This is a genomic window from Buttiauxella sp. JUb87 (genome assembly GCF_004361975.1).
GTDB lineage: Bacteria > Pseudomonadota > Gammaproteobacteria > Enterobacterales > Enterobacteriaceae > Buttiauxella > Buttiauxella ferragutiae.
On record NZ_SNVY01000003.1, the window covers coordinates 519,044 to 749,729 of the forward strand.

Genomic DNA, 230,686 nt, shown 5'->3' on the forward strand with positions numbered 1-230,686 from the left:
ATGATCACTTCACGCTTCGCTTTGCCGAGCATTTTCAGGTAATAACGTTCGATATCATCGCGATGCCGGTTATTGTCGCGCCAGACAAACAGCGCTTGTGCCTCTCCGGGTTTGAGGTTTTCTTGTGCGGGATTGCGGCGGCGATGCCACCAGTGGCGTTTGGTATCGTGACCCGGCAAGTTGGAAACCACGTACTGATAAATATCGTGTACCACTGGCCCTTCAACTTTGACCGAATAATCCTGTTTGGCTTCAGGGCCATAATCACTCATCTGTTCGGCGGAGTAATTAATGCCGCCGACAAACGCCACCGCGCTGTCGACCACCACGATTTTGCGGTGCATACGGCGGAACAAATTAGTGCGTATACCGAACAGCGGCGGGCGCGGGTCATAATAGCGGAACATCACGCCAGCGCTTGTCAGTTCACTCACAAACTCATCGCTTAAATCCGGTGAACCGTAGCCATCCAGCAGAACTTCCACCCTAACGCCACGCTGAGCAGCATTCAGTAGTACGGCATGTAACTGCTTACCGACATCATCTTCAAACCAGATAAATGTTTCGAGCAGCACTTTGCTACGCGCCTGGCTGATGGCGGTAAACACCGCCGGGAAAAACTGGTCGCCATTTTCGAGTAACGAAATACAGTTGCCGTCACGCCAGCTATTTTTCATAGATGAATCTCCACCGCTAATGGCGCATGGTCAGAAAGATGCCGCCACTGTTGCAACGGCAGTGCAGTAGGGGCGCTGGCAGAGGCATTTTTTACATAAATCCTGTCCAGGCGCAGAACTGGAAAGCGGGCAGGGAAAGTGCGTGCCGGGCGGCCCGATGCGCGGGTGAAGACTTCATCCAGGCCGGTTTGCCTGAGTTGCTGATTGGCGCGTTGTTGCCAGTCATTGAAATCACCGGCCACCACCACTGGCTCGCCTTCAGGGAGTTCATTCACCAGTTGGCAAAGCATGTTGAGCTGGGCCTGGCGGTGCGCGTCACGTAAACCGAGATGCACGCAAATGACATGGGCTCGAATATTCGCGCCGGGAAGGTTTATCTGGCAGTGCAGCATGCCGCGTTTTTCGTGGCCTTCGACCGAGATGTCGCGGTTATCAAAATGGCTGATGGGGAAACGTGATAACACGGCATTGCCGTGATGGCCTTCGGGATAAACCGCGTTGCGCCCATAAGCAAATTCGCTCCACGTGCTATCGGCGAGGAATTCGTAATGGCTGGTTTCCGGCCAATTTTCGACCCGCAGGGAGTGGGCTTCGTGAGCGCCCATCACCTCCTGCAAGCAGACAATATCGGCAGAAACGGCGCGTACCGCGTCGCGCAACTCCGGCAAAATGAAGCGCCTGTTGAGTGCGGTAAAGCCTTTATGTGTATTAATTGTGAGCACTTTAAAGGAAAAGTGCTGAGTCTTGTTACCCATGCTTCTCCCGGCATTGTTATCATCGCGTTGAAAATAAAGTGTAGTCTCTGTCACAAATAGGTGTCGGGTTACAGAATTTTCCGCATACTGCGGTACTCTGAATGACAGGAATTAGTGGCCAGGAGAGAAATTAATGAAATGGCAACAACGTGTACAAGTGACTACAGGCCTAAGCTGCTGGCAAATAATGCTGCATCTTTCAGTGCTTTGTGTGCTGCTCGTTGGCTGGAAAACTGCCTCCCTCATACCGGTCGGCATTGGGTTATGTTTGCTGTATGTCGCAACAGTTATCCTGATGTTCGCCCTGCAACGTGTTCGTACAGGGCGCTTACGTGATATTGGTGATTTTCTTGAAGAGCTGACTACCACCTGGTATTTCGGCAACGCGATGATTGTGCTGTGGCTGTTGTCACGCGTGGTCGAGAATAAATTCCTGCTGGCAGGAGCCGGGCTGGCGATGATTGCCGGGCCGATTATTTATTCGCTGTTCGCCAAAGATAAAACCTCAGGCGATTTTGCGCCGAAACATCCAGTACGCCGCTGAACCCGTAGTGGCTGCTATCACCAATAGCGGCCACACACTTCCCCAGACAATGTCAAAACTCGCGTTCTTCAAATAAATCTGCTTAGTGATGTCAGTGAAATGCCGAATCGGGTTTACCCACGTCAGGTTTTGCAGCCACACCGGCATGTTCTCGACCGGTGAAACATAACCCGACAGCAAAATCGCCGGCATCATAAAGACAAACACGCCAATAAATGCCTGCTGTTGCGTCGAACACAATGACGAAATCAGCAAACCAAAGCCCACCAGTGACAAACCGTAAATCAGCATCGTGAAGTAAAACAGCAACAGCGAGCCGGAAAACGGAATGTGATAACCCCAAATCCCGACGCCCAGCACAATGGTTGCCTGGCCAATCGCCACGATTTGCGCGGGTACGGCTTTACCAACAAAAATCTGCCAGGTGGCGAGTGGCGAAACCAACAGCTGATCGAGCGTGCCTTGCTCACGTTCGCGCGCCACGGAAAGTGAGGTGACAATCATCACGCCAATCGTGGTAATCATCGCAATCAACGATGGCACCACAAACCATTTATAATCCAGATTCGGGTTATACCAGTTGCGCACCACCAGCTCGCTGTTGTTCGGTTTTGGCTGCCCGGACACCAGTTCCTGTTGGTAATTCTTCACAATTTGCTGGAGGTAATTGGCGGCAATCTGCGCACTGTTCGAGTTACGCCCATCAAGAATGATTTGCAGTTTTGCCTGCTGTTGGCTGGCAATATCACGCGAGAACTCTGCCGGGAAGCGAATCAGCAGCAGCGCTTTTTGGTTGTCGATAGTTGGCTGGATCTCTTGCGGGCTTTTCAGCAACAGCACATGGCTGAATGCTTTGGCGCGGGCAAAACGCTGGGTCAGTTCAACGGAGTGGCTGCCGTTATCTTCGTTGTAAATCGCGATAGTGGCGTTAGTCACTTCAAGCGTGGCGGCGAACGGAAACAGCACCACTTGCAACACCACCGGCAGAATCAAAATTGCCCGCGTTTGTGGCTCGCGCAACAGGGATTGCAGCTCTTTGCGTATTAATGTCCAGAGTCGATATAACATCGCTTTTCCCTAATCAAGACGGCGCTTGGTTTTGATGGCCGTCAGGCCGATAAACATCACCGCCGAGGCAATTAAAAACAGCACGTTGATAACCAACACGGTCGTAATATTCCCCGCCAGGAACAGGCTTTGCAGGGTGCTGACGAAATAACGCGCCGGAATGACATAGGTCACCGCGCGGATAATCGCTGGCATGCTGTCAATCTGGAAGATAAACCCAGACAACATAATCGACGGCAAGAAGGCAGCATTTAACGCCACCTGGGCGGCATTAAACTGGTTACGGGTAATCGTCGAAATCAGCAGCCCCATACCGAGTGTGCTGAGCAAAAACAGACTGGTGATGAAGAATAAAATAAGCAATGAACCGCGATACGGCACGTCGAGAATAAACACCGACACCAGCATACACAGCAGCATTGCCAGCATCCCTAACACGTAATAGGGCAGCAGTTTGCACAGCAGTAGTTCGGTGCGCGTGACTTGCGTTGAGAGCAGGGCTTCCATAGTGCCGCGCTCCCATTCCCGTGCCACTACCAGCGAAGTCAGAATTGCGCCAATCACCGTCATGATGATGGTCACAGCACCTGGGATGATAAAATGTTGGCTGATGGCCGCCGGGTTGAACCAGTAACGCAACTGCACATCGATCAGCGGTTCAAACTTTTCCCCGCGATCTTCCGCCCGCTGTTGCTGCCAGATTTGCCAAATCCCCTCCATATAACCCTGCACGAAATTGGCGGTGTTCGGCTCGCTGCCATCGGTAATCACCTGTATCGGCGCGCTGGCACCAGCTCGCGCCATGTTTTGCGCAAAATCGGTTGGGATCACCACCAGCCCGCGAATTTTTCCCGCCTGCATTAACTGAATCAGGTGCTGGCGATTATCGCTCACCGTCGGGTCGATATAGGGGGATGCGGTAATGGTGTGGGCGAAATCCAGCGCTTCTTCGCTTTGCTGCTCCAGTAACACCCCGACCCGCAGACGGCTGGAATCGAGGTTGATGCCATAGCCAAAAATAAACAGCAACAACAGTGGGATCACCACCGCAATCAACCAACTACTCGGGTCACGCACTATCTGGCGCGTTTCTTTCACGCACAGGGCTCGCACCCTTCGCCAGGAAACGGCCTGGTTATGCTCGCTCATTTTCGTGCTCCTTATCCCATTGATGGATAAGCGTAATAAACGCTTGTTCCATGGTCGGGTCAGTTTGCTCGTTGTTGGCGGCTTGTTCTTTCAGAGCGTCTGGCGTGCCGCTGGCAATCAGCTTGCCGCGATACACCAGCCCAATGCGGTCACAGTATTCGGCTTCATCCATAAAGTGGGTGGTCACCATCACCGTGACGCCTTTTTCCACCATGCTGTTGATGTGCAACCAAAATTCGCGGCGCGTAATCGGGTCAACGCCCGAGGTCGGTTCATCAAGAAACAAAATATCCGGTTCGTGCATCAGCGAGCAGGCCAGTGCCAGGCGCTGTTTAAAGCCGAGGGGCAGGGCATCCGTGGCGCTGTTCATAATCGGTTGCAGGTTGAACGCGTCACTCATGCGGTTAATTTTCTCCTCCTGGGCTTTGCCGCGCAGGCCATATACACCGGAGAAAAAACGCAGGTTTTGCGCCACGGTGAGGTTGCCGTATAGCGAAAATTTCTGTGCCATATAACCCAGGTGCTGGCGAGCTTTGCCGGAACTGGTTTTTAAATCCATATCCAGCACCAGCGCTTTGCCGGAAGTGGGCACCAGCAAGCCGCACATCATTTTAAATGTGGTGGATTTCCCGGCTCCGTTTGGCCCCAGCAGGCCGAAAATTTCACCACGCTGGACGGTGAAATCCACGTTATCGGTGGCAGCGAAATCACCGAACTTTTTGGTCAGCGCTTCGGCTTTGATCACCGTTTCACCCTGGGTGCCTTCCACAGTATGGAGGATTTTCCCCAGCGGAGATTCTTGAGTCGCCGCACCACCGAGCAGGTCGATAAACGCATCTTCAAAACGCGGCTCGGTTTGCGAAACACTTTCAGGCGGCACATTCAGCGCCTGGGTGAGTTCGTCAACGGTCGACCCTTTTGCGAGGATCAGGCGCACCGAACGCCCCTGAATCACGCCGTCGCTGACCTGCGGCAATTTGAGCGCGCGTTGTAGCAACTTGCGGTTATTCTCCTCGCTGTGGCTAACCAGCAGCGAGCGCCCCGCCATTTGTTGGGTTAATTCCTTCGGCGCACCGTGATACAACAGCTCGCCTTCGTTCATCAGCAACACGTCGCGGCACTGTTCGGCTTCGTCGAGGTACGAGGTGCTCCACAGAATCAACATGCCGTCACCGGCCAGTTCGTGCACCATTTGCCACAACTCGCGGCGTGAAATCGGGTCAACGCCGACACCGGGTTCATCAAGCAACAGCACTTTAGGCTGGCCGACTAACGTACAGGCGAGGCCGAGTTTCTGCTTCATGCCGCCGGATAGCTTCCCGGCGAGACGGGTGGTAAACGGGCCAAGGGCGGTAAACTCCAGCAGCCGCTTAAACGTCTCTTCACGTTCTTGCCCGGTGACGCTGCGTAAATCGGCGTACAGCGTCAGGTTTTCCATCACCGTTAAATCTTCATACAAGCCAAATTTTTGCGGCATGTATCCCAGAACCGCATGCAGGGCGCGGTCGTCTTCGATAGGATCCAGGCCAATGACGCTTGCAGTTCCTTCGGTCGGTTTCAGCAAACCTGCCAGCATACGCATTAAAGTGGTTTTCCCCGCGCCATCCGGGCCGACCAGACCAGTGACCGAGCCGGTATGAATCTCGCATTCAAGGCTCGCCACCGCAGGCTTTTGCTGGCCGGGAAACTGTTTCATCAACCCTTGCAGGCGGATGATGCCCTCCTGGCTACTCATGCGCTTTCTCGTCGTTGAATTTCACGGTAACCGGCATGCCCTGGCGCAGCGAGTCGTCAGCATCGGTGACAATAATCCGCAGGCGATACACCAGGTCGGTACGCAAGTCCGGCGTTTCGACGGTTTTCGGCGTGAATTCAGCGGTGGGAGAGACAAAACCAATTTTGCCGTGATACGGCTTATCCGGGCGGCCATCGGTATACACCAATAACTCGGTGCCGGGTTTCGCCTGGTTCAGACTCACTTCGTTAACGTAAGCACGTACCCAAACCGGGCGGGTGAGGGAGAGGGTTAATACGGTACTTCCGGCATTGAGCATGCTGCCGGGTTCAACGGCGCGGGTCAGCAAAGTGCCATCTGATGGGGAAACCAGCGTGGTGTCTTGCAAATCCAGTTGTGCCTGGGCGAGCTGGGCTTTTGCTTGTTGCAAGCTGGCCTGCGCCTGGGCAATTTCCTGCGGGCGGTTACCGGTGCGGTACTGGCTTAATTTATCGCGTGCTGCTTTCAGCGTTGCTTTGGCCTGCTCGCTGGATGAACGGGCATTTTCCAGATCGTTGGCTGAAATTACCCGGCGCGCCCACAAATCTTGCTGGCGTTGATAAAAGTTCTGCGCGTAATCGAATGCCGCCTGCGCCTGATTCACCTGAGCGGCAACCTGGGCGATTTCTTCGTCACGATAACCGGCGATAATCAGGTCAAATTTGGCCTGCGCTGCAGCGACATTGGCTTGCGCCTGAAGCAGGGCGTTTTGATATGGCCCCTGGTCCAGTTCACCCAGCGTTTCACCTGCTTTAATCGCATCGCCTTCATCCACCTGTAACGCGGTCAAACGCCCGCCGACGCGGAAGCTCATATTGACGGTGCGGATATCCACGTTGCCGTACAATGTTAATCCTTGATCCTGTTGGCTTTTGTACCACATCCAGCCTGCAATCCCTGCGGCGATAAGCACCACAATTGACACGATAATGATCGGCTTTTTACTTTTCATTGCCGGTTTTCCCTCGTTGATTCGCTAACCCTTGCAAAATGAAATCGATATGGCTGCCGACCACATCGCTGATTTTCTTCACGTTTTCGCTATCAAATGTTGACCATCCGGCACGCAGCAGAATGGTTTCTCGCCCCAGCCGGAAAGCCAGAATCTGCCCAAGCAGCGCATGAGTATGGAGAATCGTTTCGGTGTCATTGGGGCTTCTATCGGTATAACGCCCGACGAGGCTGGTCAGATGGGTGTGCATCGGAGCAATCACCTGCTGGTGAATGAGCTGATAAGCCGGTGTGGGTGAGAGCTGCTCGCGGGAGATAAACTTGCTGAGATTCAGCGTTTCATCGGCAGTCAGCAGGATAATCATGTGATTGCAGGCAGTATGTATCAGCTGGCGAATCTGTGATTTATCCGTTTGCGGCAGGCGTAAAAGGGCCTCGGCGCGTTCGACGTGCGGCTTGAAATTAAGCGTGATGAAGTCAGCTATTGATTGCGCACAGGCCATATACAGCTCTTCCTTTGAGCCAAAATAGTAGGTGATGGCGGCAATGTTTTGCCCGGCTAGTGCGGCGATATCGCGCGTAGTAGCGTGTAAGCCGTACTCACCAAATTGCGCGAGAGCCGCAGCAATCAGGGTCTTTTTTGCCTGCTCACCGCGGGTTGTGACAGGCGTCGGTGTTGCGTTCATACCGACCTCTTAAAAAGTTAATCAATCGATTGATTAAGAGTAGGCTCGATGTGATTACCTGTCTAGTCCGATATATTTATCTTGTGAATGCGTAAGAAAATAGAATTTGTGCGCAAAATCACAAAACCTGTTACACTGCGCGGCTTACGGCACCGTGGTTTGTGCCCCTCTCTCGCGCCAGAATGACTGGCGTCATATGAACCCCTGGAAACTACACCGCACCTCGCGGTCAGGGCGATTCTGGAGTACCTATGTCTTTTGATTCTCTCGGCCTGAACGCCGATATTCTGCGTGCAGTGGAAGAGCAAGGCTATCGTGAGCCTACCCCTATTCAACGTCAGGCGATTCCGGTTGTTTTAGCTGGTCGCGACCTGATGGCCAGTGCCCAAACCGGTACCGGCAAAACCGCAGGCTTTACCCTGCCGCTGTTGCAGCGCCTGGTAGACAAACAGCCGCATGCGAAAGGCCGTCGCCCGGTGCGCGCGCTGATCCTGACGCCAACCCGTGAGCTTGCCGCTCAGATTGGCGAAAACGTGCGTGACTACAGCAAATATTTAGATATCCGTTCGCTGGTGGTTTTCGGCGGCGTGAGCATTAACCCGCAGATGATGAAACTGCGTAGCGGCGTTGATGTGCTGGTGGCAACACCTGGCCGTCTGTTAGATCTGGAACACCAGAACGCCGTGAAACTCGACCAGGTAGAAATCCTGGTGCTGGACGAAGCCGACCGCATGCTGGACATGGGCTTCATTCACGATATTCGTCGCGTGCTGGCTAAACTGCCTGCGCGTCGCCAGAACTTGCTGTTCTCTGCGACCTTCTCTGATGACATTAAAGGGCTGGCTGAAAAGCTGTTGCATAACCCGGAAGAAGTCTCTGTTGCGCGTCGTAACACCGCGTCAGAGCAAGTGACTCAGCACGTTCACTTCGTTGATAAGAAACGTAAAAGAGAACTGCTGTCACAGATGATTGGCGAAGGTAACTGGCAGCAAGTGCTGGTGTTTACCCGTACCAAACATGGTGCCAACCACCTGGCTGAACAGCTCGGCAAAGATGGCATTACCGCAGCGGCAATTCACGGTAACAAGAGCCAGGGCGCGCGTACTCGTGCATTGGCTGATTTCAAAAACGGCGGCATTCGTGTGTTGGTTGCGACCGACATCGCGGCACGTGGTCTTGATATCGAAGAGCTGCCACATGTTGTGAACTACGAGCTGCCGAACGTACCGGAAGATTACGTTCACCGTATTGGCCGTACTGGCCGTGCGGCGGCAACGGGTGAAGCGCTGTCTTTGGTGTGTGTCGATGAACACAAACTGTTGCGTGATATCGAACGTGTGCTGAAGCGTGAAGTTCCGCGTATGGCGATCCCTGGTTATGAAGTTGACCCATCTATTCCTGCTGAGCCGATTGTGAACGGTCGTCAGCAGCAGCGTGGCGGTGGCGGTCGTGGAAACGGCGGCGCTCAAGGCCAGGGTCAACGTCGTGGCGGTAATAGTGGCGGTGCATCCTCCGATCGCAGCAGTGCTCCACGTCGTCCATCACGCCCACAGGGTGATGGTGCCGGGAAACCTGCTGGTGCGAATGGTCGTCGTCGTCCAGCGCGTAAGCCTGCTTCCGCGTAATTAATTTATAACGCCCTCTCCCTGAGGGGACTGGATTCCTCCCTCTCCCTCAGGGAGAGGGTTGGGGTGAGGGTGGTTTTAAGACTCATTCAAGAGGTGCTAACATAGCGCCTCTTTTTTTTACCGGAAAAACGCTATGCGTGTACTGCTTGCGCCAATGGAAGGGGTTCTCGACTCGCTGGTTCGGGAACTGCTTACCGAGGTGAATGACTACGACTTGTGTATCACCGAGTTCTTGCGCGTGGTCGACCAGCTTTTGCCGGTAAAATCGTTCCATAAACTTTGCCCTGAACTTCATCATGCCAGCCGCACCACTTCGGGTACGCTAGTACGAGTCCAGTTGCTGGGGCAGCATCCGCAATGGTTAGCTGAAAACGCCGCGCGCGCTGTGGAACTGGGTTCCTGGGGCGTCGATCTCAACTGCGGTTGCCCGTCTAAACTGGTCAACGGCAGCGGCGGTGGAGCCACACTGCTCAAAGACCCCGATCTGATTTACCGTGGTGCAAAAGCAATGCGTGAAGCGGTGCCTGCACACTTGCCGGTGACGGTAAAAATCCGCCTCGGTTGGGACAGCGATGCGCGTCAGTTTGAAATTGCTGATGCGGTGCAACAGGCTGGAGCCACGGAACTTACCGTTCACGGGCGCACTAAAGAAGACGGATACAAAGCCGAACGCATCAACTGGGCGGCGATTGGTGAAATACGCAAGCGCTTGTCGATTCCGGTGATTGCTAACGGTGAAATCTGGGACTGGCAAAGTGCGCAAGACTGCATGGCAGCAACCGGCTGCGATTCGGTAATGATTGGCCGTGGGGCGCTTAATGTACCCAATCTAAGCCGCGTGATTAAATATAACGAGCCGCGTATGCCGTGGCCGGACGTGGTGAAATTACTGCAAAAATATAGCCAACTAGAAAAGCAGGGCGATACCGGGATGTATCACGTTGCACGTATAAAACAGTGGTTGGGGTATTTACGTAAAGAATATATTGAAGCCACCGAATTATTTACTGAAATTCGCAGCTATAAAACTTCTGCGACAATTAGCCAGGCAATTAACAGTTTATAATTAGAGGTGCCGCTAATTGGTTAAAAAATTAGAGTGCGGTCACAGACTATTTAAATAAACATTGCCATACATTCGCTGGCGTTTATTATCGTCAGCGTAATAGATTATTGGATTGTTACTGCTCAAGCAGGCAAAACCTGATTCTCCTTATTTAAGGAGGGTCGGGTTTTTTTGTTTTTGTCAGAAGGCAATTCGCAATTAAGTTACTGATTGCATTACCTCTGGGACTCTTATATGGATATTAAATCGCACTATGTACTCACCACGGTGTTGCTGGCGCCGTTAGTATTTCCTTTTTATGCGCAAAGTAGCGCAAAGCTATCCGTTGAACAGCGTCTGGAAATGCTGGAAAAGGATTTACAGGAAACTAAAAAAGAACTGCAATATTATAAGTCACAAGAACAAATTAATCGTAAAAACATTTCTGATATGAATGTATTTGCTAAGCAAACGACGCGACCAGACCAGGTATTAGTAGCAACAACTTCACCATCAACCTCGCAGGAATCTGAGAAAACCACGCCACAAATTTCGGCAATGACCATGAGTGACCTGAGCAAATTTGTGAAGGAGGATATTGGCTTTAGCTATAACGGCTATTTCCGCTCTGGCTGGGGAACCACTACGGAAGGCGCACCAAAATCCTGGGCTATTGGTTCATTAGGCCGCTTAGGGAACGAATACAGCAGCTGGTTTGATTTAAAAGTGTCACAACGGGTCTACAACGAAGGGGGGAAAACGGTTCATGCGGTAGTGCAGCTGGATGGTAACGTCGGCCAGCAATATTCCGCCGGCTGGTTTGGCGATAACGCTAATAACGAAAACTACCTCCAGTTTTCAGATCTTTATGTTAACACTAAAGGCTTTTTACCCTTTGCGCCTGAAGCTGATTTCTGGGTCGGTAAGCACCAGTTACCGATGTATGAAATCCAGATGCTGGACTGGAAAACTCAGCGCACCGATGGCGGTGGCGGGCTGGGGATTCAGGACATGAAACTGGGTAGCGGCAAACTGGATATTGCCTTAATACGTGAAGATATTGACGGTTATAACCAGGATCTCAGCAAATCACAGAAACTGAATGTTAATACTATTGATGCTCGTTATAAGTCGATCCCGCTGTGGGATAAAGCTGAGCTTATGGTCAATGGCCGCTATGCGATGGCGAACCAGAGTGACATGCAGAATAATAACGAAGACAAAAATGGCTATTATCGCTGGAAAGATACCTGGATGGTCGGCACTGCGCTGAAACAAAATTTCGACAACGGTGGCTTTAACGAATTTAGCTTCCTTGTGGCAAATAACTCTTTAGCCAGCAGTTTTGCCCGTTACTCAGGTTCCAGCCCTTACACCTCATTTAATGGGCGTTATTATGGTGAGCATACCGGTGGCACCGCATTAAGACTTGTCTCACAGGGTGAAACTTATTTACGTGACGATATTATTCTGGCTAATGCACTGGTTTATTCTCGGGGTGAGGATGTTTATAGCTATGAAACTGGAGCACATACAGATTTTGAAAGTGTCCGTGCCGTGATTCGCCCAGCGTATATCTGGAGTAAATATAATCAGACGGGTATCGAATTAGGCTATTTCAACCAGAAGAATACTGACCAGATGGGCAATGAATTTACTGAGTCAGGTTATAAAACTACGCTCTATCACGCATTAAAAGTGAACACCAGCATGTTAACTTCTCGTCCAGAAATACGATTCTATGCTACTTATATTCATTCACTGAATAATGAACTGGATAATTTTAGTTTTGCAGATGAGAAAAATGATCAGCTGGCGATTGGCGCTCAGGCTGAAGTGTGGTGGTAATAAGGGAATATGATGAAAATTAAACTGCATTATTTATCGTTAGTTATCGTGAGTCTGCTGGGCATACCCGCAACTCAGGCGGCCACGTTACCTTCTTCGCCTGCGGCAACCGTGCCCGTTAGCCAATACATCACTGGCCTGAATAATGATAACTCAGTAACGTTTCGCTTGTTTGCACCTGGCGCAAAACGCGTTTCGGTCGTTACCGGCAGCACACCAGAAAGCCAGCAGTCCCACGAGATGACGCGCGACGAAAGTGGTATTTGGTCCTGGGCTAGCGCAACGCTTAAGCCAAACCTCTACGAATACTATTTTGATGTGGATGGCTTTCGCAGCATTGACACGGGCAGTCGCTTCACCAAGCCTCAACGCCAGGTAAACACTAGCTTGATTCTTGTTCCAGGCAGTATTTTAGATGAGCGCGCGGTTCCGCACGGGGAACTGAGAACGCTGGCGTACCACTCGAAGGCATTGCAGGCCGAACGCCAGGTCTATGTCTGGACGCCACCGGGCTACAAGCCAGGTGGTGAGCCGCTGCCGGTGCTCTATTTCTACCATGGTTTTGGCGATACCGGCCTGTCGGCTATTACGCAGGGGCGCATTCCACAAATCATGGATAACCTGCTGGCTGAAGGCAAAATCAAGCCCATGCTGGTCGTGGTGCCGGATACCGAAACCGACATCCAGCTGGCGGTGGCGGAAAACTTCCCGCCAGTTGAACGCCGCAAAAATTTCTACCCGCTCAATGCCGCTGCTGCGGACAAAGAGTTGATGCAGGACATTATTCCGCTTATCGACAGCCGCTTTACTACGCGCAAAGACGCGGCGGGCAGGGCGTTAGCGGGTTTATCGCAAGGCGGTTACCAGGCACTGGTTTCAGGAATGAGCCATCTGGATAGCTTTGGCTGGCTGGCAACGTTTAGCGGTGTTAGCACCACAACCGTGCCAAACGAGGCTGTTTCACGTCAACTTGCCCAACCGCAGGCTATCAACAAGCAGTTACATAACTTCACCTTAGTGGTCGGTGAAAAAGACGGGGTAACGGGCAAAGATATCGCCGGTTTGAAAAGCCAGCTTGAACAGCAAGGGGTGAAGTTTACTTATAAACAATATCCTGGGCTGGGGCACGAGATGGACGTCTGGCGGCCTGCGTATGCGGAATTTGTGCAGCAGCTATTTGTTACCCCGCAGCGGTAAACTCGCGACAGCCGTCACGCTTTGCTGTTTGTGGCATTGAGAGGCGAAACGAAACTGGTACAGTGGCCGGACTGGATTGTTACTGCTTTTGCAGGCAAAACCTGATTTTCTGGCCTGTGCCGGAGGTCAGGTTTTTTTGTTTCTGGGGTTTCTATGAAGATCGCCAAAATACTCAATAACAACGTAGTGGTGATTCTGGACGAACACGGACGTGAACAAGTGGTGATGGGCCGCGGTCTTGGCTTCCAGAAACAGGTGGGTGAACCGCTTGAAAAGGAGAAAATCGAGAAGGTTTTTGCCCTGCAAAGCGATGAGCTGGTGGCGCGTTTAGGCGAACTGTTAAGCCAAATCCCGCTGGAAGTGATGACCACCTGCGACCGTATTATCGAGCTTTCGCGCCAGCGTTTAGGCAAGTTGCAAGACAGTTTGTATATCACGCTGACCGATCACTGCCACTTTGCTATTGAGCGGCAAAAGAAAGGGATGGCGATTCGCAATGTGCTGTTGTGGGAGATAAAACGTCTCTATCCCAAAGAGTTTTTGCTCGGTCAGGAAGCACTGGCAATCATCGATAAACGCCTTAATGTTCAACTGGCGGAAGATGAAGCCGGGTTTATTGCGCTGCATTTGGTTACGGCGCAACTGAACAGTGAAATGCCTGAGGTGATGCATGTCACCCGCGTGATGCAGGAAATATTGCAGATCGTGAAGTACCAGCTACGCTTTGAGTACGATGAAGATAGCTTGAGTTATCAGCGCTTTGTCACACACTTGAAATTTTTCGCCCAACGTATGCTGAGCCGCAACGTGGTGGCCGATGATGATGCAACGCTGCATGCTGCGGTGAAAGATAATTATCCTCGCGCCTGGAAATGTGCTGAAAAGATTAGCCACCATTTGGTGACGGAATATCAGCGTGAGCTGACGACCGAGGAAATTATGTTTCTCGCCATTCACATTGAGCGAGTCCGTAAAGAGAGTCTTAAAGTTTAAGTATCACGCGTCGCAAGGCGTGCAATTAAAAAATGGATTGTTACTGCCGCGATTGCGGCAGGCAAAACCTGAGCACTGGTTTCCTTAACGGGAAGCGAGTCTCAGGTTTTTTTTTGAAACTTACTCATGCCACACAGCGCCCGAGGGCGAAAAGTGAAAGGAAGAATCATGGCGTATCAAGAAGTTGCGAAGGATATTCTGGCCCATGTCGGTGGGCGCGAGAATATTGCGAGCCTGGTGCATTGCGCCACGCGGCTGCGTTTTAAGCTCAAAAACCATAAAAATGCTGATGCCGAAGCGCTGAAAAAAAATCCTGGCGTGATCATGGTGGTGGAAAGCGGTGGTCAGTTCCAGGTGGTGATTGGCAACCATGTACACGATGTGTACAACGCGGTTCGCGCCGCCGCAGGGCTCACGGATGAGAGCGAACCCTCGCTGCAAGTCACGGGGGAGAAAGCCAGTATCTTCGGGAAATTGATTGATATTGTCTCGGCGATATTTACCCCGTTCCTCGGTGTGATGGCAGCCTCCGGTATTTTGAAAGGTGTGCTGGCGCTGGCGGTAGTTTGCGGCTGGCTTTCGACGGATAGCGGCACTTATAAGCTTTGGTTTGCGGCGAGTGATGCGCTGTTCTACTTCTTCCCGCTGGTGCTGGGTTACACCGCCGGTAAGAAATTCGGCGGCAATCCGTTTCTTACCATGGCGATTGGCGGCGCTCTGACGCATCCGGTGGTGCTGCAAGCGTTTGAGGCAACCAGCCAGGTTGGTGCGGTTCACGAGAATTTCCTTGGCATACCGATAACCTTTATTAACTACAGTTCATCAGTCATCCCGATTATTTTTGCCGCGTGGGTGAGTTGCTGGCTGGAGAAGCAGTTCAACAAACGGCTGCCATCTGCGGTGCGTAATTTCTTTACGCCGTTGTTTTGCCTTGCCATCACCGTTCCACTGACATTTTTGCTGATTGGCCCGGCGGCGACCTGGCTGAGCCAGAGTCTGGCCCATGGTTATCAGGCAATTTATACCTTTGCACCGTGGCTGGCGGGCGGATTCATGGGGGCTGTCTGGCAGATTTGCGTCATCTTCGGCCTGCACTGGGGTTTAGTCCCACTGATGATCAACAATTTGAGCGTACTGGGATACGACACGATGGTGCCTTTGTTACTGCCTGCGGTGATGGGGCAGGTGGGCGCGACGCTGGGCGTGTTACTGCGTACTCGTGATAAGAAGCTGAAAGTGCTGGCGGGATCGGCAGTCACCGCGGGGATCTTCGGCATCACCGAACCTGCGGTCTACGGGGTGACGCTGCCAAACCGTCGTCCATTCATCTTTGGCTGCGTTGCGGGCGCGGTGGGTGGTGTGATTGTCGGTTACTGCCAGACCAGCGTATTTTCATTCGGCCTGGTTAGCGTGTTCACGTTTTCGCAGATTATTCCGTCAACTGGGGTCGATATGTCGGTGTGGGGGGCGATTCTGGGGACCGGACTGGCATTTACCCTGGCGTGTGTTACGACCTTTATCGCAGGGCTGCCGCGCAGTGAAGTGGCGACAGAAACCGTTATTGTCCAGCCAACAGAAAACGACATTCTTGCACCGATGAGTGGCACGGTACTGGCGATGGATCAGGTGCCTGATTCCACTTTCGCCAGCGGTTTACTCGGTGAGGGGGCGGCGATAATTCCGCTGACCGGTAGGGTCATCGCCCCGTTCCACGGCGAAGTCGCCTCGCTGTTCCAGACGCGCCACGCCATTGGTTTACTCAGCGATAGCGGGATAGAAGTGCTGATTCATATCGGCATTGATACGGTAAAACTCAATGGTCAGCACTTCACAACCCATGTGAAAGTGGGGGACAAAATTAAGCCTGGCGATTTGCTAATTGAGTTCGACCGCCAGGCCATTCTGGATGCGGGCTACGATCTGTCCACGCCAGTGATTATCAGCAATAGCGACGAATACACTGCGGTTACGCGTTTCACCAATGAACTTTCCATTGAATCAGGTATGCCATTCCTGACGGTAAGCCGCTAACCCATTAATTTTTGTAAAAAAGGAGAACCAGATGAAAGCATTTCCTGAGACATTTTTGTGGGGTGGAGCGATTGCCGCAAACCAGGTTGAAGGTGCATGGCGTGAAGACGGGAAGGGGGTTTCCACTTCCGACGTTCAGCCGAATGGGGTGTTAAGCCCAACGGTTGATCGCCAGCCTGGAGATTTTGGCATTAAAGACGTCGCCATCGATTTTTACCACCGCTACCCGGAAGACATTGCGTTGTTTGCGGAGATGGGGTTTAGCTGCCTGCGCGTGTCCATTGCCTGGACAAGAATCTTCCCGAACGGGGACGAAACTCAGCCTAATGAAGCGGGTCTTGCATACTATGACCGTCTGTTTGATGAGCTGGCGAAACACAACATCACGCCAATGGTGACGCTGTCTCACTACGAAATGCCGTGGGGTCTGGTGAAAAACTATGGTGGATGGGGCAACCGTGATGTGATCACCTTCTTTGACCGCTACGCCCGCAGTGTTTTCACTCGTTTTAAAAACAAAGTGAAATTGTGGCTGACGTTCAATGAAATTAACATGGCACTTCACGCGCCAATGACAGGTGTCGGGTTACCTGAAGAGAGCACTAAAGCAGAGATTTACCAGGCCATTCATCACCAGTTAGTCGCTAGTGCGCTGGCGGTAAAAGCCTGCCACGAAATCATTCCTGATGCGCGTATCGGCAACATGCTGCTGGGCGGCCTGGTGTATCCGTTGAGCTGCAAGCCAGAAGACGTGTTGGAAACCATGCAGGAAAACCGCAACTGGTTGTTCTTTGGCGATGTGCAATGTCGCGGTGAATATCCGGGTTATATGCTGCGCTATTTCCGTGACAACGGCATCAAGCTGGAAATCTCTGACAGCGACCGCGAAGCGCTGAAAGCGACCGTCGACTTCATCTCGTTCAGCTATTACATGACCGGTTGTGTCACTGCGGATGAAGAACTGAATGCCAGGGCACGCGGCAACATTCTGAATATGGTGCCAAACCCGCACCTGGCGAGTTCCGAATGGGGCTGGCAAATCGACCCAATCGGCCTGCGTATTTTGCTCAATAAGCTGTGGGATCGTTATCAAAAGCCGTTGTTTATTGTTGAAAACGGTTTAGGTGCTAAAGACAAACTTGAAGCAGACGGCACGGTACATGACGACTACCGCATCAGCTATCTCAACGACCACTTAGTGCAAGTGCGCGAAGCTATTGAAGATGGCGTTGAGGTGTTGGGCTACACCTGTTGGGGGCCGATTGATCTGGTGAGCGCCTCGAAAGCCGAACTTTCTAAGCGTTACGGCTTTATCTACGTGGATCGTGACGATCAAGGGAATGGCACGCTTGCCCGTTCACGCAAGAAAAGTTTTAGCTGGTATAAAGAAGTGATTGCGACAAATGGGGCCAGCCTGAAGGCGTGATTTGACGGCACCCTCACCCTAGCCCTCTCCTGGGGCTGTCTCTTAGTCACATCTGCGTGAGTCGGGAGACAGTTCCGTTCACCCGATGTTCAGTGTTTCACATAGCCACTGAACCGGTGAACGTCTTAGGGTGGCCACCGTCGCGACCCTAAGAACCCGGACTCCCGGCAAATAAATCGCCGCAAGCGGTAAACCTCCATTTTGCCTCCGTGTCAGGGTCGGTTGCGATTCGTTTATTCGGCACATCCGTGTGCCGAACCACTTCGTGGCCAACGCAAGCGTTGTTCAAAAATGTTCCTGACATTTTTGTCGGACGATCGCGCCCTCCAGCCGTTCCCGACGGCTGGACCCTGCCACCAGGAGTCAAAATGGAGGCGATTTAAGCCGGACCCGAAAGTCAAAGTCAAAAGACAGAGCGGTTTTGACCTTGTTCCCGGTTTCAATCGCACCGTTTTTTACCCTTCAGTCGGGGTCACGTGGCCGGGAGCCGCGTGAGAGAGCGATCGCCGGGAGCGAGTCGCGAACGACCCCGAATGTTGGGTGAAAAACGGTGTTTACCGCTTTAGCGGCGATTGATTTGCCGGGCGCCTGGATTATCAAGGGGTTGGCGTAAACCCCTTGATACGTTAACCGTTTGCGGGAATTACAGAGATAACTGAGCACACGGGTGAACGGAAAACCTGCGAGGCTAACAGATCTTACCCTGACAAAATTGCCAGGGTGAGTTGTGTATAAGAGACAGCCCTCAGGAGAGGGAACAGATCGAGTATTTCCCCCCTCTCCCAGAGGGAGAGGGCCGGGGTGAGGGTGGTTCTAACCCACTAACCGCTTAATAAACCCGCGTACCCACATCAGCGCCGCATCACTGTTATGGCGCTGATGCCACAACAATGCCACTTCAAACGGTGCCATTTCCAGCGGGACGGGGCTGCTGTGTAATCCCCAAACTTGCTGCCAGTTTTCACACAAACCCTGCGGCACCGTCGCAAGCATTGGCATCATGCTTAACAAACCCGGCAACGCGGAAAAATGCGGTGTGGTGTAACTAATTTCTCGCTTCAGTCCTTGCCTGGCTAACAGCATATCAATATGGCTGCTGATGGCTTCACGGTAACTCAGCTGGACGTGCGGTTGTGCGGCATAGGTTTGCACAGACATCGGAGCTTCGGGTTGTAACTGAGCAGGATGCCAGAGCGCGACAAACTCCATTTTGGTCAGCAGTTCACGCTCCATCCAACGGGCAGATTGATTCGCCACGCTGATAACCATATCCAGTTCGCCACCTTCAAGGCGTTGTGCATCGGTAAACGGGTCGCTGGCCACCACATTCAGACGCACACCAGGAGCCTGTTCACGCAATACTGGCACCAGTTGCGGCATCAGCCACATCTCCATCCAGTCAGACATACCGATGGTGACCGTCGCTTTGGCGTGAGCCGGGTTGAATTCTGCCTGCTGGAACAACGCACTTTGCAACTGTTCAAGCAGTGGCATCAGCTCGCTGTGCAGTTCAGTGGCACGGGCCGTGGGCTGCATACGGTGACCGCTGCGAATAAACAACGGGTCGTCAAACATTTCACGCAGACGAGCAAGTGAACCACTTACCGCAGGTTGGCCGAGATGGAGTTTATCCGCCGCCAGAGACACGCTTTGCTCACGGAATAAAACCGCAAAGGCAATCAACAAGTTTAGGTCTATTTTGCGGAAATCACTTTCTTTGATAGTCATTCTTTCTCCAATCAATTGGAGTGATAATAAAACTTCGACAGTGCTGCCCGCAAGCTGAAAAAAGAAAAGGGCACCAATAAATGGCACCCATTGTCATCAAAAAATCATTTTAAACACGCCCGTTACGACCAGTAAACCAATAATAAAAATAATCAAAATGGCCCATAGAATAATTTTCATCTCAACACCCCATCTTATGGCTAGTGTCTAAACAGTATAGGCAAGGATGCTGGCCACTGAGGGAAGTCGCCTCCCGGTAAACGGAAATTGAGACAAATCGAAGATCTTTAGATAAGCGGTTTCCGTGCCGCAAGCAGGAAAATCATCGGGCGTTCTTTTTCTTCATCAAGCGCCGGGTTCTGCGCGATTTGTTCAGCGTCTGGTCCCCATTCATCAAGCTTTTCGATAACAAAACCGCTGGCAATAAGCGCGTTAATCCAGCTCGAAAGTTTGCGATGCTGTTTCTTCACACCGTCGGCAAACCAGTTACTGATCCGCACACCTTCCTGCTGATAATGATTCACCGGCCAGGATTTTTGCCCGGTCTGATCGGTCATCCAGCCTTGTTGCAACGCGGCGGTATAAATCGGATGCTCTGCCGAAAACACCAGCATACCACCGGGAACCAGCGCCTGATAAAGCGTGGCGAAAAGTGCCGGAATGTTTTCCAGATAATGCAGCGCCAGCGAGCTGTAAAACAGGTCGATGTTTTGCGCTGCTAACTGCAACTTCTCGAGATCTTCACGGCGATAAACAATCCCTGTGTCTGACGTCATCTGTTGGGCTTTTTCCAGCATTTTCAGCGAGACATCCAGCCCGACAACTTGCGCGGCACCCTGGTCACGTGCGTAGCGGCAAAACCAACCGTATCCGCAGCCTAAGTCCACCACCGTTTTACCTTGTAACGGTGGTAAAAATGTTTTCATGGTTGCCCATTCCGGTGCGCCATCTAACCCTTTAATGGAACGGTCGAGAGTGGCGTATCCTTCAAAAAATGCCGGGTTATCATAGATATTTTGTGTCATTGCAACTCCTGTTCGCAAAGCCGTGATTGGCAGAAGAAGTCTAATGAAGTTATTAGCCTGGGGAAAGAGTTCCCCAGGCTGAGGGTGGCGCTTTACCTGTCAGAACCAAATTTCCGACTGTACGCCGAAGTTCCAGTTCCCGCCTGCGGTGAAGCCCGTGCTGCCGAAATCATCATTGATGGCATAATGATCCAGCTCTTTTGACCAGTTCATATACGTGGCAAAGAAGCGAATTTCTGGGCGTGCTTTAATATCGAAGACATTGCCGACTTTAAAGGTGGGTGCGAAGGTCAGCTTGTAGAAATCCCCTTTTACCGCCTGATAGTTATAGGTTGATCCGTCCGAGGTGTAGCTTCGGCCATTCGGATCTAAATCCATATATTGCCAGGAGGCCTCATAAAGCAGGGCGAAGTTTTGTGTAATGGCCTGTGAAGCGCGCAGGTTAAAGGTTGCCCAATCGTAACGATCGCCATCGCGATAACGGTCCTCACTGTGCTGGGCAATAACCGATGGAGCCAGTTCCCAGTTTTTACTCACCGGTACGATGCCGTAAGAGGCAAAGCGTAAGGATTTCGCATTCTCGGTTAAATCCCCGTCGCTACCAGGTTGGCGTGCTTCTGCACCCAAGCCACCGCCATATTGTAGCGCTGTCTCAGAAACACCCGGGGCCAAGCCATAGAACCTGGATTTATCATGGTAGGCCAACATCGCGTAATAGCCATTTTTGGCGGTATTATCGCTGCGCAAAGCGTAGCTTCCGGTGGTTGAGGTGTTGTCTTTTAAGTCGTCATTTCCTTGCGCTGTCATGCCGGTTAACATTAATTGCCAGTTGTTGTAGAAGTTATTGGCCGTAAACATCAGGTTCTGAATGTCATTGTCGTTGTAATTATCGCTACCGAGGTCGCCAAAATTACGCCCGTAAACGTTAAAGTCAGATTTTAATTTATCCGTCCACTGCACATCATTTATTCCTCCCCCGGTTCCACCGAGGAACATAATATCGCTATCCGTAAAGTGAATGTCGAAATTATCACGGTCAAAGCGCTTGCCTGCCCATAATATGGCGTGTTCCGCGACGCCACCGAAGCTTGCCAGATCACCCATTTCGACATAAAGCTGGCGAATATTGATATGATGGCTGTCATTATCCTGAACCCATGGGTCAGGGTTATTAGCCCCATCGGCCAACATGGTTTTGAAATGTGCCCATGAACCGTCATCAAAACTCATTTTCTTATTGAAACTTAATTCGACGTAATTATCTTTTTCATTGCCGAGGCGCCCGACATGCGCGTCGCCATTTAATGAACTTGCGGGTGAAACACCTGGTCCACCACGACCGCCTTTCCCATGCTCATTAATCAGCAGCCCTGAACGTGCGTAAGCGGAAAACTCAAAGCCATCATCACGTTTATTTTTTTCCACCGTTTCGATCTGTTGTGTTTGTTTTTCTTGTTTCTTCGTTACCTGCGCAAGCTGTTGTTCGGCGGCGATGGTGCGTTTTTCTGCTTTATCAGCCCGGAGCCTGGCTTCACTCGCTTCTCGTTCGGCCTGATTTAATCTCGACTCCAACAATGCCAGTCTTTGTTCTATTGATAAGGGTGTTGAAGCCTGAACTGAGGAGTAATAACCCAGCCCAAAAAAGGCGCAGAGGATCCCTGCGCGAATCTTTGTGATACGCATCAATTAATTCCTTGTAAAAATCAGAGGTATTTTTTTAATTAAACTTCTTGATTACATCGCACGACTCTTATTTAAATTAAAAGCAGGGTCTGAATTGGCTGCGTTAATACCAGAATCTAAATCGGCACGGATTTGTTCGTAATGGTCATCGAGGCGATAAAATTTACCTATCCAGAACATTGAGACGACAATTAACGCCGCAGGAATATAGAGATAACAGGCTTTGATCGCGAATAAAGCATCAACACTTTGTGCGTGATTAGCCACATAACCGCTGGCGGAGAGCATAATTCCGGTAATAGCGCCCGCGCCGGCCATCGCCACTTTGCCCAGGAAACCATTAATGGAGGTTAAAATTCCGGCGGTATTAATTCCGGTTTTCCAGACGCCATAATCAACAGGGTCCGCCTGCATTGAGAAATAAATCGCGGTACGTTGCCCGGCGCCGAGTGACAAAATAACTGCCCCTGCGACCAGTGCCATCACGTTTACACCGGCGAAAATCATCACTGCCATACCCGCCAGATTGATCGCAGAGGCGATAAGATAGACGTGGCGTTTTTTCATGCGTTTTGCCAGTAACGGAACCGTCAGCGTGCCCAATAATGGTACGAAAGTTGAGATCCCAGCCACCAGCGCGGTTAATTCGCTATTGCCGACGTAGTAATTAAAGAAGTACACCAGTGCACCCGTCTGGAAGAAAAAGGCTCCCCACATCAGGAAGATATTCACTGCAAAAACAAACCACGGCGGGTTATTGCGCAGGCTGACCCAGGCACGTTTTAAGGTCATCTTTTCTGAGGTGATATTGATTTTCTCTTCGACATTGCGAAAGCTAATCAGCAAAAAGAAGGTCGCAATCACGCCAAATACCATCGCGGTATATAAGAAACCGTGCTCCTGATTGCCCTGGCCCAGCGCTTTTACCAGCGGCAATGTGGCGACGGCGACAATCGTCGAACCTAGCGAGCCCAGCAAGATGCGTACCGTTGAAAGTGTGGTGCGCTCTTTGGATTCACTGGTCAGGAATGGCAGCATCGCGCAGAACGGGATGTTGACGATGGTATAGAGAAACGACAGGCACAAGTAGGTGATGAAGGCGTAAATCAGCCGGCCTGTGGTGCCAAAATCGGGTACGTAAAACGCCAGCACACACAGCAAGCCGAAAGGTACCGCACCAATCAGCAGGTAAGGGCGGCAGCGGCCCCAACGGGTGCTGGTGTTATCGATCACCAGCCCCATCAGCACATCTGCGACGCCATCCACCAGACGTGCCACAAGGAACATCAGGCCAACATAATAGGCGGGTAGCCCCATCACATCGGTATAAAAGTACATCAGGTACAACGAGATCATTTGCCACACGAGGTTGCAGGACAAGTCCGCAATGCCGTAGCCGAAGCGTTGCCGCCATACAGTAGAGGTAGACATAAGTAGGTTCTCGACGTTGTTGTTTTACAGTAGGTACTTTCTAATGAACCACGAAGGAGTGCAGCTCCAGGCGTGGCAATAGCTGTTGATGAGCTTGCTTCCATAAGGGGAAAAATCAGGCTGTAGTGGATCAAAAAGCTCCCAGAATGTATCGGCTCCGTGCTCCACCATCGCCCCCCAGTAGCGTTTGATCTCGTGGGTGGCTTGCTCTCGCTCATTCACCTGCAACAACGCCGCGACATAATGATGCATCATGTAGGGCGTGTTCATCTGAATTTCCGGTGGATGAGTTAACAGATTGGCTAACAACTGGCGTTGGCTTTCCGCCGTACCGACATCTGCCAACACCAGCCAGACCTGCGAAGCGCAGGAAATTTGTCGCGATTCACCACTGACAAAAAAGCCGCTTTGTGGATCCCAAAGTTCGCGCAGTGCCGCACTTTTCAGCGTCGTAATCTGTGCTTCAAGCCAGGTGACTTTGCTGCTGTCATAAGTTCGCGCCAGCATTAAGGCTTTGTTGAGGCAGTAGATCAGCACCCCCTGAGACGCCGCTTGCTTGTTGAGGTCTTCGTGCCAGTCAATAAATGACCACCAGTCGCTGCTGTCACGTACGATACCGTTTTCGGCGACTCGCTCCATGGCCAGTTCGATTTGCCGCCAGGCGAGCGGCCAAAGCTGCGCCAGTGTTTCGCTGTCATCAGTCACCGCGACGTACTCTTGCAGCACATCGACAAAAAACAGTGCGTAATCGAACAGGAAAGTATCGTCAGCAATGACCTGCGGCTTAACAAAAATATTCGCCGACACCATGCCATCTTCCCGCGTCATGGCAGCGAAAAGATAAAGACAGCGTTTGACCAGGGAGTAATTTTGCACCGTGACATCATTCACCAGCGCTTGCAGGCGCAAATCACCGAGCCACAAGCGGCGGTCGCGTTTTGGTCCGTCTTCAAACACGTCGTGCATGCAGTTTTTCAGGGTGTTAACGGCCACCTCATCAATGCGTTTTAACTGAAGATCCGCGGTCTTGCAGGCGGGTAGGGTGGCAAGCGACGCGGAAGTGACGGTATCGAGCTTCAGAGAGGTAAAACGCAGCTGGAATTTGCGTGACAGCGCCAGAACGTTAATGCGCAGATAGCGGCAGCAGTAACGACGTGAAAGTCGCGTATGGCCTGGCAATTCATCCAGATAACAGTCCTGTTGCTGGAGCCAGCTGCTGCTCAACCAACCGTTATATTCAGAAAAAGGCTCAACCACTTCTGCGAGCGTTTCACCAAAGATAAATTGCAGATGCGCTGGAGCATCTGGCGGGCTGCCGACCGCTTCGCAGGTAAACTCCAGGTAACCGACGCAATGCTTGCCGAAATCAATAATGACGTGCTCGCCCTGCGCGAAATCGTATTGGAAGAAATCTTCTGTGCTGTTCACGACATCCGCTCGCCAACCGTGAATTTGCTGCGCATCCGGCTGCGCGCTAATCATCGCCTGGGGGAGAACATCATGGTGATAGAGTTCAGGAATGAGTTCCTGTGCTTTGGCCAACATAGGTGGATGACGAACCATCTTTAGATGACCATTTTTCTGCAATGCCTGTGACATACCGAGCCCTTAATGATGAAGCAATGAGCCGAGTTTAGAGGGCAACGCTGTTTTTCATCTATTCTCAGGCTGCCAGTAATTGTTAGTGAATGGCATTTTCAGTGGGGTGCAGTGGTTGGTTGTCACAATTTGAAAAATCGGGATCGTTATTTAGGCCGGAGTGTTTTATTTTTCCCACAGTCCAGAGTGGTGGGTTTTGCGAGAACGTAATGATTAATAAGTTAGAAGTCAGTAAGTATTTTCCCGATGAGCAGACCAAGCTTTCTCTTTATGCCAGCGACCCGGAAGACAACAACTGCGAGCATAGCCATAGCTTTCAGGAACTGGTGATTGTTGAGGAAGGGCACGGCCTGCATGTGATTAATGGCAAGCCGATTTTTATCCAGCAGGGCGATGTGTTTTTTATTTGCGAGAACGATGTTCATTTTTACGATGAATTGGGCACCTTAAAGCTCATCAATATTTTAATTAATCCGCAGCTGGAGTTTGTTTATTTAACCGGAATAGAACAATTATTGAACCGTATTGCGGGCAACACGGCGGCAAATTACGGCTGGCTTACGCCGGAGACTAAAGCACAGTGCAAACGGCTGATTAACGACATTTTCCACCAGCAGAGTTCGGGGGCTGACAATCAGGCTTTAAAAGAGTCGCTGTTTTTTTCCTTAGTGACGCAAATCATTTATGCGCAGTCGCAGGCTGAATACAGCAATACCCGCTACAAACTGCATAAGTTACTCAGTTATTTGCAAGAAAACTGCTTTAACGAGATTGACTGGCAGCAACTGGCAAATCAGTTTCACCTGACTCAACGTACCACGTCACGGCATATTAAAGAGGTGACGGGGCTGACGCCGGAAAACTATCTGAAACGCCTGCGCCTGGTCTCGGCGCGAGTCAAGCTCAAAGAAACCGACATGACGATCACCGAAGTAGCTTTTTTGTGTGGCTTTGCCAACAGCAACCATTTCACCACCTCGTATAAGAAAGTTTTTGGCGTAACGCCGAGTGCTGAGCGCAAGCGGGTGGAAGGGTGAAGCCCTGTCAAAATTTAATCACTATAGTGATACTTGCTTGTGATATTTTTATCCTGGTAATAGTAATGCAGATAAACTAGTTTCAAATTGTATCCCTTTTTAACCATCAATGTATTGCCACTGATACCTAAACTTTTGCCTTTTGGAATGCGTAACCTGAGCGCTTTCTTTTACTCTGTGGCTAATTATGACTTCCTCACGTTTCCCTCTCGCGGCGACTGGCGTTGCGCTAATGCTCGTTTTGTCTGGCTGCGCGCCAATGCACAATGACGATGCCCCCCTTGCTCAAAAAACACCTCCACAACAGTTGGATACCAAACTTCCTCCTGAGCTGGCGCACGGTTGGCCGGGCAGTGACTGGTGGCGTGATTATCATGACAGCCAGATTAATACGCTGGTTGAACGTTCGCTGAAAGACTCGCCGGATTTGGCCGTTGTGCAGCAGCGCATCAGGCTGGCGCAGGCCCAGACGCAAATGCAGGAAGCGAGTGACGGCCCGCAAATGGATTTCTCAGCCAATATCGAGCGTCAGAAAATGTCCCAGGAAGGGGTGATGGGGCCATTTGCTCTGACTGACCCGGCGGCCGGCACCACCGGGCCTTATTACACCAACGGTAACTTTGGGCTGACGGCTAGTTGGGATCTGGATTTGTGGGGCAAAAATCGCTCGGAAGTGGAAGCGAAAGTAGGCGTCATGAGAGCGAAACAGGCTGAACTTGCCCAGGCCAAACAGGTGATTTCTGCCAATGTTGTGCGCTTATATTGGGATATGCAAACCCTGCTGGCGTTAAAAGATGTCAAACAGCAAACCCTGGCGGCACAGAAGAATATCGTTAATGTCGAAACCAATCTGTACGCTCATGGGATTAACTCGTCAGTTGACGATGTCGAATCCAATATCGATTTCGTGAAAACCCAGCAGCAGATTGATGACATCGACGGGCGCATTAATATCGCCAAATCACAACTCGCCGCGATAACCGGTGATGCGCATGCTGCTGCAAATATTAAATCTGTCCCGTTGCCTAAAGTCAGTAGCCGTGTGCCGGACCATATGGGTTATGAGCTGCTGGCTCGCCGCCCTGACCTTCAGGAAGCGCACTGGTACATCGAATCTTCGCTCAGCAGTGTCGATGCTGCCAAAGCCGCGTTTTATCCTGACGTCAACCTCAGTGCCTTCCTGCAAAATGATGCGCTTCATTTGAGTGATTTGTTCCGTGGTTCAGCCCAGCAAATGGGCGTGATTGGCGGCTTTACTCTGCCTATTTTTGACAGTGGCCGCTTGAACGCCAACCTCGATATTGTGCGCGCAGAAAGTAACTTATCCATTGCCAGCTACAACAAAGCGGTGGTTGGTGCGGTAAATGATGTTGAAAAAGCCGCCAGCCAACTGAATGCGGTTGCGGCGGAAAACGAGCATCAGCGCACCATTTTGCAAGGCACGCAAAAACTCAAAGCTCTGGCGCAGGCTCGTTACAAAGCGGGGATCATTTCTGGTGCGCGGATGAGTGCAGCGACCTTGCCGGATTTGTCTGAACAGGCAAAAGCCATCCAGCTGCACGGCCAGTGGCTTAACGCCGATGTTCAGTTGATCTCTGCTTTAGGCGGGGGGTATCAGGCAGGGAAAGCATAGCCACTGGGTTATGTCGGGGGCGCTGCGCTTGCCCGACCGGTTTCGGTTTTGTAGGGCGGATAAGCGTCAGCGTTATCCACCGTCTCCTATACTTACATCCTGGTTAAAAGATCGTCTGGAGGTGGTGATGAGCGCGGCTAACAAAGTGGCTATTGTCACAGCAGCGGATTCCGGTATTGGCAAAAAATGTGCGCTTATGCTGGCACAGCAGGGCTATGATATCGGCATCACCTGGCATTCAGACGAGCAGGGCGCACAAGACACGGCGCGTCAGGTCAACGGTTTTGGGCGGCGAGCGGAAACTGTTCAGCTTGATTTAGCCCATCTTCCCGATGGCGCAGCCGGAATTGATGAGCTGATTGAGCGTTTCGGGCGTGTGGACGCGCTGGTGAATAATGCCGGGGCGATGAGTAAAAACCCTTTCCTGGATGTCACCCTGGAGGAATGGCGCGGGCTGTTCACTGTGGATGTAGACGGCGCATTTATCTGCTCGCAGAAAGTGGTGCGCGCCATGATAGCCCAGGGCAATGGCGGGCGGATTGTGAATATTACCTCAGTTCACGAGCACACACCGCTTCCTGAAGCCTGCGCTTACACGGCAGCAAAACATGCGCTGGGCGGGTTAACCAAATCCATGGCGATGGAACTGGTGCATTATAAAATTCTGGTCAACGCTGTTGCACCCGGCGCTATTGCCACGCCGATGAACAACATGGGAGAAGGTGACGGAGTCAAAAGCAAAATTCCTGAGATCCCATTAGGGCGAGCTGGCGAAACCGAAGAAATTGCCAGTCTTGTCGCATGGTTGTGCTCTGACAGCGCCAGCTACACTACCGGACAATCGTTTATCGTCGACGGCGGATTTATGTTCGCTAACCCTCATTTCAAACCGAAAAGTTAACCTGACTTATTGTTCTCGCGGCGTTTGAACCAGTAACGCACCAGCCACACCACCGCAACTACGCCGACCAACCAAATCCAGTGCTTTATATGTTGGTCCAGGTTTTGCAGCCACGGGCCAACAACTTCGCCGCCCATATACCCCAGAGTGGTAAAAAGCGTTGCCCAAATTAATGCGCCCACGATATTGAGCGGCAAAAAGATCCGCGGAGGTAGGTGACTGGCACCTATCAAAATCGGCCCGATCACCCGGAAGCCATACATAAAGCGCGATCCGATGACAAACCAATAAGGGTGACGGTTGATAAGATCCTGCGCTTTAATGATTTTCTTTTTGTGTTTTTGAAATCGTGCAGGAATGGAACCGCGAAAACGCCTGCCAACCAGATACAGCAGTTGGTCGCCAATCATGCCGCCGAGCGCCACGGACAGAACCACTAGCGGAAATTTCAGCAACCCCTGGTGTGCTGCAATCCCCCCCAGCAGAGTTACCGTTTCCCCTTCAGCCATGCTGCCCAAAATCAAAGCGGCGTAGCCGTAATGCGCAATCAGTTGAGTAATATCCACAGTGTTAAATGTCATTCCTTGTTTTTGTACAGCCTCAGTATAGCGGTTGTGACCGTTGGAGATGTTGTTCCGTTTCCCCAGTTATTTTTATCTGATTAAAAAACAATCAAGCCGCTGTGCATTATACTTTGACTGTGCTTAATCGATTTTTTTTGGCATGTCAGGAGGCGTTATGAGTCATGTCTGGGGGCTTTTTTCCCATCCTAATCGTGAAATGCAGAATATAAAACGCGAGAACGAAACGGTATCGCATCACTACACTCACCATGTGTTAATCATGGCGGCCATTCCGGTTATCTGTGCGTTTATCGGCACAACCCAAATTGGCTGGAATTTTGGTGACGGCACCTTCGTTCAATTGTCGATGTTTACCGGATTCTATTTAGGCGTACTGTTTTATGCACTGATGTTGGCTGGTGTCGCCGTGATGGGGCGTGTCATGTGGTGGATGGCTCGTAACTATCCACATCGCCCGTCACTGGCTCGTTGCATGGTGTTTGCTGGATATGTGGCGACCCCACTGTTTTTAAGTGGCCTTGTGGCGCTGTATCCGCTGGTGTGGTTGTGTGTTCTGGTGGGTGCTGCTGCGCTGGTTTACACCGGTTACCTGCTGTATGTCGGTGTGCCCGAGTTCCTTGGCATCAATAAAGAAGAGGGGATGAGCTTCTCTAGCTCAACGCTCGCCATTGGTGTACTGGTGCTTGAAGTCCTGTTAGCGCTGAGTGTTATCTTGTGGGGTTACGGATACCGTTTGTTCTAAACGGTGGGTAACTATTTTATTACGAATCAATTGTGGCAGTTTTCCGGGGCGTCAGAGTATTATGCTGACGCCTCATCTATTCATACGTTCTGTGAACAGATTCGATGGACACATCACATTCTTGAATAATTACAGAAGTGCCACCATGCCGACAAAAATTCGACTATCGTTGCTCAGCCTTGCGCTGATGATTGCCGTACCACTCGCTTCTCAGGCTGCGACTAAAGCCACCGTACAACAGGTGAGTTCCACACAGGAAATAGCCTCTGGCAGTGCTATGATCGTCGATCTGCAAACCAATAAAATTTTGTATTCCAGCCATCCCGATCTGGTGCGCCCGATTGCCTCGATCACCAAACTGATGACGGCGATGGTGGTTCTGGATGCGAAGCTGCCGATGGATGAAATGCTCAGCGTCGACATCAGCCAAACGCCTGAAATGAAAGGGATTTATTCTCGCGTACGTCTGAAAAGTGAAATTAACCGTAAAGACATGATGTTGTTGGCTTTAATGTCTTCAGAAAACCGCGCGGCGGCGAGTCTGGCACATCATTATCCTGGCGGTTATAACGCGTTTATTCGCGCGATGAATGCGAAAGCCAAATCCCTGGGTATGACGCACACCCGTTACGTTGAACCGACTGGATTGTCGATTCAAAACGTTTCCACGGCGCGTGACTTGTCCAAACTGCTGATTGCATCAAAGCAATATCCACTGCTTGGCCAGTTGAGCACCACCAAAGAAGATATGGCGACGTTTGCCAATCCGGCTTATACGCTGCCGTTCCGTAATACCAACCATTTGGTTTACAACAACAAATGGAACATTCAGCTCACTAAAACTGGCTTTACCAACAATGCCGGACATTGCCTGGTGATGCGCACTATGATTAATAACCGCCCGGTGGCGCTGGTGGTGTTGGATGCCTTCGGCAAATATACCCACTTTGCCGATGCAAACCGTTTACGCAACTGGATGGAAACGGGCAAAGTGACGCCTGTGCCTTCATCAGCGCTGGCGTATAAAAAGCAGAAGTCTGCTCAAATGGCGAGCAATACGGTTGCGGGCAATGCTCAGGACGATTAAAGCAATACCCTAATTTAATGGCAGCGTCCGGTCCCCATCATTAAGCGGGCGCTGCATAATCAACGTATCACGCCAGCCGCCAAGCTTGAATCCCACATTGCGTAGTTGCCCAACCACTTCGAAACCGAGTTTTTTGTGCAAACGGCATGAACCTGAATTGTTTTCACCATCGCCAATAATCGCCACCATTTGCCGCCATGGCCCCTGCTCGCAACGGGTAATCAGCTGGCTTAACAGCTCACGACCCACACCTTTGCCCGTCATACTGGCGTCGATATAAACCGAGTCTTCAATGGTAAAACGATACCCCGGGCGTGGACGATAAGCTGTCGCGTAGCTATAACCCACCACAATTCCGCAATATACCGCGACCAACCACGGGAGTTGTAGGGCATGAACTGCGTTAAGACGTTCAGCCATTTGGCTACGTGTTGGCGGCTCTTCTTCGAAAGAGCCGCGCCCATGCAGAACATGCCATTCATAAATGGCGGTGATGGCCGGAATATCATCGGCGCTGGCGTCGCGAACATGTAATCCTACACTCGGTACTGTTTCGAGCACTGACATCTCCCGCTCCTGTACGCAAAAAAATTTAAGTGGCGTAAGGTCACACCACTTTTTGGAATTTTAATTTAGTACGAAAAACCAACGAAAAATAGCCCCTGGTCTGGTGGTTGACGGCAACAGTTAATGAGGGTTGTGGTGGTGCGTATGGCTACAGGATGCTTCCTCCCACCATTTGTGCTTCGTAGTTTTACCAATGCCTGGGTTCATGCTGTTAGTCGGGTCATTTGCCTGATAAAACTGCTTTAAGCTGTCAGGCGCTTCATAGAGATGCCCGACGTTATGCTCAGCCGGATACTGCGCGCCACGCGTGCGTAGCAGCTCAAGCATTTGCTCTTTCAGCGCATGGACATCAACCCCTTTTTTGACAATGTAATCCTGGTGGAAGACATGGCACATGAAGTGGCCGTAATACAGACTGTGGCTGATTTGGCTGCTGATCTCTGGTGGGAGTTGCTCAAACCACTGCTGGTCGTTACGGCGCAGAGCGATATCCAGCGCCAGAATATCTTCCACTTCACTGGCGTGAACCGCGTGATAACGCACCGCAGCACCGGCAGCGGCAAAACGATGTAAAAACGCTTTCGCCCCTTCGGATGGCGTACAGACGAAAAAGCCACCCTCAGCCTGCTGGAAATAACTCTCCAGCCAGTTGCGCGCCTCGGCAATCCCTTCGCCCGACATCTTCAACAACAAATGATGTTCGTATTTTCCACGCCACTCTTTCATGCGCGGCGGTAAATGGTTCGGGCTCCAGTTGCTCAGACGCTGTAACACACGGTCGGTGAAGTGCGGCTTAAGGAACGGGACTTTTTCAATCCACGCGTCGGTGCGGCCTTTCAGGGTAAAGAACAGCGGCATTTTGTCGGTGCCGAGCTTGTCGATCATCATGAACGTGTCTTTGCCATATACCTCGGCGATATCGTAAATATCGCGGTGCATGTATTCGCCCGCCACCGGCAGGTTTTCAAAATTAGCCAGAATATGGCGGCGGATTTCCGTCAGCACTTCTGGTTTGTTGGTGCCGATGTAGAACACTTCGTTTTGCTTTTCGGCAACAAAGGTATCGAGGCGTACCGCAAAAACGGCAAGTTTCCCGGCGCAGCCTGAAGCTTCAAAAAGACGGCTTGGGTCAGCGTTAAAGCGAGATGGCGTGTCGGCATCCACATCTCGCACGCGCTCGGCGTAATCTTTATCAGAGGCCTGGCGCTGGTCGTGAAGCACATTCTCTGGCTTCACTCGCTCGTCATCGAGCTTGCCGAGGATTTGTTCGGGCGTCACGCCGAGGTCGATACCCAGATGGTTGACCAGCGTTAATTTGCCTTGCTCGTCTATACGCGCATACAGCGCCATTTCGGTATAGGCCGGTCCGCGTTTCACCAGCGAACCACCGGAGTTATTACAAATTCCGCCAATCACCGATGCGCCAATACACGACGAACCGATCACCGAATGCGGTTCACGCCCCAACGGTTTAAGCGCTTTTTCTAGTTGATATAGCGTGCTGCCAGGGAATGCCAGCACCTGTTTTCCGCCGTCCAACAACTGCAATTTATCCAGACGTAGCGTACTGATAATGACAATTTCACGATCGTAATCGTTGCCATTTGGGGTTGAGCCTTCGGTCAAACCGGTATTGGCGGCCTGCATCAGGATGATTTTGTCCGTGCTGACACAAGCACTCAGCACACGCCATAACTCCAGCAACGTGCCGGGGAAAACCACCGCCAGCGCCTCGCCCTGGCCGGAACGGAAACCTTTACGGTAACGTGCCGTTTTGGCTGCATCGGTTAATACATGTTGGTTGCCAACCAGGCGATTGAGTTCATTAATAAACGGGTTAGACATTTATCCACTCCTTGTGAAAATAGTGACGCCTTCAAGCATAGCTTGCAATTCACTAATGATTCTTCCGAAACGCTCGGAAAATCAGCACATAACATCGGAACCGCTCTTCTTACCACTGTGTCGTTGTGGCACACTGCACCTCTTAACACTTCGTGCTGCCCCGCGTGGCGGCTTGAGCAAGAGAGTAATGTCGATGAAATGGCTCTGTTCTGTAAGTTTGGCAGTTAGCCTTGCGCTGCAACCCGCGCTGGCTAATGAAATGTTTGGCCCGCACCCATTAACGCCTGAAGCCCGTGACGCTTTCGTCACCGATTTGCTGAAAAAAATGACCACTGACGAAAAAATCGGCCAGTTGCGGTTAATCAGCGTCGGGCCGGATAACCCGAAAGAAGCCATTCGTGAGATGATCAAAGACGGGCAGGTTGGGGCGATTTTCAACACCGTAACCCGTCACGATATCCGCACCATGCAGGATCAGGTGATGGATCTCAGCCGTCTGAAAATTCCCTTATTCTTTGCCTATGATGTGGTGCATGGCCAACGTACCGTGTTCCCAATCAGCCTCGGTTTAGCTTCTTCCTTTAATCTGGAAGCGGTGAAAACAGTGGGCCGAGTTTCTGCCTATGAAGCGGCTGATGATGGCCTGAACATGACATGGGCACCGATGGTCGATGTGTCACGCGACCCACGTTGGGGCCGTGTTTCTGAAGGCTTTGGTGAAGATACTTACCTGACCTCGATCATGGGCCGCACCATGGTTGAAGCGATGCAGGGCAAAAGCCCAGCAGACCGTTATTCGGTAATGACCAGCGTCAAACACTTCGCCGCTTATGGCGCAGTAGAAGGTGGCAAGGAATACAACACGGTTGATATGAGCACCCAGCGCTTGTTCAACGACTATATGCCACCGTACAAAGCCGCGCTGGATGCGGGCAGCGGTGGCGTAATGGTTGCGCTGAATTCATTAAACGGTACGCCTGCATCGTCTGACAGCTGGCTGCTCAAAGACTTGCTGCGCGATGAGTGGAAATTCAAAGGCATCACTATTTCTGACCATGGTGCGATTAAAGAACTGATCAAGCACGGTGTGGCGAGTGACCCGAAAGATGCGGTGCGTGTCGCACTGAACTCCGGCATCAACATGAGTATGAGCGATGAGTACTACAGCAAATACTTGCCAGAGCTGGTGAAAAGCGGTGAGGTACCGATGGCAGAACTGGATGATGCCGCGCGCCACGTGCTGAACGTGAAGTATGACATGGGGCTGTTTAACGACCCATACAGCCACTTAGGGCCGAAAGAATCTGACCCGGCAGATACCAACGCCGAAAGCCGCCTGCATCGTAAAGAAGCACGCGAAGTCGCCCGCGAAAGCATGGTGTTGTTGAAAAACCGCCTACAAACCTTGCCGCTGAAAAAATCAGGCACCATTGCCGTGGTTGGCCCACTGGCTGACAGCAAGCGCGACGTGATGGGTAGCTGGTCTGCGGCGGGTGTGGCCGATCAGACCATCACTGTGTTGCAGGGTATCAAAAATGCGGTGGGCGATAACGCCAAAATCGTGGTCGCTAAAGGTGCTAACGTCACTGATGAAAAAGACATCGTTGCCTTCCTGAACCAGTACGAACCTGCGGTGAGCGTTGATCCTCGTTCAGCTAAAGAGATGATCGACGAAGCGGTTAACACCGCGAAATCTGCCGATGTGGTGGTGGCGGTTGTTGGCGAAGCGCAAGGCATGGCACACGAAGCCTCTAGCCGTACCGACCTTGTGCTGCCGCAAAGCCAGCGCGATTTAATTGCCGCGCTGAAAGCGACCGGCAAACCGTTGGTACTGGTGTTGATGAACGGTCGCCCGCTGGCGTTGGTCAAAGAAAACCAACAAGCCGATGCGCTGTTGGAAGCGTGGTATAGCGGCACCGAAGGCGGGAACGCGGTTGCCGATATTTTGTTTGGCGATTACAACCCGTCAGGCAAATTGCCGATGTCCTTCCCGCGCTCTGTCGGGCAGATCCCGGTTTACTACAGCCACCTGAATACTGGCCGTCCGTACAATCCGGAAAAACCAAACAAATACACTTCTCGTTACTTTGATGAAGCAAATGGCCCGCTGTTCCCATTCGGTTATGGCCTGAGCTACACCACGTTCACGGTTTCTGATGTGAAAATGTCAGCGCCATCAATGAAAGCTGATGGCAAAGTCGAAGCTTCTGTTGAAGTGAAAAACACCGGCGACCGTGAAGGCGAAACCGTTGTTCAGCTGTATTTGCAGGATGTCACCGCATCAATGAGCCGCCCGGTTAAAGAGCTGAAAGGCTTTAAGAAAGTGACGCTCAAACCAGGCGAAACCCAGACCGTGAGCTTCCCGATTGACATTGAGGCGCTGAAGTTCTGGAACGCACAGATGAAGCACGTTGCTGAACCTGGCAAATTCAATGTGTTCATCGGGCTGGATTCTGCTCGTGTGAAACAGAGCGAGTTTGAACTGAAATAAGCTTTAAGTCGTTACTTTGATAAAAGGCCACTGTGAAAAGGTGGCCTCTTTTATTGGGCAAAAGAGCCAGATAGATTTCTCACTTCCAGCACCAGTTTTCCCATTCCTCAATTCTCGACTAAACTTTTGCGACTCCATGATTTTTAAGCAAAGAACAACAACGAGGAAGTACGATGAACTTATCAGCGCGTTGGGGTATGACAGGATTAGTGTTACTGGCGGTAGGCGCTCAAGCCGCAGAACCGGTGAAAGTGGGTTCTAAAATTGATACCGAAGGGTCACTGCTCGGTAATATTATTTTGCAGGTGCTGGACAGCCACGGTGTCAAAACCGTCAATAAAGTCCAGTTGGGAACCACACCAGTCGTGCGCGGGGCCATTACCGCAGGCGAGCTGGATATTTACCCGGAATACACCGGCAACGGGGCATTTTTCTTCAAAGATGAAAAAGATCCGGCATGGAAAAATGCGCAACAGGGTTATGAGAAAGTTAAAAAACTTGATGCCGAGAAAAATCATCTGGTATGGCTGACTCCCGCTCCCGCCAATAACACCTGGACCATCGCGGTTCGCAAAGATCTGGCCGAGAAAAACAAACTGACTTCGCTTGACGATCTCAGCGCTTACCTGAAAAAGGGTGGTGAATTCAAACTTGCGGCTTCTGCTGAATTTATTGAACGCTCTGATGCGCTCCCGGCGTTTGAAAAAGCCTATGGTTTTAAACTCGAGCAGCCGCAATTGTTGTCTCTGGCGGGTGGTGACACGGCGGTCACCATTAAAGCTGCTGCACAGCAAACGTCGGGCGTAAATGCCGCAATGGCCTACGGAACGGATGGCCCGGTGGCGGCACTTGGCCTGCAAACGTTGAGCGACCCAAAAGGCGTGCAGCCTATTTATGCCCCTACGCCAGTGGTGCGCGAAGCGGTGCTGAAAGCGTATCCGGAATTGGACGACTGGTTAAAACCGGTATTTGCTTCGCTGGATGAGAAAACGCTGCAACAGCTGAACGCCAGCATTGCGGTGGAAGGACTGGACGCTAAAAAAGTGGCTGCTGATTATCTGAAGCAGAAAGGTTTCGTGAAATAACAGGATGTCTGTTTGTTCAAAATTCATAATCGTGTCCTGTTGCTACTGGTGACTTTGCTGGTAGTGGCAGGCGCGGCTTTACCGTTTATCAATTTCGCACCCAATCGCCTGGTTTCCGGGGAGCCTATCGCGCTTAGCCAACTCCCGGCGCACGCCTGGCTGGTTCTCTGTGTTGCGGTTTTCATCCTGGCCTGTCTGGCGCTGTTACCTTGTCGGCCACCTGCATTGCTATTGACACTCCTGGTGGGCGAGCTGACGTTTATCGCTATTTTGTGGGCGATGGGAAACACGGCAACGCAGTTTTCGCTGCAGGGAAGCACGCTTGCGCGCTCCTCACCGGGCAGCGGATTATGGTTGTCGCTAACTTTATGCCTGCTGCTGTGCACTGACGCCATCAACCGTCTGACGCCCAAAGCACTCTGGCGTTTGCTGCTGAATATACAGATCTGGGTTGTGCCTCTCGCACTGCTGCTGAGTGGATTTTTTTCCGACCTTTCCCTGCTAAAAGAGTATGCCAACCGTCAGGATGTTTTTGATGATGCACTGTCGCGCCATCTGGCTCTGTTATTGGGGACGTTGCTGCCAGCGCTGTTGATTGGCGTGCCGTTGGGCGTGCTGTGTTACAACCGTCCAGGCTGGCAATCCTCGGTCTTTTCGGTGCTCAATGTTATTCAAACGGTGCCTTCGGTGGCGTTGTTCGGTTTGTTAATTGCGCCGCTGGCGGGGCTGGTCAAGATTTTTCCCTGGCTGGGTTCGCTGGGCGTGAGCGGGATTGGCGTCGCGCCAGCATTAATCGCGCTGGTGCTGTACGCGCTATTGCCGTTAGTGCGCGGCGTGGTAGCAGGGTTACAGCAAGTTCCACGCAATATCATTGAAAGTGCTGAAGGCATGGGCATGTCGCGCTGGCAGATTTTTTGGCAGGCTGAAGTACCACTGGCGCTACCCGTATTATTACGCAGCCTGCGTGTTGTCTGCGTTCAGACCATCGGTATGACGGTGATTGCCGCGCTGATTGGTGCCGGTGGTTTTGGGGCGATTATCTTCCAGGGGTTACTCAGTAGCGCGCTGGATTTGGTGTTGCTCGGTGTGATCCCGGTTATCGCGCTGGCGGTTGTCCTCGACGCATTTTTTAAACTGTTTATCTCATTGCTTGAGGAAAAACAGCCATGATCGAATTCGAAAATGTCAGCAAATCCTTCCAGGGCGAGATAGCCGTCAGCGACTTGTCGCTGCATATCAAGGAAGGGGAGTTCACGGTGCTGATTGGCACTTCAGGTTCTGGAAAATCCACCACTCTGAAAATGATCAACCGCCTGGTCGAACACGATAGCGGGCGCATCCGCTTTGCAGGTGAAGAAATCCGTAATTTTGACGCCAAAGTTCTGCGCCGCCGCATGGGGTATGCGATTCAGTCGATTGGCCTGTTTCCCCACTGGAATGTGGCCCAGAATATAGCCACCGTGCCGCAATTGCTGAAATGGCCGAAAGCGCGAATCAGTGCGCGGATTGACGAATTACTGGATTTACTCGGCCTGGAAGCAGCGCAATTTCGTGACCGTTATCCGCATCAGCTTTCGGGTGGGCAGCAACAGCGTGTTGGCGTGGCGCGCGCGCTGGCGGCTGACCCGGAAGTGTTGTTGATGGATGAGCCTTTTGGCGCGCTTGATCCGGTGACACGCGGCGCGCTGCAACAAGAAATTATCCGCATCCATCAACTGCTTGGGCGCACCATTGTGCTGGTGACGCACGACATTGATGAAGCGCTAACACTGGCCGACAGAATTGTGCTGATGGATGGCGGGCAGGTGGTTCAGCAAGGTACACCGCTGGAATTATTAACGCGCCCGGCAACAGATTTTGTGCGTGATTTCTTTGGTCGCAGTGAGCTTGGTGTACGCCTGTTGTCACTTTGTCATGTGGCTGAGCGGGTGCGAACGGAAGAGCGCATCGCAGGCGATCCAATCAGCGAAACGTTAAGTTTGCGCGAGGCATTATCGCTGTTTGTTGACCGCCAATGCCAGCAATTACCGGTGGTAAACCAGCGTGGTGAACCTTGCGGGGTGCTGCATTTTAGCGACCTGGTTCAGGGGGAAAAGATGCGGGGTGAAAATGCGCCTGCTTCGTGACCCACTGCTGTGGTTTATTGCGCTGTTTATCGCATTGTTAGCGGTATTACCTTACAGCGGCCCCGTGTTCAGCTGGCTTTTTCCTGAACTCGAAAGGCCTTTGTACCAACAAGATAGTTTTATCGCCCTGGCGCTCAAACATTTTATGCTGGTCGGGATTTCCAGTTTGGTGGCGATTGTGATTGGCATGGGGCTGGGTATCGCGGTGACACGCCCGGCAGGACTTGAGTTTCGCTCTCTGGTTGAAACCATCACCGCGGCTGGGCAAACTTTCCCGCCCGTCGCGGTGCTGGCAATTGCCGTTCCGGTAATGGGGTTTGGTCAGCAACCGGCAATTATCGCGCTGGTGTTATACGGCTTGCTGCCGATTTTGCAGGGAACGTTAGCAGGGATTGGCGCGGTACCAGAAGCCACAAAAGAGATTGCCCTGGGGGCCGGAATGAGCCGCTGGCAAATGCTGAGAAAAGTCGAATTACCCCTTGCAGCACCTGTGATTCTGGCGGGGATCCGCACTTCGGTGATCATTAATATCGGCACCGCAGCGATTGCCTCAACGGTTGGTGCCAGCACCCTGGGTTCGCCGATAATTATCGGGCTGAGCGGCTTTAACACCGCCTATGTGATTCAAGGCGCTTTGTTGGTCGCGTTGGCCGCCGTGGTTATCGACCGCCTGTTTGAACGCTTATTACGTTACATCACGCGCCATGAAGGATGACGATATAGCCAACCAGCATTACGCCGCCAATCCCACCGATAGCCATCACCAGCATACCGCCCACCAGGGCAATTTTACTCAGTTTCATCTTTATATTCGCTCCATACATAACGTCTGCGATTATAAGATGAAGCAGGGTTGTTAATGAACCTTTAAATTTTTCTTATGCGTGTTCGGTCGATTGCCCGTTGCTCATCAGTGGGTAAATTTGTAACCCCGAGCAGCGCCAAAGTTCCAGCTGGTCAAGTTGACTGTGGGTCGGCGTATCGCCACACCACACCAGCAATGTTTGTTGGGCGAACAGCTCAGGGCGCAACTGGTGCAACGGATGCGCTAACACATCCACACGCCAGCCTTGTTGGATTGCCATCCACGCCGCCATCCATAAACGGGTGGTATCCGGTGTATCCCATCCAATTAATAGCGCATCTTTACCGCTGCGTTTGCGCGCGGAGGCGAGACACAGCGCAATGTAATTGATCAAGGCGCCATCCAGCAGACTGAGTAACGTGTTGAGTGTGACTTGTTGGCATTGCAGACGGCGACGAAGAGGGATGTAGAGCTGGTTGACGAGGGTTTCTGCCGGATAGTCGCGGCCAATGTCAGCCATCCAGTTTCGTAACCGGTTCGGACTGCCAGCTTGTAAATGGTGAAGCAATAGCTCCTGGCGTTCACGCCAGCCGCTTTCTCGATCCTGAAGTTCCCCACTCAGTAAGGCTTTCACCTTGCTGACTTGAACACCGTTTTCAATCCAGCGTTTGATTTCACGGATACGTTCGAGGTCGGCATCGTCAAATAATCGATGGCCGCCATCGGTACGCTGCGGTTTCAAAAGCCCGTAACGCCGTTGCCAGGCACGCAACGTTACGGGGTTGATATCACAAAGCAGAGCCACTTCACCGATTGTATAAAGCGCCATGTTATCCCCAAAGTCTACCCGGGAAACCCCCCGTATAACTGTAGTCAGTTACAAAGACTCTGGGTAATTTTTAGTTACATGGTGCAACTAAATCTGTTAATCGTCGAAATACCAATATCCTTGATTAACTAACTCAGTTAAGACGCTTACAAATTCTGGGTTCTGCAAAGCATCGCCCAGTTCGGCCTGGCTCAACAGGGTGTAACGGCACAGGGCATCGGCGGCATGCGGAACCGGCGCTTCCATCGGTTCGCTGTTGACGAAGAACTCGCCCTCGACATTCAGCACGCGCAAACCGCTCAACCGCGTCAGGCATTCGCCGCCGAGTAACGCATCAAGGATTTCCCCAGGTTGATATGGCGGCTCCGCTGGCGCAATGTCCAGCTCATGGCGCGGAGTGGTAATAAAGCGGCCAAACCACTGCTTGAAATCTTCAGGCTGGCTAATCACTTCCATCATCATGTCGCGCAGACGAGCCAGCTCATAGCCTTCAACTTTGCCCGGATGCTCGCGGCAGGTTAAATCAGGATCGCTGTAATGCTCGCCACCGAGATCGTTTTCCAGCGCGTAATCAGCAAAGCTGCTGATCAAATCGCGGCCATTTGGCCCACGGAAACCAACGGAATAGTTGAGTGCGGTTTCATGCGTGAAGCCATCGTGCGGGAAACCTGGTGGAATATACAGAATGTCGCCAGGTGCCAGATCTTCATCAATGATTGGTTCAAACGGATCAACGTGCAGCAATGCCGGATGCGGGCAGAACTGGCGCATCGGCAGTTTGTCACCGACACGCCAACGACGGCTGCCCATGCCCTGAATAATAAACACGTCATATTGGTCGATATGTGGGCCAACGCCGCCGCCAGGAACCGAGTAGGAGATCATCAGGTCATCCAGACGCCAGTCCGGTAACACACGGAATGGACGTACCAGTTCAGCCGCGGGTGCATGCCAGTGGTTAACGGCCTGCGCCAACAGCGACCAACCGGTTTCCCCTAGATTATCAAAATCTTCGAAAGGCCCGTTGGCAGCCTGCCACTGACCGTTGGTGTGGCTTACCAGGCGGCTATCCACTTCTGCTTCCATAGCAAGACCAGCTAACTCATCCGGCGTAATCGGATCGACAAAATTCGGAAACGCATTTTTCAAAATAACCGGCTTTTTCTGCCAGTATTTCGCCATAAACTCAGGCCAGTCTAAATTGAGTTGATAATCCATTTTTTGACACCAGTGGGAAGATAAACAGGCTCGATTATAGAGAGGAACCGCCCCTGGCCACTTTGTCATGCGTCAAGCCTTGCTGTAAGACTGCAAAAAGTGGGACAATAGTGGTTGTTTATACAGTAAAAGTGGTTTCCATGGCTTTGTCCTCAGCTCAAAAAGAGCAAATCGCCGCCTGGTATAAGGCGCTGCAGCAGCAGATCCCGGACTTTATTCCGCGCCCACCGCAACGGCAAATGATTGCCGAAGTGGCGAAAACGCTAGCGGGCGAAGCGGGTCGTCATCTGGCGATTGAGGCACCCACAGGTGTGGGGAAAACTCTTTCTTACCTGATCCCCGGGATTGCCATCGCCCGTGGTGAGCAAAAAACGTTAGTAGTCAGCACCGCCAACGTCGCTCTTCAGGATCAAATCTTCAGCAAAGACTTGCCGCTACTGCGCAAAATTATCCCCGATCTCAAATTTACCGCCGCCTTTGGTCGTGGGCGTTACGTTTGCCCGCGCAACCTGTCAGCCCTGGCGACGGACAACGCTTCACAAGGTGATTTGCTGGCTTTTCTGGAAGATGAAATGGCACCGACCAGCAAATATGAACAACAACGTTGCGCCAAACTGAAAACCGATCTCGATGCCTATAAATGGGACGGACTGCGCGACCATACTTCGCAAAATATTGAAGACGATCTCTGGCGGCGTTTAAGCACCGACAAAGCCAGCTGTCTGGGGCGCAATTGCCACTGGTATCGTGAATGCCCGTTCTTTGTGGCACGGCGTGAGATTGACGATGCGGAAGTGGTAGTAGCAAACCATTCGCTGGTGATGGCGGCTATGGAAAGCGACGCGGTGTTGCCTGAGGCAAAAAACCTGCTGCTGATTTTAGACGAAGGACATCATTTGCCGGATGTGGCCCGAGACGCGCTGGAAATGAGCGCCGAAGTCACGCCCGGTTACAGCCGTTTGCAGTTCGATCTCTTCACTAAACTGGTCGAAACCTGCATGGCGCAGTTCCGCCCGAAAAGCCCGCCACCGCTGACATCACCCGAACGTCTGACCAACCATTGTGATGAAATTTATGAACTGCTGAGTTCGTTTAACAGCATCGTTTCATTGTGGTTACCGGGCGAACAGGAAGCGGTTCACCGTTTTGAAATGGGCGTTTTGCCCGAAGAAATCATGGTGATTTGCAAACGCCTGGCGAAGCTAATGGAAGGGTTGCGCAGCCTGGCTGAAGCGCTGCTTAACGATTTGGGCGAAAAAACCGGAACGCACGATATTGTGCGTCTGCACCGCGCGTTACTGCATATGAACCGCGCATTGGGGTATTTCGAAACGCAGAGCAAACTGTGGCGGCTTTCGGCGATGGAGCAGGCATCGGGTGCGCCGGTGTCGAAATGGGTAACTCGTGACGTTCGTGAAGGTCAGCCGCATCTGTTCTTCCATTGCGTAGGGATCCGCGTGTGCGATCAGCTAGAAAAACTGGTCTGGCGTAATGTGCCGCACGTTATCGTGACTTCAGCAACGTTGCGTTCACTGAATAAATTCGATCGCTTACAAGAAATGAGTGGGCTGGACGAAGACGCAGGTGACCGGTTTATCGCGCTGGATTCACCGTTTAACCACGTCGAGCAGGGCAAGCTGGTGATCCCGCAGTTAACCGTTGAGCCGACGATGGAAAACGAAGCCCAGCATCTGGCTGAAATGGCAGCGTTCTTCCGTGCTGAACTGGCAAAAGGCGAGCACAAAGGGATGCTGGTGCTGTTCGCCAGCAACCGTGCGATGCAGGTGTTCCTGACGCATGTGACCGATTTACGACTAACACTGCTGGTGCAAGGCGACATGCCACGTTATCGGCTGGTGGAGCTGCACCGTAAACGTGTTGAACAAGGTGAAACCAGTGTGCTGATCGGCCTGCAATCTTTTGCCGAAGGTCTGGATTTAAAAGGGGATTTACTCAGCCAGGTGCACATCCACAAAATTGCCTTCCCGCCAATTGACAGTCCGGTGGTGGTCACCGAAGGCGAATGGTTAAAAACCCTGAAACGCTATCCTTTTGAAGTACAGAGTTTACCGAGCGCGTCATTTAATCTTATTCAACAAGTCGGGCGTTTAATTCGTAGCCACGGCTGTTATGGTGAAGTGGTGATTTACGACCGCCGCTTGTTGACCAAAAATTATGGGCAGCGTTTACTGGGTGCACTGCCAGTGTTTCCAATAAGCCAGCCTGAAGCGCCAGCGGCTAAACTGATTGATACCCCACCGAAAAAGACGGTGCGACGCAAACGTGTGAGCAAGAAATAAAAAGGAGAGTCGGAGTGGATTACCGTAAGATCATTAAAGAAGTCGGGCGTGGTAAGAACCACGCACGCGATCTGGATTTTGACACCGCTCGCGGCTTATACGCCCATATGCTCAGAGGCGAAGTGCCGGAGCTGGAGTTAGGCGGCGTGCTGATTGCGCTGCGTATCAAAGGCGAAGGTGAGGCGGAAATGCTTGGCTTCTATGATGCGATGAAGCACCACCTCATCTCGCTGACGCCACCAGTGAACAAGCCGATGCCCATTGTCATCCCTTCTTATAATGGCGCGCGCAAACTAGCAAACCTAACTCCCTTGCTCGCGATGTTACTTAACCGTCTCGGTTTTCCGGTGGTGGTGCATGGCGTAAGCCACGATCCAACGCGTGTCATAACCGAAACCATTTTTAAGCTGATGGGGATTGAGCCGACGCTGCATGCCGGCCAGGCTCAGGCCAAACTGGATTCTCATCATCCGGTATATATCCCCATCAGTGCGCTTTGCACGCCAATGGAAGATCAGCTGGCAATGCGCTGGCGGATGGGGGTGCGTAATAGTGCCCACACGCTCGCCAAACTGGCAACTCCGTTTGCAGAAGATGCTGCGCTGCGCCTGGCCAGCGTTTCGCATCCTGAATATGTCCCGAAAGTGGCGAAATTCTTTGCTGACATTGGCGGGCGTGGCTTGCTGATGCACGGTACGGAAGGGGAAGTGTATGCCAATCCACAGCGTTGCCCGCAAATAACACTTATCGACAGCCAGGGTTCACGCATTGTGAGTGAACGCCAGACTGAAATCGGCGACGAGGAAGTGGTGCTACCTGCCGGAAAAGATCCGGAAGTCACCGCCCGTTGGATTGAACGTTGTGTTGCAGGGTTGGAACCTGTACCGCAGTCATTAAAAATACAAATGGCTTGCTGTCTGGTGGCTACAGGAGAAGTGGCCACGCTTGAAGACGGTTTGATGCGCGTTAATCAGACATTCTGATGAGCAGAAAAAGAGCAAAAAAAAGCCCGCGAAAAAATCGCGGGCAACAAGGGTAATAACAGTGTCATGCAGTGTGGAGCAAAGCTCCAAAAATATGAGGGTAAATCAGGGCAATACTGAAGATTATTTGTAGATAACCGCAGTACCGCTCATTTTGCCGTTGGTGTTAGCCGAAGTGATGGAATACGCTTTTGCGCCGGCGGCTTGTGCTTTATCTGCCAGTTTTGCTTCCAGGCCGTCCAGAGTGGTTGCGCCGTCTGCTGAAACCACGCCGACTTTGTTTAAGTTCTGAGCTTCAGCCGGATTGATTGATTGTACAGCGAACGCGCCGAAAGAAAGAGTAGCAAGGGCGATGGCGGCTACAGCATATTTGATGGTTTTCATAGTTAATATCTCGCAGGTTATTCTGTTTAAGATGACGATGTTCCGTCGATGTGATTATGGTCACACTTTTTAGCAGAATAATAAATCGAATAGAATTGACCTCCTTATTCAAAAAAATTGAATGATTGCTAAATCATTGAAATTAAAAATGATTAGCGTGCGAATTATCATTGTGACTTATATATCTTTACAACTACTTGGTTTAGCGCACCTTTTGCTAATTTTTCTGTCAGCAGCAGGGCTGCTGTGGCCTGCAATCGCTTGCGCGCTTATTTTTCGATAATCTGTCGATTTGCTCTTTTCGCTCGTAAAGTTGCTTTTATAATGAGGGCTTTACTTAACCGTATGCCTGATGAGGTCTGATGGAGATTAAGCTCCACACCAATGCCACCACGACGCCGCGTACCCGCAAATATATTCAAAGCTCTGACAAATCCGACAGTGAACTGGCGGAAGAGCTGAATATTTCTGTGGATACCGTCAGGCGCTGGCGTAAGCGAGATGACTGTTACGACAAATCTCATCGGCCAAATACCATTCATCGTGCACTTAGCCCTGAACAAGAGGCGCTGCTGATTTTCCTGCGTGTGCGTCTGGCTTTGTCGCTTGATGAACTGTTAGAAGCCGCGCAATTACTGGTTCAGCAAGGCATTTCCCGCGCAAGTGTCAGTAGAACGCTGCAAAACTGGCAGCAATCCCGTTTGATGAAACCCGATTTAAAACAACCTGTGGGTCATCTGCACCTGGATGTTTTCCCACTACCGGAAACCATTAGCCACAAACACGGCGCGCTACTGGCATTTAGCTGCCCGGTTTCAGGTTTCCTGGCGGTGGCACTGCGTGAGCGGGGAAGTGAGCAAACGCTGGAGGCGCTGGTGGGCTTTTTGCAGCAAGGTTTACCGTTGCAGGTGCAGTCGATAATGGCCTGCCCGAGCGAACTTGCTCGTCAACTGACGCACAAGTTACAGGTTCCACTGCATGAAGCGCAGCAGGAAGAGTGGCAAATTCGCGCAGCAAACGGTGAGTGGGCGCAGACTCTGGAACAACTACTTAACGGTGAACGTTATGACAAACGCCTGGGATTTGGTGCGGTATTGCTGGAGTTCGAGGATTTGCTGAATAAACGAATTATCCGCAACCGGCTGAAAAACCTCTCACCGGTTGCGTGGTTAAAATCCCGCTTATAACCTGGCTACAGATCCTTCGTTTTCCCTTCGCAAAGACCGAGTAAGAACTGCGTCAATAGTAGAGCAGGGCGGCCGCTGGCCTGGGTAAATTTACCACGACTCAGCGCAGTACCGCTGACATCTAAATGCGCCCAGGGTTTTTGGTGGCAAAACTGACTTAAAAAATGGGCGGCAGAGACTGCAATTGCTGCATTGTTCGGCGGTGTATTGGTGAGATCGGCAATATGGCTTTTGACTTGCGGATCAAAGCTTTCGTCCAGCGGTAACGGCCAGACTCGGTCTTGCGTTAAGTCGGCAGCTTGCTGTAGTTGCTGGCTGAGTTGTACATGGTTACTCATCAGGCCAGAAATGTCATAACCCAGTGCTTTCACTACCGCTCCGGTCAGGGTAGCGACATCAATTAATGCTGCCGGATTAAAGCGCGTGGCGGCATAACTCAACGCATCTGCCAGCACCAGACGGCCTTCGGCGTCGGTATTAATAATTTCCACGCTTAGCCCCGCGTGAGATTTCACTACATCACCTGGCAGCATGGCGTTTTCGCCCGGCATGTTTTCGGCCAGCGCCATTACTGCCACGACATTCAGTGGCAATTGCAGTGTTCTAACAATCTCCATCAGCCCGAAGACCACGGCGGCACCACACATATCGTATTTCATGGTGCGCATCCCTTCGCCTTCTTTCAGCCACAGGCCGCCAGTATCAAAGGTTATCCCTTTACCGACAAACGCATAAGTTGGGGCATTTTCCGCCGCACCCTGCCAGCGCAATGTCACCAACCGGGGCGGATTTTTGCTGCCTTTTCCTGTGGCATCAAGACAACCCATGCCGAGTTCACGAATCGCGTGTTCATCAAGAATTTCACAGTGTGTTTGCGGATGGGTAGCGGCCCAGGCTGCGGCTTGTTGAGCAACGTCTTGGGGGCGGCAATCATTAGCTGGCGTGTCGGCAAGGCGGCGGGAAAGCAGCATGCCTTGCGCGATGGCCTGAGTTTGCCATGCGAGTTCATGCGCCTGTAAGTTTGCTTCGCGGATTAACAACCAAAGTTGCCCGTTGCTCTCTTTTTGCTGCTGGCGATAACCCAACTGCGGTAACTGATAAAAGCGGTTCATCAGCGCGACCAGCAACGTGCGCAGGCGAGCAAAAACGCCAGGGTTTGCCAGGTCAAAACCAGAAATATCGATGGCAATCGGATGCGAAACGGGGCTGGGCAGCAGGTTGGTCAAACTTTCCGTTAGCTGGCGTAACACCACGGGGCTATCCAGTTGGCTGGATGGCAAAAGAGACAACTGCTGGCAAACACCATGCAAGCCGAAAGTGGTGGACTGCACTTCATCATGTTGCGCCATTTCATCAAGCAAAGAGTGCAATGGCTTCGGCCACGCATCGGTGTGATTTTTCCACAACACCAAATGCGCGTCTGGTGGGCATGGTGTAAAAGCGGCTAACTGGCATTTCATATAATCACCTCTGCGGTTACGCGTTGCAGATAAGCATCAAGCCAGGCCTGGTCTGCCGGGCGAATCAGCGTGTGCTTACCTTCGCGGGTCGTCAAAAAGACCGTGGGTTTTTGTGCGGGAGTGGCGACGGAAAACGAGAAGTTATCGATGGTTGTTGCCGCACCATATTCACCACGGTTATTCATACACACCACTGATAAATCACCGGCGCGACCAAAACGGGCAATCAGCTGGCTTTCGAGATCGTAAACCGCCGATTCAGCAGCCTGTTGGGGTGACATGCCACGCCCCATCCGGCAGACAATTTCATAGCTAATACAGCCTTTCATCAGATCTTCGCCAAGGCCTGTAGCGGTGGCAGCACCAATTTGGCTATCGGCATAAAAACCTGAACCGGAAACCGGGGAGTCGCCCACGCGTCCTGGGCGCTTCATAAACAAGCCGCTGGTGGAGGTGGCGACACACATTTGCTGGTTATGGTCGAGGGTAATTACACCCACGGTATCGTGCCCGGTATACGGGCTGAGGCCGCGATCCAGGGTTTCACGTTTGCGCTTCAGGTAATGTTGATGCGCACGATCCGTCAGCATGTTTTTGCGCTCAAAGCCCTGTGCTAAAGCCCAGGTTTGCGCTCCTTCACCAACCATAAAACTGTTGAAGCGCTCACGGCTTAACGCCTGTGCCACAAGGACAGGATTGGCGATATCGCGAAGACTAGCGACCGCGCCAATGGCAAGCGTTGAGCCATCCATAAAGGCCGCGTCGAGCTCAACCACGCCTTGCTCGTTGGGCAAACCGCCGTAGCCGACAGATTTATAGAATGGATAATCTTCCACGCAAGTGACGGCGCGAACTGCTGCGCCACTGGCGTCGCTGTTCCCTTGCAACATTTGCGCGGCTTCGCCAACGCCTTCCCAGGCCATACGCCAGGTCGCAATCACGCCCCAGTTTGTCGATAACGTCATGTTTTAGTTACTCCGTGGCGGGTTTGGTGGATGCAGAAAGCTCCGGCGCTTCATTGGCCCGATATTGCTTATCCACAACTTTGAGGAATGGCAGATAAATAATGGCGCCAATCAACAGGTTGGTTAACTGAATCACCGCACCGCTAAGATGCCCGGTCACGATAAACCCGCTCAACACCGGCGGCAGCGTCCAGGGGATATACACGCCCGTGGTGGTCGCGACCCAACCCAGCGACATGGTGATGTATTGCACGGTGACCAGTACCAGCGGCACCAGGTTGAATGGGATTAGCATTATCGGGTTCATGATAACCGGCAGGCCAAACAGCACCGGTTCGTTAATGTTGAAGATGGAAGAACCGATGGCCAGACGCGAAACGTTCTTAATGTGCTGGCTGCGGGCAAATAGCAGCATAGCAATCACCAGAGACAAAGTTGCGCCCGCGCCACCCATCCAAATCATGTCGTAGAACTGCTCAGTGACAACGTGCGGTGGGAGTAAACCGGCCTGCGTAGCCGCCAGGTTCTCCATTTGGTTTTCCATCCAGAAAGGACGCAGGATGCCGTTCACCATCGAGCCGGAGTTGATCCCGACAGACCACAAGCCGGTGATGCTAAAGCAGGTAAACAACGCGCCGACATACGAGGTGCCAAAGTGGCGGATTGGCGTGGCGAGCACTTCGTACACAAACTGGTGAATGGTGTGGTACTCGGTTTTGGCAAACAACACACGAACCGCCAGCGCAAGCACCAGAACCAGCAATGACGGGATCAGCGCGGCAAAGGATTTTTGCACTGCGGGTGGCACGCCATCCGGCATGCGAATCACCCAGTTCTGGCGCAGCATCCAGGCAAACAATTCGGTACTGGCAATTGCCCCGAGCATCGCCACAAACAAGCCTTTGGAGCCGAGCCATTCCATGGGGATCAGGTTGCCGATTTCCTGAGTTTTCGCGAAAGGGGTGAGAATCAAGAAGCAGGAAAGAGACAAAATCCCGGATGACATTTTGTCGATGTCATAACGTTCGGCAAGACGGTAGGCGACCAGAAAACTAATAAATACCGCCATGGTGGAGAAGATGGCAGTAAACGGGATTTCGACAGTTGCAGACCAGCCTTCACCAAAAATCGACGCCATAAACTGCTGATAGGCGGTACTTGGGAAAGAGGAGATAACCAGCAGGATTGAACCGACAATGATAAACGGCATAAATGAGATATAGGCATCGCGAATGGCTCCGAGGTGGCGTTGTTGCGCCATTTTCGCGGCCAGCGGCATCAGCTTTGCTTCTATTGCGGCCATCAGGTTTTTCATTCTTACCGCTCCGTAAGTAATCACAAGAGACAATTCTTGTGTTGTATACAGTAGGGATTGTTAGCGGCGAATAAAGTGAGTGGATTCACAAAAGTATCACATGATTGCTTATGATAAGGTCAGCTGTCGGATGACGCTGGCGCTTATCCAACCCACTCCGTTCCAGAAGGTTTTGTAGGGTGGATGACGCTAGCGCTTATCCAATCTACTCCGTTCCAGAAGGTTTTGTAGGGTGGATGACGCTGGCGCTTATCCAATCTACTCCGTTCCAGAAGGTTTTGTAGGGTGGATAAGCGCCAGCGTCATCCACCATGTGTGTGATTTGTCATCAGTCTCAAGCAGGCAGGAATTACATCAGTCCCAGCAATCGAGGAATGAACAGCGAAATCTCAGGAATGTAGGTAATCATCATCAGTGAAACAAATAATGCGGCATAGAACGGTAGCAGCGGTTTGATCAGGTGCTGGATTTTCACGCCGGTAATCGAGCAGCCCACGAACAGCGCACTTCCCACCGGAGGTGTCAGCAACCCGACGCACAGGTTCGCTACCATCATGATGCCGAAATGCACCGGGTCCATACCCAACTCTTGCGCAATCGGCAGGAAGATTGGCGTGAAGATCAGCACCGCAGGCGTCATATCCATAAAGATGCCGACAATCAGCAACACGATGTTAATCAGCAGCAGAATAATCAGTGGGTTGTCTGAAATCCCCATCAGCGTGTCGCTAATAATGTATGGAATATCAGCATTGGTCATCGCCCACGACATGCCAACCGAGAAGCCAATCAGTAGCAGAACAATTGAGGTGGTTACCACGGAGTCGAGGATTAGTTTCGGTAAATCGCGCCATTTCACTTCGCGGTAGATAAGCACCGAGAGCACGAAGGTATAAACTACCGCGATAGCCGAGGCTTCCGTTGCGGTAAATACGCCGCCCAGAATTCCACCCATCACGATGATCACCAGCAACAAACTTGGCAAGGCATCGAGAAACGCTTTGGCCGCCTGTGCACACGTTGGACGAGCGGATACTGGATAGCCGCGGCGTTTGGAGATAATCCCGCACACCAGCATGATGGACAGACCCATCAGGATGCCAGGTAAGTACCCGGCCATAAATAGCGAAGCGACCGAAACCCCGCCAGCAGTCAGCGAGAAGACGATCAACACGTTAGAAGGTGGGATCAGTAAACCGGTAATACAAGAGGAAACGTTGACCGCTGTCGAGAACGCCGGATCGTAACCCTCTTTGTTTTGAATCGGCGAAAGTGTGCCACCCACGGCAGCAGCCGCCGCGACTGCTGAACCGGAAATCGAACCAAACATCATGTTCGCCAGTACGTTAACGTGGCCCAGTGAACCCGGTACCCGTCCTACCATAATTTGCGCCAGGTTAATTAGCCTGATGGCTATCCCGCCGCTGTTCATCAGCGTTCCGGCAAAAATGAAGAACGGAATCGCCAGCAGAGCAAAGTTATCCAACCCGTTCGCCAGGCGTTGTGAAACCGTGATAATGGCAACGTCCCATGGGAACATGATAAGCATCGATGAAACGGTGGCGATCCCAATGGCGAATGAGATAGGAACCCCGAGAAACACCAGCACGAAGAACGCGCCGAATAAGGTAAGGGCGATGTAAGTTTCCATTATTTACCCTCGTGACGGACTAAAGTTTGAGCATCGGTCAAGATAAAGTAGAGCGAATAAAACATCATGATCGCCCCGCTTAACGGCAGCACTATGTAGACGTAGCCCATAGGGATTTGCAGCGCCGCCGAGAGTTGCGAAGTGGCAAGTGTCTTTTCAATGAGTTTTAGGCCGCCATTGACGATAACCCCGCCAGAAAATAGCAGCACCAGTGTGTTGATTAGCATGCCGAGCAGGGGTTTTTTATTGTCTGGCATCATCATGGAAAGAAAATCGATGGACAGATGGCGCTGTGCACCCACGGTGTATGACGCGCCCAATAGACCCACCCAGATCATCAGAAAACGCGCCAGTTCATCGGTCAATGTGCTGGGCTGGTTGAGTACATAGCGGCTAAACACTTGCCACACCACGCAGATGACCAGCGCGACCATTACCAGCACGGAAAAAGTGGCAATAGTCCGGTCTACCGCAAGCTTTATGGGCTTTAGTATCATGTTTGTATACCTGAAAATTAACTTTGGACGAGCGGGTGAGGAGCTCACCCGCTGAAACCTGCAACCCTAAATCACTCGGTAGCGGCTTCGAATTTAGCCAGCAGAGCCGCTTGTTTTGGATCTTTGGCGAAGTCGTCATACAGCGGTTTTACGGCTGCGCGGAACGGGGCTTTATCAACGCTGAGGATAGTGGCCCCCATCGCTTTAGCTTTAGCACGTGAATCAGAATCGACTTTGTCCCAAAGCTTTTGTTGATATGTTTCGGAGTTTTTCGCCGCTGTCATCAAGATTTGCTGCTGTTCAGGGGATAGTTTGTCCCAGGTTTTGGTTGAGATAACGAGGAAGTCGGGAATAGATGTATGTTCATCTTCCGAGAACACTTTGGCGATTTCGATATGGCGAGTCTGCACCCATGATGGAACGTTATTTTCCGCGCCATCAACAACGCCTTGCTGCATTGCGGTATACACTTCGCCGAAAGAAATAGGGGTTGGTGAACCGCCCATTAATTCCACCATTTTCAAGGTGGTTGGGCTGGCCTGAACGCGAATTTTAAGTCCTTTTAAATCTTCTGGTTTGGTGATCGGTTTTTTCGCATAAAAACTGCGGGTACCTGCAACATATGCTGAAATAGCAAAGAAACCTTTATCTTTGGTTGATTCCATAATTTCTTTGCCGATTTCACCAAATACCACGCGATTAAAATGTTGTTGGTCTTTGAATAAATATGGCAAATTATAAATAGCGTAAGTATTGTCGAAAGATTCCAAATCACTGGCAGAACCTTTGGTCATATCCAGTGCGCCATTTTGTAATAGTTCTAATGTTTCACGGGCGCTACCCATTTGGCTACTTGGATAAATACGAATACGCATACTGCCATCAGAAAGTTGTTGTACCTCTTTGGCTAATTGTTCATAGGCTTGATGCACAACATGGCTGCGTTCCAGGTTATGCGCGAGTTTTAAAGTTATTTTGTCAGCAGCATTTGCACCTGTGGCACACAACGTAATCAGCGAGGCACAAAGTAGTTTGCGTGGCAGTGTCAAAAATTTCATATAAAATGCTTCCTGCATAAAAGAAAAGGTGAAGTTTCGAATGGAGGCCGTTATTGCTGTATGACAGCTTATTGCATTTGTCCGATAACCAACTTGTATAGACTTCACATTTTTTATTAATCAGGAGTGGTTTTGCTATTTTTTGTGTTGTTGCTCACTCAATTTAATATGATTGGAAATGTCTTTTGTTTCTCTCGTGAATTTATTCTAAGTTGAGAAAATGAATGCAAGGAATTACCGAGGTATTAGGCAGTATTTACGAAGGGTATTTATTGTTTTTGATTTAATTTGGAACGGATGAACCAACAAACTTAACAATAAATAACGGTATCCTGTTATGGAAACCGTTATTGAAAGTCACCCAGGGGATAACTATTAAGACTATTTATAAATAGTTGCGGTGCCGAACATCTTGTTTTCACCGCTGGCTGAGTTAACAACAAAACCTTTTGCACCTTCTTCTTTCGCTTTTTCTCCAAGTTTGGCTTCCAGATCGTCAAGATTCGCCGCGCCTGAGACCGAAACCGTCCCCGCAGGGCGGAGTTGGCTGTTATTGATGTCATTCGTTTCTTGAGCTGCCATGGTGGCAAACGGTAATGCCGCAAGGGTGACAACCGCAGAAAAATACAGCAATTTTTTCATAATCACATCCTCATCGCTTTTGGGAACCGATTAAAAAATCATCAGCACCTACAGTGTAGGTGCAATGCGCCAAACCATAGACGCAAAAAACTGATGGACTTATGCTCATTTTTTGAACGACATAACTTGACGAAATTCTTACAAATCATATAGATACAGGTGTATGATTTTGCTGATTTTATCGGGCGTCGGGGCGAGTTAAGTCAAAACGATGGCTTTCATCGATAGTGTAATAAGCCGATGGGCCACCCGCACGCAGCACCGGTTTTGCCAGCGCGGTCTGGTAAATACCGTCTTTTAGTAGTGACTCGTCAATATGAACGGCGACCACTTCGCCCAACACCAGCCAGCTATCAATCGCCGCACCGTCGGCAGTCGTGAGTTGAATGCACTGCGACAGGCGGCATTCAAAATTAACCGGGCTTTCGGCAACGAGGCTGGCTTTGACTTTTTGCCCGACAACGGCAGTTAACCCCGCGCGAACGAACTCATCTTCACCGCGTGGTATGGAGGCTGAGGTTTCATTCATTTGCTCAGCCAGTTCACGCGTGGCGAGGTTCCAGACGAACTCTTTTGTTTCAACGATATTTTGTACGCTGTCTTTCCAGCCACTGCTGGCGAAACCAATAATAGGTGGCCGATAATTAAAACAGTTAAAGAAACTGTACGGCGCCAGATTACGGTTACCTTGTTGATCGTATGAGGAAATCCAGCCTATTGGGCGCGGGCCGATAATGGCATTGAGCGGGTCGTGCGGTAAACCGTGGCCGTCGGCAGGTTCGTAGTAATAACGTTTCGCGGACATAAAACCTCTGCTTCAGTGATGAAATTGGCGCGGCGTTGTTTACCCCGCTGGCTTCACAGAGTATCTTACGCGACCACACAAGGAGAAGCCGCAATGAAAACCCCTGCCACTACCAAACCGGGTCTGCACCCACGTAATCGTCATCGTAACCGTTATGATTTCCAGGCGCTGACACAAAGCAGCCCAGCACTCGGCGCATTTTTACGCCCTGGCCCGCATGGCGAAACGACGGTTGATTTTGCTGACCCGCTGGCAGTGAAAGCGCTGAATCAGGCGCTATTGGCGCATTTCTACGGTGTGAAACAGTGGGATATTCCTGAAGACTTTCTTTGCCCTCCGGTGCCTGGGCGTGCCGATTATATTCACCATCTGGCAGATTTACTGGCAGAAGGTAACGGCGGCGTGGTGCCTTCGCAGGCTTCAGTACTGGATGTGGGTGTGGGGGCCAACTGTATTTATCCGCTTATTGGCCAACATGAATACGGCTGGCGTTTTACCGGCACCGATGTGGATGGCGAGGCTTTGCGTAACGCAACGGCGATTATTGATGCTAATCCAGGCCTGTCACGCCTGATTCGTTTGCGTCGCCAGAAAACGGCAACCGCAATTTTGCCGGGTGTGATTCATAAAAACGAAATGTTCGATGCCACGTTGTGCAACCCACCGTTCCACGATTCTGCACAGGCGGCCCGCAGCGGTAGCGAGCGTAAACGCGTAAACCTCGGCCAGGCGAAAGACGGCGCACTGAACTTTGGCGGACGTGAGCAAGAGTTGTGGTGTGAAGGTGGCGAAGTGGCGTTTATTAACCAGATGGTCAACGAAAGCAAGGCGTTTGCCCGCCAGGTGCAGTGGTTCACCTCGCTGGTTTCTCGTGGTGAGAACCTGCCGTTGATTTATCGCGCGTTGCAAGAAGCTGGCGTCGAAAAAGTGGTGAAGAAAGAGATGGCCCAGGGGCAGAAGCAGAGCCGCTTCATTGCCTGGACCTTTATGAACGATGCGCAGCGCGTTCGTTGGGCTGCCACACGTTATAAATAGCATTCCCTTCACCCCGGCCCTCTCCAAAAGGAGAGGGTGAGGTCGAGAACTCAGGAAACGTGCTGCAAGAATTCCTGCAAACGCGGGCTTGGTGGGTTCTCAATCAGTTCTTGCGGGTTACCATCTTCAGCAATGCGCCCTTTATCAATGAAGATGAGGCGCGAGGCGACTTTGGCGGCGAATCCGACTTCGTGCGTCACAATAACCATCGTCATGCCTTCTTCAGCCAGATCCTGCATAACCTTCAACACTTCGTGACGCAGTTCCGGGTCAAGTGCCGAGGTTGGCTCATCAAACAGCATCATTTTCGGTTTAACCGCTAACGCCCGGGCGATTGCCACACGCTGTTGCTGGCCGCCAGAAAGCTCTGATGGGTAGTGATGCGCACGTTCCGCAAGGCCCACTTTCGCTAACAGCTCTTTAGCCAGTTTATCGGCGGCGTCTTTTTTCAGACCACGTACACGAATCGGGCCAAAGGCGACGTTTTCCAGCGCGGTCAGGTGCGGGAACAGATAAAACTGTTGGAACACCATGCCGGCTTCCTGACGAATCAGGCGCTCATCGACTTTCGGGTCGTTAACTTTCAGACCGTCGACAAACAGGTCACCACTAGTGATGTCTTCCAGTTTGTTGATGCAGCGCAGCAGCGTCGATTTACCTGAGCCTGACGGCCCGATAATCACCACCACTTCACCCTGTTTAATGTTGAGGTCGATGTTGTGCAGCACCTGGGTTTTGCCAAAGTGCTTAGAAACGTTTTTAAATTCAATCACAGGATTTTCATCCTTCTTTCAAGGCGACGCAGCACGAAGCTCAGCACCAAAGTAATAATCAGATAGAAGACCGCAACGGCGCTCCAGATTTCCAGCGCACGGAAGTTTCCAGCAATAATTTCTTGTCCCTGACGGGTCAGCTCAGCCACACCGATAACGATGAACAGTGAAGTGTCTTTGATGCTGATAATCCACTGGTTGCCCAATGGTGGCAACATACGACGCAGCGCCAGCGGCATAATCACGTGGCGAATGGTTTCGCGTTTAGAAAGCCCCAGTGCAAGACCGGCTTCCTGAAAACCTTTATGAATCGACAGCACCGCACCACGGGTAATTTCCGCAATGTAGGCACCGGAGTTGATCATAATGGTCACGACCGCGGCGCTGAACGGGTCAATGCGCAGATCCGGGATAGCCATAGGCAAGGCGAAGTAAATAAACATCACCTGTACGACAATCGGCGTGCCGCGAATCACTTCAATGAAAACTAATGCGATGTGGTTGGCAATCCAGCCGCCGTAAGTACGGGCGAAGCCAGCAACCAGACCAATAATCAGACCACCAAACAACCCGATGACCGAAATCAGCAAAGTCATTTTGGCGCCTTCAATCAAAAGCGGGATTGCAGGCCAGATGGCACTCCAGTCGAACTCCATGATTATTTCCTGTTATGTATACCGTGGTTCAAAAGTATCAGGGGCGAAAGCCGCCCCTTAGGTCTTGCTTACATCATTTTAGATTTATTATTTTGGCTCAGTGCCGAACCATTTTTTGTAGATTTCGTTGTACTTGCCGTTCTCTTTCAGGGTTTTCAGCGCGCCGTTCACTTTCACACGCAGGTCATCGCTACCTTTAGGGAAGGCGATACCGTATTGCTGTGCTTCAAGAGAGTCGCCAACTGCTTTGAACTTGCCCTGGCCAGCCGTTTTGATGAAGTAAAGAATGTTTGGCGTATCGTGCAGTACCGCGTCAGCACGGTTGGTGCCCAGTTCCATGTAGGCGTTATCGATGTTCGGGAACTGACGCAGGTCTTTAGTTTTGATGTTGGCTTTCGCGTAATCAACAGAACCGGTGCCGCTCTTCACTGCAACCACTTTACCGTCGAGATCTTTCACGCTTTTAACGGAATCGTTGTCGGCTTTAACCATCACCAACAGGCCGCTTTTGTAGTAGCCGTCAGAGAATTCAATCGCTTTTTTACGTTCTTCGGTGATGGTGATACCCGCCAGCGCCAGGTCGATATTTTTGGTTTGCAGCGCAGGAATGATGCCGCTGAAATCCATTGGCTTGAGGGTGTAATCCAGTTTTAATTCTTTTGCTACGGCATCCCATAAATCGATATCAAAACCGACGTATTTGTCGCCTTGTTTAAATTCAAAAGGAACGAATGCGGTGTCGGTCGCAACGACCAGTTTCTTATCAGCGGCGTGGGAAGAAACCGCAAAAGCCAGAGTGAGTGCAGCCAGTGAAACTTTTAAAATCGACTTCATAGCATTTCCTTGTTTATCCATGGGGCAATCCCCTGCATCAGTAAGCGGCAACATGGAAAAATCATGCCAGGTTTTCAACTTACTGTTTTTGCAAGGATGTGAATATGTAACATTGCACAATAATGGTTGCAAGTGAGTTGCAGTGCACTCTAATGGTGCCCAGTTTTGGTGCGTTAAGTATTGAGGAACGATGAAGTCTAGTTTTACCGCAGATTAAGGCGGTAAAACAATCGGCTGTTAACGATTGTGTGAAGTGATTATTACAAATGAGTAACTTTTGCGGCAGGGATAACCATTTTTATGCGCTAAAACAGTGCATCCATCCTCCCAGAAATGGGAGGATGAAGTAACAATCTGCTAGCAATTAATCGATATTTGACTCAATGAACCACAGGAACTTGTCCAAATCTCGCGAAGCCGCAGTCAGAATATCGGCGGTATCTTCGTCTTTCGTTTCACTGATTGCCTTACGCACATCGTTCGCCACAATCGCGTAACGGTCGGCCAACTCTTTAAGGTGATCCTGAACACTGTGAATATCCAACGGATAGCTTTTCAGTGGTGTTTTACTGTTAATGACTTGCGTTGTACCCAGTGCGACACCGCCAAGTTGAACGGCGCGTTCTGCCATGGTGTCGAGATGGTCAGTCAGGGCGGTGCGGAAACCGTCAAGCATTTCATGAACGGCAATAAAGTTTGCACCACGCATATTCCAGTGCGCTTGCTTGGTAATTAACGACAAATCAATGAACTGGATGACCTGGCGATTCAGCAGCTCAACGGTGGCTTTCTTTTCGCTGTCTGAAACATCATTACGGGTATGCAGTAGGTTGGTAGATTTGGTTTTTACCAGTTTAGCGGTAGTCATAATCTTTCGTCCTCTTGATGTTATGTCCAATGAATTACCGGAAATAAGTATAGCACCTGATTTCGTATTCGAAGGAGCAGGTTGTACCTATCAGATTAATAGCAATGAAAGGATAGAATTTAGTAACTCATTGTTAGTCAATAAGTTTCAATTTTGTATTTCGAGTGGTAATTGAATTAAACAAAGAGTGATTGTTGAATGGGAATAATTATTATTTTGTGAAGGTAAGAGAGGGAAATATAAGTGGTTGAACGCAGAGGTTATTTACCGTGGGAATCGTAACCACGGTAAATAATATCAGAGTGGGCTACTTTACATCGACCTGAGTAATCTGCGTTTCACGCTTGAGAGTCAGCGTTGAACCGATGGATGCGGCAATAATGGAAAGCAATGCCAGCCATTGCACCAGAGTCAGATGCTCACCAAGGAACAGCATTCCCGACAGTGCAGCGAGCCCAGGCTCCATACTCATCAGCGTGCCAAAGGTGCGGGTCGGTAAACGCGTCAGGGCGATCATTTCCAGCGAGTAGGGCAGTGCTGTCGATAATACCGCAACACCGAGACCTAACGGTAAAAGTGACCAGTGCCAAAAAACATCACCCGCTTGCCATGCGCCAATCGGTACAAAGATTATTGCTGCTATCAGCGAACCGAATGCCACGGTTGCTGGCCCATGATCGACACCGGCTTTTTGTCCAAACAGGATGTATATCGCCCAACATGCCCCGGCTCCCAGTGCATAGGCGGCACCGGCTAAATCGACATGCGAAATTGACTGCCCCAGCGGTAATAAGAACCAGAGACCCAATACCGCCAGAATCACCCAGATAAAATCCACCGCTCGACGTGATGAAAACAGTGCCACGGCCAGTGGGCCGGTGAACTCAAGGGCGACGGCAATCCCCAGGGGAACCGTCTGAATCGATAAATAGAACAGGTAGTTCATGCCGCCGAGCGCCAGCCCGTACATCAGCAAAGGGATGCGCTGCTCCGCTTTGAAGCGCAAACGCCACGGCTTAAAGACAACCACCAGGATGAATGTCCCCAGGAACAGGCGCAAAGCGGTCACTCCTGGTGCTCCGACTAACGGGAAGAGTGATTTTGCAAGTGATGCGCCACTTTGAATCGAGGTCATGGCAATCAAAAGAACAACAATGGGTAACCATAAGGGGGTTTTACGTGGCGATAAGGGCATCCAGCATCCTGTCAGTCAGTGTCTATACCATCATCCTTCAAGTTGCAGGGGTGTTGGCCGCAGACGCTCGCCCCAGTCACTTACTCAAGTAAGCTCCTGGGGACTCTCGTCCTTGCCTCCTACCTGAAACTCGAATGCTAATGTGTATATTTAAGTAAAGAAAATAAAAAGTGACCCAGTGTAAATGATTAAGTTATGGCTGGTTGAGATTTCATTGAAAAAAATCATGGCCGGATGCAGTAACATAACTGTGTGATTGCGTAAGATTTGTTCAAAAGTGTTTAAGAATTATCTGGATGACTATGTTGCAATTCATGACAACAATTAGGTCGTTTTTTGATAAAAAGGCTATAAATTTAAGGGAGTAGGGTGTAATGGAAATGATCTGTTACAGGAAAGGATTCATTAGACAACGTAAATATCGAAGAGTTTCCGATACAATTTTGATATATTAAAAACTTAGAAGTTACTTGAAGCATATTGAGGTGGATTATGAAAAAAATTGCATGTCTTTCAGCACTGGCTTGTGTTCTGGCCGTTTCCGTTGGTACCGCATCTGCTGCAACTAGCACCGTAACTGGCGGCTATGCACAAAGCGATATGCAGGGCGTTGCTAACAAAGCTGGCGGTTTCAACCTGAAATACCGTTACGAAAACGACACCCCACTGGGCTACATCGGTTCTTTCACTTACACCGAGAAAGACCGTTCTGAGTCAGGCGTTTACACCAAAGGCCAATACTACGGTATTACTGCTGGTCCTGCTTACCGCATCAACGATTGGGCAAGCATCTACGGTGTAGTCGGTGTTGGTTACGGTAAATTCCAGAGCACCTCTTTCCCGAACAAAGCTGACACCAGCGATTACGGCTTCTCTTACGGCGCGGGTATGCAGTTCAACCCAATCGAAAACGTTGCACTGGACGTTTCCTACGAGCAGAGCCGCATCCGTAACGTTGACGTTGGCACCTGGATCGCAGGCGTAGGTTACCGCTTCTAATTTCACTCTTTTATCGAGTGAAAATAAAAATCCGCCCCTTGAGGCGGATTTTTTTATTTCTGAATTCCCTGATTAGGGGATTAGCTTAACGAGTCTTGGTATCAAACACATCCGTCTGCAGATGAGTATAGTCCACCTTCTTGAGCTTAAAGTTGGTGATGTAGATTGGCCCCGCTTTTTGCTCAGAAATGAACTTGTACTTCGGCGTTAACTCTTTGGTTTTAATCCCTGTCCACGCTGAGAAGAAATTCAGGAAATCATTCGCTGAACGGCGCGCTTTTATCTGGCGATGCACTTTATCGTCGCTGGACAGCACCATAAATGGGACCTGGAAGTTTTGTTGGAACTCGTCACCATGCGCCAGATATTGCACCTCAGTGCCGCGCTCTTTAATTGCCAGACCGTGATCGGAGAAGTAGACCATCGAGAAACTCTGCCCGGTATTTTGTAGCTGTTGGTAGAGCTGCTTCAGCAAATCGTCGGTTTGCGTCATGGTGTAGAGATAGCAGGACGTTTCTTTCGACTGGACGAAATCTTTGTATTTACCCTGCGTGCGGTCGCATGCTTGCGGGTGTGAACCCATCAAATGCAGCACAATTAATTGTGGCGTAGTTCGTTGTGTCGCGAATACCTGAGCGGTCATTTTCAACAACGCTTCGTCACGGGTATTTTTGTCGGCTTCAAAATCACCGCTTTTCAGGAACTGCACTTCATCGGCACGTTTGGCGATGCTGGCAATGGCGGTATCGTATTCACCAATTTGCCCCTGGTTCGAGAACCACCAGGTCTGGAAGCCTGCCCGGTTGGCAAGCGTAATAATGCTGTCTTGATATTGCGGTTTGCCGTCAATGACACGGTTAAGCGTCATGCCCAGCGATTTCTGCGTTGAGCCGCTGGCCGCCACATAATCCATGAATATATTGCCATTCACCTGGCTGGCAAACGGGGTGTTATCCCAATGGCCACCGAATGCGCCTAATGCGTCACGGCGCGCACTTTCACCAATCACCACCACGTAAGTTTGATATTTAGGTTTAACCGCCAGCACATTCCAGGTGTCCTTCATCTGCGCGAAGGCCTTCATGCGCGTTTGCTCATCAATCACTTCCTGGTTATTGACCACAACATCTTTTACGAAGCGGAATACCGGGTAACCAGAGTCTTTGATTTTAAATACGCCGCCATACGCCAGGTTTTGTACCGGAGCGACAAAGAAACAGACCACGCTGACAACCAGGCATAAGCTATCAAAATGGCACCACAGGCGTTTTTTAGGTGCAACTTTGCGGCGCAGCGCAATAACGCCAAGCACCAGAATAAAGATCGACACCAAATAGCTGTACCACGGGAAGATAGTCATCAGTTCCGTGGATTCTTCGAAGTTAGTTGAGTGTAGGGCAAGCAGGGTATTAAAGTTCGGCGAGCCGTAGGCCTGGCCAAAAGGGAAATACATTGCTGCAATCAGGCTGCAAATCGCCAGCAAGCCTTTTTGGAATTTGGGCGCACTGCGCCATAGCAGCAGTAATACGCAACTAAATGCCACTGCATACAGAATGCTAAATTCATAACCGAGCGCAAAGTTAATCAGTAAAGACTGCAGGAAATAAAAGCCAGTCCACGGATTAAGCGCCACTGCGCGGATCGTCAGGGAATCTTTAAGCGTTAAATTCATGTTTATCGAGATCTACTAAACGCCATGCGAAAACCCTGGCGACGAGGGTAAGAACCTGCCTGACAGACGGAAAAGAAGGGATACTGGACCGCATCTGCGAGCCGCTTCATGTGCAGGGCTGCAAGAAGATAGAGCGGTACGATAAGAAGATCAACTGATAAGAGAAATGTGTTTTGCGAAGCAGGTAGCAAATCCAACAAATGGTAAGGTTAAAGCGCTGTTGCGTGAGGTATTCACTGAATCATCATGAAATGAAAAGTTACAAATAGATGAGCCGTTCAGAATGACTAAACCCGAAAAGGCAGGGCGACTGCCTATGACTTAGGTTTTTCGCCCTGTTGTGGTTTCCCGGAAACCAAATCACACAACATGTTGAGCAGCATTAGCCGCACTTGAAACGGGGAATGTGTAAACACGCTCATGCACCTCTTAAATTCGTTCATATAACCCTCCTGTTCACTTCTGCTGCCCTTGTTTCCCTTTAAGGCTGTCTGCATTACATACAGATATAGCACAGGCTATATTGTATAGCTATTGCTAATTCGTTAAATTTTTGTGCTTCCGTGATGCTGGTTTACAATGGGGCCGAACGTCGTCATTGGACGATGCCGCGCCACTGCAAGAGGAAGCATCATGAGCCGTACGCCTGGCCAAAAAAATAAACAGAAAGTGACGCAGTTGGTAAACGTTGAAGAGCATGTCGAAGGCTTTCGGCAGGTGCGGGAAGCGCACCGTCGTGAATTGATTGATGACTACGTTGAGTTGATTTCAGATTTGATTCGCGAAGTGGGGGAAGTCCGTCAGGTTGATATGGCGGCGCGACTCGGTGTTTCTCAACCAACCGTTGCGAAAATGTTAAAGAGACTCGCCTCGGTTGGGCTGATTGAGCAAATTCCGTGGCGCGGTGTGTTTTTAACTGCTGAAGGTGAAAAGCTGGCGCAAATCAGCCGCGAACGTCATCAGATTGTGGAAAACTTTTTCCTCGCGTTGGGAATTAGCCCGGAAACCGCAAGGATTGATGCCGAAGGGGTGGAGCATCACGTCAGTGAAGAAACCCTGGCGGCATTTCGTTTGTTTAGTGAGCAGCGAGGATTTAAGTAGCAATGCTGTTAAGCCTGGTTCGCCCGTTTGCTCGCGATCGATTCCTTCATCTATTGCTTCTGTGCGGTGTGGTATTAAGTTTCATCGCGCCATTTCATCCAACACTTTGGGTTCATGCCATTGATTGGCACACCATTATTACGCTTGCGGGCTTAATGATGCTGACCAAAGGCGTCGAGTTAAGCGGCTATTTCGATGTGCTGGGCCGTCGCATGGTGAAACGCTTTGATAACGAGCGAACGCTGGCGATGTTTTTAGTCAGCGCGGCGGCATTGCTCGCCACATTCCTGACCAACGACGTGGCCCTGTTTATTATCGTGCCGTTGACCATCACGCTGAAAAAACTGTGCGCCATCCCGATTAATCGGATCATCATCTTTGAAGCGTTGGCGGTCAATGCTGGCTCAATGCTCACGCCGATTGGTAATCCGCAGAACATTTTATTGTGGGGGCGCTCGGGTTTATCGTTCGGGGAATTTAGCTGGCAAATGGCACCAATAGCGTTCGCTATCATGCTCAGCCTGCTGGCGCTTTGTTGGTTCTGTTTTCCCAACAAAAAACTCGTCTACCAAATCCATGATAAAAAGCACGACTGGCAGCCACGGCTGGTGCTGAGTTGTGTGGCTCTGTACGTGGTATTTATTGTCGCGCTGGAGCTAAAACAAGACATCTGGGGGCTGGTGGTTGTGGCCATAGGTTTCTTGCTGTTGGCTCGAAGAGTATTGCTCAGTATCGACTGGAGTCTGTTGCTGGTATTTATGGTGATGTTTATCGATGTCTGGCTGATCACGCAACTTCCGGTGTTACAGCACGCGTTAGCGGGCATTAATCAGCTTTCAGCCACAGGATTATTTGCATTGGGAATCGGTTTGTCGCAGTTGATTAGTAATGTTCCATCGACCATTTTACTGCTGAATTACGTCCCCGCTTCGATGCTGCTAGCCTTTGCAGTGAACATTGGCGGTTTCGGTCTGCTGCCCGGTTCGCTGGCAAATTTGATTGCTTTACGTATGGCTAACGATCGCCGTATTTGGGTGCGTTTCCACTACTATTCATTGCCGATGTTGTTATGGGCGGCTGCGGTGGGTTACGGTCTGCTGTATTTGAGATAAATGTCGGATGACGCTGCGCTTATCCGACCTACGAAGGGTCGTTGTAGGAGCGCGTCATCCTCCACTTTACTTAAAATCACACGTTAAACGGCGCTTCTTTTTTCAGTACCTTTTCAATCACATCCAGCACCGCTTGCTGATTGCAATGTCCTGCCTGATAAGTCGCAACTTGCTTAATTTTTTCAGGGGCATTGGCCATGGCAAATCCGTACCTGGCCTGACGCAGCATTTCAATATCATTGCCACCATCGCCAAACGTCACGACTTCGCTGTCAGCAATGCCCCATTTTTCCTGCAGGATCCGCAAGCCGTTAGCTTTATGAATACCGGGAATGATCAGGTCAATCGAGCCATGGCCGCTGGTAACTGGCACCATAATACCGTCGAGAATGTCTGTCAGAGCGCTCATGGTGTCGTCTAACATACTGTCTGGCAGATTCAGCGCAAACTTAAAGAATACATCATCCAGATTTGAGAAATTATCTACTAATTCAAGGCGATGGTAGTACATGCGCGCCAGTTGGATGAACGCATCATCGTAGCTATTCAATGTATAACCGTGGTGCTTACCACAAGCGATAATATCTACGTGAGGCAGCGTCAGCAGATGGTCGATAACGGTGTTGAACTGCTGTTTTGTCAGTTCACCGTTAAAGGTGTCCTTTTCTTCACTGACCACCCAACCCCCGTTATCGGCTACGAACGAAATCTCGTGGGCAATTTCCGGGAAAAATGAAATTAGCTGGTAATACTGGTTGCCGCTGGCGACCACGAAGCGAATCCCTTGTTCTTTCATTTGTGCATAAAGATCTGCAAAACGCGCGCGGTTGTACTCTTTATTATCGTCGAGGAAAGTCCCATCCATGTCGACGGCAATTAGTTTCACACTCATCGATTTCTCCGTTGAATTAATTCGGGTACAAGGTCTGTAGGTTTTGCGACGGCTTTCGCAACTAGCGCTGCAACAACCATCAAACTCAGTACTACCAGCATAGCCAGACGCAGGCCGTAATGTTCGCCGAGGAAGCCCAATAGCGGCGGCCCCACAAGGAATGCAATATAGCCAGAAGCGGCAACGACACTGACACGAGTTGCCGGGTCTGGGCCGGTATCGCCCGCGGCAGAAATGGTGAGCGGGAAGCCGAGTGAGGTGCCGAGGCCCCACAAAATCACGGAAATGCCAGCGACAAAGGCATTATCGACAAAGATGATTAAGCCGATGCCCAAAATCCCCATCACTGCACAGGCGCGAACCACGGTTACCCGGCTGTAGCGGTCGATAAACCAGCCGCCAGTGAAACGGCCCACGGTCATACCCAGCGTAAAGCCGACATAAATCATTGAACCAGACGTTGGGCTAAAACCATGACCGTCGACCATCAGCAATGGCAACCAGTCATTGGCGGAGCCTTCTGCAAATGCCATCGCCAGCACAATAGTACCAATCAATATCAGTTGTAGATCTTTATAAAAAGGAGGGTGTGGCTCGTGGGTATCAGCGGAATTCGCGTCGGCATTGTCTTTGCCTACACCATGCGGGATGGCGGTAATCGCGATAATAATGGGGGTAATCACGATTAAGCCAATCACCAACAAATGCCCATAAGCCGTGACGTTAAAGGCTGTCAGGCTCATGCCAATACCTGCGCCTGCCAGCGTGCCAAGGCTGTAAAAACCGTGCATCATCGGTAACACGGTCTTTTTCAGCAGCCCTTCAACTATGGCGCCTTCTACGTTCATCGCCACTTCAGATGAACCAAGACCTGCACCTAAAATCGCCAGCCCCAGCGCAAACAGCCACGGGGAAGAAAAGAACAGTGCAACGCCCATCACCAACATGCCGGTGACCATTAGCGTCATACCGCTACGGATAATATTACGCGTACCAAAACGCTTAACCAGCCAGCCGGAAAAGAGAATGCCGCTCATCGAACCAACCGACAGACCAAACAGCACAATACCCATACCGGCGGTCGACACACTGAGCGTGTCCCGAATGGCTGGAGTACGTGTAGCCCAGGAGGCCATAACAAGACCAGGCAGGAAGAAGAAGGCGAACAATGCCCAGGTGCGACGTTGGGTTGCTTTACGTTGGCTAATAGCGGCAGACATGGAAATACCGGTTGGCGGTGAATGAGAATGACACTAGCAAGAATGTGTACATTTGTACACATTGCCTGGTAAACTCTTTTTAGTCCGGCTTAACCGAGTATAAATCATGAGCAAAGCCCCGCGCCGTAACGATCCAGACCGACGTGAAAGAATTGTGCAAGCTACGCTGGATATGCTGGTGGAACACGGTATTAGCCATATCACACACCGTAAAATTGCCGAAGCAGCAGGCGTTTCGTTAGGGTCGATGACCTATTATTTCGACGGTATCGAATCATTGCTCAGTGAGGCATTCACGCAGTTTGCCCACCAGATGTCAGACGATTACCGTAACCGTCTGGCGCAAGCCAGTAATCGCAATGAGGCCTGCGAAGCGATTGTCGACATGATCTGTGGCGAGAAAATTGCCACCTCTTATAACTTGCAAGTGATGTATCAACTGTATGCTTACGCTAATCGTAATCCACAGCTAAAAATCATTATGCAGGACTGGATGTGCCGCAGCCAACAAGTGCTGGAAGCCTTTTTTGACCCGATTACCGCCCGAACCCTGGATGCTTTTATCGAAGGCATGACACTGCATTACGTCACGGATCGGCATCCGTTGAGCCGGGCAGATCTCAGCAGAATGCTGGCAAAAATTGTCGGATAAATTTGGCAGGTGATTTTTTGCCTGTTGTTAGCTAGAGTTTGAAGCAGTTTCCTAATGTGAGTCCCTTACCAATGTAGTTGTCCCCTTAACGATAAACACAGCTTTAAAACCGACGAAATCGTCGGCGACTTCTTTGTGCTTGTTGATAAGGGATAACACATGTTTTTTCTCATTCTGCGTACGCTTCGCCAGCACCGCTGGTTTGCCCTGCTTGGGGCGGCATTACTGCTTTCTTCTGTCGGGAATGGCCTGACTTATGTCATTGTTTTTGGGAAGCTCCTCGCACTCGAAGCAAAACCTTCAGTACTGACGCTTGCCTATATTCTCGCGCTAGCACCCGGCTTCCCGGGGAGTTATCTGGCAGAAAAATTGCTCACCAAAATGGCACCTATTCCGGTCATGATTTTGTCTGAAATCATCGGGCTGTTGGGATTGTCTCTGCCGGCGTGGTCGTTATATAGCGATAACCTGATCCTGCTGCTTTCAAGCCAGGCGGTGGCGGCCTTTGCGGGGGGCATGATGGTGCCGGTTTTAAGCCAGACGTTAAAGAGCGGCCTTAAACCCACGGAACTCCCCGCTGCATCGGGCCTGGAAACCTTTATCTTTGCGGCAAACGTCATCCTTGGCATCGGCATTGGTACCTTGCTTTATGGGCACCTGCCTGCAGTGGCTATTCTCGCTCTGGATGCGCTGAGTTTTGTTCTGGGTATCGTGCTGCTGTTCGCTACACACCGGGCATTTCGGCCAGTGTGTGTGCCGGAAAATGGTGAGGTTATAGGCAACCTCAGCTGGCGAAGACTCACACAATTACAACGCCGAAGTCTGCTTTTTCTCCCGGCGATTGCGCTTGTCGGTGCTCCAGCAATGGCACTGTTACCGGCACTGGCGACAAACTTTAGCGGCTCATCCACTGACACGGGGTTGATGTTGTTACTGGCTCGCAGTACAGGGCAGCTTATCGGCCCGTTGCTGTTGTCTGAAGCACAGCTGCAACGCCACTCGGGGAAACTCAATGTACTGATCATTTCGCTCGCGTTGTTTATCTGCTGCTACGCACTGGTTTCGATCACCGATAAGCAATGGCTGGCTATGTTGCTGATAGTTATGGCCCACATCTTCACCAACATTGTCTATGTGCTGGCGACGCTAAACATCATGCAATCGTTTCCTGCCTCTGTCACCGGCAGGGCGATGGCGAAGGCCTGGCGCGTACAACTGATTATCACCTTGATTCTTCCGGTAATAGCAGGCTTTGCAGCTGACATTTTCGACCCTGCGTGGGTGCTGTACCTCAGCTCTGGCGGTGGGTTTGTGGTGCTGATTTGTGTACTCGCCACGAATCATTTAGCTGGGCGAAGAGAGGGAACGGCTTTGAATCTTAAAAATAGTGGCTAATTCCCGGTAGTCGCAACAGGTTTTAGTCAGGCGGTAAGGAGCGGGGAGTGCCAACCTTTACCGCCTATTTTTAGTCGAGAGTTGTACCAGCAGTCATATTGACCACCGTTGCCGTCATTGCGCCTGCATGATCCGATGCCAAAAATGCCATGAGCTCGGCAATTTGCGAGAGTGTTGGCAGACGTTTCAGCATGGTGCTTTGCGCAGCACCCGCCACCCACTGTTCCACCGTCAAACCCGCTGCTTGTGCCTTTGGTGCAAACACTTCGCCGGTATAGGAACCCGCCTGAATAGCGCCGTCTAGCGCATGTGAACGCACACAGATGACTCGAATATTCTTTGGCGCTAGTTCGCAGGCCAGAGCCCTTGTGAAGGCTTCCATACCTGCGCTGCCGACAACATGACCCAGGTGGCCTGGAATTGCCATTGGCCCTGCGGGTGCGACCACCGAGAGGATGACGCCTGCGCGGTCACCGCCCATATAGGGAATGACTGCCTTGCATAGGTTGAATTGTGCTGCCAGGAACGGGTCTATTCCTTGCCTGAATTCTGTGAGGGATAACTCCGTAATTCCTTTGCCTTGATTATGGACAAAACCGGTGGCGTTTATCACCACGTCAAAACCACCAGTCTGTAGTGCAAGCTGTGCAACGTGCTCGCTGGTGGACTGCTCGTCGAGGACGTCGATGAGGAATGTTTCGGCCTTTCCACCCGCTGCGCGAATCTCATCAGCAACACTGCTCAATTTATCCTGGTTGCGTGCACCCAAATACACCTGTGCGCCCTCGCGTGCCAGAGCATGCGCAACGGCGCTACCGATAGCACCACTTCCACCGAAGATCACCGCTACTTTGCCTTCAACTAACATCGCGCAACCCCATTTAGCCCACCAGTATGACTCAAAAGTATGGGTGTTAAGTGATAGGTTGCAAGCGGAGGGAGTCTGCGGACACGGATTTCAGGCAATAAAAAACCCATCAACCTTGAACCAAAGAGGCGGGGTTGATGGGCTCCACAAATTGGGGACATCAAAGAAAAGCAGTGGCACTAATTAAGACTTTGCCCAAGGTAAAAAGTTCGCAATGTCTTAAAAAAATCTTTTTTCTTTGTCTGCGGCACAGATCACAAACCAGGCCATATGATTACGATAAGCGTCCCGGCCAGGGTTAACAACACGTTAGCGATAGCGTAGGTTCCGGCGTAACCCAGTGCCGGGATGTTGCTGCGCGCGGTGTCGCTGATGATTTCCATTGCCGGTGCACAGGTACGTGCCCCCATCATTGCGCCAAACAGCAACGCGCGGTTCATACGTAAAACGTATGCTCCAAACAAGAAGCAGATCACTACCGGAACAAGGCTGACGATAAGCCCGGCAACCAGCATTTGCCCGCCAATCGCACCTAAACCGTTGCCAATGCCGCTGCCTGCGCTTAAACCGACACCCGCCATAAATACCATCAAGCCGAATTCTTTCACCATATTCAGCGCCCCTTGCGGGATGTAGCCGAAAGTAGGGTGGTTGGCTCGCAGGAAGCCCAGCATAATTCCGGCGAACAGTAAGCCTGCTGCATTACCTATGCCAAAGCTAAAAGAGCTGAACTGGAAGGTGATCATGCCGATCATCAAACCAATAATGAAGAAGGCACAGAAAGCGAGCAGGTCGGTAATTTGGCTGTGAATTGAGATAAAGCCAATGCGTTCTGCCACGGTTTTCACGCGTCGGGCGTCACCGCTGACCTGTAAAACGTCGCCTTTGTTGAGCACGATATTGTCGTCAATCGGCATTTCAATTTGGCTACGGATAACGCGGTTGAGGAAGCAGCCATGATCGGTCAGCTTTAATTGGGCCAGTCGGCGGCCAACGGCATTGTGGTTTTTCACCACAATTTCTTCGGTGACGATGCGCATGTCCAGCAGGTCGCGGTCGAAAACTTCTTTACCGTTACGGAAACTTGGGTCGAGGCGGGAATGCGCATCCGGATAGCCTACAAGCGAAATTTCATCGCCTTTTTGTAGTACTGCGTCACCATCCGGGTTTGCCAGAATGCCATTACGACGAATACGTTCAATGTAGCAACCGGTCTGGCGATAGATACCAAGTTCACGCAGATTTTTACCATCAGCCCAGGCGACCAGTTCAGAACCCACGCGGTAGGCTCGAATAACGGGCAGATAAACTTTGCGGGCGGCATCTGTATCTAACCCGCGTTCGCGAGCGATTTGCTGCGCGCTGGTTTGCAAATCCTGGTGCTGAAGTTTTGGTAAATAACGAGCGCCAACAATCAGGCTAACCAGGCCTATCAGATAAGTCAGGGCGTATCCGAGGCTCAGGTTATCCAGTGACGTGGCTAACTGGGCTCCGGCAACACCCGAATGGCGCAAAGTATCACCCGCACCAACCAGCACCGGCGTGGAGGTCATCGAACCTGCGAGCATCCCGGCGGTCAGGCCGATATCCCAGCCAAAGAGTTTCCCCAAACCTAATGCCAGCAGCATGGCGCTGCCAACCATCACGAGGGCCAACATCAGATAATTTTTGCCATCGCGGAAGAAAATTGAAAAAAAGTTTGGCCCAGCTTCCACGCCGACACAGAAAATGAACAGCATGAAACCCAAATTTAGGGCGTCAGTGTTAATCGAAAAATGTTGCTGGCCGAGTATTAAAGAGACCACTAAAACACCAATGGAATTACCCAGTTGGATAGAGCCAAGGCGTAATTTCCCCAGGCATAAGCCCAGGGTCAGAACAACAAATAATAACAGGATGTAATTCCCGCTTAACAAATCTGCGACGTTTATATTCACGAAGGCTAACTTCTTGTTTACTAGTAACTTGTTGAAAGGGATGGTTTTTTGGTTTAAGGTTTCTACTAATGACGACGCAATTTGATGTATTTTCTTTGCATTAAAATATCCAGTGCGCAGACCTGATAATGGCCAGTAGTTTAATCTTTATAAAGATTAACGGCTAGTAAGAATATTATGCTAATTGCGCGATGTATTTTTTTAGCAAGGATTGCTGAAACTTATCTGACTCGGGCAGATTCTGCGTGCAGAACTGTAATTTTAAGTTCTATACCCGTTAGCATTCAAGTTGCAGCCAACACCCATGCTGCTTGAAGGATGACGGTATATAGGCGAGCGTCAGGAGGATGTTTGTTCATGCGTGGACAACGTTGGTTTGGGGTCATTTGCTGCTTCGTGTTGTTTGTTGGCGTGTTTCTTTCTCAGAAATTAATGGCCGCCAACAGCTACCCGGGTGATAAGCACTCAGAGTGGGGAATGTTATTTTTTATCCTGCCTGGTGTTATCGCTAGCGTGTTTTCCCGCCATGGCAGAGTGATCAAACCGCTGATGGGCGCAGTACTGGCTTCACCGCTTTGTCTGCTAATCATTCAATTTTGGTTGTCGCCAACGCGAACGTTCTGGCAAGAAATGGCCTGGATGTTTAGTGCTGTGTTTTGGTGTGCTCTTGGAGCTTTGTGCTACTTGTTTTTACGTAGACTTCTCCGCCGTCAGCGGCGATAAAAAAACGGCTCGGTTGCTTAAACCGAGCCGTTTTTTTTAGTTTGAGGCTTATTCTGCGTTCTGGAACAAACTCAGGTGTTCTTTCGCGTAAGCTTCGAAATCAGTGCAACCACCAATGTGTTTCTGGTCGAGGAAGATCTGTGGAACGGTTTCAACCGGTTTACCGACAGTTTTTTCCAGATCGGCTTTGCTGATGCCTTCTGCATGGATATCAACATAACGGAAGTTGAAGTCGTCACGCTCAGCGGTCAGTTTCTCAGCCAACTCTTTAGCACGAACGCAATATGGGCAGCCTGGGCGGCCAAAAATTACTGCAAACATGGTATCTCCTTCATTTTTTATGGCCGAACGAAGCGGCGTATGGCATCTATAATGCCGCTAACTGTGATGAATGGGAAGAAGGTCTTGCCTGTTAGTCTGATACTCAGCACCTATATTGCGCGGACAAAACTGCTACCGGCCAGGGTATACTCAATCGATTATTGCCTATGGAGACAAGCGGATGCGCTCACTTGGTGCTTTGCCGAAACCGGTGTTAGTCCTTGAAGTTATTGGTATCGCTTTTTTACTGCTTTCATATCTTTCCTTGAATGGTTACGTCGTGTTGCCCGCTCCCATAGGCAGTGCCACTGCGGCCATAGTCATGGTTTTCGTCGGCATTGCGTTGATGATTCCAGCAGCAGCATTTATGGTGTGGGCGATGGCGCAGAATGTGGCACCGCTGCTGACTAAAGGCCAGCCACCCGTCGATAAATCTCTTTCAGAAAAGCCAAAGGATAAACGCAATGACGCCGACCATTGATCTGCTGCGTTCACACCGTTCCATTCGTCGTTTTACCGACGCTCCCATTACAGACGAACAGCGTGCAGCCATTATTGCCAGCGCCCAGGCGGCTTCAAGTTCTAGTTTTTTGCAATGCAGTTCGATTATTCGCATTACCGATAAATCACTGCGTGAACAGCTTGTTGCGCTGACGGGGGGGCAAAAACATGTGGCTCAAGCCGCAGAATTCTGGATATTTTGCGCCGACTTTAACCGCCATTTGCAAATCTGCCCTCAGGCACAGCTCGGTCTGGCAGAGCAATTACTGCTGGGAGTGGTGGATACCGCGCTACTTGCGCAAAACGCTTTTACTGCGGCGGAGTCTCTGGGTTTAGGCGGTGTCTATATCGGCGGTATTCGTAACAGTATCGAGACGGTGACCGAGCTATTAGCTTTGCCAAAGCATGTTCTGCCATTGTTTGGTTTGTGTCTGGGTTGGCCTGATGAAGATCATGACATCAAGCCTCGTATGCCTGCTGCGATGGTAGTGCATGAGAATAGTTATAAGCCCGTCGACGCCGAGGTATTGGCGCAGTATGACGAAGAGATGGCGCAGTACTATCTTTCTCGCGGTAGCAATGCTCGCCGTGACACATGGAGTGATCATATTCGTCGCACCATCATTAAAGAAAACCGTCCTTTCATTCTCGATTATCTGCATAAGCAGGGTTGGGCAACGCGCTAAACTATCAAGCGGTGGCTCCCGCCACCGCCAATCAATACATTTTTACTATCAATCACCCGCCTAAACGGTATTGGTGGTGCGTAGTCGCGAGTCGGTATAACAGAGCTAGCCACACTTTCTGTGATTATTTCGACACGATGACAAGGAACACCCGATGCCGATGACGACTCTTGATAACTCCCCGTTTTACGCCGCAGATATTATCCGTTCACGTATTAATGGCCTGGTGCCACGCGTGGCTTTCATTCTGGGATCCGGGCTTGGCGAATTGGCTGAGAAAATCGAACAACCAGTGGTATTCCCATACGACGAATTGCCTGGATTCCCGGTTAGTACGGTACACGGCCATGCTGGCGAATTAGTGGTTGGTACTCTCGCCGGTGTTCCCGTCGCTTGTATGAAAGGGCGGGGTCACTTTTACGAAGGACGTGGCATGTCTGTGATGACCAATGCGATCCGTACCTTCAAATTGCTCGGTTGTGAAATCCTCTTCTCGACTAACGCGGCGGGTTCACTGCGCCCTGAAGTTGGCCCAGGTCAACTGGTTGCGCTTAACGACCACATTAATACCATGCCGGGTACGCCGACCGTTGGCCCTAACGATGACCGTTTCGGTGAGCGTTTCTTCTCTCTGGCGAACGCTTACGACGCTGATTACCGTGGCATTTTGCAGCATGTGGCTAAAGAGCAGGGCTTCCCACTCACTGAAGGGGTGTTTGTTTCCTATCCTGGCCCAAACTTTGAAACAGCAGCCGAAATTCGCATGATGCAAATCATCGGTGGTGATGTGGTGGGGATGTCAGTGGTGCCTGAAGTGATCAGTGCTCGCCATTGTGGCCTAAAAGTGGTGGCGGTTTCGGCAATCACTAACCTGGCTGAAGGCCTCGGCAGCGTACAGCTTTCCCACGCGCAGACTTTGGCGGCGGCAGCACTTTCGCGTCAGAACTTTATCAATCTGATCTGCGGTTTCCTGGGCAAGCTCGCCTGAGGCCATTCCAACACACCGGGTAAAACACATGGCGATTAACTCTATGGCGATAAAACCTCGCTTGAAAATCATGTTGTTTTTGCAGTATTTCATTTGGGGAGCCTGGCTGGTCACGCTGGGTTCATACATGATTAACACCCTCGGGTTCCGGGGCGCTGATGTGGGCATGGTCTACAGTACCAAAGGTATTGCTGCACTGTTAATGCCGGGGATTGTCGGCATTATTGCCGATAAATGGCTGCCTGCGAATCGTGTGTATGCTCTCTGCCACCTGGTGTGTGCGGCAATGTTGGCCTGGGCGGCCAGCATTAACCAGCCGGGGCTGATGTTTTGGGTGATGCTGGGTAATGCGATGGCATTTATGCCAACGATTGCACTGTCGAATACCATCTCTTATGCCAGTCTCGAAAAGGCAGGGCTGGATACCGTCAGCCATTTCCCGCCGATCCGCGTATTTGGCACCATCGGTTTTATTGCCGCGATGTGGACTGTCAGCCTGATGCGCTTCGAGCTCAGTAATCTCCAGTTATATATTGCTGCGGGCGCTTCTCTGGCGCTGGCTTTGTATTCACTGACTTTGCCAACTATTCCAGTGGTAAAGGGCGGCGTATCTCGCACGTGGGTGAGCCGCCTGGGGTTAGATGCGTTTGTGTTGTTCAAAAACCCGCGCATGGCCGTTTTCTTCCTATTTGCCATGTTGTTAGGTGCGGTTTTGCAAATAACCAATACCTTTGGCAATCCGTTCCTGCATGATTTTGCTCGCCAGCCCGAATTTGCCAATAGCTTCGTAGTGCAATATCCATCGATTCTGCTGTCTGTATCTCAAATGTCCGAAGTGGCGTTTATCCTCACCATCCCATTTTTCCTACGTCGCTTTGGTATCAAACAAGTGATGCTGATGAGTATGGTGGCATGGGTGTTGCGCTTTGCACTTTTTGCCTGGGGCGACCCATCAGCGTTTGGCTTTGTGTTACTGCTGCTCTCGATGGTGGTATACGGTTGTGCCTTCGATTTCTTCAATATTTCCGGTTCGGTCTTTGTGGAACAAGAAGTGGATTCGCGCATTCGCGCCAGTGCTCAAGGGCTGTTCATGACGATGGTTAACGGGATTGGCGCATACGTGGGCGCGATTCTTAGCGGCTACGTGGTGGATTACTTCAGCGTGGACGGTGTGAAAGACTGGACGACCATTTGGCTTGTCTTCGCCGGATATGCGTTGGTGCTGGCGATTATTTTTCACTTTAGTTTCCAGTATCGCCACACGCCTTCGCTTAAGGCTTCGGCACCGCTCGCACATTAAGCGTCGGCTGGATTACAGCGCGTGGCAGGAGTGATAACTTATGGGGCTGCCAGAGCATAGGGAGCCTCATGAGTACTTCACAGCGAACATATCGTACCGATTTAAAACTACTGCGCTATTTTCAGGCGGTAGCGGAAGAGCTGCATTTTGGAAAAGCTGCCGCGCGGCTCAACATGTCGCAACCGCCGCTAAGCTTCCATATCAAAGAATTAGAATCCCAGCTCGGCACCGTTCTGTTTATACGCCATTCCCGTAGCGTCGCCTTGACGTATGCCGGTGAAGTGTTGCTGGAAGAAACCCGGCTGCTGCTCGATAGTGCAAACCAGGCCCTGGCTCGCGTGGAACAAATCGGCCGTGGGGAAGGTGGGCGAATTCATCTGGGTATTGTCGGTACGGCTATTTGGGGTGGTCTGCGTCTGGGGTTACAGCAATTTATCGCCGATTATCCCGCTATCGATATTTTGTTCCGTGAAAAGTCACCAGGTGACCAGCTTGCTTTGATTGACCGTCACGACATTGACGCCGGAATCTGGCGCATGGAAACCAATCCGCCTCCGGGTTTACGCAGCGAAAAACTTCACGACGCTACGTTTTTGGTCGCGTTGCCAGAAAAGCATCCTCTGGCAAAACAATCCGCCATTAATATTGAACAATTGCGCCGTGAAGCCTTTGTCACCATGACGGCAGTGCATTCTGACTGGACTTTTTTGCAGGGTGTTTGCCGCGAGGCTGGGTTTGTCCCACATGTGGTCAGGGAAGCGGTGGAACCGCAAACCGTATTGGCGCTTGTCAGTATTGGAATGGGATTGACCATCATGGCCGACAGCTATGCGCAAATGAACTGGCCGGGTGTCACTTTCCGCCCACTGGCTCAGGCGATCCCCGCCGATCTTTACGTGGTGTACGATCCGCATCATCTGGCTTCCACGACGCGCCATTTAATTGACGTATTAAAACAATCGCCAGGCACATTGCCCATTCGTTGAAATGTCATGGCAGTGCTATGATAACCCCGCTTTCATTATTGGACTGGAAACGCTGAGGTACAGGGTGAAAATCGCCATTTTATCCCGGGATGGAACGCTTTATTCTTGCAAACGTCTACGTGAGGCGGCCTCTCGCCGTGGTCACGTCGTCGAAATCATCGATCCCCTTTCTTGCTACATGAACATCAATCCGGCGGCCCCCTCAGTGCACTATAAGGGACGTCAGCTTCCTCATTATGATGCGGTGATCCCGCGTATCGGTTCTGCTATTACGTTCTACGGCACCGCCGTGTTACGCCAGTTTGAAATGTTGGGCAGTTATCCGCTCAATGAATCGGTGGCGATCACTCGTGCACGTGACAAACTGCGATCGTTACAGTTGATGGCACGTCAGGGGATTGATTTACCGGTGACAGGTTTTGCCCACTCGCCAGATGACACCAGTGATTTAATCGACATGGTTGGTGGTGCGCCGCTGGTGGTGAAGCTGGTGGAAGGGACGCAAGGAATTGGCGTGGTGCTTGCGGAAACACGGCAAGCGGCCGAAAGCGTGATCGACGCATTTCGCGGTCTGAATGCTCACATTCTGGTGCAAGAGTACATAAAAGAAGCCAAGGGCAGGGATATTCGCTGTCTGGTGGTCGGCAACAAAGTAGTGGCAGCTATCGAACGCCAGGCAAAACCAGGGGATTTCCGCTCCAATTTGCACCGTGGGGGGGTTGCGCATCAGGTTACTATTACAGAGCGTGAACGCGAAATTGCCCTGCATGCTGCTGCAACTTTGGGGTTGGATGTGGCTGGTGTCGATATTTTACGTGCCAAACGCGGCCCGCTGGTGATGGAAGTGAATGCGTCACCGGGTCTTGAAGGTATTGAAAAGACCAGCGGTATCGATATTGCGACCTTAATGATCAAGTGGATTGAGCAACAAGCGCAACCCGGTTATTGCCTGAAAACGGGTGGCTAAATTCCAGCATCGGCACCCATGGGTGCATAATCATAGTATGAAGCGCTGTTTTTGCGTAAGCTATGGCGCGACTTCGAGCCTGTTTAGTCAGGCTCTAAATTACCCCCTTTAAAAGAGGCTACGGCATTTATGGATTCACTCGTTGTCCCTACTCTGGACATCTTACGCCGCTGGCTCGATGAAATCGGCGTGACCATTTTCGAGTGCGATACCTGCCAGGCGCTCCATCTGCCACACATGCAGAATTTTGATGGTGTTTACGATGCGAAAATCGATCTGGTCGATAATATCATCTTGTTTTCAGCCCTGGCTGAGGTAAAACCCTCTGCGTTGCTGCCCCTGGCATCCGATCTCTCGTCTATTAACGCCAGTTCGCTGACGGTGAAAGCCTTTTTGGATATCCAGGACGACAATTTACCTAAACTCGTGGTTTGCCAGTCGTTACAGGCCGAAGTTGGAATTACTCGCGAGCAGTTTGCTGCCTTTGTAAAACAGAGTGAAGAGCAAATCTCGATGGTAATTCTGGAAGCTTGCGCGAACCAGTTGCTCTTTATTTCCGACGAAGAAGAGCAAGACAGCACCGTTATTCAAACCCATTTCCTGCACTAATCGTTCCTTTCCTGACCGCAGCGGCTGCCATGTCCGCTGCTCTCCACATATTTTTATTCTGCTTTATTAACCACAACCAGCATGACTCTCGCCACTATGGCCAATTTGGGGCCATACCATAGATGTTTTATGGTTAAAAAATTGATAAAAGTCACTTTTCTGACTGGGCTATAGTCACTAAGTCTGGCTACAGTTATTCTTGCGGAGCGCTTAAAGCGTGCAATGTCTGCTGGGAAGGCGTCAGCCTTTTTTCACGGCAGTTTGAATAGAGATGCATGATTCTTGCATGTCCCAACGGCGAGAAAAAATGCGTAAAAGCTTGATTGCGTAAATTATGCTCGCGAAAGCGAGAATTGCCCTTTATTCAGAAGGAATAGACTATGTTCGCCCAACGTAAAAAATTGCTATCGGGTATGGTGGCGGGTTTGTTGATGACCGTGTCTGCCACCGCGTTTGCCGCTGAACAGAAGACGCTGCACGTTTATAACTGGTCTGATTATATCGCTCCAGATACGTTGGCAAACTTCACCAAAGAAACCGGTATTAAAGTGGTGTACGACGTCTTCGACTCCAATGAGGTTCTGGAAGGGAAGTTGATGGCGGGCAGCACAGGTTACGATCTCGTCGTGCCTTCTTCGCAATTCCTTGAGCGACAGGCTCAGGCCGGTATTTTCCAGCCACTTGATAAGAGCAAACTGCCGAACTACAAAAACCTCGATCCGGAAATGCTTAAGTTGGTGGCGCATAATGACCACGACAATAAATACGGTATTCCGTACATGATGGTCACTACCGGTATTGGTTATAACGTCGAAAAAGTTAAAGCGGCGTTAGGTAAAGACGCGCCAGTTGATAGCTGGGATCTTATTCTGAAACCAGAAAACCTTGAGAAGCTGAAAAGCTGTGGTGTTTCGTTCCTTGATGCGCCAAGTGAGGTTTATGCTAGCGTGCTGCACTATCTGGGCAAAGATCCTAACAGCACCGATCCAAAAGATTACACCGGTGCGGCGAATGATTTGCTGTTGAAATTACGTCCGTCAATTCGTTACTTCCACTCTTCCCAATATATCAACGATTTAGCCAACGGCGATATTTGCGTCGCGATTGGTTGGTCTGGCGATATTCTGCAGGCAGCTAACCGTGCCAAAGAAGCAAAAAATGGCGTGAATATTGCTTATACCATTCCTAAAGAAGGCGCGATGGTGTACTTCGATATGTTCGCTATGACTAATGACGCGAAAAATAAAGACGAAGCGTACCAGTTCCTGAATTACCTGATGCGCCCGGATGTGGTAGCGAATATCAGTAATCACGTTTATTACGCTAACGCGAATAAAGAGTCTACTCCGCTGTTGAATGCAGAGATCCGTGATAACCCAGGAATTTATCCACCGGCTGACGTGCGTGCCAAGTTGTTCACTCAGGGTGTGCAATCGCCAAAAGTGGACCGCGTGATTACCCGGGCGTGGACTAAAGTTAAAACTGGGAAATAGACCTATTTTTTAGTTGTAGGTCGGTTAAGCGCAGCGTCAACCGACAAAAGGTGGATGGCGCTGTCGCTTATCCACCCTACAACATCTCGAAAGAATTGCCGGAGAGCAACATATTGAACGACGCAACACCTCGTCCACACGCGAAAACTCGCAAAGCGCTCACCCCGCTGCTTGAAGTACGCAACCTCACAAAATCCTTCGACGGGCAACACGCCGTTGATGATGTGAATCTCACTATTTATAAAGGCGAAATTTTTGCGCTGCTCGGGCCGTCCGGCTGCGGTAAATCAACACTTTTACGCATGTTGGCAGGCTTTGAGCAACCGAGTGCAGGGCAGATCGTGCTTGATGGCGTCGATCTGTCGCATGTGCCGCCGTACCAGCGCCCGATCAATATGATGTTCCAGTCGTATGCGCTTTTCCCGCATATGACGGTGGAGCAGAACATTGCGTTTGGCCTCAAGCAAGACAAGTTGCCGAAAAATGAAATTACGCAGCGGGTGCAGGAAATGCTGACGCTGGTGCATATGCAAGAGTTTGCCAAACGTAAACCGCATCAGCTTTCTGGTGGGCAACGCCAGCGTGTCGCGTTGGCCAGGAGCCTGGCGAAACGGCCAAAACTGTTACTGCTTGATGAGCCAATGGGGGCGCTGGATAAGAAATTGCGCGACCGCATGCAGCTTGAAGTGGTCGATATTCTAGAGCGTGTCGGCGCAACTTGCGTGATGGTGACACATGACCAGGAAGAAGCGATGACTATGGCGGGGCGTATCGCCATCATGAATCGCGGTAAATTCGAACAAATCGGTGAACCGGAAGAAGTTTACGAATATCCGACGACACGCTACAGCGCTGAATTTATCGGCTCGGTGAATGTCTTTGAAGGCTTGCTGAAAGAACGCCAGGAAGACGGGTTGGTGATTGACAGCCCAGGGCTTGTCCATCCACTCAAAGTTGATGCTGATATTTCCGTGGTCGATGGCGTGCCGGTGTATGTCGCGTTGCGACCGGAAAAAGTGATGTTGTGTGAAGAACCTCCTGCTGACGGCTACAACTTTGCAGTCGGCGAAGTAGTGCATATCGCCTATCTTGGCGACCTGTCTATTTATCATGTTCGCCTGAAAAGCGGCCAGATGATCAGTGCACAGTTGCAGAACGAACATCGTAATCGTAAAGGAATGCCAACATGGGGCGACGAAGTGCGTCTGTGTTGGGATGCTGAAAGTTGTGTGGTTCTGACAGTTTAAGGGGGCGAAATGAGCACGATGACTGAACGCCCGGCTGAGCCACCGGCAAGCGGTTTCAAATTGTGGCTGGCTAAAATGCAAATGCGCCATGGCCGCAAACTGGTGATTGCATTACCGTATTTGTGGCTGATTCTGCTATTCATGCTGCCATTCTTGATTGTCTTCAAGATAAGCTTTGCTGAAATAGCGCGTTCGATTCCGCCGTATACCGATTTGATCACCTGGGCTGACGATCAGATTACCTTCGCGCTGAATCTGGCGAACTATCTCCAGTTAACCGATGATCCGCTATATGCGGAAGCCTATTTACAGTCGTTGCAAGTGGCTGGGGTGTCCACCATTTTCTGTCTGCTGTTAGGTTACCCATTGGCATGGGCGGTGGCGCACAGCAAATCATCGACGCGTAATATTCTGTTGTTGTTGGTCATTTTGCCATCGTGGACATCATTCTTGATCCGCGTGTATGCGTGGATGGGGATCCTGAAAAATAACGGCGTGCTCAATAACGTATTGATGTGGCTGGGCGTTATCGACCAACCGTTGGTGATTCTGCATACCAATCTTGCGGTGTATATCGGTATCGTTTATGCCTACTTGCCATTTATGGTGCTGCCGATTTACACCGCACTGACGCGGCTAGATTACTCGCTCGTTGAAGCCTCTTTAGATTTGGGCGCGCGTCCGCTGAAAACCTTCTTTAGCGTAATCGTGCCGCTGACTAAAGGCGGCATTATTGCCGGTTCGATGCTGGTGTTTATCCCGGCAGTGGGCGAGTTTGTTATCCCTGAACTGCTTGGCGGGCCTGATAGCATTATGATTGGCCGCGTATTGTGGCAAGAATTCTTTAATAACCGCGACTGGCCGGTGGCATCAGCGGTGGCGATAACCATGCTTATCTTGCTGATTGTGCCGATTATGTGGTTCCACAAATACCAGAACAAAACTGCGGGGGACCACGCATGAACAACTTACCGGTAGTGCGTTCACCGTGGCGCATTTTGATTTTGGTGATCGGCTTCACCTTCCTCTACGCGCCAATGTTAATGCTGGTGGTGTACTCCTTTAACAGCTCCAGGCTGGTAACGGTCTGGGCGGGATGGTCGACGCGCTGGTATGTCGAGTTGTTCCATGACTCAGCAATGATGAGTGCCGTGGGGCTGAGCCTGACCATTGCAGCCGCAGCCGCTACGGCGGCGGTGATCCTTGGGACTATCGCCGCAGTGGTGATGGTGCGCTTTGGCAAGTTTCGTGGCTCCACGGGCTTTGCCTTTATGCTCACCGCGCCGCTGGTTATGCCGGACGTCATCACCGGCCTTTCGTTGTTGTTGCTGTTTGTGGCATTAGGGCACGCCATTGGCTGGCCGAGTGACCGCGGCATGCTGACTATTTGGTTGGCACACGTCACGTTCTGTACCGCCTATGTTTCTGTGGTAATTAGTTCCCGTTTGCGGGAACTGGACCACTCAATTGAAGAAGCTGCCATGGACCTGGGCGCGACACCGCTGAAGGTTTTCTTCGTGATCACCGTTCCGATGATCGCTCCGGCGATTGTTTCTGGCTGGCTGTTGGCATTTACCTTATCGCTTGATGATTTGGTGATTGCGAGCTTTGTTTCCGGCCCAGGTGCGACAACCTTGCCGATGCTGGTATTCTCAAGCGTCAGAATGGGGGTTAACCCGGAAATCAACGCGCTGGCATCCATCATTTTGGGCGTTGTTGGTTTTATTGGGTTAATCGCCTGGTGGCTGATGTCGCGAGCAGAAAAGCAGCGTCTGCGCGACATCCAACGTGCAAGGCGTAGCTGAAAGTCTTAAAATCTGATAAAACCCACAGTGCCGCGGAAGACGCGGCACTGTATCGTATGGAACACGAGGTTTGCGGAAATTTTCAGGAAACGAACTCAAACACAGGCAAAATTGAACGCTCCCACATTAGTGCTGGTGGCGGCCATTGCTATTCTAACGACACGCATCCTCGATCTGATGTTGGTTTTCAACTTGCTCGGGGTCAGTGGCGCGCTTGATTTTATTCACCGCAGCGTGCAAACCTGGAGCCTGACGCTGATTTTCCTCGCCAGCCTGGTGATGCTGTGTGTCGAATTACGCTGTGCATTTGTCATTATGAAAGGGCGTAATTGGGGACGCTGGGTATTTCTTGCCACACAGGTTATTTCCGTTAGCTATTTATGGGCGGCGTCACTCGGTTGGGGCTATCCCGAGTTGTTTAGCATTCCAGGTGAGTCAAAACGAGAGATTTTACGTTCACTCATGACGCAAAAACTGCCCGACATTTTGGTGCTATTCTTGTTATTTATCCCTTCGCGAAGTCGGCTTTTTTTCAAACTTCAATGACTGCGTAGTGTTACAATCTGCGTCCAAATTCTTTAGGGCTTAATTATGTACTGCGCGCTATATCAGGCTAATCGTTGCCGTTCTTGTACGTGGATAGAACAGCCGATTTCCGAGCAACTCACCGCCAAAATGAATGAGCTTCAGCAATTGCTGGAGGGTATTGCGGTGAAAAAGTGGTGTGCACCAGTCAGCGGCCCTGAGCACGCATTCCGCAATAAAGCCAAAATGGTGGTCAGCGGTAGCGTAGAAAAACCGTTGCTGGGAATGCTCCATCGCGACGGTACACCTGAAGACTTGACCGAATGCCCGCTTTATCCGGCTTCATTCCAGGCTGTGTTTACCGCACTTAAACCGTTTATCGCGCGTGCGGGGCTGACGCCGTATAACGTGGCGCGTAAACGCGGTGAACTGAAATATCTGCTTATCACTGAAAGCCAGCTAGACGGTGGCATGATGCTGCGTTTTGTACTGCGAAGCGATGCCAAACTGGAACAGTTACGCACCGCATTACCCTGGTTGCAACAACAGCTCCCACAATTAAAGGTTATCTCCGCCAATATTCAGCCAGTGCATATGGCGATTATGGAAGGCGAGCAGGAAATCCCGTTAACCGAACAGCAGGCACTGGAAGAGCAGTTTAACGGTGTGCCACTGTATATCCGCCCGCAAAGTTTCTTCCAGACCAACCCGACGGTCGCGGCATCTTTGTATGCCACGGCACGCGAATGGGTACACGGGTTGCCAGTCAAACATATGTGGGATTTGTTCTGCGGGGTAGGCGGGTTTGGCCTGCATTGCGCAACGCCGGAGATGAAACTGACCGGAATTGAAATTTCCCCTGAGGCTATTGCCTGTGCACGTCAGTCGGCGGAAAAACTGGGATTAACCGATATTCACTTCCAGGCGCTGGATTCAACGAAATTTGCCACTGAACAGCAAGATGTTCCTGACCTGGTATTAGTGAATCCGCCACGGCGTGGCATTGGCCAGGCGTTGTGTTATTTCCTTAATAACATGGCCCCGCAATACATTATCTATTCAAGCTGCAATGCGCAGACGATGGCGCGGGATATAGCGTCGCTGGCGGGATATCGGGTAGAACGCGTGCAATTGTTCGATATGTTCCCGCACACCGCACATTACGAGGTGTTAGCCCTGTTGGTGCGCGGGTAGTTTTCCCCTCACCCTAACCCTCTCCCCCAAGGCGAGGGGACTGGCTGGTTTCTCCCTCTCCGGTGGGCTGTCTCTTATACACAACTCACCCTGGCAATTTTGTCAGGGTAAGATCTGTTAGCCTCGCAGGTTTTCCGTTCACCCGTGCGTTCAGTTATCTCTGTAATTCCCGCAAACGGTGCGACTGAAGCCAGGAACAAGGTCAAAACCGGTCTGGCTTTTGACTTTGACCTTGAATTTCGGGTCCGGCTTAAATCGCCTCCATTTTGACTCCAGGTGGCAGGGTCCAGCCGTCGGGAACGGCTGGAGGGCGCGATCGTCTGGAACGAATCGCAACCGACCCTGACACGGAGGCAAAATGGAGGTTTACCGCTTGCGGCGATTTATTTGCCGGGAGTCCGGGTTCTTAGGGTGGCGACGGTGGCCACCCTAAGACGTTCACCGGTTCAGTCGCGACATAAACACGCTGTCGCCTGGTGAACGGAACCTTCTCCGGCTTGGCAGGAACCGTCCCTCAAAGTTGTGTATAAGAGACAGCTCCTGTGGGAGAGGGCAGGGTGAGGGCAATAATTACTGCGGGAACCACTGCTCACTAATCTTCTGATACGTCCCGTCAGCTTTAATTGCCGCCAGTGCCGTATTCAGTTTAGTTAACAGCGCCTGGTTATCCGGACGCACCGCAATACCCAGCCCAGTTCCGAAGTATTCTGCATCGGTCACATGCTCACCGACGGTGCCTAGCTGCGGGTTAGTTTTCAGCCACTCATTTACCACTGCTGTGTCACCAAACACCCCATCAATACGGCCATTCTTCAGGTCGATAATCGCATTCTGGTAGCTATCGTAAGAAACCGTTTTAATTTCAGGATGTTTTTCCTGGAGATATTTCTGGTGTGTGGTGCCATTTTCCATCCCGATACGTTTGCCTTTCAGTTCGTCAAAAGATTTAAACGCACCTTTTTTGGCAATCACAACCGCCGAGTTGGCGTAGTACGGCGTGGTGAAGGAAACTTGTTTGCTACGCTCAGGCGTAATGTCCATGCCTGAAATCACCGCGTCATATTTGCGGAATTTAAGCGACGGGATCAGGCTGTCAAACGCGTGGTTTGTGAATGTGCATTCAGTCTGCATTTGTTTGCATAAAGCTTTCGCCAAATCGATATCAAAACCGACAATCTGATTGTTGGCATCAAGCGATTCAAATGGCGGATAAGTGGCCGAAGAGCCAAAGTTGATTTTATCTGCTGCGGCCACGCTAAATGCGGCTGTAGCGAACATAGCGGCCAAAATAAACTTCTTCATGTGTGTTGCTCCCGTCTGTCGTGTTTTATTGTTTGCACCGTTTCCCGGTGTCAAAAAATCATGCCAGTAAATGAATTTATATGCAAATAAAACGTATAATTATATTTATATGGGTGCAAAAAAGGCGGGGAGTCCCCGCCTTTATGATTCATTAACGATCTCTTAGTTACGGCGTTCGAACGCCAATGCGCGGCGCTCTATCACTCGCATTAGCAGCGTCAGTAATCCGTTAACGACCAGATAAACCAGACCAGCAGCCCCGAATACCATCACATCGTAAGTGCGTCCGTACAGCAGTTGCCCGTGCCCCATCACTTCCATTAGCGTAATGGTGTACGCCAGAGAAGTACTTTTAAACACTAAAACCACTTCGTTCGAGTAAGAAGAAAGTGCGCGTTTAAATGCATAAGGCAGCAAAATCGCCAGGGTGTCTTTCTTGCTCATACCCAAAGCACAGCATGACTGCCACTGCCCATCAGGGATAGCGCGGATCGCACCGTAAAATAGTTGTGTTGTATAGGCTGCACTGTTCAACGACAGCGCAATCAATGCGCACAACCACGGTTCAGAAAGCAGGTGCCACAAAACTGGGTAATTCTGAATCGCCGGAAATTGACCTGGGCCGTAGTAAATCAGGAAGATTTGCACCAGCAAAGGCGTACCGGTAAACAGAGTAATGTAGACACGCACAAAGTGAACCAGCACTGGTGTTTTCAGCGTCAGAACGATGGTGAAAAACAGCGATAAAATCAGCGCGACGACAATCGATGCCACGGTGAGAGTCAGGCTGGTGTGCAGGCCTTTAAACAATTCTGGTAAATACTCAAGCATCAGCCAGGCCTCCGTTCAAAACGTGTCGCTCGCTGGTCAATACGCTTGAGAACGTACTGGCTAATAAGGGTGATCACGAGGTAGATGGCTGCCGCTACTACATACCAGGTAAATGGCTCCTGAGTACGGGTGGCGATGCTTTTAGTTTGTAGCATCAAATCATTAACGCTAATCAGCGAAACCAGTGCGGTATCTTTCAGTAAAACTAACCACTGATTACCTAAACCCGGTAACGCATGACGCCACATTTGCGGCATCACCAGACGGAAGAAAATTGCAGCTTTCGACAGGCCTAAAGCCTGGCCGGATTCCCATTGCCCAATTGGCACGGCTTTGAGTGCACCACGCAAAGTCTGCGAAGCATAAGCCGAATAGAGCAGGGAAAGCGCAATCACGCCGCACAAGAACGGGCTGACATCGAAATTCTCAATTTGTAATTGGATGGGGATTTGTACAAAACCGAGGTTGAGGACAAAACCATCCGAGAGGATCAGCAGTAGCTGTGAGGAGCCGAAATAAATAAACAGCACCACCAGAATTTCAGGCAGGCCGCGCAGCACCGTTACCAGAGCTGAACCCAGCCAGGCAATTGGGCGCCATTTCGCAGACTCCCATACGGCGAAAACCATCGCCAGAGCCAGGCCGATTGCCAGCGCACAAACGGCAAGGCCGACGGTCATCCCGGCGGCGCTCGCTAAAGGAAACATTTCGTTCATTCAGATTACTTCTGGAACCATTTTTCGTAGATGGTCTGATAAGTCCCATCTTTCTTCACTTTTTCCAGCGCCGTGTTGAACTTAGCCTGTAAATCAGTGTTGCCCTGACGAACCGCGATGCCCAGACCGGTACCGAAGTAACCTTTGTCTGTCACTTTATCGCCAATAGCGGCCAGTTTTGGTTCAGCTTTCAGCCATTCGGTCACGACAGCTGTGTCACCAAATACCGCGTCGATACGGCCATTTTGCAGATCCAGTTTCGCGTTCTGGTAGCTATCGTAAGGAACGGTAGTGATTTCCGGATGTTTATCCATGATGAATTTCTGGTGCGTGGTGCCGTTCTGTACGCCAACTTTCTTGCCTTTCAGCGCCGCAATATCAGCAACTTTGCCTTTCTGGCCGATAAACAATGCAGAGTTATCGTAGTAAGGGGTGCTGAACAGAACTTGTTTTTCACGCTCTGGAGTGATGTCCATACCGGCCATAACCGCGTCGATACGACGGAATTTCAGGCTTGGGATCAGGCTGTCAAAAGACTGGTTTGAGAAAGTGCAGGTTGCATCAATTTCTTTACACAGTGCGTTTGCTAAATCGACATCAAAACCAACGATTTTATTGCTGGCATCCATAGATTCAAACGGAGGGTAAGACGCTTCCGTAGCAAAACGAATCGTTTGTGCAGCCGTCGCGGAAAGGCTCAGGCTGGCTAATAATGTGGCAAGCAGAACTTTTTTCATGGTTATTTTCCCGGATACATCAGTGTGACAGATAGAATTTAAACGCTTCGGTCTGTGGTTTTGCGAAACAACTCGCATCACCTTGTTCAACGATGTGGCCATTTTCCATGTAAACCACGCGGCTTGCGGTTTTACGCGCAACTTCCACTTCGTGGGTCACGATGACCTGAGTGATGTTGGTTTCAGCCAACTCACGAATAATGCTGACGATTTGTGCGGTGATTTCTGGGTCCAGCGCTGCGGTTGGTTCATCAAACAGCAGAATCTGTGGTTCCATCATCAATGCTCGGGCAATCGCGACACGCTGCTGCTGGCCACCGGAAAGGTGGAGAGGATAGCGGTCCATGTAAGGTTTCAGGCGTAAACGCTCAAGCAGTTTATCTGCACGAAGGCGGGCTTCATCTTTGCTGATCCCAAGGACGCGGCAAGGCGCTTCCATCAGGTTTTGCAGCACAGTGAGGTGAGGCCAAAGATTGTATTGCTGGAACACCATGCCCACATTGCGACGTAACTCACGAATGGCTTTATCGCCAGGCGCTTTTGTAAAGTCGAAATGGTTGTCTGCAATGGTGAGTTGCCCGGAGCGCGGCATCTCAAGCAGGTTGAGTACGCGCAAAAGCGAGCTTTTGCCTGCGCCGCTTGGACCAAGCAGCACCAGCGTTTCGCCCTGTGGGCAACTAAGGGTGATATCGAACAGCGCTTGATGTGCGCCGTAAAAACAATTAATGCCGTTTAGTTGAATACTCATGCGCATAACTTGAATAGCAATTGAAGCCGCAAAGGGTACCTTTAACAGAATAGTTATGCAATCTTTGTGCGTTAAAACCTAAAAATAACTACTCCCACGCCTTAAAGGTAGCACAATATAGCGGGGCGGGAGGGGGGCAAGAATAAATGTCGGAGTTATCAGAAAATTCCAGACTATTTACATGGGTTACCTTACCTCTCCCGCAGGGAAAATTACTCGGTTTCTATTGCCTGACGCAGGCTGCCAGAAGGCGCATGGCTGTTTATCCCGAGATAACGCACGTCATCGACCGCCCAGCACTGGCCTGCACGAATCATCAGCACCTCATCTTGCCAGCTTTGACTGCCTTTTGTGAGGTCCACTCGTAGCGGGATATTGCGCGCATCGGTGTTAGGAATAGTTGACGAAGAAGCCACTGTTGCACTGTCTGCGCCATCTGCGTTGCTGGTAAACATGTTGCTGCGCATAAATTCATTTTGTGCATTTGGCGAAGCGCTGGCTTTTTGCATTTGTGCAGCAAGGTCATCACTCAGATACGGACGCAAGCCGCTAATGGCGCTGCTGCCCTGAGTTTTATGGCTTATTTGATAGTCGTAAAATTTCTGCGCCACGCTATCCGGGCCACCTTCAATACAAGGGCCGTTGCGAGTACCAATATCTTTAAACGCGGGTGTTACGGGGGTAGTACAGGCCGTGAGGAACATCGCGCACGGAAGAAGAACCAAAACTGAGCTGCGCATTTTTATTTCCTTATTTTCTCAGGAGGACTAACTTAGCATAGCGTATCGCTGTCAAAATGCGTGGCAGGTTCTACGCTAAGATATTGATCCAAAGAGAGGAGAAGCTTATGCAGTTTACAACGACCCCTACGCTCGAAGGGCAGAGCATCACAGAGTATTGTGGCGTGGTGACAGGGGAGGCGATTCTGGGCGCCAATATTTTTCGCGACTTTTTCGCTGGAGTCCGCGATATCGTCGGTGGCCGTTCCGGTGCATACGAAAAAGAGTTGCGTAAAGCGCGTGAAATCGCGTTTAGAGAATTGCAGGAACAAGCAGAAAGTTTGGGCGCTAATGCCGTGGTCGGTATCGATATTGACTACGAAACCGTGGGAAAAGAAGGGAGCATGCTGATGGTGAGCGTCACCGGTACTGCGGTGAAAACGCAACGATGAAAGGCCGTCTAGCCACATTTTTAATCGCGATTTTGCTGGCGGGGTGTGCCAGCAAACCTCAAGTTGCCGATAAAACCGTTGTTGATAAAGGCGATTTTAAAGTCGACACCAGCCACACTGCGCGGGCAGCTTATCCACGTGTGAAAGTGTTGGTTATTCACTACACCGCCGATGATTTTGCCGGTTCGTTATCCACGTTGACTGACCAAAATGTCAGTTCTCACTACTTGATACCCGATACGCCACCGACATCCGGCGGCAAACCGGTTATCTGGCAACTGGTGCCTGAAAGTGAACTGGCGTGGCATGCCGGGGTAAGTTTCTGGCGTGGTGCCACCCGCATTAATGACACCTCGATTGGTATTGAACTGGAGAATAAAGGTTTCACGCGCCAGGGCCGCGCAAAGCAGTTCTATCCGTTCAATGCGCCGCAGATCTCGGTGCTGGAGAAACTGGCGAAAGTGATTATCGCTCGCTATCAAATCCAGCCGCAAAACGTGGTCGCACATGCGGATATTGCCCCGCAGCGTAAAGTTGATCCTGGCCCGTTATTCCCGTGGCAGCAACTGGCACAGCAGGGTGTGGGTGCCTGGCCGGATGCTAACAGAGTTGCCTTTTATCTGAATGGCCGTGGTCCGTACCAACCGGTGGATAAACGAGGTTTGCTTGATTTACTATCGCGTTATGGTTATCAGGTGACGCCTGAAATGACGTCGGAGCAGCAAAAGAGAGTGATTCAGGCTTTCCAGATGCACTTCCGTCCAAAAGAATATTCTGGCCAGCCGGATGCGCAAACGGAGGCAATTGCAGAAGCGTTACTTGAGAAATACGGGCAGGGGTAAACTCGTTATCCTTCAAGCTGCAATCAATACTACTGCGGCTTGAAGGATGGCGGGTCTGGTTAGCGGTGCAACGTACCGTGGTCGCGTAACCACAGCGCGGTACGCCGAATGCCTTCATCTAACGTCACAATCGGCTGATAACCCAATTCTGTTTCTGCACGTGTGGTATCCAGCGTTAAATCAAAATTAAGTTTCGATACACCATAATGCGTTAGTGCAGGTTCCTTGGCGGATTTGTCGCCAAAACGCTCCATGCTGCGAGCGATAATATCCAGCATCGGATACGGAACAGAGCGAATGCGGCACTTAATCTCTAAGTCATCAATCAGCTTTTGCACGATAACGCGCAACGGGCGAGCTTCCATATTGGTGATGTTATACGCGCGCCCCGAGGGTAACGATTCGCAACGCTGAGAGGCGAGCCACATCGCATGCACCGCATTCTCAAGATAAGTCATATCCACCATCGCATCGCCGCCGCGTGGCAACAAAACGCTGCCGTAGTGGCGCATCATATGCACCAGGCGTGGGAAAAAGACTTTGTCATGGGGGCCAAACAAACTTTGCGGGCGCAAAATGGTGAAGCGTGTGTGCGGGTTTGATTGCGCTAACAGCTGAATCACTTCTTCACTGGCGGCCTTACTGCGGGCAAATTCGTTAGCAAAGCGGACAGGGCGAAATTCTTCGCTGATATTGCGATGGTGGTGGTAATCAAAGTAGAGCGACGGCGAGGAAATATGCACGAAGTTACGTACACCCCAGGCAACGGCCCATTCACCTAAGCGACGAGTGGCACGGACGTTAGCCAGATCGAACGCTTGCTGAGTCCCCCACGGTGAGGTGAAGCTCGAGCAATGCCAAAGCGTATCGACATCAGCCAGCATTACCTTGGCCTGCGAGGAAACCAATTCGGTAAGGTCAGCGTGAATAAACTCTGCACCCATTTTTTCCAGCAGTTTACCCATGGCTTCATTGCGCCCGGTAGCCCGAACGCTGATGCCTTTAGCGCAAAGAAACTCGACCGCGTTTCGGCCTAAGCCGCTGGTGGCGCCCGTTACCAGTACCTTCATGTCAACCAACTCATGATAATTGAGATTTACGCTGCGCATTTTTCCGTGAAATGGCAGCGCTTGCAATGGGAATACCAAAGTTTAGGAGAACTTAACGGACTTTATGTGACAATTGTTCGGAAAGTTGACAAATCCGTCTGGCCATACCACGGAAAATAAACAGATGCGCGGGGATCATCACCAACCAGTAGAACAAACCGGCTGTTCCGTGCGGATGCCACCATGCGCGCACATCAAGCGAACGATGCTTGCCGTGGTCGCGTAAGGTGAATGAAAGCCTCCCAAGCCCTGGCGCTTTCATCCCAAATAACAGCGTCAGCTCTTTTTGCGGCTCAACAATAATCACTTTCCAGCTATCAACTTGATCACCGACTTCGAGCATGTCGCGTGGCGGACGGCCTTTTGCCAGTTTATGCCCGACTAACAAATCCATGTAGCCGCGGGTTTTCCACAGAATATTGCCGAAGAAATAACCCTCTTTGCCGCCAATCTGATTCACTACTTGCCATAAATCTGCCAGTTCAGCCGTGGTATTTAGCGTACAACCTGCTTGCTTCGGGAAGTAGCCATACTCGGGACGCCAGCGGGCAAAGGCCTGTGCGTCGTATCCCCAGTCTTGTGAATTCGCGAGTTTATTTTCGTCTTCAAGCGTGATGCGCACTGCATCATCAAAATTCAGGAGTTGTTGCGGGATCAACGCGCGTAATTCGCGATCGTCCGCCAGAAGATCGTGTTTTAACCCCTGGATCAGCGCCTTGGCAATGGTCGGCGGCACGGAGGTGATCATGTTCAGGAACCACACTGAGATCCAACTGGTCGGCAGTGGAATCGGGATCAACGGGCGGCGTTTGCCGCTAATCGCCATAAAGCGCTCGAATTGTTGTTGGTAGCTCAATACTTGAGGGCCAGCGGCTTCAAAGACACGGTTTTCCTGTGAAGGATGCTTCAGTAGTTCGACTAAATAATGCAGTAAATTCTCAAGAGCGATAGGCGTAGTACGTGAGCGAACCCAGCGTGGCGGAGTGAGCACCGGTAGGTTGTAAACCATATCGCGCATCACTTCAAAAGCGGCGGAACCCGCGCCGACAATGATCCCCGCACGGACTTCAGTTACCGGTACGCCAGCATCACGTAAAATATCGGCGGTAAGCTGGCGAGCACGCAGGTGCTCAGAATCACCATCACCTTCCGGAGCTTGCAGCGAGCTGAGAAATATCAGCTGTTTTACCGGATGCGCGCGCAGTGCATCGCGCAAGTTGAGCGCTGTCTGGCGTTCATGGGCCACGAAATCCGCTCCGTCGCCCATGCTATGCACCAGATAATAGAGCGTATCGACATCTTCCAGCAGCGCGGGGAGGGTCTCCGGCCATTGCAAATCGACATGGCGGCAGACGACCGAATCCCAGGGTTGTTTTTCCAGCCACTCAACCCGCCTTGCGGCGGCGGTAACATGATGCCCTGCCAGGGCAAGTTGCGGCACCAAATGCTGCCCTATATAGCCGCTTGCGCCGAGCACCAGAATATTTTGTGGCTGTGTCATCGTCCCTGAACCCTCACTTAGCGTTGTAAAAATGCCTGCCAGTGGGCAACCACTTCAGCCAGTTGTTGGCGATTCACATCAAGGTGCACGACCAGACGAGTGATTGGCCCTGCGCTCATCAGCACACCGCGTTCTTTCATGAACTTGCCAAGGCTTTCAGCCTGCTCAACCGGAACACGCGCAAACACCATATTGGTGTCCTGACGGGTCACATCGACGCCAATTTCACGTAATTCACCCGCCAGCCAGTGCGCGTTGTCGTGGTCTTCTTTCAGGCGCTGCACGTTATTCTCAAGAGCGTACAAACCTGCGGCTGCCAGAATACCGGCCTGGCGCATACCGCCGCCGACCATTTTGCGCCAGCGCGTCGCACGTTTGATGTATTCGTGGCTGCCGACTAACAAAGAACCAACCGGCGTGCCGAGGCCTTTTGAGAGGCAAATCGTGAAGGTGTCGCAGTAGCGCACCACTTCTTCCAGCGTGCAGCCATATTCCACCACGGCGTTAAAGATACGCGCGCCGTCAACGTGCAAAGCCAGATTATGGTTGCGGCTAAATTCCCAGGCCTGCTTCAGATACTCACGCGGCAGAACTTTGCCGTTATGGGTATTTTCGAGGCTGAGCAGTTTGGTGCGCGCAAAGTGGATATCGTCTGGTTTAATCTTCGCGGCGACTTTATCAAGCGGCAGTGAACCATCTGGATTAGCATCAATAGGCTGTGGCTGAATACTGCCTAACACCGCAGCGCCACCGGCTTCGTAGAGGTAATTGTGCGCCAGTTGCCCAACAATATACTCTTCGCCACGTTCGCAATGGCTCAACAGCGCCACCAGGTTTGCCTGGGTGCCGGTTGGCAGAAATAGCGCCGCTTCTTTGCCGCTAAGTTTGGCGGCGTAATCCTGTAGTTCGTTGACCGTAGGGTCATCACCGTAAACGTCATCGCCCGTTGGGGCTGCCATCATACGTTTGAGCATTTCTTCGCTCGGGCGGGTTACGGTGTCGCTGCGCAAGTCAATCACGGTCGATCCTTATTATTATCCTCAATTAAAGGAATGTTTTACCGGAACCAGTTGGTTTTCGCCAGTTCGATAACTTCATCACCGCGTCCGCTGATAATCGCACGCAGCATATACAGGCTAAACCCTTTGGCTTGTTCGAGCTTGATTTGCGGCGGGATCGCCAGTTCCTCTTTCGCCACTACCACGTCCACCAGAACGGGGCCGTCAATACTAAAAGCACGCTGCAACGCGTTATCCAGCTCCTCGGCTTTTTCAACCCGAATACCCGTGATTCCGCAGGCGTTGGCGATATTGGCAAAATTAGTGGCATGCAGCTCGGTTCCGTCAGTCAGATAGCCGCCTGCTTTCATTTCCATCGCCACAAAACCCAGCACGCTGTTGTTAAACACCACAATTTTGATCGGCAACTTCATTTGCACGACCGAGAGAAAATCGCCCATCAACATGCTGAAACCGCCATCGCCACACATCGCGACAACCTGTCGGTTTGGTGCAGTGGCTTTTGCGCCAAGCGCTTGCGGCATGGCGTTGGCCATTGAACCGTGAGTGAAAGAACCTAACAGGCGGCGTTGGCCGTTCATTTTCAGATAGCGCGCAGCCCAGACCGTTGGCGTGCCAACATCACAAGTAAAAATGGCGTCTTCGTCGGCAAAGTGGCTGATTTGCTGGGCGACATATTGCGGATGGATAACGTTGCCATCGCCAGCTTGTGCCAGTTCATCCAGGCTTTCACGGGCTTCGCGATAGTTATCCAGCGCTTTGTCGAGGAAGCTGCGGTCGGTTTTTTCTTCCAGAAGTGGAAGCAGTGCCGCAAGCGTCGCTTTAACATCGCCAATTAACGCCATGTCCACTTTACTGTGAGCGCCGATACTGCCAGGGTTGATGTCTATTTGAATAATTTTCGCGTCCGTCGGGTAGAACGCGCGATACGGGAATTGGGTGCCAAGCAAGATCAGCGTGTCGGCATTCATCATGGTATGGAACCCGGACGAGAAGCCGATTAAGCCGGTCATACCGACATCATAAGGGTTGTCATACTCAACATGCTCCTTGCCGCGTAGCGCATGAACAATTGGCGCTTTAAGGGTGGCGGCAAACTGCACTAATTCTTCATGCGCACCGGCACAACCGCTACCGCACATCAGAGCGATGTTGTCGTTATAGCGCAGTAATTGAGCAAGCTTTTTAAGCTCTTCGTGTGCCGGAATGACGACCGGTTGTGGCGCGGAATACCAGTGCGTGCTGGCGGTTTCTGGCGCGGGTTTTAACGCCACGTCGCCCGGTAAAACTATGACTGACACGCCACGATTAAGCACCGCTTTGCGCATCGCAATCGCCAGTACCTGGGGAATTTGTTCCGGGGATGACACCAGCTCGCAATAGTGGCTGCATTCGCGGAACAACTCTTCGGGATGGGTTTCCTGGAAATAACCGCTGCCAATTTCACTCGACGGAATATGTGCGGCAATCGCCAGCACTGGAACGCGGTTGCGGTGGCAGTCAAACAGGCCATTGATTAAATGCAAGTTACCAGGCCCGCACGAACCAGCACAAACCGCCAGTTCGCCGGAAAGATGCGCTTCCGCGCCTGCGGCAAACGCCGCGACTTCTTCATGGCGGGTGGGCATCCACTGGATAGTGCCCATGCGGTTCAGGCTGTCACTCAGGCCATTGAGGGAATCGCCAGTGACACCCCAGATACGTTTAACACCTGCGCTTTCGAGAGTTTTTGCCAGATAAGCGGCTACTGTCTGTTTCATTACTGCTCCTTGTCACGATTCAGTTAACGTAAACAAGCTTAGTCAAGGAAACAGAAGATACGGAGCAGAAAGTGCCACTCAAAATCAGAGTGGCACTAGTGGGATCAAGCGAGAACTAAATCACCTTGCGGATGGCAACAGCAGGCCAGCACATAACCATTAGCAATGTCAGTGTCGGTCAGCGTCATCGTGCTGCTGACCGTGTAATCACCGGATTCGACTCGGGTTTTGCAACTTCCACAAACTCCTGCACGGCACGCGGCATTGACCGGAACACTGTTGCTTTCCAGCGCGGCTAGCAAGGTGCTGCCGACTGGTGCGTAGAACTCACGCAGCGGCTTTAAAGTGGTGAACTTCAAACCGTTATCGACGGGCGCTGCGACGGGGGTGAAGAATTTCTCCGAATAAAATTCACTCACGCCCAATGCTTTGACTTCTTTCTCAACCATTTCCATATAAGGCGCAGGGCCGCAGGTCATGACAGTACGCGAGGCAATGTCCGGAACGCTAGCCAGAATGTTATGCGTCAGGCGTCCAGCGATAAAACCATGCGTCGCATTATTCTCAGCAACCAGCGTCACCTGATAATTACGCCACTCCTGTGCAAAGATGACGTCTTCCGGTGAGCGGACGTTATAAATAACCTGTACATCGGCTTGTGGGCGATGTTTTGCTAACCAGCGGCGCATCGCCATAATTGGCGTTACGCCACAACCTGCCGCTAATAACAGGAAACGTTCGGCAGCCAGCTCTTCGCAGGTAAATTCCCCCTGGCCTTCTGACAGCCACAGGTAATCACCGACCTTCACTTGTTGTGTCAGCCATTGAGAGCCAACGCCATTCTCGATGCCACGGATAGTCAACGTAATGAACGGGCTGAGTCCTGGTGTCGAAGAAATCGTGTAAGCGCGTAGTGTTTCGTCACTATTACGAATACTCACCAGCGCATATTGCCCGGCCTTGTAGGGATAAAAGTCGTGATTAATCAGCGACAGCGTCCAGACATCCGGCGTTTCCTGGTGAATATGGTGTACCTGCATACGATGCGGGCACAGTGGCGTTGGCATAGTCATGGTTGCTCCTTATGCGCTCATCAGCTGTTCAATATCTTGCTCAACGGTGGTAATGGCACGCAGGCCAAACTTCTCGTTCAGAACAGCTAACAGATTTGGCGTCAGGAAGCCTGGAGCGGTCGGGCCGGTGACGATGTTTGTCACGCCCAGCGACAGCAGGGTAAGAAGGATGACAATCGCTTTTTGCTCAAACCAGGACAGAACCAGGCTTAACGGCAAATCGTTGACGCCACAGCCGAGTTTTTCTGCGAGGGTGACAGCAAGAATAATCGCCGAATAAGCATCGTTACATTGACCGGCATCTACCAGGCGCGGCAAGCCTTCGATGTCACCGAAGTCCAGTTTGTTAAAACGATATTTACCGCAGGCAAGGGTCAGAATCAGGCAATCTTTCGGCACGCTGGTGGCGAAGTCGGTGAAGTAGCTACGTTCGCCGCGCTCGCCGTCACAACCGCCGACCAGGAAGATGTGGCGCAGTTTTTCGCGGCTGACCAAATCAATCAGTGTATCGGCAGCACCCAGCAGAGTCTGACGACCAAAGCCGACAGTGATCAGATGTTCGATTTCGCTGTACGGGAAGCCCGCCATTTGTTGCGCCTGGGTAATCACTGAGGTGAAATCATCGCCTTCAAGGTGACTAACGCCCGGCCAGCCAACGATGCTGCGAGTCCAGATGCGGTCGGTATAAGAGCCGACTTCTGGGTTAATGATGCAGTTGGATGTCATGACAATTGGGCCAGGGAAACGGGCAAATTCGCTCTGTTGATTCTGCCAGCCGCTGCCGTAGTTACCGACCATATGCTTGAATTTACGCAGTTCCGGATAACCGTGTGCTGGCAGCATTTCGCCATGGGTGTAGACGTTTACGCCTGTGCCTTCAGTCTGTTCCAGCAGGTTGTAGAGATCTTTCAGGTCGTGGCCGGAGATCAAAATACATTTGCCTGCAACCGGACGGACATTCACTTGCGATGGGGTCGGATGGCCGTATTTTTCGGTTTCACCGTGATCCAGAATGCTCATCACTTTGAAGTTCATCTGGCCGATTTCCATCGAGCATTCCAGCAGCGCGCCCATATCTGCAGGCCAGGTGCCGAGCCACGCCATAATTTTATGGTACTGCGCGTAGATGTCGTTGTCGTACTGACCGAGTACGTGGGCGTGTTCCATGTACGCTGCGGCGCCTTTCAGGCCGTACAGGCATAACAGGCGCAGACCAAGAATATCTTCACCGATTTCTGCTTTATCACGGTTTGGAGCGAATTCTGCCGCCTGGCGTTGCAGGTCGCCCAAATCGCTGCTGACCAGTTGCAGTTCAGCCATTGGGTTAGTGACGGTGGTGTTTGGGTTAATCGCCAGAGTGCGTGCTTTCAGGCTTTCGCGCAGCGCGATGGCTTCTTGCGCGTAACCGACAATGCGTGGCGAGTCGAAGTTAACGTTAGTGAGGGTTGAGAAGAAAGCGCGTGGCGCAAAGTTGTCGATGTCATGGTCGATAATGCCGGCTTCACGTGCGGCAATCGCCCATGCAGACAGCCCCTGTAATGCAGCAATCAGCAGATCCTGGAGATCAGAAGTTTCAGCCGTTTTGCCACACATCCCCTGAGCGTAAGAGCAGCCGTTGCCTGCCGGGGTGCGGATTGTTTGTTCACATTGCACACAAAACATAATCGTACCTTTTAAAGTTATATTTGATATACATCTTTAAGGTTATGCTCAGTACTGCACCGGGAAAAGGTATTTTTAATGCAACTTAAAAGGAGATTGATTTAGCGCAATTTTGGCGGCAGGAACCTACCGCCAATGAGGTATCAGGAGGCGAAAAAAGCCATTAATAGCGGAGTCAGTAAGCTGAGGATAAAGCCGTGAACAATCGCCGCCGGGACAATTTCCAGACCGCCACTGCGTTGCAGTACCGGGAGTGTGAAATCCATTGATGTTGCGCCGGACAACCCGAGAGCGGTTGAACGACTGCGGCGCACCAGACCGGGAATCAACATGATGGCAATCAGTTCCCGCGCCAGGTCGTTGAAGAACGCCGCGCTGCCGATCACCGGGCCATAAGATTCCGTCATCAAAATACCGGAAAGTGAATACCAGCCGAAGCCTGACGCCATGGCTAAGCCGGTTTTGATTGGCAGGTCGAGAATAAAGGCGTTGATGACGCCGCCCGCCATTGAGCTGAGCACCACAACAACGGCGACAATCATGCCGCGGCGATTTAATACGATCTGCTTTAAGGTCATGCCGCTATTACGCAGTTGAATCCCCACCAGTAATAACAGGAAGATTAGCGTGTATTCACTGGCGTCTGTAGCGTGTTGCAGAATCGGCCATGCCGTTAGACCGAGTGCAAATCCTGCAATCACCACGCCGCACAGTTTGAGAGATTCCAGCGCCATCGCTATGCGCGAAGGAAGCTTTTCTTGTTCATGATTGTGTCGCCATGGCATAGAGCGCTCAAGCCACAGCAACGCTGCCGCATTGCAAAGCAATAACACCACAACGCTAACCGCGGCATATTGAAATATCGCCAGCAGGTTACTGGCCAGGTTATCGAGAAATGCGAGGCTGATGCCCATGAAAAATAGAATGACATAAACAATCCAGCTCAGCAGGCGATTAATAAGCTTGAGCAGACTGGTTTGTTTTAATGGAATGAGATAACCGACGATCAGCGGTACTAAGATAATTAACAATCCCGAAAACATGGTGCGGACAATCCTTGCAAAAAAAGTAACGGCGTATGTCACACTACCCAAAGAAAGGGAATGAGTAAAGCTACGAAAAAAGAGGTTTTTTATGCAGATTACATGCGGCGGGATAAAGCTTTTGGCGTAGGGCAGAAGAATCCGCCCTACGCGAGTCAATTAGTGACGTTTTTCCAGCAATGTGCGGTAGATAACGCCGCCCAGGATACCGCCAATAATTGGCATCACCCAGAATAACCACAGCTGTTGTAAGGCCCAACCCCCCTGGAAGATAGCCACCGCAGTACTACGCGCTGGGTTCACAGAAGTATTGGTCACTGGAATGCTGATCAAGTGAATCAACGTCAGTGCCAGGCCGATAGCAATCGGTGCAAAACCGGCGGGAGCAAATTTATCTGTTGCGCCATGAATAACAATCAAGAAGCCGCAGGTTAATACGATTTCAATAATGATTGCTGACAGCATGGAATAATGGTCTGGTGAATGTTCGCCATAGCCATTTGAAGCAAAGCCACTAGCCGCCGCATCAAAACCACTTTTACCGCTGGCAATTAAATAGAGAATACCGGCAGCCACGATGCCGCCAATAACTTGCGCAACAAGATAGCCAATGACTTCTTTGGCAGGGAAACGACCGCCGGCCCATAAACCCAGAGTAACAGCAGGGTTAAAGTGACCGCCGGAAATATGACCGACAGCATAAGCCATCGTTAATACGGTTAAGCCAAAAGCTAATGCAACCCCAGCAAAACCTATTCCTAATTGCGGATAAGCCGCCGCCAGTACCGCACTCCCACAGCCACCAAATACTAACCAAAACGTACCAAAAAATTCTGCCGCTAATTTCCTAAACATAACCACCTCTGCATTTCAAAAAATTGAATTCCGGGCGAGGTATATAATGGCACCTACCCGATTATTGTTTGTTACAACCATGAAAGATGTAACGTTAATAATAAAAGAGCAGTGATATTAATGAGTTCGCTATGTCATAACTAGTCTATTAAATCCTCATAAATTGACGTGGGGCAATGCGATGTCATTCTTTTCAACAACATACGCGTTTATTGTGTACAAAGTTTATTAATAAATAAGAATCATCTTGGAATGAAAATGTTTTACAACAGTCAGATAAAGCGTAGGTAATAATGGAAAAATCGGCTGTTTTTTATTGTATAAAGTTTGGCCGAGATGTACGCATAATCTGTCGCTATACTCGAACTATGCAGCCGGTCAGGTAAAGGAAAGCGCAACAACCAATCTGGAGGGGTTATGTTTCTTGAGCGTGTAGAGATTGTCGGATTCCGGGGGATTAACCGCCTTTCGTTAATGCTTGAACAAAATAACGTGCTGATCGGTGAAAACGCCTGGGGTAAATCCAGCCTGCTGGACGCATTAACGCTATTATTGTCGCCGCATCAAACGCTCTATCACTTCAATCGCGATGATTTCTATTTCCCGCCCGGGGACGTACAGGGCCGGGAACATCATTTACATATTGTACTGACCTTTCGGGAAACCGCGCCCGGCCATCATCTTGGCCGACGTTATCGTTCGCTTGCGCCGGTATGGGTTGCTGGTGAGGAAGGTTTTCATCGCATTATGTATCGGCTGGTGGGGGAGCTCGCGGAAGATGGTTCTATTCTGACGCTGCGCAGTTTCCTCGATGAGAAAGGCCATGCTATCGAACTTGATGACATTGACATTTTTGCCCAGCAAATCATCCGCCTCAATCCAGTATTACGTTTGCGTGATGCGCGTTTTATGCGGCGTTTACGCAATGACAGCATTCCCGCCATGCCAGACACCGAAATGACCGCCCGCCAGCTTGATTTTCTGGCGCGTGAACTGGTTTCGAGTCCACAAAATCTTACCGATGCCCAGCTGCGGCAAGGTTTGTCGGCGATGGTGCAATTGCTTGAGCACTATTTTGCTGAGCAAGGTGCTACCGCGCATCAACGCTTGTTACGTCGCCGCTCGCACGATGAACAACGCAGCTGGCGTTATCTGGACATCATCAACCGCATGATCGACAAACCCAACAGCCGCACTCATCGAATGATTTTACTGGGGATGTTTTCAACCTTGCTGCAGGCTAAAGGCAACGTGGTTCTGGATAAAGACGCGCGGCCATTGCTGCTGGTGGAAGATCCTGAAACCCGACTGCACCCGATTATGTTGTCGGTGGCCTGGCATTTGCTCAATCTGCTGCCGCTGCAAAAAATCACCACTACCAATTCGGGCGAATTGCTATCGCTCACGCCTGTCGAGAACGTTTGCCGCCTGGTGCGTGAATCGTCAAGGGTTGCGGCCTGGAGGCTCGGCCCTGGCGGCATGAATGCAGAAGACAGCCGTCGTATTGCCTTTCATATCCGCTTTAATCGCGCTTCTTCATTGTTTGCCCGCTGCTGGCTGTTGGTCGAAGGGGAAACGGAGGTGTGGGTGATGAACGAACTGGCACGTCAGTGCGGGCACCATTTCGATGCCGAAGGGGTGAAAGTTATCGAATTTGCGCAGTCGGGTCTGCGCCCATTGATCAAGTTTGCACGGCGCATGGGCATTGAATGGCATGTGCTGGTGGATGGCGATGAAGCGGGGAAAAAATATGCGTCAGTGGTGCGTGGTATTTTGGATAATGATCGTGACCAGGAACGTGAGCATCTTACCGCGCTCCCGGCGATGGACATGGAACACTTCATGTATCGTCAGGGATTTTCCGATGTGTTCCATCGCGTGGCGCAAATCCCCGAAAACGTACCGATGAATATGCGCCGCGTTATTGTGAAAGCTATTCATCGCTCTTCCAAGCCCGACTTAGCGATAGAAGTGGCGATGGAAGCGGGGAGGCGTGGAGTCGATGCCGTGCCGTCACTGTTGCGAAAAATGTTCTCGCGAGTGTTATGGCTGGCGCGTGGCCGGGCTGATTAGCCCGGCGGTTAATTCATAGCCGCTGCTCGATTTGCTCCATCATCTCATCTAGTAAACTGTAGCGGCGGCGGTACTCCGCGCGCTTTTTGCTGGCAATCTCTTCAACAGGTTTGCGGGCCACTCCCAGTGGCAGCTCAAAGTAGCCTTCTGGGGTTAATTCGCCGCTCATCGATTCCCAGAAACTATCGTAATCGGCATGAATTTTGTCCTGCTTCTTTTTTGCATAACGCCACGAGCGATAGATATGTGCGCGGTTACTCACGGCCAGAATCTGGTTCACCCCTAAATGACGAGCTAACAAGCAAGCCGCTTCCAGCACCAGGCGTTTCGGGAATAATCCGTGACACGCTTTGGTCGCGACCTGGATATATTCATGTGGGATATCACTTTTGGCACCCTGCAAGCCACCAATAAACAGCGTCGATTTCTGCTGGTGACAGCATAGGGTGAAGGTCAAGCCTGCTAAAACAACGCCATCGTGGCGGGTCAGTGTTAGTGTGGCTTCACCTTCTTTATCGACAAAGGGGTCGGCGCGGAAATCAAGATGGTAGAAGTTCTCATCTTTACCCGTTATTGTTGCCAAACGTGCTCCGTCAGTTGAGTAGTGTTGTAGTAACAAGCGTTTCGGCAGTGCTGCGTTCAGTACGCGGTAGTGGAAAGACAATGCGCTTGCCGCCGCCTTACGGTTAAAATTCACCGATAAATAAGGGCGATGAAGACGACAAGGTAACCCTGGTTGCACCGCCAGCAATTTTTCCAGCAAAGGTTGATGCGATAAATCGTTCAACAAGCGAGCGGTAGAAAGTGGGCTGGTCAGTGAACGCAGGACGAATTTTCGACGATAGGCTGGGTTCTGCCACGCAATCCCCGGCGTCCATTGTCCCTTTGCTAAAGAAAGAAACAACCGCCAGCCATTGAGTTGAGCTGTTGATCGGAATTCGTTTTCGGCAATTGACGACATGATTGAAACCTGGTTGAGAAACATTGGGGTTATTTCACCATTTGTGAATTCAACGTAGGTTCAATCACCGTAACGCCGATACGGGTTTACAACTTTTGTTGATACTTCATTTAATTAGCCAGTCTTTTTGCAGGATACCTATGAGATTCAAGGGAAAAATAAAAAAACGCTATTGGCTTCTGGGCCTGTTAGTTCTGTTGTTGGGCGTCTGGCTGTGGAAGTTTCTGAACGCGCCGACGCCGGTTTATCAGACGATGATTGTGCGCAAAGGCGAGTTGCAGCAAAGCGTGCTGGCAACGGGGAAGCTGGATGCATTGCGCAAAGTTGATGTCGGTGCGCAGGTCAGTGGGCAGTTGAAAACGCTGTCGGTGAACATCGGCGATAAAGTGAAAAAGGATCAGCTGTTGGGGGTTATCGATCCCGAACAGGCACAAAACCAGATCAAGGAAGTTGAGGCAACGTTAATGGAGTTGCGCGCGCAGCGGCGGCAGGCTGTGGCGCAGGCAAAACTTGCACAAGTGACGCTGAATCGCCAGAGAGCACTGGCCAAAACTCAGGCTGTATCACAACAAGATCTCGATACCGCAGTGACCGATCTTGAAGTGAGGCAAGCACAAATTGGCACCATTGACGCGCAAATCAAACGCAATCAGGCCTCTTTAGACACCGCGAAAACCAACCTCGATTACACGCAGATTGTTGCACCTATGGCGGGTGAAGTGACCGAAATCACCACCAAACAAGGCCAGACAGTGATTGCCGCACAGCAAGCGCCAAACATTCTGACGCTTGCTGATCTGGGTACCATGCTGGTGAAAGCACAGGTTTCTGAAGCTGACGTGATTCATCTTAAACCAGGCCAAAAAGCCTGGTTCACCGTGCTGGGCGACCCTCTAACACGCTATGAAGGTTTGTTAATCGATATTCTGCCAACGCCGGTGAAAGTGAACGATGCGATTTTCTATAATGCACGTTTTGAAGTCCCTAATCCGCAAGGGGTATTGCGCCTGGAAATGACCGCGCAAGTGCATATTCAACTCGGTGGCGTGAAAGAGGTGCTAACCATTCCGCTTGCAGCACTAGGCGAGCCGGTAGGGGATAACCGTTACAAAGTGTCAGTGCTACGTAATGGCGAAACTCGCGATCGTGAAATTACCATCGGTATGCGCAATGACACCCAGGTACAGGTTGCTACGGGTTTGACTGAAGGCGAAGAAGTGGTGATTGGCAAAAGCACCGCCGGGAGCGCCCCATGACAGCACTGCTTGAGCTGCGTGATATTCGCCGTAGCTATCCGTCGGGTGACGAACAAGTTGAGGTGCTAAAAGGCGTTAATATCACCATTGAAGCGGGTGAAATGGTGGCGATTGTCGGGGCGTCGGGTTCTGGCAAATCAACGCTGATGAATATCCTCGGCTGCCTCGATAAACCCAGCAGCGGCAGTTACAAAGTGGCCGGGCAAGATGTCGCGTTGCTTGATAGTGATGCGCTCGCCACGCTGCGGCGTGAACATTTCGGTTTTATCTTCCAGCGCTATCACTTGCTCTCGCATTTGAATGCTACGCAAAACGTTGAAGTCCCGGCAGTGTATGCCGGAACGGCGCGAGTTTATCGTCAACAACGGGCGCGCGCTTTGCTGATGCGTCTGGGGCTTGCGGATCGCGTCGATTATCTGCCGTCACAGCTTTCTGGTGGCCAGCAGCAACGTGTCAGTATCGCTCGCGCCCTGATGAATGGCGGGCAGGTGATTCTTGCCGATGAACCGACAGGCGCGCTGGATAGCCATTCCGGTGAAGAAGTGATGGCCACACTCAAGCAACTGCGCGAGTTGGGCCATACGGTTATTATTGTGACGCACGACCCGACAATTGCCGCGCAGGCGCAGCGCGTCATTGAAATACGTGACGGGGAAATTATCAGTAACCCGCCGTCGGTCTCTCAACCACCCGCGGCCCAGAAAGAGCTGAAAACCCAACCGGTTAACTCGCCATTTCAACAGACCATCAGCAGCTTCCGTGAAGCTTTGACCATGGCCTGGCTGGCGCTGGCGGCGAATAAAATGCGCACGCTGCTGACGATGCTGGGGATTATTATTGGTATCGCGTCAGTGGTGTCGATTGTGATTGTCGGTGATGCGGCTAAACAGCTGGTGTTGCAGGATATTCGCTCCATCGGCACTAACACCATTGATGTCTATCCCGGCAAAGATTTTGGTGATGACGACCCGCAATACCAGCAAGCGCTGAAATACGATGACCTGGCGGCCATCAGCCAGCAACCGTGGGTTAGTTCAGCCACGCCTTCGTTGTCGAGCAATTTACGCGTGCGCTATGGCAACGTTGATGCCGCCGCCAGCGTCAATGGTGTCAGCAGCCAATATTTTAATGTCTACGGCATGACGTTTAGCGAAGGCAATACCTTCAACGATGAACAACTCACAGGCCGTGCACAGGTGGTGGTGCTGGACAGCAATACCAAACGGCAGTTGTTCCCTGATAAAGCCAAAGTGGTTGGCGAAATCGTGCTGGTGGGGAATATGCCTGCGACGGTTATCGGCGTGGCGCAAGAGAAGCAGTCAATGTTTGGCAGCAGCAAGATTCTGCGTGTCTGGTTGCCGTATAACACCATGGCGGGTCGTGTGATGGGGCAAAGTTGGCTGAACTCGATCACGGTGCGGGTGAACGAGGGTTATAACAGCCACGAAGCCGAGCTGCAGCTCAATCGTTTGTTGCAGCTACGTCACGGTAAGAAAGATTTCTTCACCTACAATATGGATGGCCTGTTGAAAACGGCGGAAAAGACCACACGTACTCTACAGATGTTCCTGACATTGGTGGCGGTCATCTCATTGCTGGTGGGCGGGATTGGCGTGATGAATATCATGCTGGTGTCGGTAACGGAGCGTACCAAAGAGATTGGTATCCGCATGGCAGTGGGCGCTCGCGCCAGTGATGTGTTGCAGCAGTTTTTGATTGAAGCTGTGCTGGTGTGTCTGGTGGGTGGTGCGTTGGGGATTTCGTTATCTCTGCTGATTGCCTTCACGTTACAACTGGTTTTGCCGGGCTGGGAAATTGGTTTCTCACCGATGGCGTTGTTCACCGCATTTGCTTGTTCGACCGCAACAGGAATTATTTTTGGTTGGTTACCGGCGAGAAATGCGGCGAGATTGAACCCGATTGATGCGCTGGCGCGTGAATAATTTTCATCTGAGATATGACGATTGGTTATAGACCCGAAATAAAAATGCCAGCTCGTGGGCTGGCATTTTGAACTGGGGATGTACACAATGAAACAAAAGGGTCAGGCGACCGCTGCTGCCTCGAGTTCCAGAGGCACAATCAAACTAGCGTGATTGCCTTTTGGCCCCTGATGTACATCAAACCTGACAGTTTGTCCGGCTTTAAGCGTTCTGTAACCATCCATCTGAATGGTGGAGTAATGCGCGAAGATATCTTCGCCGCCGCCTTCTGGGCAGATAAAACCGAACCCTTTAGCGTTATTGAACCATTTAACAGTACCCGTCTCCATGCTTCTACATCCTTCGTAAATCTTATAAGTGAGATGGAATGAACCGGTGGGGTGAGGGCGGGCTGTTCAAAACCTCGCCACCTCACGCTTGTACAATGTAGATAATTTAACCATGTCGTCAAGCGTTGCACGGGGGGGTAAGAATGAAAATGAGTCAAAAATTTGAAGCAGTTAACGCTATTGTGATTAATGTGACAGAACTCTCTATTGTTAGTGACTGTGCCTTTTTAACACGATGACTCGCGTTCACTGAAAGCGTATTACACTCAACCTATGGGCTTCGCCTTAATGACAATGGGCGATTTAACATGATGACGATTTGCAATGGGTAAGACGAACGATTGGTTGGATTTCGACCAGCTGGTGGGTGACAAACTGCGCGAAGCGCTAAAGCCACCGTCGATGTATAAAGTGATGTTAATGAACGATGACTACACGCCGATGGAATTTGTTATTGACGTGCTGCAAAAGTTCTTTTCTTATGATGTAGAACGTGCAACGCAATTGATGCTCACTGTGCACTATCAGGGTAAAGCTATCTGTGGCATTTTTACTGCAGAAGTAGCGGAAACCAAAGTCGCGTTAGTGAACCAGTACGCAAGGGAGCATGAGCATCCGCTGCTGTGTACGCTAGAAAAAGCCTGAAGAAGGCAAAATTTGGGGGAGGTGCCTATGCTCAATCAAGAACTGGAACTCAGTTTAAATATGGCTTTCGCCAGAGCGCGCGAGCACCGACATGAGTTTATGACTGTCGAGCACCTGTTGCTGGCTTTGCTCAGCAACCCGTCAGCTCGCGAAGCGCTGGAAGCGTGTAGCGTAGATCTGGTGGCGCTACGACAGGAACTCGAGGCCTTCATCGAACAAACCACACCGGTTCTGCCAGCCAGTGAAGAAGAGCGTGATACTCAACCTACGCTTAGCTTCCAGCGTGTGCTGCAACGTGCGGTGTTCCACGTCCAGTCTTCTGGTCGCAGTGAAGTCACTGGCGCAAACGTGCTGGTGGCTATTTTCAGCGAACAGGAATCCCAGGCAGCGTATCTGCTGCGTAAACATGAAGTCAGCCGCCTTGATGTGGTGAACTTTATCTCTCACGGTACACGTAAAGACGAACCTAATCAGGCACCGGGTGCAGATAATCCGGTCAATGAAGAGCAAGCAGGCGGGGAGGAACGTATGGAAAACTTCACCACCAATCTCAACCAGCTTGCACGTGTGGGAGGGATCGATCCGCTGATTGGCCGCGAGAAAGAGTTAGAGCGCGCCATTCAGGTTCTGTGCCGTCGCCGTAAAAACAACCCGCTGTTAGTGGGTGAATCAGGCGTAGGTAAAACGGCGATTGCTGAAGGTCTTGCCTGGCGTATTGTGCAGGGCGATGTTCCGGAAGTGATTGCCGATTGCACCATTTATTCGCTGGATATCGGTTCGCTGCTGGCGGGTACCAAATATCGTGGTGACTTTGAAAAACGTTTCAAAGCGCTGCTAAAACAGCTCGAACAGGATCAAAATAGCATCCTGTTTATCGATGAAATTCATACCATTATCGGTGCGGGTGCCGCGTCCGGTGGGCAAGTTGATGCCGCAAACTTGATTAAGCCGCTGCTGTCGAGTGGCAAGATCCGGGTTATCGGTTCAACCACTTACCAGGAATTCAGCAATATCTTCGAAAAAGACCGTGCTCTGGCCCGTCGCTTCCAGAAAATTGATATTACTGAGCCAAGCGTTGAAGAAACCGTGCAGATTATTAACGGCCTGAAACCGAAATACGAAGCGCACCACGACGTGCGTTATACCGCGAAAGCGATTCGTGCGGCGGTAGAACTGGCGGTGAAATATATTAACGATCGCCATCTTCCCGATAAAGCGATTGACGTTATCGACGAAGCCGGGGCTCGCAGCCGCCTGATGCCGGTGAGTAAACGTAAGAAAACGGTCAATGTCTCAGACATTGAAACCGTGGTCGCACGTATTGCCCGTATCCCTGAGAAAAGCGTATCAGCGAGCGACCGCGATACGCTGCGTAGCCTTGATGACCGCCTGAAAATGCTGGTGTTTGGCCAGGATAAAGCCATTGAGGCGTTAACCGAAGCCATCAAAATGAGCCGTGCCGGATTGGGGCACGATCACAAGCCTGTCGGTTCATTCCTGTTTGCCGGGCCAACAGGTGTCGGTAAAACGGAAGTCACCGTGCAGCTGGCGAAATCACTGGGCATCGAATTGCTGCGCTTTGATATGTCGGAATACATGGAACGCCATACGGTGAGCCGTTTGATTGGCGCACCTCCGGGTTACGTTGGTTTCGACCAGGGCGGCTTGTTGACGGATGCGGTCATTAAACATCCTCACTCTGTGTTGCTGCTCGATGAAATCGAAAAAGCGCACCCCGATGTCTTTAACCTGTTATTGCAGGTGATGGATAACGGTACGCTGACCGATAACAACGGGCGTAAAGCGGATTTCCGTAACGTGATTCTGGTGATGACCACTAACGCCGGTGTACGTGAAACTGAGCGTAAGTCTATTGGCTTGATTCGTCAGGACAACAGCACTGACGCGATGGAAGAGATCAAGAAGATCTTTACCCCAGAATTCCGTAACCGTCTGGACAACATTATTTGGTTCAACCATCTGTCTACAGATGTGATTCACCAGGTAGTCGACAAGTTTATTGTTGAGCTTCAGGTGCAGTTGGATCAGAAAGGTGTGTCGCTGGAAGTGAGCCAGGAAGCCCGTGATTGGCTGGCAGAAAAAGGCTATGACCGCGCAATGGGCGCACGTCCAATGACGCGTGTTATTCAGGACAATCTGAAGAAACCGCTGGCGAACGAACTGTTGTTTGGTTCCCTGGTGGATGGTGGGCAAGTGACGGTAGCTCTGGATAAAGAGAATCAGAAACTGATTTATAATTTCCATGGTGCGCAGAAACATAAACCGGAAACGGCTCATTAATCCAAAGTACGCAGATATAAAAAAAGGCCAGGTTAATCACCTGGCCTTTCTATTATTGAATTTCTAAAACTAATTTTTTACGCCGCCCGTTGTTTCCGCAGCGCTAAATAAAACTATCAGCGACTACGGAAGACAATGCGGCCTTTGCTCAGGTCGTACGGGGTCAGCTCTACAGTGACTTTGTCACCCGTCAGGATGCGGATATAGTTTTTACGCATTTTACCGGAGATATGAGCGGTTACCACGTGCCCGTTTTCCAGCTCAACGCGGAACATGGTGTTAGGTAACGTATCAAGAACGGTACCCTGCATTTCAATATTGTCTTCTTTGGCCATCTAATCCTCGAGGGTATCACTACCATAGTTTTGAACCGGCAAGATAATGCCCAAGTTCACGTATCATGTAAAGAATTGTTGGTGAAATCACCAGCGAAAGTGCAATTTGCGCATTACCCAAAACCCACTCAAAAGCTGCACTATAGGCGCTTACGATGAGGGCTGCGAAGAGATAAACGATGGGCTGTCCCTGTTAAAGCTAATCCCATACGGCGGCGGGGTAATGAGCAGAGCTCACTCTGCGGGGCTAATTATAACACTCTTAACAGTAATGTGCCGTAAACATTATCGTTACGACAGGATTTGTGGTACCCAGCAATAAGATGCAAGCTGATGTGGGCGAAATATGGACAGCTGCTCCAGATATTCGCGGCGAGGAATTTCTATCGCCCCAAGCGATGCGGTATGAGCATTAAGCACCTGGCAATCAATAAGCTTGCCGCCATAACTCATAAAGTGCTGGCAGAATACCAGCAGAGCCGTTTTTGAGGCATTTTCCCGACGGCTAAACATGGATTCGCCACAGAACAACGCACCTTGTGCCACGCCGTACATGCCACCGACTAGCTCATTATCCTCCCAAACTTCAACCGAATGCGCATGCCCCAACTCATGCAGCCGTTTATAGGCGTCAATGATATCAGGAGTTATCCAGGTGCCTTCATCGCGGTCGTCGGCACATTCGCTAATCACGCGTTCGAAAGCATGGTTAAGCGTGATGCGGTATGGGGAGTTTCTATGGAATCGCTTCATGCTGCGGCTGAGATGAAATTGCTCAGGAAAAAGCACCGCACGTGGATCGGGCGACCACCATAAAATAGGGTCGCCAGGCGAGAACCACGGAAAGATGCCGCGCTGATAAGCCATCAACAAACGAGCCGGGCTTAAATCGCCCCCGAGCGCCAGTAACCCATTAGGTTCACGCAACGCGCCTTCCGGTGAGGGGAAGGCGATTGAGTCACGGGAAAGCTGAATAAGGCGCATGACGTCCAAACTCCAGGGAGCAATAATTATTGATAATAGACTAACTACCGGGTCTACAAACGCTGGTGGAAATGATAATAACGTCCACCGCTCGCCATTAATTCTGCGTGAGTACCTTGCTCAATAATTTGCCCGTTGTCCATCACAATTACACTGTCGAAATCTGCCAATCCACGCAGGCGATGGGTGACCATCAATACTGTTTTATCTTTGGTGACTTCAGCCAGCAAATCAAGAACCTGGCGCTCAGTTTCCGCATCTAAACCCTCGGTTGGTTCGTCAAGTAAGAACAGCGGGGCATCGTGCAGTAAAGCACGCGCAATGGCTAAGCGGCGCAATTCGCCACCCGAAAGCTGGCGACCGCCTTCACCCAGCCAGCTATTGAGGCCTGCATCGTCCAGTAACTTCTCAAGGCCAACGCAAGTCAGGACTCGACTTAAATCTTCATCGCTGGCCTGTGGTGCAGCAAGCAGCAAGTTGTCGCGCAGTGTGGCACTAAACAAATGAACGCGTTGCGATACGACACTGGTGGACGCGCGTAATGCCGTTTCATCAAACTGGCTCAGCGCTTCACCATTCAGGCGGATCTCGCCTTGCTGACATTCCCAGGCGCGCGTCAGCAATTGCAGCAGTGTCGATTTACCGCAACCGGTACGCCCCAAAATAGCTATGTGTTGGCCTGCCTCAACCTTGAGCGAGATACCCCGAAGTGCCATTTGAGACTGTTCGGGCCAGGCAAAACTCAGATTGTTAATCTCCAGAGTCACGTGCTCAGGAATTGCATGAGGTTGTTCGGTAAAAATCACTTCGGGTTTTTGACTGGTAATTTCAGTCACGCGCAGTGCGGAGGCGATAACCTGGCCAAGATGCTGAAAAGCTCCGGTGACCGGTGCCAGCGCTTCGAATGCAGCCAGCGCGCAGAACACAAACAGCGCGATAAGTGCGCCTGGTGTGGTATTTCCACCCACGCCCTCGGCTGCCATCCACAGCATCAAGATGACGGCGATACCGCTGATTAGCAGCATGATGGCTTGTGACAGTGCTGTAAGCTCGGCCTGGCGGCGTTGCCCTTCTTGCCAGTGATCCTCCGTTTTATCCAGTTGCTCACGATAACGTTGGGAGGCACCAAAAATGGTTAGTTCAGCATGGCCTTGTAACCAGGCGGTGAGTTGCTGGCGATATTGCCCGCGTTGCGCGGTAATCGCCTCGCCGGTGGCTTTCCCTGCGTAATAAAATATTGGCGGAAGCAAAACTAAGGTTGCCAGTAAAATCGCGCCTAAGGTGAGGGCTAATTGTACGTCCAGCCAGCTCAAACCAAAGGTCACCACTACGATCACCACAAACGCACCGACCATTGGTGAAATCACACGCAGGTAAAGGTGATCCAGGGTATCGACGTCTGCAACTAAGCGATTGAGTAATTCACCCTGGCGAAAACGCGCCAGCCCAGCAGGGGAGAGTGGGAGCAGTTTGCTAAATGTGGAAACACGCAAATGTTGAAGTACGCGGAATGTCGCATCATGGCTGACAAGACGCTCAAAATAACGCCCCGCAGTACGGGTAATTGCACCGCCCCGAACGCCTGCTGCAGGTAGCATATAGTTAAAACTATAAATCCCCGCGACACCGACAACCGCCGAGGCCGAGAGGAACCAGCCTGACAAAGTCAGCAGCCCAATGCTGGCCAGAAGAGTGACAATCGCTAACACCACGCCAAGCATCAGTAGCCATTTATGACGGCCGTACAGCGCTAAATAGGGGAGTAAAGCTCGCATTAGATTTCCTCCTGGCGATGAGCCAGTAACGTCGCAAACGGGCCTTCCTGTGCGGCAAGCGTGGCGAAATCCCCTTGTTGTACGATACGACCTTCGCGCATCACCCAAACCTCGTCCCAGTCGTTGATGTAATCCAACTGGTGAGTCACCATCAATGTGGTTTGCTGACGGGAAGCGCTACTTAACGCGTCCATCACACGCTGCTCACTGTGGGCGTCCAGACTTGCAGCCGGTTCATCCAGCAACAGCAATCCACATGGCATCAGCAATGCGCGCGCGACGGCTACCCGCTGGGCTTGCCCAACAGACAAACGCGCAGCTGCTTCACCCAGCGGTGTATCAACCCCTTGTGGTAGCAACGGGAGGAACTCACTGACAGAGGCTTTGTCCAGGGCAGCAGTTAGCTGCTCAGCACTGGCACTGGGTGCCGCTAACAGCACATTTTCGCGGATAGTAGGAGCCGGAAGCTGCGGGTTTTGTCCAACCCAACTGAGTTGTTCACGCCACCATTTCTGGTCAAGGGCCGAAAGATCTACACCATTAATCAGCAATTGGCCTTGATAGGGCAAAAAGCCAGACAACACGTTGAGCAGTGAACTTTTACCTGCACCGCTTTGCCCGACCAGCACCACACGTTGTCCGGCTGAAAGGGTGAAATTCAGTGGTCCTGCGAGAGTTTTATCTTCAGTTGATAGAATGACCAAATCACGAGCTTCAATGCTGATTGGCTCGTTATTATTGAATTTTGCTGTGCCTTGTTTGCGTTGCTGCAATGGCGCATCAAGGAAGGTCATCAGGCTGTCGGCCGCTCCCACCGCTTGTGCTTTAGCATGATAAAAAGTGCCCAGATCGCGTAGCGGTTGGAAAAACTCCGGGGCTAAAATCAACGCCAGGAAACCGGCAAATAACGTTACGCCAGTACTGTAATGACCAAAGTTCAGCTCGCCGAGATACGAAAAGCCGAAGTAAACCGCGACCAGTGCGATGGACAGAGAAGCGAAAAATTCCAGCACGCCAGAAGACAGAAATGCCAGGCGTAATACTTCCATAGTGCGCTGACGGAAGTCCTGAGATGCCGCGCGGATATTCTCCGTTTCGGCATTGCCACGGTTAAACAAACGCAAGGTTTCCATACCACGCAGGCGGTCAAGAAAATGCCCGCTCAGCCTCGCAAGCGCCTGGAAGTTACGGCGGTTAGCATCTGCGGCACCCATACCTACCATCGCCATGAACAACGGGATCAGCGGTGCGGTGCAAAGCAGAATCAGGGCTGCAACCCAGTTAGATGGGAAAATGGCGATTAAAATCAACACGGGTACCATGACCGCAAGCGACATTTGCGGCAGATAACGTGCGTAGTAATCGTGCATATCTTCGATTTGTTCCAGCACCAGGGTTGCCCAACTGCCGACCGGTTTCCCGTGGATCCAGGCTGGCCCTGCTTGATGGACGCGATCGAGTACTTGCCGGCGAATCTCCTGACGAATGTGCAACCCAGCGTAAAAACCGACTTTTTCACGTAGCCACACGACCCAGGCGCGCAATACAAAAATCAGTATCAGGATAACGAAAAGCAACAGCAGAGCTTCCCGGGGAATGTTTTCCATGATCATGTGTTGCAGCATCCGGGCAAGCAGCCAGGCTTGAGCAACAATCAATAACCCACTGACCAGCCCTAAAAAACGGGAAAGCCCCAACCAGCGGCGAGAGATAATGCTTTGTTTTTTTAGCCAGCGGCTAAGTTCTTGTTGACGGGTTTTATTCATGGATGCCAGTGCAGGTAGCTAATTAATTATCAGGCAAAATTTGCGGGCAATGTTACAACGCAGGCGAAAGAAAGGCGACCTATTCAGTCGCCTTTACGTATCTTCAAACTGCCGGTTAAGGCGGGGAGAGTTACTTATTCTGTTCGGCAAGTCCGTCCAGGTAGCGTTCGGCATCCAGTGCAGCCATACAACCGGTGCCCGCAGAGGTAATCGCCTGACGGTAGATATGGTCCATTACGTCGCCTGCCGCGAACACACCAGGAATGCTGGTTTGTGTGGCATTACCGTGAATACCAGACTGCACTTTGATGTAGCCATTTTCCAGTTCGAGCTGATCGGCAAAGATTGACGTATTCGGACTATGTCCGATCGCCACGAACAAACCTGCAACTTCTAACTCTTCAGTGGTATCGGTGTTGTGAACGTCACGCAGACGCAGACCACTGACACCCATTTGATCACCAGTAACTTCATCTAAAGTCCGGTTGGTGTGCAGCACGATGTTGCCGTTCTTCACCTTTTCCATCAGACGGTTGATGAGGATTTTTTCGGCTCGGAAGCTGTCACGGCGGTGAATCAGATGCACTTCTGAGGCAATATTTGCCAGATAAAGCGCTTCTTCAACAGCGGTGTTACCGCCACCAATTACCGCAACTTTTTGATTGCGATAGAAGAAGCCATCACACGTTGCGCAGGCTGAAACGCCACGACCTTTAAACGCTTCCTCAGAAGGCAGACCCAGGTATCGGGCAGAAGCTCCGGTCGCGATGATCAACGCATCGCAAGTATATTCGCCGCTGTCACCCGTCAGACGGAATGGACGGTTTTGCAGATCCACTTTAGAGATGTGGTCGAACAGGATCTCTGTTTCGAACTTGGTTGCGTGTTCGTGCATGCGCTCCATTAACGCAGGGCCTGTCAGGTCGTTAGGATCACCCGGCCAGTTCTCAACTTCGGTGGTCGTGGTCAACTGACCACCTTTTTCCATCCCGGTAATCAAAACGGGCTTGAGGTTGGCGCGAGCCGCGTAGACTGCTGCGGTGTAGCCCGCAGGGCCGGAGCCAAGAATTAGCAATTTACTGTGTTTAGCGGTGCCCATGAGATCCTCATTGTTCGTTGGCAGACAATCGAGGGATTGTAGGGAATTTGGCGGGTTAAAAAAAGGGTGAACGGTTGGTGTTGGCGATTATGTTAACTATATGTGCAATAGCTGTGTTCAATCAGCCGCGGTGAATATCGCGAAAGCGCATAAAAATCCACCTAAACAGGCTAAATACTCAGGTTGCTAAAGTGATGAATAATCGTCAAGTAGCCCAGATATATGGCACGTTCCACTAATTTTAGATGTTTTGCTTTGACAATCCGCTAAGCATTTGCGAAAACATTCGAGGAAGAAAAACATTTGGTGTGGCGTTTTGAAATATTCACGCATACCTGATGCAAATTTACCGGGTTATTGAAATCTACTCATGGCGTGGACAGACGCCATGAGTGATGTCGCTAGCAGCCGTTGGGCACCGGTCTTCTCACGTACTCCCGGAACAGTGACGTTACCAGGGTTATGGCAGGTGAAGGAAGGAACACAGAGAGACTATAATAATGGTAGATAGCAAGAAGCGCCCTGGCAAAGATCTCGACCGCATCGATCGTAACATCCTTAATGAACTACAGAAGGATGGGCGTATTTCTAACGTCGAGCTTTCTAAACGAGTAGGGCTTTCACCGACTCCGTGCCTTGAGCGCGTGCGTCGTCTGGAACGACAGGGTTTCATCCAGGGCTATACCGCTCTGCTGAACCCGCATTATCTGGATGCATCACTTCTGGTTTTTGTTGAGATTACTCTGAATCGTGGCGCCCCGGATGTGTTTGAGCAATTTAATGCCGCAGTTCAAAAACTTGAAGAAATTCAAGAGTGTCATTTGGTATCCGGTGATTTTGACTATTTGTTGAAAACCCGTGTGCCGGATATGTCTGCGTACCGCAAATTACTAGGCGAAACCTTGTTACGACTGCCAGGTGTGAACGATACCCGTACCTATGTAGTCATGGAAGAGGTCAAACAGAGTAATCGTCTGGTTATTAAGACCCGTTAACACGGGCCAGGTGCAAAATCTGCGTATTTTGGTTACACTCCTGGTAATTCATACAGCAACAGTGCCGGGAATGCCCGGCACTGTTGCTCTCCATATTTATTAAGGACCTGGAGAGTCTTACTTGAGCCAGGAATACACCGAAGAAAAAGAAGTTACATTGAGGAAACTCAGCAGCGGGCGTCGGGCATTAGAGGCGTTACTGCTCCTTGTTGCCATTTTTGCCGTCTATTTGATGGCGGCGTTGCTTAGTTTCAATCCTTCCGATCCTAGTTGGTCACAAACCGCATGGCACGAACCTATTCATAATTTAGGTGGAATGCCGGGGGCGTGGATGGCTGACACTTTGCTGTTCATCTTTGGCGTAATGGCCTACACCATTCCGGTCATCATTATCGGTGCGTGTTGGTTCACTTTCCGCAACAGAGATAGCGAAGAGTTCATCGATTATTTCGCCGTTTCTATGCGCCTGATTGGTGTACTGGCGATGGTGCTCACCGCTTGCGGCCTTGCGGCAATTAACGCCGATGACATCTGGTATTTCGCCTCGGGCGGGGTTATCGGTAGTTTGCTCAGCACTGCAATGATGCCCCTTCTCAACAGCAGCGGCGGCACTATTGCGTTGTTGTGTGTATGGGCGGCAGGGTTAACGCTGTTTACCGGTTGGTCCTGGGTCAGCATTGCTGAAAAAATTGGTAGCGCGACCCTGAGCGTGCTCACTTTTGCCAGTAATCGTACTCGTCGGGATAACACCTGGCAGGATGATGACTACGACTATGAAGATGAAAAACACGACGAAGAGCATGCGCCAGATGTTGAAAAGCGTGAGTCTCGTCGTGCGCGTATTTTGCGTGGCGCATTAGCCCGTAAACAGCGTATCTCTGAAAAATTTGCCAATCCAAACGCACGTAAAACAGATTCTGCGCTGTTTTCTGGTAAGCGTATGGACGACGCTGACGATGACGTTTTGTTCTCAAATAACAAAGCGACGCTTCCGGAAGATGACGTCCTGTTTTCTGGTAACAAAGCCACACTGCCGGAAAGCGAAGAGTACGATCCGCTTCTACACGGCCAGTCAATTGTTGCGCCTGTGGCTGCTACAGCCGCCGCGGCGATGGCTAATACGGCATATGCGGCTCCAGTTATGCCAACGGCAACCGTGCCACCGGTTACGGCCCCAGCTCCAGAAGTTGAGTTTTCGCCTGCAATAGCCTGGGAGCCTGCTCCAACCACAGTGACACCAGAACCGGTGATTGCGCCTGCACCAGAGAATTACACTTCGCCGTACGCTGCGGACCAGAACGTTCCGCAACAGGAAGCCAGTCATTGGGCAGAACCTGTTAGTGAGCCACCTGCTGTTGAACCTCCGCATGCGGAACCTGCTTATTTTGAACCATCTCCGGTAGAGCCTGTCGCCCAGCCAGAGCCTGTTGAAGAAATAAAACCGGCAGCCCGCCCGCCGCTTTACCATTTTGAAGAAATCGAAGAGCGACGCGCGCGTGAGCGTGAACAACTGGCTGCCTGGTATCAGCCAGTTAATGAACCTAAGCCTGACCCATATGGTTATGATCAAAACCCTGCGTTTGCGCAGACAACGCCTGTTCAAATGCCTCAAAGCAGTACTCCGACAATTCCGCAAGGTGGCTTCGATACGTCACCCGCGGTGCCAACCCCTGGTGCCTCTGTTCCACAGGATGTAAAGGATGTGGCAAAAGTGGTCGGCGTCGCTGCGGCCTTCAGCCCGGTATTTAGCATCGCCAGTGACGCGCCTCGTCCACAAACCAAAGAAGGTATTGGCCCGCAATTACCTCGGCCAAATCGTGTGCGTGTTCCTACTCGCCGTGAGCTTGCTTCATACGGAATTAAGTTGCCTTCACAGCGAATGGCTGAAGAGGAAGCTCGTCGTCAGAATGGCATGGACATCGAAGATGACTATGCTGACGAAGCCGAAGAACTTCAGCAGCATGAACTTGCTCGCCAGTTCGCCGCTCAACAACACCAGCGTTACGGTGAAGAGCATGAAGACGACTCTTTGCAGCAAGATGAGGATGAAGCCGAGCAGGCTGAGTTAGCACGTCAGTTTGCGGCGCAACAGCAGCAACGCTATTCAGCTACACAGCAGCAATCCCAGCAGCAAGAGCCGAATAATGTGCCGTTCTCACTGGATGATTTTGATTTCTCACCAATGAAAACGTTAGTCAACGATGGGCCAAGCGAGCCATTGTTTACGCCGAGCCCGGTTGAAGAACCTGTTCGTACTCAGCCTCAGCAAAGCTGGCAGGCTGTGCAACCGCAAAGTGCGCCACAGCAACAACAGCAACAACCCGCACCGGTTGCCGCACCATCGGTACATGAAAGCTTGATCCATCCTTTCTTAATGAGAAATGGTGATGATCGTCCGTTGCAGCGTCCTACCACACCTTTACCATCCCTGGACTTGTTGACATCTCCGCCAGCAGAAGTTGAACCAGTGGATACCTTTGCACTCGAGCAAATGGCGCGTCTGGTGGAAGCTCGTCTTGCGGATTACCGGATTAAAGCCGATGTTGTGGATTACTCTCCAGGTCCCGTCATCACACGCTTTGAGCTTGATTTAGCACCTGGTGTAAAAGCCGCCCGTATTTCCAATTTGTCTCGAGATCTGGCGCGTTCACTGTCAACCGTCGCGGTGCGTGTAGTTGAGGTTATTCCGGGTAAACCTTATGTTGGTCTGGAGTTACCGAACAAGAAACGCCAGACCGTTTACCTGCGCGAAGTGCTGGATTGCGCCAAGTTCCGTGAAAGTGCTTCACCGTTAACCGTGGTGCTGGGTAAAGATATCGGTGGTGAGCCAGTTATTGCCGATCTGGCGAAGATGCCACACTTGCTGGTTGCCGGTACCACGGGTTCCGGTAAATCTGTTGGCGTAAACGCCATGATCCTCAGCATGTTGTATAAAGCGACACCTGAAGAAGTCCGCTTTATCATGATCGACCCGAAAATGCTTGAGCTCTCAGTTTATGAAGGTATTCCACATCTGTTGACTGAAGTCGTTACAGATATGAAAGACGCCGCTAATGCATTGCGTTGGAGCGTTAATGAAATGGAACGCCGCTACAAACTGATGTCAGCGTTGGGCGTGCGAAATCTGGCAGGTTACAACGAACGCGTGCTGGAAGCCGAGCGCATGGGCCGTCCAATTCCAGACCCATTCTGGAAGCCGGGCGACAGCATGGAAGTTGCCCATCCAATGCTTGAAAAACTGCCGTATATCGTCGTTCTGGTGGATGAATTTGCTGACCTGATGATGACGGTAGGCAAGAAAGTCGAAGAGTTGATTGCTCGTCTGGCTCAGAAAGCTCGTGCGGCGGGTATTCACCTTGTGCTGGCGACCCAGCGCCCGTCGGTTGATGTGATTACCGGCCTGATTAAAGCCAACATCCCGACGCGTGTGGCGTTTACGGTGTCGAGCAAAATTGACTCCCGTACCATTCTTGACCAGGCCGGTGCTGAGTCACTGCTGGGAATGGGGGATATGCTTTATTCCGGGCCAAACTCTACATTGCCAGTGCGTGTGCATGGCGCGTTTGTCCGAGATCAGGAAGTGCATGCAGTCGTTCAGGACTGGAAAGCACGTGGTCGCCCACAATATATCACCGGTATTACTTCAGATAACGAAAGTGAAGGTGGCGCGGGTGGCGGTCTTGACGGTGATGAAGAGCTCGATCCGTTGTTTGACCAGGCTGTTGCTTTTGTGGTCGAAAAACGTAAAGCGTCTATTTCTGGTGTTCAGCGTCAGTTCCGTATCGGTTATAACCGTGCCGCTCGAATCGTTGAGCAGATGGAAGCTCAGGGAATCGTGAGCCCGCAAGGTCATAACGGTAACCGCGAAGTACTTGCTCCACCGCCATTTGAGTAACCCTGAGCACAAGTGTCGTTGTTGCGGCGCTTGTGCAAAGAAGGGTAAATTACCGGAAAATCAGTTTTTTCTTCTGTTGCACCTGAATATCTCTCAACTAGAGTGGGCAGCAGAAATGCCACAGTGCAGTCGCTTTGTGGTGCATGAATTTTAAGGGATCATAATGAAAAAAATCGCTATTACTTGTGCTTTGTTGACTGCTCTAACAGCTACATCTGTCTGGGCTGATGCCGCAGGTGACCTGAAAATGCGTCTGGACAAAGTCAGCAGTTTCCACGCCAGCTTCACCCAAAAAGTGACCGACGGCAGTGGTGCAGCAGTCCAGGAAGGTCAGGGTGATTTGTGGGTTAAGCGTCCTAATCTGTTCAACTGGCATATGACTCAGCCCGATGAAAGCATTCTGGTTTCAGATGGTAAAACACTGTGGTTCTATAACCCGTTTGTTGAGCAAGTCAGTGCGACCTGGTTGAAAGATGCGACCGGTAATACGCCGTTTATGTTGATTGCACGTAACCAAAGCAGCGACTGGCAGCAGTACAACATCAAGCAAAGTGGTGATGATTTCATGCTGACGCCAAAAACCAGCGCCGGCAATCTCAAGCAGTTCACCATAAATGTTGGGCGCGACGGGACTATCCACCAGTTCAGTGCCATTGAGCAAGATGATCAACGCAGCAGCTATGCGCTGAAAACTCAGCAAAATGGCGCAGTGGATATGAGCAAGTTTACGTTTACCCCGCCTAAAGGCGTGACGGTGGACGATCAACGTAAGTAGAGGTATGAGTGAGCAACCTGTCGCTCGATTTTTCTGAGAATACCTTCCAGCCTCTGGCCGCGCGTATGCGGCCGGAGAACCTCGCACAATACATCGGTCAACAACATCTGCTCGCCTCTGGCAAACCGCTTCCAAAAGCTATCGAAGCGGGACATCTCCATTCGATGATTTTATGGGGACCACCGGGTACGGGTAAAACCACGCTTGCAGAAGTGATTGCTCACTATGCTGACGCAGATGTTGAACGTATTTCAGCTGTGACTTCCGGGGTGAAAGAAATCCGCGAAGCCATAGAGCGCGCGCGACAGAACCGCAACGCGGGGCGCCGCACTATCCTGTTTGTCGATGAAGTCCATCGCTTCAACAAAAGCCAACAAGACGCTTTTTTGCCGCACATTGAAGATGGCACCATCACGTTTATTGGTGCCACCACTGAAAACCCCTCGTTCGAGCTGAATTCAGCGCTATTGTCACGTGCGCGCGTTTATTTGCTCAAATCGCTCACCACGGAAGATATTGAAAAAGTACTCGACCAGGCGATGAACGATGCTGCACGCGGTTATGGTGGGCAAAATATTGTTCTGCCGGATGAGACTCGTCTTGCAATTGCAGAACTGGTAAACGGTGATGCCCGTCGCGCGTTGAATACGCTCGAAATGATGGCGGATATGGCTGAAACCGATGCGAGTGGCAACCGTGTTCTACAAATTGCGCTTTTGACAGAAATTGCAGGGGAACGCAGCGCGCGCTTTGATAACAAAGGTGACCGTTTCTACGATTTAATTTCTGCATTGCATAAGTCAGTGCGCGGTTCATCACCTGACGCTGCACTGTATTGGTATGCACGCATTATTACCGCGGGCGGCGATCCGCTGTATGTTGCACGCCGTTTGCTGGCTATTGCCTCCGAAGATGTCGGTAATGCCGATCCGCGTGGCATGCAGGTCGCTATTTCTGCGTGGGATTGTTTTACCCGCGTAGGCCCGGCAGAAGGCGAGCGCGCGATTGCACAGGCTATCGTTTATCTCGCATGTGCCCCAAAAAGTAATGCGGTCTACACGGCATTCAAAGCGGCAATGGCCGATGCACGTGAACGCCCGGATTACGACGTTCCGGTTCATCTTCGTAATGCGCCAACTAAACTGATGAAAGAAATGGGATATGGTCAGGAGTATCGATATGCTCATGACGAACCCAATGCCTACGCATCTGGTGAGGTCTACTTCCCGCAGGAAATGGCACAAACACGCTATTATCAGCCGACAAACAGAGGTCTTGAGGGCAAGATTGGTGAAAAGCTCGCCTGGCTTGCTGAACAGGATCAAAATAGCCCGACAAAACGCTACCGCTAATGCAGGCGTTGCGGTAAGGTTAGCAAGAATATCAATGCGGTTGCAGGCTGTAACCGCACCCCTCCATTAATTCGATAAGCACAGGATAAGCATGCTCGATCCCAATCTGCTGCGTACAGAGCCAGACGCAGTCGCTGAAAAACTGGCACGCCGAGGCTTTAAGCTGGATGTAGAAACGCTGCGCTCTTTAGAAGAGCGTCGTAAAGTATTGCAGGTCAACACTGAAAATCTGCAGGCTGAACGTAACTCGCGATCGAAATCCATTGGCCAGGCGAAAGCGCGCGGGGAAGATATTGAGCCGTTGCGTTTGCAAGTCAACCAGTTGGGTGAAGAGCTGGATGCAGCGAAAAATGAGCTTGATGTCTTACTGGCAGAAATCCGCGATATCGCGTTGACGCTGCCTAACATCCCGGACGATTGTGTGCCGATGGGTAAAGACGACAGCGAAAACGTTGAAATCAGCCGCTGGGGTGAGCCACGTAAATTTGATTTTGAAGTGCGTGACCACGTTACGCTGGGTGAAATGGCTAAAGGCTTGGATTTTGCCTCTGCGGTTAAACTGACCGGTTCTCGCTTCGTTGTGATGCAAGGGCAGATTGCTCGTATGCATCGTGCGCTGAGCCAGTTCATGCTCGATTTGCACACCGAACAACATGGTTACATTGAAAACTATGTTCCGTATCTGGTGAACCATGACACGCTGTACGGTACTGGCCAACTGCCTAAATTTGCAGGCGATCTGTTCCATACTCGTCCACTGGAAGAAGAAGCAGGTGCCAGCAACTACGCGTTGATTCCAACGGCGGAAGTGCCGTTGACTAACCTGGTGCGTGACGAAATTCTCGATGACGAATCTTTGCCACTGAAAATGACTGCTCATACCCCATGCTTCCGTTCTGAAGCCGGTTCTTATGGCCGTGATACGCGTGGTTTGATTCGTATGCACCAGTTCGACAAAGTCGAAATGGTTCAGATCGTGCGCCCAGAAGATTCCATGGATGCGTTGGAAGAGTTGACTGGTCATGCAGAGAAAGTGCTGCAACTGTTGAATCTGCCGTACCGTAAAGTGCTGCTTTGCTCTGGTGATATAGGCTTTGGCGCGATGAAAACCTACGACCTGGAAGTGTGGCTGCCCGCGCAGGACACCTATCGTGAAATCTCTTCTTGCTCCAACTGTGGGGATTTCCAGGCGCGTCGCATGCAGGCTCGTTGCCGCAGCAAAGCAGATAAGAAAACCCGTCTGGTGCATACACTGAACGGTTCTGGTTTGGCTGTGGGTCGTACTCTGGTTGCTGTACTGGAAAACTACCAACAGGCAGATGGCCGTATTGAAGTGCCTGAAGTGTTGCGTCCGTACATGAAAGGGCTTGAGTACATCGGCTAATGTATTGATGTCAAAACATTCTTAATAAGCGCCTTAGGGCGCTTTTTTTATGTCTTAAAAAATCCGAAAATATGCGGATAATCCGCCTTTATTGACTCCAAACAATAACAAATACCTATTAATAAGTATTATTGCCCGAAGAAAGCGAGTGATGATATTTATAAATATTCATTAAAGTCATTTATCATTTGGTTGCCATGGTTTACATGATGTGACGCGGCAAAACCAATCTGCATAACTCTAATTTTCTCGACACTCCTTTCTCTTTTTGGCTGTGCAATGGAGCAGCAGGCCGTTCAATGTCTGCTTTACCGCTGCCAGTTTTTTTTAACTGTGAGCAAAATAAGTAGGTCATTATGACTGAGAAAACCCCTAACGCGATCCTCGCGGCAGAGGTCAGCCGTCGTAAGCTGGTCAAAACTACCGCAATCGGTGGCTTAGCTGCTGCAAGTAGTGCCTTTTCCTTACCCTTTGCCCGAATGGCTTTCGCGCAAACCCCCGATAACACCGTAACGGCGGCAGAAAAAATCATTTGGAGCGCTTGTACGGTTAACTGCGGTAGTCGTTGCCCACTACGTATGCATGTGGTGGATGGCGAAATCAAATACGTTGAGACTGATAATACCGGCGATGATAATTATGACGGCCTACATCAGGTTCGTGCTTGTTTGCGTGGTCGTTCAATGCGTCGCCGCGTTTACAATGCTGACCGACTGAAGTACCCGATGAAACGTGTCGGTGCGCGTGGTGAAGGGAAATTCGAGCAAATTAGCTGGAACGAAGCTTTTGACACCATCGCCAACAGCATGAAAGGCATCATCAAAGAGTACGGCAATGAAGCTATTTATTTGAATTATGGTACCGGTACGCTGGGCGGCACACTGACTCGCTCCTGGCCACCAGGATCAACCTTAATCGCCCGTTTGATGAACTGCTGCGGCGGTTATCTGAACCATTATGGCGACTATTCAACCGCGCAAATTGCCGCTGGCCTGAACTACACCTACGGTGGCTGGGCTGATGGTAATAGTCCTTCAGACATTGAAAACAGTAAGTTAGTGGTTCTGTTTGGTAATAACCCCGGCGAAACGCGGATGAGTGGCGGCGGGGTGACTTATTACCTCGAACAAGCGCGTGAGAAATCCAATGCGCGCATGATTATCATCGATCCGCGTTATACCGATACCGGTGCAGGGCGTGAAGATGAATGGATCCCTATTCGTCCAGGTACTGATACTGCACTGATCTCCGCACTGGCATGGGTCATGATTACTGAAAATTTGGTTGATCAGCCTTTCCTCGATAAATACTGCGTTGGTTACGACGAAAAAACGCTCCCCAAAACTGCTCCAGCGAACGGCCATTACAAGGCCTATATTCTCGGTGCGGGGGCAGACGGCGTGGCGAAAACTCCACAATGGGCTTCCAAAATCACCGGTATTCCTGCCGAGCGCATCACACAACTGGCACGTGAAATTGCGACGGCCAAACCGGCATTTATTAGCCAGGGCTGGGGACCACAGCGCCACTCAAACGGTGAACTGGTTTCTCGTGCCATCGCCATGCTGTCAATTCTGACAGGTAACGTTGGCATAAACGGTGGCAACAGCGGGGCGCGCGAAGGATCTTACGACTTGCCGTTTGTTCGTATGCCGACGCTGGAAAACCCGGTACAAACCAGCATCTCGATGTTCCTGTGGACTGATGCTATCGAGCGTGGTCCAGAAATGACGGCGACCCGAGATGGCGTGCGTGGGAAAGAAAAACTGGATGTTCCAATCAAAATGGTCTGGAACTACGCCAGTAACTGTCTGATTAACCAGCATTCAGAAATCAACCGTACCCATGACATCCTCCAGGATGACAAAAAATGCGAGATGATTGTGGTGATTGATAACCACATGACTTCATCAGCCAAATATGCCGATATTCTGCTGCCGGACTGTACCGCTTCTGAGCAAATGGATTTTTGTCTCGATGCGTCATGCGGCAACATGTCGTATGTGATTTTTGCTGATCAGGTCATTAAACCTCGCTTTGAGTGCAAAACCATTTATGAGATGACCACCGAGCTGGCAAAACGCATGGGCGTGGAGTCGCAGTTCACTGAAGGACGCACACAAGAAGGTTGGATGCGTCATTTGTACAAACAGTCTCAGGAAGCTATCCCTGATCTGCCGAGTTTTGATGAATTCCGCCAGCAAGGCATCTTCAAGCAACGTGATCCTGAAGGGCACCACGTCGCCTATAAAGCCTTCCGTGAAGATCCAGCGGCAAATCCACTGACCACGCCGTCAGGGAAAATTGAAATCTACTCTGAGCAATTGGCCGAGATTGCTGCGACGTGGCAACTCAACGAAGGGGACGTTATCGATCCGCTGCCGGTTTACAGTGCAGGCTTCGAAAACTTTGGCGATCCACTGGCCGAAAAATGGCCATTGCAGATGACCGGGTTCCACTACAAAGCGCGCACTCACTCCACTTACGGCAACGTCGAAGTATTGAAAGCTGCCTGTCGCCAGGAAATGTGGATTAACCCGATTGATGCCCAGAAACGTGGGATTAAGAACGGCGATATGGTGCGCATTTTTAACGGTCGCGGCGAAGTGAATATCAACGCCAAAGTGACACCGCGCATTATTCCAGGTGTCGTCGCGATGGGGGAAGGAGCCTGGTATAACCCGGATGCTAATAAAGTGGACCACGCTGGCTGTATCAACGTGCTAACCACTCAGCGACCATCGCCACTGGCGAAAGGTAACCCATCCCACAGTAACCTCGTCCAGGTCGAAAAGGCGTAAGGAATAGCTGATGACAACCCAATACGGATTTTATATCGATTCCAGCCGTTGCACTGGTTGCAAGACTTGCGAGCTGGCCTGTAAAGACTACAAAAACTTAGGCCCGGACGTCAGCTTCCGCCGAATTTATGAATATGCGGGCGGTGACTGGCAAGAAGACAACGGTGTCTGGCAGCAAAACGTGTTTGCCTATTATCTGTCGATTGCCTGCAACCATTGTGAAGACCCCGCTTGCACTAAAGTTTGCCCAAGCGGTGCGATGCATAAACGAGAAGACGGTTTTGTGGTGGTAAACGAAGACATTTGTATTGGCTGCCGCTACTGCCATATGGCTTGCCCGTACGGTGCACCGCAATACAACGCAGAAAAAGGGCACATGACCAAATGCGATGGCTGTTATTCACGCATTGCAGAAGGGAAGAAACCAATTTGTGTGGAGTCTTGCCCGTTGCGTGCGCTGGATATGGCGCCGATTGCAGAGCTGCGTGAAAAATATGGTGAGCAAGCAGCCATTGCTCCACTGCCATCAGCACATTTCACGAAGCCAAATATTGTCATTAAACCCAACGCCAACAGCCGTCCTTGTGGGGATAAAACCGGCTATCTGGCAAACCCGAAGGAGGTGTGAGATGGGTAACGGATGGCATGAATGGCCGTTAATGGTCTTTACAGTTTTGGGGCAGTGCGTGGCGGGTGGTTTTATCGTCATGGCGCTGGCGTTGCTGACAGGGGTTTCCGATCGCGCACAGCAAAAGCGTGTGCAATGGACAATGATCGTATTGTGGGTGCTCATGGGCATTGGCTTTATGGCCTCTGTGCTTCACCTCGGTTCACCGCTGCGCGCCTTCAACTCACTCAATCGCATTGGTGATTCGGCGTTGAGCAATGAAATTGCCAGCGGTTCGGTATTCTTCGCGGTCGGCGGGTTTTGGTGGTTGGTGACCGTACTGGGCAAAATGCCACAGGCGATCGGGAAAATGTGGATGATCCTGACCATGATTCTTGGCGTGGTTTTTGTCTGGATGATGTGCAAGGTTTACCTGATTGATACCGTTCCAACGTGGTATAGCGCGTATACACCGCTCAGTTTCTTCCTGACGATGTTTATCGGCGGGCCACTATTGGGTTACTTATTGCTGCGTGTCGCGGGTGTAACCGGCTGGGGGATGCGCATTCTTCCCGCAGTTTCCCTGCTGGCTGTTGTGATCAGTACCGCGGTGGTGATGCTGCAGGGCATGGAACTGGCAACGATTCAAAGCTCGATTGTGCAGGCTTCAGCATTGGTACCGGAATACGGCGCGTTGATGTCCTGGAGACTGCTGGTGTTAGCTGCGGCTTTGGTTTGCTGGATTGTTCCACAGCTCAAAGGTGGGCAGGCGAGCCCCGCAGTGTTGGCATTCGCTTTTGTGTTGGTCATCGCAGGCGAACTGATTGGCCGCGGTGTTTTCTACGGTCTGCATATGACTGTTGGCATGGCGATAGCCAGCTAACCAGCTATCACAATGAAATGCGCCTGCGGGCGCATTTTTTATTTTCGCATAAGAAAATATCATCCAACTCACCATGAAATTTTTCATCCAATCCGCTTCGATTCATAATCCCTGATCTCATCAAAAACAGAGAGATAGCTTTTTCACTCAACGCTTAGTTCACAAGTTGAATAAGTTTTTCAAATCGACAGACTGTGAATCGGGTCAGGCCCCGTCAGCACTGGATTGACAATCATTTTGCTGGTGGCATGATGCGCACAAATTTATTCTCTTCCTCGCGGTTTTTACATGTCCATCTATACCCGGCCAGTCATGCTTTTGCTCTGCGGTCTGATGCTTTTGACCCTGGCAATCGCGGTTTTAAATACGCTGGTTCCACTCTGGTTAGCTCACGAAAATCTTCCAACATGGCAAGTCGGGATGGTCGGGTCGTCGTATTTTACCGGGAATCTGGTGGGTACGCTGATGACTGGCTGGCTGATAAAGCGCCAGGGATTCAACCGTAGCTACTATCTTGCATCGCTGATTTTCGCGGCGGGTTGTGCAGGACTTGGGTTAATGACCGGGTTCTGGAGCTGGATGATGTGGCGTTTCATCGCAGGAATTGGCTGCGCGATGATTTGGGTGGTTGTCGAGAGTGCGCTGATGTGCAGCGGGACGTCGCGTAACCGTGGACGCCTGCTGGCGGCTTACATGATGGTTTATTACGTCGGCACGGTACTTGGCCAATTGATGATAAGCAAAATGCCGACAGATATAGCCAGCGTTTTGCCGTGGATAACTGCATTAACACTGGCCGCGATTCTTCCGCTGCTCTTCGCCCGCATTGTAAACGATCGCAGCGAAAATCAAGAGGCGACTCCCGTATGGCCAATGCTGCGTTTGCGTCATGCGCGCCTTGGGGTGAACGGCTGTATTATTTCAGGGATTGTTCTCGGTTCTCTGTATGGGTTAATGCCGCTGTATTTAAACCATCAGGGTGTCAGTGATGCCGGGATTGGTTTCTGGATGGCGGTAATGGTCAGCGCGGGGATTGTTGGACAATGGCCGGTTGGTCGTCTGGCCGATCGATTTGGTCGTTTATTAGTGCTTCGTGTCCAGGTGTTTATTGTGATTCTGGGTTGCATGGCAATGCTGAGTCACGCCGCAATGGGGCCAACGTTATTTGTTCTTGGGGCGGCTGGATTCACACTCTACCCGGTGGCAATGGCCTGGGCTTGCGAGAAAGTTGAACACCATCAGTTGGTCGCAATGAATCAGGCCTTACTGTTGAGTTACACCGTAGGCAGCTTGCTTGGCCCAACGTTTACATCGATGCTGATGCAAAGCTATTCGGACAGTTTATTGTTTGTGATGATTGCTGGTGTGGCATTTGTTTACTTATTGATGCTGCTGCGCAAAGCGGGGCACCACACTACGCCTGTCGCTCATGCCTGATAAAAATAGACCCTCATGCGAGGGTCTATTTTCTAGTACATCACTTTGTGACCGTACTGTTCCAGAATGCCTTTGACGCGTTCCATGGTCTCTTTCTTCGGTGGATGCACGCCGTCGAGTTTATACTCTTCGCCCATTGCCACCCATTTGTGCTTGCCCAGCTCGTGGTACGGCAACAATTCAATTTTCTCTACATTGCCCATATCTCGCGTGAACTCACCAAGACGATGCGCAGAATCGTCATCGTCTGACCAGCCAGGAACAACAACGTAGCGAATCCAGACGTTAATATTTTTATCAGACAAATAGCGCGCAAACTCGAGAGTACGATGGTTTGAAACACCAACCAGATTCTGGTGAATCTCGTCGTTCATTTGTTTCAAATCGAGCATCACCAGGTCAGTCACTTCAAGCAATTCATCAATGACTGGATCGTAGCGGCGTACAAAACCGTTGGTATCCAGACAGGTATGAATACCTTCTTTACGGCAGGCACGGAACCAGTCACGAACAAACTCGGCTTGCAAAATAGCTTCACCACCCGATGCTGTGACCCCGCCGCCAGAGGCATTCATGAAGTGTCGATAGGTCACCACTTCTTTCATCAGTTCTTCAACGGTAACCTCTTTGCCGCCGTGTGTATCCCATGTGTCACGGTTATGGCAATACAGGCAGCGCATAAGGCAGCCCTGGAAAAAGGTGATAAAACGAATACCGGGACCATCCACGGTACCGCAGGATTCAAAGGAATGAATTCGGCCAATTACTGACATTGCGGTGTTCTCTCCAGTATTGGCTGATGCTCAATGGCATCAACCAGGTTGAGCGCGGTCTTTAAACAGATTGCCGCGTCGAATCAATTTTGCAAGATATCCTAAACGTAGCAGTTATCTTGCAAAATAGGTTCTGACATAAGAAAAGGCCCCACCGAGGTGGAGCCTTTATTCTACGCCTTTTCAGACAAACCGTGAATTACATGGTTTGAGTGAAGGTACGGGTAATAACGTCCTGCTGTTGTTCTTTAGTCAGGGAGTTAAAACGTACAGCGTAACCAGATACACGAATGGTCAGCTGAGGATATTTCTCAGGGTGTTCCATCGCATCCAGCAGCATTTCACGGTTCATTACGTTCACGTTCAGGTGTTGACCACCTTCGATGGACGATTCGTGGTGGAAGTAACCATCCATCAGACCCGCGAGGTTAGTTTTACGAACTTCGTCGTCTTTACCCAGTGCGTTAGGAACGATAGAGAAGGTATAAGAAATACCATCTTTAGCGTAAGCAAACGGCAGTTTAGCTACGGAAGTCAGAGAGGCAACAGCACCTTTCTGATCACGACCGTGCATTGGGTTAGCACCTGGACCGAATGGAGCGCCTGCACGACGACCGTCTGGGGTGTTACCGGTTTTCTTACCATAAACCACGTTAGAGGTGATGGTCAGAACAGACTGAGTCGGGATAGCGTTACGGTAAGTAGTCAGTTTCTGAATTTTCTTCATGAAACGTTCTACCAGGTCAACAGCGATGTCATCTACGCGAGAATCGTTGTTACCGAACATTGGGTATTCGCCTTCGATTTCGAAGTCTACAGCCAGGCCGTCTTCGTCACGAACAGGTTTAACTTTCGCATATTTGATTGCAGACAGGGAGTCAGCTGCAACAGACAGACCCGCGATACCACAAGCCATAGTGCGAACAACGTCACGGTCGTGCAGAGCCATCAGAGACGCTTCGTAGCTGTACTTATCATGCATGTAGTGAATGATGTTCAGCGCAGTGACGTACTGTTTAGCCAACCAGTCCATGAAGTGGTCAAGACGATCCAGAACGTTATCGTAGTCCAGAACGTCAGCCATGATTGGCGCTTCTTTAGGACCGATCTGAATTTTCAGTTTTTCATCAACGCCACCGTTGATTGCATACAGCATGGTTTTCGCGAGGTTAGCACGAGCACCGAAGAACTGCATTTGCTTACCAACGATCATTGGGCTCACGCAGCATGCGATTGCGTAGTCATCGTTGTTAAAGTCAGGGCGCATCAGATCATCGTTCTCGTATTGCAGAGAAGAAGTATCGATGGAAACTTTAGCGGCGAATTTCTTGAAGTTCAGTGGCAGTTTTTCAGACCACAGAATAGTGATGTTCGGCTCCGGAGACGGCCCCATGGTGTACAGGGTGTTCAGGAAACGGAAGCTAGATTTAGTAACCAGAGTACGACCATCTACACCCATACCGGCGATAGATTCGGTCGCCCAGATTGGGTCACCAGAGAACAGCTCATCATACTCAGGGGTGCGCAGGAAGCGAACCATACGCAGTTTCATGACCAGGTGGTCAATCATTTCCTGTGCTTCAAGCTCGGTGATTTTACCAGCTTTCAGGTCACGTTCGATGAAGGCATCCAGGAAGGTGGATACACGACCGAAGGACATTGCAGCGCCGTTCTGAGATTTAACCGCAGCCAGGTAGCCGAAGTAAGTCCACTGAATAGCTTCTTGAGCATTTTTAGCAGGACCAGAGATATCGCAGCCATATTTAGCAGCCATTTCTTTGATCTGGCCCAGAGCACGGTGTTGCTCGGAGATTTCTTCACGCAGACGAATTGTTGCTTCCAGGTCTTCGCCGTTTTCCAGTTTGCTCTGCAGAGAGTTGAACTGAGCGAATTTGTCTTTCATCAGGAAGTCGATGCCGTACAGCGCAACGCGACGGTAATCACCGATGATACGACCACGACCATAAGCATCCGGCAGACCGGTGATTACGCCTGATTTACGGCAGTTCAGAATGTCTTTGGTATAAACGTCAAACACACCCTGGTTGTGGGTTTTGCGGTATTCGGTGAAGATCTTCTTAAGCATTGGGTCAAGTTCACGACCGTATACTTTGCAAGAACCTTCAACCATTTTGATGCCACCAAACGGAATAATTGCACGTTTCAGTGGAGCATCAGTCTGCAGGCCAACGATAGTTTCGAGGGACTTGTTGATGTAACCAGCATCATGAGAGGTGATGGTGGAAGCGAGGTCAGTATCGAAGTCAACAGGCGCGTGAGTGCGGTTTTCCTGTTTAACGCCTTCCATGACGTTGTCCCACAATGTGGTAGTTGCTTCAGTAGCACCTGCCAGGAAGGACTCGTCACCCTCGTAAGGGGTGTAGTTTTTCTGAATAAAGTCACGCACGTTGACTTCATTCTGCCAGTCACCTTTGGCAAAACCTTCCCAGGCTGTGGCTAACTTCTCATTAAGCTCGGACATTTAACACCTACCTTCTAATGTGGATTTCTTATTCCCTACACGACGGCTAGCACTTAGTGCTTATCACCACCGCGTAGATAAATTACCCAGTACGTCAACCCAACCAGTACGCCGCCACCGATAATGTTCCCAATAGTCACTGGGATCAGGTTATCTGTGATGAAGTTCAATACGGTCAAGTGAGTGAAATTGTCCGGAGACGACCCAACTGCGGTCCAGAATTCCGGGCTTGCAAAGTTGCGTACTACGATACCCAAAGGGATCAAGAACATGTTTGCGATACTGTGCTCAAAACCACTAGCAACAAACATGGCGACCGGGAGAATCATAGCAAACATCTTGTCCATCAAACTGCGACCCGAGTAGCTCATCCAGACAGCCAGACAGACCATCAGGTTAGCCAAAATACCCAGGCACACAGCTTCAATAAAGGTGTGGTGCATTTTATGGTCTGCGGTTTGAAGCACATTCAGACCCCACGCACCGTTTGCTGTCATGTACATACCTGACAACCAAATCAACACCACGAACATCAAAGCACCGAACAGGTTACCGATGTAAACGTTGACCCAGTTCTTCGCGAGTTGACCCCAGGTGATACGGCCACTGGCTTTAGCAACAACAATCAACACGGTAGAAGTGAAGAGGTCGGCACCGCAGACAACGCACAGGATAAGCCCTAAGGAGAAGCAAGTACCGCCAATCAGCTTCGCAATCCCAAACGGAATGGTCGAAGTACCGGTGGTCGCAGTGATGTAAAAGACAAAGGCAATCGAGATGAACATCCCCGCCGTGATCGCTAAATAAAACGTGGTCAGCGGGTGCTTTGTTGCTTTATAGACGCCAGCGTCTTCGGCGACTTTCGCCATAGCGGCTGGGAGCAATAGATCAAAAGGGTTGTCAGCTTTCACACTAACTCTCTCTTATTTAATTCGGCGACGAGATACTAACAAAGCATTATAGAGTAAAATTTGATATGGATCATATCTCGCCAAGCTTATAGGCCTGATAAAAGCAGGTGTTTACCTGATTTTCAGTTTAAGTTGTTGATACTTTTGATAAAAATAAAGTTTAAAATTTATAATGTAATTTGATATTTAGCCTCAACGCTCCTGTGTCGGGGTAATTAGAATGGAGTATTTCTATAATTTGGCAACATTATTTGTAGTTTAATATAATAATATTTCACCAATATTTAACTATTGAGTCACAAATGAAATTATTACGCTGCCAATAAAAACACGGGGCAATAAAAATCGCCCCGTAATATAGCGTAAACATTATGGTTTACGCACCTTTGAGTTTAGTTTTGTTACTTTATTTCCAGAAAGCCGCTTTTGCGCGTTGCAGTTTTTCATACGCCGCTAACAACGCCTGATGGGCAGGGAACGCTTTCAAATCGCTATCTACAGCTTGCAGGCCATAGAATGGCGCTTCACCACTCAGAGCAGCACTTGCCGCTTCTACTGTTTCTGCGCCGTACATACGCACAAAGGCATTCAGATATTGCAGCGGTTGGCGGTCTTCTTCCATCGCCAGTAGCAGCAGGGTTTGCAGGCAGCGATAGTAGTTCGCACGCTCAGGGCTGAAAATAGACGCGTTGAATTCCATCGTCCATTCCGTCCAGATAAGCGCTTGTTCGGTGTCACCGCCAGCCAGTGCCAGCATGGCTTTCAATTCACCAATACGCAGCGTATACCAGCCATTGTCTTTACCTGTCGCCAGACCAAGCAGCTCGCGGACACGGGTGAAATCATCGTGGCCTTCTTCATCTAACTGAGAAATCAGATCGAGATAATCTTGCTTCTCCCACTCACTGCCTGGTAATGACAGAATGGTGTCACGCAAGTGATAGCCCATACTGTTGTTAGCCAGCAGCAGATCTTCGGCAGGATAAATATCGGACATACCAGGAACGATGATGCGGCAAGCGTAAACATCAAGATGCTGGTAGTCAGCGATATAAACTTCCTGGTCTTCTGCATTAAAGATTGCCATCAATGTGGCAAATTCTTCTTCTGTGGTTCCAGAGAAGCTCCAGTCAACAAATGGATAGTCGGCATCTTGCTTGAACATATCCCAGGAGATCAGACCGCTGGAGTCGATAAAGTGAGTTTCGAGATTGGCATGCTCGGCAACTTCTTCGTCATCAAAGGTCGGAGGAGTGAAGACATCCAGATCTTTAAGGCCACGCCCCTGCAGCAGTTCAGTCACGGTACGTTCCAGCGCAACACCAAAATCAGGGTGGGCACCGAACGACGCAAAACACGTCCCGTTTGCTGGGTTGAATAACACCACGCAAATAACCGGATATTTTCCGCCTAACGAACCGTCGTAAGCGAAGATTGGGAAACCTTCTGCTTCCAGCGTGGCGATGGATTCAACCACGCCAGGATAGCGAGCCAGCACTTCCTGCGGGATTTCCGGCAGGCTAATGCTTTCCGCGATAATGCGATTTTTAATGTAACGCTCAAAAACTTCTGAAAGTCCCTGAACACGGGCTTCGTTTGCGGTGTTCCCTGCAGACATCCCATTAGAAACATACAAGTTCCCGATGATGTTCATCGGAATATAGACGGTTTCTTGATCGGATTGGCGGGTAAACGGCAGTGCGCAGATGCCGCGCTCTTCATTGCCGGATTGCAGATCAATCAGCATACCTGCGGTGACTTCGTTCTCAGGATCGTAAAACGCGCGCAAACGATCGTCGAGAATGCCTTCCGGCAGTTGCTCATCTTCAGGAATTGGGAACCACTTCTCGTTTGGATAATGCACAAACGGGCCATTGGCGATGGTTTCACCTAACCAGAAATCAGCAAAGAAATAGTTAGTCGACAAACGCTCGAAATATTCGCCCAGCGCTGAAGCCAAAGCGGCTTTTTTAGTCGCGCCTTTACCATTGGTAAAGCACAGCGCGCTGTCTTTATCACGGATATGCACTGACCAGACGTTTGGCACAGGGTTTAACCAGGAAGCTTCTTCTATATTAAAGCCAAGATCGGCGAGCTTGGTCTGGAAGCGAGCGATGGAATCTTCCAGTGCGGCATCTTTGCCAGGAATAAAGGTTTGAGTCATGAGGTTTCACTTTTGTCGTACGCAAAGCGCGCAATGATACGGGTTTTAGCCGACTGACACCATTGTCAGCAGCCAGCAGGCGGCGATAGCATAACAGGCTATGCTTACTGTCAGTAACCCACTGTAATGGCGGTAAAAATGAAGAGCTTTGATCTTCAACGTATGGCATTAAACGACGTCCCACTCGATTTTCTCTGGGAGGTCGCTTTTCGTAGCCTCTATACCTTTATATTAGTGTTCCTGTTTTTAAAGATAACGGGGCGGCGTGGCGTTCGGCAGATGTCGTTGTTTGAAGTGTTGATAATCTTAACGCTTGGCTCGGCGGCAGGCGATGTGGCGTTTTATCATGACGTACCGATGCTACCTGTGTTGATTGTTTTCGTCACATTGGGGCTGCTTTATCGTCTGGTGATGTGGCTGATGAGCCACAGTGAAAAACTTGAAAACCTGTTTGAAGGAAAACCTTCCGTCATTATCGAAGAGGGGGAGTTTTCCTGGGAAAAAATGAAGTCGCAAAACATGACTGAATTTGAGTTTTTTATGGAGCTACGCTTGCTGGGCGTAGAGCATCTCGGGCAAGTTCGTCTGGCGATACTTGAAACCAACGGCCAGATAAGCGTCTATTTCTTTCCTGATAAACTCGTCAGGCCGGGTTTACCGATTTTGCCTGAGCACTGCTGCGAACGGTTTATTAAAATGCCGGAAGATGCGGATTATGCCTGTATCCATTGCAGTGAAGTCGTGGCGTTGAATGCAAATGATGAAATTGCTTGCCCGCGCTGTGCTCATAAAGTTTGGGTTAAGGCCAGTACCGCCACGCGAGTGACCTGACGGGCATTTATCGGGTGTTTAATTCATCGATTAGATGAATCTGTTGTGTGATTTTGCGCACATTCCCGCAGCGCACCTGATTAACCATTGCAGCCTCCGCAAGTGAATGATAAAACCGATACCGTGAAAAAATCTTATTGCTCTTAGCGTGGTGAGGGGAAATGACTCAGGTATACAATTTTAGTTCCGGCCCGGCGATGCTACCGGCTGAAGTGCTTCGTCGTGCGCAAAGTGAACTCTGCGACTGGCAAGGCTTAGGCACCTCCGTAATGGAGATTAGCCACCGTGGTAAAGAGTTTATTCAGGTAGCTGAAGAAGCTGAAAAAGATTTTCGCTTTCTGCTGCAAATCCCCTCGAACTACAAAGTTTTGTTCTGTCACGGTGGCGGTCGCGGCCAATTCGCTGGTGTACCTTTAAACCTGCTGGGTGACAAAACTAGCGCTGACTATGTTGATGGCGGCTATTGGGCGAGCAGCGCAGTAAAAGAAGCGCACAAATACTGCACGCCAAATGTTATTGATGCGAAAGTGACAGTTGACGGCCTGCGTGCGCTCAAACCGATGAGCGAGTGGCAGGTTTCTGAAGATAGTGCCTACTTGCACTACTGCCCGAATGAAACCATCGACGGTATCGCAACTCACGAAACGCCAGACTTTGGCGATAAGGTTGTGGTTGCCGATTTCTCATCCTCGATTTTGTCGCACTCGCTCGACATTAGCCGTTTCGGCGTAATTTACGCTGGTGCTCAGAAAAACATCGGTCCAGCCGGTTTGACGTTGGTTATCGTGCGTGAAGATTTGCTCGGCAAGGCGCATAAAGCGTGCCCGTCAATTCTTGACTACACCGTGCTTAATGAAAACGACTCCATGTTTAATACCCCACCAACATTCGCCTGGTATCTTTCTGGTCTGGTCTTTAAATGGCTGAAGGAACAAGGTGGTGTGGAAGTCATGGACAAAATTAACCGTGAGAAAGCGAGCCTGTTATACGGTGTGATTGATAAAAGCGATTTTTATCGTAACGATGTTGCTCCGGCCAACCGTTCGCGCATGAATGTCCCATTCCAGTTGGCTGATAGCGCGCTTGATAAACTCTTCCTCGAAGAGTCGTTTGCTGCAGGTCTACACGCATTGAAAGGCCACCGTGTTGTAGGCGGAATGCGTGCTTCTATCTACAATGCGATGCCACTCGAAGGTGTTAAAGTGTTAACTAACTTCATGATCGACTTTGAGCGTCGCCACGGTTAATTGCTGCTCGTTGTTATTCTCCCCGCGGCATGGTTCGCGGGGTTTTTATTCTGTTTGAGTTGAGAGTATTTACCCCATGCTGGAATCCCTGACGTTACAACCCATCGCATTGGTCGACGGCACGATTAATCTTCCTGGTTCAAAAAGTGTCTCTAATCGCGCTCTGCTGCTTGCAGCACTGGCGCATGGCACGACTGAACTGACTAATTTGCTGGATAGCGATGACGTTCGTCATATGCTCAACGCACTGAAAGCATTGGGTGTAAGTTATACACTTTCAGCCGATCGTACACGTTGTGAAGTGACCGGCATGGGGGGGCCATTGCAAGCCGCGGGCGAGCTGGAACTGTTCTTAGGGAATGCGGGTACGGCGATGCGCCCACTGGCGGCGGCACTGTGTCTGGGTAGCAATAACATCGTGCTGACCGGTGAACCACGCATGAAAGAACGTCCGATTGGCCATTTGGTTGATGCTTTACGTCAGGGCGGCGCTCAGATTGATTATCTGGAACAAGAAAATTATCCGCCATTGCGTTTGCGTGGTGGTTTTAGCGGTGGCCAGGTTGCCGTCGATGGCAGCGTTTCCAGCCAGTTTTTGACCGCGCTTTTAATGACGGCACCGTTGGCGGAAAACGACACTGAAATCACTATCAAAGGTGACCTGGTATCGAAACCGTATATCGACATCACCTTACATCTGATGAAAACCTTTGGTGTGGATGTAGAAAACCGCGACTACCGCTGTTTTGTGATTCGTGGTAGCCAGCAGTACTCCTCTCCAGGGGCATATTTGGTGGAAGGCGATGCCTCTTCAGCTTCTTACTTCCTTGCGGCTGGTGCAATCAAAGGCGGTACGGTAAAAGTGACGGGCATCGGTCGTAATAGCGTTCAAGGCGATATCCGTTTTGCCGATGTGCTGGAAAAAATGGGTGCGAAAGTCACCTGGGGTGATGATTTCATCTCATGCGAGCGCGGCGAATTAAACGCCATTGATATGGATATGAACCATATCCCAGACGCTGCAATGACTATCGCTACTACGGCTTTATTTGCCAAAGGTACGACCACTCTACGTAATATTTATAACTGGCGTGTAAAAGAAACTGACCGTTTGAGCGCTATGGCAACTGAACTGCGTAAAGTGGGCGCAATAGTGGAAGAGGGGGAGGATTACATTACCGTGACTCCACCAGTTCAGCTGCAAGTTGCTGAAATTGGAACTTATAACGATCACCGTATGGCTATGTGCTTCTCGCTAGTGGCGTTGTCAGATACTCCAGTGACCATCCTTGATCCGAAATGTACGGCAAAAACTTTCCCGGACTATTTCGAACAGTTAGCGCGTATTAGCACCCTCAAGTAATGCACCACCACTTGCTCCGGTAACGTTGAGTGCCGGAGTAAATTCTCAATATCCTGCATAAGATCAACTCCGTTTTCGTACCTCCGCTTTCATTGCACCCGCTTGTACCACTGTTAATCTCACGTCCGATTTGATCAACAAATCGATGATTTATTTCATGTATAGCTCATCAACGGAAGATAACTATGAAGACTTTCAAAAAGGTAGTATTGGCAGTGTTAATGGCGGGGTCTCTGGTAGCGTGTAAGAACATGAATGGCGATAAACTGGCATCGTCCGGAATGTCGGCCTTCAAAGCCGCAACACTCAGCGATGCGGATGTTAAGGCAGTGGCAAACCAGTCCTGTAAGCAGGCAGATAGTGAAAACCAACTCGCGGGTAAATCCAGCAAATATGCCAAACGCTTGAACAAAATTGCCAAGGCCCTTGGGAATCAGATCGACGGAACACCAGTGAATTACAAAGTTTATTTGACCAGCGATATCAATGCCTGGGCGATGGCCAACGGCTGTGTACGTGTCTACAGCGGCTTAATGGACATGATGACCGATAACGAAGTTGAAGGTGTTCTTGGTCATGAAATGGGTCACGTAGCCTTGGGTCATTCAAAGGAAAAACTGCAAACAGCCTATGCCACTATGGCGGCCAGGGATGCAGTTTCTGCAACCAGCGGAGTGGCATCACAGTTATCTCAGTCACAACTTGGTGATTTAGCAGAAGCGGCGATTAATGCGACGTTCTCGCGCAGTGAAGAGTCAGAAGCGGATGATTTCTCATATGATCTCCTCAAAAAACGCAAAATAAATACTCAAGGACTGGCAAGCAGTTTTGATAAGCTTGCAACGCTTGATGGTGGTGCATCGAAGTCTATGTTTGATTCACATCCGCCATCAGTTGAACGTGCACAACATGTCCGTGACCGCATAGCAGCAGATAAAAAATAAACTACCTCTCTGAATTTGGGGCTGGTTTTTTCCAGCCCCACCTCAAGTTGCGCAATTCTTCTACACTCAACCTCATTAAAGACGATAATTGGCAGGAAAGATAACGGTCAGGATTCTGGCAGCGTATAATATGCGGCGTTTCTATTTTAGGTCCGTAATTCCAGCAAGAGGAGAGTACGATGACGGCACCCGCCCCAGTAATAACAATTGATGGTCCAAGCGGCGCAGGTAAAGGCACGCTGTGTAAAGCCATGGCGGAAGCGTTACAGTGGCATCTGCTTGATTCTGGAGCAATTTATCGAGTTCTGGCATTGGCGGCCTTACATCACCAGGTTGATGTAACCTCCGAAGATACGCTAGTCCCACTTGCTGCCCACCTTGATGTGCGTTTTGTTGCCAATGAAGGCAACCTGGAAGTCATCCTTGAAGGAGAAGACGTCAGCGCAGAAATTCGTACTCAGGAAGTTGCGAATGCAGCCTCTCAGATAGCTGCTTTCCCACGTGTTCGTGAAGCATTGCTGCGCCGTCAGCGCGCATTCAGAGAAGCGCCGGGACTGATTGCTGATGGCCGTGATATGGGCACCGTGGTTTTCCCTGACGCACCAGTAAAAATCTTCCTTGACGCCTCTTCTGAAGAGCGTGCGCGTAGACGTATGCTACAGTTGCAGGAGAAGGGCTTTAGTGTTAACTTTGAGCGCCTTTTGGCAGAAATAAAAGAACGTGATGACCGTGACCGTAATCGTGCAATAGCACCGTTAGTGCCCGCCGCAGATGCGCTGGTGCTGGATTCAACCAGCATGTCCATTGACGACGTCATCAAACAAGCGCTTACTTATGCGCAGAAAATTTTAACACCAGCTCAATAGTGAATATTGCGCTGGTGTAAGTTTTGTCATATTTGTCATGATATTGCCATAGTGGTATCCTGACATATCGGGTAGTTTTTTACCCCTGTAACCTAAACCCTGTCGGCATGGAGCCAATGGCGGGGTATGTGAAACAACCCCATTCGGCGGGACGCTAAATGGACGTTAAACTAAAGAACCTTGAAGATTAACAACATGACTGAATCTTTCGCTCAACTCTTTGAAGAATCCCTGAAAACAATCGAAACCCGTCCGGGTTCCATCGTTCGTGGCGTAGTAGTTGCTATCGACAAAGATATCGTACTGGTTGACGCTGGTCTGAAATCTGAGTCTGCAATTCCTGTAGAGCAGTTCAAAAATGCTGCTGGCGAACTGGAAATCCAGGTTGGTGACGAAGTTGATGTTGCTCTGGACGCTGTTGAAGATGGCTTTGGCGAAACTCTGCTGTCCCGTGAAAAAGCTAAGCGTCACGAAGCTTGGATCACGCTGGAAAAAGCTTACGAAGAAGCTGAAACTGTGGTCGGTATCATCAACGGCAAAGTTAAGGGTGGCTTCACTGTAGAGCTGAACGGTATTCGTGCGTTCCTGCCAGGTTCACTGGTAGATGTTCGTCCGGTACGTGACACTCTGCACCTGGAAGGCAAAGAGCTTGAGTTCAAAGTCATCAAGCTGGACCAGAAGCGTAACAACGTTGTTGTTTCTCGTCGTGCAGTTATCGAATCAGAAAACAGCGCAGAACGTGATCAACTGCTGGAAAACCTGCAAGAAGGCATGGAAGTTAAAGGTATCGTTAAGAACCTTACTGACTACGGTGCATTCGTTGATCTGGGCGGCGTTGACGGCCTGCTGCACATCACTGATATGGCATGGAAACGCGTTAAGCATCCAAGCGAAATCGTGAATGTTGGCGATGAAATTACCGTTAAAGTACTGAAGTTCGACCGTGAGCGTACTCGTGTGTCTCTGGGTCTGAAGCAACTGGGCGAAGATCCATGGGTCGCAATCGCTAAGCGTTATCCAGAAGGTACCAAACTGACTGGTCGCGTGACTAACCTGACTGATTACGGCTGCTTCGTAGAAATCGAAGAAGGCGTTGAAGGTCTGGTTCACGTTTCCGAAATGGATTGGACCAACAAAAACATCCACCCATCCAAAGTTGTTAACGTTGGTGATGTAGTGGAAGTTATGGTTCTGGATATCGACGAAGAACGTCGTCGTATCTCCCTGGGTCTGAAGCAGTGCAAATCTAACCCATGGCAGCTGTTCGCTGAAACCCACAACAAGGGCGACCGCGTTGAAGGTAAAATCAAGTCTATCACTGACTTCGGTATCTTCATCGGCCTGGACGGTGGCATCGACGGCCTGGTTCACCTGTCTGATATCTCCTGGAACGTTGCAGGCGAAGAAGCAGTTCGTGAATACAAGAAAGGCGACGAAATCGCGGCTGTGGTTCTGCAAGTTGACGCAGAACGTGAGCGTATCTCCCTGGGTGTTAAACAACTCGCAGAAGATCCGTTCAACAACTACGTTGCACTGAACAAGAAAGGTACTATCGTTACTGGTAAAGTAACAGCAGTTGACGCGAAAGGTGCTACAGTTGAATTAGCAGATGGCGTAGAAGGCTACCTGCGTGCTTCTGAAGCTTCCCGTGACCGCGTTGAAGATGCAACTCTGGTTCTGAGCGTAGGCGACGACGTTGAAGCTAAATTCACTGGCGTTGACCGTAAAAACCGTGTTGTAAGCCTGTCTGTTCGTGCTAAGGACGAAGCTGACGAGAAAGATGCAATCGCTACTGTTAACAACAAACAGGAAGATGCACCAAACTTCTCTAACGCTATGGCTGAAGCATTCAAAGCAGCTAAAGGCGAGTAATCGTCTGAGCACTTAAATCAGGGCGGCTACGGCCGCCCTTGTTCGATTGATAGGTGTAAGTTAATTTTCCTGAAAGGAAACCGGAGGAATCATGACCAAGTCAGAATTGATAGAAAGACTTGCAACTCAGCAATCTCACATCCCGGCGAAAGCTGTAGAAGATGCAGTGAAAGAGATGCTGGAGCATATGGCCTCTACACTCGCCCAAGGTGAGCGTATTGAAATCCGGGGTTTCGGCAGTTTTTCCTTACACTATCGCGCACCTCGCACCGGACGTAACCCAAAAACTGGCGATAAAGTGGATCTGGAAGGTAAGTACGTTCCGCACTTTAAACCAGGTAAAGAATTACGTGACCGCGCCAACATTTACGGTAATTAAGTCTTAGGATTTAATTCTCAAGAACGGTACCTTCGGGTGCCGTTTTTTTATGCCAAAAATCACAGTTTTCGATTCCGCTCGCAAATTATTCGGCTGTATTTTCATGCAGCTCCGAAAGCCTGGAACCCTTCTCGAAGAACTGATTATCCATAGCTGACGTCATTTTTTAATACTTCACACTGCCTTTAACAAGGAGGTAGTCGTGAGGAATTCAATCGGATTATGTTGCAGTGCAATTATTGGCATTCTGCCTCTGGCGTGGCTGGCCAATATTCCTGATATGCCAATTATCGCAGTCATCCTCTTTGCGGCAGTATGCACTGGACTCATCCCGCATCTGTCTGCGCGCTATATCGCTTTTGGTTTGTTGTGCTTTTGCTGGGCGTTACTGAACGCCAGAGCTAGTCTTATGCCTGTCGAACAATGGTCCGGCAAACCTATTACGGTTGAAGCGGTGATGACCCGAACTGATGGAAAGCAAAATCACGATTGGGAAATGGTATCGGTAGAAGGAAAGGTAATTTTTCCACCTGTTGGTATCAGAAGTCGTGGTGGCTACTTACCGGCTAGCGTTTGCGCAGGGCAACGCTGGCGCATGAAACTGCAACTGCGGCCAGTACATGGGCAACTGAACGAAGGCGGTTTTGATAGCCAAAGATATGCTCTTGCACAACATCAACCATTGAGTGCACGTATTATTTCGGCTGATCCCATTACGCAGCGCTGCAGTTTACGGGCTCAATGGTTATCCGCTGTTCAATTTTCGACTCAATCACTCCCCAATCAGGGCGTGATTTTGGCATTAGCATTTGGTGACCGCTCGGCAGTGAATGATGAGCAGAAAAACCTGCTTCGCCAGAGCGGCACGGCACACCTTATGGCCATCTCAGGGATGCACATCTCACTGGCTGCGATGGTGGGTTGGTTAATCGCTCGTTTAATACAACTGAGTTTTCCTGCACATCGAGTTCATTTCAGAATGCCACTCTTAGCCAGTGTCATAGCCGCCGCTGCTTATACCTGGCTGGCAGGGGGAAACCCTCCGGCTGTCAGAGCGCTGATTGGGGTCATTATCTGGCTTTTTCTACGGCTACAGGGGCGATGCTGGTCCGGGTGGGAGGTCTGGCTTTGCTGCATCACGGGCATTCTGATTTATGACCCTCTTACTGTTTTGTCAGACAGTTTTTGGCTATCGGCACTGGCTGTTGCCTCACTCATTTTCTGGTATCAATGGATGCCACTGCCACAAAGTGTACTAACGACGAAATGGTTTTATCGTTATCCACTCGCTTTAATGCACCTGCAGGTTGGCATCATGGTTTTGCTGATGCCACTACAAATTTTCATTTTCCACGGTATTAGCCTTAGCGCGTTAATAGCGAATTTACTCGCAGTACCGCTGATTACTTTTGCTGTTGTACCGTTGTTATTAGCGGGATTAGTGCTTACCAGTATCCCGTGGATAGGAGAACATTTGTGGTGGGGTGTTGATCGTCTGCTGGCGCTACTTTTTACATCGTTGTCGCTATTACCTGACGGCTGGCTGGAAGTGGACGACCGTTTTCAGCTTTTAAGTTTGTGTGGCTGGCTGGCGATTATTATCCATAGGTTGGCGTTATGGCGCAGCTCGTCGTTTTCGGTGATAGCGCTGATCCTGTCCCTGGTTGTTTCCACAATGCGGCCTGAGAAAAAAGACGGCTCGTGGCAAATCACCATGTTAGATGTCGGACACGGTCTGGCGATTGCGATTATCCGGCAAGGAAAAGTCTTTTTATACGATACCGGTAACGCCTGGCCCGGTGGTGATGCGGCTCAGCAAGTTATTATTCCATGGCTGCGTTGGCATAATCTAACCCCAGAGCAAGTCGTCATTAGCCACGAGCACCTTGATCATCGCGGTGGTTTAATCAGTTTGCAGCGCGAATGGCCAGCGTTAAAAATTCACAGTCCACTGCGTTGGGCAGGGCATCATCCTTGTTTTCAAGGGGAGGAATGGCAATGGAGGGGATTGCAATTTATCGCGTTGTGGCCCCCAGATCAGCCAGTAAAGACGGGTAATAATGGCTCTTGTGTGGTGATGGTCAGCGACGGGAACTTTCGTATCTTGTTAACCGGTGATGTGGAAGTTGAAGCTGAATTAGCTATGCTCAAGAGACGATGGGATATCTTACATGCTGATATTATTCAGGTTCCTCATCATGGTAGTCGCACATCTTCGGTTGCACCGCTGCTGCGTGCAGTTTCTGGAGGTGCTGCACTTGCCTCTACATCGCGTTATAACGCCTGGCATTTACCTTCCGGGAAAGTGGTTAAACGCTACCAGGCGCAAGGATATAAATGGTATGACACGGCGCAATCAGGCCAGCTGACTATCGATATAAATAGTGATAAATGGCAAATCAATGGCTTCAGAGAACAAATTTCACCCCGTTGGTATCATCAGTGGTTTGGTGTATCCCGGGATAATGGGTAGAATATGCGGCTATTTCATCTAATGCTGGTTTACTGAATGCATAACGATAAAGATCTTTCCACATGGCAGACCTTCCGCCGCCTTTGGCCGATGATTGCTCCTTTCAAGCCGGGTCTGATTGTGGCTGGTATTGCGTTAATCCTAAACGCTGCCAGTGATACCTATATGCTGTCTTTGCTTAAACCGTTACTGGATGATGGTTTTGGAAAAACTGATAAATCAGTGCTGCTATGGATGCCGCTGGTTGTTATCGGGCTGATGGTGCTGCGTGGTGCGACGAGTTACGTCTCCAGCTATTGCATCTCGTGGGTCTCTGGGCAGGTAGTTATGAACATGCGTCGTCGCTTGTTCAGCCACATGATGGGCATGCCGGTTTCGTTTTTTGACCAGCAGTCCACTGGTACGCTGCTCTCGCGCATTACTTACGATTCCGAACAAGTTGCTTCCTCTTCATCTAGCGCATTGATAACGGTCGTGCGTGAAGGCGCATCTATCATTGGCCTGTTTGTGCTGATGTTTTGGTATAGCTGGCAGCTTTCTTTGATTCTGATTGTACTGGCTCCTATCGTTTCCTTCGCGATTCGTATGGTTTCCAAACGTTTCCGTAATATCAGCAAAAACATGCAGAACACGATGGGGCAGGTCACCACCAGTGCGGAGCAAATGCTGAAAGGCCATAAAGAAGTGCTGATCTTCGGCGGCCAGGAAGTGGAAACAGAACGTTTTAATAAAGTCAGTAACCGTATGCGCCGCCAGGGTATGAAACTGGTTTCGGCCTCATCTATTTCTGACCCTATCATTCAGTTGATTGCCTCTTTAGCTCTGGCTTTTGTGATTTACGCAGCAAGCTTCCCGAGTGTGATGGAAACGCTGACAGCCGGTACCATCACCGTGGTCTTCTCTTCAATGATCGCTCTGATGCGCCCATTGAAATCCCTGACAAACGTCAACGCTCAGTTCCAGCGCGGTATGGCTGCTTGCCAAACGTTGTTCTCTATTCTCGATTCTGAGCAAGAGAAAGACGAAGGGAAACGTGTTATTGAGCGCGCTAAAGGTGATGTTGAATTCCGTGATGTGACCTTTACCTATCCGGGGCGTGAAGTGCCAGCTCTGCGCAAGATTGACCTGTCGATCCCAGCGGGTAAGACCGTGGCGTTGGTGGGGCGTTCTGGCTCAGGTAAGTCTACTATCGCAAGCTTAATGACGCGTTTTTACGATATCCAGGAAGGCAGCATCACGATTGATGGGGTGGATATTCGTGAATACACCTTATCTTCGTTGCGTAATCAGGTCGCTCTTGTCTCGCAAAATGTTCACTTATTCAACGACACTGTTGCTAACAATATTGCCTATGCGCGTACTGAACAGTACAGCCGCGACGACATTGAAAAAGCGGCGCGTATGGCATATGCCATGGACTTTATCAGCAAGATGGATAATGGCCTGGATACCGTCATTGGTGAAAATGGTGTCTTGCTTTCAGGTGGTCAGCGTCAGCGTATCGCCATTGCGCGTGCACTATTGCGCGATAGCCCAATATTAATTCTCGATGAAGCGACTTCTGCTCTGGATACCGAGTCTGAGCGTGCCATTCAGGCAGCGTTAGATGAACTGCAGAAAAACCGTACCTCATTAGTCATTGCTCACCGCTTATCAACCATTGAACAGGCTGATGAAATTGTGGTGGTGGAAGACGGTCGTATCGTTGAGCGCGGTCCTCATGCAGAGTTGATTGAGCATCGTGGTGTTTACGCCCAGCTGCATAGAATGCAATTCGGTTCATGATAGAACGCATCTGGTCGGGAAAATCTCCCCTTTACCTTTTGCTATTACCGCTCTCCTGGCTTTATGGCCTGGTGAGCGGTGCTATACGTCTTTGCTACCGCTTAGGGATCAAAAAAACCTGGCGTGCTTCGGTACCGGTGGTCGTTGTTGGTAATCTGACAGCCGGTGGCAATGGTAAAACACCCGTTGTGATTTGGCTGGTTGAACAACTCCAGCAGCGTGGTATCCGTGTTGGAGTTGTCTCTCGCGGTTATGGTGGTAAATCCGAACACTACCCGTTGTTGCTTGACCAACACACCACAACGTCACAAGCAGGTGATGAGCCAGTGCTTATCTATCAGCGCACGGGGGCTGCCGTGGCAGTCGCGCCGCGCCGTAGTGAAGCGGTGAAAATGCTGGTGGAAAAAATCCAACCACAGTTAATCATTACCGATGATGGTTTGCAGCATTATGCGTTGGGGCGCGATAAAGAGATCGTGGTGGTTGATGGTGTTAGGCGTTTCGGTAACGGATGGTGGCTTCCAGCCGGGCCAATGCGCGAACGAATCGGGCGCCTGGCTTCGGTCGATGCCGTCATTACCAACGGGGGTGAACCTGAACCAGGTGAAATAGCGATGACGTTGCAACCCAGTGACGCCGTTAATCTGTTGACTGGTGAACGTCGCCCGGTACAAACGCTTGAAAGCGTTGTCGCTATGGCTGGAATTGGCCATCCGCCACGCTTTTTTGCCACCTTACAGCAATGTGGTGTCACTCCGATTCGGACTGTCAGTCTTTCCGACCATCAGGCGTTAAACGAAAGTGACGTCATAAAATTAGTTCAGCCAAGGGAAACCCTGTTAATGACTGAAAAAGACGCTGTCAAATGCCGCTTATTTGTATCCGGCCACACTAACTGGTGGTATTTGCCGGTCGACGCACATTTAGCACAACCGCAGTCCGACGAGTTATTGCAGTCACTATTGGCGCTGGTGCGATAATTGTAAGTTACCGCATCGGAATTCGAGTTTGCTGACGACAAGGTTCATTCATGTCTGTACCGCAACTGACTTTACGTGCAGCCCGCAATCTTCATCTTGCCGCGCAAGGCTTACTGGTTAAGCCTCGCCGCCGTTCAAAACCTGCCGATGTTATTGCAGCCATCGACCGTATGTCGTTGCTCCAGATTGATACTATTAATATCGTGGCTCGAAGCCCGTATCTGGTGTTATTCAGTCGCTTAGGTCATTTCCCGCAAACGTGGCTTGATGATGCTCTTCTTAACGGCGATTTAATGGAGTATTGGGCGCATGAAGCCTGCTTTTTACCGCGAAAAGACTTTTCGCTAATACGTCATCGGATGCTGAACCCCGAAAAAATGGGCTGGAAGTACCGCCCTGAATGGATGGTCGAGCACGCCGAAGAGATTGAAAAACTCCTGGTTCACATTGAAAACAACGGCCCGGTACGATCTGCTGACTTTGAACATCCCCGTAAAGGCTCGAGCGGGTGGTGGGAATGGAAACCTCACAAGAAACATCTTGAGGGGTTATTCACCGCTGGGAAGGTCATGGTGATTGAGCGACGCAATTTTCAGCGTGTTTATGACTTGACCTCTCGCGTGATGCCGCACTGGAATGACGATTTGCATCTTATACAACAGCAGGATGCTGAACTGCAGATGCTGGAAAACAGCGCGCGCAGCCTTGGTATTTTCCGCCCTGAATGGCTGGCAGATTATTACCGATTGAAGAAGATCTCTCTCAAACCGTTGTTAACCCAATGGCAGGACAAGGGTAGCGCCATTCCGGTTAGCGTTGAGGGTATTGGCGAAATGTGGCTGCACAGTGATCTGTTCCCTTTACTGACTAAAGCTGAACAAAACACTTTGCGCGCCACCCACACCGCGGTGTTATCACCGTTTGATCCTGTGGTCTGGGATCGCAAGCGTGCCGAAGCTCTGTTTAACTTCTCCTATCGCCTTGAATGCTATACCCCAGCCGAAAAACGCAGGTATGGATATTTTGTTCTGCCGCTGCTGCATCAGGGGGAGATTGTGGGGCGAGTCGATGCAAAAATGCACCGCAAATCCGCAGTGCTGGAAATTATCAGCTTATATCTTGAGGATGGCGTTAAGCCGAACCAGTCCTTAATCAAAGGTCTGCATACAGCATTCACAGACTTTGCTCATTGGCAGGGCGCGACACAGATTCGCCTGGGTAATATCCCTGCGTTATTCGCTTCATCATGGGGCGAAGGTTGGGAAATTAACCCGGAGAACGCGTGAGTTATGTTATCCTTTCGCCTTTGATGGCGGTCATTCTGGAGTAACCATGGATCATCGATTACTTGAAATCATCGCTTGCCCGGTTTGTAACGGCAAGCTCTACTTTAATCAGGAAAAGCAGGAGCTTATCTGCAAACCTGACCACCTGGCGTTTCCTCTGCGCGATGGTATTCCGGTGCTGCTGGAGACTGAAGCTCGAGTTCTGAATTCTGACGAGAAAAACCCATGAGTTTTGTGGCCATAATTCCTGCTCGCTTCGCCTCTACACGCTTGCCGGGCAAACCGCTTAAAGACATCAACGGCAAACCGATGGTCGTTCATGTGATGGAGCGCGCCCGCGAATCGGGTGCCGAGCGTATCATCGTTGCAACCGATCATGAAGACGTTGCTCGTGCCGTTGAAGCGGCGGGTGGTGAAGTTTGTATGACCCGCGCCGATCACCAATCTGGCACCGAACGCCTTGCCGAAGTCATTGAAAAATATGGTTTCAGTGATGATACCGTGATTGTGAATGTGCAGGGTGATGAGCCAATGATCCCTCCGGCGATCATTAGCCAGGTTGCCAGCAATCTGGCAAATAGCCAGGCGGGCATGGCCACACTTGCGGTGCCAATCGACTCAGCGGAAGAAGCATTCAACCCGAACGCAGTAAAAGTGGTCATGGATGCGCAGGGCTACGCGCTTTATTTCTCCCGTGCGACGATTCCATGGGACAGAGACCGTTTTGCACAGTCTCGCGAAACCATTGGCGATACTCTGCTGCGCCATATTGGTATCTATGGTTATCGTGCAGGTTTTATTCGTCGGTACGTTACCTGGGAACCAAGCCAGCTCGAACAAATCGAAATGCTCGAACAATTGCGTGTGCTGTGGAATGGCGAAAAGATCCATGTCGCCGTCGCGAAAGAGATTCCGAGTATTGGGGTTGATACGCCTGAAGATTTGGAACGTGTGCGCCAGGCGATGCGCTAACGTTTTGAGTCGCAGTGTGGAACTTACCCCATGTATAAAAAAACCGGCATAGAACGCCGGTTTTTTTATTATCTAAAGGCATATTGATCTCAGGTGATGACATCCTGCGCTGGCAAGCTCATTATAAAAACACCAGTGTTGCAAGGGGTAATGAGTCATGGAGTTGCTACGCAAGGAATTGAGTCATCTGCTGGGTGAAAAACTAAGCCGGATAGAATGTATCAACGAACAGACAAACACCGCGCTATGGTCGCTGTATGACAGCGAGGGTAATGCGATGTCTTTGCTGGCAAAAAGCTTTAGTTCCCGAGGCGTGGCTGCTCAGCTAGCCTGGAAAATGTCCATGCTCGCTCGCTCCGGCACGGTGCGTTTACCCGTGGTTTACGGGGTGGTAACGCATGATGATACGCCAGGGCCAGACGTGCTTTTAATGGAGCGCTTGCGTGGCGTACCAGTGGAAGCGCCAACCCGCACTCCAGACCGTTGGGAACATCTGAAAGACCAAATTGTGGAAGGGCTGCTAGCCTGGCACCGCGTTGATAGCCGCGGCTGCGTCGGGAACGTCGACAGCACACAAGAAAATATCTGGCCATCATGGTATCGGCAACACGTCGAAACACTGTGGGCAACCCTCAATCAATACCCCAACAATGGCCTGACCATGCAGGACCGTCGCATCCTGTTCCGTACCCGCGAATGTTTGCCGCGCTTGTTCGAAGATTTCAACGATAACTGCGTGCTGGTGCACGGCAACTTTTCGCTCAGTAGCATGTTGAAAGACGGGCGTAGCGACCAGTTACTGGCGATGGTAAATCCTGGAATGACGCTTTGGGCACCGCGCGAATATGAAATATTCCGCCTGTATGAACAAGGGCAGTCGGAAAGCCTGCTGTGGCATTACTTGCAACGCGCACCCGTTGCTGAGTCGTTTGTGTGGCGGCGCTGGTTATACGTCTTATGGGATTGCATAGCGCAACTGTTGCAGTCGGGCCGACTAAACCGACCCGCCTTTGATGTCGCGTCGAAAAATTTACTGCCCTGGATCTCCTGACGCCCCCTTGAGCCATTGCCAGACGCGTCCTACCGTTTCATAAATGGCACGATCGCTGTGCATTAACCAAACCGGAGCCGGGATAATTCGCTCCCATGGATTAAGTGGCGATGCAATGGCCAGTTGATTGGCTGGTGCCGGGAGTGGATTTAATCCAGCATGACGGAAAAAAATCATCGCACGTGGCAGATGTGACGCGGAACTCACCAGTAAAAATGGCTGGTGGCCAAGAGTTTTCGCGACGGCTGCCGCTTCTTCCTCAGTATCTTTCGGTTCTTCCAGCGTGATGATTTGTGAGCGCGGAATCCCCAGACTTTCTGCTACCCGAGCACCAGCCTCTGCGGTGCTAACCGGATTTGTCAGCGCTCGCGCACCGGTAAAGATCATCTTCGCACCTGGGTTTGCCTGCCACAAACGCACCGCTTCAGTCACTCGTGGCAAACTATTGCTGATGAGATTGGAACTTGGTGCCCATTCCGGGTTCCATGTATAGCCGCCACCGAGCACCACAATGTAATCCACTTTTTCACTACCGCGCCAGGTTGGGTAGGTATCTTCGATGGGTTTGAGCATTTTGTCAGCCACCGGTTGCAGGCTAATCAGTAGTAAAACTAACCAACTCACGCTTAATAAGGCTTTTGCGCTTTTTTGCCAGCGGCTGAACCACAGTAAGCAAAGCGCAAAACCCATCATCAATAACAAAAAAGGTAAGGGGAGCAGCAGCCCGCCGATATATTTTTTCAGGATAAAAAGCATGAATTATGGGTCCTTTTTTAGCCATACAGCAGGTAAACAGGGGTGATATTACACCAGACGGGTTCATTCTTGGCTCGGCTGTGCCAAAATACGCTCTTTCCCCCCTATGGAGCCGTACCCGTGCGTGATCGCAATTTTGACGACATTGCTGAGAAGTTCTCACGCAACATTTACGGTACAACCAAAGGACAGCTCCGCCAGGCCATTTTATGGCAAGATCTTGATGCCTTACTTTCCACGCTGCCTGAAAAACTACGTGTGTTGGATGCGGGTGGTGGCGAAGGGCAAACAGCGTGCGGCCTTGCTGAACGTGGTCATGATGTCCTGCTTTGCGATGTTTCTGCTGAGATGATCTCCCGCGCCCAGGCTCAGGCCAGTGAAAAAGGTGTGAGCGACAATATGAATTTCATACATTCCTCGGCCCAGGATATTGGTCAACATTTGGAAAAGCCGGTTGATCTGATATTGTTTCACGCTGTGCTGGAATGGGTCGTCGACCCGCAGGCCGTGCTTAAAACCTTATGGGATTGCCTTGCACCAGGCGGTGCTTTATCCCTGATGTTCTACAATGCTAACGGTTTGCTGATGCGTAACATGTTTGTCGGCAACTTCGAATATGTTCTCCAGGGTATGAAAAAGAATAAGAGAAAAACACTTTCGCCTGACAATCCGCTGCAGCCAGAACAGGTTTATCACTGGCTGGAGCAAATTGGCTGGCAGATTACCGGTAAAACCGGTGTGCGAGTATTCCACGATTACTTGCGCGATAAGCATAAACAACGCGATGGTTTTGAGAATTTGCTTGAACTGGAAACGCGTTATTGCCGTCAGGAGCCTTTTGTGAGCCTCGGCCGCTATATCCACGTGACAGCCATCAAGCCGCTTGAGCCAAGGAAAAATTATGAGTGATGTTTCCCAGACAGTGCCGGAACTGGTTGCCTGGGCCAGGAAAAATGACTATTCGATTTCGCTACCGACAGAGCGTTTGACGTTTCTGCTGGCGATCGCCACGTTGAATGGCGAGCGGCTTGACGGTGAAATGAGTGAAGGTGAACTGATTGATGCTTTCCGCCACGTGAGTGACGGTTTTGAGCAGACCAGTGAAACCATTAACGTTCGTGCCAATAACGCCATCAATGACATGGTGCGCCAGCGTTTGATCAACCGTTTTGTCAGTGAAATCAATGAAGGCAATGCAATTTATCGCCTGACGCCACTCGGCATTGGTATTACCGATTACTACATCCGTCAGCGTGAGTTTTCAACGCTGCGTTTATCTATGCAGTTGTCGATTGTAGCCGGTGAACTGAAGCGTGCCGCTGATTCGGCAGATGAAGGTGGCGACGAGTTCCACTGGCATCGCAATGTCTTCGCCCCGCTGAAATACTCGGTGGCCGAGATTTTTGACAGCATTGATCTCACCCAACGGATCATGGATGAGCACCAGCAACAGGTTAAAGATGACATCGCGCAACTGCTGAACAAAGACTGGCGTGCGGCGATTTCCAGCTGTGAAATGTTGCTGTCAGAAACCTCCGGTACGTTACGTGAGCTGCAAGATACGCTCGAAGCCGCAGGCGACAAACTCCAGGCTAACTTGTTAAGAATTCAGGATGCGATTCTGGGGCGTGACGATCTGCATTTTGTTGATCGTCTGGTGTTTGATCTGCAAAGCAAACTTGACCGTATCGTCAGTTGGGGCCAGCAGGCAATCGACTTGTGGATAGGCTACGACCGTCACGTTCATAAATTCATTCGTACCGCCATCGACATGGATAAAAACCGTGTCTTTGCCCAACGTCTGCGCGTTTCGGTACAGAACTATTTCGATGCACCGTGGGCGCTCACCTATGCCAACGCCGACCGTCTGCTGGATATGCGCGATGAAGAAATGGCGCTGCGTGATGAAGAAGTGACCGGTGAACTGCCAAGCGATCTGGAATTCGAAGAATTCAATGAAATCCGCGAACAACTCGCAGCCCTCATCGAAGCCGCACTGCAGGTCTACAAAACCAGACAAGTGCCGCTAGATTTAGGCGTAGTAATGCGGGACTATCTGGCGCAATACCCACGCGCCCGCCATTTTGATGTGGCGAGAATCGTAGTCGACCAGGCAGTACGTCTGGGTGTGGCTGAAGCAGATTTTACTGGCTTGCCGCCACAGTGGCAGGCAATTAACGATTACGGAGCCAAGGTACAGGCGCATGTCATCAACAAATATTGAAAAAGTGATGCCAGTAAAACTGGCACAGGCGTTGGCCAATCCGTTATTTCCGGCACTCGACAGCCAATTACGTTCCGGACGGCACGTTGGGCTCGATGAGCTGGATAATCATGCCTATTTGATGGATTTCCAGGATGAACTGGAAGAGTTTTACACCCGCTATAACGTGGAGTTGATTCGCGCCCCGGAAGGTTTCTTCTATTTGCGTCCGCGATCCACCACGCTGATTCCGCGCTCTGTATTGTCCGAACTGGATATGATGGTCGGTAAAATTCTTTGTTACCTCTATCTCAGCCCGGAACGACTGGCAAACGAAGGTATCTTCACGCAGGCCGAACTCTATGACGAGCTGTTGACGCTGGCGGATGAAAACAAGTTACTCAAACTTGTGAATAACCGTTCTACCGGCTCGGATGTGGACAGGCAAAAACTGCAAGAAAAAGTCCGTGCTTCGTTAACCCGTCTACGCCGCCTCGGCATGATCTGGTTTATGGGCCACGACAGCAGCAAATTCCGCATTACCGAATCTGTATTCCGCTTTGGCGCCGATGTGCGCGCCGGCGATGATGCGCGCGAAGCGCAATTACGCATGATCCGCGATGGTGAAGCGATGCCGGTCGAAACTCGTTTGCAACTCAATGATGAAACGGAAGAGTCGCAAATTGTTCAGGATAACGCGGAGGATGAACAGGAATGATTGAACGCGGGAAATTTCGCTCACTTACGCTGATTAACTGGAATGGTTTCTTCGCGCGTACGTTTGATTTGGATGAACTGGTCACCACGCTTTCTGGTGGTAATGGTGCCGGTAAATCCACCACCATGGCGGCTTTTGTTACTGCATTAATCCCCGATTTAACGCTGTTGCACTTCCGAAATACCACCGAAGCGGGGGCCACTTCAGGTTCACGCGACAAAGGTCTGCACGGTAAGTTGAAAGCAGGGGTCTGTTACTCACTGCTGGATGTGGTTAACTCACGTCACCAGCGCGTTGTTGTTGGTGTGCGTCTGCAACAAGTAGCCGGTCGTGACCGTAAAGTCGACATCAAACCGTTTGCGATTCAGGGTTTACCAGAGTCGATTCAGCCAACACAGTTACTGACAGAGACCATTAACGAGCGCCAGGCACGTGTTCTGAGCCTGCAAGAACTGAAAGATAAAGTGGAAGCCATCGAAGGCGTTCAGTTTAAACAGTTCAACTCAATTACCGATTACCACTCGCTGATGTTCGATTTGGGCATTGTTGCGCGTCGTCTGCGCAGTGCATCGGATCGTAGCAAGTACTACCGTCTTATCGAAGCCTCGCTGTACGGCGGGATTTCCAGCGCCATTACCCGTTCACTGCGCGACTACTTGTTGCCAGAAAACGGCGGTGTGCGCAAAGCCTTCCAGGATATGGAAGCGGCACTGCGCGAAAACCGCATGACGTTGGAAGCCATTCGCGTCACCCAGTCGGACCGTGACCTGTTTAAGCATCTGATTTCTGAAGCCACTAACTACGTGGCAGCGGATTACATGCGTCACGCCAACGAACGCCGCATCCACCTGGATAAAGCGCTCGAGTTCCGTCGTGAGTTATTGACCAGCCGTAAGCAACTGGCTGCTGAGCAATACAAACATGTCGAAATGGCGCGTGAACTGGCTGAACACAGCGGCGCGGAAGGGGATCTGGAAACAGATTATCAGGCGGCGAGTGACCACCTGAACCTGGTGCAGACGGCAATTCGCCAGCAGGAAAAAATCGAGCGTTACGAAGCTGACCTCGACGAACTGCAAATGCGCCTCGAAGAACAAAATGAAATTGTTGCCGAAGCCTCTGAGCAGCAAGAAGAAAACGAAGCTCGCGCCGAAGCCGCTGAACTGGAAGTCGATGAGCTGAAAAGCCAGCTTGCCGATTACCAGCAAGCTCTCGATGTTCAGCAAACGCGCGCCATTCAGTATCAACAGGCATTACAGGCACTGGAGCGTGCACGTTCGCTGTGCCATTTGCCTGACCTGACTACCGATAGCGCGGAAGAATGGTTAGAAACATTCCAGGCAAAAGAGCAGGAAACCACTGAAAAACTGCTGACGCTGGAACAGAAAATGAGTGTGGCACAAACGGCGCATAGCCAGTTTGAGCACGCTTATCAGCTTGTTACCGCGATCAATGGCCCAGTGAGTCGTAGCGACGCCTGGAACGTGGCGCGTGAATTACTACGCGACAGCAATAACCAGCGCCATTTGATGGAACAAGTTCAGCCGCTCAGAGCGCGCCTTAACGAACTCGAACAACGTCTGCGCGAACAGCAAGAAGCTGAGCGCATGCTCGCTGAGTTCTGCAAACGTCAGGGCAAACACTTTGATCCTGAAGATCTGGAAGTGTTGCACGAAGAACTCACTGAACGTATCGAAACCTTGCAGCAGCGTGTTTCTGACGCCAGCGATCAGCGTGCAAACCTGCGCCAGGAACAAGAGCAGATTCAGGCTCGCACCAAGCGTTTGCTGCTGCGAGCCCCAATTTGGGTGGCGGCACAAACCAGCCTCAATCAGCTTTGTGAGCAGAGCAACGAGCAGTTTGAAAGCAGCCAGCAAGTTACCGAATACATGCAGCAACTGCTTGAGCGTGAGCGTGACGTCACCGTTGAACGTGACGAAGTCGGCGCGCGTAAACGTGCCATTGACGAAGAAATCGAACGCCTGAGCCAACCCGGCGGTGCCGAAGATCCACGTTTAAATGCGCTGGCTGAACGTTTTGGCGGCGTGCTGTTATCTGAAATTTATGACGATATCAGCATCGACGATGCTCCTTACTTCTCGGCATTGTATGGCCCATCGCGTCACGCCATTGTGGTACCCGATTTATCGCTGGTGCGCGAGCAGTTAGACAACCTGGAAGATTGTCCTGAAGACCTCTATTTAATTGAAGGTGACCCATCTTCCTTTGATGACAACGTCTTTACCGTTGAAGAATTAAACGCAGCCGTTCTGGTGAAAACCGCAGAGCGTCAGTGGCGTTACTCTCGCTTGCCTGAGCTGCCAATATTTGGCCGTGCCGCACGTGAGAATCGCCTTGAGAACCTGCATGCTGAACGCGAAACCCTCGCAGAGCGTTTCGCGACACTGTCGTTCGATGTTCAGAAATCACAGCGTTTACACCAGGCATTTAGTCGTTTCATCGGTCAGCATTTGGGTGTGGCATTTGATGACGACCCGGAAGCAGAAATTCGTCAACTCAACACCCGCCGTGGTGAAGTTGAACGTGCTATCAGCAACCATGAAAACGACAATCAGCAACAGCGTCAGCAATACGATCAGGCGAAAGAAGGGGTTGATCAACTTAACCGCTTATTGCCGCGTATCAACTTACTCAATGATGAAACGCTGGCTGACCGTTGCGATGAAATCCGTGAACGCCTCGACGAAGCGCAAGAAGCCGCGCGCTTCCTGCATCAGTTTGGTAACCAACTTGCCAAACTCGAAGCCGTGGCATCGGCACTGCAAAGTGACCCTGAGCAGTTTGAGCAGTTAAAAGAAGATTATCAGTACGCGCAACAAGTGCAACGCGATGCCCGTCAGCAGGCATTTGCCTTGACTGAAGTGGTGCAGCGTCGGGCGCACTTTAGCTACTCTGATTCTGCCGCGATGCTCGATGGCAATAGCGATTTAAATGAAAAATTGCGTAGCCGTCTGGAGCAAGCAGAAGCGGAACGTACCCGTTCACGCGAAGCCTTGCGTCAGCATGCACAGCAATTAAGTCAGTTCAGCCAGTTAATGGCATCGCTGAAAAGCTCCTTTGATACTAAAAAAGAGCTGTTAACCGATCTGCACAAAGAACTACAGGACATCGGCGTTCGCGCTGATATTGGCGCTGAAGAGCGTGCGCGCTCACGTCGTGATGAATTACATACCGCACTGAGCACCAACCGTAGCCGTCGTAATCAGCTCGAAAAAGCGCTGACTTATTGCGAAGCGGAAATGAGCAACTTAACCCGCAAACTGAAACAGCTGGAACGCAGCTATTTTGAAATGCGTGAACAGGTTGTCACCGCGAAAGCAGGCTGGTGTGCGGTGATGCGGATGGTGAAAGACAATGGCGTTGAGCGCCGTCTGAATCGCCGCGAATTGGCTTATGTCACCGGTGATGAACTGCGTTCTATCTCGGATAAAGCGTTGGGTGCGCTGCGTTTGGCGGTTGCGGACAACGAACATCTGCGCGATGTACTGCGTATGTCTGAAGATCCAAAACGCCCTGAACGTAAGATTCAGTTCTTTGTGGCGGTTTATCAGCATCTTCGCGAACGTATTCGCCAGGACATTATCCGTACTGATGACCCGGTTGAAGCCATCGAGCAGATGGAGATTGAACTGAGTCGTCTGACGGAGGAACTCACTTCACGCGAGCAAAAACTGGCGATCAGTTCTCGCAGCGTGGCGAATATCATCCGTAAGACTATTCAGCGTGAACAAAACCGTATCCGCATGCTGAACCAGGGTCTGCAAAGTGTCTCCTTCGGCCAGGTGAATAGCGTGCGTTTGAACGTGAACGTGCGTGAAACTCACGCCATGTTGCTGAATGTCCTTTCAGAACAACATGAGCAGCATCAGGATCTGTTCAACAGCAACCGTCTGAGTTTCTCTGAAGCATTAGCGAAACTGTACCAACGCCTGAATCCACAAATTGATATGGGCCAGCGCACACCACAGACCATCGGTGAAGAGCTGCTCGATTATCGTAATTACCTCGAAATGGAAGTGGAAGTTAACCGTGGTTCAGATGGCTGGCTTCGTGCGGAAAGTGGCGCGCTGTCAACCGGTGAAGCGATCGGTACCGGGATGTCGATTCTGGTCATGGTGGTTCAGAGCTGGGAAGAAGAGTCTCGTCGACTACGTGGGAAAGACATTTCCCCATGCCGTTTGCTGTTCCTCGATGAGGCTGCGCGTCTGGATGCGAAGTCGATTGCCACGTTGTTTGAGCTATGCGAACGTCTTGAAATGCAACTGATCATTGCAGCGCCGGAGAACATTAGCCCAGAAAAAGGCACTACCTATAAGCTGGTGCGTAAGGTTGTTCAGAACCATGAACACGTTCATGTTGTTGGGCTGCGGGGCTTTGCGCCTCCGCTTCCTGAACCGTCGGCTGACATGACTGAAGCGTCATAATTAACGCGGGCTACGGCCCGCGTTTTCTTTGGCTCGAAAGTTCTTATTCTTTAATTTTATTTACATTTATGCGGGCAAATAGTTTTTGCTGTTTATATACTGATATTTAAGCCCAGTGAGATAATTTGGGTTAATTTGAAAGTTTTAAAAACAGGGGGCAAGGGATGTTGCTTAAAAAATTGCACAGTTTTCGAGTGTCAGCGCTTACGTTGGGACTGGCACTCAGTTTCGCTCCACTGTTTATGGCGCAGGCCGATGAGCCAGAGGTTGTTCCATCAGATAGCTCTGCGGTGAGCATTGAACCCGCAAGCTCACCTGACCAGCCATTACCACAATCTACCGCGACCGCTAATATGGTGGGAGTGTTGCCGCTCAACTCAACCGGCATGTCTGCCGCACAAAGTCGCACGCAGCTGGTGGCTCAAATGCCTGCGGGTTATACGCCGGTTTACCTCAATGCGCTTTCAGCGTTCTATGCCGCCCGTGAAATGAAACCGATGTGGGAAAATCGCGATGCGGTGAAAGCTTTCCAACAACAGCTTGCGGAACTGGCCATTGCCGGTATTCAGCCGCAATTTACCACTTGGGTTGAGCTGCTCACCGACCCTGCCGTCACGGGTCTGGCGCGAGACATCGTTTTGTCAGATGCGATGATGGGATATCTGCAATTTGTGTATGGTATCCCAACGGAAGGTAACCGCTGGTTGTACAGCACTAAGCCATACAAGCTGCAAACTCCGCCTATTTCCGTGATTAACCAATGGCAGGTGGCGGTTGACCAGGGAACGCAGGTGAGTTTTATCGAAACACTTGCGCCTCAGCATCCGCAATACGCCAAATTGCATCAATCACTGGTGCATTTGTTAAGTGACTCACGTCCGTGGCCGCAACTGACCGGCAGTGAAACGCTCCGTCCTGGCCAGTGGAGCAACGATACGCCAGCACTGAGAGAAATTCTGGCCCGTACCGGCATGCTGCAAGCTGAACCTGCAATACCGCTTAAAGAACGGGATAGTGTATCTAATACTGTCGTTGCAATCAGTCCATCGGCCATTCAACTAGACAGTGAGCAGGTGGCGCAACAGACTCCTGAAGCGGTTGCCGGGAAGAAAAAGAAATCAGCGCCTGCTGTGCGAAGCGTTTACAGCAACGAACTGGTGGAAGGGGTGAAACGTTTCCAGAAATGGCAGGGTTTGGGTGTGGATGGCTCCATTGGGCAATTAACGCGTAACTGGCTGAATGTCACGCCACAGCAGCGTGCGTCGTTAGTGGCATTAAATATCCAACGTTTGCGATTGCTGCCGAAGAAACTCGACACCGGTATTATGGTGAACATCCCTGACTATTCGCTGAGCTATTACCTCAACGGCAGTGAAGTATTGGCTTCGCGGGTGATTGTCGGGCGTCCTGACCGTAAAACGCCAATGATGAGCAGTGCGCTTAATAACGTGGTGGTGAACCCGCCATGGAATGTGCCGCCAACGCTTGCACGCAACGATATCCTGCCAAAAGTCCGTCAGGACCCGGGTTATCTTGATCGCCATGGTTACAGCGTTTTACGCGGCTGGAGCAACAATGCTGAAGCTATCGACCCGTGGCGTGTGGATTGGGAAACTATCACAGCCAGCAATCTGCCATTCCGTTTCCAGCAAAAACCAGGGGTGCAGAACTCGTTAGGGCGTTACAAGTTTAATATGCCGAGTTCTGACGCTATCTATTTGCATGACACGCCAAACCACACCCTGTTCCAGAAAGATGCACGAGCGCTGAGTTCTGGCTGCGTACGCGTGAATAAAGCGTCTGAACTGGCAAATATGTTATTGCAGGATGCTGGCTGGAACGATGCCCGGATTTCAAGTCAACTGAAAGACGGCAGCACCAAGTATGTCAATATTCGCCAGACCATTCCGGTCAATCTTTACTATTTGACGGCGTTTGTCGGTGAAGATGGACGTACACAGTACCGAACCGATATTTACAATTACGATCTTACCGCGCGATCTGGCGCACAAATTCTTCCAAAAGCTGAACTATTGATTCGCTAAATGCAGTAATTCTAATGAATTAGCGGTCGTAATAATTGCGATACCCAGCCGGGTCCTCTACAGGGCCCGATTTTGCTGGGTTTTGCACACCTTGACTCGCTTTGTTTTGGCAGTTAAGGTGCCAGGCAGTGCGCTGAAGTGCATATTATTCGATCGTTTTTTACCTGTAGACCTGGACATCATGGACAAATTTGACGCAAACCGCCGCAAGCTGCTGGCGTTGGGTGGCGTGGCTTTAGGTGCCTCGCTGTTACCAACACAAGCGTTTGCCATGCTATCAACACCGCGCCCACGCGTTCTGACTCTGAATAACCTGCATACAGGGGAGTCATTGAAGGCTGAATTTTTCGATGGTAAAGGCTATATTCAGGATGAATTAGCAAGGCTTAATCATTTCTTCCGCGATTATCGCGCGAATAAAATTAAATCCATCGACCCGAAATTATTCGACCAGCTATATCGCCTGCAAGGCTTGTTGGGGACCAACAAACCGGTGCAACTGGTCTCTGGCTATCGCTCTCTGGACACCAATAATGAGCTTCGTGCTCACAGTCGTGGGGTCGCGAAAAAAAGCTACCACACCAAAGGGCAGGCCATGGATTTCCATATTGAAGGGATTTCGTTGAGCAATGTTCGCAAAGCAGCATTATCTATGCGCGCAGGTGGTGTAGGATACTACCCCAGCAGCAACTTTGTGCATATTGATACCGGGCCATTAAGGCGCTGGTAAAACAACGGAATCCGGCGATGGTTGCCGGTATTGGAGTGTCATGAACTATCACATAATTCCGGTCACCGCATTCGGACAAAACTGTTCGCTGATTTGGTGTGAAGTAACTCAACAGGCAGCACTGGTTGATCCCGGTGGCGAAGCCGAAAAGATCAAGCAGCAAGTGGCGGCGCAGGGCGTGACTATTACGCAAATCCTGTTAACGCATGGTCATCTTGATCATGTTGGGGCTGCTGCTGAACTGGCCGAACATTACGGTGTTCCTGTTGTTGGGCCGGAAAAAGAAGACGAATTTTGGTTGCAGGGTTTACCCGCGCAAAGCCAAATGTTTGGGCTTGAGGAGTGTTTGCCGCTGACGCCAGACTGTTGGCTGAACGAGGGTGATAGTGTGTCAGTGGGAAATGTAGCCTTACAGGTGCTGCATTGCCCGGGCCATACTCCTGGTCACGTCGTTTTCTTTGATGCGCAATCTCAGTTACTGATTTCCGGCGATGTGATTTTCAAAGGCGGAGTAGGGCGTAGCGACTTCCCGCGTGGCGACCATGCGGCGCTGATTGACTCGATTAAACGTAAACTGTTGCCATTAGGTGATGATGTGACGTTTATTCCAGGTCACGGGCCGTTGTCCACTTTGGGTTATGAACGCCTGCACAATCCCTTCCTGCAAGACGAATTACCGGTCTGGTAAGTTTGTTAAGCTAAATAAAAAGAGCCGCTTTGAGCGGCTCTTTTCATATCTGCTGATGGCTTACAGCACAGCAACAATCGCTTCGCACAGCGGAGCCATATTGTCTGGCGTCATGCCTGCAACGTTCACACGCCCTGAAGCAACCGCATACACACCAAACTCTTCACGTAAACGCAGCACCTGCTCTTTAGTCAGGCCGCTGAACGAGAACATACCGTTCTGGTTGATGATGAAGCTAAAGTCGCGGTTAGCGCCTTTCTCTTGCAGGGTATTGACGAACAACTGGCGCATACGGTGAATACGCTGACGCATGTCTGACAGCTCTTGTTCCCAAATTGTACGCAGCGCGTCATTGCTAAGAATGGTAGCAACAACGGAGGCGCCGTGTGCTGGCGGGTTAGAGTAGTTAGCACGAATCACAGCCTTCATCTGGCTGAACGCACGATCCACGGTATCCGCATCAGCAGCAACCAGAGTACAAGCACCTACGCGCTCGTTGTAGAGGCCAAAGTTCTTAGAGTAAGAGCTGGCAACAATCAGTTCTTTGTGGCTTGCAGCAAAGATACGCAGACCTTCGGCATCTTCTTCCAGACCACGGGCAAAGCCCTGATAGGCGAAGTCAAACAGCGGCAACCAGCCTTTAGCCAGTGACATTTCTGCCAGAGTTTTCCACTGCTCAGCCGTTGGATCAATACCGGTTGGGTTATGGCAGCAACCGTGGAACAACACCACGTCACCTGCTTGTGCAGCTTGCAGGCTGTTAATCAGGCCATCGAAATTCAGAGAGTGGTTCTGCGCGTCATAGTAATCATATTCGCACACTTCCAGCCCAGCAGAGTTAAAGACGCTTTTGTGGTTTGGCCAGCTTGGATTGCTCACCCACACACGTTGGGTGGTGGTATTTTTAGCGAGGAAATCAGCGGCAACACGCAGTGCACCAGTACCACCAGGGGTTTGAGCCGTACGAGCACGTTTGTTTGCACTCAGAGCATTATTTTTCCCGAACAGCAATTCCTGGGTACAGCTACCAAATTCTGGAATACCGTCAATACCGAGGTAGTTCTTGGTGTTCTCATTTTCCAGCAGATACAGCTCCGCTTTCTTAACGCAGGTTAAAACCGGAGTTTTACCCGTTTCATCCTTATAAACACCAATACCAAGGTTAATTTTAGTCGGACGGTCATCGGCGCGAAACAGATCGGCCAAACCAAGAATTGGATCAGCAGGAGCAGCGGTAATGTTCTCAAACATGACGAGTTTCCATTGTGATATCGAGGGGAGTAACGCACTCAGGTTAACTGCTGTTTTAGTAAATGCCAACCGTTTGCAACAAAAAGAAACTGCTCTCGTCACAAGTTATTTTTTTCACCTCTCTGGGCATAAAAAAACAGGGCCGAAGCCCTGTTTTTAAATCATCCTGGCAACAATGTTGCTGGATAATTAGAACTGATAAACGATACCAACAGTAGCCATGTCTGCTGTTTCCAGACCAGAAGCTTCGGTGTAGCTGTTGTCGTCCAGCAGGTTGAACTGATATGCAGCGTATACGTTCATGTTTTTGTTGAAGTAGTACCAGGTACCCACTTCTACGTATTTCTTCAGGTCAGCATCGCCACCGGAGAAGGTGCCACGAGCCTTCAGGTCTTTACCTTTAGACTGCACGTAAGCGATGGATGGACGCAGACCGAAGTCGAACTGGTACTGAGCTACAGCTTCGAAGTTCTGAGTTTTGTTAGCGAAGTTGCTATCAGCTTCACGAGTCATGTTCAGAGTTTCTGCATACATAATTGCAGCGTAGACATTGTTCGCATCGTATTTAGCAGCAGTAGACCATGCTTCAGCCTGATCACCACCGGCGCTCGCGAAATCTGAGTTATGTGCAGCTGAACGTTGTGCGTTAGTGCGGTTAGCAGACTCATAGCCAGCAGCAATACCGAAGCCTTCGCCGATGTCATAAGTTACAGCGGTGCTGTAGCCGTCGCCGTTTGCTTTAGCGCCGTTAGCAGTAGGACCAACTTCTGCTTGGCCATTGTCATTTACAAACACACCAATAGTATTGTCACGATCGTTTTTGCCCTGGTATTGCAGAGCAAATGCCAGGCCATCAACCAGACCGAAGAAGTTGCTGTTACGGTAGGTCAGAAGGCCATTAGCACGACCATTCATGAAGTTGTCTTTATCGATCCAAGTATCGCCGCCCCATACAACTAGCATATCGGTATAAGCCGCTACGTCGTAGATTGCGCCGTAGTTACGGCCGTAATCCAGGGAGCCTGCATCACCAAATTTCAGACCAGCGAATGCCAGACGAGTAGCGGTAGCCTGAGCACCTTCCGGGTTGGAGGCGTTCATGTTGTATTCCCACTGGCCGTAACCGGTCAGTTGGTCATTAATCTGAGTTTCGCCTTTGAAACCGATACGAGCGTAAGTGGAGTCACCGTTGCTGGTGTTATCACCACTTGTAGTCCATCCGTGCTCGCCTACAGCTTTACCGTAGAAATCCAGTTTGTTGCCGTTTTTGTTATAGATTTCTGCAGCGTTTGCTGCACCGGCTACCAGCAGAGCAGGGATTACCACTGCCAGAATATTGCGCTTCATCATTATTTATTACCCTCATTAGGTTTTTTTGTAACACCTGCCACTGCCGTCAATAATTCTGTACGGAACTATTGATGAGAGTTTGGTGTCTTTCTGTATCTGTCAGGCATCTTTCCATCCATGAAACCGTTTCGCTAGCCAGAAAGTGCTACAAACATCGAGACTTGGTTACAAAAAGAAAGTATGTGTAACTAAATATGTATTTTGTGGAACTTTGTGAACTATCTCAAACTTCCTTGCCGCTTCGCCTAAAAAAACACCTATTTATATCTATATATATGAATTACTTATGTTTAATTTAGAATAAGAAAAATATTGTGTATATTTTGCTTACATTTGTACATTATTTGAGTGACTTCTGGACATCCAGACTTCTGAGCAAGTTTTATCCGAATATGCTAAGTCAATGCTGGTAGAGAGAGTGCTAGCGGTAAGTGTGGTTATTTTGTGTTTGTCTGTGTCATGGACACACTTAGTAACGGGGTAGTTGTGGAATGGGGTTGAAATTGACGTTTGTTTAACTTTCGTTGAAGAAAAAAGACGTTCAGACAGTAGATGTAAAAAAGGCCAGCAATGCTGGCCTTAGAAAAATAGCGGTTTTAGAAGCTAGCGTTACGTGGTGTACGTGGGAATGGAATCACGTCACGAACGTTCTGCACACCTGTTACATAGGCAATCAGGCGCTCAAAGCCAAGACCGAAACCGGAGTGTGGAACGGTGCCGTAACGACGCAGATCGCGATACCACCAGTAGTCTTCTTTATTCAGACCCATCTCAGCCATGCGCGCATCCAGTACATCCAGACGTTCTTCACGCTGAGAACCACCGATGATTTCACCAATACCTGGCGCTAACACGTCCATTGCGGCAACGGTTTTACCGTCTTCGTTAAGGCGCATATAGAAGGCCTTAATATCTTTTGGATAGTTTTTCACGACTACCGGCGCTTTGAAGTGTTGCTCAGCAAGATAACGCTCATGCTCGGAAGAAAGGTCTACACCCCAGTACACTGGATTCTCGAATTTCTGACCACAATTCTCGAGAATTGTAACCGCATCGGTGTAATCAACCTGCGCAAAATCGGCATCGATGAAACGCTGTAAACGATCCACTGCATCTTTGTCAACGCGTTCAGCGAAGAACTCCATGTCATCCATACGCTCGTCAAGCACCGCTTTGAAGACATACTTCAGCATGGCTTCAGCCAGGCCCGCGACGTCGTCCAGATTGGCGAAAGCCACTTCTGGCTCCAGCATCCAGAATTCAGCCAGGTGACGACTGGTGTTGGAGTTTTCTGCACGGAAGGTTGGGCCGAAGGTATAAACCTTTGATAACGCACACGCGTAGGTTTCGCCGTTCAGCTGACCGGATACGGTCAGGAACGCTTCTTTACCAAAGAAGTCTTTATCGAAATCAACTTTGCCCGCTTCGGTACGCGGCAGGTTTTCCATGTCCAGCGTAGATACACGGAACATTTCGCCAGCGCCTTCGGTATCAGATGCAGTAATCAGCGGTGTGGATACCCAGAAATAACCATTTTCATGGAAGAAACGGTGTAAGGCTTGAGCAAGGGTATGACGCACACGGGCAACGGCGCCAATCATGTTGGTGCGTGGGCGCAGGTGAGCTACTTCACGCAGATACTCAATGCTGTGACGTTTTGCCGCCATCGGATAAGTATCAGGATCATCAACCCAGCCAGTCACTTCAACTTCACTTGCCTGGATTTCAAAGCTCTGGCCCTGACCAAGAGACTCTACAACTTTACCAGTCACGACAACGGAGCAACCGGTTGTCAGGCGCAGTACGTCATCATTGTAATTAGGCAGAGAATTATTAATGACGGCCTGTACAGGAGAGAAGCAGGAACCGTCATAGACGGCGAGGAAGGAGATACCAGCTTTTGAATCTCTACGAGTACGCACCCATCCGCGCACGGTGACTTCTTGGTCAACGGCTACGCGGCCCTGGAGTACGTCGGCTACAGGCACAACGCTCATATTTTTCTCTCTATTAAATGGTCAGTGACAATAAAAAATAACCCACATTCGGGGGTTATCTATGTTACCTGTAGCCAGCTTTCAGACAAGCAGAAAAATCAAAGGAAACGAAGAAATACATAAAGAGGGGAGTCACAGATATAAAGAAAGAAACCTATGAGTGCGATGAATATCACCCACAGGTTTATTGGCTCAACTGGCTTTCTTGACTAGTGGTAAATCGAAAGCTTTACGCAGTGCGCGGACAAAAGCTTTATCGTGGCAAATCGTTTTGCCTGGGCTGTCGGACAGTTTAGCGACCGGCTTGCCGTTACACTCAACCAACTTGATGACAATATTAAGTGGCTTCACCTGCGGAATATCGCATGTCAGGCGCGTGCCAATACCGAAGCTGAGATTCACGCGAGTGCAGAAATGGCGATAAAGCTCGATGGCTTTTGGCAAATCGAGATTGTCCGAAAATACCAATACTTTGGTTTTTGGATCAATGCCGAGTTTTTCGTAATGCGCGATAGCTTTTTCGCCCCATTCAAACGGGTCACCTGAATCGTGGCGCAGCCCCTGATACCGGCTGGCGAATGAAAGATCAAAGTCGCGTAAGAAGGCATCCATTGTGATGCAGTCGGTCAGCGCGATGCCAAGTTTATCCGGGTACTCATCAAGCCAGGCCTGGAGCGCTGCGCGCTGGCTGTTTGCGAGAGTCGGGCTGATTTGCTGATGTGCCTGGAACCATTCGTGAGCCTGAGTGCCCATCGGGGTTAAATTCAGACGGCGCGCGAGGTCGTAATTGCTGGTGCCAACAAACCATGATTCTTGTTGCAGGCGGCTTACAATAGCTTCCTGAACTTCACGCGAGAAGCGGCGACGAGTGCCAAAATCCATCAGGCGGAAAGCAGAAAGATCGATATCTGCCGTCAATTCTTTGAACTGAACCAGTTTGCTTTCCAGACTCTCTAGCGCCATTTGCGTGGTCACGCCTGGCGAGCGGTGTTGATGCACCACTTCGCTGATCACCGCCAGCAATGGCACTTCCCACATAATCACTTCCAGCCACGAACCGGTTAGACGAATATCTAAATGGCCGTTGTTATTGCTGATGTGCACCTGAGTGGGGTCGTAGCGGAAAGTACGCAGCCAGCAGAGGTAATCGGCCTGGAAGAATGGCAGAGTTTCCAGAAACGCGAACTCCTCGTCACTTAACGCGAGGTGTTGCATTAAATCAACCTGCTCACGAATGGCGTCTGCGTAAATGCCCAGCAGATCATCACCGCGGCAACGGAACTCGGCCGCGACGTTCACGTCGTGATAACGGTGGAAAACGGCCTGCTGCATATGAAGCTTATAGGCGTCAGTATCCAGTAGCGTTTGCAAAATCGGGGAAGCGTGTCGTGTCATGGCGCGTTGCAGCATCCTCTCACAGGAGCGTTTCCATCAAGGGCTAAGCAGATAAAAGACGCAGGAGTATACCCTGATTATCTGTTTATTAAACCTGGATCACAACACACGGACATTTTCTGGTCGATAGCAATTTGTGCCGCTTGTTATATAAATGTAGCAATTCGCGTGAGAAGCCCAGAAAAGTTGAAGATTCTGCGTGGCAACATTCGGGCAACAGGAATAGACTGAACTCCGCAAACTTACGGATGATGTATAAGGTTTTTTATGACACAACAGCCACAAGCCAAATATCGCCACGACTACCGTGCGCCGGATTACACGATTACCGATATCGATTTGACCTTTGACCTTGATGCCGCAAAAACCCTGGTCACAGCTATTAGCCAGATCACCCGCCAGGGTGCAGCAGGCGCGCCTCTGCGTCTTGATGGCGAAGACCTGACGCTGGTGTCTGTTGCTGTAAACGGCACTACCTGGGAAGATTATCGCCAGGACGAGGGTGCATTGATCATCGAGTCACTGCCAGAAACCTTCACGCTGACTATCGTTAATGAAATTAGCCCTGCCACGAATACTGCGCTGGAAGGACTTTATCTTTCTGGCGATGCACTTTGCACTCAGTGTGAGGCTGAAGGTTTCCGCCACATTACCTGGTATCTCGACCGACCAGACGTTCTGGCGCGTTTCACCACCAAAATCATTGCGGATAAAAAGCAATATCCTTTCCTTTTATCTAATGGCAACCGTATCGCTGAAGGTGAACTGGAAAACGGCCGTCACTGGGTACAATGGCAAGATCCGTTCCCAAAACCGTGTTACCTGTTTGCGCTGGTGGCAGGTGATTTCGATGTATTACGCGATACCTTCAAAACGCGATCTGGCCGTGATGTAGCGCTGGAGCTGTTCGTTGACCGTGGCAATCTTGACCGTGCAAGCTGGGCGATGACTTCTTTGAAAGCATCCATGAAATGGGATGAAACCCGTTTCGGCCTCGAGTATGACCTCGACATCTATATGATTGTCGCCGTGGACTTCTTCAACATGGGTGCGATGGAGAATAAAGGACTGAACGTCTTTAACTCCAAATATGTGCTGGCCCGTGCTGAAACTGCGACAGATAAAGACTATCTCGACATCGAACGTGTTATCGGTCACGAATATTTCCATAACTGGACCGGCAACCGTGTGACTTGTCGCGACTGGTTCCAGTTAAGCCTGAAAGAAGGGCTGACCGTGTTCCGCGATCAGGAATTTAGCTCGGATCTCGGCTCACGTGCAGTAAACCGTATTCAGAACGTGCGCACCATGCGTGCCGCGCAGTTTGCTGAAGACGCAAGCCCGATGGCGCACCCGATTCGCCCGGACAAAGTTATCGAAATGAATAACTTCTACACCCTGACCGTGTACGAAAAGGGTTCTGAAGTTATCCGTATGCTGCACACCTTGCTGGGTGAAGAGAATTTCCAGAAAGGCATGCAACTTTACTTTGAGCGCCATGACGGCAGTGCGGCGACCTGTGATGATTTCGTGCAGGCAATGGAAGATGCGTCAAACGTTGACCTGTCGCATTTCCGCCGCTGGTACAGCCAGGCGGGGACGCCAGTGGTCACCGTGCGTGATGACTACGACCCGGAAAATGAGCTGTACCGGCTTACCATCAGCCAAACCACGCCGCCAACCGCTGAACAGCAGGAAAAGCAGCCGTTGCATATTCCGTTCGACATCGAACTGTATGATAACGAAGGCAAAGTTATTCCGTTACAGAAAAATGGCCACCCGATTCATCACGTGCTGAATGTGACTCAGGCAGAGCAGACGTTTGTCTTTGATAACGTTTATTTCCAGCCGGTTCCGTCATTGCTGCGTGAATTCTCAGCACCGGTGAAACTGGAATACAAATGGAGTGACCAGCAGCTGACGTTCCTGATGCGCCATGCACGCAACGATTTTTCCCGTTGGGATGCCGCGCAAAGTCTGCTGGCGACGTACATCAAGTTGAACGTCAACCGCAGCCAACAGGGCCAGCCATTGTCGCTGCCACTGCATGTTGCCGATGCTTTCCGCGCTATTTTGCTGGATGAGAACATTGACCCGGCACTGGCGGCAGAAATTCTGACGCTGCCATCGCAAAACGAAATTGCCGAGCTGTTCCAGAAAATTGACCCGCAGGCGATTGCTGCCGTGCATGAAGCGTTAACGCGCACGCTGGCAAACGAACTGGCCGATGAATTCCTGGCAGTTTATAACGCCAACAAGCTCGATGCTTATCGCGTAGAACATGCGGATATCGGCAAACGTGCGCTGCGTAATACTTGCCTGCGTTATCTGGCGTTTGGCGATCAACAGCTTGCCGAGCAACTGGTGCGTAAGCAGTATGAAAGTGCAGACAACATGACGGACTCTATCGCCGCATTGTCTGCTTCTGTAGCTGCACAATTGCCGTGCCGCACAGAACTACTGGCTGCGTTTGATGAGAAATGGCATCAGGACGGTCTGGTGATGGACAAATGGTTTGTGTTGCAAGCCACTAGTCCGGCGGCAGACACATTGAGTAAAGTGCGTGAATTGCTGAACCACCGTTCGTTTAGCCTCGGTAACCCGAACCGTGTTCGCTCGCTGATTGGTGCATTCGCGGCGGCTAACCCGTCAGCGTTCCACGCACTCGACGGCAGCGGCTATCAGTTTATGGTGGAAATGCTCAGCGAGCTGAACCACCGTAACCCGCAGGTGGCGTCACGTCTGATTGAGCCGTTAATTCGACTGAAACGTTATGATGAAAAACGACAGGAGATGATGCGTGCAGCGCTGGAACAGCTGAAAGGGCTGGAAAACTTGTCGGGCGATTTATTCGAGAAGATCAGCAAGGCGTTAGCTTAAAAACCACCCTCACCCTAACCCTCTCCCTGAGGGAGAGGGGATTATCAGGTGTTCTCCCTCTGAGGTCGAGGGATTACCCGGTGTTCTCCCTCTCCTGGGGGAGAGGGTCGGGGTGAGGGCGAACAAACTTAACCGGTGCGCACCACGCGCTCCGGTTCCTCCACAACCTGCCGCTTCATTACACGTTCTAACACCTGCGCTTCCAGTTCAGCCAGCCGCACAGAGCCGAGCTTACGTGGACGCGGTAAATCAATTGTCAAATCGAGCCCAATTTTTCCTTCTTCAATCAACAAAACTCTATCCGCCATCGCAACGGCTTCGCTGACATCGTGCGTCACCAGCAACACCGTAAAGCCATGTTCCTGCCACAAAGAGACAATCAACTCCTGCATTTCGATACGCGTCAGGGCATCCAGCGCGCCCAAAGGTTCGTCCAGCAATAACAGCCGTGGGCGATGAATCAGCGCACGAGCCAGCGCCACACGCTGCTTCTGGCCGCCGGACAGGGCGGCTGGCCACTCGGTAGCGCGATTGGCAAGCCCAACCGCTTCCAGCGCTTTCGTCGCCGCGTCTTTCCAGTTTTCTTTCAGCCCCAGACCGACATTATTTATCACTGATTTCCACGGCAACAAACGCGCATCCTGGAACATTAAACGTGTTTCATCCTGGCTTTCGCGCAGTGGGGCATTTCCGGCAATCAGTGACCCGCCGTTGGGATTTTCCAACCCTGCCAGTAGTCGTAACAACGTACTTTTACCGCCGCCACTGCGCCCGACCACCGCAACAAATTGCCCGGCAGGAATATGTAATTCCAGCTCATCAAGAATTGTTTTATTGCCGTAGCGTTTGGTCACGCCGTTAAGGAGTAGGGGAGTCCCCTGGTTTAAACGTGCGGTATTCATGCGTTCTCCTCCTGTAACTGGTAAGCAGGGTGCCAGCGCAGCCAGACTCGTTCGAGTAATTGCGCGCTGATGTCAGCGAGTTTGCCGAGCAGGGCATACAAAATAATGGCGACGACAACCACATCGGTTTGCAGGAATTCACGGGCGTTCATTGCCAGATAGCCAATTCCGGAGTTTGCCGAAATCGTCTCGGCAACGATTAACGTTAGCCACATCAGGCCAAGTGCGAAACGAATGCCGACCATAATCGAAGGCAAAGCCCCTGGTAGAATCACCTGGGCAAACAGGCTAAAGCCTGACAACCCATAACTGCGGGCCATCTCCAGCAAGCCCTGGTCAATATTACGGATGCCGTGCCAGGTGTTGATGTAAATCGGGAACAGCGTGCCGAGAGCCACGAGGAAAATCTTCGCTGATTCATCAATGCCGAACCACAAAATGACCAGCGGGATTAGCGCCAGGTGCGGAACGTTACGCAGCATCTGAATCGAGCTGTCCAGCAAACGCTCCCCCCAACGCGAAAGCCCGCTAATCAGGCCGAGAACCAGGCCTAATGAGCCACCAATACTGAAACCAATCACCGCACGCCATGAACTGATCGCCAGGTGTTGCCACAATTCACCGCTGGCTGAGAGGTTCCAGAATGCAACCACCACCCCTTCCGGAGAGGGGAGGATGCGCGACGAGAGCCAGCCTGCGCTCGAGGATAGTTGCCAGATGGCGATAACCGCCACCGGCAAGACCCACGGTGCCACTCTCAGCAACAGTTTGTGCGTTGAAGGGGTCATTGGCGGCTCCTTAGCTTTGTGCGACTTTGCGCGGGATAAAGTCATTCGCCACGACTTCGCCTTTTTCATGAATCTGGCGCGGTTGTGGGATTTGTGGAATCGTGACGTCAAGGTGTGGGAACAGCAGTTCGCCGACGCGATAAGCTTCTTCCAGGTGCGGGTAACCGGAGAAAATAAAGCTGTCGATACCCAGTGCGGCGTATTCATTAATCCGAGCCGCCACGGTAGGGCCATCACCTACCAGTGCGGTTCCTGCGCCGCCACGCACCAGGCCGACGCCTGCCCACAAGTTTGGGCTGATCTCCAGGTTGTCGCGCTTGCCGCCGTGCAACGCCGCCATGCGGTGCTGGCCGACAGAATCAGTGCGGGCAAAAGCGGCCTGTGCTTTGGCGATGGTTTCATCATCCAATTGCGAAATCAGGCGATTGGCGGCATCCCACGCTTCTTCATTGGTTTCACGCACAATCACATGTAAGCGAATACCGAAACGTACCGTGCGGCCATGAGCCGCGGCTTTCGCACGGACTTGCTCAATTTTTTCTTTCACTAAATGTGGCGGTTCGCCCCAGGTCAGGTAGAGATCCACCTGTTCAGCAGCCAAATCCTGTGCCACATCCGAAGAACCGCCAAAGTAGAGCGGTGGGCGAGGCTGCTGTACAGGCGGGAATAACAGTTTTGCCCCTTTGACCTGAATATGTTTGCCTTCGTGATCCACCGTTTCGCCTTCCAGCAGGCGACGCCAGATGTGGGTAAATTCAGCTGAAGCTTCGTAACGTTCCTGATGATTGAGGAACACGCCGTCTGCGGCTAACTCTTCCGGGTCGCTACCGGTCACCAGGTTAAATAAAGCACGCCCGTTGGAAAGCCTGTCCAGCGTCGCGGCCTGGCGTGCAGCCACGGTTGGCGACGTCACGCTTGGGCGCAGTGCGACCAGAAATTTCAAACGCTGCGTTACCGGAATCATCGATGCCGCAACCAGCCAGGCGTCTTCGCAAGAACGGCCTGTCGGGATCAGTACACCAGTAAAACCGATTCTGTCTGCCGCCTGAGCAATTTGTTGCAAGTAGGCATGGTCAACCGGACGTGCTGCATCGTTACTGCCTAAGTAGTGGCCGTCACCGTGAGTCGGCAGGAACCAGAATAAGTTTAAGCTCATGATTTATCTCCTTTAGCGGGTTGCCAGATGCGGGTGCGAATATCGACTTTCTTAGGCACTAAGTGGTTGTCATAAAACAGATCTGCGGTTTGCTGTTGTTTGGCGGCAGTCTCGGCGCTGACCGGGGTAATCACCGTTGGTGGGCGATGGTCGAAATAGGTAGCAATCACGTTTTCCGGCAACCCCATGGTTTTTGCCAGTAGCGCAACGCTTGCGTCACGCTGGGTGCGAGTTAACGCGTCGGCATCGCTAAATGTTTTCAATACGTGTTGCAGGAACGGACCGTTTTGTTCGGCATAAGGGCGTGAAGCGAGGTAGAACGAACCGGTTTGATTTAGCTCGCTGCCGTCGGTTAAGACGCGCACGCCGCCATTCAACAGTGCAGCTGAATAGTACGGGTCCCAAATTGCCCAGGCATCAACGTTGCCCTGCTGGAATGCGGCGCGCGCATCAGCTGGCGTTAAATAAGCAGGCTGGACATCAGTAAATTTCAGCCCGGCTTTTTGCAGCGCTCGTAACACCAGGTTGTGGGAGCTGGAACCTTTCTGGAAAGCGATTTTATGCCCTTTAAGATCCGCCACGGTTTTCAGTGGGCTATTCTCCGGCACCAGAATTACTTCGGCTTTTGGTTTTGCCGGTTCAGAACCGACGTACACCAGGTCCGCGCCCGCAGCCTGCGCGAAGATTGGCGGAATATCTCCCGTGCTACCGAGATCGATACTACCGATGTTCAGCGCTTCGAGCATTTGTGGGCCAGCCGGAAATTCAATCCACTGGAACTTAGTATTTGGATACTCTTTTTCCAGAAGCTGGTGGCTTTTCGCCAGTACCATGCTGACCGAGCCTTTTTGATAACCAATGCGCAACTGCTCTGGCCCCGTATCTGCCGCGTGAAGCGTGGCGCTCAGGCTTAACGTTCCTGCGAGTGCAAGCCACGGCGCGGTTCGTTTCAGAAAATTAAACATGGGCAACTCCTTGCGTCTTAAAAGGGGAAGAGACAATAAAATCCCGGCGGTGCAGAGCCTGCCAGAAGGTTTCCAGCGCGTTATCGAGACGTTGCTGTAAGTTGTTGCTGAATACCGGTTTGTGCTGGTAATCCGCTATCTGGCTGTCATCAGCAAACACGCCATGTAGAATTTCCTGCGCTTTCAGCGCATTAAGGACGGGTTTCAGCGCGTAATCGACCGCCAGCATATGTGCCACTGTTCCGCCAGTGGCTAATGGCAGCACGACCTTTTTATCCAGCGCACGTTCAGGCAGCAGGTCGAGCAGGGTTTTCAGCGCGCCAGAAAAGGAAGCCTTATAAACAGGAGTCGCGATGATCACGCCATCGGCCTGCTGTAATTGTTCATTTAAAGCGAGCAGCGCAGGGCTATCAAAACGGGCGTACAGCAAATCTTCTGGCGCGAAATTCTGTAGATGCCAGTGACACACCTCGATATCCAGAGCGCTTAATTTTTCGCGGGCATATTCCAGTAGAGCACTTGAACGAGAAGGGAAGCGCGGGCTTCCGGCAAGGGTGATCACACGCATATTGTTTCCTTATAACTAATTGTTTGCTTTTAGGTAACATTGATAACAATTGAGTGTGATAGTCGCGCAGAAGTGGTAATCCACTAAATGATTTATCCGGGAATCATTTGCCAAAAACTGAATAACAAAATGGAGGGAAGAAAACGTTTGCGCTGATTCGGTCTTTTTTGTTGCAGGTCAATTCCATTCACGTCCGTTATCGTTAATAATACTGCCCCAGTTTGCATACTGGGAATTCTGGAGTGTTCATGTACTACCCCTTCGTTCGTAAAGCCCTTTTCAAGCTCGATCCCGAGCGCGCTCATGAAGTGACATTTCAGCAATTGCGTCGTGTAACTGGTACACCTCTCGAATGGCTGGTGCGGCAAAATGTGCCCTCTAAACCGGTGACCTGTATGGGTCTGACCTTTAAGAACCCACTGGGTCTTGCTGCCGGTTTAGATAAAAACGGTGAGTGTATTGATGCACTGGGTGCCATGGGCTTTGGCTCCATCGAAATTGGTACCGTCACGCCTCGCCCACAACCAGGAAATGACAAGCCGCGTATCTTCCGTCTGGTAGAAGCAGAAGGCTTGATCAACCGCATGGGTTTCAATAACCACGGCGTAGATAACCTGGTTGAGAACGTTAAAAAATCCCATTTTGATGGGGTATTGGGTATCAATATTGGCAAGAATAAAGACACGCCAGTAGAGCAGGGCAAAGATGATTATTTGATCTGTATGGATAAAATTTATCCGTATGCGGGTTATATCGCGATCAATATTTCCTCGCCAAATACCCCTGGATTACGCACGCTGCAATATGGTGAAGCGTTAGATGATCTGTTAGTGGCGATTAAAAATAAGCAACAAGCGCTTCAGGAATTGCATCATAAATATGTGCCAGTTGCCGTGAAGATCGCGCCGGATCTTTCTGAGGAAGAATTGATCCAGGTGGCTGATAGTTTAGTTCGCCATAATATTGATGGGGTCATTGCGACCAATACCACATTGGATCGTAGCCTGGTTCAGGGTATGAAATATTGTGACGAAATGGGTGGATTAAGTGGCCGTCCGGTTCAACTTAAAAGCACAGAAATTATTCGCCGCTTGTCGCAAGAATTAAATGGTCGCTTACCTATTATTGGTGTTGGCGGTATTGATTCGCTGATTGCTGCTCGCGAGAAGATGGCGGCGGGTGCCTCACTGGTGCAAATATATTCTGGATTCATATTTAAAGGCCCACCGCTGATTAAAGAAATCATCACTGGGCTGTAAACATTTTTCCTTTCAGACAACCGGGGCTTTATTTTCAGCCCTGGTTGTTTTATATTCCACCACTGTTGCTAAATTATACATATTGGTCTTTTATTAAATGTGTTCATTAACGAAGCGGCGATAAGGATGTTTTAAATCGTGGGAATAAACGAAAGGGCAAATAGTTATGCGGATAAAACCGGACGATAATTGGCGTTGGTATTTTGATGAAGAGCATGATCGTATGATGCTCGATTTAGCCAATGGTATGCTATTCCGTTCACGGTTCCCTCGTAAAATGCTCACACCAGATGCCTTTGAAAACACAGGCTTTTGTGTAGATGATGCCGCTCTTTTCTTCACCTTCGAAGAAAAATGTCGCGACCTTATTTTAAGTAAAGATCAGCGTGCTGAACTGGTATTAAATGCGCTGGTAGCGATTCGTTATTTGAAACCACAAATGCCAAAAAGCTGGCACTTTATCTCTCATGGCGAATGTTGGCAGCCGGTCCCTGGCGACGCGGCTTGTGTCTGTTTGAGTGATGATATGCAGCAAGTGAATCTGCTGGTGGTCGAAACGGGCAACAATGCCGCACTCTGTTTACTCGCCCAACCGGGTTTACAACTGGCAGGCCGCACTATGCAACTTGGCGATGCGATTAAAGTGATGAATGACAGATTAAGGCCGCAACCTTTGGGCAACGACCTCAGTCTCGATCAAGCTGTTTAATTTCCCGCTAATTCCACATCGCCCGCAGGAATACAACTACAACACAGGATTGTGCCATCGTCATTGATTGCGCTTTTCTTCAACGCCTTGACTTCCCCGCTGACTAATTTAATTCGGCAACTGCCGCAAATTCCGGCCCGGCAAGAATAGGGCACACGGATACCTTGTTGTTCTAGCTGCTCAAGTAACACTTGCTGATTGTTGCCGCGGAATTGTTGGCCCTGCCAGTCAATTGCCACATTGCTTTCTTGCTGCTCAAAAGGTTCTGGCTCTTCTTCGGTGGCCCCTGCGCCATAAGCTTTTGCTGGTTTGGTCGCCAGCACTTCCAGCTCATCGCCCACTCGAATAATGCCACTGTTGCGGGCAATTAAATTCTGGCCGAAATCGACGTCGCCATTATCTTGAGCGGTGCGGAATTGTTGCAGCGTTACCAGGGGTTCGCCGCTCGGATGTTTACGGCCACGCTCTGGACTGACGGTGGTGAAAATACAACGGCTACAAGGTTTCGCGACATCAAACGTCACACCACCAATACGCACCACTTTCCAGCTATCTTCAGCCCAGGCTTGTGCGCCAGTGACCACGATATTTGGGCGAAATTGCGCCATTTTAACGCTTGCCCGGCAGCGGTTTTGTAAATCACGTAACGAAGCTTCGTTAACCAGCAGGAATGGATAACCGTCGGCAAATGACAGTGGCACCTCTTGATGACGTTTCACGCGACGGGTCAACGTTTCGCCCAGCCAGCGCAACTGCACCGGGCGCGAAAAGAATCCGCTCAACCACTGGTTAATTTCATCCGGCGCTATCCGTGCTGTGAAATGATTACCCCACACTTCGGTCGGTTCGGCCTGAGGTTGAAAATCAGCAAAACGCACGCTGGCAGAACTGCCGTCGGGTGCGCTCAGAAATAAGCCATCGTGGGTAATGGCCGGGGTGAAAAGCACCATTTGCGGGAACTGACGCGCGGTAATAAAAGTGCCGTCAGATTCGGTGACCATAAAAATGCGGTCAAAGGCTAAACCGCTGCTGCTTGCCTGAGCATGCGAGAGGGCAAGACCGCGCATCGATTTCACCGGGTGAATATAGAGTTGGGATAGGGTGATCATTGCGCTCCCTCGGCATAAACGAATAAATAAACAATATAAGAGGCCAACTTTATGACATGCGTGGCAGATTGGCTATAATGCGCCACAATTTTCTTTTTATACCTGATTAAGTGACGATATGAATTCTCTGTTTGCCAGTACGGCGCGTGGGCTTGAAGAGCTATTAAAAACTGAACTGGAGGGCCTTGGTGCGCAAGCATGCCAGGTGGTTCAGGGCGGCGTACATTACCAGGGGGACTCACGTCTGCTCTATCAAAGCTTGATGTGGAGCCGCCTTGCGTCCCGCATTTTGCTGCCTTTAAACGAATGCAGTGTTTACAGCGATCTCGATTTGTATCTTGGCGTACAGACCATCGACTGGCCTGCGCTGTTTGGCCCGGATGCGACCTTCGCGGTGCATTTCAGCGGCCTGAACGAGGTTATCCGTAATAGCCAGTACGGCGCGTTAAAAGTGAAGGATGCCATCGTCGACTCCTTTACCCGCAAAAACTTGCCGCGTCCGAATGTCGAACGCGAGCAACCTGACTTGCGCATTAACGTCTGGCTGAATAAAGACACCGCCAGCATCGCGCTGGATTTGAGCGGTGAAGGCCTGCATCAGCGCGGTTACCGCGACAGCACCGGTGCTGCTCCTATTAAAGAAACGTTGGCATCCGCCATTGTGATGCGCTCAGGCTGGCAGCCGGGTACGCCGCTGCTCGATCCAATGTGTGGTTCCGGTACGTTGCTGATTGAAGCGGCAATGATCGCCACCGATCGTGCACCTGGTTTGCATCGCAAACATTGGGGCTTCCTCGGCTGGGCAAATCACGATGTGGAGCTGTGGAAAGAAATTACCACCGAAGCACAGGTTCGTGCGCGTAAAGGCCTTGGCGAATACACATCACGTTTCTTCGGTTCAGATAACGACTCAAGGGTGATTGAACGCGCTCGCGCTAACTCCCGTCGTGCAGGTCTGGCCGATATCATCAGCTACGAAGTGAAAGACGTCGCTAAACTGACTAACCCGCTGCCGGAAGGGCCTGTGGGGACGGTGATCAGCAACCCGCCTTACGGCGAACGTCTGGATAGCGAGCCTGCGCTGATTGCCTTGCACAGCCTGCTGGGCCGTAACATGAAGAACCATTTCGGTGGCTGGAATTTATCACTGTTCAGTGCTTCCCCAGATTTGCTCAGCTGCCTGCAATTGCGTGCTGAACGCCAGTTTAAAGCGAAGAATGGCCCGCTGGACTGTGTGCAGAAAAATTACCAGTTATCGGAAAACAGCACAGGTGCGGCATCAGGCCAGATTGCTGATGATTACGCGAACCGTCTGCGCAAAAACGTCAAAAAACTTGATAAATGGGCGCGTCAGGAAGGCATTGAATGCTACCGAATTTACGATGCTGACCTGCCGGAATATAATGTCGCCGTTGACCGTTATGGCGAGTGGGTGGTGGTGCAGGAATATGCGCCACCGAAAACCGTTGATGCGAATAAAGCGCGCCAGCGTCTGTTTGACGTCATTGCAGCAACGCTCGCGGTGCTGGAATTACCATCTAATCGTCTGATTCTGAAAACCCGTGAACGTCAGAAAGGGAAAAGCCAATATCAGAAAATGGATGAGAAGGGTGACTTCATGGAAGTGAGTGAATATAACGCTCGCCTGTGGGTTAACCTGACTGACTATCTCGATACTGGTTTATTCCTCGACCACCGTATTGCACGCCATATGTTGGGTAAAATGAGCAAAGGGAAAGACTTCCTTAACCTCTTTGCTTATACCGGCAGTGCAACGGTTCACGCAGGCTTAGGCGGCGCTAAAACCACGACTACCGTAGATATGTCGCGTACTTATCTGGAGTGGGCTGAGCGTAACTTACGTCTCAATGGTTTGAGCGGTCGCGCTCACCGCCTGATTCAGGCTGATTGCCTGGGCTGGTTGCGTGAAACCGATGAACAGTTTGATCTGATTTTTATCGATCCACCAACGTTCTCAAACTCAAAACGTATGGAAGAATCTTTTGATGTCCAGCGTGATCATCTGGTGCTGATGAAAGACCTTAAGCGCCTGTTGCGCCAGGGCGGCACCATTATGTTCTCCAACAATAAACGTGGCTTCAAAATGGACTTTGATGGGCTAGCGAACCTGGGTCTGAACGCTCAGGAAATCACGCAGAAAACCCAGTCGCAAGACTTTGCCCGTAATCGCCAAATTCATAACTGCTGGCTCGTGACTCACGTAGCCAAGGATTAATTGTCATGTCATTAATTAGTATGCACGGTGCCTGGTTGTCGTTTAGCGACGCACCGTTATTAGATAACACCGAACTCCATATTGAAGAAAACGAACGCGTCTGTCTGGTTGGCCGTAACGGCGCAGGCAAATCCACGCTGATGAAGATCCTGAATCGTGAAGTTCCGTTGGATGACGGGCGCATGATTTACGAACAAGATCTGATCGTGGCGCGTTTGCAGCAAGATCCGCCGCGTAATGTCGCGGGAACGGTTTACGATTTCGTTGCTGAAGGCGTCGAAGAGCAGGCCGTGCATCTTAAGGCTTATCACGATATTTCTCATAAAGTGATGACCGATCCAAGCGACAAAAATCTCAATGAGATGGCGCGCATTCAGGAAATCCTCGATAACCAGAATCTCTGGCAGCTTGAAAGCCGTATCAATGAAGTGCTGCTGCAATTAGGCCTGGATGCCGATACCGAACTGTCTGCGTTGTCTGGCGGCTGGTTGCGTAAAGCCGCATTGGGCCGCGCGTTGGTGAGTTCTCCGCGCGTGCTGCTGCTTGATGAACCGACTAACCACCTGGATATTGAAGCGATTGACTGGCTGGAAGGCTTCCTGAAAGAGTTCCAGGGCAGCATCGTGTTTATCTCCCACGACCGTTCATTCATCCGCAATATGGCTACCCGTATTGTCGATCTTGATCGTGGCAAACTGGTTTCCTATCCTGGCGATTACGATCAGTATTTGCTGGCAAAAGAAGAAGCGTTGCGCGTTGAAGATCTGCAAAACGCTGAGTTCGATCGCAAACTGGCGCAGGAAGAGGTCTGGATTCGTCAGGGCATTAAAGCGCGCCGTACCCGTAACGAAGGCCGTGTTCGTGCCTTGAAAGCGATGCGTAACGAACGCAGCGCACGTCGTGAAGTGCTGGGCAGCGCCAAAATGCAGGTCGAAGAAGCCGCTCGTTCCGGCAAAATCGTCTTTGAGATGGAAGATGTTTGCTACGCGATTGCTGAACGTGCTCTGGTTAAAGACTTCTCTGCTCAGGTCCAACGTAGCGATAAAATCGCGCTGGTGGGGCCAAACGGCTGCGGTAAAACTACACTGTTGAAACTGATGTTAGATCAGTTGCAAGCGGACAGCGGTCGCGTACATTGCGGTACCAAGCTGGAAGTGGCCTACTTCGACCAGCACCGTGCTGAGCTTGATCCGGACCGCACCGTGATGGATAACCTCGCGGAAGGTAAGCAAGAAGTGATGGTGAACGGTAAACCGCGCCATGTGCTGGGTTATTTGCAGGACTTCTTGTTCCATCCAAAACGTGCAATGACGCCAGTGCGTGCGTTATCTGGCGGTGAGCGTAACCGCTTATTGCTGGCTCGTTTATTCCTGAAACCAAGTAACTTATTAATTCTCGATGAACCGACCAACGATCTGGATGTCGAAACGCTCGAATTGCTCGAAGAGTTGATTGACGGCTATCAAGGCACCGTGATGTTGGTCAGCCACGATCGTCAATTCGTCGATAACACCGTGACCGAATGCTGGATTTTCGAAGGCGAAGGAAAAATTGGTCGCTATGTTGGGGGCTACCATGATGCGAAGGGCCAACAGGCTTCTGCTCATTCTTTGCGCCAGTCTGTGGCAGATAAAGCGCAAAACACCGTAGCTGCGAAAGTGGAAGTTGTTAAACGCGCAAGTAGCAAGCTAAGCTATAACCTGCAGCGTGAACTAGAGCAATTACCACAACGTCTTGAACAACTTGAGGCCGAACTGGAAGCGATTCAAGCGAAGGTCGGAGACCCTGAGTTTTTTAATCAGCCGCATGACGTCACGCAAAAAACCTTGAGCGACCTTTCTACAGCAGAAAAAGCACTGGAAGAGGCTTTTGAACGCTGGGAATATCTTGAAGCTCTGAAAAACGGCGCGTAACTCAAGGAGACACGATATGTGTGCCACGCATCACCATCGTTCACACATATTGTGTTCGCAATGCGACTTACTGGTCGCTCTGCCTGAATTAGACGACGGCCATAAGGCCGTCTGTCCTCGTTGTGGAACCACGTTGCAGACTCAGTGGTCCTCAGCGCGACAACGCCCTACAGCTTATTCGCTGGCAGCTCTGTTTATGTTGCTACTGGCGAATCTATTTCCTTTTATTAGCATGAAAGTTGCCGGTATCAGCAGCGAAGTGTCGCTGCTTGAAATTCCTGGCGTGTTATTTAATGAAGATTACGCAAGCCTTGGCATGTTCTTCATGGCTTTTGTGCAAGCGGTGCCCGTGCTCTGTCTGATCACCATTTTGTTACTGGTTAACCAGGTGGCGATGCCCCTTGCGCTTAAAAAGTGGCTGGCTCGATTCTTCTTTCATTTAAAATCCTGGGGAATGGCGGAAATCTTTCTTGCTGGCATCCTGGTGAGTTTCGTCAAACTGATGGCTTATGGTGACATTGGCGTAGGAAGCAGCTTTATTCCCTGGTGTTTGTTTTGTGTGTTGCAGTTACGCGCTTTCCAGTGCGTGGACCGGCGCTGGCTATGGGATGATATTGCCCCTGAACCTGTCATTGCGGCACCGCTGAAAGTCGGTGTATCAGGCATTCGCCAGGGGCTGCGCTCATGCCCGTGCTGTACCGCAATCGTGCCTGAAGATCAGGAAATTTGCCCGCGTTGTGAAACCAAGGGTTATGTGCGTCGTCGCCATAGTTTGCAATGGACAGTCGCTCTGTTGCTGACTTCAATTATGCTTTATCTACCTGCGAACATATTACCCATCATGATTACCGAAGTACTGGGCAGCAAAATTCCCTCAACGATTATTGCCGGGGTAATTTTGTTGTGGAGTGAAGGTTCTTATCCGGTGGCCGCGGTGATTTTCATCGCCAGTATTTTGGTTCCAACACTCAAAATGTTAGCCATTGCATGGCTATGTTGGGATGCAAAAGGTCACGGGCAGCGTGACAGTGAAAGAATGCACTTGATCTACGAAGTGGTCGAGTTTGTTGGACGCTGGTCAATGATAGACGTATTCGTCATTGCAGTTTTATCGGCGCTGGTGCGCATGGGAGGATTGATGAGTATCTACCCGGCAATTGGTGCCGTTATGTTTGCATTAGTAGTTATTTTGACAATGTTTGCAGCGATGACCTTTGACCCTCGCTTGTCCTGGGATCGCGCACCGGATTCAACTTACGAGGAGTCTTCTGAGCATGGAAAATAAAAGCGGGGAAGCAAAAGTTACCAAGGTCAAAAACTGGTCCCCAGTATGGATTTTCCCTATCGTCACCGTACTTATTGGCGCATGGATCTTGTTCTATCACTATAGCCATCAGGGACCGGTCGTTACGCTAATTACCACCAATGCCGAGGGTATTGAAGGCGGGAAAACTACCATCAAAAGCCGAAGCGTGAATGTTGGTGTGGTGGAAAGTGCGGTGTTGTCAGATGACTTACTGCACGTCGAAATCACTGCACGTCTGAATTCCGGGATGGAAAAACTGCTGCATAAAGATTCGGCGTTTTGGGTGGTGAAACCGCAGGTCGGGCGTGAAGGTATTTCAGGGCTTGGAACTTTGCTTTCCGGCGCTTATATCGAGCTGCAACCGGGTACTAAAGGGGGAAAAAGCAGTAAGTATGACTTGCTGGATGCCCCGCCTCTGGCCCCACCTGATGCGAAGGGTATCCGCATTACGCTTGAGAGTAATAAGGCAGGGCAGCTTGCACCGGGCGATCCGGTACTGTTCCGCGGTTATCGCGTTGGGTCAGTGGAAACCAGTACTTTTGATGCGGCAAAACGTAGCATCAAATATCAACTCTTTATTAGTGCGCCTAACGATCGCCTGGTCACCACCAATGTGCGTTTCTGGAAAGACAGCGGTATTGCCGTTGATATGTCTTCCCAGGGGATGCGTGTGGAAATGGGCTCGCTTACCACGCTGTTTAGCGGCGGTGTGAGTTTTGATGTGCCAGAAGGTTGGGAGCTTGGCAAGGCCGCCGCACCTGGTAGTGAATACAAGCTATTTGACGACCAGAAAAGCACCCAGGACTCCTTGTATACCGATCACATTGATTACCTGATGTTCTTCAAAGATTCCGTCCGTGGCTTACAGCCAGGTGCGCCTGTTGAGTTCCGTGGCATTCGTCTGGGAACCGTGGCGAAGGTGCCATTCTTTACCGCAGGTATGCGTCAGAAAATTAATGATGACTTCCGTATTCCGGTATTAATCCGCCTTGAGCCTGAACGTTTACAAAATCTCGTCGGTGATGATGTCCGAATTGAGGACAATATGGCATCGCTGATTAAACGCGGTTTGCGGGCCACGATGAAAACCGGCAGCCTGGTGACTGGCGCTCTGTTTATCGATCTTGATTTCAACCCTAAAGCTCCGCCGGTGACCGATTTGCCGACCTTTGATGGGTATCCAATCATTCCAACGATGAGCGGTGGTTTGGCGCAAATTCAACAACGTTTGCTGGAGACACTGGATAAGATTAATAACTTGCCATTGAATCCAATGATTGAAGAGACAACCAACTCGCTTGCTGAAAGCCAACGAACCATGAAGCGCTTGCAGCAGACGCTGGATAATCTGAATAAGATTACGTCGAATAAATCAATGCAATCGTTGCCTGAAGATATGCAGACAACGCTACGTGAGCTCAATCGCAGCATGCAGGGCTTCCAGCCAGGTTCTGCGGCTTACAACAAGATGGTGGCCGATATGCAGCGTCTTGATCAGGTGCTGCGCGAACTGCAACCTGTGTTGCGCACGTTGAACGATAAGAGCAATTCGCTGATCTTTGAAGCGAAGGATAAAAAAGATCCCCAGCCGAAGAGGGCACAATAATGAAAAAATGGCTTCCGATAGTTGCAGCTCTTGTTTTGACGGCCTGTAGCAGCGATCCGGGAAAGACGTATTATCAGCTACCTCAAAGCTCAACGCCTGCTATGCAGGCTGTGAGCCAGTCTGGCAGCCGTTTATTATGGGTGGAGCAAGTTGCGGTTCCTGACTACCTCGCCGGAAACGGCGTGGTTTATCAGACCAGCGATGTGCAATACGTGATTGCGACCAACAATTTGTGGGCAAGCCCATTAGACCAGCAACTACGTAATACTCTGGTCAGTAATCTGAGCAGCGCATTGCCAGGTTGGGTGGTGGCTTCACAACCGCTCGGTAGCGTTCAGGATACGTTGAGTGTCAACGTGACGGGTTTCCACGGTCGTTATGATGGCAAGGTCATTGTGAGCGGTGAATGGTTGCTTAACCACGAAGGGCAGTTGACTAAACGGCCATTTCATCTTGAGTTAAAACAGCAAGCTGATGGTTATGATGCGATGGTGAAAACTTTAGCTCAGGCCTGGCAACAAGAAGCGCAAAGTATTGCCGGCCAGTTAACACGCATTAATTAATCACTTCAGTAGCACAAAAAAGCTGCGCCATTCGCTATCAACGCGGGCGCAGCTTTTCTTTTGGCATGAGCTCGTTACCAGTCATTGTTCACACTTTTTTCTCAAATCGCATCACATGTAGCTCACAAATATGACATTGGCGTGAATTTTGCGCATTGACGGTGGCGTGTTTTGGAGGTATTCGTTATATGTGGTTGCACGTTTTGTGGCCACTGTTTTCTTTCCACCAGATTAAAGAAATGAGGGAAACGAGGCATGAAGAGACAAAAACGAGATCGCCTGGAACGGGCTCATCAGCGTGGTTATCAAGCAGGTATCGTCGGACGCTCCAAAGAGATGTGTCCTTATCAGACACTGAATCAGAGGTCGTACTGGATGGGAGGCTGGCGAGAAGCCATGGAAGACAGGGCGGTTACCGCGTAATCACTGTCTCTTTAGAAAAAGAAACCTCCGCACAGCGGAGGTTTCGCGTTTATACCCGTCATCTTTCAAGCCGCAGGGGTGTTGGCTGCAACTTGAATGCTAACGGGTATAGAGGGCTAGAAAGCAGTGGTATCTTTGAACAGACCCACTTTCAGATCGGTAGCGGTGTAAATGACACGGCCATCAACCAGTACTTCACCATCTGCCAGGCCCATGATCAGGCGGCGATTGATGACGCGTTTGAAATGAATACGATAGGTAACTTTCTTCGCAGTTGGCAGAATCTGACCCGCGAGTTTAACTTCACCCACACCCAGAGCACGACCTTTACCTTCACCACCGAGCCAGCCCAGGTAGAAACCGACCAGCTGCCACATCGCATCAAGGCCCAGACAACCAGGCATTACCGGATCGCCGATAAAGTGGCAGCCAAAGAACCACAGATCAGGATTAATATCTAATTCTGCTTCAACGTAACCTTTATCGAAGTTACCACCGTCTTCGGTCATCTTGACCACGCGGTCCATCATCAGCATGGATGGCGCAGGTAACCGTGGGCCTTCAGCGCCAAACAGTTCTCCACGACCAGAGGCAAGAAGATCTTCTTTTGTATAGGATTCGCGTTTATCTACCATGTTTACAGTAAGCCTTTTTATAATGAAGCACGCATGTTAGCTAACACGTGTACGCTCAACAAGTCCGATCAGTTTGGTGTGAACCAGTTGAGCCAACGCAGTGGCCATGGATAACGGTGCCGAATATCTTGCGCCGATGCCTGAGCTATCCGCTCTTGTACCGCACGCATGAGCGTATTTTGCCCCTCACCATCCCAGGGCAGATTTGTTAATAATGGTAGCGCATCAGTGACATCGTCGATGGCCCAAATCGTGAATTGTCCTTGCTCCACAGCATCCAGAACATCCTGGTGCAGGCACAGGTGACGAATGTTGGACAGTGGGATTATCACGCCTTGCTTGCCGGTGAACTCACGTTCCTGGCAGATGCGGAAGAAACCTTCAATCTTCTCATTTAGGCCTCCAACCGGTTGTACGCGCCCGAACTGGTCGACTGAACCGGTTACTGCGATGTGCTGATAAATTGGCACATTCGCCAGCGCACTGATTAATGCGCACAGTTCCGCCATTGAGGCGCTGTCACCATCAACTTCACTATATGACTGTTCAAAAGTCAGAGATGCAGAGAAGGGGATTTGCTGATCGAGCTGCAATTCAGACATCAAAAATGCCTGCATGATCATCATGCCTTTCGCATGAATATTGCCACCCAATTCCGCTTTGCGCTCAACGTCAGTGAATTCACCATCACCCACATGAACGACGCAACTAATTCGAGAAGGCTCACCGAATGCGCGTGGATGACCCGGGAATTCTATCACTGACAATGCGTTAATTTGGCCAACCATCTCACCTTCGGTTTCAATCAGGATTTGCTCAAGCAGAATTTCATCCTGCATGCGCTCAGCCAGATAACCTTCACGCCATTCACGCTGCGCCAGCATTTGTGTCAGTTCAGCTGCGCCGAAGGTTTCGTCTTCAGTAAATGAGGCGACTTCGCGCAGTTGGCGGCCTATCCACGATGGACATAGCGGCAGTGTTTCCTGGTCACCCGTGTAGCGTACAGCTTCACGGATAAATGTAGTCCAGGCATCCGTTGCAGGTGCGGGTAGCGATTTAGATTTCGCAACGGCGTAAATCCACTGACACCACAATGCCATATCATCGGCGGAAGTAATTTGCAGGTTTTCTTCAAATTCGCTGTAGATTGCGCAGGTCGCCAGCTCTGGTTCCATATCCTGGAAGTCAGCCAGAGATTCACGTTCACCCACCAGGACCAATTTCAGGCTCAAGGGTAACGACGGGATGCTAACAGGCAACGGCCGTGTTTCGTCAGGTGAAATCCAGTCAAAGCGGCCCTGAATGACCATCTGCTTCAGACGTAGCCATAGCAACGGTTGTGCTAACACACTACGCAACGACAGCACCAGAATGCCACCGTTTGCCTGGTGAACTAAACCCGGAGTCAGTGTGATTTCCCCGGCAAACTGGCGAACACAGCCAAATAATTGCTCAGCTTCAATCCAGTCAGCTACGACGACCTCGGATTGACCAGCAAAATTGTCTTCAGCAGATTCAGCCGGGCGTAACGTGATACGCGAGCCTTCGATCAGATAATGTCCGCCGGTCAGTGTGATATCCGGAGACCAGCATTCGCGCGCTGCGTTAGCAATAAGATTAAGGTATTCGGCTTCTTCAGCGGCTTTTACCAGCATCAGATCGGCCGAGGCTACCGGTTGGCTGAGCTGCATCAGTCCATAAGTCAGACGAGGTTGCACAGCGGAGAAAGGGGCAGTTTCGGAATCATAAGGCTGTGCGAAAATTTCCTGATAACTTTCGGTATCAGGTACAAGAGCACGCCATTCAAGTCGATTAGTCGTCAAAGTCGCTATTTATTAATTAGATGTCAAAGGCGCGATTATACAAGAATAGGCGAAGCAGCACACGGTTTATGCGGAGCGGCAAGTTTACTTAGCTCACAGCTTTCATTTTTCAGGTAAGCGAAAATAAAAAAAACTGTTATTCTGAAATGAGTTACACGGTCACACTGAGACAACAATGAAATATCAACAGTTGGAAAATCTCGAGAGCGGCTGGAAGTGGAAGTATCTGGTTAAAAAACACCGTGAAGGCGAGCTTATCACGCGTTATATCGAGGCGAGTGCTGCGAAAGAAGCCGTTGATGAACTGCTACGCTTAGAAAATGAGCCTGTGCACGTGTTGAGCTGGATAGAGCAGCATATGAATCCAGAACTCCGCAACCGCATGAAACAAACTATCCGCGCACGTCGTAAACGGCACTTTAATGCCGAACATCAACATACGCGTAAAAAGTCCATCGACCTTGAGTATCTGGTCTGGCAGCGGTTAGCAGGGCTTGCTCATCGGCGAGGGTGCACTCTCTCAGAAACTATTGTGCAATTGATTGAAGATGCTGAGCGTAAAGAACAATACGCCAATCAGATGTCTTCTTTGAAACAAGATCTTCAGGCAATGCTCGGCAAATAATAGAGCGCAGTTGAGTTGATGCAGTGATTCATTTTGCTTTTCTGTTCCAGAACATTAAAAACAAAAAACCCCGCCGAAGCGGGGTTTTTTTATAACGGTAACTTATGCCGCAGGCTGAGTTACAACGTCTTTGATACCTTTAACTTCGATCTCTACGCGACGATCTGGAGCCAGGCAATCAATCAGTTTAGCTTTAGGAGCTACGTTATCACAGGTGCTGCCAGTAACTGGGTTAGATTCGCCCATACCGCGTGGGGAGATCTTGTTAGCTGGGATACCTTTAGAGATCAGGTAATCAACAACAGACTGTGCACGTTTGTCAGACAGTTTCTGGTTGTACTGGTCTGAACCGATACGGTCGGTGAAGCCCAGAACTACAACAGAACCATCTTTCGGGTCGAGGTTGCTCAACTGAGTATACAGTTGATCCAGTGCCTGCTGACCTTCTGGTTTCAGAGTTGCTTTGTTGAAGTTGAACAGAACATCAGACTTCAGAGTGAAGTGCTTAGTCTGTACTTCTGGAGCTGGAGCTGGAGCCGGAGCTACAACTGGAGCTGCATCATACTGGCCGAAACGGTAAGAAACACCCAGGCTCAGCATGCCGTTGTCTGGACGAGTACCAACGGTTTGCGCATCACCGATGTTGCTAACCCACTGGTAATCCAGGCGAGTTGCGATATCACGGGTGATTGCGTACTCAAGACCAACTGCTGCCAGCGGGGAAACGCCAGTGTCGTGTTCGCTGCGGGTAACGCCAGTAGAAGCGTAGTTACCTTTAGCGTCTGCACGCCATACCATACCACCCAGACGAGTGTAGATATCCAGATCGTCGTTGATTGGGTAGCTCAGTTTAGCAGCCAGTTGAACGCCTTGCGCTTTGAAAGCACCGTTATCAACGCTGCCCTTGTAAGGCATACGACCTAACCAGTCGTAACCCATTTCGAAACCAACGTACGGGTTAACCTGGTAACCACCGAATGCACCAGCACCCAGTTGGCTGCTGTGAGTTGGGCCATTGTTGTTCTGGAAACCGTTTCCGTAGAAACCGGTGTCGTGGAACTGGGACCAACCCAACTTACCACCTGCATACCAGGTGTTATCTTTCGGTGCGGCCTGCGCTACGGTAGCGAAGCCAGCCAGTGCCACTGCAATCGCGATAGCTGTCTTTTTCATTTTTTGCGCCTCATTATCATCCAAAAAGGCCATGAGCTTTAAAATCGCTCTAAAGCCCAGGGTTAAATCCTTCGCCCGAGTTTATGCTCACTTGTTACTCTACCGATCAATCGGTGTTATGGAAGAGCAACCCTGGCGAGCTAAAGTCTACAACGTAGTTGAAAACTTACAAGTGTGAAGTCCCTCAGGCATATGAAAAAAAACGATTTGAGTACACACTTTTTAACAACTTTGCGCGAAAAATAGGCTTCTTAAAACTGGCGGAATGCCGCCTGGAGCGGCTTGCAGCGGGGATTCTTCATAATTCACAATGAATTGTCAGCAGAGAAGAAAAAGTTCCAGGATTTCTCTTAAATTTACTTAATGATACAAACTAGAATGAATTTTTAGACCACTTCGTGGTCGACATCCTGTTTTTGAGGTACGAGTTGGACGCATAATAAAGCCAATTGCATTACCCATTTCAGCTGCTGATGATAGCTGAAAATGCTCTTCGTCGGTCAATTCTTCCGGTAACCAACCAATAACAACACTGTAATTTCCTGTCTGCAATGCTTTTACCATAGCATCTACGGTAAAAAGTGGATCTAACTGGCTTACCTGCATCACTTTTGTCAGCGGAAGACCAGCTGACTGCACCCACTGACGACTCAATTTCTGTTGTGGCGTTAACCACAACTGCCAGCGAGATTGCTGACCAAGCTGTTGCAGCAAGGGCAGCAACACTAACTGTGTAATCCAGGGCTGATCCTCGCTGTAGATCACTTCACTGATCAACCCTTTAATGTTGTTACCTGCTGATGACTGAGCCAATGAAGACGCAGAACCTGGAACAGTGGCAACGTGAGTTAGAACGTTATGTGATTGCATAGTTAATCCCGCCTGATGGGTTACTGTATGAATATACAGTAATGCCAGTTCGGACAAAGATCAATCTAAATTTCGGAAAGCATATCGCAATTTCGACATGTAAATCTGCGGAAAGTAAGAATGTGATTGCCGTCGCTCATCATGTTACCTATTTTCATATTACTGGATGCAGTTACACATTGTGATGATATGTTATGGATTGATATTTAAGGATATATTCATGAAGAGCCGGTCTTATGCAAGGATTCATCAATCAAAAGAATATCTAGCGCCATTAGGTGATATAAATTATCGCTCGCTATTTGGTGGCTATAGTTTGACCGTCGAAAATGTGGTGTTTGCCATGGTTTCTGAGGGAGAATTGTATCTACGTGCCTGCGAACAATCGGAAGTTTACTTTGTTGCAAGAGCGTCAGAGTCTCTGGTTTATAACAAACGTGGACGAGCCATTGCGCTCAATTATTATCATGTCGATGAAGGACTGTGGCGTGATCGGCAAAAGCTGTTGCAGCTTTCAACCGATGCATTGTTTAGCGCTCGCCGTGAGAAATCTCGCCTGAAGGCGCAACAACGTCTCAAAGATTTACCTAATTTAACTCACAGCCTGGAGATGATGTTGTGGGAAGTCGGGATTGCTGACGTGCGCACCCTTCATGCTTATGGTGCAAAACGGTCGTGGATAAAACTGAGACATTTGAAGAAAGGGCTAGGGGTACAAGTCTTGTTGGCTTTAGCGGGGGCTATTTGTGGTGTTCATGAAGCCGCACTCCCGGCGGCAACGCGCCGGGAGTTGGTCGAGTGGGGGCATCTTTACGCGCAACGACACACCCGTTAAGTATGTTGCTGCGACACAAGTTGTTGGAGACGTGATATTTCTGGTAACAGCGCAACCAGCAGGCCAATTTGTTGAAGCACTAACGGCTCTTTGCTATCCGACTGTGGCTCAAGCGAGGTTATACGCTCAGTAAGCCCATGCAGCGCCTTGTGCACCCGTGCTTCATCGGCAGGCAAATGATGAAGGGCATCATCGACATAACACACCGCATCATCAAGCAGCAGTAAAATATCTTCGTTGGTCAGTTGTTCGCGGTGCGCACCTAACGCTGAAATATAGCTGTTAAATGTGTGATTTAGGCATAGCAAACGAAATGCAGTCTCTTGCATCTCTCGCGAAACGCGCGGCTCAGATGACATGTTGGACACCACAGATGCCAGTTCTGCATCTTTGTTATGTGCATCCCGGCGCGCGATTCGATATTCAACACGATTATCCCGGCCTTGATGGTATTGCTCAAGAATCGCATCCAGATAGCGGCAGTTCGCATTAAATGCGCGCTCAACAACCAATGGTAGTCGACGGAAACGCCAGTCCGGCCAGATGAAACTCACCGCAGCCCAGGCGATAGCACATCCCAGCAGCGTATCGAAGATACGAGGCATAGCGACTTCAAACCCTTCACCCAGCAAGTTGAAACACAACAACACCAGTAACGTGATAAACATGGTGGCATGTGCATATTGCACATTGCGAAAGGCAAAAAAGAGCACGCCAGTAATCACGATTAAGACAAGCTGGCCTTCAATTGACGGTACAAAGTACAACACTGGTAGCCCTATCGCCACACCCACTAAAGTGCCGATGATACGCAATGCTAAACGTCGACGAGTGGCATTGTAGTTAGGCTGGCAGACAAACAGGCTGGTCAGCAAGATCCAATACCCATGTTTTAGCCCGGTAAACTGTATGAATGCGTAGCCGACGCAAAGCACTACCGACATACGAACCGCATGACGAAATAACGCTGACTCCGGTGTTAAGTTGCGTTTCAGACGCTGCCAGACATCGCCAAAGCCGGTAATGCGATCATCCGCAAGGCGGTTTTCGATATCACTGTGTGGTGCGGCAAGAGCTTGCTCGGATTCAATTGTCGCTAATTGCGCATCGATGGCACGCAAATTACTCACCAGGAAGCCAAGCGCTTTTAATTCACCAGCCAGATATTGGTCGGCATTCAGTCTTTCAATCGCCGCATCAAGATGCGTAAACGCACGTTCAAAACGTGGGTCGTGCTGGTATTTCTCGCGTAATAAAATTGAGCGCGAAAGTTGCAAGCAAGCCTGGGACTGCATAGTTAGCAGTCGTTGAAAGCGGAACATAATATCGCTGTAGCGGAATTTATCGCGTAGCGCCTGGTACTGGATATGCGAAGAGCTCGCGCGCTCGTGAATGTCCTGCGCAACAAAATAGTAATGCAATGTACGACGTGTGCCGCGTTGTCCGCGATCTCCGCGTAAACGAGTCAAGAGTGAGCCTTTGGTCTGATTGAGCATCGTGACCAGTTGACTGTTGGCCATCGCAAGCTCAAGCATGGGTGCCTGGTTTTCTTCTTCAATGTCGGGGTCGAACAGCATGGCTTTGACTTCGAGATAACGTGCGAGACTTTCATAGCACCGCGCCAGGTTATCTTGAAGAGGCCGAATAGGGAAGATTAGATGCCCGGCAAGTGTCAGCACGTTGTACCAGATAGCGCCAGCCAACAGCAGTATGGGTTGTTGATACCAGTGCTCGTATAAAGAAATACCGAGCATGGTATAAATGGCGATAAGTAGCGCCCCGAAGGCAATGGTGGCGTAACGCTGGCCCAGTCCGCCCAACAGAATGAACCCGCTAGTGGAAACCATTAGCCCGATGCCAAAAAAGATTGGCCACGGGTACAACAACTCAACTGATGCTGAAGCAATAAAGAAACTAATCAAAGTAATCAGAAGATTACGCAAACGCCCGGTGAGCCGGTCATCCAGGTCTGCGAGTGCGGCGGCAACTACGCCGAGCGTTAAGGGGATAGTCAGCTTAACGTCACCCAGCCACCAGGGTAGGGCAGCAGTGCCCGTCAGTGCGATGAAAATACGCAGGTTATAGAGCCAGGTGCTGTTCCAGGTATAGCGGCGCAGAATTGGACTAAGCATTAATACTCACTATCCTTGTCTGATTTACTGGAAACGACGACGGGCGTTTGCTTCACGTGCAGCCTGCGCAGTTTCAACGGAAACCACACGGCGGCCAACCGGCCAAAGCGCGATAGCAGCAATTTTGAAATTAGCGATTCCCACAGGAATGCCGATAATAGTGACGCATTGTGCAATCCCGGTGCAGATATGCAGCACACAGAGCCACCATCCGAAAAATACCAGCCAAACAATGTTCAGCAAGGTACCACCGGTATTCATGATGGCACTTTTGCTCTGCGGCTCGAGCTCATCAACATGAATGGCTTCGTTACCGTACGGTACGAAAGAGAGTTTGGTTATCTCCCAGCAGGAACGAGTCAGCGGAAGCGTGAAAATAAAAATGATACTGACAAGAGTGGCCAGCAACCAGGATAGGGTGGTCAAAAAACCGCCCAGTACAAAGTTCAAGATGTTAAGGACTGTACGCATAATCACTCTTCGTTGGTATGAATGTAGACAAATGAATAACCACAACAATTGTAACGCGTTTTTACCCTGGAGCGTCATTCCTTCGGCGAGTAAACTTAACCACAACCTCTATTTTGGATCAGGCAAAGCGTAATGGAACTGAAAGCAACCTCCCTGGGCAAACATTTAGCACAACACCCCTATAATCGTGTGAGATTGCTGGCTGCTGGTGTCGAGGTAAAGGGCGAACGCCATGAATATCTTATTCCATTCAATCAGTTAATAGCCATTAATTGCAAGCGCGGCTTGGTGTGGGGGGAACTTGAGTTTGTCCTGCCTGATGACAAAGTGGTGCGTCTGCATGGGACTGAATGGAGCGAAACGCAGCGCTTTTATCATCATCTCAATGAGCTTTGGCAAAACTGGAGTGCCGAAATGAGCGAAGTTGCGGCTCAGGTTTTACGCCAGCAGCACGCTGAGATTACGCGCAGGATTCAGCAGGAAAAATGGTTCAGGCGCAGCGACATGCAGGCATTACAACAAAACGTGCGTGCTGCGTTTTCTGCATTACCTATGCCGCAAGCCCGGCTGGAAGATTTCGAAAATTGTCGTGAAATTTGGCTGCAGTGCAAAGCCTGGCTTGAACAAGGCGAGCAACGCCGACATCAACGCAATACTTCTTTCACCAATCACATGCTTGAAAAGTATGCTGATTTCTTCCAGAAAATAGAAAGCTCGCCACTGAATCCCTCTCAGGCTCGCGCCGTGGTTAATGGCGAAGATTCGTTATTAGTTCTGGCAGGAGCGGGAAGTGGAAAAACCTCTGTTCTGGTTGCTCGTGCAGGTTGGTTGTTGCAACGTGGCGAGGCCAGTGAAGATCAAATTTTATTGCTGGCATTTGGCCGCAAAGCCGCGCAGGAGATGGACGAGCGTATCGCTGAACGCCTCCAAACCGATGCGATTTCAGCCCGTACATTCCACGCATTAGCGCTGCATATTATTCAGCAAGGCAGCAAAAAGGTGCCACGTGTTAGCGAACTGGAATCTGATACCGATGCACGCCATCAATTGCTGATTGAAAGCTGGCAGCAACAATGCCGTGAGAAAAAAGCGCAGGCTAAAGGCTGGCGCGAGTGGCTGAGTGACGAGTTGCAATGGCATGTGCCGGAAGGTGAATACTGGAAGGATGAACGTTTAGCAAAACGCCTCGCCAGCCGCTTAGACAGATGGCTGGGATTAATGCGTATGCATGGGGGCTCTCAGGCTGAAATGATTGCCTCTGCGCCTGAGGATATTCGTGATGTGTTCGCTAAACGCATCAAGCTCATGGCTCCGCTATTAAAAGCCTGGAAAACGGCGCTGAAGTCCGAAGAAGCGGTCGATTTTTCAGGTCTGATTCATCAGGCTGTGAATGTGCTGGAAAAAGGGCGTTTTATTAGCCCATGGAAGCATATTTTAGTTGATGAATTTCAGGACATCTCGCCTCAGCGAGCTGCATTGCTGGCGGCACTGAGAAAACAAAACTCGCATACTTCTTTGTATGCCGTGGGCGATGACTGGCAAGCGATTTATCGTTTCAGCGGTGCAGAAATGTCGCTGACGACCGCCTTTACTCAACATTTTGGTGAGGCGGACCAGTGTGCACTGGATACCACTTACCGCTTCAATGACCGCATCGGTGAAATCGCGAATCGATTCGTGCAGCAGAACCCGCATCAACTTGCTAAACCATTAAACAGCTTATCTAAAGGTGATAAAAAAGCTGTCACATTATTAGCCGATGACCAGCTTGAAGCGTTACTCGATAAGATGAGCGGATATGTACAGCCCCAACAGCGCATTCTGGTGCTGGCGCGTTACCATCATTTACGTCCGGTAATTCTGGAAAAGGCTGCGACGCGTTGGCCAAAACTGGCCATTGATTTCATGACTATTCACGCCAGTAAAGGGCAACAAGCTGATTATGTTGTGATACTGGGATTACAGCAGGGGAAAGATGGCTTCCCGGCTGTGGCGCGCGAATCGGTCATGGAAGAGGTGTTACTGCCACAACCAGAAGATTATCCGGATGCTGAAGAGCGGCGGTTACTGTATGTGGCGATGACGCGGGCCCGTCATCGTGTCTGGCTGTTATTCAACAAAAAAGAACCATCCAGTTTTGTTGATATCCTGAAACATCTTGGCGTGCCCGCTGCCAATCGGCCGTAGTTACTTCAGTCGCTCAGCCAAATAACGTGCATAGTCAGGGATCAAAATTTCTACTGACTGATTAAACCCCGGCGATTGAATAATAAAATCGGCGGTGGATAAGTTGGTAGCCACAGGAATGTTCCACACCGTCGCCAGACGCAGTAATGCTTTAACATCCGGGTCGTGTGGAACGGCATTCAACGGGTCCCAGAAGAAAATTAGCACATCAATTTTCCCTTCGGAAATCAATGCGCCCACCTGTTGATCGCCGCCCATTGGGCCGCTTAGCATGGCATTGACATCCAGACCGCTGCCGCGTTGGATCAGATTCCCGGTGGTACCGGTTGCGTACAGTACATGCTGGGCAAGTACTGCCTTGTGGCGTTCAACCCATTTTAACAACGCATCTTTGCAGTGATCGTGCGCGACCAGCGCGACATGCTTCTTTTCCGCCAGGGTGCGGCTCGTTAATTCCATTGGTTAATCCTGAGTAATTAATAATGCCTACAGCTTACTGGAAGCCACTGATGCTGCAAGAGAAGGGTGGTAAAAATGCGGGAACAGAAAGGTAATTATTGCTCAGGCTTATCTTTCACCCATTGTAAGAAACGGTCACGAGTGGGTTTGTCTGCTTGTAAAAACCAGTACTTGAGACGCTGTTCGGTTAATGTTTCTGACTGCGGCGGCGGTGTATCAAGTTCGGATGTGCGCGACAGCAATGTACTATCATCAGCCATCATCGTGGCGAATCCTTTTATTGATGCGACCTTCCCAGATTTGTTGTAAAACTGGGTATCTTGCTCGTAATCAATCCCTTGTGGCGTCACTTTTACTGGCAGGATATCAACTTTCAGAGGGATGACTGTGGCACCACCGTCCAGTAACTGGAGATGCGGAGTACGGTCAAACTCATCACTCTCTTTATCATTTTCAATACGGGGTAAATTAAAATTGACCTGGCTGACCTCCTTAGTGTCGAAACTTACAACTAAAGGTGGGGATATATAAAGACGTTGTTCACGTGTGTTGGTACGAATATTCTTCTCGACGCGGAATACCAGCTGGTGCGGCCCGTTATCCAGCTCAAGACTATCAGCCCCTCTTAACAAAGAGCTTGAAACCTTTTTCCCATCAAGCACCAGCAAATCTACATCTGTGGACAAACGTAATGTTGTTGCCCGCAATTCAAGCGGCAAAAGAGAGATCCAACATATTGCGATAAAGAACACCGTTCTCATCAATTTCTCCTGCCATGGGTAAATGGGACTATCCCTTACTGAATGTATCAAAATTTTTCATAAGGACAGTTCATTAACATATAGACATATTTTCCAAAATTGCTCTACTACCTGTGTATGGGAAAGATGGTGAGTCAGTAGCGGATGGCATACACTTTTGATAACGAAGTCCCAGCGGAGAGTGTGATGAAACAGGCAGATATTGAAACTATTTTAAAAAGCACCCGAACAATTGCACTGGTGGGAGCCAGTGATAAACCAGATCGCCCAAGCTATCGGGTGATGGCATATTTGCTGGATCAAGGATACGAAGTGATTCCCGTGTCACCAAAAGTGGCCGGTAAAACGCTGTTGGGGCAGCAAGGCTATGGATCTCTTGCAGATATTCCACAGAAAGTGGATATGGTCGATGTCTTTAGAAATTCAGAGGCTGCGTGGGAAGTTGCGAGAGAAGCTATTGCTATCGGTGCAAAAACGTTGTGGATGCAGTTAGGCGTCATCAATGAGCAGGCTGCCGTGCTGGCACAGGATGCCGGTTTAAACGTGGTGATGGACAAATGCCCGGCAATCGAAATTCCTCGCTTAGGCCTGGCTAAATAATTAAAAAACCCCGCAATTGCGGGGTTTTTGCTAATTACGCAGGCGAGGTGCCTGAAGCTGTTGCCGTATCGAAGCCGCCAATTCATCCATTGACGGTTGTTCGGGATGCTCGTCTTGTGACTCCCCACTTAACTGGGCTTCAGCAAGATAGGTGTGCACTGCCTGGCCATCATCATCTTCCATTACTACATGATACCAGGGTGCACGACGGAGGGCATCATTGTCGGCCAGATCATCTTCTGCGGGTTCATCCAGAGAGTACTCTGGGTCGATATCGACCACCACTCCCAGATATCCCAGCAAAGAATGTCTTACTTGCTGGCCAATGCCGAATTTGCTGGCAATCATAGTCACCTCCTGAGAAACATTACCTGCAATTAATGTGCGGGCAACTTCCTGCTTTTCAAGTTACATGACGCGACAGGCAAACCCTTTCAGATACAACCCTTCCGGATAGGTGGCGATCACGGGGTGATCGGCGGCCTGACGGAACTGCTCTATAAATTGTACATCACGCCCGGCGTCTACGGCGGCATCGGCAATGATTTTCTGGAATAAATCTGTCGTCATTAAACCTGAGCAGGAGAACGTCATCAGAATGCCACCCGGATTCAACAACTGGATTGCCAGCATGTTGATATCTTTATAACCCCGGCAAGCGCCCATCAGCTGGTTCTTGTTTTCGACAAACTTAGGTGGGTCCATAATAATAACGTCGAACTTCTCACCCAGATCGCGGTATTTGCGCAGCAGTTTGAACACATCATCACGCACGAATTCGGCTTTGCTCAGGTCGAGTTTGTTCAGCTCAACGTTTTGCTTTGCAACATCCAGAGCATCCTGAGAGGTATCAACACTGACAACCTGCTGACATCCGCCCATCAGTGCGGAAACTGCAAAACCACCGGTATAAGAGAAGCAGTTCAACACACGCTTATCTTTCACATACTGGCGAGTCGCAAAGCGACTGTCGCGCTGATCAAGGTAGTAACCAGTTTTATGGCCACCTTTAATATCAACCAGCAGCTTCATGCCATGTTCTTCGATTGGCAACAAGTCAGGTGGCAATTCACCGCTCACTGGGCCTTGCGTCAATTCCATGCCTTCTTTCTTACGCACCGCAACATCTGAGCGGTCATAGATAGCGCATTCTGGATAGAGATTTTGCAGTGCAGCGACCAGAGCAGGGCGTTGGTATTCTGCCCCAGCGGACAGCAATTGCAGTACAAGGAAATTACCGAAGCGGTCAATCGTCACACCTGGCAGGCCATCAGATTCGCCGGCAATCAAACGATAGCTGTCTAACCCATCGCGGGTCGCCAGCCATTCGCGCCACTGCTGCGCTTGCTGCAAACGGCGAGTGAAGAAGGCAATATCAATGTTTTCGTTGGCATTAAAAGTCCAGACGCGCGCACGGATTTGCGAAGAAGGAGAATAGGCGGCACGTGCCAACCATTTTCCCTGGCTGTCTACAACATCAATTGTTTCGCCGAGATTAGCTTTGCCTTCCATACGTGCGACGGCACCAGAAAACACCCACGGATGACGGCGCAATAACGATTTTTCGCGCCCTTTGGTTAACACTAAACGTACACTCATAATTTGCTATGCTTTCTTGCTAAGATTTGGGCGTCATTTTCCGGTTAACACCGGCTAAATGCAACGTAAGAACCCGAAACGGAGGAAGTTATGACCACAGTATGCACACTTGCCTGGGTCCACGGCCTGGTTCAGGGGGTTGGTTTTCGCTACAGCACACAACGTGAGGCACTAAAACTGGGTTTAACCGGTTATGCCCGTAACATGGATGATGGTAGCGTTGAGGTATTAGCCTGCGGTGATGCACCACAGGTTGAAAAACTTGTCGCGTGGCTAAAAGCAGGAGGGCCGCGCAGTGCCCGGGTTGATAAAGTGCTGACTGAGCCTCACCAACCCGACCGCCAAGGGACAGACTTTAGTATTCGCTACTAAATACACTTCACCGGCTTTGGCAGACCGGCAATTTTTGTCGCCTGCTTGGCCGGCCCTTTCGGGAACAAACGGTATAGATAGCGGCTATTACCTTTCTCTTCGCCGAATTTATTCGCCATCGCTTTGACCAGCATACGAATAGCCGGAGAAGTATTAAATTCCAGGTAAAATTCGCGTACGAAGCGCACTACTTCCCAGTGCTCTACTGCCAGCGTAATGCCTTCGTTTGCCGCAATCACTTCGGCAAGCGGCTCGCTCCACTCGTGGCTATTTTTCAGATAACCATCGGCATCGGTTTCGATTTCTCGGCCTTCAAACATCAACATAATTATTCTTTGCTCCAGACAAACTGGCCGCAGTGTAGCAAATTTTAAGGTGTCAGAAAAAATAAAGCCCCGCGATTAAGCGAGGCTTTATTGGCACCACAACCGATGATTAATCGCGGCTTGCGAAGCCCAGAATGCTCAACAGGCTGATAAAGATGTTGTACAGAGAAACATACAAGCTCACTGTTGCGCGAATATAGTTAGTTTCGCCACCACGAATGATGTTGCTGGTCTCAAACAAAATGGCGCCGGATGAGATCAGGATGAACACCGCGCTAATTGCCAGGTGCAGGGCAGGTAATTGCAGGAAGATATTCGCAACCATACCGACCAAGACAACAACGACACCCGCCATCAGCATGCCGCCGAGGAAGGACATATCCTTACGGGTGGTCAGCACATACGCCGAACAGCTGAAGAACACCAACGCGGTACCACCCAACGCCATGCCAATCACATCGCCCATACCGGCGGAAATATATGAGTTAAGCATCGGCCCGAGGATATAACCCAGGAAGCCTGTGAACGCGAATGCTGCCAGAATGCCCGTTGGTTTATCAGCCAGACGGTAGGTTAAAAACATCAGACCATACATGCCGACCAGCGTCAAAATCAGGCCCGGAGATGGCAGCATCAACACGGTGCTGGCGGTTGCGGTAATCGCAGAAAATGCCAGCGTCAGGCTGAGCAGGAAATAGGTATTACGCAGTACCTTGTGGGTACTCAGCAGTGACGAACGGTCACGCGAGGAAGTAATTATGCGATCCATTCAGAAACTCTCTCTTATGGCAGGTGGTTATAGTGGCTGAGAATAATAGTCTCCTTTATTGCAAGAAAGCCCTTTTACCCATCTTTACCTTGCCTTATTTGCATAACAGACCGGACATACGTCATAAAATTCACTTATATGTGGCTGAAAATTATTGCTTAAATTAATACTGTTGCTAAGAGTGTTAACCGTACCGTCGTTAATAACTCAAATAAGGCGTGTGTAATGAAAGCTAATAACCACAACATTTTTATTAAATCGATTATCGCTATTGGATTGGCTAGCGCAGTTTCTGGGGCGTGGGCCGCGAACGTACCCGCGGGTACGGAACTGGCTGCAAAACAAGAATTGGTGCGTAACAATGGCAGTGAACCTGCCTCGCTTGATCCTCATAAAGTCGAAAGTGACGTTGAATTTAACATCATTAGCGATTTTTTTGATGGGCTGGTGTCTGTGCGTAACGACGGTTCGATTGAGCCGAGACTAGCTGAACGATGGGAGGAGAAGGACAACACTATCTGGACGTTCCATCTTCGCCCCGGCCTTAAGTGGTCTAACGGTGAGCCGATAACCGCTGAAGATGTGGTCTGGAGTTGGCAGCGTTTGGTTGACCCGAAAACAGCATCACCTTATGCCAGTTATCCCGGTGGGATGCACATCGCCAACGCTGCGGATATCGCACTTGGAAAGCAGTCACCTGATACGCTGGGGGTTAAGGCTCTTGATGCCACCACGATACAAGTTACGCTGACTCAACCCACAGCTGCGTTTCTTGCCATGCTGGCGCACCCGTCTATGGTGCCTGTCGACAAAGCAGTGGTTGAGAAGATTGGTGATAAATGGACGCAGCCGGGTAATTTCGTCAGCAGCGGTGCTTATACACTGGCGCAATGGGTAGTGAACGAGAAAGTGATCGGCGAGCGTAACAAACAATACTGGGACGACAGCCACACCGTTATTAATAAAGTGACTTATTTGCCTATCGCTTCAGAAACGGCAGACATCAATCGTTATAAAGCAGGTGAGATTGATATTGTTTATACCTTATCGCAAACGCAATTTGGCTCGCTCAAAAAATCCATTCCAGACCAGGTTCATGTTACGCCGAAACTGGCGACCTACTATTACGAGTTCAACACCACTAAAGCCCCGTTCAATGACCCACGTGTACGTCGTGCGCTGAACATGGCGCTCGATAAAGACATCATCGCCGAGAAAGTTTTAGGGCAGGGGCAAACGCCTGCGTGGGTTGTCAGCCAGAAGAACATCGGCGGGGTGGAGATAAAATCTCCTGAATATGCGAGTTGGAGCCACGAGAAGCGCGTCGCTGAAGCCAAAAAACTACTGGAAGAGGCGGGATTCAATGCTTCACATCCGCTGAGCTTTAACTTGCTCTACAACACTTCAGAAAACCACAAACGGATTGCCATCGCCGTCAGTTCAATGTGGAGCAAAAATCTGGGCGTAGAAGCGAAGCTGCAAAACCAGGAATGGAAAACCATGCTTGATACTATGCACAACGGGACTTTCGACGTTGTGCGCTATGCGTGGGTAGCTGATTACGATGATGCCTCTACCTTCCTCAATACCTTCCGTACAGGTAATAGTGAGAACAACTCGAAATACAGCAACGCGCAGTACGATGAAGCACTGCTAAACGCGGCAAAAGCTAGCACCGTTGAGGAACGCGGCAAGTTCTACCAACAAGCTGAGGACAAACTGGCGGAAGATGTGCCAGCCATTCCGGTTTATCACTATGTCTTAGCCCAGCTAGTGAAACCGTTTGTCGGCGGATACGCGCCAAACAACCGCGGTGTGTACTACACCAAAGATATGTACATCAAAAAACACTAAAGCCCATTTCATTGCGGGACGCCGATCTCGCAATGATTTGTGATGTTAAACTAATCAAATTGTTGGAGTTTCACTCAAACAACACAGGTTTGGTGATTTATCAGGCGAACGAACAAAATCGTGCTTTACAGGAAGTATCGGGATGTTTATAGTTCGCCTCGTTGGAAGCGTGGCCGAGTGGTTGAAGGCACCGGTCTTGAAAACCGGCGATCCGAAAGGGTTCTAGAGTTCGAATCTCTACGCTTCCACCAACATTCAAGCCCTAGCTTAGAAATAAGCTGGGGCTTTTTCGTTTCTGCTTGTTTGCTTCTGGTTGTCGATGTTTCACGCAAATAAACCAGATTTGATGATTTTTCAGGCGAACGAACAAAATCGCACTTTACAGAAAGTATCGGGATGTTTATAGTTCGCCTCGTTGGAAGCGTGGCCGAGTGGTTGAAGGCACCGGTCTTGAAAACCGGCGATCCGAAAGGGTTCTAGAGTTCGAATCTCTACGCTTCCACCAACATTCGAAGGGGTTGCCGAAAGGCGACCCCTTTTTGCTTTTATATTGTTTTACCCGTCGGTGATCACAACAACATTAGTTTTCAACTAACTGGACAACGATAAGTCGGCCACCTTCTTCCTGGCTAAGAACAAATTGCTTACCGTCTGTTAATTCAAGTTTATCCCCAATCGCCACAACCTTTTTATCTGGCAACGACAATAGCCCGGAAATTCCTTCGTTTACCAACCACCACTGCTGATTATGAAAAACGAAATAGCCTACACGCTTTTTCTGAGCTTCGGTCGTGCGTTCGTTAGGGGCAACAAGTCTGTTCACGTGCCATGCGAAAAGTGACTGTCCATCCCAAACCATTAAACGATGATCGTCCGGGCGATAACTGCCCGCTTTCCGGGAAGAGTACAAATTCAAAATCGGTAATTTCCCCTTATAGGCAGTGCCGCAATACGGACATACCGGTTTTGTTTTACCGGAGAAAACATACCATTTTTGTTCGCAGCTTTTGTTCTGACAGGGTTGGATGAGATCAACAGTCTTCACCAATGCAGTTTCCCACTCATCAGCAGTAGGACGAGCAGAAGGGGTATGCAGCCCATCAATGAATGCTTTCTCGAATAGCGGCGTCAGATAAGGTCCCATAATGTTGTAAGGGATCTTTTGGGGATCAGCCCAGGGTAATGAAAAAGGACTCACTTGATTGAGTTTTACGGTGTTACTTTTATCGGTAGGATGCTCAATAAATAGGGCTTTCTCACCCATTGAAAGTGATTCATCGCGCATCTCGTCATCCATGTCGTGGATTTTCCCACCACGCAGAGGGTGTCGATAAAACAAATACATGTAGATCAGCACTGACAGAGCATGGCGATCGGTTGAAATACTCGGCAGAAACCTTGCTGGATCGTCTTTCTGTAAATGGCTCGTTTTTACCACTTCCGGCGCGATAAAATCCGGTGTGCCGACCACATCAGGTGGATATTTACCGGGCACCACGAGACCATCAATATCAATAATGCAGGCATGTCCCTGTTCCGGGTCAATCAGAACATTTTTATAGCTCAGATCACTGTGGCAGAGTCCGGCCGCATGCATTCTCCTGACGGCTCTTGTCAGTAAAAGGCACACTTTTAGGTAGCTGAGCAAATTACCGCGTTCACGAGGATCTAAAAATTTGTTCTGATTATTTGCACTTGCGAACCATTTGCCTTCTTTTTCACGCCCCTTGATGCCAAGGAAATCGTTATTTTTTGAACCAAACTTAAAGAAAAAATGGTTTCGATAAGTCGGCACCACGACACCAATTTTACCTTCGTGTTCCACAACATGGGTTGGCCAGCAGAATAACTCTTTCCAGTAGTCTCCTCCTGATTGTTCAAAAATACTTTGTCGATACCGGCCAGTAATCATATCGATACGTTCTCTGGCCTGCCCGATTTGCGATTTTTTGTAAAAGGCGACGACATATGACTTGTCTGGGGAGAAGTACACGTCCTTCATCCCACCGGATCCAATAATTTCATCGACAAACTGGACGGTTTCACCATCCTTTGTCACACAAGTAATAATATTTGCCATTAATAACCACCAGCGATGAGGTTCGTTCCGCTACCAATAAACGACAATAGTCCGATCGTCATGATTGCCGGGAATAAAGAAATTAAGCCATTCGGCCAGTTGCTCTGACGTTTTGTCTATATCGTTCAAAGCAGGAGATAGCTCACTCACCAACACATCCCATTTTTCGGCCTTCAACAAACCGTTATCAGTCTCGAAGAAGGGGTCAGAAACACCGTCAGTCATCAGGATTAAATGTGAGATGTCTTTCCACTTTCCGATGCTTACGCGCTTACTGAATTCAGCGTCCTGAACTGCATCGGCGTCCAGGAAACGTGTCTGCCCTGCATACTCTCCGCTGTCAGGAGTACCAAGCACACGGACTTTCCCCGTGGGTCCGTAGGCAGCAATCGCCCCGTCGCCCATCCAGAAAGAGGCTGCGAAAAGGTCATCTCCACTGCGGTAAGTCACGGCAACGAGCAGTGTGGTGGAATAGGATTTCACCGACTCCTCGGCAGCGATGGACTCATTTTTAATATTATTGACGGCCATGATTGAGGCCTGATGGAATTGGTGTGTTAACGCGGCACCAATGTTTTGTTGATCTGCCTGTTCCCAACGTTTGACTATTTCACTTAGCTCACGCCCGCGATCGCCACCTAAATACTTAGTCAGATACTGACCCACTGTGTCGGTGACTATGAGGGAACCTTGTCGAGAGTTTTTGGCGCTTCCGGCACCATCGGCCACCAGCATGATGCTCCAGCCAGTGTCTGGGCAATGAGATATGTAAAAATCATCATCTCTGAAGGAGCCGACATGTTCATGCGAACGCCCCCTGCGGCTGGCAGCAGCGATCCTTATATCTCGTTCATGAAGCAATTTGTGGTCGATGTTCTCTTTGAAGTATTTATCCTCAGCGGGAGGATCGATTATTTTCCAAAGGCTACGGGGATCGGGGTTCACAATAAATATCACCTTATCAGAGTGGATTTGACCATTACTGCGACTCCAGGTGACGGTCATTTCAATATCGCCACTTTCTAAAGGCGTTCCTGTCAATGCAGAGGTTGTCAGGTCGAAGGTGACGCCGATCTCTTTAGCAAAATCCACGCACTGAATATTCGCCACTTCGCCATTATCGAGTGAAATATCTATTTCTGAATGAAAATGTGTCCCTGCCCGGGCATTAGCGATATTAATCTTTGCAACCGGAGGTAAAGGCTTAAAAGTTTCTAGAGAAAAAAAGGCAGCTACACTGGGGATTTGTCCTGGCTTTAAAATGGAATTCTCTGGCAAAGGCGTCCGGGGAATATTCGCGGATTCAAGAGAGAGGAATTGCACAGGCTGCCAGTCTTTATCGCTGTCTGCATTTGGTTCTCGCTCTTTTTCGGAAGGACTATCCGGACTCACTGGCTCATCAAGCTGTTGTTCCACGGATGCAGATTCTGCTTTATTTTCCGGTTTATAAGTCGCCGCTTTATTCTCAATACGGGCGACCAGGTCATCGAAAATATCCTGAAGTTCTGTGTCTGAGCATAATTGAACACGGCCTGAATCGGTTGTTTCAAGCGAATGAAACTCTAGAACCTGTGATAATACTTTCTGATATAAGTTAGCATTCCTTTCCATCAGCCTCTTCCCCGGTTGACATCAAAATCTGAATGATCGCCTTCGTTATTAAACGACAGTCCTTTATCACACCATGGACAAATGACGTCGTCAGGCCCGTTTACGCAGAGCAACTTTCCACAAGTACACAGAGCAAATGCACTGGCATTACCACAGTGAGGGCAGCCGGGTACGCCGTTAAGTTCGCTGGTATTGACCTGAAGGGAAGATGCCGATTCGTCAGTCCAGGAAAAATAGTCCTCATCTATCGGAAAACATCCGGCGAGGTTGAAGCTATTAATATTGAGCTTGAAATCCAGCGTCGAAAGATTGACTGCCGGGCGTTCATATTTCATCAGATAAGGGCGTTTGGAGCGGCTGCATCGCCCTGTTAGCGTAACGCAATTCTCATCATAGGCACGCGCAACCTCATCTTTGGCCAGACGAACAATATAGTCAGTGGCATTAACCAAAGGAGGGGCTTCTTCACCGACGCTACGACTGTGAGCAGAAACCGATGCAGTGATCCATTTAATAAACTGAGTAAAGTCACCTTCGCGGGTGTCCGTGAACAAAAGAACATTCTCCGTCAGCTGTCGCAGAACATTGAGGTCAGCAGAAGGCCCAAGTCCAATGGCGATAAGATTAACTTTACGGGCGTATTGTTCTTTCCAGCGTTTAATCTCAGCAGTGACATCGTCCGTGGGCCGCCCGTCAGTGAGGAGATAAGCCACCGGCTTCCAGTCTCCTTTACGTTCTTCTGTTGTTTTCCGGACTTGAGTATCAATCTGACGGGTTAACTCCCGCAAAGCGCCTGCAAGGCTCGTTCCGCCACCGATGGGTAATCGGGGAGGATAGAAAGAGGCTGCTTCAACAAGGGGAACAATAGTTCTGGCCACACCGGCGAACGCAATCACGGAAATCCATGCGGTTTCCAGTGCGTGGGGATCTTTTTTCACATCGTTGACGATCAATTGCAGACCATCATTCATTTTCTTCAAATTTTCTCCGACCATGGACTCTGAGCAGTCGAGGACGAAGAAGATGGGCAGTCTTCTCATAATCACACCCTATATGGCGCAAACTACGTGTAATAAACCTGCGCGCATTGAAGCAATAAAAAAAGCAAAACACCGAAAGTGTCTTACCATCAATTTACAAAACCAGCTGAATTTCAGGAGGTGGGGGAGGGAGGTTATCCTGACTGACGGTGACACCCGCACTCGAGCTTCCTGAGGCGACACTGGCAGACACCCATTTAAAGAAGCCAGCAAATGCTGTTGAGTCCAGTGTTTCAAGTGCCACTATCTGGGATGTCAGTTGCTTCAGCGGTTCATGTTTAGCTTTTGGCCCGACGGCGCACGCAATGATTGAACCAAACGAGCGTTTTTTTAATTCTTTGATGGCTTCGCCATAAGCGTATGTATCTGAAGGTACGCCGTCCGTCATCAGGAACACCAGCGGACGCCAGTCACCTTTCTGGTCGCCATCTGAGCGCCTGATATCGCGGTCGACACACTGGATCAAACATTCCAGTGCTGCCCCAGTGAAAGTGCCACCTGCATTTGGCACGTTGATGTCAGAGAACTGGAAGTCTTCAAGAGCTGTCAGTGGAATAAACTCACGGGCTTCATTGTCATAAGTAATGATCGCAATATGTGCACTCTCAAGCGCGTAAGGATCCTGACGTAGCGCACTGAGCATGGCCTGTATGCCAACATTAACCGCATGAATGGACTCACCACGCATTGACCCTGAGGTATCGATCAGCAGGTAAACGGGTAGCCTTCTCATATCATAGATAGCCTTTCAGATGAGTCACGAAGGTGTCAGAGTCCGAAGGCTCACCAATGGCTGTCAGCTTCCAGCCGTTGCTTTCACGCACCAGTTCCGCAAACAGCATTGAGCGCCTGCCTGTAAACGAGGCTCCCCCAGAAAGGTCAAAGCGTGCCATTTCGACATGACGAGCATCTACAGCACGAATAAAGGCATTGTCTACTTTGCCAAAGTGCTGGTTTAGCTTAACGCCATTATAAATTTGTACGATGAATACAATTTTGTGGTATTTCGGATCGAGGGTGTTCAGTTTAACAATAATTTGCTCATCGTCGCCGTCACCAGCTCCGGTCCTGTTATCACCTGTGAGCCAGATTTGCCCGGAAGGGTGTTTCATGCTGTTAAAGAAAATAATGTCGCCGCCAACCAGAGTCGGTTTGCCATTTTGCATGCCTCCCAGATCGGTTACTTTCCCCTCAGCGTTGCAAAGAAACGCGACAACATCCAGATCGTATTCTTCTTCTTTTTTGCCAAGAAGACTGCCAAGAAAACCTTTTTTCTCTTCGTGAATATCCCAGCCCAAACCAATAGTGACAGAGGATAAATCGAATTCATTTTTTTTCAGGCTGACGCCTTGTCCCTTACTCAAACTAACGCTCATAGATCCCTCCTAATTATTTTTAGAGAACAACGTTAACTTCAGGCGGTGGTGGCGGTAAGTCATCAAGACCAATGACCTCTTTTTTACCTGATTCCACTTTTTGACTGCCTACCGAAATGCTGGCTGAAACCCATTTGAAAAAGGCTTTAATTGATGTCGAATCAGCCGTGTCTAGCTGAAGAACTATTTCCGTAACTTCTTGCAGAACTTTTGTTTCAGCGCCATGACCAGCAGCACAAGCCACGACAACACCCGTTCTTGCTGTTTTAAAGTCGCTAACGCCTTTACGCCAGTCATCCGTTGGGGAACCGTCTGTCATGATGAAGACCAGGGGACGCCAGTCACCCTTGGTTTCGGCAGTGGTTTTTTGCACTTCATTAGCAATGCAGGTTGCTGCGAGGGAAAGGGCCTCTCCCAGTGCGGTCGTGCCATTGGCGACGAGATTGGGAGCTTTAAAGTTTAATAAGTCGGTGAGAGGGGTAACTTGCCGGGCAGTAGAATCAAAAGTAATTACAGATATAAATGCTGTTTCAAGAGCATACGGATCTTGCCGGAGAGTTGTGAGCAGTGTTTGTACGCCATTTTTCACAGCTTCAATAGGTTCTCCCATCATCGATCCCGAAGTATCGAGCAATAGGTAGACGGGTAGTCTTCTCATATGATTTACCTGCTTTAATTTTAAGTAGTATCAACTGATGTACTCAATTCTTGAGCAGAGAGTTATCTCAACACTGGCTGTGAAGTGTCAAGCGACGGAGAGTTTTCTTTAAATGGAAGGGAATGATTACGAGTTAATTTTGATTTATGTCACTGAAGCGCAATAACTCTGATAGGGGGATGAGACCTGAAGAGTGGTTTTTTATTCCCTGCTTTCGCGGCTCATTGTAATAATCTAATTCATCGTAACCCCCCCCAAATAATGGGGGGTATTTAGTTGAATTTATCTGAGCTATCGTGGCTTATGTTTGAGAATTCCTGGCCAGGTATTGTTTTTTGAGATGTTATTTATGCTCTCTACGCTTTTTATCCAAAAATTCTTTTAAAAGATCATCTACAACCTTTTCTGCTATTTGTTCCACAGCTTCACTGCGTGATACCCCTGAAAGTTCAGCAAGTTTATCTATTTTTCGAAGAATTCTCATACGCAAAGATAGCGAAACAGCCGTTTTCTTATCCTTGTCCAGCACCACTCTTCCGCTCGATTTACTGGTTTTCAGTTCGGCATTTAAAGTGAGGACTTCATTCATACGACGCAACGTTTTTTTATCCAGTTGACCCGAATTGACCAGCTGATAAGTATGGTTAGCTTTACTGTATTTAATTTCAGCTGAATAGGAGTCTCTGAGCTCTTTGAGTGCACGGGTGAGCGTCGGCTCAGAACAATCAAGACTGTTAATGATATCGTGCGCAGGGATCTGCTTTCCTGAGCCGAGTAGGTTGGCAAGAGTAAAAAGCCGTGCCTGTCTGGTGTTAAGTTGCATATTCAGTTAAAGCCTGCATTCAAAGTCATTGGTTCAATTGGCTGAAAAATGAATGTTGAGCTCATCTTTCTGATAACAGTGTGGCTGTTCAGTGCCTCCACGGGGTCCACATTTTGTATTCCCATAAAATTAAGGTTTTCCATCACCTGACGATTGCACCGGCAGGAAGTAATGTATTCATCCTCCAGATACCCCGTGCGTTTACTGATCCGTTGAGTAAATCCAGAAATAATCACCGTATCGAAGGGTAATGCATAGAAGGCGATACCGGCCAGACGCATCAGGCATCCATGCACATGACGTGCATAATTTTCTCTCTGTGCCTTCTGGCTCATGGCTTTCTCTGTAATTTCGGTCCCCCGGGCATTCACGCTGTAAATTTTATCAGGCATATCTTCAATCTCGGGTAAATCGACATCAAGCATGACTACGGATTGCTCAGGTTTGACTTCGAATGCCACCAGAGTTTCACGCGGCCATTCAGTCTGTGACAGTACTTCGGATAGAACCGACTCAAACCAGGCACTGTCACTCAAAAATTGTTGCTGTGCATTTGCCTGGGATGATTCCAGCTTTACTGCGTGTTCATTCGCCTCATGCTGCCAGTTGGCATATTGCTCTGCCCACGCAGCTCGTTGCTGTTGATATCGTTGTAGCTGCAATGCATTTTCGCGCACCGTGTCCGCCAGTTCCTGCTCCCAGCGCAGAAGATTTTCAGCATGACGAGCTGTACGAGCTGATTCAGATTCAAATAACTTGCCAAGAAAACCTACCCCCTCGTTTTTCTCAGGCTGTGCAGGCATCGCCTGGCTTTCAGGTTTAACCGGGCGAACCGGGGCCGGTATCTGAAAGGGTTCCATAAGGCTTCGCAGATAGAGAGACTCCAGTTCGGCCAGTGTTGTGCCCGTGGATATGTCTGGCGTCAGCTCATGGATATTGGTTATCGCGTGTACGGCTGACATTAAAGCCAGCACTTCCTCTTCGAGGGCGTGATGCAACGCCGGATCAGATTGAGTGCTCCCTCCGCTTCGTGAACGAGCAGAACGGTCCAAACGGGTACGGTAACTGAGCCCCGTCCCAGGCACACCCAGGTTTGCATACGTTCCACGGCTACCAAAAGAAACAGACGCACCACGAGGACCCACACTCAGGCTGGGGGTGCCGTTGCTCAAATTAACCCGGACACCCGGAATAATGCTGATCGATTTTCGAAATCTGAATCCCATGATGACAACCTTAATTATGCTGAGACACAGGCATCAGTCTGATACCGTCCGGATTTTTCTCGGATGTCAGCCCATACACCCGGGCACGTTCCAGAATACCTGCGGCCCAGCGTCGATGGGTTGCTGGTTCACACATTGCCCCCTGGGATTTAAAAACCGCCTGGGTCGAATTAAGAATACGCAGGGCATCTGAGTGTTCGCCTGGGGAAACCATTAACGCTTGTTCAATAACGTCAATCTGCCCCGGATGGATCGCTGTTTTTCCTACCAGACCATGAGCCATATCCAGCGACAGCTCACGGGCCATCACTGCGTGGTCGTCAATATGCTCACAGACCGGAGCGGTCAGCGCAAAATCACGTGGGGCAAAAACAGAAACCAGCATTTTTATGACATAACCCATAGGGCTGTCGTAAAGCGTCAGGTTACGCGGGCGTCTGAGTGAAACGACATTCATCAGGTCATTCCCGCCAATGCGTAACGCAATAATTCGCGCGTGGCAGGGGTGGGACAACAGCGTAGTGGCCAGTTCGCGCATCTGAACGACATCAAAAACTTCTTCTGTCTCAAGCGTTGGCATCAGGCACAAATGCGTATCCGCCATGATGTCCCACCAAACAGGCAAAGAGGAGAGTGTGAATTTCGGCAACACAAAGCCATCTATCGCACTGAGGTCAAGGTTCTCAACCAGCCATTGACCCATATCAGGATGGCGGGGGCGGATGAATACCAGCGGCCATTCATTATTGCCACTGTTAATTTTTGCGGCATTCAGTTGCTGGAGTAATCGTTTGAGATTTTGCAGTGCCTGAGGAATGTCACCCTCGCTGACGGCATCTTCCAGACAGATAACCAGAGAGCGCAGACGCGGAATTTTTCCGTGCAGGACAGCATCGGCAATATCCAGTCGGGTGGCAGGCATATAAAGCGTGGCCCCCAGATTCCAGGGCGAAAGACGTTTGTCCATCAGAGCACCTTTTTAATGATTGTGACGGCCCTGTACTGGCCGATAGCGTTACCCATCTCTGTCACCGGGATACCTTTATCCCAGGCCAGCCCAACCAGCAGTGCAACATCGGGATCATCCACCGAGCGGACAAAGACATGATCAGGCACTCGGCGTAAAACGGCTCTTGTGGCCTCTGCAATCCCCGGCTTGATTCGATTGATGCTGTCTACCGAATAATTATTTGCCAGGCTGGAAATAACTTCTCGGCTTTGCTGCCATAACCCGGTGTTTTCCTCAGTCTCCCAGACCAGTGCTGGTAATTCCTGACCATCAAGCTGTTCACGGAAACGCGCCACGGTTTCTACCAGCATCCGGCTGCATTCATAATCAGTGAGATGGTCGCAGACGACACACCCGTGCAGCCCTTTATCGGTCCAGACTGAGCGGGAGATAAGCCCTGAGACGGGTGCACCCATAATGCCAAAGGGGATAAGCCAGTCATCTGCGCTTGCGGCAAGCCATGAGCATCCGCAGGGATCGGCCAGCACGACAAGACGCGGTTGTTCAGGATACCCGTTCCGACCTTTCAGCGAACGGACCAGCTCGCCGGTAATCGCGCCTTTACCGGTCCAGCCATCGACAAAAACAATGCCGTGCGTACCGTGTCGGGCTTCGATCAATTCCAGTGCAGCGGTATCAATTCCCCTGTCACGGATGATACTTATCCCGTAATGAAAGGAACTTTTCCCCATGGCCCGGAGTGCCTGCTGTAACATCACACCCAACGGCACACCGGCTCTGACAAGGCTGGCAAGGATAATGGGCTCATCACCAAATCGCTTAACGAGTTCCCGTGCAAGCTGCGATACCTCTTTTGCCAGCCGTGCTGCGCCCATATCAAGGGCGCGTGAAAACAGGTCAAGATGCCACTGTGTAGGGGCAGGCTCCTGACTCAGCATATCGGAGTAATGTTTTTTACCGGACTGGATCAGCTCTTCTTTCAGATCAACAGGCGTCATTTCCATGGCCACCGGCTGGAGTAAAAACTGCACATCATCAGGCGAGTAGGAGCCCGAGAAGGTCGATAATTCAGGCTGCATTTATTTTTCTCCAAAAATACGGTGTGAAATGGCTTCAGCAAACTGGCTCTGACGAGGCAGACCATACCAGCTACATAGCTTCATGAACCTGTGGTCGCTCAGGCTGTCGCCGAGGCCAATCACCGGGAAAACCCCCCGTTCAGATCGCAGTTTTTCAAGAAGCCAGGTCACGGCCAGGCCTTTTTCAACCGGATGAGGTAGCCAGGCAACATTGTTACTGTTGCGGTGGATATAAAAACCATCGGTTGGGAACAATTGTTCTATTTCATCGGCAATCGCATTGAGTTCATCAAGGCGTGTGCTGTCGCGGTGTTTCATCACCAGATAAATCGGTACGCCGTCGTACTCGTAGTTAAGGCGCGCCCAGGCATTGATCCCTCGGGCATCCATCAGTTCCGTGATTTGCCTTTGCATTCCCGTCAGCCTTTCGTAATACGGGGCCAGACTCTGAAGTATATGCGCTTTCCATTCTTCATCCGGTTGCCCCTGAGGAGTAAGGATGACCGCGCCGTGAGTGGTGACAGCCCAGGAGCTAAAGGGAATTTGCACACGACTGATTTCTTCCGTACCACGGGCCGTCACCGGGATCAGTTCAGCCTGTTCCAGCAGCCAGTCCACCAGCATAGACTGTTCTTCCGTCATGTAACTGCGGGGGGTAAGGCTGCGGTCCAGCGCACCGGTACGGAAGGGCTCAAGCGCCAGTTCATCCACCATTTTACGGCGGGTCTGGAAAAGCGTGTCATCGAGATCGCTCAATACAACAGGTTTATTCATAGGTCACAATCTCCACAACAGGGGCAACGTCAGACAATGCGGTTAACAGCTGCTGATCTACACTTTCTGCTGGCGTCTCGGTACATAGCAGAACGCGGTCAAACTTCTGGTGGGCCACGTTATACACAAAGTTAGGGATCCCCAGACCATAGTTATCCGTGAACGCAATCGCCGACTGGATAGCAAAGCCGGTCGCGATGGGGGATCGGGTTGTGGAGCTGTAGTGAACCGTGGCTCCCTGCGCTTCAAGACGCTCTGACAGCAGGAATGGCTCCCAGACAAACTCTCCGGTTCCCAGCACCAGGACACGTTCACCCGAAAATGTCACAACATGGCGGCCTAAATCCCGGGCGGGGATCATCATGCCGAGCCTGCCCCAGGACTGCTTTCCGGTAACCGGAACCGCACCACGTGAGGTGACATTAACCAGCGGCATCACAGGAACTGGCGCATCCGGGAGCGGCTCCCAGTGCCACTGCCCGCTGACCAGTGAAACGGTGTTGACCGGAAGAGGGCAACGCTTAGTGAGGGCATCACCGCTCCAGTCAGTGAGTGTCACGGTCACAACCTGCTTCAGGTGAGCCAGGCGGTTGGTGTCACGCAATGCGGCCAGCAGGTTGATAAAGGTATTGCCGGTTGTCGCTTCATCATCAATCAGAACGATGGTGCGAGCCTCGCAGACTCTGCGGCGCATTTCCGGGTCATCCGGTAAATAAATGAGATGGTCTGTCGCGTGGCTGTGCTCTTCTTTAAATTCGCATAACAGTTCGCCGTCGACCGGGTGACGTGTGGATGTCAGATAAACGGACTCACTGAAGCGGTGACGGAGTTCATCAAATACCCCGGCCCCCAGACCCACGGCGGTTTCAGCCATACCGATGACGAGAACGGGACCGGTCATGCCATCAGGAAACTGCTCAGCTAACTGGCGATACACCTGACGCATAATGGAGGGTGACACCGGGATATGGCGGCCAAGCACTTTACTGACAAACAGGAATGCTCGTTTCGGGTTGCGTCTTTCAGCAATATCAAACAAATCATCCAACACAACATCCTGCTGCCCGCTGGTGACCTGAATTGTGCCGCAGGAAAGCGTACGGCGATAAACAGCATCATTATTCACTAAAGACATCATTAATCCTTCAGTTCAGTCGGTTAGTTAAATGAGTTGAATAACCGATAACATCTGTTACAGATCTCACCGTTGCTGGAACGAAATCGTTCTTTGCCATCTCAATCACTTCCGTTTTAGACATCAGACCCAGTTTATGGAATGCAAACAGGCCGGGTAAATTGACACCACTGTGTTGTGTATAGCCAATGCCGCCAGATGGCCGCATGTTAGTTTCCAGCAGAACCGGCCTTCCGGAGTTGTTATTGCGGGTTTGCACATTAACCAGACCATCTACCTTCATCGCTCTGGCACAGGCACAGGCTAACTCAAACGCTTCACCGCTGTTTTCAAGGTGCTGAAGCGCCCCTTCTTTACGACGGGCAACCGCGGCAAGCACTTCACCTTTGTCTGCCAGGATATCAACGGAATATTCAGGGCCGGGAAGATAAGGCATTAGAACCAGAGGAGTAAACGCCGGTGTTCCGGCAAGTGCTTCGATGTACTGTCCTGGGTGGACGATACGTTTCTCAGGATAATTAAAAACGTCCATGGAAGACGCATTGTCATCAAAACGCCAAAAACCCATGCCATAAATTCCTGTAACAGGTTTTACGCAAAGCTGTTGGCCTTCAAATGGAGAATGATTAAGGGAATGCTGCAATTCTTCTATTGAGTTGATGCGCAAAGATGGCACTGCCGGGAGGTGATTCTCCTCCATCACTTGTGCAAAAGTCACTTTGTCATCGGCCATCTCTAGCCACTGTGGGCCGGATGCACCGGTAGTCAGTGAAACACCTGATTCCTCAATCTCTTTCCGGTGGTTTTCAAACCACAGGCAATTACGGCCCGTATGAATGGCATTAATATCCCATTCTGCAACCGTGGAGAGGATGAAAGGCAGGCGCATTTCGGCATCTTTAGGCTCTGCCAGAGAAAAGTCGGCGACGGAAAGAATTTCATTCCGTTCATTGCGATGTGAGGCGTAAACAGTGATGTCAGTCCGCATTTTTCCCGCGAAAGACTTCATTCCCTGGATGATGTCTCTTTGCGACGATAAACCTTCCATTAGCCAAATTTTATTACTCATGTTTGCAAATTTACCTGAAGTTAGCAGCCTTTTAAGATAGTGATCCGAGTCTAAAAAGGTATAATACACTTGTCAATCATATTATGATTTACAATGATTACGTGAAATAGAGATGTATTTGTTGTGTCAACATAAGTAATTATCCTTATAAATCAATGCTATTAAATGAATTAACTGTTTTAGTTTTCAACTTGTAGTCTGAAGGAAGTACAAAACTATTTTAAAATTGGCTTGCCAGAGAACTACATCATGATATGATTTTTTTCGCAGCCAGAATATCTTCAACCCTCGTTGTTTCAGTCAATACCATTTTAAGGAAAAGAATATGGTTTCATTAAGCAAGAACCAGACGGTATCACTCAGCAAGCAATCTACTGCGCTCAGCCAGCTTAAGTTCGGGCTTGGTTGGGATCCTATCAAGAAAAAAGGGTTCCTCGGCGGCATGTTCGGTGGCAGCGATTCTATTGATCTGGATGCCGGTTGCGTCTTAATGGATAGCACCGGGAAAGCAATTGACACCGTCTGGTTCCGCAAACTGAAATCAACTTGCGGTTCAGTAGTACACAGCGGCGATAACCTTACTGGAGAAGGTGACGGCGATGATGAAGTCATCAATGTCTATCTCAGTAAGTTACCCGCGAATGTTGAATACCTGGCCTTTACGGTTAACAGTTTCCGTGGTCAGTCATTCAATGATGTTGACAATGCCTTCTGCCGTGTTGTCGACCAGTCCAATACAGAATTGGCTCGCTACAAACTGACTGAGCAAGGCTCTCATACCGGTATCGTTATCGCATCACTGCAACGTAATAACGGTAACTGGGACTTTACTGCTCATGGTCACGCATGCCGTGGTCGCACCATTGACGACATGCATGCTGATATCGTGGCAACGGTGGTCCGATAATGAACTTAATGCCCGGGGGAAATGCCCCCGTACCTTCAGAAGAACTTCGCGTTCGCATTCTCTCCGGTGGACCGGTTGATGCATCCGCTTTCCGTTTGTTTACCAACGGGAAAGTGCAGGGTGATGCGGATATGGTCTTTTATGGTCAGCCCCGTAATGACGACGCAACCATCAGCCTGGTCAGTGAAGGCAACCACTCTACCTTTACCGTGGCACTTAATCGCCTGAAAGCAGATGTACAGAAAGTCGCATTTACTGTCACCTGCGATGGGGGGCAGGTCGTGTCTGGTCTGCGCAACTTGTCAATTCAGGTTGAAAAGGGCACAGAAGTCCTGATTGCCGGCACAGTTGAACTGACTGGTCGCCAGGAAGCGGCTCTGATTTTAGGGGAACTTTACCTTCGAAATAATGACTGGAAGTTCCGTTTTGTGGCTCAGGGCTTTAATGGCGGTCTTAAACCACTGGCGGAACATTTCGGCGTTAATATTGCCGATACTCCAGCCCCGACGCCCGCACCAGCCGTTGTTACTCCACCTCCCGCTCCGGCAGCCAATAAAATCAGTCTGAGCAAGGTCTCTTTGACTAAAGAAAAACCGGCCATCAGCCTTGCCAAACGCGATAACTTCGGGGAAATCCGCATCAACCTGAACTGGAATCGCAGTAACAGTGCTTCTTCAGGGCTGCGTGGTATCTTTGGGTCCAAAGGTGTGGATCTGGATCTCGGGGCATTTGTTGAGCTTCAGGACGGGCATAAATCTGTTATTCAGGCTTTGGGTAACGCCTTTGGTGATTACCGGGATGAACCTTACGTACAACTTCAGGGTGATGACCGGACCGGGGCTGTTTCAGAAGGCGAATGGCTACATATTAACGGTAAAGAATGGAAAAACATCCGCCAGGTGCTGATTTATGCCTTTATCTACGAAGGCGCTGCCAGCTGGGATAAAACGGATGGTGTCGTGACACTCCATGTACCGGAGCAGCCACCGATTGAAACCCGTCTGACCGAGGGTGAAAACAAACGCACACTGTGTGCAATTGCACGTCTCGTTAACGAAAGTGGTTCCATCAAAGTCGAGCGAATTAACCAGTACTTTAAAGGCCAGTCCGAGATGGACCGTGCGTTTGGCTGGGGTTTTCGCTGGAGTGCGGGTTCTAAATAACACAGCAACTAAGGATTCAACAATGAGCTTTTTTGACAAAGTAAAAGGTGCTCTTAATTCAGGCCGTGAAGAGCTGACCCGTCAGGTGGGTCGTTTTAAAAATAAAAAATTCATGCAGGGTACTGTCGCGGTATGTGCACGTATTGCGGTATCGAGCGATGGCGTGAGTGCTGAAGAAAAACAGAAAATGATCGGTTTTCTTCGCTCTTCTGAAGAATTGAAGGTATTCGACACCACTGAGGTCATCGAATTCTTTAACAAGCTGGTGACCAGTTTCGATTTCGATATGGAAATCGGAAAAGGTGAAACCATGAAACACATCCTTGCACTCAAAGATCAGCCTGAAGCAGCACAGCTGGCTTTGCGTGTCGGTATTGCGGTCGCTAAAAGCGACGGTAACTTCGATCAGGATGAACAACAGGCGGTCCGTGAGATTGCCACTGCGCTGGGTTTTGATCCGGCTGAATTTGGTCTTTAAGTCTCGTTCTTTAAGAGGTAGTTATGGTTTCAACACACATCGGTTTTCCGGCGGAAACAGTCATTGTTTTCATTGCACTGTCAGTCGGGGCCATCTTCATTGACTTGTTTATGCACCGTGACGACAAGCCAATTTCGTTGAAAAGCGCCGCCCTGTGGTCTGTATTCTGGGTCGTAGTGGCGATGGCTTTTGCCGGATTCCTCTATATTCACCACGGTGCAGAAGTCGCAAGTCTCTTTGTTACCGGTTATGCGCTGGAGAAAGTCCTCTCCGTAGATAACCTGTTCGTTATGATGGCTATCTTCTCGTGGTTCTCGGTGCCGGATCGTTATCGTCACCGTGTGCTTTACTGGGGCATTATCGGAGCCATCGTATTCCGGGGTATCTTCGTTGCCATCGGTACCAGCCTCCTGAGCCTAGGGCCCTATGTGGAAGTGGTCTTCGCGATCATTGTGGCCTGGACAGCAGTCATGATGCTCAAAAGTGGCGATGATGAGGACGAAGTTGAGGATTATTCCCAGCACCTTGCCTACCGCATGGTTAAACGCTTCTTCCCAATCTGGCCGAAGCTGAGAGGGCATGCTTTCCTGCTCTCGCAGAAAGAAGTTGATGCTGAACTGGCAAAACCAGAAAACAAAGATGTGACTATTGGTCGCGGTAAGAAAGCCGCAATGTACGCCACTCCGTTATTTTTGTGTGTGGCCGTTGTTGAGCTTTCAGACGTGATGTTTGCCTTTGACTCCGTACCGGCAATCATTGCCGTCAGCCGTGAACCACTGATTGTCTACAGTGCCATGATGTTTGCCATCCTTGGCCTGCGTACACTTTATTTTGTTCTCGAAGCACTGAAACAGTACCTGGTCCACCTGGAAAAAGCGGTCATCGTGCTGCTGTTCTTTATCGCTGTAAAACTGGGGCTGAATGCGACAGATCACATTTGGAACCACGGTTACAGCATTTCGGCCACCACCAGCCTGTATGTTGTCCTTGGCGTACTGGCAGTGGGTATTGTTCTGAGTATTATGTTTCCAGGCAAACCAGAAGTAGAGAAAAAGGAGAGTTAATCTCCTGATATCATCCGACAAATTCAATAAAACGTAAGAGGGTTAATTTATGAGTGTTTCTCTTTCCAAAGGTGGAAACGTATCTCTAAGTAAAGCAGCACCTACGATGAAAAATGTCCTGGTTGGCCTTGGCTGGGATGCGCGTTCGACTGATGGTCAGGACTTTGACCTGGATGCTTCCGCTTTCCTTTTGTCACAGAATGGCAAAGTACGCGGTGACACTGATTTTATTTTCTATAACAACCTGAAATCTACCGATGGTTCAGTAACACATACCGGTGATAACCGCACTGGTGAAGGTGACGGCGATGATGAATCACTGAAGATCAAACTGGATTTGATCCCGGCTGATGTCGACAAAATCGTCTTCGTTGTCACTATTCACGATGCACAGGCTCGTCGCCAGAGCTTCGGGCAGGTTGCAGGGGCATTCATTCGCCTGGTTAACGATGATAACCAGACTGAAGTGGCTCGCTACGATTTGTCAGAAGATGCATCTACCGAAACGGCAATGTTATTTGGCGAACTGTACCGTAACGCGGGTGAGTGGAAATTCCGTGCGGTAGGCCAGGGTTATGCTGGTGGTTTGTCATCCGTTTGTGCTCAGTACGGCATTAATGCTTCCTGAGAAAAGTAACTTTTTACATAGATGGGCCAGCAAACTGGCCCAAACTAAAATGATGAACAGGAGTTTAAAATGGCAGTTTCTCTCGTAAAAGGCGGTAACGTTTCTCTGACTAAAGAAGCACCAACCATGAATGTGGCTATGGTTGGTCTGGGCTGGGATGCGCGTGTCACTGACGGTCAGGCATTTGACCTCGATGCATCGGTATTCCTGGTAGGCGAAGACGGTAAAGTGCTGTCTGACTCACATTTCATTTTCTTCAACAACAAAGTCAGCACCGACGGTGCCGTTGAACACCAGGGTGACAACCGTACTGGTGAAGGCGACGGTGATGATGAGCAGGTTAAAATCGAGCTGGCTAAAGTTTCTGCCGATGTGAAAAAAATGATTTTTGCCGTCACCATCTATGATGCAGATGCCCGTAAGCAGAACTTCGGCATGGTGAGCAACAGCTTCATGCGCGTTTACAATAACGACAACGGCACGGAAATTGCCCGTTTCGACCTGTCTGAAGATGCCTCTACTGAAACGGCTATGGTTTTCGGTGAGCTGTATCGCCATGGGGCAGAGTGGAAGTTCAAAGCTGTAGGCCAGGGCTTTGCGGGTGGTTTGTCCGCACTTGCATCCCAGCACGGCGTGAACGTCTGATAAGTAGAAATGATCTTAACCCCGGTTATCCGGGGTTTTTTTTTATGCAAGGAATGACGATGAAATTGCAACCAGGACAAAATACACTACTGCAAACCTCGATCCTCGTCCTTAATCTGGATTACCCCGCCTCCACTGGGTTTTCGGGGGAACCGGACACCTGCCTGTTTTTGCTAAATGAGCAGGGCAAGGTCAACGGTGATTCAGACTTTATTTTTTTTAATAACCTGAAATCGCCAGAAGGCGCGGTTTCGCTAACACCAGCAACTCAACAGTCATCAATACGCATCGAACTGACAAGCGTTCCGTCGAACATCCATAAAATTGCTGTCACTGTAGTAATAGACGGGAGTGACACGATAAATGGGCTACGCCAGTTGACGCTGAATGTGGACGGTGTGGCATCCTTTGAGGTCGATACCCCTGGACGCCGTGAGAAAGCGATAATTCTTGCTGAAGTCTACCGATATCAAGGTGGCTGGAAAATTCGCGCTCTGGGGCAGGGATTTAATGGTGGCCTTGAACCGCTGGCCGTGAGCTTTGGGGTTGATGTTGCAGCTCCCTCAGAACCAGCAGCGCTACCGGTTAAATCTGGCAGAATCAGTCTGGAGAAGAAGCTGGAATCCAGAGCGCCGAGGCTGGTTAGCCTTGCGAAAGAGGCAACCGTCAGCCTGGCTAAGCATAAACTGGATACTATCGAGGCAAGTGTTGCATTCGTTCTGGATGCCTCAGGTTCGATGACTGGCCAGTTTAAACGAGGGCATGTCCAGTCTGTTCTTGATCGTATCGCGGTACTGGCCGCTCAGTTCGATGATGACGGAGATATGGATCTCTGGGGCTTTGCTGAGCGGCATCGTAAGTACCCGGATGTGACACTGGATAACCTGGACGGTTACATTTGCGCCATCCAGCATCCTGGTAAGCGCTCATCGTGGGAAATATTGCCCGGGCTTGGCGGGACTAACAACGAGCCACCTGTCATGGAAGAAATTGTTGATTACTACCGCGACAGCAAAATCCCCGTTTATATTGTCTTCATCACTGATGGCGGCATCAGTAAAACCCGGGCTATCAAAGATGCCATTCGTCGTTCGGCAAACTATCCCATTTTCTGGAAATTCGTGGGCCTTGGCGGAACTAACTACGGTATCTTGAAAAACCTGGATGATTTTACCGACCGTAGAATCGACAATACACATTTCTTTGCGATGGACGATTTTGCATCAGTGGCCGACGATAAACTCTTTGACCAGTTGCTGGAAGAGTTCAGAACCTGGCACGAACAGGCGAAGGCACTGAAGCTTCTTTGACGCGGCTAAGCTGATTAAAAACGTCCTGCGGGGCGTTTTTTAACCCTTGAAAGAGGTCGCTTTAAGTCGTGTTATCGCAGCCCTCTTCCTGTCCCAATTGGGATGGAAGTGACGCCAGTGTGCATCTTTTGCCGCCGCCAACAATTCATAATCCCCACGGGTATCTCCCCAGGCACGAAGATGATATTGATCCAATGAGCCGTATATCGCTTCCAGCCGGTTGATTTTCTGTATACAGCGACAATTGTGCCCGGTAATACGACCCGTCAGAATACCCTTCTCGCTTTCCAGTTCGGTGCCAATAAGCTTAACCCCGAGTCGTTCAGCAAACGGTTGAAGCACGAGTTTCGGCGAGGCTGAACATAACGTCACTTCGACACCAGAAGACACTTCAGACGCAACGGCCAGTAAGCCAGAGGCTCTCATCAGGCGTTCCCAGTAAAGATTGCAGTAGAGCTCGGCTTTCTCCTGGACCCACTTTTCTTCAATGCCGGTGAGGAACGTTGAAATCAGGATTTCTTTGAGTTCGTCACGCGTCAGTTTACGCCTCAGGCACTGAATAGAGGGCATGGCGAGCTTGATCAGCCTGCGGGTAAAAAATCGATTGCCAAAGGCAAAACGCAGGAAGGGGATAAAGCTGTCATGCCGGGTAAGCGTTCCGTCAAAATCAAAAACGGAAAGGACCTTTTTGTCAGTCTGGTTTGAAGTACTCATATTGGGTTCGTTATGATTTGTCAGATATTCAATATTTTATCACCTGCACAGTATTGCTCATAGCCCGCACATGAAAGCGGAGCAGAGCAATTCACTCTGCGCACTGCTTTTGTCTTACACGCTAAAACGACGATCGCCAACCTGTGCCAGTGCGTACCACTGCATCAACTCGGCTGTTCCTTCTTCACCTTCAGCAGGCGCCCAGCTGGCTGCATCTTGTTCCGCAACGGGTTGATAGCCACCCTGCTTAACTTCAAAAATCACTCCGCCACTATCCAAAGACAGCACGGCATGCCAGGTTCCGGCACTCATCTCCAGCGCCTTACACTTCTCACCCAAAACAACGCGATGAGTCACAGTCCCGTGGTCATCAAAATTCAACACCAGGAAGCGTCCACTTAAAGCGAACAACAGCTCAAAAGTGTGTGGGTGACGATGCGGACGAACGTAAGTGCCAGGCTCCATAGCCACGGCAAGGCGCTGCACCGGGTCAGTTAATTCAGGGTGAAAATTACGGTGCGCACGCAAGCGGGGGGATTTTGCTGCCGCTTCACTTTGCTGCTGCATATCGCTGAGGGTAATTGTTTTCATGTAGGCCACCTAAGGTCAGGAGTTGTGAACTCCTTTATTCTCGATGACGCAGATTAACAGCAAAAAAAAGCGCCGCGAAGGGCGCTTGTCGCGACTTTAGGATTTAGGGAAAATCCAGACATGCTTTTCAGGCAAGGCCAGATGGCAATACTGCGGATCGCGGACCTCATTGCCATAGGCACGGATAACAAAATCGTCGCCTGAAGTACGGAACAGATATTCCCAACGGTCGCCGAGATACATGCTGGTTAACAACGGTAACTCGAGTTGGTTTTCACCCGGCCCGCTCACCAGTTCTACTCGTTCCACACGGATAACCGCAGTGCCTTCCTGGCCGGCTTGTACACCAGCCCCAGCCAGCCCCCACAACGCCCAACCGCTGCCTTCAATACGTGCTTTCCCATCGCGGACTTCAGTGACTTTGCCGTGCAGGCGGTTATTGCTGCCCATGAATTCTGCGGTAAACAGCGTTTTCGGTGAGCCGTACATCTCCTGTGGCGTACCTTGCTGTTCGATTTTGCCGTTGTTAAGCAGCAAAATACGGTCGGAAATCGCCATCGCTTCGTTCTGATCGTGGGTCACCATCAGCGCCGACAAGCCGAGTTTGATAATCAGCTCGCGCAGGAATACGCGGGCTTCCTCGCGTAATTTGGCATCCAGGTTGGAAAGCGGCTCATCCAGCAGAATAACCGGCGGGTTATACACCAGCGCCCGGCCAATCGCCACACGCTGTTGCTGCCCACCGGAAAGCTGATACGGATGGCGTTTACCCAAATGACCCAGGCCCAGTTGATCCAGCACCGCCTGCACACGCTGGGTTATTTCAGCGGACGCCACTTTGCGCAGTTTCAACGGATAAGCCACGTTCTCAAACACGGTTTTGTGCGGCCACAACGCGTAAGATTGAAACACCAGCCCGAGATTACGTTCTTCGGCAGGGATCTCACTGCGCGGTGTGCCGTCGTAGACTTTGTTGTTGCCAATGACAATAGCGCCCTGGGTGGGCTTTTCCAGCCCCGCGACGGCACGCAACAAAGTCGTTTTTCCGCTGCCAGAAGGGCCGAGCAAAGAAACCACTTCGCCACGTTGCAAATTCATCGAAACGCCTTTCAGCACCGGGTTGTCGCCGTAGGTTAAATGCAGATTGTCGACCGATAATTCAATCATGTAATTTGACTCCAAAGCGAAGGGCAATCCCCAGACCTACTACCACCAGCAGGATGTTAATAAACGAAAGTGCGGCGACAATATCAATGGCACCGGCTGCCCACAGGGAAACCAGCATCGAGCCGATGGTTTCAGTCCCTGGCGAAAGCAGGTACACACCGGTTGAATATTCGCGCTCGAAAATCAGGAACATCAGCAGCCATGAACCAATCAGGCCATAGCGCGATAACGGAATCGTCACGTGGCGCGTAATTTGCCCACGTGTGGCCCCGGTACTACGCGCCGCTTCTTCAAGCTCTGGCCCAACTTGCAGCAGTGTTGAGGAAATCAAGCGCAAGCCGTAAGCCATCCACACCACGGTGTACGCCAGCCAGACGCTGAAAATGGTGCTGC

At 50.4% G+C, this 230,686-nt stretch carries 205 protein-coding genes and 2 tRNA genes (2 of these 207 cut by a window edge); 102 read left to right on the plus strand and 105 right to left on the minus strand.

All coding sequences use genetic code 11. From position 1 onward, the window contains the following. A protein-coding gene (gene clsB / locus EC843_RS14440; protein WP_064548480.1) for a cardiolipin synthase ClsB crosses the window boundary here: on the minus strand, positions 1-677 show its 5' portion. 580 nt of this gene lie to the left of the window's left edge; 677 of the gene's 1,257 nt are visible here — the first part of the coding sequence; the start codon lies at positions 675-677; the stop codon falls past the left edge of the window. Continuing rightward, positions 674-1,432 (minus strand): endonuclease/exonuclease/phosphatase family protein, encoded by a 759-nt coding sequence (locus EC843_RS14445; RefSeq protein ID WP_064548478.1) that lies wholly within the window; start codon positions 1,430-1,432, stop codon positions 674-676. Before EC843_RS14445 ends, clsB begins: the two co-directional genes overlap by 4 nt. Before the next feature lie 133 nt (positions 1,433-1,565). Here EC843_RS14445 and EC843_RS14450 point away from each other — a divergent pair, with 133 nt between their 5' ends. Further along, entirely contained in the window at positions 1,566-1,976 is a 411-nt protein-coding gene (locus EC843_RS14450) for a YbhQ family protein (RefSeq protein WP_064548476.1), read from the plus strand. Here EC843_RS14450 and EC843_RS14455 read toward each other — a convergent pair. From EC843_RS14455 to cecR, 5 genes are read right to left on the minus strand one after another with little or no spacing between them, the layout of a single operon-like run. Further along, positions 1,938-3,044, minus strand: coding sequence for an ABC transporter permease (locus EC843_RS14455; protein ID WP_064548474.1), 1,107 nt, complete (start codon positions 3,042-3,044; stop codon positions 1,938-1,940). The genes EC843_RS14450 and EC843_RS14455 overlap by 39 nt on opposite strands. 9 nt (positions 3,045-3,053) lie before the next feature. Further along, positions 3,054-4,193, minus strand: coding sequence for an ABC transporter permease (locus tag EC843_RS14460; RefSeq protein ID WP_064548471.1), 1,140 nt, complete (start codon positions 4,191-4,193; stop codon positions 3,054-3,056). Continuing rightward, on the minus strand, positions 4,180-5,928 hold the full coding sequence (locus EC843_RS14465; protein WP_133522454.1) for an ATP-binding cassette domain-containing protein: 1,749 nt from the start codon (positions 5,926-5,928) through the stop codon (positions 4,180-4,182). The genes EC843_RS14460 and EC843_RS14465 overlap by 14 nt, the downstream gene beginning before the upstream one ends. Beyond that, positions 5,921-6,919: a secretion protein HlyD gene (gene hlyD / locus EC843_RS14470; RefSeq protein ID WP_133522455.1), complete on the minus strand. Its 999-nt coding sequence runs from the start codon at positions 6,917-6,919 to the stop codon at positions 5,921-5,923. Before hlyD ends, EC843_RS14465 begins: the two co-directional genes overlap by 8 nt. Continuing rightward, positions 6,909-7,604 (minus strand): transcriptional regulator CecR, encoded by a 696-nt coding sequence (gene cecR, locus EC843_RS14475; protein WP_064548465.1) that lies wholly within the window; start codon positions 7,602-7,604, stop codon positions 6,909-6,911. Before cecR ends, hlyD begins: the two co-directional genes overlap by 11 nt. A 251-nt stretch (positions 7,605-7,855) precedes the next feature. Between cecR and rhlE the strand changes: the two genes are divergently transcribed. The 7 genes from rhlE (at position 7,856) to ascB (ending at position 17,772) form a co-directional block, all read left to right on the plus strand. Beyond that, a complete protein-coding gene (gene rhlE / locus EC843_RS14480; protein WP_064548463.1) occupies positions 7,856-9,229 on the plus strand; it encodes an ATP-dependent RNA helicase RhlE in 1,374 nt (457 codons plus the stop codon). A gap of 136 nt (positions 9,230-9,365) precedes the next feature. Beyond that, positions 9,366-10,298 (plus strand): tRNA dihydrouridine(16) synthase DusC, encoded by a 933-nt coding sequence (dusC, locus tag EC843_RS14485; protein WP_064548461.1) that lies wholly within the window; start codon positions 9,366-9,368, stop codon positions 10,296-10,298. Positions 10,299-10,532: 234 nt separating this feature from the next. Further along, positions 10,533-12,125 (plus strand): carbohydrate porin, encoded by a 1,593-nt coding sequence (locus EC843_RS14490; protein ID WP_133522456.1) that lies wholly within the window; start codon positions 10,533-10,535, stop codon positions 12,123-12,125. 12 nt (positions 12,126-12,137) lie between these two features. Then, on the plus strand, positions 12,138-13,322 hold the full coding sequence (locus EC843_RS14495) for an alpha/beta hydrolase-fold protein (protein ID WP_133522457.1): 1,185 nt from the start codon (positions 12,138-12,140) through the stop codon (positions 13,320-13,322). A 153-nt stretch (positions 13,323-13,475) separates the two neighbouring features. Beyond that, the gene (gene bglG / locus EC843_RS14500) at positions 13,476-14,315 is read left to right on the plus strand and encodes a transcriptional antiterminator BglG (protein ID WP_064548455.1); all 840 of its coding nucleotides are present in this window, start codon (positions 13,476-13,478) and stop codon (positions 14,313-14,315) included. A gap of 168 nt (positions 14,316-14,483) precedes the next feature. Next, positions 14,484-16,346 carry a PTS beta-glucoside transporter subunit IIABC gene (gene bglF, locus EC843_RS14505; protein WP_133522458.1) on the plus strand — a complete coding sequence of 621 codons (1,863 nt, stop codon included), beginning with the start codon at positions 14,484-14,486 and terminating at the stop codon, positions 16,344-16,346. Positions 16,347-16,377: 31 nt separating this feature from the next. Continuing rightward, complete coding sequence (gene ascB / locus EC843_RS14510; protein ID WP_133522459.1) at positions 16,378-17,772, plus strand: 6-phospho-beta-glucosidase; 1,395 nt, start codon at positions 16,378-16,380, stop codon at positions 17,770-17,772. Positions 17,773-18,585: 813 nt separating this feature from the next. Here ascB and EC843_RS14520 read toward each other — a convergent pair. From EC843_RS14520 to EC843_RS14545, 6 genes are all read right to left on the minus strand, one after another. Beyond that, a complete protein-coding gene (locus EC843_RS14520; RefSeq protein WP_133522461.1) occupies positions 18,586-19,500 on the minus strand; it encodes a LysR family transcriptional regulator in 915 nt (304 codons plus the stop codon). A gap of 96 nt (positions 19,501-19,596) precedes the next feature. Beyond that, positions 19,597-19,680, minus strand: a complete 84-nt coding sequence (yohP, locus tag EC843_RS25010; protein ID WP_072011146.1) for a small membrane protein YohP — start codon at positions 19,678-19,680, stop codon at positions 19,597-19,599. A gap of 107 nt (positions 19,681-19,787) precedes the next feature. Next, a complete protein-coding gene (locus tag EC843_RS14530; RefSeq protein ID WP_064548447.1) occupies positions 19,788-20,525 on the minus strand; it encodes a class I SAM-dependent methyltransferase in 738 nt (245 codons plus the stop codon). Between the two features lie 99 nt (positions 20,526-20,624). Continuing rightward, a complete protein-coding gene (locus EC843_RS14535; protein ID WP_121813998.1) occupies positions 20,625-22,208 on the minus strand; it encodes a carbohydrate porin in 1,584 nt (527 codons plus the stop codon). A gap of 51 nt (positions 22,209-22,259) precedes the next feature. Beyond that, positions 22,260-23,639: a glycoside-pentoside-hexuronide (GPH):cation symporter gene (locus EC843_RS14540; RefSeq protein WP_133522462.1), complete on the minus strand. Its 1,380-nt coding sequence runs from the start codon at positions 23,637-23,639 to the stop codon at positions 22,260-22,262. 24 nt (positions 23,640-23,663) lie between these two features. Continuing rightward, a complete protein-coding gene (locus EC843_RS14545) occupies positions 23,664-25,238 on the minus strand; it encodes a family 78 glycoside hydrolase catalytic domain (protein ID WP_133522463.1) in 1,575 nt (524 codons plus the stop codon). 209 nt (positions 25,239-25,447) lie between these two features. Between EC843_RS14545 and EC843_RS14550 the strand changes: the two genes are divergently transcribed. From EC843_RS14550 to EC843_RS14560, 3 genes are all read left to right on the plus strand, one after another. After that, on the plus strand, positions 25,448-26,275 hold the full coding sequence (locus tag EC843_RS14550) for a helix-turn-helix domain-containing protein (protein ID WP_121813995.1): 828 nt from the start codon (positions 25,448-25,450) through the stop codon (positions 26,273-26,275). Between the two features lie 187 nt (positions 26,276-26,462). Next, on the plus strand, positions 26,463-27,908 hold the full coding sequence (gene mdtQ / locus EC843_RS14555) for a multidrug resistance outer membrane protein MdtQ (protein ID WP_133522464.1): 1,446 nt from the start codon (positions 26,463-26,465) through the stop codon (positions 27,906-27,908). Positions 27,909-28,035: 127 nt separating this feature from the next. Next, positions 28,036-28,809 (plus strand): SDR family oxidoreductase, encoded by a 774-nt coding sequence (locus EC843_RS14560; RefSeq protein ID WP_064548442.1) that lies wholly within the window; start codon positions 28,036-28,038, stop codon positions 28,807-28,809. On the opposite strand, the gene EC843_RS14565 is transcribed toward EC843_RS14560, so the two are convergent. Beyond that, positions 28,806-29,375, minus strand: coding sequence for a DedA family protein (locus EC843_RS14565; RefSeq protein WP_064548440.1), 570 nt, complete (start codon positions 29,373-29,375; stop codon positions 28,806-28,808). The two genes, EC843_RS14560 and EC843_RS14565, sit on opposite strands and share 4 nt — an antisense overlap. A 172-nt stretch (positions 29,376-29,547) precedes the next feature. On the opposite strand from EC843_RS14565, the gene EC843_RS14570 reads away from it, so the two are divergent. Beyond that, the gene (locus tag EC843_RS14570; protein WP_064548438.1) at positions 29,548-30,135 is read left to right on the plus strand and encodes a Yip1 family protein; all 588 of its coding nucleotides are present in this window, start codon (positions 29,548-29,550) and stop codon (positions 30,133-30,135) included. Positions 30,136-30,280: 145 nt separating this feature from the next. Continuing rightward, complete coding sequence (pbpG, locus tag EC843_RS14575) at positions 30,281-31,222, plus strand: D-alanyl-D-alanine endopeptidase (RefSeq protein ID WP_064548436.1); 942 nt, start codon at positions 30,281-30,283, stop codon at positions 31,220-31,222. Between the two features lie 9 nt (positions 31,223-31,231). Here the strand turns inward: pbpG and EC843_RS14580 are convergent, their stop codons facing one another. Together EC843_RS14580 and dld are read right to left on the minus strand one after the other, a co-directional pair. Beyond that, positions 31,232-31,789 (minus strand): GNAT family N-acetyltransferase, encoded by a 558-nt coding sequence (locus tag EC843_RS14580; RefSeq protein WP_064548434.1) that lies wholly within the window; start codon positions 31,787-31,789, stop codon positions 31,232-31,234. A gap of 120 nt (positions 31,790-31,909) precedes the next feature. Beyond that, on the minus strand, positions 31,910-33,634 hold the full coding sequence (gene dld, locus EC843_RS14585; RefSeq protein ID WP_133522465.1) for a D-lactate dehydrogenase: 1,725 nt from the start codon (positions 33,632-33,634) through the stop codon (positions 31,910-31,912). 193 nt (positions 33,635-33,827) lie between these two features. Here dld and bglX point away from each other — a divergent pair, with 193 nt between their 5' ends. From bglX to EC843_RS14610, 5 genes are all read left to right on the plus strand, one after another. After that, positions 33,828-36,125, plus strand: coding sequence for a beta-glucosidase BglX (gene bglX, locus EC843_RS14590; RefSeq protein WP_121815664.1), 2,298 nt, complete (start codon positions 33,828-33,830; stop codon positions 36,123-36,125). A gap of 173 nt (positions 36,126-36,298) precedes the next feature. Continuing rightward, the gene (locus tag EC843_RS14595; RefSeq protein ID WP_064548412.1) at positions 36,299-37,210 is read left to right on the plus strand and encodes an ABC transporter substrate-binding protein; all 912 of its coding nucleotides are present in this window, start codon (positions 36,299-36,301) and stop codon (positions 37,208-37,210) included. A gap of 12 nt (positions 37,211-37,222) precedes the next feature. After that, the gene (locus EC843_RS14600) at positions 37,223-38,380 is read left to right on the plus strand and encodes an ABC transporter permease (RefSeq protein WP_133522466.1); all 1,158 of its coding nucleotides are present in this window, start codon (positions 37,223-37,225) and stop codon (positions 38,378-38,380) included. Beyond that, positions 38,377-39,336, plus strand: coding sequence for an ABC transporter ATP-binding protein (locus tag EC843_RS14605; RefSeq protein ID WP_064548408.1), 960 nt, complete (start codon positions 38,377-38,379; stop codon positions 39,334-39,336). Before EC843_RS14600 ends, EC843_RS14605 begins: the two co-directional genes overlap by 4 nt. Further along, entirely contained in the window at positions 39,320-40,051 is a 732-nt protein-coding gene (locus EC843_RS14610) for an ABC transporter permease (RefSeq protein ID WP_121813988.1), read from the plus strand. Before EC843_RS14605 ends, EC843_RS14610 begins: the two co-directional genes overlap by 17 nt. Here EC843_RS14610 and EC843_RS24835 read toward each other — a convergent pair. The 3 genes from EC843_RS24835 to EC843_RS14620 form a co-directional block, all read right to left on the minus strand. Continuing rightward, positions 40,032-40,139, minus strand: a complete 108-nt coding sequence (locus EC843_RS24835; protein ID WP_034494204.1) for a membrane protein — start codon at positions 40,137-40,139, stop codon at positions 40,032-40,034. The two genes, EC843_RS14610 and EC843_RS24835, sit on opposite strands and share 20 nt — an antisense overlap. Positions 40,140-40,214: 75 nt before the next feature. Beyond that, entirely contained in the window at positions 40,215-40,970 is a 756-nt protein-coding gene (locus tag EC843_RS14615; protein WP_064548404.1) for a MerR family transcriptional regulator, read from the minus strand. A 96-nt stretch (positions 40,971-41,066) separates the two neighbouring features. Then, positions 41,067-42,188, minus strand: coding sequence for a cupin domain-containing protein (locus tag EC843_RS14620; RefSeq protein WP_133522467.1), 1,122 nt, complete (start codon positions 42,186-42,188; stop codon positions 41,067-41,069). Between the two features lie 140 nt (positions 42,189-42,328). On the opposite strand from EC843_RS14620, the gene dinG reads away from it, so the two are divergent. Together dinG and ybiB are read left to right on the plus strand one after the other, a co-directional pair. After that, a complete protein-coding gene (dinG, locus tag EC843_RS14625; protein ID WP_133522468.1) occupies positions 42,329-44,488 on the plus strand; it encodes an ATP-dependent DNA helicase DinG in 2,160 nt (719 codons plus the stop codon). A 14-nt stretch (positions 44,489-44,502) separates the two neighbouring features. Continuing rightward, the gene (gene ybiB / locus EC843_RS14630) at positions 44,503-45,471 is read left to right on the plus strand and encodes a DNA-binding protein YbiB (protein WP_133522469.1); all 969 of its coding nucleotides are present in this window, start codon (positions 44,503-44,505) and stop codon (positions 45,469-45,471) included. 123 nt (positions 45,472-45,594) lie between these two features. On the opposite strand, the gene ybiJ is transcribed toward ybiB, so the two are convergent. Beyond that, positions 45,595-45,855 carry a DUF1471 family protein YbiJ gene (gene ybiJ, locus EC843_RS14635; RefSeq protein ID WP_133522470.1) on the minus strand — a complete coding sequence of 87 codons (261 nt, stop codon included), beginning with the start codon at positions 45,853-45,855 and terminating at the stop codon, positions 45,595-45,597. Between the two features lie 362 nt (positions 45,856-46,217). Here ybiJ and EC843_RS14640 point away from each other — a divergent pair, with 362 nt between their 5' ends. Continuing rightward, positions 46,218-47,042 (plus strand): helix-turn-helix domain-containing protein, encoded by an 825-nt coding sequence (locus EC843_RS14640; protein WP_133522471.1) that lies wholly within the window; start codon positions 46,218-46,220, stop codon positions 47,040-47,042. A gap of 5 nt (positions 47,043-47,047) precedes the next feature. Here the strand turns inward: EC843_RS14640 and EC843_RS14645 are convergent, their stop codons facing one another. The 8 genes from EC843_RS14645 to EC843_RS14680 form a co-directional block, all read right to left on the minus strand. Then, positions 47,048-48,502, minus strand: a complete 1,455-nt coding sequence (locus tag EC843_RS14645) for a leucyl aminopeptidase (RefSeq protein WP_133522472.1) — start codon at positions 48,500-48,502, stop codon at positions 47,048-47,050. Next, on the minus strand, positions 48,499-49,467 hold the full coding sequence (locus tag EC843_RS14650) for a N(4)-(beta-N-acetylglucosaminyl)-L-asparaginase (protein ID WP_133522473.1): 969 nt from the start codon (positions 49,465-49,467) through the stop codon (positions 48,499-48,501). The genes EC843_RS14645 and EC843_RS14650 overlap by 4 nt, the downstream gene beginning before the upstream one ends. A gap of 7 nt (positions 49,468-49,474) precedes the next feature. Continuing rightward, entirely contained in the window at positions 49,475-50,782 is a 1,308-nt protein-coding gene (gene celB, locus EC843_RS14655; protein ID WP_121813982.1) for a PTS cellobiose transporter subunit IIC, read from the minus strand. Between the two features lie 349 nt (positions 50,783-51,131). After that, on the minus strand, positions 51,132-52,433 hold the full coding sequence (locus EC843_RS14660; protein WP_064548388.1) for a TRAP transporter large permease subunit: 1,302 nt from the start codon (positions 52,431-52,433) through the stop codon (positions 51,132-51,134). Beyond that, positions 52,433-52,930 (minus strand): TRAP transporter small permease, encoded by a 498-nt coding sequence (locus EC843_RS14665; protein WP_121813981.1) that lies wholly within the window; start codon positions 52,928-52,930, stop codon positions 52,433-52,435. Before EC843_RS14665 ends, EC843_RS14660 begins: the two co-directional genes overlap by 1 nt. A gap of 71 nt (positions 52,931-53,001) precedes the next feature. After that, positions 53,002-53,988 (minus strand): TRAP transporter substrate-binding protein, encoded by a 987-nt coding sequence (locus EC843_RS14670; RefSeq protein WP_133522474.1) that lies wholly within the window; start codon positions 53,986-53,988, stop codon positions 53,002-53,004. Between the two features lie 381 nt (positions 53,989-54,369). Continuing rightward, positions 54,370-54,630: a DUF1471 family periplasmic protein McbA gene (gene mcbA, locus EC843_RS14675; RefSeq protein WP_064548385.1), complete on the minus strand. Its 261-nt coding sequence runs from the start codon at positions 54,628-54,630 to the stop codon at positions 54,370-54,372. A gap of 178 nt (positions 54,631-54,808) precedes the next feature. Then, a complete protein-coding gene (locus EC843_RS14680) occupies positions 54,809-55,435 on the minus strand; it encodes a flavin reductase family protein (RefSeq protein ID WP_064548383.1) in 627 nt (208 codons plus the stop codon). Positions 55,436-55,528: 93 nt separating this feature from the next. Between EC843_RS14680 and rlmF the strand changes: the two genes are divergently transcribed. After that, positions 55,529-56,470, plus strand: a complete 942-nt coding sequence (gene rlmF / locus EC843_RS14685; RefSeq protein ID WP_064548382.1) for a 23S rRNA (adenine(1618)-N(6))-methyltransferase RlmF — start codon at positions 55,529-55,531, stop codon at positions 56,468-56,470. A gap of 50 nt (positions 56,471-56,520) precedes the next feature. Here the strand turns inward: rlmF and glnQ are convergent, their stop codons facing one another. From glnQ to rhtA, 5 genes are all read right to left on the minus strand, one after another. After that, on the minus strand, positions 56,521-57,243 hold the full coding sequence (glnQ, locus tag EC843_RS14690) for a glutamine ABC transporter ATP-binding protein GlnQ (RefSeq protein ID WP_121813978.1): 723 nt from the start codon (positions 57,241-57,243) through the stop codon (positions 56,521-56,523). Further along, complete coding sequence (gene glnP / locus EC843_RS14695) at positions 57,240-57,899, minus strand: glutamine ABC transporter permease GlnP (RefSeq protein ID WP_034456474.1); 660 nt, start codon at positions 57,897-57,899, stop codon at positions 57,240-57,242. The genes glnQ and glnP overlap by 4 nt, the downstream gene beginning before the upstream one ends. Before the next feature lie 87 nt (positions 57,900-57,986). Further along, positions 57,987-58,733 carry a glutamine ABC transporter substrate-binding protein GlnH gene (gene glnH, locus EC843_RS14700; protein WP_034457213.1) on the minus strand — a complete coding sequence of 249 codons (747 nt, stop codon included), beginning with the start codon at positions 58,731-58,733 and terminating at the stop codon, positions 57,987-57,989. Positions 58,734-59,097: 364 nt separating this feature from the next. Further along, positions 59,098-59,601 carry a DNA starvation/stationary phase protection protein Dps gene (gene dps / locus EC843_RS14705; protein WP_064548375.1) on the minus strand — a complete coding sequence of 168 codons (504 nt, stop codon included), beginning with the start codon at positions 59,599-59,601 and terminating at the stop codon, positions 59,098-59,100. A gap of 307 nt (positions 59,602-59,908) precedes the next feature. After that, complete coding sequence (gene rhtA / locus EC843_RS14710) at positions 59,909-60,796, minus strand: threonine/homoserine exporter RhtA (RefSeq protein ID WP_064548373.1); 888 nt, start codon at positions 60,794-60,796, stop codon at positions 59,909-59,911. 492 nt (positions 60,797-61,288) lie between these two features. On the opposite strand from rhtA, the gene ompX reads away from it, so the two are divergent. Beyond that, on the plus strand, positions 61,289-61,795 hold the full coding sequence (ompX, locus tag EC843_RS14715) for an outer membrane protein OmpX (protein ID WP_064548371.1): 507 nt from the start codon (positions 61,289-61,291) through the stop codon (positions 61,793-61,795). Positions 61,796-61,880: 85 nt separating this feature from the next. On the opposite strand, the gene EC843_RS14720 is transcribed toward ompX, so the two are convergent. Continuing rightward, positions 61,881-63,467, minus strand: coding sequence for a phosphoethanolamine transferase (locus EC843_RS14720; RefSeq protein ID WP_133522475.1), 1,587 nt, complete (start codon positions 63,465-63,467; stop codon positions 61,881-61,883). Positions 63,468-63,781: 314 nt separating this feature from the next. Beyond that, positions 63,782-63,910 (minus strand): manganase accumulation protein MntS, encoded by a 129-nt coding sequence (mntS, locus tag EC843_RS14725; protein ID WP_064548364.1) that lies wholly within the window; start codon positions 63,908-63,910, stop codon positions 63,782-63,784. Between the two features lie 190 nt (positions 63,911-64,100). Between mntS and mntR the strand changes: the two genes are divergently transcribed. Continuing rightward, the gene (gene mntR, locus EC843_RS14730; protein ID WP_064548362.1) at positions 64,101-64,568 is read left to right on the plus strand and encodes a manganese-binding transcriptional regulator MntR; all 468 of its coding nucleotides are present in this window, start codon (positions 64,101-64,103) and stop codon (positions 64,566-64,568) included. A 2-nt stretch (positions 64,569-64,570) separates the two neighbouring features. Continuing rightward, positions 64,571-65,680 (plus strand): SLC13 family permease, encoded by a 1,110-nt coding sequence (locus tag EC843_RS14735; RefSeq protein ID WP_133522476.1) that lies wholly within the window; start codon positions 64,571-64,573, stop codon positions 65,678-65,680. 76 nt (positions 65,681-65,756) lie between these two features. Here EC843_RS14735 and EC843_RS14740 read toward each other — a convergent pair whose 3' ends face one another. Both EC843_RS14740 and EC843_RS14745 read right to left on the minus strand, forming a co-directional pair. After that, entirely contained in the window at positions 65,757-66,572 is an 816-nt protein-coding gene (locus EC843_RS14740) for a Cof-type HAD-IIB family hydrolase (RefSeq protein ID WP_064548358.1), read from the minus strand. Further along, a complete protein-coding gene (locus EC843_RS14745; RefSeq protein WP_133522477.1) occupies positions 66,569-67,792 on the minus strand; it encodes an MFS transporter in 1,224 nt (407 codons plus the stop codon). The genes EC843_RS14740 and EC843_RS14745 overlap by 4 nt, the downstream gene beginning before the upstream one ends. Before the next feature lie 106 nt (positions 67,793-67,898). Between EC843_RS14745 and EC843_RS14750 the strand changes: the two genes are divergently transcribed. Together EC843_RS14750 and EC843_RS14755 are read left to right on the plus strand one after the other, a co-directional pair. Further along, on the plus strand, positions 67,899-68,444 hold the full coding sequence (locus EC843_RS14750) for a TetR family transcriptional regulator (protein WP_064548353.1): 546 nt from the start codon (positions 67,899-67,901) through the stop codon (positions 68,442-68,444). Positions 68,445-68,603: 159 nt separating this feature from the next. Next, complete coding sequence (locus tag EC843_RS14755) at positions 68,604-69,839, plus strand: MFS transporter (RefSeq protein ID WP_133522478.1); 1,236 nt, start codon at positions 68,604-68,606, stop codon at positions 69,837-69,839. A 70-nt stretch (positions 69,840-69,909) separates the two neighbouring features. On the opposite strand, the gene EC843_RS14760 is transcribed toward EC843_RS14755, so the two are convergent. Together EC843_RS14760 and EC843_RS14770 are read right to left on the minus strand one after the other, a co-directional pair. Then, positions 69,910-70,707 carry an SDR family NAD(P)-dependent oxidoreductase gene (locus tag EC843_RS14760; RefSeq protein ID WP_133522479.1) on the minus strand — a complete coding sequence of 266 codons (798 nt, stop codon included), beginning with the start codon at positions 70,705-70,707 and terminating at the stop codon, positions 69,910-69,912. 254 nt (positions 70,708-70,961) lie between these two features. Next, entirely contained in the window at positions 70,962-72,644 is a 1,683-nt protein-coding gene (locus EC843_RS14770) for an aspartate:alanine antiporter (protein ID WP_064548347.1), read from the minus strand. A 357-nt stretch (positions 72,645-73,001) separates the two neighbouring features. On the opposite strand from EC843_RS14770, the gene EC843_RS14775 reads away from it, so the two are divergent. Further along, on the plus strand, positions 73,002-73,367 hold the full coding sequence (locus tag EC843_RS14775; RefSeq protein ID WP_064548345.1) for an inner membrane protein YbjM: 366 nt from the start codon (positions 73,002-73,004) through the stop codon (positions 73,365-73,367). Positions 73,368-73,415: 48 nt separating this feature from the next. On the opposite strand, the gene EC843_RS14780 is transcribed toward EC843_RS14775, so the two are convergent. Next, positions 73,416-73,688, minus strand: a complete 273-nt coding sequence (locus EC843_RS14780) for a GrxA family glutaredoxin (protein ID WP_034456459.1) — start codon at positions 73,686-73,688, stop codon at positions 73,416-73,418. Positions 73,689-73,869: 181 nt separating this feature from the next. On the opposite strand from EC843_RS14780, the gene EC843_RS14785 reads away from it, so the two are divergent. From EC843_RS14785 to rlmC, 13 genes are all read left to right on the plus strand, one after another. Then, the gene (locus tag EC843_RS14785; RefSeq protein WP_064548343.1) at positions 73,870-74,169 is read left to right on the plus strand and encodes a YbjC family protein; all 300 of its coding nucleotides are present in this window, start codon (positions 73,870-73,872) and stop codon (positions 74,167-74,169) included. Then, positions 74,153-74,875 (plus strand): oxygen-insensitive NADPH nitroreductase, encoded by a 723-nt coding sequence (gene nfsA, locus EC843_RS14790; RefSeq protein ID WP_133522481.1) that lies wholly within the window; start codon positions 74,153-74,155, stop codon positions 74,873-74,875. Before EC843_RS14785 ends, nfsA begins: the two co-directional genes overlap by 17 nt. A gap of 154 nt (positions 74,876-75,029) precedes the next feature. After that, positions 75,030-75,863 carry a xanthosine phosphorylase gene (gene xapA / locus EC843_RS14795; protein ID WP_064548339.1) on the plus strand — a complete coding sequence of 278 codons (834 nt, stop codon included), beginning with the start codon at positions 75,030-75,032 and terminating at the stop codon, positions 75,861-75,863. Between the two features lie 43 nt (positions 75,864-75,906). After that, the gene (locus tag EC843_RS14800) at positions 75,907-77,163 is read left to right on the plus strand and encodes a nucleoside permease (protein WP_133522562.1); all 1,257 of its coding nucleotides are present in this window, start codon (positions 75,907-75,909) and stop codon (positions 77,161-77,163) included. A 68-nt stretch (positions 77,164-77,231) separates the two neighbouring features. Beyond that, positions 77,232-78,149 (plus strand): LysR family transcriptional regulator, encoded by a 918-nt coding sequence (locus EC843_RS14805; protein ID WP_064548335.1) that lies wholly within the window; start codon positions 77,232-77,234, stop codon positions 78,147-78,149. Between the two features lie 64 nt (positions 78,150-78,213). Continuing rightward, a complete protein-coding gene (gene rimK / locus EC843_RS14810) occupies positions 78,214-79,116 on the plus strand; it encodes a 30S ribosomal protein S6--L-glutamate ligase (protein ID WP_064548418.1) in 903 nt (300 codons plus the stop codon). Positions 79,117-79,245: 129 nt separating this feature from the next. Then, positions 79,246-79,725, plus strand: coding sequence for a YbjN domain-containing protein (locus tag EC843_RS14815; protein ID WP_064548332.1), 480 nt, complete (start codon positions 79,246-79,248; stop codon positions 79,723-79,725). A 380-nt stretch (positions 79,726-80,105) separates the two neighbouring features. Continuing rightward, entirely contained in the window at positions 80,106-81,218 is a 1,113-nt protein-coding gene (gene potF, locus EC843_RS14820) for a spermidine/putrescine ABC transporter substrate-binding protein PotF (protein WP_064548331.1), read from the plus strand. 113 nt (positions 81,219-81,331) lie between these two features. Then, on the plus strand, positions 81,332-82,465 hold the full coding sequence (potG, locus tag EC843_RS14825) for a putrescine ABC transporter ATP-binding subunit PotG (RefSeq protein ID WP_157092963.1): 1,134 nt from the start codon (positions 81,332-81,334) through the stop codon (positions 82,463-82,465). 9 nt (positions 82,466-82,474) lie between these two features. Continuing rightward, positions 82,475-83,428 carry a putrescine ABC transporter permease PotH gene (gene potH, locus EC843_RS14830; RefSeq protein ID WP_133522482.1) on the plus strand — a complete coding sequence of 318 codons (954 nt, stop codon included), beginning with the start codon at positions 82,475-82,477 and terminating at the stop codon, positions 83,426-83,428. Further along, positions 83,425-84,270, plus strand: coding sequence for a putrescine ABC transporter permease PotI (gene potI / locus EC843_RS14835; protein WP_133522483.1), 846 nt, complete (start codon positions 83,425-83,427; stop codon positions 84,268-84,270). The genes potH and potI overlap by 4 nt, the downstream gene beginning before the upstream one ends. A gap of 51 nt (positions 84,271-84,321) precedes the next feature. Further along, positions 84,322-84,816, plus strand: a complete 495-nt coding sequence (locus tag EC843_RS14840; protein WP_064548414.1) for a YbjO family protein — start codon at positions 84,322-84,324, stop codon at positions 84,814-84,816. Between the two features lie 45 nt (positions 84,817-84,861). After that, positions 84,862-85,989 (plus strand): 23S rRNA (uracil(747)-C(5))-methyltransferase RlmC, encoded by a 1,128-nt coding sequence (gene rlmC, locus EC843_RS14845; RefSeq protein WP_133522484.1) that lies wholly within the window; start codon positions 84,862-84,864, stop codon positions 85,987-85,989. A gap of 570 nt (positions 85,990-86,559) precedes the next feature. Here the strand turns inward: rlmC and artJ are convergent. The 6 genes from artJ to EC843_RS14875 form a co-directional block, all read right to left on the minus strand. Beyond that, the gene (gene artJ / locus EC843_RS14850; RefSeq protein WP_064548310.1) at positions 86,560-87,291 is read right to left on the minus strand and encodes an arginine ABC transporter substrate-binding protein ArtJ; all 732 of its coding nucleotides are present in this window, start codon (positions 87,289-87,291) and stop codon (positions 86,560-86,562) included. 162 nt (positions 87,292-87,453) lie between these two features. Then, entirely contained in the window at positions 87,454-88,122 is a 669-nt protein-coding gene (gene artM / locus EC843_RS14855) for an arginine ABC transporter permease ArtM (protein WP_133522485.1), read from the minus strand. Beyond that, positions 88,122-88,838 (minus strand): arginine ABC transporter permease ArtQ, encoded by a 717-nt coding sequence (artQ, locus tag EC843_RS14860; protein WP_133522486.1) that lies wholly within the window; start codon positions 88,836-88,838, stop codon positions 88,122-88,124. Before artQ ends, artM begins: the two co-directional genes overlap by 1 nt. 5 nt (positions 88,839-88,843) lie before the next feature. After that, positions 88,844-89,575 (minus strand): arginine ABC transporter substrate-binding protein ArtI, encoded by a 732-nt coding sequence (gene artI, locus EC843_RS14865; protein WP_064548301.1) that lies wholly within the window; start codon positions 89,573-89,575, stop codon positions 88,844-88,846. Between the two features lie 19 nt (positions 89,576-89,594). Beyond that, positions 89,595-90,323: an arginine ABC transporter ATP-binding protein ArtP gene (artP, locus tag EC843_RS14870; protein WP_064548321.1), complete on the minus strand. Its 729-nt coding sequence runs from the start codon at positions 90,321-90,323 to the stop codon at positions 89,595-89,597. A 212-nt stretch (positions 90,324-90,535) separates the two neighbouring features. After that, a complete protein-coding gene (locus EC843_RS14875) occupies positions 90,536-91,063 on the minus strand; it encodes a lipoprotein (RefSeq protein WP_064548299.1) in 528 nt (175 codons plus the stop codon). Positions 91,064-91,170: 107 nt separating this feature from the next. Here EC843_RS14875 and EC843_RS14880 point away from each other — a divergent pair, with 107 nt between their 5' ends. Together EC843_RS14880 and EC843_RS14885 are read left to right on the plus strand one after the other, a co-directional pair. Continuing rightward, positions 91,171-91,494 (plus strand): heavy metal-binding domain-containing protein, encoded by a 324-nt coding sequence (locus EC843_RS14880; RefSeq protein ID WP_064548296.1) that lies wholly within the window; start codon positions 91,171-91,173, stop codon positions 91,492-91,494. After that, complete coding sequence (locus tag EC843_RS14885) at positions 91,491-92,336, plus strand: N-acetylmuramoyl-L-alanine amidase (protein ID WP_064548294.1); 846 nt, start codon at positions 91,491-91,493, stop codon at positions 92,334-92,336. The genes EC843_RS14880 and EC843_RS14885 overlap by 4 nt, the downstream gene beginning before the upstream one ends. 59 nt (positions 92,337-92,395) lie before the next feature. Here EC843_RS14885 and EC843_RS14890 read toward each other — a convergent pair whose 3' ends face one another. The 8 genes from EC843_RS14890 to aqpZ all read right to left on the minus strand — a co-directional run bounded on the left by EC843_RS14890 (position 92,396) and on the right by aqpZ (position 102,358). Next, positions 92,396-93,406 (minus strand): NAD(P)-dependent oxidoreductase, encoded by a 1,011-nt coding sequence (locus tag EC843_RS14890; protein WP_064548319.1) that lies wholly within the window; start codon positions 93,404-93,406, stop codon positions 92,396-92,398. A gap of 91 nt (positions 93,407-93,497) precedes the next feature. Next, positions 93,498-94,946: an SDR family oxidoreductase gene (locus EC843_RS14895; protein WP_133522487.1), complete on the minus strand. Its 1,449-nt coding sequence runs from the start codon at positions 94,944-94,946 to the stop codon at positions 93,498-93,500. Between the two features lie 17 nt (positions 94,947-94,963). Beyond that, positions 94,964-95,965: a low-specificity L-threonine aldolase gene (gene ltaE, locus EC843_RS14900; RefSeq protein ID WP_133522488.1), complete on the minus strand. Its 1,002-nt coding sequence runs from the start codon at positions 95,963-95,965 to the stop codon at positions 94,964-94,966. Positions 95,966-96,003: 38 nt separating this feature from the next. Beyond that, positions 96,004-97,725, minus strand: coding sequence for a ubiquinone-dependent pyruvate dehydrogenase (gene poxB, locus EC843_RS14905; RefSeq protein WP_064548288.1), 1,722 nt, complete (start codon positions 97,723-97,725; stop codon positions 96,004-96,006). A 104-nt stretch (positions 97,726-97,829) separates the two neighbouring features. Continuing rightward, on the minus strand, positions 97,830-98,798 hold the full coding sequence (gene hcr, locus EC843_RS14910; protein ID WP_133522489.1) for an NADH oxidoreductase: 969 nt from the start codon (positions 98,796-98,798) through the stop codon (positions 97,830-97,832). A 9-nt stretch (positions 98,799-98,807) separates the two neighbouring features. After that, the gene (gene hcp / locus EC843_RS14915) at positions 98,808-100,460 is read right to left on the minus strand and encodes a hydroxylamine reductase (protein ID WP_064548284.1); all 1,653 of its coding nucleotides are present in this window, start codon (positions 100,458-100,460) and stop codon (positions 98,808-98,810) included. A 143-nt stretch (positions 100,461-100,603) separates the two neighbouring features. Next, positions 100,604-101,503 carry a lysine exporter LysO family protein gene (locus EC843_RS14920; protein WP_064548282.1) on the minus strand — a complete coding sequence of 300 codons (900 nt, stop codon included), beginning with the start codon at positions 101,501-101,503 and terminating at the stop codon, positions 100,604-100,606. A 159-nt stretch (positions 101,504-101,662) separates the two neighbouring features. Then, the gene (aqpZ, locus tag EC843_RS14925; RefSeq protein WP_064548280.1) at positions 101,663-102,358 is read right to left on the minus strand and encodes an aquaporin Z; all 696 of its coding nucleotides are present in this window, start codon (positions 102,356-102,358) and stop codon (positions 101,663-101,665) included. 417 nt (positions 102,359-102,775) lie between these two features. Here aqpZ and EC843_RS14930 point away from each other — a divergent pair, with 417 nt between their 5' ends. Beyond that, positions 102,776-104,431: an ATP-dependent endonuclease gene (locus EC843_RS14930; RefSeq protein ID WP_133522490.1), complete on the plus strand. Its 1,656-nt coding sequence runs from the start codon at positions 102,776-102,778 to the stop codon at positions 104,429-104,431. Between the two features lie 13 nt (positions 104,432-104,444). Here the strand turns inward: EC843_RS14930 and EC843_RS14935 are convergent, their stop codons facing one another. Beyond that, positions 104,445-105,392 carry a VirK/YbjX family protein gene (locus EC843_RS14935; RefSeq protein ID WP_133522491.1) on the minus strand — a complete coding sequence of 316 codons (948 nt, stop codon included), beginning with the start codon at positions 105,390-105,392 and terminating at the stop codon, positions 104,445-104,447. A gap of 140 nt (positions 105,393-105,532) precedes the next feature. Here EC843_RS14935 and macA point away from each other — a divergent pair, with 140 nt between their 5' ends. Beyond that, positions 105,533-106,648, plus strand: a complete 1,116-nt coding sequence (gene macA / locus EC843_RS14940; RefSeq protein WP_133522492.1) for a macrolide transporter subunit MacA — start codon at positions 105,533-105,535, stop codon at positions 106,646-106,648. After that, positions 106,645-108,591 (plus strand): macrolide ABC transporter ATP-binding protein/permease MacB, encoded by a 1,947-nt coding sequence (gene macB / locus EC843_RS14945; protein WP_064548272.1) that lies wholly within the window; start codon positions 106,645-106,647, stop codon positions 108,589-108,591. Before macA ends, macB begins: the two co-directional genes overlap by 4 nt. A gap of 101 nt (positions 108,592-108,692) precedes the next feature. On the opposite strand, the gene cspD is transcribed toward macB, so the two are convergent. Beyond that, a complete protein-coding gene (cspD, locus tag EC843_RS14950) occupies positions 108,693-108,920 on the minus strand; it encodes a cold shock-like protein CspD (protein WP_064548270.1) in 228 nt (75 codons plus the stop codon). 324 nt (positions 108,921-109,244) lie between these two features. Here cspD and clpS point away from each other — a divergent pair, with 324 nt between their 5' ends. Then, the gene (gene clpS / locus EC843_RS14955) at positions 109,245-109,565 is read left to right on the plus strand and encodes an ATP-dependent Clp protease adapter ClpS (RefSeq protein WP_034456405.1); all 321 of its coding nucleotides are present in this window, start codon (positions 109,245-109,247) and stop codon (positions 109,563-109,565) included. A gap of 27 nt (positions 109,566-109,592) precedes the next feature. Then, positions 109,593-111,866, plus strand: a complete 2,274-nt coding sequence (gene clpA, locus EC843_RS14960) for an ATP-dependent Clp protease ATP-binding subunit ClpA (RefSeq protein WP_064548268.1) — start codon at positions 109,593-109,595, stop codon at positions 111,864-111,866. Between the two features lie 116 nt (positions 111,867-111,982). Here clpA and infA read toward each other — a convergent pair whose 3' ends face one another. The 5 genes from infA to trxB form a co-directional block, all read right to left on the minus strand. Then, positions 111,983-112,201 (minus strand): translation initiation factor IF-1, encoded by a 219-nt coding sequence (infA, locus tag EC843_RS14965; RefSeq protein ID WP_002211347.1) that lies wholly within the window; start codon positions 112,199-112,201, stop codon positions 111,983-111,985. Positions 112,202-112,492: 291 nt separating this feature from the next. Beyond that, positions 112,493-113,185, minus strand: a complete 693-nt coding sequence (gene aat, locus EC843_RS14970) for a leucyl/phenylalanyl-tRNA--protein transferase (protein ID WP_064548266.1) — start codon at positions 113,183-113,185, stop codon at positions 112,493-112,495. A gap of 53 nt (positions 113,186-113,238) precedes the next feature. Further along, positions 113,239-114,960, minus strand: a complete 1,722-nt coding sequence (cydC, locus tag EC843_RS14975) for a cysteine/glutathione ABC transporter ATP-binding protein/permease CydC (RefSeq protein ID WP_133522493.1) — start codon at positions 114,958-114,960, stop codon at positions 113,239-113,241. Next, positions 114,960-116,726, minus strand: a complete 1,767-nt coding sequence (cydD, locus tag EC843_RS14980) for a cysteine/glutathione ABC transporter permease/ATP-binding protein CydD (protein WP_064548263.1) — start codon at positions 116,724-116,726, stop codon at positions 114,960-114,962. The genes cydC and cydD overlap by 1 nt, the downstream gene beginning before the upstream one ends. Positions 116,727-116,856: 130 nt before the next feature. After that, a complete protein-coding gene (trxB, locus tag EC843_RS14985; protein ID WP_064548261.1) occupies positions 116,857-117,825 on the minus strand; it encodes a thioredoxin-disulfide reductase in 969 nt (322 codons plus the stop codon). A 500-nt stretch (positions 117,826-118,325) separates the two neighbouring features. On the opposite strand from trxB, the gene lrp reads away from it, so the two are divergent. From lrp to EC843_RS15030, 9 genes are all read left to right on the plus strand, one after another. Beyond that, positions 118,326-118,820 (plus strand): leucine-responsive transcriptional regulator Lrp, encoded by a 495-nt coding sequence (gene lrp / locus EC843_RS14990; protein ID WP_000228469.1) that lies wholly within the window; start codon positions 118,326-118,328, stop codon positions 118,818-118,820. 121 nt (positions 118,821-118,941) lie between these two features. Continuing rightward, the gene (locus EC843_RS14995) at positions 118,942-122,715 is read left to right on the plus strand and encodes a DNA translocase FtsK 4TM domain-containing protein (RefSeq protein WP_133522494.1); all 3,774 of its coding nucleotides are present in this window, start codon (positions 118,942-118,944) and stop codon (positions 122,713-122,715) included. A 163-nt stretch (positions 122,716-122,878) separates the two neighbouring features. Then, complete coding sequence (gene lolA / locus EC843_RS15000; RefSeq protein ID WP_064548257.1) at positions 122,879-123,490, plus strand: outer membrane lipoprotein chaperone LolA; 612 nt, start codon at positions 122,879-122,881, stop codon at positions 123,488-123,490. Positions 123,491-123,498: 8 nt separating this feature from the next. Next, positions 123,499-124,842: a replication-associated recombination protein A gene (locus EC843_RS15005; RefSeq protein WP_133522495.1), complete on the plus strand. Its 1,344-nt coding sequence runs from the start codon at positions 123,499-123,501 to the stop codon at positions 124,840-124,842. A 91-nt stretch (positions 124,843-124,933) separates the two neighbouring features. Then, complete coding sequence (gene serS, locus EC843_RS15010; RefSeq protein WP_064548253.1) at positions 124,934-126,226, plus strand: serine--tRNA ligase; 1,293 nt, start codon at positions 124,934-124,936, stop codon at positions 126,224-126,226. Between the two features lie 356 nt (positions 126,227-126,582). Continuing rightward, on the plus strand, positions 126,583-129,027 hold the full coding sequence (gene dmsA, locus EC843_RS15015) for a dimethylsulfoxide reductase subunit A (RefSeq protein WP_121813955.1): 2,445 nt from the start codon (positions 126,583-126,585) through the stop codon (positions 129,025-129,027). A 10-nt stretch (positions 129,028-129,037) separates the two neighbouring features. Further along, entirely contained in the window at positions 129,038-129,655 is a 618-nt protein-coding gene (locus EC843_RS15020) for a DMSO/selenate family reductase complex B subunit (protein ID WP_064548249.1), read from the plus strand. 1 nt (position 129,656) lies between these two features. After that, entirely contained in the window at positions 129,657-130,517 is an 861-nt protein-coding gene (locus EC843_RS15025; protein WP_133522496.1) for a dimethyl sulfoxide reductase anchor subunit family protein, read from the plus strand. A 288-nt stretch (positions 130,518-130,805) separates the two neighbouring features. Beyond that, positions 130,806-131,954 (plus strand): MFS transporter, encoded by a 1,149-nt coding sequence (locus tag EC843_RS15030; protein WP_064548245.1) that lies wholly within the window; start codon positions 130,806-130,808, stop codon positions 131,952-131,954. A 32-nt stretch (positions 131,955-131,986) separates the two neighbouring features. Here the strand turns inward: EC843_RS15030 and pflA are convergent, their stop codons facing one another. The 4 genes from pflA to ycaO all read right to left on the minus strand — a co-directional run bounded on the left by pflA (position 131,987) and on the right by ycaO (position 138,284). Next, on the minus strand, positions 131,987-132,727 hold the full coding sequence (gene pflA / locus EC843_RS15035; protein WP_064548243.1) for a pyruvate formate lyase 1-activating protein: 741 nt from the start codon (positions 132,725-132,727) through the stop codon (positions 131,987-131,989). A 199-nt stretch (positions 132,728-132,926) separates the two neighbouring features. Continuing rightward, positions 132,927-135,209 carry a formate C-acetyltransferase gene (gene pflB / locus EC843_RS15040; RefSeq protein WP_064548240.1) on the minus strand — a complete coding sequence of 761 codons (2,283 nt, stop codon included), beginning with the start codon at positions 135,207-135,209 and terminating at the stop codon, positions 132,927-132,929. Between the two features lie 53 nt (positions 135,210-135,262). Then, on the minus strand, positions 135,263-136,120 hold the full coding sequence (focA, locus tag EC843_RS15045) for a formate transporter FocA (RefSeq protein ID WP_064548239.1): 858 nt from the start codon (positions 136,118-136,120) through the stop codon (positions 135,263-135,265). A gap of 406 nt (positions 136,121-136,526) precedes the next feature. Beyond that, complete coding sequence (gene ycaO / locus EC843_RS15050) at positions 136,527-138,284, minus strand: 30S ribosomal protein S12 methylthiotransferase accessory factor YcaO (protein WP_133522497.1); 1,758 nt, start codon at positions 138,282-138,284, stop codon at positions 136,527-136,529. 138 nt (positions 138,285-138,422) lie between these two features. On the opposite strand from ycaO, the gene EC843_RS15055 reads away from it, so the two are divergent. The 14 genes from EC843_RS15055 (at position 138,423) to EC843_RS15120 (ending at position 154,333) form a co-directional block, all read left to right on the plus strand. Beyond that, on the plus strand, positions 138,423-139,115 hold the full coding sequence (locus EC843_RS15055) for a DUF421 domain-containing protein (RefSeq protein WP_064548235.1): 693 nt from the start codon (positions 138,423-138,425) through the stop codon (positions 139,113-139,115). 161 nt (positions 139,116-139,276) lie between these two features. After that, positions 139,277-140,362 (plus strand): 3-phosphoserine/phosphohydroxythreonine transaminase, encoded by a 1,086-nt coding sequence (gene serC, locus EC843_RS15060; RefSeq protein ID WP_064548233.1) that lies wholly within the window; start codon positions 139,277-139,279, stop codon positions 140,360-140,362. A 79-nt stretch (positions 140,363-140,441) separates the two neighbouring features. Further along, a complete protein-coding gene (gene aroA / locus EC843_RS15065) occupies positions 140,442-141,725 on the plus strand; it encodes a 3-phosphoshikimate 1-carboxyvinyltransferase (protein ID WP_064548317.1) in 1,284 nt (427 codons plus the stop codon). 185 nt (positions 141,726-141,910) lie between these two features. Continuing rightward, the gene (locus EC843_RS15070) at positions 141,911-142,669 is read left to right on the plus strand and encodes a M48 family metallopeptidase (protein ID WP_064548231.1); all 759 of its coding nucleotides are present in this window, start codon (positions 141,911-141,913) and stop codon (positions 142,667-142,669) included. A 179-nt stretch (positions 142,670-142,848) separates the two neighbouring features. Next, positions 142,849-143,535, plus strand: a complete 687-nt coding sequence (cmk, locus tag EC843_RS15075) for a (d)CMP kinase (RefSeq protein WP_064548229.1) — start codon at positions 142,849-142,851, stop codon at positions 143,533-143,535. A 195-nt stretch (positions 143,536-143,730) separates the two neighbouring features. Next, the gene (rpsA, locus tag EC843_RS15080) at positions 143,731-145,407 is read left to right on the plus strand and encodes a 30S ribosomal protein S1 (protein ID WP_034456368.1); all 1,677 of its coding nucleotides are present in this window, start codon (positions 143,731-143,733) and stop codon (positions 145,405-145,407) included. Between the two features lie 91 nt (positions 145,408-145,498). Then, the gene (gene ihfB, locus EC843_RS15085) at positions 145,499-145,786 is read left to right on the plus strand and encodes an integration host factor subunit beta (RefSeq protein WP_034456367.1); all 288 of its coding nucleotides are present in this window, start codon (positions 145,499-145,501) and stop codon (positions 145,784-145,786) included. Between the two features lie 202 nt (positions 145,787-145,988). After that, positions 145,989-148,259 (plus strand): ComEC family protein, encoded by a 2,271-nt coding sequence (locus EC843_RS15090; protein ID WP_133522498.1) that lies wholly within the window; start codon positions 145,989-145,991, stop codon positions 148,257-148,259. 36 nt (positions 148,260-148,295) lie between these two features. After that, positions 148,296-150,044, plus strand: a complete 1,749-nt coding sequence (gene msbA, locus EC843_RS15095; RefSeq protein WP_064548225.1) for a lipid A ABC transporter ATP-binding protein/permease MsbA — start codon at positions 148,296-148,298, stop codon at positions 150,042-150,044. Further along, positions 150,041-151,024: a tetraacyldisaccharide 4'-kinase gene (gene lpxK, locus EC843_RS15100; protein ID WP_133522499.1), complete on the plus strand. Its 984-nt coding sequence runs from the start codon at positions 150,041-150,043 to the stop codon at positions 151,022-151,024. The genes msbA and lpxK overlap by 4 nt, the downstream gene beginning before the upstream one ends. Positions 151,025-151,074: 50 nt before the next feature. Further along, complete coding sequence (locus tag EC843_RS15105) at positions 151,075-152,310, plus strand: winged helix-turn-helix domain-containing protein (RefSeq protein ID WP_133522500.1); 1,236 nt, start codon at positions 151,075-151,077, stop codon at positions 152,308-152,310. Positions 152,311-152,356: 46 nt separating this feature from the next. Further along, positions 152,357-152,539, plus strand: coding sequence for a protein YcaR (gene ycaR / locus EC843_RS15110; protein WP_064548219.1), 183 nt, complete (start codon positions 152,357-152,359; stop codon positions 152,537-152,539). Then, positions 152,536-153,282: a 3-deoxy-manno-octulosonate cytidylyltransferase gene (gene kdsB / locus EC843_RS15115; RefSeq protein WP_121813948.1), complete on the plus strand. Its 747-nt coding sequence runs from the start codon at positions 152,536-152,538 to the stop codon at positions 153,280-153,282. The genes ycaR and kdsB overlap by 4 nt, the downstream gene beginning before the upstream one ends. Positions 153,283-153,439: 157 nt before the next feature. Next, positions 153,440-154,333, plus strand: coding sequence for a YcbJ family phosphotransferase (locus tag EC843_RS15120; RefSeq protein WP_133522501.1), 894 nt, complete (start codon positions 153,440-153,442; stop codon positions 154,331-154,333). Here the strand turns inward: EC843_RS15120 and elyC are convergent. Beyond that, positions 154,313-155,089 carry an envelope biogenesis factor ElyC gene (gene elyC, locus EC843_RS15125; protein ID WP_133522502.1) on the minus strand — a complete coding sequence of 259 codons (777 nt, stop codon included), beginning with the start codon at positions 155,087-155,089 and terminating at the stop codon, positions 154,313-154,315. The two genes, EC843_RS15120 and elyC, sit on opposite strands and share 21 nt — an antisense overlap. Before the next feature lie 120 nt (positions 155,090-155,209). On the opposite strand from elyC, the gene cmoM reads away from it, so the two are divergent. From cmoM to EC843_RS15160, 7 genes are all read left to right on the plus strand, one after another. Continuing rightward, positions 155,210-155,998, plus strand: a complete 789-nt coding sequence (gene cmoM / locus EC843_RS15130; protein WP_064548211.1) for a tRNA uridine 5-oxyacetic acid(34) methyltransferase CmoM — start codon at positions 155,210-155,212, stop codon at positions 155,996-155,998. Next, entirely contained in the window at positions 155,991-157,313 is a 1,323-nt protein-coding gene (mukF, locus tag EC843_RS15135; RefSeq protein ID WP_064548209.1) for a chromosome partition protein MukF, read from the plus strand. The genes cmoM and mukF overlap by 8 nt, the downstream gene beginning before the upstream one ends. Then, entirely contained in the window at positions 157,294-158,010 is a 717-nt protein-coding gene (gene mukE / locus EC843_RS15140; protein WP_133522503.1) for a chromosome partition protein MukE, read from the plus strand. The genes mukF and mukE overlap by 20 nt, the downstream gene beginning before the upstream one ends. Beyond that, entirely contained in the window at positions 158,007-162,455 is a 4,449-nt protein-coding gene (gene mukB / locus EC843_RS15145) for a chromosome partition protein MukB (protein ID WP_133522504.1), read from the plus strand. Before mukE ends, mukB begins: the two co-directional genes overlap by 4 nt. 164 nt (positions 162,456-162,619) lie before the next feature. Further along, a complete protein-coding gene (gene ldtD / locus EC843_RS15150) occupies positions 162,620-164,500 on the plus strand; it encodes a L,D-transpeptidase (RefSeq protein WP_133522505.1) in 1,881 nt (626 codons plus the stop codon). A 181-nt stretch (positions 164,501-164,681) separates the two neighbouring features. Further along, positions 164,682-165,230 (plus strand): YcbK family protein, encoded by a 549-nt coding sequence (locus EC843_RS15155; protein ID WP_064548200.1) that lies wholly within the window; start codon positions 164,682-164,684, stop codon positions 165,228-165,230. A 40-nt stretch (positions 165,231-165,270) separates the two neighbouring features. After that, complete coding sequence (locus EC843_RS15160; protein ID WP_064548198.1) at positions 165,271-165,918, plus strand: MBL fold metallo-hydrolase; 648 nt, start codon at positions 165,271-165,273, stop codon at positions 165,916-165,918. 60 nt (positions 165,919-165,978) lie between these two features. Here EC843_RS15160 and EC843_RS15165 read toward each other — a convergent pair whose 3' ends face one another. The 4 genes from EC843_RS15165 to pncB all read right to left on the minus strand — a co-directional run bounded on the left by EC843_RS15165 (position 165,979) and on the right by pncB (position 171,911). Beyond that, positions 165,979-167,169 (minus strand): amino acid aminotransferase, encoded by a 1,191-nt coding sequence (locus EC843_RS15165; protein WP_064548196.1) that lies wholly within the window; start codon positions 167,167-167,169, stop codon positions 165,979-165,981. A gap of 189 nt (positions 167,170-167,358) precedes the next feature. Beyond that, positions 167,359-168,519 (minus strand): porin, encoded by a 1,161-nt coding sequence (locus EC843_RS15170; protein ID WP_133522506.1) that lies wholly within the window; start codon positions 168,517-168,519, stop codon positions 167,359-167,361. Between the two features lie 596 nt (positions 168,520-169,115). Beyond that, entirely contained in the window at positions 169,116-170,516 is a 1,401-nt protein-coding gene (gene asnS / locus EC843_RS15175) for an asparagine--tRNA ligase (RefSeq protein WP_064548192.1), read from the minus strand. Between the two features lie 192 nt (positions 170,517-170,708). Beyond that, positions 170,709-171,911 carry a nicotinate phosphoribosyltransferase gene (gene pncB / locus EC843_RS15180; RefSeq protein WP_064548314.1) on the minus strand — a complete coding sequence of 401 codons (1,203 nt, stop codon included), beginning with the start codon at positions 171,909-171,911 and terminating at the stop codon, positions 170,709-170,711. Positions 171,912-172,178: 267 nt separating this feature from the next. Here pncB and pepN point away from each other — a divergent pair, with 267 nt between their 5' ends. Further along, entirely contained in the window at positions 172,179-174,791 is a 2,613-nt protein-coding gene (pepN, locus tag EC843_RS15190) for an aminopeptidase N (RefSeq protein WP_133522507.1), read from the plus strand. A gap of 128 nt (positions 174,792-174,919) precedes the next feature. On the opposite strand, the gene ssuB is transcribed toward pepN, so the two are convergent. Genes ssuB through ssuE form a run of 5 tightly spaced genes read right to left on the minus strand, consistent with a single transcriptional unit; the run spans position 174,920 to position 179,170 of the window. Further along, positions 174,920-175,693, minus strand: a complete 774-nt coding sequence (gene ssuB, locus EC843_RS15195; RefSeq protein WP_133522508.1) for an aliphatic sulfonates ABC transporter ATP-binding protein — start codon at positions 175,691-175,693, stop codon at positions 174,920-174,922. Next, positions 175,690-176,481, minus strand: coding sequence for an aliphatic sulfonate ABC transporter permease SsuC (gene ssuC / locus EC843_RS15200; protein ID WP_121813943.1), 792 nt, complete (start codon positions 176,479-176,481; stop codon positions 175,690-175,692). Before ssuC ends, ssuB begins: the two co-directional genes overlap by 4 nt. Before the next feature lie 10 nt (positions 176,482-176,491). Then, complete coding sequence (ssuD, locus tag EC843_RS15205) at positions 176,492-177,637, minus strand: FMNH2-dependent alkanesulfonate monooxygenase (protein ID WP_064548184.1); 1,146 nt, start codon at positions 177,635-177,637, stop codon at positions 176,492-176,494. Next, positions 177,634-178,602: a sulfonate ABC transporter substrate-binding protein gene (locus EC843_RS15210; protein WP_064548182.1), complete on the minus strand. Its 969-nt coding sequence runs from the start codon at positions 178,600-178,602 to the stop codon at positions 177,634-177,636. Before EC843_RS15210 ends, ssuD begins: the two co-directional genes overlap by 4 nt. Continuing rightward, the gene (gene ssuE, locus EC843_RS15215) at positions 178,595-179,170 is read right to left on the minus strand and encodes an NADPH-dependent FMN reductase (protein ID WP_064548180.1); all 576 of its coding nucleotides are present in this window, start codon (positions 179,168-179,170) and stop codon (positions 178,595-178,597) included. The genes EC843_RS15210 and ssuE overlap by 8 nt, the downstream gene beginning before the upstream one ends. A gap of 248 nt (positions 179,171-179,418) precedes the next feature. On the opposite strand from ssuE, the gene pyrD reads away from it, so the two are divergent. Together pyrD and zapC are read left to right on the plus strand one after the other, a co-directional pair. After that, positions 179,419-180,429 (plus strand): quinone-dependent dihydroorotate dehydrogenase, encoded by a 1,011-nt coding sequence (gene pyrD, locus EC843_RS15220; RefSeq protein WP_064548178.1) that lies wholly within the window; start codon positions 179,419-179,421, stop codon positions 180,427-180,429. 166 nt (positions 180,430-180,595) lie between these two features. Continuing rightward, positions 180,596-181,138 (plus strand): cell division protein ZapC, encoded by a 543-nt coding sequence (zapC, locus tag EC843_RS15225; RefSeq protein WP_121813941.1) that lies wholly within the window; start codon positions 180,596-180,598, stop codon positions 181,136-181,138. Here zapC and EC843_RS15230 read toward each other — a convergent pair. Next, positions 181,135-182,247 carry a YcbX family protein gene (locus EC843_RS15230; protein WP_064548173.1) on the minus strand — a complete coding sequence of 371 codons (1,113 nt, stop codon included), beginning with the start codon at positions 182,245-182,247 and terminating at the stop codon, positions 181,135-181,137. The two genes, zapC and EC843_RS15230, sit on opposite strands and share 4 nt — an antisense overlap. A 118-nt stretch (positions 182,248-182,365) precedes the next feature. Here EC843_RS15230 and rlmKL point away from each other — a divergent pair, with 118 nt between their 5' ends. From rlmKL to rmf, 6 genes are all read left to right on the plus strand, one after another. Further along, entirely contained in the window at positions 182,366-184,483 is a 2,118-nt protein-coding gene (gene rlmKL / locus EC843_RS15235; RefSeq protein WP_064548171.1) for a bifunctional 23S rRNA (guanine(2069)-N(7))-methyltransferase RlmK/23S rRNA (guanine(2445)-N(2))-methyltransferase RlmL, read from the plus strand. 5 nt (positions 184,484-184,488) lie between these two features. Further along, positions 184,489-186,396, plus strand: coding sequence for an ABC transporter ATP-binding protein (locus EC843_RS15240; protein WP_064548170.1), 1,908 nt, complete (start codon positions 184,489-184,491; stop codon positions 186,394-186,396). A gap of 16 nt (positions 186,397-186,412) precedes the next feature. Continuing rightward, a complete protein-coding gene (gene pqiA, locus EC843_RS15245; protein WP_064548167.1) occupies positions 186,413-187,681 on the plus strand; it encodes a membrane integrity-associated transporter subunit PqiA in 1,269 nt (422 codons plus the stop codon). Beyond that, on the plus strand, positions 187,671-189,308 hold the full coding sequence (pqiB, locus tag EC843_RS15250) for an intermembrane transport protein PqiB (RefSeq protein WP_121813939.1): 1,638 nt from the start codon (positions 187,671-187,673) through the stop codon (positions 189,306-189,308). Before pqiA ends, pqiB begins: the two co-directional genes overlap by 11 nt. Next, complete coding sequence (pqiC, locus tag EC843_RS15255) at positions 189,308-189,871, plus strand: membrane integrity-associated transporter subunit PqiC (RefSeq protein ID WP_133522509.1); 564 nt, start codon at positions 189,308-189,310, stop codon at positions 189,869-189,871. The genes pqiB and pqiC overlap by 1 nt, the downstream gene beginning before the upstream one ends. Before the next feature lie 255 nt (positions 189,872-190,126). Continuing rightward, entirely contained in the window at positions 190,127-190,294 is a 168-nt protein-coding gene (gene rmf / locus EC843_RS15260; RefSeq protein WP_034456319.1) for a ribosome modulation factor, read from the plus strand. 116 nt (positions 190,295-190,410) lie between these two features. On the opposite strand, the gene fabA is transcribed toward rmf, so the two are convergent. Both fabA and EC843_RS15270 read right to left on the minus strand, forming a co-directional pair. Beyond that, entirely contained in the window at positions 190,411-190,929 is a 519-nt protein-coding gene (fabA, locus tag EC843_RS15265; RefSeq protein ID WP_034456318.1) for a bifunctional 3-hydroxydecanoyl-ACP dehydratase/trans-2-decenoyl-ACP isomerase, read from the minus strand. A gap of 68 nt (positions 190,930-190,997) precedes the next feature. After that, entirely contained in the window at positions 190,998-192,752 is a 1,755-nt protein-coding gene (locus EC843_RS15270) for a Lon protease family protein (RefSeq protein WP_133522510.1), read from the minus strand. A gap of 175 nt (positions 192,753-192,927) precedes the next feature. On the opposite strand from EC843_RS15270, the gene matP reads away from it, so the two are divergent. Continuing rightward, a complete protein-coding gene (gene matP / locus EC843_RS15275; protein ID WP_064548160.1) occupies positions 192,928-193,377 on the plus strand; it encodes a macrodomain Ter protein MatP in 450 nt (149 codons plus the stop codon). Positions 193,378-193,479: 102 nt separating this feature from the next. On the opposite strand, the gene ompA is transcribed toward matP, so the two are convergent. Together ompA and sulA are read right to left on the minus strand one after the other, a co-directional pair. Beyond that, entirely contained in the window at positions 193,480-194,550 is a 1,071-nt protein-coding gene (ompA, locus tag EC843_RS15280; RefSeq protein ID WP_121815658.1) for a porin OmpA, read from the minus strand. Positions 194,551-194,910: 360 nt separating this feature from the next. Continuing rightward, positions 194,911-195,420, minus strand: a complete 510-nt coding sequence (sulA, locus tag EC843_RS15285; RefSeq protein WP_133522511.1) for an SOS-induced cell division inhibitor SulA — start codon at positions 195,418-195,420, stop codon at positions 194,911-194,913. Positions 195,421-195,640: 220 nt separating this feature from the next. Here sulA and EC843_RS15290 point away from each other — a divergent pair, with 220 nt between their 5' ends. Then, positions 195,641-196,255, plus strand: coding sequence for a TfoX/Sxy family DNA transformation protein (locus EC843_RS15290; RefSeq protein WP_064548155.1), 615 nt, complete (start codon positions 195,641-195,643; stop codon positions 196,253-196,255). Here the strand turns inward: EC843_RS15290 and yccS are convergent. Continuing rightward, positions 196,252-198,387, minus strand: coding sequence for a YccS family putative transporter (gene yccS, locus EC843_RS15295; protein ID WP_133522512.1), 2,136 nt, complete (start codon positions 198,385-198,387; stop codon positions 196,252-196,254). The two genes, EC843_RS15290 and yccS, sit on opposite strands and share 4 nt — an antisense overlap. A 24-nt stretch (positions 198,388-198,411) precedes the next feature. Next, complete coding sequence (locus tag EC843_RS15300) at positions 198,412-198,858, minus strand: YccF domain-containing protein (protein WP_064548151.1); 447 nt, start codon at positions 198,856-198,858, stop codon at positions 198,412-198,414. Between the two features lie 132 nt (positions 198,859-198,990). On the opposite strand from EC843_RS15300, the gene helD reads away from it, so the two are divergent. After that, positions 198,991-201,045 carry a DNA helicase IV gene (helD, locus tag EC843_RS15305; RefSeq protein ID WP_133522513.1) on the plus strand — a complete coding sequence of 685 codons (2,055 nt, stop codon included), beginning with the start codon at positions 198,991-198,993 and terminating at the stop codon, positions 201,043-201,045. Here helD and mgsA read toward each other — a convergent pair whose 3' ends face one another. Beyond that, positions 201,046-201,504: a methylglyoxal synthase gene (mgsA, locus tag EC843_RS15310; protein ID WP_064548147.1), complete on the minus strand. Its 459-nt coding sequence runs from the start codon at positions 201,502-201,504 to the stop codon at positions 201,046-201,048. A 95-nt stretch (positions 201,505-201,599) separates the two neighbouring features. Continuing rightward, complete coding sequence (locus EC843_RS15315) at positions 201,600-202,265, minus strand: DUF2057 family protein (RefSeq protein ID WP_121813934.1); 666 nt, start codon at positions 202,263-202,265, stop codon at positions 201,600-201,602. Between the two features lie 186 nt (positions 202,266-202,451). Between EC843_RS15315 and EC843_RS15320 the strand changes: the two genes are divergently transcribed. After that, complete coding sequence (locus EC843_RS15320; RefSeq protein ID WP_121813933.1) at positions 202,452-202,865, plus strand: CoA-binding protein; 414 nt, start codon at positions 202,452-202,454, stop codon at positions 202,863-202,865. Positions 202,866-202,895: 30 nt separating this feature from the next. Here EC843_RS15320 and hspQ read toward each other — a convergent pair whose 3' ends face one another. Then, positions 202,896-203,213: a heat shock protein HspQ gene (gene hspQ, locus EC843_RS15325; protein WP_064548144.1), complete on the minus strand. Its 318-nt coding sequence runs from the start codon at positions 203,211-203,213 to the stop codon at positions 202,896-202,898. A 60-nt stretch (positions 203,214-203,273) separates the two neighbouring features. Next, entirely contained in the window at positions 203,274-204,464 is a 1,191-nt protein-coding gene (gene rlmI, locus EC843_RS15330) for a 23S rRNA (cytosine(1962)-C(5))-methyltransferase RlmI (protein WP_133522514.1), read from the minus strand. Positions 204,465-204,554: 90 nt separating this feature from the next. Here rlmI and yccX point away from each other — a divergent pair, with 90 nt between their 5' ends. Further along, positions 204,555-204,836: an acylphosphatase gene (yccX, locus tag EC843_RS15335; RefSeq protein ID WP_133522515.1), complete on the plus strand. Its 282-nt coding sequence runs from the start codon at positions 204,555-204,557 to the stop codon at positions 204,834-204,836. Here yccX and tusE read toward each other — a convergent pair. Both tusE and yccA read right to left on the minus strand, forming a co-directional pair. Then, positions 204,833-205,162, minus strand: a complete 330-nt coding sequence (gene tusE / locus EC843_RS15340; RefSeq protein WP_064548138.1) for a sulfurtransferase TusE — start codon at positions 205,160-205,162, stop codon at positions 204,833-204,835. The genes yccX and tusE overlap by 4 nt on opposite strands. A 109-nt stretch (positions 205,163-205,271) precedes the next feature. Beyond that, positions 205,272-205,931: an FtsH protease modulator YccA gene (gene yccA, locus EC843_RS15345; protein WP_121813931.1), complete on the minus strand. Its 660-nt coding sequence runs from the start codon at positions 205,929-205,931 to the stop codon at positions 205,272-205,274. Positions 205,932-206,156: 225 nt separating this feature from the next. On the opposite strand from yccA, the gene EC843_RS15350 reads away from it, so the two are divergent. The 3 genes from EC843_RS15350 to EC843_RS15360 all read left to right on the plus strand — a co-directional run bounded on the left by EC843_RS15350 (position 206,157) and on the right by EC843_RS15360 (position 208,290). Beyond that, the gene (locus tag EC843_RS15350) at positions 206,157-207,785 is read left to right on the plus strand and encodes an ABC transporter substrate-binding protein (RefSeq protein WP_064548134.1); all 1,629 of its coding nucleotides are present in this window, start codon (positions 206,157-206,159) and stop codon (positions 207,783-207,785) included. Positions 207,786-207,948: 163 nt separating this feature from the next. After that, positions 207,949-208,036, plus strand: a tRNA-Ser gene (locus tag EC843_RS15355). 166 nt (positions 208,037-208,202) lie between these two features. Continuing rightward, positions 208,203-208,290, plus strand: a tRNA-Ser gene (locus EC843_RS15360). 75 nt (positions 208,291-208,365) lie between these two features. Here EC843_RS15360 and EC843_RS15365 read toward each other — a convergent pair. From EC843_RS15365 to EC843_RS15425, 13 genes are all read right to left on the minus strand, one after another. After that, positions 208,366-209,865 carry a lipopolysaccharide kinase InaA family protein gene (locus EC843_RS15365; RefSeq protein ID WP_133522516.1) on the minus strand — a complete coding sequence of 500 codons (1,500 nt, stop codon included), beginning with the start codon at positions 209,863-209,865 and terminating at the stop codon, positions 208,366-208,368. Between the two features lie 30 nt (positions 209,866-209,895). Continuing rightward, complete coding sequence (locus tag EC843_RS15370; protein ID WP_133522517.1) at positions 209,896-211,476, minus strand: PP2C family serine/threonine-protein phosphatase; 1,581 nt, start codon at positions 211,474-211,476, stop codon at positions 209,896-209,898. Then, positions 211,476-212,516, minus strand: coding sequence for a TerY-C metal binding domain-containing protein (locus EC843_RS15375; protein ID WP_064548128.1), 1,041 nt, complete (start codon positions 212,514-212,516; stop codon positions 211,476-211,478). The genes EC843_RS15370 and EC843_RS15375 overlap by 1 nt, the downstream gene beginning before the upstream one ends. 94 nt (positions 212,517-212,610) lie before the next feature. Continuing rightward, positions 212,611-213,249 (minus strand): VWA domain-containing protein, encoded by a 639-nt coding sequence (locus EC843_RS15380; RefSeq protein ID WP_064548125.1) that lies wholly within the window; start codon positions 213,247-213,249, stop codon positions 212,611-212,613. Between the two features lies 1 nt (position 213,250). Next, complete coding sequence (locus EC843_RS15385; RefSeq protein WP_133522518.1) at positions 213,251-213,892, minus strand: TerD family protein; 642 nt, start codon at positions 213,890-213,892, stop codon at positions 213,251-213,253. A 19-nt stretch (positions 213,893-213,911) separates the two neighbouring features. Further along, the gene (locus tag EC843_RS15390; protein WP_064548122.1) at positions 213,912-214,550 is read right to left on the minus strand and encodes a VWA domain-containing protein; all 639 of its coding nucleotides are present in this window, start codon (positions 214,548-214,550) and stop codon (positions 213,912-213,914) included. Between the two features lie 343 nt (positions 214,551-214,893). After that, positions 214,894-215,373 (minus strand): ribbon-helix-helix protein, CopG family, encoded by a 480-nt coding sequence (locus EC843_RS15395; protein WP_133522519.1) that lies wholly within the window; start codon positions 215,371-215,373, stop codon positions 214,894-214,896. Between the two features lie 2 nt (positions 215,374-215,375). Continuing rightward, a complete protein-coding gene (locus EC843_RS15400; protein WP_133522520.1) occupies positions 215,376-216,599 on the minus strand; it encodes a DUF4236 domain-containing protein in 1,224 nt (407 codons plus the stop codon). Positions 216,600-216,609: 10 nt separating this feature from the next. Next, entirely contained in the window at positions 216,610-217,566 is a 957-nt protein-coding gene (locus tag EC843_RS15405) for an HpcH/HpaI aldolase/citrate lyase family protein (protein WP_133522521.1), read from the minus strand. Further along, entirely contained in the window at positions 217,566-218,648 is a 1,083-nt protein-coding gene (locus EC843_RS15410) for a cysteine protease StiP family protein (RefSeq protein WP_133522522.1), read from the minus strand. The genes EC843_RS15405 and EC843_RS15410 overlap by 1 nt, the downstream gene beginning before the upstream one ends. Beyond that, the gene (locus tag EC843_RS15415) at positions 218,649-219,422 is read right to left on the minus strand and encodes a hypothetical protein (RefSeq protein ID WP_064548112.1); all 774 of its coding nucleotides are present in this window, start codon (positions 219,420-219,422) and stop codon (positions 218,649-218,651) included. After that, positions 219,415-220,557, minus strand: coding sequence for a phosphoribosyltransferase domain-containing protein (locus EC843_RS15420; RefSeq protein WP_133522523.1), 1,143 nt, complete (start codon positions 220,555-220,557; stop codon positions 219,415-219,417). The genes EC843_RS15415 and EC843_RS15420 overlap by 8 nt, the downstream gene beginning before the upstream one ends. 10 nt (positions 220,558-220,567) lie before the next feature. Further along, positions 220,568-221,626 carry an ATP-grasp domain-containing protein gene (locus EC843_RS15425; RefSeq protein ID WP_133522524.1) on the minus strand — a complete coding sequence of 353 codons (1,059 nt, stop codon included), beginning with the start codon at positions 221,624-221,626 and terminating at the stop codon, positions 220,568-220,570. A gap of 325 nt (positions 221,627-221,951) precedes the next feature. On the opposite strand from EC843_RS15425, the gene EC843_RS15430 reads away from it, so the two are divergent. The 7 genes from EC843_RS15430 (at position 221,952) to EC843_RS15460 (ending at position 227,821) form a co-directional block, all read left to right on the plus strand. Further along, positions 221,952-222,533: a TerD family protein gene (locus tag EC843_RS15430; protein WP_064548106.1), complete on the plus strand. Its 582-nt coding sequence runs from the start codon at positions 221,952-221,954 to the stop codon at positions 222,531-222,533. Further along, positions 222,533-223,696 (plus strand): TerD family protein, encoded by a 1,164-nt coding sequence (locus tag EC843_RS15435; RefSeq protein ID WP_064548103.1) that lies wholly within the window; start codon positions 222,533-222,535, stop codon positions 223,694-223,696. Before EC843_RS15430 ends, EC843_RS15435 begins: the two co-directional genes overlap by 1 nt. A gap of 22 nt (positions 223,697-223,718) precedes the next feature. After that, entirely contained in the window at positions 223,719-224,174 is a 456-nt protein-coding gene (locus EC843_RS15440) for a tellurite resistance TerB family protein (RefSeq protein ID WP_064548101.1), read from the plus strand. Between the two features lie 23 nt (positions 224,175-224,197). Next, positions 224,198-225,238: a tellurium resistance membrane protein TerC gene (gene terC / locus EC843_RS15445; RefSeq protein WP_064548099.1), complete on the plus strand. Its 1,041-nt coding sequence runs from the start codon at positions 224,198-224,200 to the stop codon at positions 225,236-225,238. A gap of 49 nt (positions 225,239-225,287) precedes the next feature. Then, positions 225,288-225,866, plus strand: coding sequence for a TerD family protein (locus EC843_RS15450; protein WP_064548097.1), 579 nt, complete (start codon positions 225,288-225,290; stop codon positions 225,864-225,866). 69 nt (positions 225,867-225,935) lie between these two features. Next, the gene (locus tag EC843_RS15455; protein WP_064548096.1) at positions 225,936-226,511 is read left to right on the plus strand and encodes a TerD family protein; all 576 of its coding nucleotides are present in this window, start codon (positions 225,936-225,938) and stop codon (positions 226,509-226,511) included. A 59-nt stretch (positions 226,512-226,570) separates the two neighbouring features. After that, positions 226,571-227,821 carry a VWA domain-containing protein gene (locus tag EC843_RS15460; RefSeq protein ID WP_133522525.1) on the plus strand — a complete coding sequence of 417 codons (1,251 nt, stop codon included), beginning with the start codon at positions 226,571-226,573 and terminating at the stop codon, positions 227,819-227,821. A 39-nt stretch (positions 227,822-227,860) separates the two neighbouring features. Here the strand turns inward: EC843_RS15460 and EC843_RS15465 are convergent, their stop codons facing one another. The 4 genes from EC843_RS15465 to EC843_RS15480 all read right to left on the minus strand — a co-directional run. Beyond that, positions 227,861-228,535, minus strand: coding sequence for an HAD family hydrolase (locus EC843_RS15465; RefSeq protein WP_064548090.1), 675 nt, complete (start codon positions 228,533-228,535; stop codon positions 227,861-227,863). A gap of 114 nt (positions 228,536-228,649) precedes the next feature. Continuing rightward, positions 228,650-229,126, minus strand: coding sequence for a WbuC family cupin fold metalloprotein (locus tag EC843_RS15470; protein WP_064548088.1), 477 nt, complete (start codon positions 229,124-229,126; stop codon positions 228,650-228,652). A gap of 96 nt (positions 229,127-229,222) precedes the next feature. Beyond that, positions 229,223-230,293: an ABC transporter ATP-binding protein gene (locus EC843_RS15475; RefSeq protein WP_064548087.1), complete on the minus strand. Its 1,071-nt coding sequence runs from the start codon at positions 230,291-230,293 to the stop codon at positions 229,223-229,225. Continuing rightward, a protein-coding gene (locus EC843_RS15480; RefSeq protein ID WP_133522526.1) for an iron ABC transporter permease crosses the window boundary here: on the minus strand, positions 230,286-230,686 show its final stretch. It continues 1,369 nt past the right edge of the window; only the last 401 of its 1,770 coding nucleotides appear in the window; its start codon lies beyond the right edge, outside the window; its stop codon occupies positions 230,286-230,288. The genes EC843_RS15475 and EC843_RS15480 overlap by 8 nt, the downstream gene beginning before the upstream one ends.

Coding starts and splice junctions, on each gene's coding strand:
- EC843_RS14445 (WP_064548478.1), bottom strand. CDS start 1,432: ATGGGTAACAAGACTCAGCACTTTTCCTTTAAAGTGCTCACAATTAAT.
- EC843_RS14450 (WP_064548476.1), top strand. CDS start 1,566: ATGAAATGGCAACAACGTGTACAAGTGACTACAGGCCTAAGCTGCTGG.
- EC843_RS14455 (WP_064548474.1), bottom strand. CDS start 3,044: ATGTTATATCGACTCTGGACATTAATACGCAAAGAGCTGCAATCCCTG.
- EC843_RS14460 (WP_064548471.1), bottom strand. CDS start 4,193: ATGAGCGAGCATAACCAGGCCGTTTCCTGGCGAAGGGTGCGAGCCCTG.
- EC843_RS14465 (WP_133522454.1), bottom strand. CDS start 5,928: ATGAGTAGCCAGGAGGGCATCATCCGCCTGCAAGGGTTGATGAAACAG.
- hlyD (WP_133522455.1), bottom strand. CDS start 6,919: ATGAAAAGTAAAAAGCCGATCATTATCGTGTCAATTGTGGTGCTTATC.
- cecR (WP_064548465.1), bottom strand. CDS start 7,604: ATGAACGCAACACCGACGCCTGTCACAACCCGCGGTGAGCAGGCAAAA.
- rhlE (WP_064548463.1), top strand. CDS start 7,856: ATGTCTTTTGATTCTCTCGGCCTGAACGCCGATATTCTGCGTGCAGTG.
- dusC (WP_064548461.1), top strand. CDS start 9,366: ATGCGTGTACTGCTTGCGCCAATGGAAGGGGTTCTCGACTCGCTGGTT.
- EC843_RS14490 (WP_133522456.1), top strand. CDS start 10,533: ATGGATATTAAATCGCACTATGTACTCACCACGGTGTTGCTGGCGCCG.
- EC843_RS14495 (WP_133522457.1), top strand. CDS start 12,138: ATGAAAATTAAACTGCATTATTTATCGTTAGTTATCGTGAGTCTGCTG.
- bglG (WP_064548455.1), top strand. CDS start 13,476: ATGAAGATCGCCAAAATACTCAATAACAACGTAGTGGTGATTCTGGAC.
- bglF (WP_133522458.1), top strand. CDS start 14,484: ATGGCGTATCAAGAAGTTGCGAAGGATATTCTGGCCCATGTCGGTGGG.
- ascB (WP_133522459.1), top strand. CDS start 16,378: ATGAAAGCATTTCCTGAGACATTTTTGTGGGGTGGAGCGATTGCCGCA.
- EC843_RS14520 (WP_133522461.1), bottom strand. CDS start 19,500: ATGACTATCAAAGAAAGTGATTTCCGCAAAATAGACCTAAACTTGTTG.
- yohP (WP_072011146.1), bottom strand. CDS start 19,680: ATGAAAATTATTCTATGGGCCATTTTGATTATTTTTATTATTGGTTTA.
- EC843_RS14530 (WP_064548447.1), bottom strand. CDS start 20,525: ATGACACAAAATATCTATGATAACCCGGCATTTTTTGAAGGATACGCC.
- EC843_RS14535 (WP_121813998.1), bottom strand. CDS start 22,208: ATGCGTATCACAAAGATTCGCGCAGGGATCCTCTGCGCCTTTTTTGGG.
- EC843_RS14540 (WP_133522462.1), bottom strand. CDS start 23,639: ATGTCTACCTCTACTGTATGGCGGCAACGCTTCGGCTACGGCATTGCG.
- EC843_RS14545 (WP_133522463.1), bottom strand. CDS start 25,238: ATGTCACAGGCATTGCAGAAAAATGGTCATCTAAAGATGGTTCGTCAT.
- EC843_RS14550 (WP_121813995.1), top strand. CDS start 25,448: ATGATTAATAAGTTAGAAGTCAGTAAGTATTTTCCCGATGAGCAGACC.
- mdtQ (WP_133522464.1), top strand. CDS start 26,463: ATGACTTCCTCACGTTTCCCTCTCGCGGCGACTGGCGTTGCGCTAATG.
- EC843_RS14560 (WP_064548442.1), top strand. CDS start 28,036: ATGAGCGCGGCTAACAAAGTGGCTATTGTCACAGCAGCGGATTCCGGT.
- EC843_RS14570 (WP_064548438.1), top strand. CDS start 29,548: ATGAGTCATGTCTGGGGGCTTTTTTCCCATCCTAATCGTGAAATGCAG.
- pbpG (WP_064548436.1), top strand. CDS start 30,281: ATGCCGACAAAAATTCGACTATCGTTGCTCAGCCTTGCGCTGATGATT.
- EC843_RS14580 (WP_064548434.1), bottom strand. CDS start 31,789: ATGTCAGTGCTCGAAACAGTACCGAGTGTAGGATTACATGTTCGCGAC.
- dld (WP_133522465.1), bottom strand. CDS start 33,634: ATGTCTAACCCGTTTATTAATGAACTCAATCGCCTGGTTGGCAACCAA.
- bglX (WP_121815664.1), top strand. CDS start 33,828: ATGAAATGGCTCTGTTCTGTAAGTTTGGCAGTTAGCCTTGCGCTGCAA.
- EC843_RS14595 (WP_064548412.1), top strand. CDS start 36,299: ATGAACTTATCAGCGCGTTGGGGTATGACAGGATTAGTGTTACTGGCG.
- EC843_RS14605 (WP_064548408.1), top strand. CDS start 38,377: ATGATCGAATTCGAAAATGTCAGCAAATCCTTCCAGGGCGAGATAGCC.
- EC843_RS14610 (WP_121813988.1), top strand. CDS start 39,320: ATGCGCCTGCTTCGTGACCCACTGCTGTGGTTTATTGCGCTGTTTATC.
- EC843_RS24835 (WP_034494204.1), bottom strand. CDS start 40,139: ATGAAACTGAGTAAAATTGCCCTGGTGGGCGGTATGCTGGTGATGGCT.
- EC843_RS14615 (WP_064548404.1), bottom strand. CDS start 40,970: ATGGCGCTTTATACAATCGGTGAAGTGGCTCTGCTTTGTGATATCAAC.
- EC843_RS14620 (WP_133522467.1), bottom strand. CDS start 42,188: ATGGATTATCAACTCAATTTAGACTGGCCTGAGTTTATGGCGAAATAC.
- dinG (WP_133522468.1), top strand. CDS start 42,329: ATGGCTTTGTCCTCAGCTCAAAAAGAGCAAATCGCCGCCTGGTATAAG.
- ybiJ (WP_133522470.1), bottom strand. CDS start 45,855: ATGAAAACCATCAAATATGCTGTAGCCGCCATCGCCCTTGCTACTCTT.
- EC843_RS14640 (WP_133522471.1), top strand. CDS start 46,218: ATGGAGATTAAGCTCCACACCAATGCCACCACGACGCCGCGTACCCGC.
- EC843_RS14645 (WP_133522472.1), bottom strand. CDS start 48,502: ATGAAATGCCAGTTAGCCGCTTTTACACCATGCCCACCAGACGCGCAT.
- EC843_RS14650 (WP_133522473.1), bottom strand. CDS start 49,467: ATGACGTTATCGACAAACTGGGGCGTGATTGCGACCTGGCGTATGGCC.
- celB (WP_121813982.1), bottom strand. CDS start 50,782: ATGAAAAACCTGATGGCCGCAATAGAAGCAAAGCTGATGCCGCTGGCC.
- EC843_RS14660 (WP_064548388.1), bottom strand. CDS start 52,433: ATGGAAACTTACATCGCCCTTACCTTATTCGGCGCGTTCTTCGTGCTG.
- EC843_RS14665 (WP_121813981.1), bottom strand. CDS start 52,930: ATGATACTAAAGCCCATAAAGCTTGCGGTAGACCGGACTATTGCCACT.
- EC843_RS14670 (WP_133522474.1), bottom strand. CDS start 53,988: ATGAAATTTTTGACACTGCCACGCAAACTACTTTGTGCCTCGCTGATT.
- mcbA (WP_064548385.1), bottom strand. CDS start 54,630: ATGAAAAAATTGCTGTATTTTTCTGCGGTTGTCACCCTTGCGGCATTA.
- EC843_RS14680 (WP_064548383.1), bottom strand. CDS start 55,435: ATGTCCGCGAAACGTTATTACTACGAACCTGCCGACGGCCACGGTTTA.
- rlmF (WP_064548382.1), top strand. CDS start 55,529: ATGAAAACCCCTGCCACTACCAAACCGGGTCTGCACCCACGTAATCGT.
- glnP (WP_034456474.1), bottom strand. CDS start 57,899: ATGGAGTTCGACTGGAGTGCCATCTGGCCTGCAATCCCGCTTTTGATT.
- glnH (WP_034457213.1), bottom strand. CDS start 58,733: ATGAAGTCGATTTTAAAAGTTTCACTGGCTGCACTCACTCTGGCTTTT.
- dps (WP_064548375.1), bottom strand. CDS start 59,601: ATGACTACCGCTAAACTGGTAAAAACCAAATCTACCAACCTACTGCAT.
- rhtA (WP_064548373.1), bottom strand. CDS start 60,796: ATGCCCTTATCGCCACGTAAAACCCCCTTATGGTTACCCATTGTTGTT.
- ompX (WP_064548371.1), top strand. CDS start 61,289: ATGAAAAAAATTGCATGTCTTTCAGCACTGGCTTGTGTTCTGGCCGTT.
- EC843_RS14720 (WP_133522475.1), bottom strand. CDS start 63,467: ATGAATTTAACGCTTAAAGATTCCCTGACGATCCGCGCAGTGGCGCTT.
- mntS (WP_064548364.1), bottom strand. CDS start 63,910: ATGAACGAATTTAAGAGGTGCATGAGCGTGTTTACACATTCCCCGTTT.
- mntR (WP_064548362.1), top strand. CDS start 64,101: ATGAGCCGTACGCCTGGCCAAAAAAATAAACAGAAAGTGACGCAGTTG.
- EC843_RS14735 (WP_133522476.1), top strand. CDS start 64,571: ATGCTGTTAAGCCTGGTTCGCCCGTTTGCTCGCGATCGATTCCTTCAT.
- EC843_RS14740 (WP_064548358.1), bottom strand. CDS start 66,572: ATGAGTGTGAAACTAATTGCCGTCGACATGGATGGGACTTTCCTCGAC.
- EC843_RS14745 (WP_133522477.1), bottom strand. CDS start 67,792: ATGTCTGCCGCTATTAGCCAACGTAAAGCAACCCAACGTCGCACCTGG.
- EC843_RS14750 (WP_064548353.1), top strand. CDS start 67,899: ATGAGCAAAGCCCCGCGCCGTAACGATCCAGACCGACGTGAAAGAATT.
- EC843_RS14755 (WP_133522478.1), top strand. CDS start 68,604: ATGTTTTTTCTCATTCTGCGTACGCTTCGCCAGCACCGCTGGTTTGCC.
- EC843_RS14760 (WP_133522479.1), bottom strand. CDS start 70,707: ATGTTAGTTGAAGGCAAAGTAGCGGTGATCTTCGGTGGAAGTGGTGCT.
- EC843_RS14775 (WP_064548345.1), top strand. CDS start 73,002: ATGCGTGGACAACGTTGGTTTGGGGTCATTTGCTGCTTCGTGTTGTTT.
- EC843_RS14780 (WP_034456459.1), bottom strand. CDS start 73,688: ATGTTTGCAGTAATTTTTGGCCGCCCAGGCTGCCCATATTGCGTTCGT.
- EC843_RS14785 (WP_064548343.1), top strand. CDS start 73,870: ATGCGCTCACTTGGTGCTTTGCCGAAACCGGTGTTAGTCCTTGAAGTT.
- nfsA (WP_133522481.1), top strand. CDS start 74,153: ATGACGCCGACCATTGATCTGCTGCGTTCACACCGTTCCATTCGTCGT.
- xapA (WP_064548339.1), top strand. CDS start 75,030: ATGCCGATGACGACTCTTGATAACTCCCCGTTTTACGCCGCAGATATT.
- EC843_RS14800 (WP_133522562.1), top strand. CDS start 75,907: ATGGCGATAAAACCTCGCTTGAAAATCATGTTGTTTTTGCAGTATTTC.
- EC843_RS14805 (WP_064548335.1), top strand. CDS start 77,232: ATGAGTACTTCACAGCGAACATATCGTACCGATTTAAAACTACTGCGC.
- EC843_RS14815 (WP_064548332.1), top strand. CDS start 79,246: ATGGATTCACTCGTTGTCCCTACTCTGGACATCTTACGCCGCTGGCTC.
- potF (WP_064548331.1), top strand. CDS start 80,106: ATGTTCGCCCAACGTAAAAAATTGCTATCGGGTATGGTGGCGGGTTTG.
- potH (WP_133522482.1), top strand. CDS start 82,475: ATGAGCACGATGACTGAACGCCCGGCTGAGCCACCGGCAAGCGGTTTC.
- potI (WP_133522483.1), top strand. CDS start 83,425: ATGAACAACTTACCGGTAGTGCGTTCACCGTGGCGCATTTTGATTTTG.
- rlmC (WP_133522484.1), top strand. CDS start 84,862: ATGTACTGCGCGCTATATCAGGCTAATCGTTGCCGTTCTTGTACGTGG.
- artJ (WP_064548310.1), bottom strand. CDS start 87,291: ATGAAGAAGTTTATTTTGGCCGCTATGTTCGCTACAGCCGCATTTAGC.
- artM (WP_133522485.1), bottom strand. CDS start 88,122: ATGCTTGAGTATTTACCAGAATTGTTTAAAGGCCTGCACACCAGCCTG.
- artQ (WP_133522486.1), bottom strand. CDS start 88,838: ATGAACGAAATGTTTCCTTTAGCGAGCGCCGCCGGGATGACCGTCGGC.
- artI (WP_064548301.1), bottom strand. CDS start 89,575: ATGAAAAAAGTTCTGCTTGCCACATTATTAGCCAGCCTGAGCCTTTCC.
- artP (WP_064548321.1), bottom strand. CDS start 90,323: ATGAGTATTCAACTAAACGGCATTAATTGTTTTTACGGCGCACATCAA.
- EC843_RS14875 (WP_064548299.1), bottom strand. CDS start 91,063: ATGCGCAGCTCAGTTTTGGTTCTTCTTCCGTGCGCGATGTTCCTCACG.
- EC843_RS14880 (WP_064548296.1), top strand. CDS start 91,171: ATGCAGTTTACAACGACCCCTACGCTCGAAGGGCAGAGCATCACAGAG.
- EC843_RS14885 (WP_064548294.1), top strand. CDS start 91,491: ATGAAAGGCCGTCTAGCCACATTTTTAATCGCGATTTTGCTGGCGGGG.
- EC843_RS14890 (WP_064548319.1), bottom strand. CDS start 93,406: ATGAAGGTACTGGTAACGGGCGCCACCAGCGGCTTAGGCCGAAACGCG.
- EC843_RS14895 (WP_133522487.1), bottom strand. CDS start 94,946: ATGACACAGCCACAAAATATTCTGGTGCTCGGCGCAAGCGGCTATATA.
- poxB (WP_064548288.1), bottom strand. CDS start 97,725: ATGAAACAGACAGTAGCCGCTTATCTGGCAAAAACTCTCGAAAGCGCA.
- hcr (WP_133522489.1), bottom strand. CDS start 98,798: ATGACTATGCCAACGCCACTGTGCCCGCATCGTATGCAGGTACACCAT.
- hcp (WP_064548284.1), bottom strand. CDS start 100,460: ATGTTTTGTGTGCAATGTGAACAAACAATCCGCACCCCGGCAGGCAAC.
- EC843_RS14920 (WP_064548282.1), bottom strand. CDS start 101,503: ATGTTTTCGGGATTGTTAATTATCTTAGTACCGCTGATCGTCGGTTAT.
- aqpZ (WP_064548280.1), bottom strand. CDS start 102,358: ATGTTTAGGAAATTAGCGGCAGAATTTTTTGGTACGTTTTGGTTAGTA.
- EC843_RS14930 (WP_133522490.1), top strand. CDS start 102,776: ATGTTTCTTGAGCGTGTAGAGATTGTCGGATTCCGGGGGATTAACCGC.
- EC843_RS14935 (WP_133522491.1), bottom strand. CDS start 105,392: ATGTCGTCAATTGCCGAAAACGAATTCCGATCAACAGCTCAACTCAAT.
- macA (WP_133522492.1), top strand. CDS start 105,533: ATGAGATTCAAGGGAAAAATAAAAAAACGCTATTGGCTTCTGGGCCTG.
- macB (WP_064548272.1), top strand. CDS start 106,645: ATGACAGCACTGCTTGAGCTGCGTGATATTCGCCGTAGCTATCCGTCG.
- cspD (WP_064548270.1), bottom strand. CDS start 108,920: ATGGAGACGGGTACTGTTAAATGGTTCAATAACGCTAAAGGGTTCGGT.
- clpS (WP_034456405.1), top strand. CDS start 109,245: ATGGGTAAGACGAACGATTGGTTGGATTTCGACCAGCTGGTGGGTGAC.
- clpA (WP_064548268.1), top strand. CDS start 109,593: ATGCTCAATCAAGAACTGGAACTCAGTTTAAATATGGCTTTCGCCAGA.
- infA (WP_002211347.1), bottom strand. CDS start 112,201: ATGGCCAAAGAAGACAATATTGAAATGCAGGGTACCGTTCTTGATACG.
- aat (WP_064548266.1), bottom strand. CDS start 113,185: ATGCGCCTTATTCAGCTTTCCCGTGACTCAATCGCCTTCCCCTCACCG.
- cydC (WP_133522493.1), bottom strand. CDS start 114,960: ATGCGAGCTTTACTCCCCTATTTAGCGCTGTACGGCCGTCATAAATGG.
- cydD (WP_064548263.1), bottom strand. CDS start 116,726: ATGAATAAAACCCGTCAACAAGAACTTAGCCGCTGGCTAAAAAAACAA.
- trxB (WP_064548261.1), bottom strand. CDS start 117,825: ATGGGCACCGCTAAACACAGTAAATTGCTAATTCTTGGCTCCGGCCCT.
- lrp (WP_000228469.1), top strand. CDS start 118,326: ATGGTAGATAGCAAGAAGCGCCCTGGCAAAGATCTCGACCGCATCGAT.
- lolA (WP_064548257.1), top strand. CDS start 122,879: ATGAAAAAAATCGCTATTACTTGTGCTTTGTTGACTGCTCTAACAGCT.
- serS (WP_064548253.1), top strand. CDS start 124,934: ATGCTCGATCCCAATCTGCTGCGTACAGAGCCAGACGCAGTCGCTGAA.
- dmsA (WP_121813955.1), top strand. CDS start 126,583: ATGACTGAGAAAACCCCTAACGCGATCCTCGCGGCAGAGGTCAGCCGT.
- EC843_RS15020 (WP_064548249.1), top strand. CDS start 129,038: ATGACAACCCAATACGGATTTTATATCGATTCCAGCCGTTGCACTGGT.
- EC843_RS15025 (WP_133522496.1), top strand. CDS start 129,657: ATGGGTAACGGATGGCATGAATGGCCGTTAATGGTCTTTACAGTTTTG.
- EC843_RS15030 (WP_064548245.1), top strand. CDS start 130,806: ATGTCCATCTATACCCGGCCAGTCATGCTTTTGCTCTGCGGTCTGATG.
- pflA (WP_064548243.1), bottom strand. CDS start 132,727: ATGTCAGTAATTGGCCGAATTCATTCCTTTGAATCCTGCGGTACCGTG.
- pflB (WP_064548240.1), bottom strand. CDS start 135,209: ATGTCCGAGCTTAATGAGAAGTTAGCCACAGCCTGGGAAGGTTTTGCC.
- ycaO (WP_133522497.1), bottom strand. CDS start 138,284: ATGACTCAAACCTTTATTCCTGGCAAAGATGCCGCACTGGAAGATTCC.
- EC843_RS15055 (WP_064548235.1), top strand. CDS start 138,423: ATGAAGAGCTTTGATCTTCAACGTATGGCATTAAACGACGTCCCACTC.
- serC (WP_064548233.1), top strand. CDS start 139,277: ATGACTCAGGTATACAATTTTAGTTCCGGCCCGGCGATGCTACCGGCT.
- EC843_RS15070 (WP_064548231.1), top strand. CDS start 141,911: ATGAAGACTTTCAAAAAGGTAGTATTGGCAGTGTTAATGGCGGGGTCT.
- cmk (WP_064548229.1), top strand. CDS start 142,849: ATGACGGCACCCGCCCCAGTAATAACAATTGATGGTCCAAGCGGCGCA.
- rpsA (WP_034456368.1), top strand. CDS start 143,731: ATGACTGAATCTTTCGCTCAACTCTTTGAAGAATCCCTGAAAACAATC.
- ihfB (WP_034456367.1), top strand. CDS start 145,499: ATGACCAAGTCAGAATTGATAGAAAGACTTGCAACTCAGCAATCTCAC.
- msbA (WP_064548225.1), top strand. CDS start 148,296: ATGCATAACGATAAAGATCTTTCCACATGGCAGACCTTCCGCCGCCTT.
- lpxK (WP_133522499.1), top strand. CDS start 150,041: ATGATAGAACGCATCTGGTCGGGAAAATCTCCCCTTTACCTTTTGCTA.
- EC843_RS15105 (WP_133522500.1), top strand. CDS start 151,075: ATGTCTGTACCGCAACTGACTTTACGTGCAGCCCGCAATCTTCATCTT.
- ycaR (WP_064548219.1), top strand. CDS start 152,357: ATGGATCATCGATTACTTGAAATCATCGCTTGCCCGGTTTGTAACGGC.
- kdsB (WP_121813948.1), top strand. CDS start 152,536: ATGAGTTTTGTGGCCATAATTCCTGCTCGCTTCGCCTCTACACGCTTG.
- EC843_RS15120 (WP_133522501.1), top strand. CDS start 153,440: ATGGAGTTGCTACGCAAGGAATTGAGTCATCTGCTGGGTGAAAAACTA.
- elyC (WP_133522502.1), bottom strand. CDS start 155,089: ATGCTTTTTATCCTGAAAAAATATATCGGCGGGCTGCTGCTCCCCTTA.
- mukF (WP_064548209.1), top strand. CDS start 155,991: ATGAGTGATGTTTCCCAGACAGTGCCGGAACTGGTTGCCTGGGCCAGG.
- mukE (WP_133522503.1), top strand. CDS start 157,294: ATGTCATCAACAAATATTGAAAAAGTGATGCCAGTAAAACTGGCACAG.
- mukB (WP_133522504.1), top strand. CDS start 158,007: ATGATTGAACGCGGGAAATTTCGCTCACTTACGCTGATTAACTGGAAT.
- ldtD (WP_133522505.1), top strand. CDS start 162,620: ATGTTGCTTAAAAAATTGCACAGTTTTCGAGTGTCAGCGCTTACGTTG.
- EC843_RS15155 (WP_064548200.1), top strand. CDS start 164,682: ATGGACAAATTTGACGCAAACCGCCGCAAGCTGCTGGCGTTGGGTGGC.
- EC843_RS15160 (WP_064548198.1), top strand. CDS start 165,271: ATGAACTATCACATAATTCCGGTCACCGCATTCGGACAAAACTGTTCG.
- EC843_RS15165 (WP_064548196.1), bottom strand. CDS start 167,169: ATGTTTGAGAACATTACCGCTGCTCCTGCTGATCCAATTCTTGGTTTG.
- EC843_RS15170 (WP_133522506.1), bottom strand. CDS start 168,519: ATGATGAAGCGCAATATTCTGGCAGTGGTAATCCCTGCTCTGCTGGTA.
- asnS (WP_064548192.1), bottom strand. CDS start 170,516: ATGAGCGTTGTGCCTGTAGCCGACGTACTCCAGGGCCGCGTAGCCGTT.
- pncB (WP_064548314.1), bottom strand. CDS start 171,911: ATGACACGACACGCTTCCCCGATTTTGCAAACGCTACTGGATACTGAC.
- pepN (WP_133522507.1), top strand. CDS start 172,179: ATGACACAACAGCCACAAGCCAAATATCGCCACGACTACCGTGCGCCG.
- ssuB (WP_133522508.1), bottom strand. CDS start 175,693: ATGAATACCGCACGTTTAAACCAGGGGACTCCCCTACTCCTTAACGGC.
- ssuC (WP_121813943.1), bottom strand. CDS start 176,481: ATGACCCCTTCAACGCACAAACTGTTGCTGAGAGTGGCACCGTGGGTC.
- ssuD (WP_064548184.1), bottom strand. CDS start 177,637: ATGAGCTTAAACTTATTCTGGTTCCTGCCGACTCACGGTGACGGCCAC.
- EC843_RS15210 (WP_064548182.1), bottom strand. CDS start 178,602: ATGTTTAATTTTCTGAAACGAACCGCGCCGTGGCTTGCACTCGCAGGA.
- ssuE (WP_064548180.1), bottom strand. CDS start 179,170: ATGCGTGTGATCACCCTTGCCGGAAGCCCGCGCTTCCCTTCTCGTTCA.
- pyrD (WP_064548178.1), top strand. CDS start 179,419: ATGTACTACCCCTTCGTTCGTAAAGCCCTTTTCAAGCTCGATCCCGAG.
- zapC (WP_121813941.1), top strand. CDS start 180,596: ATGCGGATAAAACCGGACGATAATTGGCGTTGGTATTTTGATGAAGAG.
- EC843_RS15230 (WP_064548173.1), bottom strand. CDS start 182,247: ATGATCACCCTATCCCAACTCTATATTCACCCGGTGAAATCGATGCGC.
- rlmKL (WP_064548171.1), top strand. CDS start 182,366: ATGAATTCTCTGTTTGCCAGTACGGCGCGTGGGCTTGAAGAGCTATTA.
- EC843_RS15240 (WP_064548170.1), top strand. CDS start 184,489: ATGTCATTAATTAGTATGCACGGTGCCTGGTTGTCGTTTAGCGACGCA.
- pqiA (WP_064548167.1), top strand. CDS start 186,413: ATGTGTGCCACGCATCACCATCGTTCACACATATTGTGTTCGCAATGC.
- pqiB (WP_121813939.1), top strand. CDS start 187,671: ATGGAAAATAAAAGCGGGGAAGCAAAAGTTACCAAGGTCAAAAACTGG.
- pqiC (WP_133522509.1), top strand. CDS start 189,308: ATGAAAAAATGGCTTCCGATAGTTGCAGCTCTTGTTTTGACGGCCTGT.
- rmf (WP_034456319.1), top strand. CDS start 190,127: ATGAAGAGACAAAAACGAGATCGCCTGGAACGGGCTCATCAGCGTGGT.
- fabA (WP_034456318.1), bottom strand. CDS start 190,929: ATGGTAGATAAACGCGAATCCTATACAAAAGAAGATCTTCTTGCCTCT.
- matP (WP_064548160.1), top strand. CDS start 192,928: ATGAAATATCAACAGTTGGAAAATCTCGAGAGCGGCTGGAAGTGGAAG.
- ompA (WP_121815658.1), bottom strand. CDS start 194,550: ATGAAAAAGACAGCTATCGCGATTGCAGTGGCACTGGCTGGCTTCGCT.
- sulA (WP_133522511.1), bottom strand. CDS start 195,420: ATGCAATCACATAACGTTCTAACTCACGTTGCCACTGTTCCAGGTTCT.
- EC843_RS15290 (WP_064548155.1), top strand. CDS start 195,641: ATGAAGAGCCGGTCTTATGCAAGGATTCATCAATCAAAAGAATATCTA.
- yccS (WP_133522512.1), bottom strand. CDS start 198,387: ATGCTTAGTCCAATTCTGCGCCGCTATACCTGGAACAGCACCTGGCTC.
- EC843_RS15300 (WP_064548151.1), bottom strand. CDS start 198,858: ATGCGTACAGTCCTTAACATCTTGAACTTTGTACTGGGCGGTTTTTTG.
- helD (WP_133522513.1), top strand. CDS start 198,991: ATGGAACTGAAAGCAACCTCCCTGGGCAAACATTTAGCACAACACCCC.
- mgsA (WP_064548147.1), bottom strand. CDS start 201,504: ATGGAATTAACGAGCCGCACCCTGGCGGAAAAGAAGCATGTCGCGCTG.
- EC843_RS15315 (WP_121813934.1), bottom strand. CDS start 202,265: ATGAGAACGGTGTTCTTTATCGCAATATGTTGGATCTCTCTTTTGCCG.
- EC843_RS15320 (WP_121813933.1), top strand. CDS start 202,452: ATGAAACAGGCAGATATTGAAACTATTTTAAAAAGCACCCGAACAATT.
- hspQ (WP_064548144.1), bottom strand. CDS start 203,213: ATGATTGCCAGCAAATTCGGCATTGGCCAGCAAGTAAGACATTCTTTG.
- rlmI (WP_133522514.1), bottom strand. CDS start 204,464: ATGAGTGTACGTTTAGTGTTAACCAAAGGGCGCGAAAAATCGTTATTG.
- yccX (WP_133522515.1), top strand. CDS start 204,555: ATGACCACAGTATGCACACTTGCCTGGGTCCACGGCCTGGTTCAGGGG.
- tusE (WP_064548138.1), bottom strand. CDS start 205,162: ATGTTGATGTTTGAAGGCCGAGAAATCGAAACCGATGCCGATGGTTAT.
- yccA (WP_121813931.1), bottom strand. CDS start 205,931: ATGGATCGCATAATTACTTCCTCGCGTGACCGTTCGTCACTGCTGAGT.
- EC843_RS15350 (WP_064548134.1), top strand. CDS start 206,157: ATGAAAGCTAATAACCACAACATTTTTATTAAATCGATTATCGCTATT.
- EC843_RS15365 (WP_133522516.1), bottom strand. CDS start 209,865: ATGGCAAATATTATTACTTGTGTGACAAAGGATGGTGAAACCGTCCAG.
- EC843_RS15370 (WP_133522517.1), bottom strand. CDS start 211,476: ATGGAAAGGAATGCTAACTTATATCAGAAAGTATTATCACAGGTTCTA.
- EC843_RS15375 (WP_064548128.1), bottom strand. CDS start 212,516: ATGAGAAGACTGCCCATCTTCTTCGTCCTCGACTGCTCAGAGTCCATG.
- EC843_RS15380 (WP_064548125.1), bottom strand. CDS start 213,249: ATGAGAAGGCTACCCGTTTACCTGCTGATCGATACCTCAGGGTCAATG.
- EC843_RS15385 (WP_133522518.1), bottom strand. CDS start 213,892: ATGAGCGTTAGTTTGAGTAAGGGACAAGGCGTCAGCCTGAAAAAAAAT.
- EC843_RS15390 (WP_064548122.1), bottom strand. CDS start 214,550: ATGAGAAGACTACCCGTCTACCTATTGCTCGATACTTCGGGATCGATG.
- EC843_RS15395 (WP_133522519.1), bottom strand. CDS start 215,373: ATGCAACTTAACACCAGACAGGCACGGCTTTTTACTCTTGCCAACCTA.
- EC843_RS15400 (WP_133522520.1), bottom strand. CDS start 216,599: ATGGGATTCAGATTTCGAAAATCGATCAGCATTATTCCGGGTGTCCGG.
- EC843_RS15405 (WP_133522521.1), bottom strand. CDS start 217,566: ATGGACAAACGTCTTTCGCCCTGGAATCTGGGGGCCACGCTTTATATG.
- EC843_RS15410 (WP_133522522.1), bottom strand. CDS start 218,648: ATGCAGCCTGAATTATCGACCTTCTCGGGCTCCTACTCGCCTGATGAT.
- EC843_RS15415 (WP_064548112.1), bottom strand. CDS start 219,422: ATGAATAAACCTGTTGTATTGAGCGATCTCGATGACACGCTTTTCCAG.
- EC843_RS15420 (WP_133522523.1), bottom strand. CDS start 220,557: ATGTCTTTAGTGAATAATGATGCTGTTTATCGCCGTACGCTTTCCTGC.
- EC843_RS15425 (WP_133522524.1), bottom strand. CDS start 221,626: ATGAGTAATAAAATTTGGCTAATGGAAGGTTTATCGTCGCAAAGAGAC.
- EC843_RS15430 (WP_064548106.1), top strand. CDS start 221,952: ATGGTTTCATTAAGCAAGAACCAGACGGTATCACTCAGCAAGCAATCT.
- EC843_RS15435 (WP_064548103.1), top strand. CDS start 222,533: ATGAACTTAATGCCCGGGGGAAATGCCCCCGTACCTTCAGAAGAACTT.
- EC843_RS15440 (WP_064548101.1), top strand. CDS start 223,719: ATGAGCTTTTTTGACAAAGTAAAAGGTGCTCTTAATTCAGGCCGTGAA.
- terC (WP_064548099.1), top strand. CDS start 224,198: ATGGTTTCAACACACATCGGTTTTCCGGCGGAAACAGTCATTGTTTTC.
- EC843_RS15450 (WP_064548097.1), top strand. CDS start 225,288: ATGAGTGTTTCTCTTTCCAAAGGTGGAAACGTATCTCTAAGTAAAGCA.
- EC843_RS15455 (WP_064548096.1), top strand. CDS start 225,936: ATGGCAGTTTCTCTCGTAAAAGGCGGTAACGTTTCTCTGACTAAAGAA.
- EC843_RS15460 (WP_133522525.1), top strand. CDS start 226,571: ATGAAATTGCAACCAGGACAAAATACACTACTGCAAACCTCGATCCTC.
- EC843_RS15465 (WP_064548090.1), bottom strand. CDS start 228,535: ATGAGTACTTCAAACCAGACTGACAAAAAGGTCCTTTCCGTTTTTGAT.
- EC843_RS15470 (WP_064548088.1), bottom strand. CDS start 229,126: ATGAAAACAATTACCCTCAGCGATATGCAGCAGCAAAGTGAAGCGGCA.
- EC843_RS15475 (WP_064548087.1), bottom strand. CDS start 230,293: ATGATTGAATTATCGGTCGACAATCTGCATTTAACCTACGGCGACAAC.